At 70.0% G+C, this 225,506-nt stretch carries 227 protein-coding genes and 8 tRNA genes (1 of these 235 running past the window's edge); 158 read left to right on the top strand and 77 right to left on the bottom strand.

Going from position 1 to position 225,506, the window contains the following annotated elements:
• The first annotated feature begins 48 nt into the window (after window positions 1-48).
• From OVA26_RS11450 to OVA26_RS11430, 5 genes are all read left to right on the top strand, one after another.
• Window positions 49-1,587, top strand: a complete 1,539-nt coding sequence (locus OVA26_RS11450) for an MFS transporter (RefSeq protein WP_056230651.1) — start codon at window positions 49-51, stop codon at window positions 1,585-1,587.
• Window positions 1,588-1,611: 24 nt separating this feature from the next.
• A complete protein-coding gene (locus tag OVA26_RS11445; RefSeq protein ID WP_074695142.1) occupies window positions 1,612-2,661 on the top strand; it encodes a 3-isopropylmalate dehydrogenase in 1,050 nt (349 codons plus the stop codon).
• A gap of 54 nt (window positions 2,662-2,715) precedes the next feature.
• On the top strand, window positions 2,716-3,822 hold the full coding sequence (locus tag OVA26_RS11440) for a branched-chain amino acid aminotransferase (RefSeq protein WP_268104146.1): 1,107 nt from the start codon (window positions 2,716-2,718) through the stop codon (window positions 3,820-3,822).
• Window positions 3,823-4,047: 225 nt separating this feature from the next.
• Complete coding sequence (locus OVA26_RS11435; protein ID WP_268104145.1) at window positions 4,048-4,815, top strand: fumarylacetoacetate hydrolase family protein; 768 nt, start codon at window positions 4,048-4,050, stop codon at window positions 4,813-4,815.
• Window positions 4,808-6,064: an MFS transporter gene (locus tag OVA26_RS11430; RefSeq protein WP_268104144.1), complete on the top strand. Its 1,257-nt coding sequence runs from the start codon at window positions 4,808-4,810 to the stop codon at window positions 6,062-6,064. Before OVA26_RS11435 ends, OVA26_RS11430 begins: the two co-directional genes overlap by 8 nt.
• A gap of 97 nt (window positions 6,065-6,161) precedes the next feature.
• On the opposite strand, the gene OVA26_RS11425 is transcribed toward OVA26_RS11430, so the two are convergent.
• Window positions 6,162-7,250 (bottom strand): aminotransferase class V-fold PLP-dependent enzyme, encoded by a 1,089-nt coding sequence (locus tag OVA26_RS11425; protein WP_268104143.1) that lies wholly within the window; start codon window positions 7,248-7,250, stop codon window positions 6,162-6,164.
• A gap of 80 nt (window positions 7,251-7,330) precedes the next feature.
• Here OVA26_RS11425 and OVA26_RS11420 point away from each other — a divergent pair, with 80 nt between their 5' ends.
• The 6 genes from OVA26_RS11420 (at window position 7,331) to OVA26_RS11395 (ending at window position 11,873) form a co-directional block, all read left to right on the top strand.
• Window positions 7,331-8,293 (top strand): LysR family transcriptional regulator, encoded by a 963-nt coding sequence (locus OVA26_RS11420; protein WP_268104142.1) that lies wholly within the window; start codon window positions 7,331-7,333, stop codon window positions 8,291-8,293.
• Window positions 8,294-8,303: 10 nt separating this feature from the next.
• Window positions 8,304-9,812: a glutamate--tRNA ligase gene (gltX, locus tag OVA26_RS11415; RefSeq protein ID WP_268104141.1), complete on the top strand. Its 1,509-nt coding sequence runs from the start codon at window positions 8,304-8,306 to the stop codon at window positions 9,810-9,812.
• Window positions 9,813-10,047: 235 nt separating this feature from the next.
• Window positions 10,048-10,119: transfer RNA gene (locus OVA26_RS11410), tRNA-Gln, on the top strand.
• A 107-nt stretch (window positions 10,120-10,226) separates the two neighbouring features.
• Window positions 10,227-11,150 (top strand): alpha/beta hydrolase family esterase, encoded by a 924-nt coding sequence (locus OVA26_RS11405; RefSeq protein ID WP_056230667.1) that lies wholly within the window; start codon window positions 10,227-10,229, stop codon window positions 11,148-11,150.
• Window positions 11,151-11,177: 27 nt separating this feature from the next.
• Window positions 11,178-11,360 carry a hypothetical protein gene (locus OVA26_RS11400; protein WP_056230670.1) on the top strand — a complete coding sequence of 61 codons (183 nt, stop codon included), beginning with the start codon at window positions 11,178-11,180 and terminating at the stop codon, window positions 11,358-11,360.
• Between the two features lie 90 nt (window positions 11,361-11,450).
• Window positions 11,451-11,873: a hypothetical protein gene (locus OVA26_RS11395; protein WP_156371727.1), complete on the top strand. Its 423-nt coding sequence runs from the start codon at window positions 11,451-11,453 to the stop codon at window positions 11,871-11,873.
• An 18-nt stretch (window positions 11,874-11,891) separates the two neighbouring features.
• Here the strand turns inward: OVA26_RS11395 and OVA26_RS11390 are convergent, their stop codons facing one another.
• The 3 genes from OVA26_RS11390 to OVA26_RS11380 are packed head-to-tail and all read right to left on the bottom strand — an operon-like array spanning window position 11,892 to window position 14,760.
• Window positions 11,892-12,665 carry an ABC transporter ATP-binding protein gene (locus tag OVA26_RS11390; protein WP_074695133.1) on the bottom strand — a complete coding sequence of 258 codons (774 nt, stop codon included), beginning with the start codon at window positions 12,663-12,665 and terminating at the stop codon, window positions 11,892-11,894.
• On the bottom strand, window positions 12,662-13,660 hold the full coding sequence (locus OVA26_RS11385; protein WP_256335561.1) for a FecCD family ABC transporter permease: 999 nt from the start codon (window positions 13,658-13,660) through the stop codon (window positions 12,662-12,664). The genes OVA26_RS11390 and OVA26_RS11385 overlap by 4 nt, the downstream gene beginning before the upstream one ends.
• Before the next feature lie 53 nt (window positions 13,661-13,713).
• Window positions 13,714-14,760, bottom strand: coding sequence for an ABC transporter substrate-binding protein (locus OVA26_RS11380; RefSeq protein ID WP_074695131.1), 1,047 nt, complete (start codon window positions 14,758-14,760; stop codon window positions 13,714-13,716).
• A gap of 203 nt (window positions 14,761-14,963) precedes the next feature.
• Between OVA26_RS11380 and OVA26_RS11375 the strand changes: the two genes are divergently transcribed.
• From OVA26_RS11375 to OVA26_RS11360, 4 genes are read left to right on the top strand one after another with little or no spacing between them, the layout of a single operon-like run.
• Complete coding sequence (locus tag OVA26_RS11375; protein WP_074695130.1) at window positions 14,964-15,749, top strand: DeoR/GlpR family DNA-binding transcription regulator; 786 nt, start codon at window positions 14,964-14,966, stop codon at window positions 15,747-15,749.
• Entirely contained in the window at window positions 15,746-16,711 is a 966-nt protein-coding gene (locus OVA26_RS11370) for a 1-phosphofructokinase family hexose kinase (RefSeq protein ID WP_074695129.1), read from the top strand. Before OVA26_RS11375 ends, OVA26_RS11370 begins: the two co-directional genes overlap by 4 nt.
• 18 nt (window positions 16,712-16,729) lie before the next feature.
• Window positions 16,730-18,790, top strand: a complete 2,061-nt coding sequence (locus OVA26_RS11365; protein ID WP_074695128.1) for a PTS fructose transporter subunit IIABC — start codon at window positions 16,730-16,732, stop codon at window positions 18,788-18,790.
• Between the two features lie 27 nt (window positions 18,791-18,817).
• Window positions 18,818-19,087, top strand: a complete 270-nt coding sequence (locus OVA26_RS11360) for an HPr family phosphocarrier protein (RefSeq protein ID WP_056230686.1) — start codon at window positions 18,818-18,820, stop codon at window positions 19,085-19,087.
• 168 nt (window positions 19,088-19,255) lie between these two features.
• On the opposite strand, the gene OVA26_RS11355 is transcribed toward OVA26_RS11360, so the two are convergent.
• Entirely contained in the window at window positions 19,256-19,894 is a 639-nt protein-coding gene (locus OVA26_RS11355; RefSeq protein ID WP_268104140.1) for an MBL fold metallo-hydrolase, read from the bottom strand.
• A 186-nt stretch (window positions 19,895-20,080) separates the two neighbouring features.
• On the opposite strand from OVA26_RS11355, the gene OVA26_RS11350 reads away from it, so the two are divergent.
• A tRNA-Glu gene (locus OVA26_RS11350) sits at window positions 20,081-20,156 on the top strand.
• A 165-nt stretch (window positions 20,157-20,321) separates the two neighbouring features.
• Here OVA26_RS11350 and OVA26_RS11345 read toward each other — a convergent pair.
• Window positions 20,322-21,398, bottom strand: coding sequence for a DUF4349 domain-containing protein (locus OVA26_RS11345; protein WP_268104139.1), 1,077 nt, complete (start codon window positions 21,396-21,398; stop codon window positions 20,322-20,324).
• Window positions 21,395-21,949, bottom strand: a complete 555-nt coding sequence (locus OVA26_RS11340; protein WP_268104138.1) for an RNA polymerase sigma factor — start codon at window positions 21,947-21,949, stop codon at window positions 21,395-21,397. The genes OVA26_RS11345 and OVA26_RS11340 overlap by 4 nt, the downstream gene beginning before the upstream one ends.
• Window positions 21,950-22,124: 175 nt before the next feature.
• Between OVA26_RS11340 and OVA26_RS11335 the strand changes: the two genes are divergently transcribed.
• Window positions 22,125-23,192, top strand: a complete 1,068-nt coding sequence (locus tag OVA26_RS11335) for a TerC family protein (RefSeq protein WP_268104918.1) — start codon at window positions 22,125-22,127, stop codon at window positions 23,190-23,192.
• A gap of 102 nt (window positions 23,193-23,294) precedes the next feature.
• On the opposite strand, the gene OVA26_RS11330 is transcribed toward OVA26_RS11335, so the two are convergent.
• Together OVA26_RS11330 and OVA26_RS11325 are read right to left on the bottom strand one after the other, a co-directional pair.
• A complete protein-coding gene (locus OVA26_RS11330) occupies window positions 23,295-24,608 on the bottom strand; it encodes an LLM class flavin-dependent oxidoreductase (RefSeq protein ID WP_268104137.1) in 1,314 nt (437 codons plus the stop codon).
• Window positions 24,605-25,915 (bottom strand): O-acetylhomoserine aminocarboxypropyltransferase/cysteine synthase family protein, encoded by a 1,311-nt coding sequence (locus tag OVA26_RS11325; protein WP_268104136.1) that lies wholly within the window; start codon window positions 25,913-25,915, stop codon window positions 24,605-24,607. Before OVA26_RS11325 ends, OVA26_RS11330 begins: the two co-directional genes overlap by 4 nt.
• A 259-nt stretch (window positions 25,916-26,174) precedes the next feature.
• Here OVA26_RS11325 and leuC point away from each other — a divergent pair, with 259 nt between their 5' ends.
• From leuC to OVA26_RS11295, 6 genes are all read left to right on the top strand, one after another.
• Window positions 26,175-27,635, top strand: a complete 1,461-nt coding sequence (gene leuC / locus OVA26_RS11320; RefSeq protein WP_268104135.1) for a 3-isopropylmalate dehydratase large subunit — start codon at window positions 26,175-26,177, stop codon at window positions 27,633-27,635.
• Between the two features lies 1 nt (window position 27,636).
• The gene (gene leuD / locus OVA26_RS11315; protein ID WP_074695124.1) at window positions 27,637-28,233 is read left to right on the top strand and encodes a 3-isopropylmalate dehydratase small subunit; all 597 of its coding nucleotides are present in this window, start codon (window positions 27,637-27,639) and stop codon (window positions 28,231-28,233) included.
• A 62-nt stretch (window positions 28,234-28,295) separates the two neighbouring features.
• Window positions 28,296-29,669: a UDP-N-acetylglucosamine 1-carboxyvinyltransferase gene (murA, locus tag OVA26_RS11310; protein ID WP_074695123.1), complete on the top strand. Its 1,374-nt coding sequence runs from the start codon at window positions 28,296-28,298 to the stop codon at window positions 29,667-29,669.
• A gap of 3 nt (window positions 29,670-29,672) precedes the next feature.
• Complete coding sequence (locus tag OVA26_RS11305) at window positions 29,673-30,413, top strand: lysophospholipid acyltransferase family protein (RefSeq protein ID WP_268104134.1); 741 nt, start codon at window positions 29,673-29,675, stop codon at window positions 30,411-30,413.
• Entirely contained in the window at window positions 30,403-31,545 is a 1,143-nt protein-coding gene (locus tag OVA26_RS11300; RefSeq protein WP_268104133.1) for an NAD(P)H-dependent glycerol-3-phosphate dehydrogenase, read from the top strand. The genes OVA26_RS11305 and OVA26_RS11300 overlap by 11 nt, the downstream gene beginning before the upstream one ends.
• Window positions 31,445-32,530, top strand: coding sequence for a D-alanine--D-alanine ligase family protein (locus tag OVA26_RS11295; protein ID WP_074695120.1), 1,086 nt, complete (start codon window positions 31,445-31,447; stop codon window positions 32,528-32,530). Before OVA26_RS11300 ends, OVA26_RS11295 begins: the two co-directional genes overlap by 101 nt.
• Window positions 32,531-32,656: 126 nt before the next feature.
• On the opposite strand, the gene OVA26_RS11290 is transcribed toward OVA26_RS11295, so the two are convergent.
• On the bottom strand, window positions 32,657-33,160 hold the full coding sequence (locus tag OVA26_RS11290) for a DUF3515 family protein (RefSeq protein ID WP_056230842.1): 504 nt from the start codon (window positions 33,158-33,160) through the stop codon (window positions 32,657-32,659).
• A gap of 25 nt (window positions 33,161-33,185) precedes the next feature.
• Between OVA26_RS11290 and thiL the strand changes: the two genes are divergently transcribed.
• A complete protein-coding gene (thiL, locus tag OVA26_RS11285) occupies window positions 33,186-34,190 on the top strand; it encodes a thiamine-phosphate kinase (protein WP_268104132.1) in 1,005 nt (334 codons plus the stop codon).
• A gap of 4 nt (window positions 34,191-34,194) precedes the next feature.
• Here thiL and rsmD read toward each other — a convergent pair whose 3' ends face one another.
• On the bottom strand, window positions 34,195-34,761 hold the full coding sequence (rsmD, locus tag OVA26_RS11280; protein ID WP_268104131.1) for a 16S rRNA (guanine(966)-N(2))-methyltransferase RsmD: 567 nt from the start codon (window positions 34,759-34,761) through the stop codon (window positions 34,195-34,197).
• An 83-nt stretch (window positions 34,762-34,844) separates the two neighbouring features.
• On the opposite strand from rsmD, the gene OVA26_RS11275 reads away from it, so the two are divergent.
• From OVA26_RS11275 to OVA26_RS11245, 7 genes are all read left to right on the top strand, one after another.
• Window positions 34,845-37,019: an ATP-dependent DNA helicase RecG gene (locus tag OVA26_RS11275; RefSeq protein ID WP_268104130.1), complete on the top strand. Its 2,175-nt coding sequence runs from the start codon at window positions 34,845-34,847 to the stop codon at window positions 37,017-37,019.
• 41 nt (window positions 37,020-37,060) lie between these two features.
• Window positions 37,061-37,558: a pantetheine-phosphate adenylyltransferase gene (gene coaD / locus OVA26_RS11270; RefSeq protein WP_074695116.1), complete on the top strand. Its 498-nt coding sequence runs from the start codon at window positions 37,061-37,063 to the stop codon at window positions 37,556-37,558.
• A gap of 158 nt (window positions 37,559-37,716) precedes the next feature.
• Window positions 37,717-38,211 (top strand): YceD family protein, encoded by a 495-nt coding sequence (locus tag OVA26_RS11265; protein ID WP_074695115.1) that lies wholly within the window; start codon window positions 37,717-37,719, stop codon window positions 38,209-38,211.
• A gap of 2 nt (window positions 38,212-38,213) precedes the next feature.
• Window positions 38,214-38,423 carry a 50S ribosomal protein L32 gene (rpmF, locus tag OVA26_RS11260; RefSeq protein ID WP_013586329.1) on the top strand — a complete coding sequence of 70 codons (210 nt, stop codon included), beginning with the start codon at window positions 38,214-38,216 and terminating at the stop codon, window positions 38,421-38,423.
• 10 nt (window positions 38,424-38,433) lie between these two features.
• Complete coding sequence (rnc, locus tag OVA26_RS11255; protein WP_268104129.1) at window positions 38,434-39,126, top strand: ribonuclease III; 693 nt, start codon at window positions 38,434-38,436, stop codon at window positions 39,124-39,126.
• Window positions 39,119-40,009, top strand: a complete 891-nt coding sequence (mutM, locus tag OVA26_RS11250) for a bifunctional DNA-formamidopyrimidine glycosylase/DNA-(apurinic or apyrimidinic site) lyase (protein ID WP_268104128.1) — start codon at window positions 39,119-39,121, stop codon at window positions 40,007-40,009. Before rnc ends, mutM begins: the two co-directional genes overlap by 8 nt.
• A gap of 187 nt (window positions 40,010-40,196) precedes the next feature.
• Window positions 40,197-40,748: a hypothetical protein gene (locus OVA26_RS11245; RefSeq protein WP_268104127.1), complete on the top strand. Its 552-nt coding sequence runs from the start codon at window positions 40,197-40,199 to the stop codon at window positions 40,746-40,748.
• Between the two features lie 18 nt (window positions 40,749-40,766).
• Here the strand turns inward: OVA26_RS11245 and OVA26_RS11240 are convergent, their stop codons facing one another.
• Together OVA26_RS11240 and OVA26_RS11235 are read right to left on the bottom strand one after the other, a co-directional pair.
• The gene (locus OVA26_RS11240; protein WP_268104126.1) at window positions 40,767-41,846 is read right to left on the bottom strand and encodes a GNAT family N-acetyltransferase; all 1,080 of its coding nucleotides are present in this window, start codon (window positions 41,844-41,846) and stop codon (window positions 40,767-40,769) included.
• 68 nt (window positions 41,847-41,914) lie between these two features.
• Window positions 41,915-42,202 (bottom strand): hypothetical protein, encoded by a 288-nt coding sequence (locus OVA26_RS11235; protein ID WP_056230865.1) that lies wholly within the window; start codon window positions 42,200-42,202, stop codon window positions 41,915-41,917.
• Window positions 42,203-42,655: 453 nt separating this feature from the next.
• On the opposite strand from OVA26_RS11235, the gene smc reads away from it, so the two are divergent.
• The 4 genes from smc (at window position 42,656) to OVA26_RS11215 (ending at window position 48,106) form a co-directional block, all read left to right on the top strand.
• Window positions 42,656-46,216: a chromosome segregation protein SMC gene (smc, locus tag OVA26_RS11230; protein ID WP_268104125.1), complete on the top strand. Its 3,561-nt coding sequence runs from the start codon at window positions 42,656-42,658 to the stop codon at window positions 46,214-46,216.
• A gap of 4 nt (window positions 46,217-46,220) precedes the next feature.
• A complete protein-coding gene (gene ftsY, locus OVA26_RS11225; protein ID WP_056230868.1) occupies window positions 46,221-47,093 on the top strand; it encodes a signal recognition particle-docking protein FtsY in 873 nt (290 codons plus the stop codon).
• 79 nt (window positions 47,094-47,172) lie between these two features.
• A complete protein-coding gene (locus tag OVA26_RS11220) occupies window positions 47,173-47,673 on the top strand; it encodes a DUF2004 domain-containing protein (RefSeq protein ID WP_056230870.1) in 501 nt (166 codons plus the stop codon).
• A 4-nt stretch (window positions 47,674-47,677) separates the two neighbouring features.
• Window positions 47,678-48,106: an MSMEG_6728 family protein gene (locus tag OVA26_RS11215; protein ID WP_268104124.1), complete on the top strand. Its 429-nt coding sequence runs from the start codon at window positions 47,678-47,680 to the stop codon at window positions 48,104-48,106.
• A 1-nt stretch (window position 48,107) separates the two neighbouring features.
• On the opposite strand, the gene OVA26_RS11210 is transcribed toward OVA26_RS11215, so the two are convergent.
• The 4 genes from OVA26_RS11210 to lipB all read right to left on the bottom strand — a co-directional run bounded on the left by OVA26_RS11210 (window position 48,108) and on the right by lipB (window position 51,397).
• Window positions 48,108-48,434, bottom strand: a complete 327-nt coding sequence (locus tag OVA26_RS11210; RefSeq protein ID WP_268104123.1) for a hypothetical protein — start codon at window positions 48,432-48,434, stop codon at window positions 48,108-48,110.
• Window positions 48,431-49,600: an inorganic phosphate transporter gene (locus OVA26_RS11205; RefSeq protein ID WP_268104122.1), complete on the bottom strand. Its 1,170-nt coding sequence runs from the start codon at window positions 49,598-49,600 to the stop codon at window positions 48,431-48,433. The genes OVA26_RS11210 and OVA26_RS11205 overlap by 4 nt, the downstream gene beginning before the upstream one ends.
• A 127-nt stretch (window positions 49,601-49,727) precedes the next feature.
• Window positions 49,728-50,732 carry a lipoyl synthase gene (lipA, locus tag OVA26_RS11200; protein WP_268104917.1) on the bottom strand — a complete coding sequence of 335 codons (1,005 nt, stop codon included), beginning with the start codon at window positions 50,730-50,732 and terminating at the stop codon, window positions 49,728-49,730.
• Window positions 50,733-50,758: 26 nt separating this feature from the next.
• Complete coding sequence (lipB, locus tag OVA26_RS11195; RefSeq protein WP_268104121.1) at window positions 50,759-51,397, bottom strand: lipoyl(octanoyl) transferase LipB; 639 nt, start codon at window positions 51,395-51,397, stop codon at window positions 50,759-50,761.
• A 64-nt stretch (window positions 51,398-51,461) separates the two neighbouring features.
• Here lipB and OVA26_RS11190 point away from each other — a divergent pair, with 64 nt between their 5' ends.
• Window positions 51,462-52,010 carry a TetR/AcrR family transcriptional regulator gene (locus OVA26_RS11190; protein ID WP_268104120.1) on the top strand — a complete coding sequence of 183 codons (549 nt, stop codon included), beginning with the start codon at window positions 51,462-51,464 and terminating at the stop codon, window positions 52,008-52,010.
• Between the two features lie 155 nt (window positions 52,011-52,165).
• Complete coding sequence (ffh, locus tag OVA26_RS11185) at window positions 52,166-53,710, top strand: signal recognition particle protein (RefSeq protein ID WP_268104119.1); 1,545 nt, start codon at window positions 52,166-52,168, stop codon at window positions 53,708-53,710.
• 33 nt (window positions 53,711-53,743) lie between these two features.
• Here ffh and OVA26_RS11180 read toward each other — a convergent pair whose 3' ends face one another.
• Both OVA26_RS11180 and OVA26_RS11175 read right to left on the bottom strand, forming a co-directional pair.
• Window positions 53,744-54,469, bottom strand: coding sequence for an SGNH/GDSL hydrolase family protein (locus OVA26_RS11180; protein WP_268104118.1), 726 nt, complete (start codon window positions 54,467-54,469; stop codon window positions 53,744-53,746).
• A 49-nt stretch (window positions 54,470-54,518) separates the two neighbouring features.
• Window positions 54,519-55,682 carry a glutamate--cysteine ligase gene (locus OVA26_RS11175; protein ID WP_268104117.1) on the bottom strand — a complete coding sequence of 388 codons (1,164 nt, stop codon included), beginning with the start codon at window positions 55,680-55,682 and terminating at the stop codon, window positions 54,519-54,521.
• 233 nt (window positions 55,683-55,915) lie between these two features.
• On the opposite strand from OVA26_RS11175, the gene rpsP reads away from it, so the two are divergent.
• From rpsP to trmD, 4 genes are read left to right on the top strand one after another with little or no spacing between them, the layout of a single operon-like run.
• Window positions 55,916-56,329, top strand: a complete 414-nt coding sequence (rpsP, locus tag OVA26_RS11170; RefSeq protein WP_056230889.1) for a 30S ribosomal protein S16 — start codon at window positions 55,916-55,918, stop codon at window positions 56,327-56,329.
• Window positions 56,330-56,334: 5 nt separating this feature from the next.
• Window positions 56,335-56,565 carry an RNA-binding protein gene (locus tag OVA26_RS11165; protein WP_056230892.1) on the top strand — a complete coding sequence of 77 codons (231 nt, stop codon included), beginning with the start codon at window positions 56,335-56,337 and terminating at the stop codon, window positions 56,563-56,565.
• Entirely contained in the window at window positions 56,565-57,212 is a 648-nt protein-coding gene (gene rimM, locus OVA26_RS11160) for a ribosome maturation factor RimM (protein ID WP_268104116.1), read from the top strand. The genes OVA26_RS11165 and rimM overlap by 1 nt, the downstream gene beginning before the upstream one ends.
• Before the next feature lies 1 nt (window position 57,213).
• The gene (gene trmD / locus OVA26_RS11155) at window positions 57,214-57,903 is read left to right on the top strand and encodes a tRNA (guanosine(37)-N1)-methyltransferase TrmD (protein ID WP_056230897.1); all 690 of its coding nucleotides are present in this window, start codon (window positions 57,214-57,216) and stop codon (window positions 57,901-57,903) included.
• Window positions 57,904-57,973: 70 nt separating this feature from the next.
• On the opposite strand, the gene map is transcribed toward trmD, so the two are convergent.
• Window positions 57,974-58,756 carry a type I methionyl aminopeptidase gene (map, locus tag OVA26_RS11150; protein WP_074695098.1) on the bottom strand — a complete coding sequence of 261 codons (783 nt, stop codon included), beginning with the start codon at window positions 58,754-58,756 and terminating at the stop codon, window positions 57,974-57,976.
• Window positions 58,757-58,874: 118 nt separating this feature from the next.
• Here map and OVA26_RS11145 point away from each other — a divergent pair, with 118 nt between their 5' ends.
• The 10 genes from OVA26_RS11145 (at window position 58,875) to OVA26_RS11100 (ending at window position 66,845) form a co-directional block, all read left to right on the top strand.
• Window positions 58,875-59,366 carry an MFS transporter permease gene (locus OVA26_RS11145; RefSeq protein WP_268104115.1) on the top strand — a complete coding sequence of 164 codons (492 nt, stop codon included), beginning with the start codon at window positions 58,875-58,877 and terminating at the stop codon, window positions 59,364-59,366.
• A 186-nt stretch (window positions 59,367-59,552) separates the two neighbouring features.
• On the top strand, window positions 59,553-59,900 hold the full coding sequence (gene rplS, locus OVA26_RS11140) for a 50S ribosomal protein L19 (RefSeq protein ID WP_056232294.1): 348 nt from the start codon (window positions 59,553-59,555) through the stop codon (window positions 59,898-59,900).
• Window positions 59,901-60,044: 144 nt separating this feature from the next.
• Window positions 60,045-60,794 (top strand): signal peptidase I, encoded by a 750-nt coding sequence (gene lepB, locus OVA26_RS11135; RefSeq protein WP_268104114.1) that lies wholly within the window; start codon window positions 60,045-60,047, stop codon window positions 60,792-60,794.
• Window positions 60,791-61,444 carry a ribonuclease HII gene (locus OVA26_RS11130; RefSeq protein ID WP_268104113.1) on the top strand — a complete coding sequence of 218 codons (654 nt, stop codon included), beginning with the start codon at window positions 60,791-60,793 and terminating at the stop codon, window positions 61,442-61,444. The genes lepB and OVA26_RS11130 overlap by 4 nt, the downstream gene beginning before the upstream one ends.
• 86 nt (window positions 61,445-61,530) lie before the next feature.
• The gene (locus tag OVA26_RS11125; protein ID WP_055836674.1) at window positions 61,531-61,854 is read left to right on the top strand and encodes a DUF2469 family protein; all 324 of its coding nucleotides are present in this window, start codon (window positions 61,531-61,533) and stop codon (window positions 61,852-61,854) included.
• A 92-nt stretch (window positions 61,855-61,946) separates the two neighbouring features.
• Window positions 61,947-62,309 carry a YraN family protein gene (locus OVA26_RS11120; protein WP_056232302.1) on the top strand — a complete coding sequence of 121 codons (363 nt, stop codon included), beginning with the start codon at window positions 61,947-61,949 and terminating at the stop codon, window positions 62,307-62,309.
• A complete protein-coding gene (locus OVA26_RS11115) occupies window positions 62,306-63,829 on the top strand; it encodes a YifB family Mg chelatase-like AAA ATPase (protein ID WP_074695095.1) in 1,524 nt (507 codons plus the stop codon). The genes OVA26_RS11120 and OVA26_RS11115 overlap by 4 nt, the downstream gene beginning before the upstream one ends.
• A complete protein-coding gene (dprA, locus tag OVA26_RS11110) occupies window positions 63,826-64,998 on the top strand; it encodes a DNA-processing protein DprA (protein WP_268104112.1) in 1,173 nt (390 codons plus the stop codon). Before OVA26_RS11115 ends, dprA begins: the two co-directional genes overlap by 4 nt.
• A gap of 63 nt (window positions 64,999-65,061) precedes the next feature.
• Entirely contained in the window at window positions 65,062-66,057 is a 996-nt protein-coding gene (locus OVA26_RS11105) for a tyrosine recombinase XerC (RefSeq protein ID WP_268104111.1), read from the top strand.
• A gap of 170 nt (window positions 66,058-66,227) precedes the next feature.
• The gene (locus OVA26_RS11100; protein WP_268104110.1) at window positions 66,228-66,845 is read left to right on the top strand and encodes a hypothetical protein; all 618 of its coding nucleotides are present in this window, start codon (window positions 66,228-66,230) and stop codon (window positions 66,843-66,845) included.
• A 14-nt stretch (window positions 66,846-66,859) separates the two neighbouring features.
• Here the strand turns inward: OVA26_RS11100 and OVA26_RS11095 are convergent, their stop codons facing one another.
• On the bottom strand, window positions 66,860-67,363 hold the full coding sequence (locus tag OVA26_RS11095; RefSeq protein WP_268104109.1) for a murein hydrolase activator EnvC family protein: 504 nt from the start codon (window positions 67,361-67,363) through the stop codon (window positions 66,860-66,862).
• Between the two features lie 314 nt (window positions 67,364-67,677).
• Here OVA26_RS11095 and rpsB point away from each other — a divergent pair, with 314 nt between their 5' ends.
• From rpsB to OVA26_RS11050, 9 genes are all read left to right on the top strand, one after another.
• Entirely contained in the window at window positions 67,678-68,574 is an 897-nt protein-coding gene (rpsB, locus tag OVA26_RS11090) for a 30S ribosomal protein S2 (RefSeq protein WP_268104108.1), read from the top strand.
• Window positions 68,575-68,727: 153 nt separating this feature from the next.
• Entirely contained in the window at window positions 68,728-69,555 is an 828-nt protein-coding gene (gene tsf / locus OVA26_RS11085) for a translation elongation factor Ts (protein WP_056230918.1), read from the top strand.
• A gap of 144 nt (window positions 69,556-69,699) precedes the next feature.
• Window positions 69,700-70,419, top strand: coding sequence for a UMP kinase (pyrH, locus tag OVA26_RS11080; RefSeq protein WP_056230920.1), 720 nt, complete (start codon window positions 69,700-69,702; stop codon window positions 70,417-70,419).
• A gap of 75 nt (window positions 70,420-70,494) precedes the next feature.
• Window positions 70,495-71,049 carry a ribosome recycling factor gene (frr, locus tag OVA26_RS11075; RefSeq protein ID WP_056230923.1) on the top strand — a complete coding sequence of 185 codons (555 nt, stop codon included), beginning with the start codon at window positions 70,495-70,497 and terminating at the stop codon, window positions 71,047-71,049.
• Between the two features lie 5 nt (window positions 71,050-71,054).
• Window positions 71,055-72,107 (top strand): phosphatidate cytidylyltransferase, encoded by a 1,053-nt coding sequence (locus OVA26_RS11070; RefSeq protein ID WP_268104107.1) that lies wholly within the window; start codon window positions 71,055-71,057, stop codon window positions 72,105-72,107.
• Window positions 72,104-72,679, top strand: coding sequence for a DivIVA domain-containing protein (locus OVA26_RS11065; protein ID WP_268104106.1), 576 nt, complete (start codon window positions 72,104-72,106; stop codon window positions 72,677-72,679). The genes OVA26_RS11070 and OVA26_RS11065 overlap by 4 nt, the downstream gene beginning before the upstream one ends.
• Window positions 72,680-72,728: 49 nt before the next feature.
• A complete protein-coding gene (locus tag OVA26_RS11060; RefSeq protein ID WP_074695091.1) occupies window positions 72,729-73,442 on the top strand; it encodes a transglycosylase SLT domain-containing protein in 714 nt (237 codons plus the stop codon).
• Between the two features lie 9 nt (window positions 73,443-73,451).
• Window positions 73,452-73,739 carry a hypothetical protein gene (locus OVA26_RS11055; protein WP_056230930.1) on the top strand — a complete coding sequence of 96 codons (288 nt, stop codon included), beginning with the start codon at window positions 73,452-73,454 and terminating at the stop codon, window positions 73,737-73,739.
• Window positions 73,739-74,461: an alpha/beta hydrolase gene (locus tag OVA26_RS11050; protein WP_268104105.1), complete on the top strand. Its 723-nt coding sequence runs from the start codon at window positions 73,739-73,741 to the stop codon at window positions 74,459-74,461. The genes OVA26_RS11055 and OVA26_RS11050 overlap by 1 nt, the downstream gene beginning before the upstream one ends.
• A gap of 49 nt (window positions 74,462-74,510) precedes the next feature.
• On the opposite strand, the gene OVA26_RS11045 is transcribed toward OVA26_RS11050, so the two are convergent.
• Window positions 74,511-75,587: an AI-2E family transporter gene (locus tag OVA26_RS11045; protein WP_056232310.1), complete on the bottom strand. Its 1,077-nt coding sequence runs from the start codon at window positions 75,585-75,587 to the stop codon at window positions 74,511-74,513.
• 170 nt (window positions 75,588-75,757) lie between these two features.
• Between OVA26_RS11045 and OVA26_RS11040 the strand changes: the two genes are divergently transcribed.
• Both OVA26_RS11040 and OVA26_RS11035 read left to right on the top strand, forming a co-directional pair.
• The gene (locus OVA26_RS11040; RefSeq protein ID WP_074695090.1) at window positions 75,758-77,569 is read left to right on the top strand and encodes a glycosyl transferase; all 1,812 of its coding nucleotides are present in this window, start codon (window positions 75,758-75,760) and stop codon (window positions 77,567-77,569) included.
• On the top strand, window positions 77,566-78,516 hold the full coding sequence (locus tag OVA26_RS11035) for a tetratricopeptide repeat protein (protein WP_074695089.1): 951 nt from the start codon (window positions 77,566-77,568) through the stop codon (window positions 78,514-78,516). Before OVA26_RS11040 ends, OVA26_RS11035 begins: the two co-directional genes overlap by 4 nt.
• 119 nt (window positions 78,517-78,635) lie before the next feature.
• Here OVA26_RS11035 and glgB read toward each other — a convergent pair whose 3' ends face one another.
• The 3 genes from glgB to glgX form a co-directional block, all read right to left on the bottom strand.
• Window positions 78,636-80,774, bottom strand: a complete 2,139-nt coding sequence (glgB, locus tag OVA26_RS11030; protein WP_268104104.1) for a 1,4-alpha-glucan branching protein GlgB — start codon at window positions 80,772-80,774, stop codon at window positions 78,636-78,638.
• Window positions 80,771-82,855, bottom strand: a complete 2,085-nt coding sequence (locus tag OVA26_RS11025; protein WP_082450712.1) for an alpha-1,4-glucan--maltose-1-phosphate maltosyltransferase — start codon at window positions 82,853-82,855, stop codon at window positions 80,771-80,773. Before OVA26_RS11025 ends, glgB begins: the two co-directional genes overlap by 4 nt.
• A 68-nt stretch (window positions 82,856-82,923) precedes the next feature.
• Window positions 82,924-85,002: a glycogen debranching protein GlgX gene (glgX, locus tag OVA26_RS11020; protein WP_268104103.1), complete on the bottom strand. Its 2,079-nt coding sequence runs from the start codon at window positions 85,000-85,002 to the stop codon at window positions 82,924-82,926.
• Window positions 85,003-85,048: 46 nt separating this feature from the next.
• Between glgX and OVA26_RS11015 the strand changes: the two genes are divergently transcribed.
• From OVA26_RS11015 to ligA, 5 genes are all read left to right on the top strand, one after another.
• Window positions 85,049-86,233 (top strand): cysteine desulfurase family protein, encoded by a 1,185-nt coding sequence (locus OVA26_RS11015; RefSeq protein WP_268104102.1) that lies wholly within the window; start codon window positions 85,049-85,051, stop codon window positions 86,231-86,233.
• A gap of 9 nt (window positions 86,234-86,242) precedes the next feature.
• Entirely contained in the window at window positions 86,243-87,340 is a 1,098-nt protein-coding gene (gene mnmA / locus OVA26_RS11010) for a tRNA 2-thiouridine(34) synthase MnmA (protein WP_074695086.1), read from the top strand.
• Window positions 87,341-87,419: 79 nt separating this feature from the next.
• Window positions 87,420-87,878: a carboxymuconolactone decarboxylase family protein gene (locus OVA26_RS11005; RefSeq protein ID WP_056230947.1), complete on the top strand. Its 459-nt coding sequence runs from the start codon at window positions 87,420-87,422 to the stop codon at window positions 87,876-87,878.
• A 38-nt stretch (window positions 87,879-87,916) separates the two neighbouring features.
• Window positions 87,917-88,774, top strand: a complete 858-nt coding sequence (locus OVA26_RS11000; protein WP_268104916.1) for a sigma-70 family RNA polymerase sigma factor — start codon at window positions 87,917-87,919, stop codon at window positions 88,772-88,774.
• 50 nt (window positions 88,775-88,824) lie between these two features.
• Window positions 88,825-91,272, top strand: coding sequence for an NAD-dependent DNA ligase LigA (ligA, locus tag OVA26_RS10995; RefSeq protein ID WP_268104101.1), 2,448 nt, complete (start codon window positions 88,825-88,827; stop codon window positions 91,270-91,272).
• Between the two features lie 59 nt (window positions 91,273-91,331).
• Here ligA and OVA26_RS10990 read toward each other — a convergent pair whose 3' ends face one another.
• Entirely contained in the window at window positions 91,332-91,832 is a 501-nt protein-coding gene (locus OVA26_RS10990; protein ID WP_056230950.1) for a hypothetical protein, read from the bottom strand.
• Between the two features lie 134 nt (window positions 91,833-91,966).
• Entirely contained in the window at window positions 91,967-93,646 is a 1,680-nt protein-coding gene (locus OVA26_RS10985; protein WP_268104100.1) for a long-chain-fatty-acid--CoA ligase, read from the bottom strand.
• A 61-nt stretch (window positions 93,647-93,707) separates the two neighbouring features.
• Between OVA26_RS10985 and gatC the strand changes: the two genes are divergently transcribed.
• The 6 genes from gatC to OVA26_RS10955 all read left to right on the top strand — a co-directional run bounded on the left by gatC (window position 93,708) and on the right by OVA26_RS10955 (window position 99,511).
• Window positions 93,708-94,007, top strand: a complete 300-nt coding sequence (gene gatC / locus OVA26_RS10980; RefSeq protein WP_056230955.1) for an Asp-tRNA(Asn)/Glu-tRNA(Gln) amidotransferase subunit GatC — start codon at window positions 93,708-93,710, stop codon at window positions 94,005-94,007.
• Between the two features lie 64 nt (window positions 94,008-94,071).
• Window positions 94,072-95,592 carry an Asp-tRNA(Asn)/Glu-tRNA(Gln) amidotransferase subunit GatA gene (gatA, locus tag OVA26_RS10975; protein ID WP_056230957.1) on the top strand — a complete coding sequence of 507 codons (1,521 nt, stop codon included), beginning with the start codon at window positions 94,072-94,074 and terminating at the stop codon, window positions 95,590-95,592.
• A complete protein-coding gene (gatB, locus tag OVA26_RS10970; RefSeq protein ID WP_268104099.1) occupies window positions 95,592-97,109 on the top strand; it encodes an Asp-tRNA(Asn)/Glu-tRNA(Gln) amidotransferase subunit GatB in 1,518 nt (505 codons plus the stop codon). The genes gatA and gatB overlap by 1 nt, the downstream gene beginning before the upstream one ends.
• A gap of 193 nt (window positions 97,110-97,302) precedes the next feature.
• Entirely contained in the window at window positions 97,303-98,559 is a 1,257-nt protein-coding gene (locus OVA26_RS10965; RefSeq protein ID WP_268104098.1) for a DNA polymerase IV, read from the top strand.
• A gap of 63 nt (window positions 98,560-98,622) precedes the next feature.
• Window positions 98,623-98,943 carry a hypothetical protein gene (locus tag OVA26_RS10960; RefSeq protein WP_056230965.1) on the top strand — a complete coding sequence of 107 codons (321 nt, stop codon included), beginning with the start codon at window positions 98,623-98,625 and terminating at the stop codon, window positions 98,941-98,943.
• Complete coding sequence (locus tag OVA26_RS10955) at window positions 98,918-99,511, top strand: hypothetical protein (RefSeq protein ID WP_268104097.1); 594 nt, start codon at window positions 98,918-98,920, stop codon at window positions 99,509-99,511. Before OVA26_RS10960 ends, OVA26_RS10955 begins: the two co-directional genes overlap by 26 nt.
• A 19-nt stretch (window positions 99,512-99,530) precedes the next feature.
• Here the strand turns inward: OVA26_RS10955 and OVA26_RS10950 are convergent, their stop codons facing one another.
• From OVA26_RS10950 to OVA26_RS10925, 6 genes are all read right to left on the bottom strand, one after another.
• Window positions 99,531-100,013 carry a DUF2017 family protein gene (locus OVA26_RS10950; protein WP_074695080.1) on the bottom strand — a complete coding sequence of 161 codons (483 nt, stop codon included), beginning with the start codon at window positions 100,011-100,013 and terminating at the stop codon, window positions 99,531-99,533.
• The gene (gene clpS / locus OVA26_RS10945) at window positions 100,010-100,315 is read right to left on the bottom strand and encodes an ATP-dependent Clp protease adapter ClpS (RefSeq protein ID WP_143017876.1); all 306 of its coding nucleotides are present in this window, start codon (window positions 100,313-100,315) and stop codon (window positions 100,010-100,012) included. Before clpS ends, OVA26_RS10950 begins: the two co-directional genes overlap by 4 nt.
• Window positions 100,315-100,656, bottom strand: coding sequence for a metallopeptidase family protein (locus tag OVA26_RS10940; RefSeq protein WP_268104915.1), 342 nt, complete (start codon window positions 100,654-100,656; stop codon window positions 100,315-100,317). Before OVA26_RS10940 ends, clpS begins: the two co-directional genes overlap by 1 nt.
• A gap of 178 nt (window positions 100,657-100,834) precedes the next feature.
• Window positions 100,835-100,910: transfer RNA gene (locus tag OVA26_RS10935), tRNA-His, on the bottom strand.
• A gap of 36 nt (window positions 100,911-100,946) precedes the next feature.
• A complete protein-coding gene (gene orn, locus OVA26_RS10930) occupies window positions 100,947-101,573 on the bottom strand; it encodes an oligoribonuclease (RefSeq protein WP_056230973.1) in 627 nt (208 codons plus the stop codon).
• 35 nt (window positions 101,574-101,608) lie between these two features.
• Window positions 101,609-101,684: transfer RNA gene (locus tag OVA26_RS10925), tRNA-Arg, on the bottom strand.
• A gap of 101 nt (window positions 101,685-101,785) precedes the next feature.
• Here OVA26_RS10925 and OVA26_RS10920 point away from each other — a divergent pair.
• Complete coding sequence (locus OVA26_RS10920; RefSeq protein ID WP_056230976.1) at window positions 101,786-101,995, top strand: hypothetical protein; 210 nt, start codon at window positions 101,786-101,788, stop codon at window positions 101,993-101,995.
• A 47-nt stretch (window positions 101,996-102,042) separates the two neighbouring features.
• On the opposite strand, the gene yczE is transcribed toward OVA26_RS10920, so the two are convergent.
• Entirely contained in the window at window positions 102,043-102,651 is a 609-nt protein-coding gene (yczE, locus tag OVA26_RS10915) for a membrane protein YczE (protein WP_268104096.1), read from the bottom strand.
• A gap of 61 nt (window positions 102,652-102,712) precedes the next feature.
• Here yczE and yczR point away from each other — a divergent pair, with 61 nt between their 5' ends.
• A complete protein-coding gene (gene yczR / locus OVA26_RS10910; protein WP_268104095.1) occupies window positions 102,713-104,131 on the top strand; it encodes a MocR-like transcription factor YczR in 1,419 nt (472 codons plus the stop codon).
• A gap of 48 nt (window positions 104,132-104,179) precedes the next feature.
• Here the strand turns inward: yczR and OVA26_RS10905 are convergent, their stop codons facing one another.
• Entirely contained in the window at window positions 104,180-104,437 is a 258-nt protein-coding gene (locus OVA26_RS10905) for a hypothetical protein (protein WP_056230983.1), read from the bottom strand.
• A gap of 206 nt (window positions 104,438-104,643) precedes the next feature.
• Here OVA26_RS10905 and OVA26_RS10900 point away from each other — a divergent pair, with 206 nt between their 5' ends.
• From OVA26_RS10900 to OVA26_RS10885, 4 genes are all read left to right on the top strand, one after another.
• Entirely contained in the window at window positions 104,644-105,174 is a 531-nt protein-coding gene (locus OVA26_RS10900) for a single-stranded DNA-binding protein (RefSeq protein ID WP_074695077.1), read from the top strand.
• A gap of 95 nt (window positions 105,175-105,269) precedes the next feature.
• Window positions 105,270-105,767 carry a DUF6993 domain-containing protein gene (locus OVA26_RS10895; protein WP_268104094.1) on the top strand — a complete coding sequence of 166 codons (498 nt, stop codon included), beginning with the start codon at window positions 105,270-105,272 and terminating at the stop codon, window positions 105,765-105,767.
• Window positions 105,768-105,822: 55 nt separating this feature from the next.
• Window positions 105,823-107,502 (top strand): energy-dependent translational throttle protein EttA, encoded by a 1,680-nt coding sequence (ettA, locus tag OVA26_RS10890; RefSeq protein WP_056230991.1) that lies wholly within the window; start codon window positions 105,823-105,825, stop codon window positions 107,500-107,502.
• Entirely contained in the window at window positions 107,495-108,040 is a 546-nt protein-coding gene (locus OVA26_RS10885; RefSeq protein WP_074695075.1) for an acyl-CoA thioesterase, read from the top strand. Before ettA ends, OVA26_RS10885 begins: the two co-directional genes overlap by 8 nt.
• A gap of 198 nt (window positions 108,041-108,238) precedes the next feature.
• On the opposite strand, the gene OVA26_RS10880 is transcribed toward OVA26_RS10885, so the two are convergent.
• A complete protein-coding gene (locus OVA26_RS10880; RefSeq protein WP_176786342.1) occupies window positions 108,239-109,108 on the bottom strand; it encodes an acyl-CoA thioesterase in 870 nt (289 codons plus the stop codon).
• A 53-nt stretch (window positions 109,109-109,161) separates the two neighbouring features.
• Here OVA26_RS10880 and OVA26_RS10875 point away from each other — a divergent pair, with 53 nt between their 5' ends.
• On the top strand, window positions 109,162-109,830 hold the full coding sequence (locus tag OVA26_RS10875; protein ID WP_074695074.1) for a hypothetical protein: 669 nt from the start codon (window positions 109,162-109,164) through the stop codon (window positions 109,828-109,830).
• A gap of 171 nt (window positions 109,831-110,001) precedes the next feature.
• Complete coding sequence (locus OVA26_RS10870; RefSeq protein WP_074695073.1) at window positions 110,002-110,826, top strand: cation-transporting ATPase; 825 nt, start codon at window positions 110,002-110,004, stop codon at window positions 110,824-110,826.
• Here OVA26_RS10870 and OVA26_RS10865 read toward each other — a convergent pair whose 3' ends face one another.
• From OVA26_RS10865 to pepN, 5 genes are all read right to left on the bottom strand, one after another.
• On the bottom strand, window positions 110,827-111,276 hold the full coding sequence (locus OVA26_RS10865; RefSeq protein ID WP_144785279.1) for a globin: 450 nt from the start codon (window positions 111,274-111,276) through the stop codon (window positions 110,827-110,829).
• Window positions 111,273-112,517 (bottom strand): mechanosensitive ion channel family protein, encoded by a 1,245-nt coding sequence (locus OVA26_RS10860; RefSeq protein ID WP_268104093.1) that lies wholly within the window; start codon window positions 112,515-112,517, stop codon window positions 111,273-111,275. The genes OVA26_RS10865 and OVA26_RS10860 overlap by 4 nt, the downstream gene beginning before the upstream one ends.
• A 66-nt stretch (window positions 112,518-112,583) precedes the next feature.
• Window positions 112,584-113,402 (bottom strand): ABC transporter permease subunit, encoded by an 819-nt coding sequence (locus tag OVA26_RS10855; protein WP_268104092.1) that lies wholly within the window; start codon window positions 113,400-113,402, stop codon window positions 112,584-112,586.
• Entirely contained in the window at window positions 113,399-114,310 is a 912-nt protein-coding gene (locus OVA26_RS10850) for an ABC transporter ATP-binding protein (RefSeq protein WP_074695071.1), read from the bottom strand. The genes OVA26_RS10855 and OVA26_RS10850 overlap by 4 nt, the downstream gene beginning before the upstream one ends.
• Before the next feature lie 130 nt (window positions 114,311-114,440).
• Entirely contained in the window at window positions 114,441-116,990 is a 2,550-nt protein-coding gene (gene pepN, locus OVA26_RS10845) for an aminopeptidase N (RefSeq protein WP_268104091.1), read from the bottom strand.
• Between the two features lie 126 nt (window positions 116,991-117,116).
• Here pepN and OVA26_RS10840 point away from each other — a divergent pair, with 126 nt between their 5' ends.
• The 5 genes from OVA26_RS10840 to OVA26_RS10820 all read left to right on the top strand — a co-directional run bounded on the left by OVA26_RS10840 (window position 117,117) and on the right by OVA26_RS10820 (window position 122,141).
• Entirely contained in the window at window positions 117,117-118,304 is a 1,188-nt protein-coding gene (locus tag OVA26_RS10840; RefSeq protein ID WP_268104090.1) for a ferrochelatase, read from the top strand.
• Between the two features lie 88 nt (window positions 118,305-118,392).
• Window positions 118,393-118,935: a ribose-5-phosphate isomerase gene (locus OVA26_RS10835; protein ID WP_268104089.1), complete on the top strand. Its 543-nt coding sequence runs from the start codon at window positions 118,393-118,395 to the stop codon at window positions 118,933-118,935.
• Window positions 118,935-119,927 (top strand): Fpg/Nei family DNA glycosylase, encoded by a 993-nt coding sequence (locus tag OVA26_RS10830; protein ID WP_268104088.1) that lies wholly within the window; start codon window positions 118,935-118,937, stop codon window positions 119,925-119,927. Before OVA26_RS10835 ends, OVA26_RS10830 begins: the two co-directional genes overlap by 1 nt.
• Window positions 119,928-120,024: 97 nt before the next feature.
• Window positions 120,025-120,651 carry an FMN-binding negative transcriptional regulator gene (locus OVA26_RS10825; protein WP_268104087.1) on the top strand — a complete coding sequence of 209 codons (627 nt, stop codon included), beginning with the start codon at window positions 120,025-120,027 and terminating at the stop codon, window positions 120,649-120,651.
• Window positions 120,648-122,141, top strand: a complete 1,494-nt coding sequence (locus OVA26_RS10820; protein ID WP_268104086.1) for an amidohydrolase — start codon at window positions 120,648-120,650, stop codon at window positions 122,139-122,141. The genes OVA26_RS10825 and OVA26_RS10820 overlap by 4 nt, the downstream gene beginning before the upstream one ends.
• Before the next feature lie 166 nt (window positions 122,142-122,307).
• Here OVA26_RS10820 and OVA26_RS10815 read toward each other — a convergent pair whose 3' ends face one another.
• The 5 genes from OVA26_RS10815 to OVA26_RS10795 all read right to left on the bottom strand — a co-directional run bounded on the left by OVA26_RS10815 (window position 122,308) and on the right by OVA26_RS10795 (window position 125,725).
• Window positions 122,308-122,793, bottom strand: a complete 486-nt coding sequence (locus OVA26_RS10815; RefSeq protein WP_056231037.1) for a Dps family protein — start codon at window positions 122,791-122,793, stop codon at window positions 122,308-122,310.
• A 110-nt stretch (window positions 122,794-122,903) separates the two neighbouring features.
• Window positions 122,904-124,037: a signal peptidase I gene (locus OVA26_RS10810; protein ID WP_268104085.1), complete on the bottom strand. Its 1,134-nt coding sequence runs from the start codon at window positions 124,035-124,037 to the stop codon at window positions 122,904-122,906.
• 74 nt (window positions 124,038-124,111) lie between these two features.
• Window positions 124,112-124,603 carry a hypothetical protein gene (locus tag OVA26_RS10805; protein WP_268104084.1) on the bottom strand — a complete coding sequence of 164 codons (492 nt, stop codon included), beginning with the start codon at window positions 124,601-124,603 and terminating at the stop codon, window positions 124,112-124,114.
• The gene (locus tag OVA26_RS10800) at window positions 124,600-125,121 is read right to left on the bottom strand and encodes a hypothetical protein (RefSeq protein WP_268104083.1); all 522 of its coding nucleotides are present in this window, start codon (window positions 125,119-125,121) and stop codon (window positions 124,600-124,602) included. Before OVA26_RS10800 ends, OVA26_RS10805 begins: the two co-directional genes overlap by 4 nt.
• 10 nt (window positions 125,122-125,131) lie before the next feature.
• On the bottom strand, window positions 125,132-125,725 hold the full coding sequence (locus tag OVA26_RS10795; RefSeq protein ID WP_268104082.1) for an alternate-type signal peptide domain-containing protein: 594 nt from the start codon (window positions 125,723-125,725) through the stop codon (window positions 125,132-125,134).
• 159 nt (window positions 125,726-125,884) lie between these two features.
• Between OVA26_RS10795 and OVA26_RS10790 the strand changes: the two genes are divergently transcribed.
• Together OVA26_RS10790 and OVA26_RS10785 are read left to right on the top strand one after the other, a co-directional pair.
• Entirely contained in the window at window positions 125,885-126,463 is a 579-nt protein-coding gene (locus tag OVA26_RS10790; protein WP_268104081.1) for a gamma carbonic anhydrase family protein, read from the top strand.
• 10 nt (window positions 126,464-126,473) lie between these two features.
• Complete coding sequence (locus tag OVA26_RS10785) at window positions 126,474-126,860, top strand: A1S_2505 family phage non-structural protein (RefSeq protein ID WP_268104080.1); 387 nt, start codon at window positions 126,474-126,476, stop codon at window positions 126,858-126,860.
• Window positions 126,861-126,964: 104 nt separating this feature from the next.
• Here the strand turns inward: OVA26_RS10785 and OVA26_RS10780 are convergent, their stop codons facing one another.
• Both OVA26_RS10780 and OVA26_RS10775 read right to left on the bottom strand, forming a co-directional pair.
• Window positions 126,965-127,444: a GNAT family N-acetyltransferase gene (locus tag OVA26_RS10780; RefSeq protein WP_268104079.1), complete on the bottom strand. Its 480-nt coding sequence runs from the start codon at window positions 127,442-127,444 to the stop codon at window positions 126,965-126,967.
• A gap of 111 nt (window positions 127,445-127,555) precedes the next feature.
• Window positions 127,556-127,629: transfer RNA gene (locus tag OVA26_RS10775), tRNA-Gly, on the bottom strand.
• A 194-nt stretch (window positions 127,630-127,823) separates the two neighbouring features.
• Here OVA26_RS10775 and OVA26_RS10770 point away from each other — a divergent pair.
• The 11 genes from OVA26_RS10770 to OVA26_RS10720 all read left to right on the top strand — a co-directional run bounded on the left by OVA26_RS10770 (window position 127,824) and on the right by OVA26_RS10720 (window position 136,330).
• Window positions 127,824-127,897 (top strand) — tRNA-Pro (locus OVA26_RS10770).
• A 72-nt stretch (window positions 127,898-127,969) separates the two neighbouring features.
• The gene (gene tig, locus OVA26_RS10765) at window positions 127,970-129,472 is read left to right on the top strand and encodes a trigger factor (RefSeq protein ID WP_268104078.1); all 1,503 of its coding nucleotides are present in this window, start codon (window positions 127,970-127,972) and stop codon (window positions 129,470-129,472) included.
• A 177-nt stretch (window positions 129,473-129,649) separates the two neighbouring features.
• A complete protein-coding gene (locus OVA26_RS10760; protein ID WP_268104077.1) occupies window positions 129,650-130,138 on the top strand; it encodes a tetratricopeptide repeat protein in 489 nt (162 codons plus the stop codon).
• 77 nt (window positions 130,139-130,215) lie between these two features.
• Complete coding sequence (locus tag OVA26_RS10755; protein ID WP_056231069.1) at window positions 130,216-130,800, top strand: ATP-dependent Clp protease proteolytic subunit; 585 nt, start codon at window positions 130,216-130,218, stop codon at window positions 130,798-130,800.
• A gap of 23 nt (window positions 130,801-130,823) precedes the next feature.
• Entirely contained in the window at window positions 130,824-131,486 is a 663-nt protein-coding gene (locus OVA26_RS10750; protein ID WP_056231073.1) for an ATP-dependent Clp protease proteolytic subunit, read from the top strand.
• Window positions 131,487-131,914: 428 nt separating this feature from the next.
• Window positions 131,915-133,183, top strand: a complete 1,269-nt coding sequence (gene clpX / locus OVA26_RS10745) for an ATP-dependent Clp protease ATP-binding subunit ClpX (RefSeq protein ID WP_056231076.1) — start codon at window positions 131,915-131,917, stop codon at window positions 133,181-133,183.
• A gap of 41 nt (window positions 133,184-133,224) precedes the next feature.
• A complete protein-coding gene (locus tag OVA26_RS10740) occupies window positions 133,225-134,421 on the top strand; it encodes a hypothetical protein (protein WP_056231079.1) in 1,197 nt (398 codons plus the stop codon).
• Window positions 134,421-134,924, top strand: coding sequence for a hypothetical protein (locus OVA26_RS10735; RefSeq protein ID WP_056231081.1), 504 nt, complete (start codon window positions 134,421-134,423; stop codon window positions 134,922-134,924). The genes OVA26_RS10740 and OVA26_RS10735 overlap by 1 nt, the downstream gene beginning before the upstream one ends.
• Window positions 134,925-134,941: 17 nt before the next feature.
• Window positions 134,942-135,232, top strand: a complete 291-nt coding sequence (locus OVA26_RS10730; protein ID WP_143017870.1) for a WXG100 family type VII secretion target — start codon at window positions 134,942-134,944, stop codon at window positions 135,230-135,232.
• Window positions 135,220-135,798, top strand: coding sequence for a hypothetical protein (locus OVA26_RS10725; protein WP_268104076.1), 579 nt, complete (start codon window positions 135,220-135,222; stop codon window positions 135,796-135,798). The genes OVA26_RS10730 and OVA26_RS10725 overlap by 13 nt, the downstream gene beginning before the upstream one ends.
• Window positions 135,799-135,820: 22 nt before the next feature.
• A complete protein-coding gene (locus OVA26_RS10720; RefSeq protein ID WP_056232332.1) occupies window positions 135,821-136,330 on the top strand; it encodes a GNAT family N-acetyltransferase in 510 nt (169 codons plus the stop codon).
• Between the two features lie 42 nt (window positions 136,331-136,372).
• Here the strand turns inward: OVA26_RS10720 and OVA26_RS10715 are convergent, their stop codons facing one another.
• A complete protein-coding gene (locus OVA26_RS10715; protein WP_268104075.1) occupies window positions 136,373-138,424 on the bottom strand; it encodes a M3 family metallopeptidase in 2,052 nt (683 codons plus the stop codon).
• 80 nt (window positions 138,425-138,504) lie between these two features.
• Between OVA26_RS10715 and OVA26_RS10710 the strand changes: the two genes are divergently transcribed.
• Both OVA26_RS10710 and OVA26_RS10705 read left to right on the top strand, forming a co-directional pair.
• Window positions 138,505-139,101: a helix-turn-helix domain-containing protein gene (locus OVA26_RS10710; protein WP_056231093.1), complete on the top strand. Its 597-nt coding sequence runs from the start codon at window positions 138,505-138,507 to the stop codon at window positions 139,099-139,101.
• Window positions 139,098-139,310, top strand: coding sequence for a hypothetical protein (locus OVA26_RS10705; protein ID WP_056231098.1), 213 nt, complete (start codon window positions 139,098-139,100; stop codon window positions 139,308-139,310). Before OVA26_RS10710 ends, OVA26_RS10705 begins: the two co-directional genes overlap by 4 nt.
• Before the next feature lie 145 nt (window positions 139,311-139,455).
• Here OVA26_RS10705 and OVA26_RS10700 read toward each other — a convergent pair whose 3' ends face one another.
• Window positions 139,456-139,704: a hypothetical protein gene (locus tag OVA26_RS10700; RefSeq protein ID WP_056231099.1), complete on the bottom strand. Its 249-nt coding sequence runs from the start codon at window positions 139,702-139,704 to the stop codon at window positions 139,456-139,458.
• Window positions 139,704-142,271, bottom strand: a complete 2,568-nt coding sequence (gene valS / locus OVA26_RS10695) for a valine--tRNA ligase (protein WP_268104074.1) — start codon at window positions 142,269-142,271, stop codon at window positions 139,704-139,706. Before valS ends, OVA26_RS10700 begins: the two co-directional genes overlap by 1 nt.
• A gap of 259 nt (window positions 142,272-142,530) precedes the next feature.
• Between valS and OVA26_RS10690 the strand changes: the two genes are divergently transcribed.
• The 8 genes from OVA26_RS10690 (at window position 142,531) to ndk (ending at window position 153,418) form a co-directional block, all read left to right on the top strand.
• Window positions 142,531-144,144, top strand: coding sequence for an ABC transporter substrate-binding protein (locus OVA26_RS10690; RefSeq protein WP_268104073.1), 1,614 nt, complete (start codon window positions 142,531-142,533; stop codon window positions 144,142-144,144).
• 28 nt (window positions 144,145-144,172) lie between these two features.
• Window positions 144,173-145,150: an ABC transporter permease gene (locus OVA26_RS10685; protein ID WP_268104072.1), complete on the top strand. Its 978-nt coding sequence runs from the start codon at window positions 144,173-144,175 to the stop codon at window positions 145,148-145,150.
• The gene (locus tag OVA26_RS10680; protein ID WP_268104071.1) at window positions 145,147-145,962 is read left to right on the top strand and encodes an ABC transporter permease; all 816 of its coding nucleotides are present in this window, start codon (window positions 145,147-145,149) and stop codon (window positions 145,960-145,962) included. Before OVA26_RS10685 ends, OVA26_RS10680 begins: the two co-directional genes overlap by 4 nt.
• Window positions 145,959-147,506 (top strand): dipeptide ABC transporter ATP-binding protein, encoded by a 1,548-nt coding sequence (locus OVA26_RS10675; protein WP_268104070.1) that lies wholly within the window; start codon window positions 145,959-145,961, stop codon window positions 147,504-147,506. The genes OVA26_RS10680 and OVA26_RS10675 overlap by 4 nt, the downstream gene beginning before the upstream one ends.
• Before the next feature lie 337 nt (window positions 147,507-147,843).
• Window positions 147,844-151,239: an isoleucine--tRNA ligase gene (gene ileS, locus OVA26_RS10670; protein ID WP_268104069.1), complete on the top strand. Its 3,396-nt coding sequence runs from the start codon at window positions 147,844-147,846 to the stop codon at window positions 151,237-151,239.
• Window positions 151,236-152,588: a bifunctional folylpolyglutamate synthase/dihydrofolate synthase gene (locus OVA26_RS10665; RefSeq protein ID WP_268104068.1), complete on the top strand. Its 1,353-nt coding sequence runs from the start codon at window positions 151,236-151,238 to the stop codon at window positions 152,586-152,588. The genes ileS and OVA26_RS10665 overlap by 4 nt, the downstream gene beginning before the upstream one ends.
• On the top strand, window positions 152,576-152,998 hold the full coding sequence (locus tag OVA26_RS10660) for a DUF4233 domain-containing protein (RefSeq protein WP_056231124.1): 423 nt from the start codon (window positions 152,576-152,578) through the stop codon (window positions 152,996-152,998). Before OVA26_RS10665 ends, OVA26_RS10660 begins: the two co-directional genes overlap by 13 nt.
• Before the next feature lie 3 nt (window positions 152,999-153,001).
• Window positions 153,002-153,418 carry a nucleoside-diphosphate kinase gene (ndk, locus tag OVA26_RS10655; protein WP_013586434.1) on the top strand — a complete coding sequence of 139 codons (417 nt, stop codon included), beginning with the start codon at window positions 153,002-153,004 and terminating at the stop codon, window positions 153,416-153,418.
• Window positions 153,419-153,543: 125 nt separating this feature from the next.
• Here ndk and OVA26_RS10650 read toward each other — a convergent pair whose 3' ends face one another.
• From OVA26_RS10650 to OVA26_RS10620, 7 genes are all read right to left on the bottom strand, one after another.
• Window positions 153,544-153,774, bottom strand: a complete 231-nt coding sequence (locus OVA26_RS10650) for a PLDc N-terminal domain-containing protein (protein ID WP_268104067.1) — start codon at window positions 153,772-153,774, stop codon at window positions 153,544-153,546.
• A 38-nt stretch (window positions 153,775-153,812) separates the two neighbouring features.
• The gene (locus OVA26_RS10645; protein WP_268104066.1) at window positions 153,813-154,409 is read right to left on the bottom strand and encodes a vitamin K epoxide reductase family protein; all 597 of its coding nucleotides are present in this window, start codon (window positions 154,407-154,409) and stop codon (window positions 153,813-153,815) included.
• A 325-nt stretch (window positions 154,410-154,734) separates the two neighbouring features.
• On the bottom strand, window positions 154,735-156,153 hold the full coding sequence (locus OVA26_RS10640; RefSeq protein WP_156371748.1) for a hypothetical protein: 1,419 nt from the start codon (window positions 156,151-156,153) through the stop codon (window positions 154,735-154,737).
• Between the two features lie 104 nt (window positions 156,154-156,257).
• Window positions 156,258-156,575: a hypothetical protein gene (locus OVA26_RS10635; protein ID WP_056231133.1), complete on the bottom strand. Its 318-nt coding sequence runs from the start codon at window positions 156,573-156,575 to the stop codon at window positions 156,258-156,260.
• Window positions 156,572-157,021: a hypothetical protein gene (locus OVA26_RS10630; protein ID WP_156371749.1), complete on the bottom strand. Its 450-nt coding sequence runs from the start codon at window positions 157,019-157,021 to the stop codon at window positions 156,572-156,574. The genes OVA26_RS10635 and OVA26_RS10630 overlap by 4 nt, the downstream gene beginning before the upstream one ends.
• A complete protein-coding gene (locus tag OVA26_RS10625) occupies window positions 157,018-157,317 on the bottom strand; it encodes a WXG100 family type VII secretion target (RefSeq protein WP_056231138.1) in 300 nt (99 codons plus the stop codon). Before OVA26_RS10625 ends, OVA26_RS10630 begins: the two co-directional genes overlap by 4 nt.
• Window positions 157,314-157,877 (bottom strand): YbaB/EbfC family nucleoid-associated protein, encoded by a 564-nt coding sequence (locus OVA26_RS10620; protein WP_162234521.1) that lies wholly within the window; start codon window positions 157,875-157,877, stop codon window positions 157,314-157,316. The genes OVA26_RS10625 and OVA26_RS10620 overlap by 4 nt, the downstream gene beginning before the upstream one ends.
• Window positions 157,878-158,027: 150 nt before the next feature.
• Between OVA26_RS10620 and OVA26_RS10615 the strand changes: the two genes are divergently transcribed.
• Window positions 158,028-160,628: an Rne/Rng family ribonuclease gene (locus OVA26_RS10615; RefSeq protein ID WP_268104065.1), complete on the top strand. Its 2,601-nt coding sequence runs from the start codon at window positions 158,028-158,030 to the stop codon at window positions 160,626-160,628.
• A 149-nt stretch (window positions 160,629-160,777) separates the two neighbouring features.
• Here OVA26_RS10615 and OVA26_RS10610 read toward each other — a convergent pair whose 3' ends face one another.
• Window positions 160,778-161,053, bottom strand: a complete 276-nt coding sequence (locus tag OVA26_RS10610) for a DUF4031 domain-containing protein (RefSeq protein ID WP_056231145.1) — start codon at window positions 161,051-161,053, stop codon at window positions 160,778-160,780.
• Between the two features lie 214 nt (window positions 161,054-161,267).
• Between OVA26_RS10610 and rplU the strand changes: the two genes are divergently transcribed.
• The 10 genes from rplU to OVA26_RS10560 all read left to right on the top strand — a co-directional run bounded on the left by rplU (window position 161,268) and on the right by OVA26_RS10560 (window position 169,279).
• Window positions 161,268-161,576 carry a 50S ribosomal protein L21 gene (gene rplU, locus OVA26_RS10605; protein ID WP_055836929.1) on the top strand — a complete coding sequence of 103 codons (309 nt, stop codon included), beginning with the start codon at window positions 161,268-161,270 and terminating at the stop codon, window positions 161,574-161,576.
• 18 nt (window positions 161,577-161,594) lie between these two features.
• Entirely contained in the window at window positions 161,595-161,855 is a 261-nt protein-coding gene (rpmA, locus tag OVA26_RS10600) for a 50S ribosomal protein L27 (protein ID WP_055836932.1), read from the top strand.
• A 94-nt stretch (window positions 161,856-161,949) separates the two neighbouring features.
• A complete protein-coding gene (gene obgE, locus OVA26_RS10595) occupies window positions 161,950-163,494 on the top strand; it encodes a GTPase ObgE (RefSeq protein ID WP_268104064.1) in 1,545 nt (514 codons plus the stop codon).
• A complete protein-coding gene (gene proB, locus OVA26_RS10590) occupies window positions 163,491-164,336 on the top strand; it encodes a glutamate 5-kinase (protein ID WP_074695029.1) in 846 nt (281 codons plus the stop codon). The genes obgE and proB overlap by 4 nt, the downstream gene beginning before the upstream one ends.
• Entirely contained in the window at window positions 164,333-165,592 is a 1,260-nt protein-coding gene (locus OVA26_RS10585; protein WP_268104063.1) for a glutamate-5-semialdehyde dehydrogenase, read from the top strand. The genes proB and OVA26_RS10585 overlap by 4 nt, the downstream gene beginning before the upstream one ends.
• 50 nt (window positions 165,593-165,642) lie before the next feature.
• Window positions 165,643-165,867: a hypothetical protein gene (locus OVA26_RS10580; RefSeq protein WP_056231158.1), complete on the top strand. Its 225-nt coding sequence runs from the start codon at window positions 165,643-165,645 to the stop codon at window positions 165,865-165,867.
• A 10-nt stretch (window positions 165,868-165,877) separates the two neighbouring features.
• Window positions 165,878-166,474 (top strand): nicotinate-nucleotide adenylyltransferase, encoded by a 597-nt coding sequence (gene nadD, locus OVA26_RS10575; protein WP_074695027.1) that lies wholly within the window; start codon window positions 165,878-165,880, stop codon window positions 166,472-166,474.
• A complete protein-coding gene (locus tag OVA26_RS10570; protein WP_268104062.1) occupies window positions 166,471-167,562 on the top strand; it encodes a hypothetical protein in 1,092 nt (363 codons plus the stop codon). Before nadD ends, OVA26_RS10570 begins: the two co-directional genes overlap by 4 nt.
• The gene (rsfS, locus tag OVA26_RS10565) at window positions 167,559-167,939 is read left to right on the top strand and encodes a ribosome silencing factor (protein WP_056231168.1); all 381 of its coding nucleotides are present in this window, start codon (window positions 167,559-167,561) and stop codon (window positions 167,937-167,939) included. The genes OVA26_RS10570 and rsfS overlap by 4 nt, the downstream gene beginning before the upstream one ends.
• Window positions 167,940-168,031: 92 nt before the next feature.
• Window positions 168,032-169,279 (top strand): LCP family protein, encoded by a 1,248-nt coding sequence (locus OVA26_RS10560; RefSeq protein ID WP_268104061.1) that lies wholly within the window; start codon window positions 168,032-168,034, stop codon window positions 169,277-169,279.
• A 7-nt stretch (window positions 169,280-169,286) separates the two neighbouring features.
• Here OVA26_RS10560 and OVA26_RS10555 read toward each other — a convergent pair whose 3' ends face one another.
• From OVA26_RS10555 to OVA26_RS10545, 3 genes are read right to left on the bottom strand one after another with little or no spacing between them, the layout of a single operon-like run.
• A complete protein-coding gene (locus tag OVA26_RS10555) occupies window positions 169,287-170,219 on the bottom strand; it encodes a TAXI family TRAP transporter solute-binding subunit (RefSeq protein ID WP_268104060.1) in 933 nt (310 codons plus the stop codon).
• Window positions 170,216-171,604: a sensor histidine kinase gene (locus OVA26_RS10550; protein WP_268104059.1), complete on the bottom strand. Its 1,389-nt coding sequence runs from the start codon at window positions 171,602-171,604 to the stop codon at window positions 170,216-170,218. Before OVA26_RS10550 ends, OVA26_RS10555 begins: the two co-directional genes overlap by 4 nt.
• The gene (locus tag OVA26_RS10545; RefSeq protein WP_268104058.1) at window positions 171,601-172,257 is read right to left on the bottom strand and encodes a response regulator transcription factor; all 657 of its coding nucleotides are present in this window, start codon (window positions 172,255-172,257) and stop codon (window positions 171,601-171,603) included. Before OVA26_RS10545 ends, OVA26_RS10550 begins: the two co-directional genes overlap by 4 nt.
• 181 nt (window positions 172,258-172,438) lie before the next feature.
• Between OVA26_RS10545 and OVA26_RS10540 the strand changes: the two genes are divergently transcribed.
• Window positions 172,439-173,803: an MFS transporter gene (locus OVA26_RS10540; RefSeq protein WP_268104057.1), complete on the top strand. Its 1,365-nt coding sequence runs from the start codon at window positions 172,439-172,441 to the stop codon at window positions 173,801-173,803.
• Window positions 173,804-174,074: 271 nt separating this feature from the next.
• Here OVA26_RS10540 and OVA26_RS10535 read toward each other — a convergent pair.
• The 5 genes from OVA26_RS10535 to OVA26_RS10515 all read right to left on the bottom strand — a co-directional run bounded on the left by OVA26_RS10535 (window position 174,075) and on the right by OVA26_RS10515 (window position 177,688).
• A tRNA-Ala gene (locus tag OVA26_RS10535) sits at window positions 174,075-174,150 on the bottom strand.
• A 40-nt stretch (window positions 174,151-174,190) separates the two neighbouring features.
• Window positions 174,191-175,099, bottom strand: a complete 909-nt coding sequence (locus OVA26_RS10530) for a 3-methyladenine DNA glycosylase (RefSeq protein WP_442786056.1) — start codon at window positions 175,097-175,099, stop codon at window positions 174,191-174,193.
• A complete protein-coding gene (locus OVA26_RS10525; protein ID WP_268104056.1) occupies window positions 175,096-175,806 on the bottom strand; it encodes an SOS response-associated peptidase in 711 nt (236 codons plus the stop codon). The genes OVA26_RS10530 and OVA26_RS10525 overlap by 4 nt, the downstream gene beginning before the upstream one ends.
• Before the next feature lie 164 nt (window positions 175,807-175,970).
• Entirely contained in the window at window positions 175,971-177,002 is a 1,032-nt protein-coding gene (locus tag OVA26_RS10520; RefSeq protein ID WP_056231197.1) for an App1 family protein, read from the bottom strand.
• A gap of 5 nt (window positions 177,003-177,007) precedes the next feature.
• Window positions 177,008-177,688, bottom strand: a complete 681-nt coding sequence (locus OVA26_RS10515) for a DedA family protein (RefSeq protein ID WP_268104055.1) — start codon at window positions 177,686-177,688, stop codon at window positions 177,008-177,010.
• 42 nt (window positions 177,689-177,730) lie between these two features.
• Here OVA26_RS10515 and OVA26_RS10510 point away from each other — a divergent pair, with 42 nt between their 5' ends.
• Window positions 177,731-178,969 (top strand): anthranilate synthase component I family protein, encoded by a 1,239-nt coding sequence (locus OVA26_RS10510; protein ID WP_268104054.1) that lies wholly within the window; start codon window positions 177,731-177,733, stop codon window positions 178,967-178,969.
• A 66-nt stretch (window positions 178,970-179,035) separates the two neighbouring features.
• Window positions 179,036-181,609, top strand: coding sequence for a leucine--tRNA ligase (gene leuS / locus OVA26_RS10505; RefSeq protein ID WP_143017866.1), 2,574 nt, complete (start codon window positions 179,036-179,038; stop codon window positions 181,607-181,609).
• Window positions 181,610-181,754: 145 nt separating this feature from the next.
• Here leuS and OVA26_RS10500 read toward each other — a convergent pair whose 3' ends face one another.
• Window positions 181,755-182,252, bottom strand: a complete 498-nt coding sequence (locus tag OVA26_RS10500; protein WP_074695019.1) for a DUF2087 domain-containing protein — start codon at window positions 182,250-182,252, stop codon at window positions 181,755-181,757.
• 108 nt (window positions 182,253-182,360) lie between these two features.
• On the opposite strand from OVA26_RS10500, the gene OVA26_RS10495 reads away from it, so the two are divergent.
• From OVA26_RS10495 to holA, 3 genes are all read left to right on the top strand, one after another.
• Window positions 182,361-183,092 carry a ComEA family DNA-binding protein gene (locus OVA26_RS10495; protein WP_326493365.1) on the top strand — a complete coding sequence of 244 codons (732 nt, stop codon included), beginning with the start codon at window positions 182,361-182,363 and terminating at the stop codon, window positions 183,090-183,092.
• An 83-nt stretch (window positions 183,093-183,175) separates the two neighbouring features.
• Window positions 183,176-185,440 (top strand): ComEC/Rec2 family competence protein, encoded by a 2,265-nt coding sequence (locus OVA26_RS10490; protein ID WP_268104053.1) that lies wholly within the window; start codon window positions 183,176-183,178, stop codon window positions 185,438-185,440.
• 9 nt (window positions 185,441-185,449) lie between these two features.
• Window positions 185,450-186,487 carry a DNA polymerase III subunit delta gene (holA, locus tag OVA26_RS10485; RefSeq protein ID WP_268104052.1) on the top strand — a complete coding sequence of 346 codons (1,038 nt, stop codon included), beginning with the start codon at window positions 185,450-185,452 and terminating at the stop codon, window positions 186,485-186,487.
• A gap of 128 nt (window positions 186,488-186,615) precedes the next feature.
• On the opposite strand, the gene rpsT is transcribed toward holA, so the two are convergent.
• On the bottom strand, window positions 186,616-186,876 hold the full coding sequence (gene rpsT / locus OVA26_RS10480; RefSeq protein ID WP_056231218.1) for a 30S ribosomal protein S20: 261 nt from the start codon (window positions 186,874-186,876) through the stop codon (window positions 186,616-186,618).
• Window positions 186,877-186,994: 118 nt separating this feature from the next.
• Complete coding sequence (locus OVA26_RS10475) at window positions 186,995-187,717, bottom strand: alpha/beta fold hydrolase (protein WP_268104051.1); 723 nt, start codon at window positions 187,715-187,717, stop codon at window positions 186,995-186,997.
• Between the two features lie 87 nt (window positions 187,718-187,804).
• On the opposite strand from OVA26_RS10475, the gene lepA reads away from it, so the two are divergent.
• The 16 genes from lepA (at window position 187,805) to OVA26_RS10395 (ending at window position 203,971) form a co-directional block, all read left to right on the top strand.
• Window positions 187,805-189,649, top strand: coding sequence for a translation elongation factor 4 (gene lepA / locus OVA26_RS10470; RefSeq protein ID WP_268104050.1), 1,845 nt, complete (start codon window positions 187,805-187,807; stop codon window positions 189,647-189,649).
• Between the two features lie 25 nt (window positions 189,650-189,674).
• Entirely contained in the window at window positions 189,675-190,319 is a 645-nt protein-coding gene (locus OVA26_RS10465) for a DUF1990 family protein (protein WP_268104049.1), read from the top strand.
• Window positions 190,319-191,536, top strand: coding sequence for a radical SAM family heme chaperone HemW (gene hemW, locus OVA26_RS10460; RefSeq protein ID WP_268104048.1), 1,218 nt, complete (start codon window positions 190,319-190,321; stop codon window positions 191,534-191,536). The genes OVA26_RS10465 and hemW overlap by 1 nt, the downstream gene beginning before the upstream one ends.
• A 180-nt stretch (window positions 191,537-191,716) precedes the next feature.
• Complete coding sequence (hrcA, locus tag OVA26_RS10455) at window positions 191,717-192,757, top strand: heat-inducible transcriptional repressor HrcA (protein WP_056231235.1); 1,041 nt, start codon at window positions 191,717-191,719, stop codon at window positions 192,755-192,757.
• 62 nt (window positions 192,758-192,819) lie between these two features.
• Window positions 192,820-193,944: a molecular chaperone DnaJ gene (dnaJ, locus tag OVA26_RS10450; RefSeq protein ID WP_074695014.1), complete on the top strand. Its 1,125-nt coding sequence runs from the start codon at window positions 192,820-192,822 to the stop codon at window positions 193,942-193,944.
• A gap of 2 nt (window positions 193,945-193,946) precedes the next feature.
• Complete coding sequence (locus OVA26_RS10445) at window positions 193,947-194,681, top strand: 16S rRNA (uracil(1498)-N(3))-methyltransferase (protein ID WP_268104047.1); 735 nt, start codon at window positions 193,947-193,949, stop codon at window positions 194,679-194,681.
• A gap of 65 nt (window positions 194,682-194,746) precedes the next feature.
• Window positions 194,747-195,094: an HIT domain-containing protein gene (locus OVA26_RS10440; protein WP_056232343.1), complete on the top strand. Its 348-nt coding sequence runs from the start codon at window positions 194,747-194,749 to the stop codon at window positions 195,092-195,094.
• 49 nt (window positions 195,095-195,143) lie between these two features.
• Entirely contained in the window at window positions 195,144-196,169 is a 1,026-nt protein-coding gene (locus tag OVA26_RS10435) for a PhoH family protein (RefSeq protein ID WP_235557024.1), read from the top strand.
• Window positions 196,166-196,633, top strand: coding sequence for an rRNA maturation RNase YbeY (ybeY, locus tag OVA26_RS10430; RefSeq protein ID WP_074695013.1), 468 nt, complete (start codon window positions 196,166-196,168; stop codon window positions 196,631-196,633). Before OVA26_RS10435 ends, ybeY begins: the two co-directional genes overlap by 4 nt.
• A complete protein-coding gene (locus tag OVA26_RS10425) occupies window positions 196,630-197,940 on the top strand; it encodes a hemolysin family protein (protein ID WP_268104046.1) in 1,311 nt (436 codons plus the stop codon). The genes ybeY and OVA26_RS10425 overlap by 4 nt, the downstream gene beginning before the upstream one ends.
• On the top strand, window positions 197,937-198,830 hold the full coding sequence (era, locus tag OVA26_RS10420; RefSeq protein WP_056231267.1) for a GTPase Era: 894 nt from the start codon (window positions 197,937-197,939) through the stop codon (window positions 198,828-198,830). Before OVA26_RS10425 ends, era begins: the two co-directional genes overlap by 4 nt.
• Before the next feature lie 71 nt (window positions 198,831-198,901).
• Window positions 198,902-199,849: a quinone oxidoreductase family protein gene (locus OVA26_RS10415; protein ID WP_268104045.1), complete on the top strand. Its 948-nt coding sequence runs from the start codon at window positions 198,902-198,904 to the stop codon at window positions 199,847-199,849.
• Window positions 199,846-200,445, top strand: a complete 600-nt coding sequence (locus OVA26_RS10410; RefSeq protein WP_081349741.1) for a GNAT family N-acetyltransferase — start codon at window positions 199,846-199,848, stop codon at window positions 200,443-200,445. Before OVA26_RS10415 ends, OVA26_RS10410 begins: the two co-directional genes overlap by 4 nt.
• Window positions 200,446-200,583: 138 nt before the next feature.
• Complete coding sequence (gene leuA, locus OVA26_RS10405) at window positions 200,584-202,344, top strand: 2-isopropylmalate synthase (protein ID WP_268104044.1); 1,761 nt, start codon at window positions 200,584-200,586, stop codon at window positions 202,342-202,344.
• A gap of 23 nt (window positions 202,345-202,367) precedes the next feature.
• Entirely contained in the window at window positions 202,368-203,156 is a 789-nt protein-coding gene (locus OVA26_RS10400) for a methyltransferase domain-containing protein (RefSeq protein ID WP_268104043.1), read from the top strand.
• Window positions 203,157-203,188: 32 nt separating this feature from the next.
• Entirely contained in the window at window positions 203,189-203,971 is a 783-nt protein-coding gene (locus OVA26_RS10395) for an MOSC domain-containing protein (RefSeq protein ID WP_268104042.1), read from the top strand.
• 171 nt (window positions 203,972-204,142) lie between these two features.
• Here OVA26_RS10395 and OVA26_RS10390 read toward each other — a convergent pair whose 3' ends face one another.
• On the bottom strand, window positions 204,143-204,850 hold the full coding sequence (locus OVA26_RS10390) for a trimeric intracellular cation channel family protein (RefSeq protein ID WP_442786073.1): 708 nt from the start codon (window positions 204,848-204,850) through the stop codon (window positions 204,143-204,145).
• Window positions 204,851-205,085: 235 nt separating this feature from the next.
• Between OVA26_RS10390 and OVA26_RS10385 the strand changes: the two genes are divergently transcribed.
• The 9 genes from OVA26_RS10385 to OVA26_RS10345 all read left to right on the top strand — a co-directional run bounded on the left by OVA26_RS10385 (window position 205,086) and on the right by OVA26_RS10345 (window position 213,361).
• Complete coding sequence (locus OVA26_RS10385; RefSeq protein ID WP_268104040.1) at window positions 205,086-205,661, top strand: hypothetical protein; 576 nt, start codon at window positions 205,086-205,088, stop codon at window positions 205,659-205,661.
• A gap of 62 nt (window positions 205,662-205,723) precedes the next feature.
• Entirely contained in the window at window positions 205,724-206,452 is a 729-nt protein-coding gene (gene recO, locus OVA26_RS10380; protein WP_056231295.1) for a DNA repair protein RecO, read from the top strand.
• Window positions 206,449-207,252: an isoprenyl transferase gene (locus tag OVA26_RS10375; RefSeq protein WP_074695006.1), complete on the top strand. Its 804-nt coding sequence runs from the start codon at window positions 206,449-206,451 to the stop codon at window positions 207,250-207,252. Before recO ends, OVA26_RS10375 begins: the two co-directional genes overlap by 4 nt.
• Window positions 207,253-207,301: 49 nt before the next feature.
• Window positions 207,302-207,985, top strand: coding sequence for a DsbA family oxidoreductase (locus OVA26_RS10370; protein WP_056231304.1), 684 nt, complete (start codon window positions 207,302-207,304; stop codon window positions 207,983-207,985).
• A gap of 91 nt (window positions 207,986-208,076) precedes the next feature.
• Window positions 208,077-209,231: a tRNA dihydrouridine synthase DusB gene (gene dusB, locus OVA26_RS10365; RefSeq protein ID WP_268104039.1), complete on the top strand. Its 1,155-nt coding sequence runs from the start codon at window positions 208,077-208,079 to the stop codon at window positions 209,229-209,231.
• The gene (locus OVA26_RS10360) at window positions 209,182-210,555 is read left to right on the top strand and encodes a deoxyguanosinetriphosphate triphosphohydrolase (protein WP_371129320.1); all 1,374 of its coding nucleotides are present in this window, start codon (window positions 209,182-209,184) and stop codon (window positions 210,553-210,555) included. The genes dusB and OVA26_RS10360 overlap by 50 nt, the downstream gene beginning before the upstream one ends.
• Entirely contained in the window at window positions 210,555-212,393 is a 1,839-nt protein-coding gene (dnaG, locus tag OVA26_RS10355; RefSeq protein ID WP_268104038.1) for a DNA primase, read from the top strand. The genes OVA26_RS10360 and dnaG overlap by 1 nt, the downstream gene beginning before the upstream one ends.
• Before the next feature lie 56 nt (window positions 212,394-212,449).
• Window positions 212,450-213,223, top strand: a complete 774-nt coding sequence (locus tag OVA26_RS10350; protein WP_074695003.1) for an ATP-binding cassette domain-containing protein — start codon at window positions 212,450-212,452, stop codon at window positions 213,221-213,223.
• 62 nt (window positions 213,224-213,285) lie between these two features.
• Window positions 213,286-213,361: transfer RNA gene (locus OVA26_RS10345), tRNA-Asn, on the top strand.
• 166 nt (window positions 213,362-213,527) lie between these two features.
• Here the strand turns inward: OVA26_RS10345 and OVA26_RS10340 are convergent.
• Window positions 213,528-215,168: a serine/threonine-protein kinase gene (locus OVA26_RS10340; RefSeq protein ID WP_268104037.1), complete on the bottom strand. Its 1,641-nt coding sequence runs from the start codon at window positions 215,166-215,168 to the stop codon at window positions 213,528-213,530.
• Window positions 215,169-215,431: 263 nt separating this feature from the next.
• Between OVA26_RS10340 and OVA26_RS10335 the strand changes: the two genes are divergently transcribed.
• The 6 genes from OVA26_RS10335 to OVA26_RS10310 all read left to right on the top strand — a co-directional run bounded on the left by OVA26_RS10335 (window position 215,432) and on the right by OVA26_RS10310 (window position 221,832).
• Window positions 215,432-217,768 (top strand): acyltransferase family protein, encoded by a 2,337-nt coding sequence (locus OVA26_RS10335; RefSeq protein WP_268104036.1) that lies wholly within the window; start codon window positions 215,432-215,434, stop codon window positions 217,766-217,768.
• 43 nt (window positions 217,769-217,811) lie between these two features.
• On the top strand, window positions 217,812-218,744 hold the full coding sequence (gene glsA / locus OVA26_RS10330) for a glutaminase A (RefSeq protein WP_235557011.1): 933 nt from the start codon (window positions 217,812-217,814) through the stop codon (window positions 218,742-218,744).
• A 55-nt stretch (window positions 218,745-218,799) separates the two neighbouring features.
• Window positions 218,800-219,417, top strand: a complete 618-nt coding sequence (locus OVA26_RS10325) for an SRPBCC family protein (protein ID WP_268104035.1) — start codon at window positions 218,800-218,802, stop codon at window positions 219,415-219,417.
• Window positions 219,414-220,082, top strand: a complete 669-nt coding sequence (locus OVA26_RS10320) for a DUF4166 domain-containing protein (RefSeq protein WP_268104034.1) — start codon at window positions 219,414-219,416, stop codon at window positions 220,080-220,082. Before OVA26_RS10325 ends, OVA26_RS10320 begins: the two co-directional genes overlap by 4 nt.
• Window positions 220,083-220,153: 71 nt before the next feature.
• Entirely contained in the window at window positions 220,154-220,528 is a 375-nt protein-coding gene (locus OVA26_RS10315) for a hypothetical protein (RefSeq protein ID WP_056231331.1), read from the top strand.
• On the top strand, window positions 220,528-221,832 hold the full coding sequence (locus OVA26_RS10310; RefSeq protein ID WP_268104033.1) for a glutathionylspermidine synthase family protein: 1,305 nt from the start codon (window positions 220,528-220,530) through the stop codon (window positions 221,830-221,832). Before OVA26_RS10315 ends, OVA26_RS10310 begins: the two co-directional genes overlap by 1 nt.
• 24 nt (window positions 221,833-221,856) lie before the next feature.
• On the opposite strand, the gene def is transcribed toward OVA26_RS10310, so the two are convergent.
• Window positions 221,857-222,423 (bottom strand): peptide deformylase, encoded by a 567-nt coding sequence (gene def / locus OVA26_RS10305; RefSeq protein ID WP_074694997.1) that lies wholly within the window; start codon window positions 222,421-222,423, stop codon window positions 221,857-221,859.
• A gap of 41 nt (window positions 222,424-222,464) precedes the next feature.
• Between def and OVA26_RS10300 the strand changes: the two genes are divergently transcribed.
• Window positions 222,465-223,427: a DMT family transporter gene (locus OVA26_RS10300; protein ID WP_268104032.1), complete on the top strand. Its 963-nt coding sequence runs from the start codon at window positions 222,465-222,467 to the stop codon at window positions 223,425-223,427.
• A gap of 158 nt (window positions 223,428-223,585) precedes the next feature.
• Here OVA26_RS10300 and OVA26_RS10295 read toward each other — a convergent pair whose 3' ends face one another.
• The 4 genes from OVA26_RS10295 to OVA26_RS10280 all read right to left on the bottom strand — a co-directional run.
• Entirely contained in the window at window positions 223,586-224,005 is a 420-nt protein-coding gene (locus OVA26_RS10295; protein WP_268104031.1) for a hypothetical protein, read from the bottom strand.
• 46 nt (window positions 224,006-224,051) lie between these two features.
• Window positions 224,052-224,501: a hypothetical protein gene (locus tag OVA26_RS10290; RefSeq protein WP_268104030.1), complete on the bottom strand. Its 450-nt coding sequence runs from the start codon at window positions 224,499-224,501 to the stop codon at window positions 224,052-224,054.
• Entirely contained in the window at window positions 224,498-224,941 is a 444-nt protein-coding gene (locus OVA26_RS10285) for a hypothetical protein (protein ID WP_268104029.1), read from the bottom strand. The genes OVA26_RS10290 and OVA26_RS10285 overlap by 4 nt, the downstream gene beginning before the upstream one ends.
• Before the next feature lie 175 nt (window positions 224,942-225,116).
• Window positions 225,117-225,506, bottom strand: partial view of a hypothetical protein gene (locus tag OVA26_RS10280; RefSeq protein WP_144785156.1) — the 3' portion only. Its footprint extends 69 nt past the window's final position; only the last 390 of its 459 coding nucleotides appear in the window; its start codon lies off the right edge, out of view; it ends in the stop codon at window positions 225,117-225,119.

Below are 225,506 nucleotides of genomic sequence, written 5' to 3'. Positions count from 1 at the left end.
TTGCTCTGATACTATACCGGCTGGACGGTTAAGAAACGGATTCGCACAATGCTCACCTCGTCGTTGCCCACCTCGGAGATCACCGTGACGCGTGCCGGTTGGCGCGGGTGGTTCGCGCTGGCCGTCCTCATGCTGCCGGTGCTTCTCGTGTCGGTCGACAACACGGTGCTGAGCTTCGCGCTCCCCGAGATCGCCCTGTCGCTGCAGCCCTCGAGCATCGAGCAGCTGTGGATCATCGACGTCTACCCCCTCGTCCTCGCCGGGCTCCTCGTCACCATGGGCACCCTGGGCGACCGGTTCGGGCGTCGCCGCATGCTCCTGATCGGGGCGACCGGTTTCGCGGCGGTGTCCGCGCTGTCGGCGTTCGCGCCCACCGCGGCCCTGCTCATCGCCGGCCGCGCGCTCATGGGCGTGTTCGGCGCCATGCTCATGCCCTCGACCCTGTCGCTGCTGCGCAGCATCTTCCGCGACCGCGACCAGCGTCGCATCGCCATCGCCGTGTGGGCGTCCGGCTTCTCGGCGGGAGCGGCACTCGGTCCGATCGTCGGTGGCTTCCTCCTCGAGCACTTCACGTGGGGCTCCGTCTTCCTCATGGCGGTGCCGGTGCTGGTTCCGCTGCTGATCCTCGCGCCGTTCTTCGTGCCCGAGAGTCGCGACCCCCACCCGGGCCGATTCGACCCCGTGAGCGTGCTGCTGTCGCTGGCGACCATGGTGCCGATCGTCTACGGCATCAAGAAGCTCGCCGTCGACGGCCCCCTCTCGCTCGCTCCCGTGCTCTTCGTCGTCGGGGTGGTCTTCGGCTGGCTGTTCGTCCGGCGCCAGCGACGCCTGGCCACGCCCATGCTCGACATGACACTGTTCCGTCAGGGCACGTTCTCGGGCGCGATCCTGGTCAACCTGCTCAGCGTGGTGGGGCTCGTGGGCTTCCTCTACTTCGTGGCTCAGCATCTGCAGCTGGTCGTCGGGCTGTCGCCGATGGTCGCGGGCTTCGCCCTGCTGCCCGGGCTCGTGCTCATGATCATCTCGGGCCTCGCGGTGGTCGCGGTCGCCAAGCGCTTCCCGGCGCGGGTCGTCGTGCCCGTCGCCCTGTCGTTCTCGGTGGTCGCCTACGTCATGGTCGCGCTCTCGACGGCCGATCTGACGCTGCTGATCATCGCGTTCGCGCTGCTGGGCATCGGTATCGGGGCGGCCGAGACCGTTTCGAACGAGCTGATCCTCTCCAGCGCTCCCTCGGCGAAGGCCGGCGCGGCCAGCGCGGTCTCCGAGACCGCGTACGAGGTGGGAGCCGTCCTCGGCACGGCGGTGCTCGGCGGCATCCTCGCCGCCTTCTACCGGGCTCAGCTCGTGTTGCCCGCGGGACTCCCGGATGCCGCGGCCCAGGCCGCCCGAGAGACGCTCGCCGGGGCCGTCGCGGTGTCGAACACGCTGGACGACGTCGCCCTGGCCGACGCCCTGCGTCTCGCCGCCGCGCACGCCTTCGACTCCGGGGTCGTGATCACGGCGCTCATCGGAGCGGGTCTGATCGTCGTGGCCGCGGTCATCGCTGCCACTACCCTGGGAGGATCCCGCAGCACGTCGAAGAAGTGACGTGCCCGAGCTCTGAGGAGAGCGATGTCGCGTGTCGTGAAGCTGGCCGTCATCCCCGGTGACGGCATCGGTCCCGAGGTCGTCACCGAAGCCGTGAAGGTGCTCGACGCCGTCACCGCCGCGTCGGACGTCACGTTCGAGAAGACGCCGTTCTCGCTCGGTGCCGGGCGCTACCTCGAGACGGGTGACACCCTGACCGACGACGATCTCGCCGCGATCGCCGCACACGACGCGATCCTGCTCGGCGCCGTCGGGGGAGTCCCCGGCGACCCCCGCCTGAAAGACGCCAACATCGAGCGCGGTCTGTTGCTGAAGCTCCGTTTCGAACTCGACCACTACGTCAACCTGCGGCCCTCGAAGCTCTACCCCGGCGCCGCGGGCCCGCTCGCCGACCCGGGCGACATCGACTTCGTGGTCGTCCGCGAAGGCACCGAGGGGCCGTACGTGGGCAACGGCGGTTCGATCCGTCGCGGCACCGCGCACGAGGTCGCCAACGAGACCTCGGTGAACACCGCCTTCGGGGTCGAGCGCGTCGTCCGCTACGCCTTCGCCCTCGCCGAACGCCGTCGCCACAAGCTGACGCTCGTGCACAAGACCAACGTGCTCGTCCACGCCGGCGGCATGTGGAAGCGCATCGTCGACGCCGTGGCGCAGGAGTTCCCCGGGGTCGACGTAGACTACCTGCACGTCGACGCGGCAACCATCTTCCTGGTCACGAACCCGAGCCGTTTCGACGTGATCGTCACCGACAACCTCTTCGGCGACATCCTCACCGACCTGGCCGGCGCCGTCACCGGAGGCATCGGCCTCGCCGCTTCGGGCAACATCAACCCCGACGGCGCTTTCCCCTCGATGTTCGAGCCCGTGCACGGATCGGCGCCCGACATCGCGGGATCCCAGAAGGCCGACCCCACGGCCGCGATCCTCTCCGTCGCCCTCCTGCTCGATCACCTCGGGCTCACCGACGAATCCGCCCGCGTCACCCGCGCGGTCGAGGACGACATCGCGAACCGCGACGGGGTCCGCACCACCGCCCAGATCGGCGACGCCATCGCCGAGCGCGTCCGGGCGTAACCTGGACCGATCGGCGAGCATCGCCCCCGGCACTCGACAAGCTTTGGACAACGAATGACCACCATCGACACCGATCCCGACACCGGACTCGACCCGCTCGAGTTCGCCGTCACCCGCAACCTCGCGGCCAAGAGCGCCACCGACCGCGATGCGATCCTCGCCAACCCCGGCTTCGGGCAGAGCTTCACCGACCACATGGTCGACATCTGCTGGTCTGTCCGCGGCGGCTGGCACCGCCCGCGCGTCTCGCCCTACGGACCCATCTCGCTCGACCCGGCGGCCGCGGTGCTGCACTACGGCCAGGAGATCTTCGAGGGCATCAAGGCCTACCGTCACGCCGACGGCTCGGTCCACACCTTCCGCCCCGACCAGAACGGCCGCCGCCTGCAGCGCTCGGCCCGTCGCCTGGCCCTTCCCGAGCTGCCCGTGCCGTACTTCCTGCAGTCGCTGCGCGAGCTCATCGCCGTCGATGGCGCATGGGTGCCCTCCGGCGACGATCAGAGCCTGTACCTGCGTCCGTTCATGTTCGCGAAAGAGGCGTTCCTCGGCGTCCGCCCCGCGCACAAGGTCGCGTACTACCTGATCGCCAGCCCCGCCGGCGCCTACTTCAAGGGCGGCGTGCAGCCGGTGTCGATCTGGCTCAGCGAGGACTACTCCCGAGCCGGCAAGGGCGGCACCGGAGCAGCCAAGACCGGTGGCAACTACGCCGCGAGCCTGCTGCCGCAGTCCGAGGCGTACGAGAACGAGTGCGACCAGGTCGTCTTCCTCGACCAGGACCGCAACGTCGAAGAGCTCGGCGGCATGAACGTCGTGTTCGTCTACAAGGACGGCTCGATCGTCACCCCGCAGTCCGACTCGATCCTCGAGGGCATCACGCGCGACTCGATCCTGCAGCTCGCTCGTGACCGCGGCCACCACGTCGAGGGACGCAACGTCTCGCTCGACGAGTGGCGCCAGGGCGTGACATCCGGAGACATCGTCGAGGTGTTCGCGTGCGGCACCGCCGCGGTGGTCACCCCGATCGGCATCCTGAAGGGCCGCGACTTTATCGACGAGCAGCCGACCGGCACCCTCGCGCTCGAGCTGCGCGAAGAGCTCACGAACATCCAGTACGGCCGCGCCGAAGACAAGCACGGCTGGCTGTACCGCCTCGACGCCTGACCCGCGTCGTCTCACGGAGGGGTTCCCGGATGCCGGGGGCCCCTCCGTCGCGAGTGCGGGGGTCGCAGCCCATCCGCGGCCCGAGCGCCCCGTGATCCACGCATGAACGCGACGCGCGCGCTGAAACGCGTGCCGCCCGTGTTTCTCGGCGAGGGGCGACTTCACCCGGGGAGAGGGACCGGGGGTGGCCCCGCGCGTGTCGGAGGCCGCGGATAGGCTGGCACGGTGAAGATCGCTCGTTTCAGCCACCAGGATGCCCTTCGCTACGGGATCGTCGACGACGGCGAGCTCGTGGTGCTCGCCGGAGACCCGATGTTCGCCGGATTCGACACGACGGGGGAGCGCATCCCCCTGTCCGAGGTCGCGCTGCTCGCCCCGGTGATCCCGCGCTCGAAGGTCGTCTGCATCGGCAAGAACTACCACGACCACGCCGCCGAGATGGGCGGGGATGCACCCGCCGAGCCGCTGATGTTCCTCAAGCCCAACACCTCGGTCATCGGCCCGAACGATCAGATCGTGCGCCCGACGAAGCTCAGCTCGCGCACCGACTACGAGGGCGAGCTGGCCGTCGTCATCGGTCGCATCGCCAAGAACGTCCCCGCCGAGCGCGCGGGCGAGTACATCTTCGGCTACACCGTCGCCAACGACGTCACTGCTCGTGACCTGCAGGCCACCGACGGCCAGTGGTCCCGCGCCAAAGGCTTCGACACGTTCTGCCCCGTCGGCCCCGTCATCGAGACCGACCTCGACCTGAAGGCCGCGTCCATCACGACGCGCGTGAACGGCGAGGTGCGTCAGCAGGGCCCCGTGTCCGACATGATCCACGACATCCCCGCCCTTATCGCCTACGCCAGCGCCGTGTTCACCCTGCTCCCGGGCGACCTGATCCTCACCGGCACGCCGGCGGGCATCGGCTCGTTCGACGCCGGCGACGTCGTCGAGGTCGAGATCGACGGCATCGGGGTGCTGCGCAACACCGCGCGAGATGCCTGAGATCCCGACGCCCGCGGGCGTCGATTTCGCCGCCACTCAGCGCCGGACGGTGCGGGTGCTCGCGGCGGGGCAGGTGCTCACGGGTGTCGCGTTCGGGGCGACGCTGTCGCTCGGGGCGTTGCTGGCCGCCGATCTGTCGGGTCAGGAGGCGTTGTCGGGCTTCGCGACGGCATCGGTCACCCTGGGCGCGGCGCTCACCGCGATCCCGCTCGCTCGACTGGCCGGCCGCCGGGGTCGGCGTGTCGCCCTGACGACGGGCAACATCGCCGCGCTCCTCGGCATCGCGGTCGTGATCACCGCGGCGGCGCTGCGCGCGTTCCCCCTGCTGTTGGTCGGCATCGCCCTGATCGGCGCCGGCAACGCGGCGACCCTGCAGTCGCGGTTCGCCGCCACTGACCTCTCCACGACCTCGCGCCGCGGGCGCGACCTGGCGACCGTGGTGTGGGCGACGACGGTGGGCGGTGTGGTCGGGCCCCTGCTCCTGGCACCGGGTGAGCTCATCGGCGCGAGCGTGGGCATGCCTCCGCTCACGGGGGCGTACCTGTTCTCGTTCGCCGCGCAGGTCTGCGCCTTCGGGCTGTACGTGCTCGTGTTGCGCCCGGATCCGCTGCTGCTCGCCCAGCGCCTCGACCGCGAGCGCACGGCATCCGCCACCGCTCCCGCCCCCGAGGCCGATCGTCCGTTGACCGCCCGCTTCGCGATGCTCGCGGTCGCGGCCTCGCACGTCACGATGGCGTCGGTCATGGCGATGACTCCGGTGCACCTCTCGCACATCGTCGCTCCGGATGCCGTGACCCTGGCCGTCGGCGTCACGATCGCCCTGCACGTGTTCGGTATGTACGGGCTGTCGCCGCTGTTCGGCGGGCTGGCGGACCGGTGGGGGAGGATCCCCGTGATCCTGCTGGGGCAGGTGCTGCTGGCCGCATCGCTCGCTGTGGCCGCCGCCTTCTCGGACACGCAGGGCGGAGTCCTCGTCGCCCTCGTTCTGCTCGGGCTGGGGTGGAGCGCGGCGACCGTGGCGGGCTCCGCGCTGTTGACCGAAGCCACACCCCTCGCCCTGCGTCCTCGACGTCAGGGCCGCAGCGACACCCTCATGACCGCGTGCGCGGCGGTGGGTTCCGTGCTCGCCGGAGTCATCCTCGGCCTCGTCGGCTACGGCGGACTCGCGCTGTGGGCGTTCGTGCCGGTCGCGCTGGTGTGCGCGGGGGCGGTCGTCGTCGGGTCCCGCCGGCCGATACCCGCCGCGTGAGGCACGGGGCGTGTCGCTTCGAGCCCTGTCCTCGTGACGGTCCTCGGTGGCTCACGCGTCAACGCGCCGCCGGGTGAGCCGACGGGCGTGGGGCGCCTCAGATCGCGTAGACCAAGCCGTCGAAGGCCGAGAGGTCCTCGCCGCCGCGGACGCCGAGCGCGTGCAGAGCCCGGTCGACGTCGAGTTCGTCGTTGAACCCGTGGAATGCCACGCGGGCTCGACCCGCGCGCCCCGACGCCGTGATCCCGTGGGCGGTCAGTTGGGCGAGGGCTTCACCCGTGGCATCCGGCCAGGTGACGATCGCCGAGGGGCGCTCGGGGTGCTCCAGGCCGAGGCCCTCGCGGAAGCGTGCCGCCAGGCCCGTCACGTGCGCGTAGGTCGCCGTGATGTCGGTGTCGGCGAACAGGGCGAGCGCGGGGGCGGCCCCCACGAACGCCTGCCACGCGGGCGAGACGTCGAAGCGGCGGGCATCGGCGGCGAGGGTGCCGCCCGTGCCGTAGCAGGACGACCACGGGTCGTCGCCCGCGTACCACCCGGCCTGCACGGGCCGGATCTCGCTCGCGAACGCGGGCGTGATCGTGAGGAAGGACACGCCGCGGGGGCAGCAGAGCCACTTGTAGGCGTGACAGACCGTCGCGTCGAACATGGTCGCGTCGACGGGGAGCCACCCCGCGGCCTGGGTGAGGTCGCACAGGGTGCGCGCTCCGGCGCGGGCGGCCGCGGCGGCGATGCCCGCGGCATCCGCGACCTCTCCGGTGGCCGACTGCACGAGCGAGAAGGCGACGAGCCAGGTGTCGGGGGAGACGGCGGCGGCGAGTTCCCGAAGGGGAGCCGTGCGCAGTCGCACGCCCCGGCCCGCGTGGGCGAACGGGGCGACGAGCGACGAGAAGTCGCCCTCGGCGCACAGCACTTCGGCGCCGTCGGGCACCGAGGCGGCCAGCAGCGCCACCTGGACCGACGTCTGCGAGCCGATCGCGACGTCGCTCACCGGGGAGCTCACGAGACGCGCGTACGAGGCTCGAGCCTCTTCGACGGCCAGGGACGCAGCGACGACGTCGGGTCGACCGGATGCCGCCGACTCGAGGTCGGCGCGGACCGCGGCCACCGTGGCGCGCGAGGGCAGGCCGAGGGTGCAGGCTGCGAGGTAGTCGCGGCCGCCGGCGAAGTGCGATGCGAGGCTGCTCATGAACCCAGGATCTCGCCGCGCGTGTCATTGCACCAGAACAGGTGTTGCATGAAAACCATCACGTCTGCTTATGTATGCTCATGGTCGACATCGACGACTCCCTCGACGCGAACGCCCTGCGGGTGGTCAAAGCCATCGCCGACACCGGGTCGATCACGGCCGCCGCCCGAGCCCTCGGCTACAGCCAGCCCGCGGTGAGCCAGCAACTGCGGCGGCTCGAACGACGGGCCGGGATGCCGGTCGTCGAACGCGTCGGCCGAGGCGTGCGTCTCACCGAGGCCGGGTCGATCCTCGCCCGTCACGCCGCCGCCGTGACCACGGCCCTCGACGCCGCAGCCGGGGATCTCGCCGAGCTCCGGGGACTTCGCGCCGGCCGGGTTCGCATCGCCGCCTTCCCCTCCGCATCGTCGACCGTGGTGCCGCGCGTGATCGCCGCCGTCACCGCGCGCCGCCCGGGCGTCTCGATCAGCTTCGTCGAAGCCGAGCCGCCCGAGGCCATCGCCGCCGTGCGCGAGAACCGTGCCGACATCGCCCTCACCTACAGCTACCCCGGCGATCGGCGCGAACATCTCGAGTCCGCGGCATCCGGTCTCTCGTCCCGACTCATCGGCGACGACGACACCGTCGTGGTCGTGCCCACCGGCCACCCGGCCGCGGCGCACGACCCCATCGACCTGTCGCAGCTCGCGGGGGAGCGATGGATCGCCGGCTGCCCGCAGTGCCGCGGGCACCTTCTCGAAGCGTGCGGCCGGGCCGGGTTCACGCCCGACATCGCGTTCGAGACCGACAACTTCATCGCTGTCGAGAACCTCGTCGCCCAGGGGGTCGGCATGGCGATCCTGCCGCGGATGGCGGTGGCATCGCTCCCGATGCTCGCGGGCATCGCGGCTCCTCGACTGCCCGCGGCCGAGGCGCGCACCCTGCACGTCGTGACCGCGCGGGGGGCCGAGCACGTGCCCGCGGTCGGAGCGGCGTTGGAGGTCATGGGCGAGGTGCTGGCCGATCACCTCCGGCACTCGGGAAGCGACACCGCCCGCCGGTAGGATCGAGGGGATGTCTGCCACGCCCGATCCCCGCACCACGACCGCCACCGGCGCCGACGTTCGCGTCCGCTTCTGCCCCTCACCCACGGGGCTGCCGCACGTCGGTCTCATCCGCACCGTCCTGTTCAACTGGGCCTACGCCCGGCACAACGGCGGCAAGCTCGTCTTCCGCATCGAAGACACCGATGCCGCCCGCGACAGCGAGGAGAGCTACCAGCAGCTCCTCGAGGCGCTGCGGTGGATGAACATCGACTGGGACGAGGGTGTCGAGGTCGGCGGACCCCACGCTCCGTACCGACAGTCGCAGCGCCACGAGATCTACCGTGAGGTGCTCGACAAGCTCATCGCCGCGGGGGCGGTGTACGAGAGCTACTCGACCGCCGAAGAGATCGACGCGCGCAACGAAGCCAACGGCCGCGCGAAACAGCTCGGCTACGACAACTTCGACCGCGACCTCACGGACGAGCAGAAGGCCGCCTTCCGCGCCGAGGGTCGCGAGCCCGCGTGGCGCGTGCGCGTGCCCGACGAGGACCTCACCTTCGTCGACCTCATCCGCGGCGAGGTCACCTTCCCGGCCGGGTCGTTCCCCGACTTCGTGATCGTGCGCGCCGGCGGCATCCCGCTCTACACGTTCGTGAACCCCGTCGACGACGCGCTCATGGGAATCACCCACGTCATCCGCGGCGAAGACCTCATGCCCTCGACCGCTCGTCAGCTCGCGCTGTACCGCGCGCTGCTCGACGCCGGCGTCACCGACTTCCTGCCGCGCTTCGGCCACATGCCGCTCGTGCTGGGCGAGACCGGCAACAAGAAGCTCTCCAAGCGCGACCCGCAGGCCGACCTGTTCCTGCAGCGCGAGAAGGGCTTCATCCACGAGGGCCTGCTCAACTACCTCTCGCTGCTCGGCTGGTCGCTCGCGAGCGACCGCGACGTGTTCTCGCTCGACGAGATGATCGCCGCCTTCGACATCGCCGACGTGAACCCGAACCCGGCGCGCTTCGACCAGAAGAAGGCCGAGGCCATCAACGGCGATCACATCCGCATGCTGGATGCCGATGACTTCGCGACCCGGATCGTCCCCTACCTCGCGGGGGCGGGCTTCATCGCGGAGCAGCCCAGCGAGGAGCACCGCGCGATCATCGCCCAGGCGGCTCCGCTCGTGCAGGAGCGCGTGCAGCTGCTGGGCGAGGTCCCCGGCATGCTCGGCTTCCTCTTCGTGTCCGAGGTCGACTACGCCGAGGATGCGCTCAAGGGTCTGCCCGCGAATGCGGCGGAGGTGCTCGCGGCATCCGTTCGTGCCCTCGAGGGTGTCGACGACTTCACTGCCGCCGCCGTGCAGGAGGCCCTGTCGACGGCCCTCGTCGAAGAGCTCGGGCTTAAGCCCCGCGTCGCCTACGGCCCGCCGCGCGTCGCGCTGACCGGCCGCCGCATCTCGCCGCCGCTGTTCGAATCGATGGAGCTGCTCGGCAAGGCCGAGTCGATCCGCCGCCTCGAGGCGCTGGTCTCGCACCTGGGCTGAGACGCCCCCCGATCCCCGTGGCCTTCCGGTCGCGGGGATCGCGCGTTCTCGAGCGCGCGGCGGCGCCCGACGCAGAGGATGCGACGCGGATCGGTGAGCGAACCTCCGTCGTCGGCGCGGCTGGCGACGAGTCACCCGGGACGCGCCCGGGACGCGCCGAGCGGGGCGCCGGTTTGGCGCAGGGCTCCGCGTCACGTAAGATTGATCCTCGGCACGAGTTACGGCTCGAAGCCATTGGGGTATGGTGTAATTGGCAACACGGCGGTTTCTGGTTCCGTTGTTCTTGGTTCGAGTCCAGGTACCCCAGCTCTGTGAAAAGGCCCGGTGATCGGAAGATCCCGGGCCTTTCGCGTACCTCGCGCCGCGGCGGTGAGCGGCTCCGGGCCATCGAGGTGCGAACCGTAGGATGACCGGATGCGCCCCCGCGTCCCTTTTCTCGTGGTCGTCTCGCTCGTGGCCGTGCTGATGGCGGGCTGCAGCGCCTCGCCCGCGGCTCCGCGAGAGGCCAGCCCCACATCGACGTCGGCGTGCGCCGCGGCTTCGAGTCTCCCCTCGGGCGAGACGACACGGCTGTCGTTGACCGTCGCGGGCGAGGACCGCCTCTTCGACGTCCACGTGCCCGCCGGCCACGACGGCACCACACCGTCGCCGCTCATCCTGGGGTTCGCCGGGTATCGCGCGCCGGTCGGCGAACTCGAGCGCGAGGTCGGATTGAACGACAGCGGTGCGGTGGTCGTCTACCCTCAGCCCGCCAGTTCCGCCGTCGGCACGGGCTGGCAAGGAGCGCCGTACTCGTCCGGCGCCGATGACGTGGCCTTCACCACGGCGGTGCTCGACGACGTGGAATCGCGTCTGTGCATCGACACCGCGCGCGTGTTCGCGGCGGGAATGTCCAATGGCGGAGGGTTCGTCTCGCTGCTCTCGTGCGCTCTGCCCGAGCGCATCGCCGCGTTCGCGGTGGTCTCGGGAGCCGTGTACCCCGCGACCAACCCACCGTGCCCGGATGCCCGGCCGGTCCCCGTCATCGAGTTCCACGGCACCGCGGACGACGTCATCCCCTATGACGGCGGCACCCGCCACGACGCCGGGGTCGTTCCGGTGACGCTGTGGCTGTCGCAGCTCGTGGCCCGCAACGGGTGCACCCCCGAGCCACGGTCGGAGACGGTCTCCACGGGGGTCGAGAAGCAGAGCTGGACGGGATGCCGGGACCATGGCGCCCTCGTGCACTACCGGATCGACGGGGGAGGGCACGTGTGGCCCGGCGCCCCGGGGTCGGGCGAACACGTTGACGCGACGACCCTGATCGAAACCTTCTTCACAGCTCACCCTCTGCCGTGAACGGCGGATCGGCGAGAGGATGGCTCCATGGGACTCTTCGTACAGCGACCCGAGGAACCGAGCGAGTGGGCCGGGCTCCCCGGCGAACCGGCGCGGCCGAAGACCCGGGCCGAACTCCTGCCCGACGATGAGCACCCCGCGGCCGTTCCCGGGCTGCTCGACCTCGGCGGTTCTTCGGTGACCTCGGTCGAGATCCCTCTCGGCGACTAAATCCGGCGCGCTCGGCGCGATCAAAGACTTCGCGGGTTAGCATCCGAGCGGGGACGCAGGATGTCTCCCTCCTCGCGGAAGAAGGTCCTCGTGAAGCGCTCCCTCGCTCTTCGGCTCGCCCTGGTCGTCACGGCCGGCGTCCTGCTCGCGGGCTGCGCGCCCGCGGCATCCGACACTCCCGTCGCGCCCGCGGCGGACGCTCCGAGTCCCGCCGCGTCGGTGGACGACCAGGCCTTCGCCCCCACGGTCGTCTCTCCCGAGGACCTCGACGGCAAGGACGCGACCGTGAAGATCGGCACCTCGCTCGTGCTCGCGGTCCCCGACGGCACCGAGGCCGAATGGACCGGGTCGACGGCCGACGTGGCGATCGCCGACTTCTCCCCGGGAGGGCCTTCCGAGGGTTCGGTGTTCCGCCCCGGCTTCCTGCCGCACGAGATCGGTCAGACGGCGGCCACCCTCACGGGCCCGGACGGCAAGACCCTCCGCTTCACCCTCTCCGTCATCGCCCCCTGAGAGGGTGGACGGAAGGGATCAGGATGCCAGCGGCCCGTCGAACAGGATCGTGGAGCGCCCGGTCTCGGCATCCGGGATCACTCTCGCCCTCACCTCGTACACCTCGGCGATGAGCGCCGGCGTGAGCACTTCGGCGGGGGCTCCCGCGGCGACGACGGCGCCCTCGCGCAAGACGAGCACGCTGTCGCAATAGGTCGCCGCGAGGTTGAGGTCGTGCAGGGCGATGATGCTCGTCACCGGCAGGGCAGCGACCAATGCCAGCACGTCGAGCTGGTGACGGATGTCGAGGTGGTTCGTCGGCTCGTCGAGCAGCAGCTCGCGGGGCTCCTGCGCCAGGGCGCGGGCGATCTGCGCACGCTGACGCTCTCCACCGGACAGGGTGTGCCAGAGGCGGTCGGCCTTGTCCGTCAGGGCGACCCGCTCGAGCGCCGCGGCGATCGCCTCCTCGTCGCCGCTGGTCGACCCGCCCCAGATCGGGCGGTGCGGAGTGCGACCGAGGCGCACGACATCGCGGACCATGATGTCGGCGTCGGTCTCGGCGTGCTGCGTGACCACCGCGACCGTGCGGGCGAGATCGCGGCGGCGCCACTGCGTCAGCGGCCGCTCGTCGAGCAGGACCTCGCCGGAGTCCGGCCGCGCCGCGCCCTGCAGCAGGCGCAGCAGCGAAGACTTGCCCGAGCCGTTGGGCCCGAGCAGACCCACGGTGGTCCCGGGGTCGGGATGCAGCGAGACGCCGTCGACGACGAGGGTTCCCCCGCGCGTCCAGCGCACCTCGCGGGTTTCGAGCGTCATGCGCGTCCCCTCCGTCGAACGAGCAGAGCGACGAAGACGGGGACGCCGACGATCGCCGTCCCGACCCCGACCGGCAGGGGCGTCGGAGCGAAGAGCGTGCGCGTCGCGGCATCCACCCACACCATGAACACGGCGCCGACGACCGCCGCGAGCGGGACCACGCGCATGTGACGCTGGCCGACCAGCAGGCGGACGGCGTGCGGCACGACGAGGCCGACGAAGCCGACCGCGCCGACGACGCTGACCAGGGCCGCGGTCATGAGGGCCGTCACGATGAGCAGCCCGACGCGGGTGCGGGCGACGGGAATGCCGAGCGAGGCGGCCACGTCGTCGCCGAACGTGAAGGCATCGAGGGCGCGTGCCGCGAACAGGCACACCGCACCCCCGACGACGACCACGACGGCGCACAGGACGACCTTGTCCCAGCGCATGCCCTCGAGCGAGCCGAGGAGCCAGAACATCACGCCCCGCGTCTCGTCGCTGTCGGCGACCGCGAACACGACGAGAGAGGTCAGCGCCGAGAAGAACTGCGTGCTGGCGACACCGGCCAGGATGACGCCCGAGGTACCGCCCGAGGTGAAGCGCGACAGCAGCAGCACGAGACCGAACGCGACCAGTGCGCCGACGAAGGCTCCGCCCGACAGGCCGAGGACCCCGCCGCCGATCCCGAGCACGCCGATCACGACCGCGCCGGTCGACGCCCCCGACGACACGCCCAGCACGAACGGCTCGGCGAGCGGGTTGCGCAGCAGCGACTGCATGACGACCCCGCAGAGCGCGAGACCTGCCCCGGCGCAGGCGGCGACCAGGGCGCGGGGGAGACGCTCCTCCCACACGATGGCGTTCTTCGCGGCCTTGACCGGGATGTCGGCGAGACCGAGGTGGTTCAGCAGCACGTCGCGCACGTTCACCAGCGACACGTCGGCGGGGCCGAGCGTGACCGCGACACCCACCGAGATCACCAGGACGACGAGGCCGGCGAGAGCGAGCAGGATGCCGAGTCCCGCGGAACCCCGACCGAGTCGGGCCCGCGAGACGACGGGCGCGCTCAGAGCGTGCTCCCGTTCTCGTCCCACCAGGCGCGGATCTTGTCGAGCGCGTCGACGAAGCGGATCGAGGGGTTCAGTTCCGCGCCGTGCAGCGCGATGTACCGCTTCTCCTTCACGGCGGTCATGGTGCTGGTGAGCGGGTCGCTCTCGAGGAACGCGATCTTGTCGGCGAGCCGGTCGCCCGGGAAGCGGTCCCGCTGCAGGTCGCCCAGCACCAGCACGTCAGGGTCGGCCGAGACCATGCTCTCCCACCCGACCGCGGGCCAGTCGTCGGTCTGCCCGGCGAACACGTTGGTCATCTTGGTGGTGGATGCCAGGAGTGCGGCGTTCGAGAATCCGCCCGCGACGTAGGGGGTCTTGGTGTCGGCGAACCAGAAGGCGACGCTGTGGCCCTCGAAGTCGATGCCCTCGGTCGCGGCGGCGGCCCGCTGCTGCAGCGAGGAGATCAGCGCCTCGCCGCGATCCGAGACGTCGAAGACGCGGGCGAGGTCGCGGATCTCGCCGTACAGCGCGTCGATCGTCAGCGGGGTGGTCCGCTTTCCGCCCGCGTTGAAGCTCACGTCTCCGTCGCAGTCGGTGGGGGAGAGGTAGGAGGCGATACCGGTCTCGGCGAAGCGATCCCGCGTGGCGACGCCACCCTGGGCGAAGTGGCGGCCGAACGAGGCGGTGACGAAATCGGGATCGGTTCCGAGCACGGCCTCGTACGAGGGGGCGTTGTCGGACAAACGGGGAATGGCGGCGTTCGCCTCGGCGAGCGAGTCCAGGACAGGATCGGTCCAGGATGCCGTGCCGACCATGCGGTCCTGGAGCCCCAGCGACAGCAGGATCTCGGTGGAGTCCTGGTCGAGCGAGACCACGCGGCTGGGGGCCTGATCGACCGTGATCTCGCGCCCGCAGTTCTCCAGCGTCAGGGGGTAGACCGTGGCGCCCTCTCCGGCCGAGGTGGCGGAGGCTTCGGGAACGACCTCCGACGCTCCGCAGCCGGTCAGAGCGGCTGCGGCGGTCAGCAGGACGAGGGGGAAGGCGAGGGCGCGGGCGCGTGGCATCCGGGAACTCCGTAGGGATCGTGGAACGAGCGGCCCGACGGCGGACCAAAGGTAAGGATAGCCTCACTTTCTGCGCGGCCGAGTCGCGGTTCTTCGTTCGTGTGGCAAATCGCGCTGTCGCTGGATTGCTTTCCCCGTTCGCATTTCTGTTGCCGTGTGTGGTTTCGTGTTGTATCGTGTGGGAATCTTCGAAGGGGATTCCCGTGTACGCAATGGAGCGCCAGCAGCTCATCGAGCGCGAACTGCGCGACGTCGGACGCGTCAGCGTCGTCGACCTCGCCCGCCGCTTCGACGTCACGACCGAGACCGTCCGCCGCGACCTGGACCGCCTCGAGTCGCTCGGATCCCTGCGCCGCGTCCACGGCGGGGCGGTCGACATCGGTCGCGCCAGCACTGCTGAGTCCCCCCTCACCGAGCGCCGCGAGCGCCACCGCGATGCCAAGCGCGCGATCGCCACCGAAGCCGTGTCTCTGCTCGGACCGGACTTCCGCGGCTCGATCTTCGTCGACGCCGGCACGACCCCCGCCGAGGTCGCCTCGCTCCTTCCCGCCGCTCTCGGAGCGGGCATCGGCGGTGTCGAGGTGGTCACGCACTCCCTCGAAGCCGCACACCTGCTCGCCGGAGAGGAGCGTCTCTCGCTCACCACCATCGGCGGGCGCGTGCGCGGCGTCACCGCGGCCGCGGTCGGAGCGCACACCGTCCGCGCGATCGGACAACTGCGTCCGGATATCGCGTTCGTCGGAACGAACGGTCTCAGCGCCGGTTTCGGACTCAGCACCCCCGACCCCGAAGAGGCCGCGGTCAAGGCGGCCATCATCCAGTCCGCCCGTCGCGTGGTCCTCCTCGCAGACGCGGCGAAGTTCGGTGAAGAGCTGCTCGTCCGCTTCGCCCGACTCGACGAGCTCGACGTGCTCGTGACCGACGCCGCCCCTCCGGCGGCCCTTTCCGAGGCCCTCGCGGCCGCCGACATCGAGGTGCGCGTCGCATGATCGTCACTCTGACCGCCAACCCGTCCGCCGACCGCGCCGTCGTCCTGTCCGAGGCCCTGCAGCCCGGCGAGGTGCAGCGCGCCCTGTCGTCGCGCGAAGACGCCGGAGGCAAGGGCGTGAACGTCGCCCGCGTCGTCTCGGCCGCGGGAGCCCCCGCGCGCGCCGTGGTGCCGGTCAACGCCCACGACCCCTACCGGATGCTCCTCGAAGACACCGGCATCGCCCTCGACGCGATCGAGGTGGCCGGTCGGGCCCGGGCGAACCTCACGATCACCGACCCGGCGGGCGAGACGACCAAGCTCAACCTGCCGGGTGCCGAACTCTCGGCGGCCGAAGCCGACGCCCTCGTCGCGGGCGTCGTCGCCGCGTCGCAGGGCGCGACCTGGCTCGTCCTCGCCGGCTCGCTTCCGCCCGGAGTGCCGGTGTCGTTCTACGCCGACCTCATCGCCGCGGTGCGCGAGCGCTGGGGCGCCGCCGCCCCGCTCATCGCTGTCGATGCCTCCGGGCCGGCGCTCAGCGCCGTCGTCGCCACCGCCCGCCCCGACCTCATCAAGCCCAACCACGAGGAGCTCGCCGAACTCGTCGGCGAAGACCCCGCAGCCGACGACGACGTGCACGACGCCGCCTCGCGCCGCGCACGCACGCTGGTTCCGGGCCGCGTGGCATCCGCCCTCGTGACCCTCGGCGCTGACGGCGCCCTGCTCTTCACGGCTGACGGAACCTGGCGCGGTCGCGCCCCCCGCATCCAGGTCGCCAGCACCGTCGGCGCGGGCGACAGCTCGCTCGCCGGCTACCTGCTCGCCGACCTCGAGGGCGCGACCGCGCCCGACCGTCTCGCGCGCAGCATCGCCTACGGAGCGGCCGCCGCCACTCTGCCCGGCACGCAGGCGCCGACCCCCGACGATCTGCCCGCGGGGCCGATCGCCGTCACCGAATTCCCCACCCCCATCGCAACATCCTGACCACGGAGGTCACTGACAATGTCCGACATCATCACTCCGGAGCTCGTCACTCTCGACGCGCCCCTGGGCACCGACAAGCAGTCGGTGATCCGTGCTCTCGCCGAGCGCGTCGTCGCGCAGGGCCGCGCGCGCAGTGCCCAAGAGCTGTTCGACGACGCGTGGGCGCGTGAGCAGAAGGACGAGACCGGCCTGCCCGGCGGCATCGGCATCCCGCACGCGCGCAGCGCCTCGGTCACCGAGCCCACCCTCGCCTTCGCGCGGCTCACGCCCGGCGTCGACTTCGGTGCCCCCGACGGACCCGCCGACATCGTGTTCCTCATCGCGGCGCCCGAGGGTGCCGACGAGGCTCACCTCTCGGTGCTGTCACAGCTGGCCCGCAGCCTCATGAACAACGACTTCATGTCGGGCCTGCGTTCCGCGCAGACGCCCGCCGAGGCCGTGACGCTCATCACGGCTGCCATCACCCCGGCCGCCGCACCCGCGGCAGCCCCGGCGGCGGCAGCGCCCGCGGCCACGCGCGCCGAGGCCCGCACCGCCACCAAAACCAAGAAGATCGTCGCCGTCACCGCGTGCGCCACGGGCATCGCCCACACCTTCATGGCCGCCGACGCGCTCACCGCCGCCGGCGCCGAGACCGAGGGCGTCGAGCTCATCGTCGAACCGCAGGGCTCGAGCGGCTACAAGGCCCTTCCGCAGAGCGTGATCGACGACGCCGACGCCGTGATCTTCGCGGTCGACGTCGACGTGCGCGAGCCGCAGCGCTTCGCGGGCAAGCCCGTCGTCCGCGCGGGCGTCAAGCGCGGCATCGAGCAGCCGAAGCAGCTCATCGCCGAGGCCCTCGCCGCCAGCGAGAACCCGAACGCCGCTCGCGTGCAGGGCGGTGGCGCCGCGGCATCCGCTCCGGACGCCCCCGTCGCGCAGCAGTCGGTGGGGCGCCGCATCCAGCGCTGGCTGCTGACGGGTGTCAGCTACATGATCCCGTTCGTCGCCGGTGGTGGTCTGCTCATCGCGCTCGGCTTCCTGCTCGGTGGCTACGAAGTCACCAAGAACGCCGCGAACGTCATCATCCAGAACTCGCTCTGGGACCTGCCGACCGAGAACATCACCTCGTCGTTCGGCCCGGTGGGTCAGTACCTCGGGTCGGTCGCCTTCATGATCGGCGCCACGTCGATGGGCTTCATCGTCGCCGTGCTCGCGGGCTTCATCGCCTACGCGATCGCCGACCGCCCCGGCATCGCGCCCGGCTTCGTCGCCGGTGCCGTCGCCGTGCTCATGAACGCCGGCTTCATCGGCGGCATCATCGGTGGTCTGCTCGCGGGCTTCATCGCCTGGTGGCTCGGTCGCTTCGACGCGCCCCGCTGGCTCCGCGGCCTCATGCCCGTGGTCATCGTGCCGTTCCTCGGTTCGATCTTCGCCTCGGGGCTCATGATCCTGTTCCTCGGTCGTCCGATCGCGGCCCTCATGGCGGCGCTCACCGACGGTCTGACCTCGCTCGCCGCCAGCGGTGCCGGAGCCATCGTGCTCGGCGTCATCCTCGGTCTGATGATGTGCTTCGACCTCGGTGGACCCGTCAACAAGGTGGCGTACGTCTTCGCCACCACGGGGCTCGCCGCCGCGACCCAGACGAACACCACCCCGTACCTGATCATGGCGGCCGTCATGGCCGCTGGCATGGTGCCCCCGCTCGCGATGGCCCTCGCCTCGACGCTGCTCGCCCGCAAGAAGTTCACCCCGGTCGAGCGCGAGAACGGCGCGGCCGCGTGGCTGCTCGGTGCTTCGTTCATCTCCGAGGGCGCGATCCCGTTCGCCGCGGCCGACCCGCTGCGCGTCATCCCCGCGTCGATGGTCGGTGGCGCCATCACGGGTGGTCTCAGCATGCTGCTCTCGGTGCAGTCGTTCGCACCTCACGGAGGCATCTTCGTCTTCTTCGCGATCAACCCCTTCTGGGGTTTCGCCCTCGCAATCGTGGCGGGTACCGTCGTGACTGCGCTGATCGTCGTCGCCCTCAAGGGCATCGGCCGCAGCACGCAGGACGCCGCCGTCACCGAGGCTGCTCCCGCAGCCACGGTCGCCGCGTAACACCCCGTCGAATCGGAAGGATTCACCATGGCAGAACGTCAGGCCACCATCGCGAGCGCCTCGGGCCTCCACGCCCGCCCCGCGAAGCTCTTCGTGCAGGCCGTGCAGGAGAAGAAGATCCCCGTCACGATCGCCGCCGAGGGCGGTGCCGACCTCAACGCCGGCAGCATCCTGTCGCTCATGGGCCTCGGCGCCGGTCACGGCACCGTCGTGACGCTGAAGGCCGAGGGTGAGGGTGCCGAGCAGGCGCTCGACGAGCTCGTCGCCCTTCTCGAGACCGACCTCGACGCGCAGTAAGCGACCCTTCACAGAACACCGGATGCCACGGCCCCAGGGCTCGTGGCATCCGGTGTTTTTGGCCTCAGGGGGTGCGGAACTCCTGAGAACTCGTGAACCGATGCTGATCTCTCGGGTCTCCGCTCGCACGCTCGCCGCATTCTCAGGAGATGGGGCACGCTGCGGTCGTCACACCTCGACCGAGTCGCCCGGCTTGAGATCGACGAACGAGCCGCCGTTCTGCTCGACGGCCCAGGTGAGGCGCGCGTCGCCCATCTGCTTGCCGGCGACCGACAGGGTCATGTCGTGCGTGGCGAAGACACGCTCGGGCTTGACGTCGAGGACGTAGTCGATGACCTCGCCGATCTTCAGCCAGGGGGCGCCGACCGGGGCCGCGAGCAGGGCGATCTTCTTGTGCTTGGGCACCGCGTAGGAGTCGCCCGGGTAGTACACCGCGTCGTTGACGAGGACGCCGACGTTGTCGACCACCGGAATGGAGGAGTGGATGACGGCGTGCTTGCCGCCGAAGAACTCGAGGTGGAAGGGGCCGAGGTCGAGGGTGTCGCCCGGGTGGACCACGGTGACCTCGAAGCCCGCGGCCGCCTCGCTCACGCCCTCGGGTCCGTAGATCGGCACGCCCGGGTGCGCCTTCTGCAGGCGTGTGAGGTGCTCGGGCGTCCAGTGATCCGCGTGCTCATGCGTGATCACGACCCCCGCGAGGTTCGTGAGGTTGTCCAGCGGCGAGGTGAAGCTGCCCGGATCGATCACGAGCGAGTGACCGGATTCGACGAGGACCAGGGCGGCGTGTTCGTGCTTCGTGAGGCGCATGCTCCGAGTCAACTCCCGACGGAGGGAGAGAGGCAAGCGCTGGCGCGAAGGGTGAACAGCGTCTAACGGCTCTTCCCTGTGCGCCCAACTCGCGGTACCGTGGCCGGACACGCCCGGGATTTCGACGGCTCGGCCTCGATTTTGCGTGCGCGTCAATCGTGATGCATACTTGAACGGTTGCGACGCGGCCCCATCGTATAGCGGCCTAGTACGCCGCCCTCTCACGGCGGTAACGCGGGTTCGAATCCCGCTGGGGTCACCAACACGACGAAGAGCTTCGACCGAATGGTCGGAGCTCTTCGTCGTTGTGGTGGGTGCGGCCGGGGAGAAGGAGCTCGCGGACGCTCGAGCGGACTCGGATGCCGAGACGATCCGGCATCCGATCCCCGGCTCCTTCCGTCGGTCCGCGGCTGCTGAGCGTTGCAGCTCAGCCTTCGCGCGCCTCGCGACCGCGCCGCAGCGCCCGGCGCACGCCCCACGTCACCGTGAGGACCACCGCCGCGACGGCGATCCAGGGCAGCAAGAAGCCGAGGCCGATCACGATGCCGTTGAGCGTGGCCACCAGACCGTTCCAGCCGGCGCCGAGCCCGTCGCCGAAACCGGCGGGGTCGGCGGCGACGGCGGGGGAGCGTTCGTCGAGCTGCACGCTGAGCGACGACATCGCGACCTGGGACTCGACCGACTGCAGCACCTGACGGTCGGAGTCGAGCTGCGCCTGTCGCTCGGCCAGGGCGGATTCCGCCGTGATCAGGTCGGATACCGAGCCCGCCTTCGCCATCAGCTCCGTGAGTCGCGCCACCGAAGCCTCGCCGGCCGCGACTCGCGCGCGCAGGTCGACCGTCTGCTCGGTGACGTCGGAGCGGTTGACGGTCGTGGCCGTGATCACTCCGACCTGGCGCAGTCCGTCCATCGTGCTCGTGAGGGCGGTGGCGGGGACACGCACGGTGATCCAGCCCGAGGATGCCGCGGGCCCGGTCGCCGAGCCCTCGTACGGCACCGCGCCGATCGCACCGCCCAGCTGCGACGACTCGACGTATCCGCCCGCCCCGGCCGCGGCGGAGCCGATCGCGTCGATCGCCGCGGCGATGTCGTCCACTTCGACCGTGCTGGAGCCGGTGGCGACGATGTCGCGGGTCGCCGCGTCGCGCGCCGCAGCGTCTCCCGCGGCGGCCCCGGACGACGAGGACGACCCCGCGGCCTGCTCGCCCGGGGCGATCGGCGCGACGGGTGGGTTTAGGGCGGATCCGCTCGAGTACTGGTCCGTGAGCCCCTGGCTCTCGGCCCCGACGACGGTGCTCGATCCGCTGGACCCCGAGGTGGCGGTCAGCGACGGGCCGACGAACGCGGCGACCACGACCACGGCGGCCGCGGCTCCGGCGCCCGTCCAGATCCCGCGACGACGGCGGCGCGTGCGCTCGCGCTCGTCGGCGATCCGGCCGAAGACGGCGGCTTCGATGGCATCCATCCGGTCGGCGGGGAGAGGGGGAAGAGTGGGCGTGGTCATGGGGTCTCCGTCTCCATCGCGGTGGCGCGCACCCGGGAGCGGATGCGGGAGAGGCGGTTGCGAACGGTCCCGTGCGACACGCCCAGCGAGGCGGCGGCGGCTTCGTACCCGTAGCCCTCGGCGGCGCACAGGCGGAAGATCTCGCGGTCGAGGTCGCTGAGCCGATCGACGGCGGCCAGGATCGCGGCCACGGTCTGCGCCTGCACGACCTGAGCCTCGACGTCGACGGCCGAGGGGATCTCGTCGTCGAGCGCCGCGTGCGATCCATGGCGACGACGCGCCCTCAGTCGGTTCTGCGCCTGCAACCGGCAGACGGTCGCGAGCCAGGGCAACAGGGACTCGCCCTCCAGCCGCAGCGACGGAATCTTCCGCCAAGCGACCACGAACGTCTCCTGCACCACGTCCTCGGCGTCCGCGGGCTCGCCGACCAGACCGAAAGCGATCCAGTACACGGGTCGCGCGTACGCCCGATACAGCTCGCGATACGCGACCTCCGACCCGCCGGCGGCGCGCGCCACGAGGGCCCTGTCGTCGATGACTCCGTGGGTCATGGCATCCGTTCCGCTCTCCGGGTGAGCCCCGGGAAGCACTCTCTCACTCAGAGGTGTCCGGCTCGAGCGGATCGTCTCACGGATGTACGCACGTTATGAGCACTAGGTGCACAACCCCGTGCCCGGCGGGAGCGAGCGGATAAACTCGAGCGTTTCCCCGATGAAAGGCCCCGCGATGGAGCTGCAGCTCGACCCCCTCTTCCAGACGATCACGCTCGTCGTGCTCGTGCTGATCCTGGTCGCCGACCTGCTGATCATCCTCAAACGCCCGCACATCCCGGCGGCGAAAGAGTCGACGCTCTGGGTCGTGTTCTACGTGACCCTCGCGCTCATCTTCGCCGGCGTCCTCTGGATCGTCGCCGGGGGAGAAGTCGCGGGACAGTTCGTGGCGGGCTGGCTGACCGAGTACAGCCTCTCGATCGACAACCTCTTCGTGTTCGTGCTGATCATGGGGCAGTTCGCGGTGCCGCGTCGGTACCAGCAGGAGGTGCTGATGGTGGGAATCATCATCGCGCTCATCCTGCGCGGCGCCTTCATCCTGGTCGGCGCGACGATCATCGAGAACTTCAGCCCGATCTTCTACCTGTTCGGTGCGTTCCTGGTCTACACGGCGATCCGCCAGGCGTTCCCGGGCGACGACCACGACGACGACTCGCAGAAAGAGAACCTCATCGTGCGGACGCTGCGTCGCGTGCTGCCGATGAGCGACTCGTACGACGGCAAGAAGGTCATCACACGCGTCAAGGGCAAGAAGCTCTTCACCCCGATGATCATCGTGTTCGTCGCGATCGGCGTGACCGACCTGCTGTTCGCGATCGACTCGATCCCGGCGATCTTCGGCATCACGCAGAGCCCGTTCATCGTGTTCACGGCCAACCTCTTCGCGCTGATGGGTCTGCGCCAGCTGTACTTCCTGCTCGGCGACCTGCTCGACCGCCTGAAGTTCCTGCACTACGGCATCGCGTTCATCCTCGCGTTCATCGGTGTGAAGCTGATCCTGCACGCGATGCACGTCAACGAGCTCTCGTTCATCAACGACGGTGAGCCCATCGAGTGGGCGCCCGAGATCTCGACGTGGGTCTCTCTCGCGGTGATCGTGGTGTCGATGGCGGTCGCGACGATCGCCAGCCTCATCGCCGCCCGCCGCGAGCCCGCGTCCGTCGACGGGCCTCAGGATGCCGCGGCCGACGTCGCCGACGAGAAGGGGACGCCCCGCACGGTCGAGCAGCCGAAGGGCGACTGAGCCGACGAGGACCCTGCGGGTCGACGACCCGGAGCGTGTCGAAGGGTCCGGGCCCCGCGACCCCCGGCGGGCTCAGCCACCTGAGGCCACGGCATCCGGAATCTAGAACGCGCGCAGATTCGCCTGAAGTCCGCCGTCGACGTACTCCTCGCGGAGGATGCCGCGCCGACGCAGGATCGGCACGAGGTCATCGAGTACGCGATGCACGGTGACAGGGTGCAGGTCGCCCCACAGCAGCACGCCGTCATTGCCCCACGTGCCGAGTTCTTCGATGCGGTCGGCGAACTCGTCGGCCGTCCCCACGAAGCCGGAGCCGTCGTCCAGGCGGCCCACGCGTGCGTGCGCGGCGAGGATCGTGCGCAGGGGAGCGTCGTCGTCGTGCTTTCCGACGAGCCGCTTGATGCTGCCCTCCGACACGTGCTCGCCGAAGATCGACCGGTCGAGCGGCTTGTCGAGGTCGAGACCGGTCAGATCGGTCTCGAGATCGCTCGACTGCTTGCGGGCGATGGCGACGAGCGCCTCGTCATCGGGGTGAGCGGATGCCGCGACGAGGCGGTCGGCTTCCTCCGGCGACGAGACGAGCACGGGCTGGATCGCGAAGAGGATCTTGATGTCGGCCGCCGCTCGCCCCGCGGCAACGGCTGCGTCCTGGATGCGGCCCCGATACGCCCGGATGCTCTCTTCGTCGAGAGGTGCGAGCGCGAGCTGCACGTCGGAGTTGTGCCCGGCGAACGACAGGCCGCGGCCGGATCCGCCGGGGGACACGATCGCGGGCGCGCCGTCGGTGAAGGGCACCGCGTTCAGCGGCCCGTCGAAGCCGAAGTGCTCTCCCCGGTGCCGCACCGCCTCGAGCTTCGTGCCGTCGGCATAGACACCCGTCTCTTCGTCGGCGACGAGAGCGCCCTCGCCCCAGCTGTTCCAGAGCTTCCGGATGCCGTCCAGCCACTCCTCCGCCCGGTCGTAGGCCGCATCGTGCCCGAGCTGCGGCGCGGTCGAGAAGTGGCGCGCGCTGCCGGTGTCGGTGACGACGTTCAGGCCGAGACGGTGGCCGCTCAGGTGCTGGAGCGTCGCGAACTGTCGAGCGGCGGTGTACGGCAGGTACGCGGCCGGGTTGACCGTCGGCACCACGCCCAAATGCTGCGTCGCCGCGAACAGGTACGGTGCGAGCAGCAGCGGGTCGTGCTTGGGCCCGCCGAAGGCGTGACGCACGCGCAGGTCGATCGTGTCGGCGCTGCCCAGCGAGGGCGCGTCTTCGACGATCAGCAGGTCGAAGCCGGCCTGCTCGAGCGTGCGGGCGGAGTCCTGGTAGAGGCCGGGCTCGGTCCAGCGGTGGTTCCAGCGCAGGTAGGGGTGGCCCCACCCGTGGGGGCCGAAGCCGCGCGCGAGGAACCAGCCGAAGTGCTGCAGCCGGCTCACAGCACGACCGTCTCGCGCTCGAGCACGGGGACGCGCACGAGCGCCTGTTCGAGGTCGGCGAGCAGGTCGTCGATGTCTTCGATGCCGATCGACAGGCGGATCGTGCCGGGGAAGACGCCCGCCCGCTCGCGCTCGGCGACGGTGCGGGCGGCGTGCGAGGTGCTCTGCGGGTGCAGCACGAGCGAGCGCACGTCGCCGAGGTGGGTCATGTGCGTGATGACCTCGACCGACTGCACGACGTGGCGCGCCGCCTCGAGACCGCCGCGCAGGGTGACGGTGAAGACCGACCCGAAGCCGCGCGTCAGGTAGCGCTCACCGAGACCGTGGTGGGGGTGCGAGTCGAGACCGATGTAGTCGACGCGCTCGACCTCGGGGCGCTGTTCGAGCCAGCGGGCGACGGCGAGGGCGTTCTGCGACTGCCGCTCGACGCGCAGGCTCAGGGTCTCGATGCCCTGGCCGATCAGGAAGGCGTTCAGCGGCGAGGGCGAGGGGCCGAACCGCGGCGCCACGCTCTCGCGGATGTACTGCCCGCGCGCGCGGGCGCCGTACTTCTCGGCGTAGCTCGCCCCGCCCAGACGGTCGGTCTGCACGAGGTGGGCAAAGCGGTGACCGGATGCCGCGGCGTCGAAGCGACCGTCATCGACGATGACACCGCCGAGCACGGCACCCTGACCCGCCAGGAACTTGCTCGCCGAGTGCACGACGACTGCGGCCCCGTGCTCGATCGGGCGAAGCAGGTACGGAGTGGTGAACGTGCTGTCGACGACGAGCGGGATGCCCTGCGCGGCGCCGATGGCCGCCACCGCGGCCACGTCGAGCACGTCGTTGCGGGCGTTCGAGAGCGTCTCGGCGAAGAGGGCCCGGGTCCGGGGCGTGATCGCGGCGCGCCAGGCGTCGAGGTCGTCGGTCTCGACGAAGGTCGTTTCGACGCCGAGGCGCGCGAGGTTGTCGAGCAGGAGGCCGCGTGTGCCCTCGTAGATGTGCTCCGACACGACGACGTGGTCGCCGGCTCCGGCGAGGGCGAGCAGCGCGACGGTGACCGCCGCCTGACCGCTCGAGACGAGCACGGCCTGGTCGCCGCCCTCGAGCGAGGCGAGACGCTCTTCGACCGCGTGCACGGTGGGGTTGCCGGTGCGGCTGTAGCCGAAGCCCGTGCCTTCGCCGAAGTGCGCGACCGACTCGTCGAGGTCGCTGAACGTGAAGCCCGCCGTGAGGTAGATCGGGGTCGCGCGCGGGCTCGCCTGCGCGGTCGCCGCTCCTGCGTGGACCTGGCGAGTGGAGAAACCGGTGTCGGCGCCTGCGGCCATGGCGCACTCCTTCCTTCGGGTCGGCCCAGATTCGCACGCGCGGGCTCCGGGCGGCGAAACGTGCGTCGCTCTGTGACGCCGCCGACGCGGCATCCGCCACCCGTCCCCGGCGGCGGGGGTGTCGGACGCCGGTGGTATCGTGACGACGTGCGGATCGCTCGCCTCCTCCTTAGCGGCCGCGACGAGACCTTGTTCTAGGCCTCTCTCGTCGCGGAGTTCGTCGCGGGCCTCACACCCCCTTCCGAGGAGAAACGCAAACATGAGCACGATTCCCGAGAACCCTCGCACCCTGGCCGAGAAGGTCTGGGACGACCACCTCGTGGTCAAGGGCGAGAACGGTCAGCCCGACCTCATCTACATCGACCTCCACCTCGTGCACGAGGTGACGAGCCCTCAGGCCTTCGACGGCCTGCGCGCCGAGGGTCGCCCCGTGCGCCGGCTCGACCTGACGATCGCGACCGAAGACCACAACACCCCGACCCTCGACATCGACAAGCCGATCGCCGACCTCACCAGCCGCACGCAGATCGAGACGCTGCGCCGCAACGCCGACGAGTTCGGCGTGCGCATCCACTCGCTGGGCGACAAGGAGCAGGGCATCGTCCACGTGGTCGGCCCGCAGCTCGGCCTCACCATGCCGGGCATCACCGTCGTGTGCGGCGACTCGCACACCTCGACCCACGGCGCGTTCGGCGCGATGGCGTTCGGCATCGGCACCAGCGAGGTCGAGCACGTGCTCGCCACCCAGACCCTGCCGCTCAAGCCCTTCAAGACGATGGCCATCACCGTGGAGGGCGAGCTGAAGCCCGGCGTCACCGCGAAGGACATCATCCTCGCAATCATCGCCAAGATCGGCGCCAACGGCGGCCAGGGCTACGTGCTCGAGTTCCGCGGCAGCGCGATCCGCTCCCTCTCGATGGAGGGGCGCATGACGATGTGCAACATGTCGATCGAGGCCGGCGCCCGCGCGGGCATGATCGCCCCCGACGAGACGACCTTCGCCTACGTCAAGGACAAGCCCCACGCCCCGCAGGGCCAGGACTGGGACGACGCGGTCGCCTACTGGCGCACGCTGCCGAGCGACGAGGGCGCGGTCTACGACGCCGAGGTGTTCCTCGACGCCGCCGAGCTCGAACCCTTCGTCACCTGGGGCACGAACCCGGGCCAGGGCGTCTCGCTCAGCGACGTCGTTCCGACCCCGGCCGACATCGCCGACCCCAACGAGCGCGCCGCCGCCGAACGGGCGCTCGAGTACATGGACCTGCAGGCCGGCACCCCGATGAAGGACATCCCAGTGGATGCCGTGTTCATGGGTTCCTGCACCAACAGCCGCATCGAAGACCTCCGCGCCTTCGCCTCGGTCATCGAGGGACGCACCAAGGCCGAGAACGTCCGCGTCATGGTCGTGCCGGGATCGGCGCGCGTGCGCCTCGAAGCCGAGGCCGAGGGCCTCGACAAGGTCTTCACCGACTTCGGCGCCGAATGGCGCTTCGCGGGGTGCTCGATGTGCCTGGGCATGAACCCCGACCAGCTGGCCCCGGGGGAGCGCTGCGCGTCGACCTCGAACCGTAACTTCGAAGGACGCCAGGGCAAGGGCGGGCGCACGCACCTCGTCTCGCCGCTGGTCGCCGCGGCCACGGCCGTGCGCGGAACGCTGTCGAGCCCGGCCGATCTGGACCCCGTTCCCACCGAGACCGTTTCGACCGGGGCGGAGGCCTGACATGGAGAAGTTCACCACGCACACCGGTGTCGCCGCGCCTCTGAAGCGCTCCGCCGTCGACACCGACCAGATCATCCCCGCGGTGTTCCTCAAGCGCGTCACCAAGACCGGCTTCGAAGACGCCCTGTTCTCGAACTGGCGCCAGGACCCCGGGTTCGTGCTCAACCAGGACGCCTACCGCTCGGCATCCGTCCTCGTCGCCGGCCCCGACTTCGGCACCGGATCCAGCCGCGAGCACGCCGTGTGGGCGCTGCGCGACTACGGGTTCCGCGTCGTGCTGAGCCCCAAGTTCGCCGACATCTTCCGCGGCAACTCGGGCAAGCAAGGCCTGGTCACGGGCGTGATCACCGAGGACGAGGTCGAGCAGATCTGGGCCGTCCTCGAGGCGAACCCGGGCATCGAGATGACCGTGGACCTTACCGCGAAGACCGCCACGGTCGGCGACCTCCAGGTCTCGTTCGAGATCGACGATTACACTAGGTGGCGGCTTCTCGAAGGGCTCGATGACATCGGGCTCACTCTGCGTGACGAAGACAAGATCACGCAGTTCGAGGCGCGCCGCGAGGCATGGCGGCCGCAGACCCTTCCGGTCCGCTGAGCCCGATCGACCCGATCGGGTCGATCTGCCGCCCCTCGTCCACGAAGTGAGGTCCACCCCCCATGAGCACACTCGTCACCGACTCCGGAGACCAGAACCCCGGACAGCCCGACTGGGAGGCGGCCGAAACTCTTTCGATCCGCGGCGGTCGGCCCCTGCGCGGGACCGTCGAGGTCAAGGGCGCGAAGAACCTGGTGACGAAGGCCATGGTGGCCGCGCTCCTGGGCGAGACCACGAGCACGCTCCGCGACGTGCCGATGATCAGCGACGTCAAGGTCGTCCGGTCGCTCCTCGAGGTGCACGGCGTCACCGTGACCGAGGGTGACGAGGAGGGCACGCTTCACCTCGACCCCTCGGGCGCGGTCGCCGCGCACTTCGAAGAGATCGACGCGCACGCGGGGGCCTCGCGCATCCCGATCCTGTTCTGCGGGCCGCTGCTGCACCTGCTCGGCGAGGCGCTCATCCCCGACCTCGGCGGATGCCGCATCGGCGATCGCCCGATCAACTTCCACATGGACGCCCTGCGCGCCTTCGGCGCCGTCGTCGACAAGAGCTACGAGGGCATCCGCATCACGGCCCCGAACGGCCTCCACGGCGCCAATATCACCCTGCCCTACCCGAGCGTCGGCGCGACCGAGCAGGTCCTGCTCACCGCCGTCCGCGCGAAGGGCGTCACGGAGCTGCGCAACGCCGCGATCGAGCCCGAGATCATGGATCTCATCGCCGTCCTGCAGAAGATGGGCGCGATCATCTCGTACGAGCCCAACCGCGTCATCTTCATCGAGGGCGTCGACAAGCTCGTCGGCTACGACCACCGCGCGATCTTCGACCGCAACGAAGCCGCCTCGTGGGCCTGTGCCGCGCTGGCGACCGACGGCGAGATCTTCGCCAAGGGCGCCCGCCAGCAGGACATGCTGACCTTCCTCAACGTCTTCCGCAAGGCCGGCGGCTGGTTCGACGTCCGCGAGGACGGCATCCTGTTCCGCCGCGGCGACGCCCTCAAGCCCGTCATGGTCGAGACCGACGTGCACCCCGGCTTCATGACCGACTGGCAGCAGCCGCTCATCGTCGCCCTGACGCAGGCCCCCGGCACCTCCACCGTCCACGAGACCGTGTACGAGAACCGCCTGGGCTTCACCGAGGCGCTCAACAAGATGGGCGCCGACATCGTCGTGCACCCCAAGGGCATCTCGAGCCCCGATCGTCGGGTGCCGCGTCGCGACCTCGAGCAGGCGGCCGTCATCAACGGCCCGACGCCGTTGCACGGCGCCGACGTCGAGGTCCCCGACCTGCGCGGCGGCTACAGCTACGTGATTGCGGCCCTGGCCGCCGAGGGCGAGTCGACCGTGCGCAACATCGGCATCATCCGCCGGGGCTACGAGAAGTTCCTCGAGAAGCTGACCGCTCTCGACGCCGACTTCGACGTCGTGGGCTGATCCGTGGCCGCCTCGCCCGAGAAGACGAAGCCGAGCGCCTTCTGGCCGCTCGCGGCGATCATCGTGCCGATCACGGGCCTGTTCGCCCGGATCGAGATCCGCGGGGGCGAGAACCTCCCGAGCGAGGGCGCCTACGTCATCGCTCCGAACCACAACTCGGAGTTCGACCCGGTGATCGTGGCCGTCGCCGTCTGGCGGCTCGGTCGCGCCCCGCGGTTCATGGCCAAAGAGAGTCTGTTCAAGGTGCCCGTCCTCGGTGCGGCGCTCCGTGCCACCGGCATGGTGCCGGTGCCGCGGGCCTCGACCAGCGCGAACCAGTCGATGAAAGCTGCCGAGCAGATCGCCCGCGACGGCCGCGGTGTGATCGTGTACGCCGAGGGAACCCTCACGCGCGACCCCGACCTGTGGCCGATGCGCGGCAAGACCGGGGCGGTTCGCCTGGCCCTCGCCGCCGATCTGCCGCTCATCCCCATGGCGCAGTGGGGCGTGCAGCAGATCCTCCCGCGGTACGGGAAGCTGAAGTTCCCCCGCCGCTCGCACGTCATCGTCGAGTTCGGCCCCGCCATGGACATGAGCGCCTACGCCGCCACGCGCACCCAGCCGGCCACCCTGACGAAGGCCACTGACGCGATGATGAACGAGATCACCGCGATGCTCTCCGGCATCCGGGGTCTTCCCGCTCCCGCGGAGCGCTGGAACCCGTCGCAGCACGGGCAGAACGAGACGGGTCGCCTTGAGCCGTAAGAGCCCCGTGCCGGTTGCCGGACCGAAGGTCGCCGTCGTCGGCGCGGGCAGCTGGGGCACGACGTTCGGCAAGATCCTCGCCGACGGCGGAGCCTCGGTGGTCATGTGGGCGCGCCGCCCCGAGCTGGCCGCAGAGATCACCGAGTCCAAGCGCAACAGCCGCTACCTCTCGGGCATCAACCTGCCGCGGACCATGACGGCCACCACCGACCTCGCCGAGGCGCTGAACGGCGCGGAGCAGATCTTCCTGTCGGTGCCGAGTCAGTCGCTGCGCGAGAACCTCGCGGCCATCCGACCCCTCGTCGAGCGCACGGACGTGCCGCTCGTCTCGCTCATGAAGGGCGTCGAGAAGTCGACCGGCCTGCGCATGAGCCAGGTCATCGAACAGGTGCTCCAGTGCGACCCGGCCCGCATCGCCGTGGCATCCGGTCCCAACCTCGCCCTCGAGATCGCCCGCGAGCAGCCCACCGCGGCCGTCATCAGCTCCTTGAGCCCCGAAACCGCCGAGGCCGTGGCCCGCCGCGCGCGCAACAGGTACTTCCGCTCGTTCGTGAACACCGACGTGATCGGCACCGAGTTCGGCGGCGTGCTCAAGAACCTGATCGCCGTCGCGATCGGCATCGTCGACGGCGTGGGCTACGGCGAGAACACGAAAGCCTCGATCATCACGCGCGGCCTCGTCGAGATGACCGACTTCGCCGTGGCGCAGGGCGCCCAGCCCGAGACCCTGCAGGGCCTCGCCGGCCTCGGCGACCTCATCGCGACGTGCCAGTCGCCGCTCAGCCGCAACAACACCGCCGGGCGCCTGCTCGGCCAGGGCTACGGATACAAAGAGGTCGTGACCCAGATGCAGCAGACCGCGGAGGGCTTGGCATCCGTCGCGCCCGTCCTACAACTCGCGAAGCAGGTCGGCGTCGACATGCCCATCGTGCAGCAGGTCAAGATGGTGCTGGACGGGACCATGGACCCGCGCGACATCGCACCGCACCTGACGACAGACGACGACCAGCCGCAGGGCGAGAGGACGCAGAATGACCAAACCGGTGGTGGTGGTGCTCTTCGGCGGGCGCTCCAGCGAGCATTCGATCAGTTCCGCCACGGCGGGCGGGGTGCTGCGGGCGATCGACCGTGACCGCTTCCGGGTCATCCCGGTCGGCATCACCCGCGACGGCGCCTTCGTTCTCGAAGACGACGATCCCGACAAGTTCGCGTTGATCCCCGACGCGCTACCCGAGGTGCGCGACAACGGCACGCGCGTTCGCCTGCCCGACTCGACGCTCTCGCGCGAGTGGACGGTGACGGATGCCGAGGGCACCCGCTCCCTCGGAGACGTCGACGTCGTCCTGCCGATCCTGCACGGCCGCTTCGGTGAGGACGGCACGGTGCAGGGGCTGCTCGAGCTGCTCGGCATCCCGTACGCCGGCGGCGGAGTGCTCATGTCGGCGATCGGCATGAACAAGCACGTGACCAAGCAGGTGCTGCGCGCGGCGAACGTGCCCGTGGTGCCGTGGGTCGCGGTGACCCGCGCCGATCTCGCGCGCGACCGCTCGCTGTGGGAGCGCCGCATCCACGCGCTCGACCTGCCCGTGTTCGTCAAGCCGAACGAGGCCGGTTCCAGCGTCGGCGTCACGAAGGTGTCGCAGTGGGACGACCTCGACGCCGCTCTCGACACCGCGTTCGCCGAGGACGGCCTTGTGCTGGTCGAGAAGGCGATCGTCGGTCGCGAGGTGGAGTGCGGCGTGCTCCCCGGGCGGGATGGCGGACCGGTGCGTGTCAGCGTCGCCGGCGAGATCGTCGTGACGGGACGCGAGTTCTACGACTTCGAGGCGAAGTACCTCGGGGCTGCCGGCGTCGAGCTCGTGTGCCCCGCCGACCTGCGCGACGGTGAGCTCGCCGAGATGCAGCGGATCGCCGCCCAGGCGTTCGAGGCGATCGGTGGCCAGGGCCTCGCGCGCGTCGACTTCTTCTACACCGGCACCGAGTTCTACGTGAACGAGGTCAACACCATGCCCGGGTTCACGCCGATCTCGATGTTCCCGACCTGCTGGATCGCCTCGGGCCTGTCCTACCCCGACCTCATCAGCGACCTGCTCGACGCGGCCCTCGCGAAGGCCTGAGTCGCGGCCCGGCTCGCCGTGCGCAACGGCGGGCCGGGCCGGCGGCGCGCCGTCGCCGGGGTCGGTGACGCCGGTGTGTCGGGAAGAGTCCCGCGGTTGTGCACGCGGGATCGGACGCGGCGCGCCCTACGGCGTCGGGCTCGGCGAGGGCGCGACGTCGGACGCCGAGGTGCACACGGCGCCCGTCGACGGCAGGTACTGGCTGATCAGCGGTCCGAGGGCCTGGGCCACATCGGCGCTGCTGGCCTCTTTGTAGTCCAGGTAGACCTGGACCGCGGGGCTGCGCCCGAACGTCGTCAGGGTGTACCGGTTGTCGGCCGCCTGCGACTCGTCGACCAGCCAGTCCACGCCGTTGAACGGGCGGCACGGCAGGGTGGACGGGCCGGGCGTCTCGAGCCCGCACGTCATGAGGATCGCGGCGGGATCTCCCCACGCACCGGTCGACTGCGCGTCGGTCCAGCGGCGGTTCTGCCCCGAGATCGTCTGGGGCAGTCGCGAGGTGATCTCGGCGCACGCCGGGTCGTTCGCGTCCTTGGCCGGCTGCATCGCGACCGTGGTGCTGCACGCCGCGAGCCCGGGGAGGAGGGCGGCGGCGGCGAGGAGCGCGAGGAGGCGGGAGGAGCGGGGCACCCCTCCAGGCTAATAGCGTGGGGGAGTGACCGACGCCGAGACCACCCGTGCAACCACTGTGGGCGAGCTGTCCGAGGGACAGATCCTGCGCGGCATCCTGGACCGTCTTCCGCCGTCGACCGCCCCGGTCGGGCCCGGTGACGATGCCGCTGTGCTGTCTGTTCCCGACGGGCGGGTCGTCGCGACGACCGACTCGCTCGTGCACGGGCCCGACTTCCGGCTGGCGTGGTCGTCGCCGTTCGATCTCGGCTTCAAGTCCGCGGCGGTGAACCTCGCCGATGTCGCCGCGATGGGTGCGCGCCCCATCGCTCTGCTCGTCGCGCTCGCGATGCCCGACGACACTCCTGTCTCGTTCGTCCGCGGGTTCGCCGACGGCCTCGCGGCGGCCTGCGCCGAACTGGCACCGGACTGCGCGGTCGAGGGCGGCGACCTCACGGTCTCGGACACCCTGACCATCGCCGTGACGGCCCTGGGGAGCCTCGACGGCCGCGATCCCGTGCGTCGCTCCGGTGCCCGCGTCGGAGACGGCGTCTACGTGATCGGCGAGCTCGGCGAGGCCGCGCGGGGACTCGATGTGCTCTTCGCGCGGTTCCGGGATGCCGACGGCACTCCCGTTGTGATCACGTCCGAGGCCCGGGCGGCGCTCGGTGCCGACGACGCGCGCGGACTGGCTCGCCAGCTCACGCCGCGACCGCCGATCGCGGAGGCTTTGCGGGCCGCGGATGCGGGGGCCACCGCGATGATGGACATCTCCGATGGGCTCGTCCTCGACGCCACGCGCCTGGCCGATGCCTCGGGGGTCACGATCGCGCTCGACTCCGCGACCCTCGGCGACGACCCCGACCGCGCGCTCGGCGGGGGAGAGGACCATGGGTTCCTCGTGACGTTCGCCGCCGAAGCGGACCCGCTGGGCCGTCGTGTGGGAACGGTCGTGGCGCGCGGGAGCGAAGCCGTCACCGTCGACGATCATCCCTGGTCGGGCCGGGGCGGCTGGGATCCCTACCGCGACTGGGACGCCGGTCGCGGCTGAGGGATCAGACGCTTCGCGGTCGTCCCCACCACATCGTGGTGTCGCCGTAGGCGCGGTCGCGCTCGGCCTCGAGTCCGGCGGCGGCCCACTCGGGGGCGGCGGATCGCTTCGCCCGCTCGACGATCACCGTGGCGTCGGGGTGCAGGCGCGGCGCGAGCGCGACGAGCGCTTTCGTGAGCTCGTCGTCGGCGAGGTCGTAGGGCGGATCGAGGAAGACGAGGTCCCATTCGAGGGTGGATGCCGAGAGGAACGTCGTGACGTTCGCCTTGTGCACGCGCGCGGGGGCGGTGACGCCGGCCGTCTTCACCCGTTCGGCGTTCTTGCGGATGAGGGCAGCGGCGGGTGCCGACAGCTCGACGAGGTCCGCGGAGGAGGCACCGCGGCTGAGGCTCTCGAGCCCCAGGGCGCCGGAGCCCGCGAACAGATCCGCCACGCGTGCGTCGTCGAGCAGGCCCGCGGACTCGAGCGCTCCGAAGAGCGACTCGCGGACGCGGTCGCTCGTGGGGCGGGTGCCCTTGGGGGGCACGTCGAGGACCGTGCCTCCGGCCCGGCCCGAGATGATGCGCGTCACCTCTCCAGCCTAGGGTCCTCGGTGCGGCGGTCCCGTGCGCGCGAGCGAACGGCGATGTCCGGGGGCCTGCCTAGACTCGGAGCATGCCCGGATTCTCGCTCGCGTCGCGCCTGGACGGCGCCATCGGCGGCAAGACCGCGACGGCATTCGAGAAGGCGTTCGGCGTGAAGACGGTGGGTGAGCTGCTCGAGCATTACCCCCGCCGCTACGCCCGTCGGGGTGAGCTCACGCCCATCGATTCCCTCCCGCTCGGCGAGCCGGTCACGATCGTGGCCGAGGTGGTCAGCGCGAACGAGCGTCGCATGCAGAACCGCCGCGGCTCGCTGCTCGAAGTCGTCATCAGCGACGGAGACGGGCGCATGTCGCTCACCTTCTTCAACCAGCCCTGGCGCTTGAAGGACCTGACTCCGGGGCGCCGCGGCATCTTCTCGGGCAAGGTCGGCGAGTACCGCCGCCAGACGCAGCTGACGAATCCCGACTACGAGCTGTTCGACGACATCGCCGAGGCTCGCGCCGAGGCCGAGGTGACGGCGAAGCGGCCCATCCCGATCTATCCCGCGACGAGCTCGATCCCGAGCACGCTCGTGCAGAAGACGATCTCGCTCGTGCTCGACGGACTCGGAGAGGTCGAGGACCCTCTGCCCGACGACCTGCGAGCTCGCCGCGGTCTCCTCCCGGCGCGCGCGGCGTTCGAGCAGATCCATCGCCCCGAGACCGATGACGACATCCCGCCCGCGATCGCGACCCTACGCATGCACGAGGCCTTCGTGCTGCAGACCGCCCTGCTCCAGCAGCGGCAGTTCGTGCGGGCGCTGTCGGCGACCAAGCGGCCGGCGGCGCCCGGGGGTCTGCTCGAGCGCTTCGACGCGATCCTTCCTTTCGAGCTGACCGCCGACCAGCAGAGCGTCGGCGCCCAACTCGAGGCCGACCTCGTCGCCGACTGGCCCATGAACCGTCTGGTGCAGGGCGAGGTGGGATCGGGCAAGACGCTGGTGGCGTTGCGCGCGATGCTGCAGGTCGCCGAATCCGGCGGGCAGTCCGCCCTCATCGCCCCCACCGAGGTGCTGGCCGGTCAGCACCTGCGCTCGATCGCCCGCATGCTCGGTCCCGAGCTCGCCCCCGAGGTCATGCCGACCCTGCTCACCGGGCAGATGCCGGCGGCAGAGCGTCGCCGCGCGGCCCTGCGGGTCGCCTCAGGCCAGGCGCGCATCGTCGTGGGCACTCACGCGCTCCTGAGCGCGACCACCACCTTCGCCGACCTCGGCTTCGTCGTCGTCGACGAGCAGCACCGTTTCGGCGTCGACCAGCGCGAGGCGCTGCGCGCCAAAGGCAGTTCTCCGCACACGCTTGTGCTGACGGCGACCCCCATCCCGCGCACCGTCGCCATGACCGTGTTCGGCGACCTCGACGTCTCGACCATCCGCACCATGCCGGCCGGGCGAGCCGGCATCCAGTCGTTCGTCGCTCCGCTCGCCGAGAAGCCCGCCTGGTTCGCCCGCGTGTGGGATCGCATCGCCGAAGAGGTCGCCCTCGGGCGCCAGGCGTTCGTGGTGTGCGCCGCGATCGACTCCGACCAGCTCACCGCCGACGAGAAGACCGACGAACCGGCGGACGCACCGGCCGCCGCCGCCGAGGGCGCCCGCACGCGGTGGGGTGTCGTGCAGGTCGAGGCGTTGCTGTCGCGATTGCCGACGTTCAGCGGCATCCGCGTGCAGATCCTCCACGGCAAGATGCCCTCCGACGAGAAAGACGCCGTGATGCAGGCCTTCGCGCGCGGAGACATCGACGTTCTCGTCGCCACCACCGTGATCGAGGTCGGCGTCGACGTGCCCAACGCCTCTACGATGGTCATCCTCGAAGCCGATCGCTTCGGCGTCTCGCAGCTGCATCAGCTGCGCGGACGCGTCGGGCGAGGGGGGCTCCCGGGCCTTTGCCTGCTGGTGACCGAAGCCTCGCCCGGAACCTCGGCGCGCTCACGCGTCGAGGCGGTGGCAGCGACCCTCGACGGCTTCGCCCTGGCCGAGGTCGACCTCGACCTGCGCGGCGAAGGTGACGTGCTCGGCGGCGCGCAGTCGGGAGCGCGTTCGTCGCTGCGTCTGCTGCGAGTGGTCACCGACGCCGACCTCATCACCGAGGCCCGCGCCGAGGGCGAGAGACTTCTCGCCGATGATCCGGCTCTGCGCCGGCATCCCGGGCTCGCCGCCGCCCTCGAGCGCCGTGTCGGAGTCGAGGAGCGCGCTGCCCTGGCGAAGTCCTGACCGTCGGGTCGCTGCCCCGGTCGCATCGGTAGGCTGGCGGCATGAACCCCCGGATCGCCGTCGTTCCCGGCTCGTTCGACCCTCCCACGCTCGGTCACCTCGATGTGATCCGGCGCGCGGCGGGTCTCTTCGACCAGCTGCACGTGCTCGTGGTCCACAACCCGGGCAAAGAGGCGATGCTCCCCATCGCTCAGCGGCAGAGCCTGCTCGAGCAGTCGATCGCCGAGGCGGGCGTCGAGGGCGACGTGATCGTCGCCGCGTGGAGCATGGGCCTGCTCGTGGACTACTGCACCGAGGTGGGAGCGAAGGTGCTCGTGAAGGGCATCCGGTCGCAGGTCGACGTGGCGTACGAGACGCCCATGGCGATCGTGAACCGCGACCTCGCCCACGTCGAGACGGTCTTCCTGCTCCCCGACCCCTCTCATGCGCTGGTCTCGAGCTCGCTCGTGCGTCAGGTGGCGGGTCTCGGTGGCGATGTCTCGCCGTACGTCCCGCCCGCGGTGGCGCGGTTCCTCGACACCGGCGCTCGCGGCATCTGACACCCCCTGGCCGTCGGTCAGGCGACCGTACGGCCGCGCCGACGGGCGACGCCCGGCCCCCGCCCAGGAGCGCACGGGTAGCATTGACGACCGTGAGAACTCGCCGACCCGGACCTTTCCAGCTCCCCGTACGCGACATCGAGCGCCACCCGGGCGAGATGCGCGAACACACGCTCGACCTGCCCACCCCCGAGAAGTGGGGCGAGGGACTGCTCGCGGTCCCCGAGGGCGAGATCCTCGAGCTCGACGTGCGTCTCGAGTCCGTGCACGAGGGCATTCTCGTCTCGGGCACCGTCGACACCACTGCCGTCGGAGTGTGCGGACGCTGCTTGATCGACATCGCCGAGCCTGTCGAAGTCGAGTTCCAGGAACTTTTCGCGTATCCTGGGGACGAAGCGAACGACTTCGACGTTCAAGACGACCACGTGGATCTTGAAAATCTGGTCCGGGATGCTATTGTCCTTTCGCTTCCGTTCCAGCCGGTGTGTCAGCCGGACTGCCCCGGGCTCGACCCGAACACGGGCGAGAGGCTGACGGAAAGCCCCGGCACCACGGAGCAGACGCCTGTCGATCCTCGATGGGCTGCGCTCCAGCAGTACACCCCAGACGACGGCGATGCGCCCCGCGCCGCCCCCAAGACAGAGAAGAGCTAGTCATGGCAGGTAACCCCCCGAAGCGGAAGGTCTCCCGCTCCAACACCCGCTCGCGTCGTGCGCAGTGGAAGGCTGAAGCCCCCGCGCTGGTCAAGACCATCGAGAACGGCAAGGTCGTCTACAGCCGCCCCCACCAGGCGAAGGTCGTCACCGACTCGCAGGGCACCGAGCTCTTCCTCGAGTACAAGGGCCGCAAGGTCGCCGACGTCTGATCGGCGATTCGTGACGCGTAACAACGTCGAGCGCGCAGCGCTCACCGAGAAGCTCGGGGTCGAGATCGACCCCGAGCTTCTTTCTCTTGCTCTGACCCACCGTTCATTCGCGTACGAGAACGGCGGCATTCCGCACAACGAGCGCCTCGAGTTCCTCGGCGACTCCGTGCTCGGCCAGGCCGTCACGGTCCGGCTGTTCACGCGGCATCCCGATCTCGACGAGGGAAGCCTCGCCAAGCGGCGCGCGAGCGTCGTGTCGACGGTCGCGTTGGCCGAGGTCGCCCGCACGATCGGACTCGGCGACCACGTGCGGCTGGGCCGCGGCGAGATCCTCACCGGTGGCCGCGACAAGGACTCGATCCTCGCCGACACCATGGAGGCGCTGATCGGCGCGACCTTCCTGTCGGCCGGCCCCGACGCGGCGACCGGCATGGTGCTGCGCCTGGTCGAACCGCTTCTCGCGGACCCCGAGCGGTACGGCGCGGCGATGGACCCGAAGACGAGCCTGCAAGAGATCGCGGCCCGACTCGGTCTCGCGGCTCCTGTCTACATGGTCGAGGCGACCGGGCCCGATCACGACCGCCGGTTCACCGCCACCGTCACCACGGGCGACGTCGTGACCACGGGCGTCGGCTCCAGCAAGAAGCACGCCGAGATGGCCGCGGCTCTCACCGCGTGGCGCGAGCTCGACGCGCGTGCCTGAGCTTCCCGAGGTCGAGGTCGTCCGCGCCGGTCTCGAGCCCGCCGTCACGGGCGCCCTCATCTCGTCTGTCGATGTGCGCGACGACCGCGCGCTGACCCGTCACACCGGGGGAGCCGCGCACTTCGAGGCGGAGCTGACCGGCCGACGCATCGCGTCCGCCGTGCGCAGAGGCAAGTTCTTGTGGATGCCGGTGGCCGGCGACGAGGCCATCGTCACCCATCTGGGAATGAGCGGCCAGATGCTCCTTCGTGCCCCCGGAGCGCCGGAGGAGCGACACGAGCGCATCCGCATCGAGCTGGAGCACCCGGTGCACGGGCCGCTGTCGGTCGTGTTCGCCGATCAACGCACGTTCGGTTCGCTCGCGATCGACGGCCTGGTCGACACGCCCGACGGCGCTCCCGGCGGTCGCGGCTCGGACCTCCCACGTGTACCGACGCAGGTCGCGCATATCGGCCGCGATCCCCTCGACCCCGCGTTCGACGCCGCACGATTCCGCGCGCGATTGGCCCGTACCTCCTCGGGGATCAAACGTGTGCTTCTGGATCAGACGGCGGCGAGCGGTATCGGCAACATCTACGCCGACGAATCATTGTGGGCTGCGCGCATCCACCCCGAGACCGCGGCATCCGATCTTCCGACGCGCGCGGTGAACCGCCTGCTCGCCGAAGTGCAGGCGGTGCTCGAGAAGGCCCTCGCCGAGGGCGGAACGAGCTTCGACGCCCAGTACGTCAACGTCAACGGGCAGGCCGGCTACTTTGCGCACTCGCTCAATGCGTACGGGCGCACCGGCCAGCCGTGTCCGCGGTGCGGGCGACCGATCGTGCGCGTGTCGTTCATGAACCGGTCGAGCCACTTCTGCCCGCACTGCCAGAAGCGGCGTTGAGAGAAGAGGCGTCATGTGGTTCTCGCGTGCACGTTCCGATACCTCACGGCTCGCGAGGGACATCCGCCCCGCGCAGCAGAACGCGTGACCTCCGGCACCCCACGATGAAGGGATCGCTGGGGGCGGCGAGACGGGAGACCTTTTCCGCGGCGTCCGGCACGGCAATGGTCGAGGGACGGGGTGCGAGTTGACGCGTTACCGAAGAGGGATCATCGCGGTCGTCGTCGCCGCAGGAATGGTCGGACTGACGAGCTGCGGCCCGTCTCGGGCTGACCTCATTCCGCACGACGCTCCCAGCGGTGGCCAGACGCTCAGCGAGGCGCGGTCCGCCATCGCACGGATCCCGGGTCTGACCGTCGACTTCCAGGGTGGGGAACGCCCGAACATCACGGGGAACACCGGCTACGACATCGCGGTCACGGTCGATCCCGGTTATCGGATCGTCGATGGTCCCGCGCTGGTCACCTTCCTGACCGAATCGGCGTGGTCGGTGCGAAACGGATACCTGCCCAACGCCCAGATATCTCTGACGGTGACGGACGACCCCGCGAACGGTTTCGACGTCGCGAAGGCGGCCGCTGCGGCGGAGTGGATCGAACCGAGAGACCCTGTTCCGGAATCGGAGGGCTTCACCGTGGCCAACGTCGACACTGTCGAGGGATCGCCTGCCCGCGTACGGTTGGGCGATTGGCCGGGCGAGGTGCCGGACGTCCCGACCGGGGTCACCGCCGCGCGATGACAGCGCCCCTCCACTGCGTCACAGCACCTTCTTCCACACCCCTTCGTACGAGATCGGTGCGAAGCCGATGGCCTCGTTGATCGAGAGCATGGGGCGGTTCTCCTCGGCGTTGTAGGTCAGCACGCGGGGCGACCGGGGAGCGACGTCGTTCCAGGCCAGGAGCCCGGCGCACTTCACGAGCATTCCGAGCCGGTGGCCTCGGTGCGACGCGACGACGAGGGTGTCCTCCTGGCTGGTCGCCGCGGTGCGGTCCTTGCCGATGACCAACTCGTTGAAGGCCGCGAGCTCGCCGGTGTCGACGTGCTGGGCGGCGGTGACGAGCATGTGCCGCCCCGCGTCGGTGTAACCCGCTTCGTAGCGGCGGACGCGAGCGGCATCCCAGACCTCCTCGTCGAACTCGAGGTCCGCCGAGGGGGCGTCTGTCACCATGCGGGACTTCATCCACGCGAAGGAGTCGACGAACTCGTCGGGAGTGGGGAGCGCCCACTGAACGATCCGGTACCCGACGGCCGCCTGCTCCGCCTCGGTGAGGAGTTCCTCGAGACGCGGTCGAGCCCCGGCGAGATCAAGCGCGCTCACCCGCACGATCTGCTCGAGCGAGAATCCGGATGCCAGAAGGAACCGCGCCGCTCGATCCCGGGGAATCGAGCCGAACCCCGTCGGCGCCTCGAGGCGCGGTCCCTCGGCGGCGGGGTGCTCGGCCCACGACTGCAGGACGGTACGCCCGTGCTCGCGCGCGATGTTCTCGATGAGCGCGTAGGCGGCGCGCCCGATTCCGTGCCCCCACGCGGAGCCGCGCAATTCGATGAGCCAGAACCCGGTGCGGGCGCCCTCCTCCTGCGGGAAGTCGAGACCCACGCGCCCGACGACCTCGCCGTGGTGAACGGCGATCCACGCGAATCGCTTCATCTCGGGTCGGGGTTGGTAGAGCGGGAGGAGTTCGTCGGCGGGCATCGACGAGTCGTCGTGGCCCGAGATCTCGGAGGAGATCAGGTTGCGGAGGCGGACCATCTCGCGGAAGTCCGTGGCATCCGGAGCATCGATCCGGGAGGGGATGTGAAGAGGGCGCAGCTCGAGGCCGGCGGGGAGGGAAGTCACTGGAAGGTCTTTCGTCGGATGAGAAGAGGGTGGGGGTGGGGTCGACCCGAAGGCCGACCCCACCGGGATCAGAACGGCGGGCGGCTGAACGCCGCGGCGCTCTGCCAGGCCTGCTCGCGGCGGGCGCGCTCGGCGGCCGCGTCGCGGGCTCGAAGAGCCTCGACTGCTCGGGTGTCGAGGGCGCGGGCTCTGTTGGCATGCCGGTTCAGCAGCCAGAGACCCAGACGCAGCGACAGGCGGTCGAGCAGACCCAGCGGCCGGTACGCCGTCGTGTCGAACGTGATCGTCGAGGGGGTGGGCAGGGGGGAAGGCGCGGCCGAGGAGTGCTGCGGCGCGCGCGTGAACAGGGCGTTCATGCGGAAGCTCCGTAAGAAGATCTAGCGAGGGAGAGACGCGTCGAGCAGACAGCTCACGCGGGGCGGACGCAGAGGGTCCGGGTGGCCGACGTCGAGAAGACGGGGCTCACGAGAAGCGGAGACGACGCGGCGTCTCGACGCGACGAACTAGCCCTGACGAGGGGGCATGCCGACGGCGGTGGTCACTCCCGTGGCGTATGCGGAGAGCACGGGGACGGCGGTGAAGCCTGGGGCGGTGAAGCCGGTCGTGGTGCGAATCATGGAAGTAACCTCCTTTCGACGTCGGTTGCGACCTCAGACGCTAGCGAAGGCTGTCAGCGAATGTCAAGCTCTCGCTCAGATTCGGATGGACGCCGGGCGCGTCGAACTCCGCGCACCGGCCCGCCGCCGCGGAATCCCGCGGTTTCTCGGCTACCGTGAACACGCGGGTCGATCGAGCGGAAGGCGGGTGACATGCACCTGAAGAGCGTGACGCTCAAGGGCTTCAAGTCGTTCGCCCAGTCGACCACCTTCGCGCTCGAGCCGGGGGTGACGTGCATCGTCGGCCCGAACGGCTCGGGCAAGTCCAACGTCGTCGATGCGCTCGCCTGGGTCATGGGGGAGCAGGGGGCGAAGACCCTCCGCGGCGGCAAGATGGAGGACGTCATCTTCGCCGGCACGTCGACGCGAGGCCCCCTGGGTCGCGCCGAGGTGCAGCTCACCATCGACAACGCCGACGGGGCCCTCCCGATCGACTACAGCGAGGTGACGATTAGCCGCACGCTGTTCCGCACCGGCGCGAGCGAGTACGCGATCAACGGGCAGACGTGTCGACTTCTCGACGTGCAGGAACTCCTCAGCGACTCCGGCCTCGGCCGCGAGATGCACGTCATCATCGGGCAGGGACGCCTCGACACCGTGCTCCAGGCGTCGGCGGAAGACCGGCGAGGCTTCATCGAAGAGGCCGCGGGCATCTTGAAGCACCGCCGCCGCAAAGAGAAGACCGTCCGCAAGCTCGAGGCGATGGAGACGAACCTCACGCGCTTGAGCGACCTGGCGGGCGAGCTGCGTCGGCAGCTGAAGCCACTGGGCAAGCAGGCCGAGATCGCTCGCGAAGCCGCCACGATCGCCGCCGTGGTCCGAGACGCGAAAGCGCGACTGTACGCCGACGAGCTCGTCCGTCTGCGCGCCGAACTGGCTGACGCCGCACGCGCCGAGAGCGAGCGCCACACCGAACGCCTGGGCCTGCAGGAGCAGTCCGAGGGAGTCCGCGGACGAGTGGAGCGCCTCGAACACGACCAGCGTTCGGAGGCCGTCGATCGTGCGCGCAGCGTTGCCTTCGCCCTCGAGCAGGTGCAGGAGCGACTCCGCGGGCTCTATACGCTCGCGGGCCAACGACTGACACTCCTCGGCGACGACGAGACCGACGGAGCCGGGTTCTCGCCCACCGTCACCCAGTCGATGATCGACGACGTCCGCGCCGAGATCGACGAGATCGCGGCGGGCCTCGGAGATGCGCAGGATGCCGCGGCTGAGGCGGCCCGCGCCGTGACGCGCGCCCGCAGCGACCTCGACGCGCTGGACGTCGACATCGCTGCGCAGAGCGCCCTCGTGTCGGAGCACGACATGAAGATCACGAGCCTACGGGGCGCGGCGGACGCCGCGAACTCCGCCCTCGCCGCCGTGCGCGCCGGGGTCGAACGCCAACAGCGGGCGCTCGACGCCGCTCTCGTTCGACGGGCCGAGGCCGAGCAGGCGCGAGCCGAGCTCGACCCCGACGTCGTTCCCGAAGCCTCCACCGCCGAGCACGCGGCCGCCTACGAGCGCGCGCAGCGCGACGCCAACGACGTCGAGGCGCGAGTCGCCGCACTCCGCGAACGGCTTCACGCGGCTGAGCGAGAGCGCGACGCGCTCACGGCCCAGACCACGGCGCTCGGCCGTGCTCTGGATGTCCGCAACGCGGCCGCCGAGCTGATCGCGGCCGGGGGCGCCGGCATCCGGGGTCTGGTCGGCGACGACGTAAAGGTCAGAGCGGGGTACGAGGCGGCGGTGGCCGCGGTGCTGGGCACCCTCGCCGAGGGACTGCTCGTCGACGACGCGGCGTCCGCCTTCACCGCCGCGCACACCGCGGCCGAGGCCGATCTCGGTCTGGTCGAGATCGTCTTGGCGCACGCTCCCGGGCCGGATTCGTCCGGGCCCGTGCTCGAGGGAGCGATCGCCGCGGCGGATGTCGTGACGGCGTCGGTCGGGGTGCTCGGCATCCTGTCTCGCGTTCTCATCGTCGACAATCTCGACGCCGCGCGCGCGGCGCAGTCGAACCTCGCGAACGACGTGACGGTGGTCACGCGCGCCGGCGAAGTCGTGACCGCGCGAACCGTCCGCGCCGGCTCGGGATCGGGGCGCTCACGCCTCGAACTCGCCGCCGAGAGGGATGCCGCCGCCGAGCGACTCGACGAGATCGTCGTGATCGCCGACTCGCTCCGCGAGGCGCTGGCCGACGAGCAACGCGCCCAGGTCGATGCGCGTCAGCGCACGAGAGACGCACTCTCGACGCTGCGCGCCCACGACGCGGCCCTCGCGGCCCGCGCCGAGAAGGTCAATCGGGTGACCGTACGCCACGAGGCGGTGGTCGCCGAGTGCGATCGCCTGGCCGCGGGTCTCGCGCAGACCGAGACGGCTGTCGCCGAGGCCGAGGAGGCGGCGCGCCGCGCCGACGAGACCCTCACCCGCGCGCTCGAGGCGCCGCGTCCCCTGCTCGACGCGTCGGCCCGCGAAGGTCTCGCGGCCGAGGTCGACGCCGCGCGGGAGGGCGAGATGCGCGCACGGCTCGACATTGAGACGCTGAAGGAGCGTGTCCGCGCGGGGGAGGCCCGTATCGTCCAGCTCGAACAGCAGCGCGAGCGCGAGCGCTCCGCGGCCGCGGAAGCCGCCCGGCGCGCGGTGCTGCGTCGCGCGCAGCGAGAGATCGCCGCCGAGGTCGCAGGTCACCTCCCGGCCCTGCTCGACTCGGTGGACCGCTCGGTCAGCCAGGCGCGTGTCGAGCTCGCGGCCGCGGAATCCGCCCGCACGGCGATCACCGCAGAGCTCGCGCGGGCGCGCGCCGACGAAGCCCTCGTGCGCGAGCGTCTCGCGCGGTTGACCGAGAGCGTGCACGGGCTCGAACTCCAGATGCACGAGAAGAAGCTGCACGTGACGGGGCTGCTCGAACGCGTCCAATCCGAACTCGCCCTCGACGAGAACATTCTCGTTTCGGAATACGGTCCCGACCAGCCGATCCGCGCCGAAAACACCGAGGCGGGGGTCCCGTTCGAGCGGGCCGCGCAGAAGCGCAGACTGCAGGATGCCGAACGCAAGCTCTCACAACTCGGCCGGGTGAACCCGCTGGCGCTCGAGGAGTTCGCCGCTCTCGAACAGCGGCACGCCTTCCTCACCGAGCAACTGGCGGATCTGCAGCAGACCCGCGCGGATCTGCAGACGATCATCGCCGACCTCGACGAGCGCATGCAGACGATCTTCGTCGCGGCCTTCGAGGACACGCGGGCCGCCTTCACCGAGATCTTCCCGATCCTCTTCCCCGGAGGCGCGGGGAGCATCTCGCTCACCGACCCCGACCACCCGCTGACGACCGGCATCGAGGTGGCGGTGCGTCCGGTGGGCAAGAAGATCGAGCGGCTGTCACTGCTGTCGGGCGGGGAACGCTCGCTCGCGGCGGTGGCCTTCCTCACGTCGATCTTCACGGCGCGACCGAGCCCCTTCTACATCCTCGACGAAGTGGAGGCGGCACTCGACGACGCGAACCTCGGCCGCCTGCTCGGGGTGTTCGAGAAGCTCCGCGCGAGCAGCCAGCTCATCGTCATCACGCACCAGAAGCGCACGATGGAGATCGCCGACGCGCTGTACGGGGTGTCGATGCGTCAGGACGGGGTCTCAGCCGTCGTCGGTCAGCGGGTCGGCGATCGCGCCGCCGCCGGCGCCGAGGCGACTCCCGCGGCATCCGTCGACGCCGCCCGTGACGAAGCCACCCCCGTAAGCTGAAGCAATGGCTGAGAACTCCTGGTCGCTGGGCCGCGCGCTGCGCGGACTGTTCGTCAAACCCACGATCGACGAGACCACGTGGGACGACCTCGAGACCGCTCTGCTGACGGCCGACTTCGGCCCCGACGTGACCGAGCGCCTCGTCGACGAACTCCGCGAGAAGGTCGAGCGCTTCCGCACGACCGACCCGCGCGACCTGCAGCGCATGCTCCGCGAGACGCTCGAGGAGCACTTCGCGAAGTTCGACACGACGCTGCGTCTCACCGAGCGCCCCGCGGTGGTCCTGGTCGTCGGCGTCAACGGCGTCGGCAAGACCACCACGATCGGCAAATTCGCGAAGTTCCTGCAGCGCTACGGCCGCACCGTCACGGTCGGGGCTGCCGATACGTTCCGCGCCGCCGCCGTCGATCAGCTGGCGACCTGGGCCGAGCGCGGGGGAGCGACGATCGTCCGCCCCCAGCACGAGGGTCAGGACCCGGCATCCGTCGCCTTCCAGACCGTCGCCCACGCCAAGGAGACCGGCACCGAGATCGTCCTCGTCGACACCGCCGGCCGCCTGCACACCAAGGGCGGCCTCATGGACGAGCTCGGAAAGATCAAGCGCGTCATCGAGAAGCAGGCGCCCATCAGCGAGGTGCTGCTCGTGCTCGACGCGACGACCGGTCAGAACGGCCTCATGCAGGCCCAGGCCTTCCTCGACAGTGCCGGGGTCACGGGACTGGTGCTCACCAAGCTCGACGGTTCCGCGAAGGGCGGCTTCGTCCTCGCGGTGCAGGAGCGCACCGGCATCCCGGTGAAGCTCCTCGGCCAGGGCGAGGGCATCAACGACCTCACCGGTTTCACCCCGCACGTCTTTGCGGCCTCGCTCGTCGACTGAGCCCCGCGCGCCTTTACCGCACGCACCGACCGTGGCGGGTCGTCTTCCCGAACACCGGGCGGACTGCTTACATGGAGGCATGGCGATCGAGCACGACTTCTTCGGACTCCTCGAGTCGGGCCCCGACGGGTCGATCTTCTGGAGCGAGAACGTCGAGTTCGGCGACCAGAGCGTGACCGTCGATCTGACCGCACCCGACCAGGACGACGTCTCGGTCGAGGCGCTCGATGTCGCGGCATCCATGGTCTCCTCACTCGAGTCGATCGACCTCGCCGCGCGCAACGCCATGGTGAACGAACTCGATTCGCGCACCAGCGAGGTGACCGAGTACATCCTTCAGCAGCAGGCGACCCTCGGCGAGGAGCTCGAGGACCTTCTGACGGACGTCTCGGGCGACACGCACATCGACGTCATCAAGGCGCTGCAGTTGATGAGCATGACGATCCTCGCCGACGAGCACGGGGGAGCCGACCCCTTCGCTGTCCTCGAGTACGCGCTGGACCCCGACGCGACCGACGACGTGCTCCTGGTGAACCTCGCCTCCGACGGCAGCGTCCAGTCGGTCACCAGCGCCGACTGAGCGCGTGCAGACCTTCCTGCCGTACCCCTCGTTCACGGCATCCGCCGCCGCCCTCGACCTCAAGCGCTTGGGCAAGCAGCGTGTCGAGACGATCCAGCTATTGCGCGCGTTGACCGTACCCGACCATGGCTGGCGTCATCATCCGGCGGCGAAGATGTGGGACGGACACCTGCCGGCGCTCGTGTCGTACGGCCTCGTCATGACGGACGAGTGGATCGCCCAGGGTCGAGCCGACACCGTCCGAGAGAAGATCCGCGTCTTCGCGCCCGAGGTCGACGGCCTCACGCAGAACGAGCTCGACCTCCCGCCCTGGATCGGAGACGAGGCGTTCCACCTCGCGCACCGCTCCAACCTCGTGCGCAAGGACCCCGAGTTCTACGTCCCCCGTTTCGGGGTCGTCGCCGACGACCTGCCGTACGTCTGGCCGGTCTGATTCACTTCCCGTGGAAAAGCGGGATCACCAGGTAGATCCCGTAGACCACCGCGGCGGCGACGCCGGCGAAGCAGACGAGACCGGCCATGGTGGCGGGCAGCGGTCGCGGCGTCTCGCGCGGCGCGACCACCGCGGTCGGTCCTTCGGGGTCGTCTCCATCCGGCACTCGAACGTCGGGGGCGCCGACGGCGAAGAATCGGATGCCGAGGGCGTACAACCCCACGATGATGAGGGTGGCGGCCAGCCCCACCACGAAGACGAGCAGGATCGACCCTGCTTCGGTGCCGAGCCAGCCCGAGGCGCCGGCGCGTTCAAGGGGAGTGATCACGCGCGTTCTCCTTCGGTCTGGCGCTGGCCGATGCGATCGGCATCCACCGCCTCATCGTTGACGTTCTCGGCCGACACCGGGCGTCGGCGAGCGAGCAGGAACAGGCCCACGCAGACGGCCAGGCCGCCCACCAGCACGACCACGAGGCCGGCGATGCCCGACGAGGCCGCCCATGCGGCGCCTCCGCCGACGACGGCGGCCGCGGGCAGCGTGACGACCCACGCGAAGGCGATCCGGGTGACGACGTTCCAGTGCACCGACGCGAGACGCTTGCCGAGCCCCGAGCCGATCACGGCGCCGGAGGTGACCTGCGTGGTCGAGAGCGGGAAACCGAGGGTCGACGAGATGAGGATGGTCGAGGCGGCGCTCGTCTCGGCTGCGAAGCCCTGCGGAGGTTTCACATCGGTGATGCGCTTGCCGACCGTGCGCATGATGCGCCAGCCGCCCAGGTAGGTACCGAGGGCGATCGCGAGGCCCGCCGACAGGATGACCCACAGCTGCGGACCGGTGCCCGCCTCTTGGAAGCCGGCGACGATGAGGGTCAGCGTGATGACACCCATCGTCTTCTGGGCGTCGTTGGTGCCGTGCGCGAGCGACACGAGCGAGGCCGAGACCGTCTGGCCGTGACGGAAGGCGGTGGACGATCCGGCGACGGTCGCCATCTTCGTCACGCGGTACACGAGATAGGTCGCGGCGAGGGCCACGATCCCCGCGATGAACGGCGACAGCAGCGCGGGCAGCACGATCTTCGACAGCACCCCTCCCCACTCGACGGCCTGGACGCCGACGCCGATCACCGCGGCGCCGATGAGGCCGCCGAAGAGGGCGTGGGTCGAGCTGGAGGGCAGCCCGAGCCACCAGGTCAGCAGGTTCCACACCACGGCGCCCATGAGCCCCGCGAAGATCATCGGCACGGTGATCTGCGGAAGCCCCTGGTCGTTCTGAGCGAGGATCCCCTCCGACACCGTCTTGGCCACCGCGGTCGACAGGAACGCGCCGACGAGGTTGAGGATCGCGGAGATGAGCACCGCGACTTTGGGTTTCAGCGCGCCCGTGGCCACTGACGTCGCCATGGCGTTGGCGGTGTCGTGAAAGCCGTTGGTGAAGTCGAAGAAGATCGAGAGGGCGACGACGAGAAGGACGGGGACGAGGACGGTGAGATCCACCGCGACTCCGATCGAGGGGTGATACCGGAAGCGGGTCGGTTGGCCCGGCGACACGGTAGACCTCGGCGGTGAACGAAGTGTTCCCTATCCCGTGGGAGCGGAGAGGTCTACTCTCCGGTCTGCGCGCTCACACCGCCTGCGCGAAGCCCGCGTCGACGGACGCGATGTCCTCGGCCAGGTGCGCGAGGTGCGGAGGGATCTCGCGGCCCTTGGACACCATCGACTGCGCCCACAGGCGTCCGGCGCGGTATGACGACCGCACCAGGGGCCCGGCGAGCACGCCGAGGAAGCCGATGCGCTCGGCCTCTTCCTTGAACTCCACGAACTCGGCCGGCTTCACCCAGCGCTGCACGGGGAGGTGGCGCGGGGTGGGGCGCAGGTACTGCGTGATCGTGATGATGTCGGTGCCCGCCGCGTGCAGGTCTTCGAGGGCCTGGACGACCTCTGCGGGCTCTTCGCCCATGCCGAGGATGAGGTTCGACTTGGTGATGAGTCCCGCCTCTCGCGCCGCGGTGAGCACGCCGAGGGAGCGTTCGTATCGGAACGCCGGGCGAATGCGCTTGAAGATGCGGGGCACGGTCTCGACGTTGTGCGCGAAGACCTCGGGTCGCGACGAGAAGACCTCTTCGAGGTGCGCCGTGTTGCCCGAGAAGTCGGTCGCGAGGATCTCGACCCCGGTACCCGGGTTGTCGGCGTGGATGCGGCGCACGGTCTCGGCGTGCAGCCACGCGCCCTCGTCCGGCAGGTCGTCGCGGGCGACGCCGGTAACGGTGGCATAGCGCAGCTGCATCCGGGTGACGCTCTCGGCGACGCGGCGCGGTTCGTCGCGGTCGTAGTCGGCGGGCTTACCGGTGTCGATTTGGCAGAAGTCGCAGCGGCGCGTGCACTGCGAACCGCCGATGAGGAAGGTCGCCTCGCGGTCCTCCCAGCACTCGAAGATGTTGGGGCAGCCCGCCTCCTGGCAGACCGTGTGGAGTTCCTCGGTCTTCACGAGGTTCTGCAGGGCGGTGTACTCGGGGCCCATCTTGGCCTTGGTCTTGATCCACTCGGGCTTGCGCTCGATCGGCGTCTCGGCGTTGCGCACTTCGAGGCGCAGGAGCTTGCGGCCGTTCGGAGCGGTGGATGCCGGCACCCCGGCGTTCCCGGGTCCGCAGGCGCTCACGCGGCCACCACCGCGTCCTCGGCGCGGAAGACGCGCTCGATAGCGGGGACGAGGTCGGCGGGGGAGACGTCGGCGCCGAGCACCTCGCTGACGGTGGTCACTCCGGCATCCGTGATCCCGCAGGGGACGATGTGGCGGAAGCCCGCGAGGGTGTTGTCGCAGTTGACGGCGAAGCCGTGCATGGTCACTCCTTTTTCGACGCGGACTCCGATCGCCGCGACCTTGTCCACACCGAGGGGGCGCCGTACCCAGACGCCGCTTCGTCCCTCGACGCGGAAGCCGTCGACGCCGAGGGCGCCGAGAGCGTCGATGAGCAGGGCTTCGAGGCGCCGGACGTGCGCGACGACGTCGATGGGTTCGGGGAGTCGCACGATCGGATACCCGACGAGCTGGCCCGGGCCGTGCCACGTGATCTTCCCGCCGCGGTCGACGTCGATCACGGGGGTGCCGTCGTCGGGGCGTTCGTGCGCCTCCGTGCGCTTTCCCGCGGTGTACACCGCCTCGTGTTCGAGAAGGAGCAGGGTGTCGACGCGGGCTCCCGCGACGACGTCGGCGTGGATGCGACGCTGACGCGCCCAGCCGTCGAGGTAGGGAACGTAGTGCGGGGACAGGCCCACCTGCTGGATGTCGATCATCGACCGCCTCCGATGTTGGATCGCGTCCAACAATACACGCGAGGCGCGCCCGTAGGCTGGGGCCGTGACCCCTGAACCTCGAAGCGGACGACCGCGCGCCTCCTCGCGCGAAGTGCTCTCCGAGGCGGCCTGCGAACTGTTCCTGGAGCAGGGCTACGACGCGACCAGCGTGTCCGACATCACCCGCCGCGCGGGAGTGAGCCGGTCGAGCTTCTTCAACTACTTCTCCGCCAAGAGCGACGTGCTCTGGTCGGGATACGACGAGCAGGCGGATACCGCGATCGAGCGCCTCCGCGAAGGCCAGCCGGTCGCCGAGTGCCTGCTGGCGATCGGCGCGGGTCTCGCACCCGACGCGCTCGCCCTCGCGATCACCAACGCCGACGCCATGGGCATCTCCGTCGAGCTCGACCGCGACCGGGCCGTCCGTCAATTCCGGCTGCAGCGGGAGCTCGCGGCGCGGTTCGTGCGGGATGGCACGCCGGAGCTGGCCGCCCAGGTCCGCGCGGGCGCGCTCTCGGCCGCCGTCCTGGCCGCCGTGTGGGCGTGGGCGGACCGCACCGCCGCCGGGCGGCCCCTCGCCGAAATGCTGGACGCCGCGCTCGCTCTCGCGTGACGCGACAGGGCCGTCCGCCCCACCCCCGAGAGATGGCCGGGGTCAGCGGCATCCCTCCGAGGAGGGTCCGGGTTCGGCGGATTGCCCGCGTCGAGCCCCCGGCGGGTGAGTGTGCGGCGGCGAACGCGGCGCGCCCCGCGTAAACTCGTCACATCATGGCGACTTTCGGCACCCTCTCCGACCGGCTCACAGAGACCTTCCGCAATCTCCGGAAGAAGGGCCAGCTCACGCCCGCCGACGTCGACGGGACGGTGCGCGAGATCCGCCGGGCCCTCCTCGACGCGGACGTCGCGCTGCCCGTTGTCAAGGAGTTCACCGCCGCGGTGCGCGAGCGCGCCCTGGGCGACGAGGTCAACCGGGCGCTGAACCCCGCGCAGCAGGTCGTGCAGATCGTCAACGACGAGCTCATCGGCATCCTGGGCGGCCAGCAGCGTCGCCTGCAGTTCGCCAAGAACCCGCCGACGGTCATCATGCTCGCCGGCCTCCAGGGATCCGGTAAGACGACCTTCGCCGGCAAGCTCGCCAAGATGCTCGAGAAGGACGGCCACACCCCGCTCCTCGTCGCGTGCGACCTCCAGCGTCCGAACGCCGTCAACCAGCTGCAGGTCGTCGCCGAGCGCGCCGGAGCCGCGATCTACGCTCCCGAGCCCGGCAACGGCGTCGGCGACCCGGTCAAGGTCGCCCGCGACGGCGTCGCGTACGCCACGCGTCAGCAGCACGACATCGTCATCATCGACACCGCCGGTCGCCTGGGAGTCGACGCCGAGCTGATGAAGCAGGCGTCCGACATCCGAAAGGCCACCGAGCCCGACGAGGTGCTCTTCGTCATCGACGCGATGATCGGTCAGGACGCGGTGAACACCGCGAAGGCGTTCCAGGACGGCGTCGACTTCACCGGCGTCGTGCTGTCGAAGCTCGACGGCGACGCCCGCGGTGGCGCCGCGCTGTCGGTCGCCTCGGTCACGGGTCGCCCCATCATCTTCGCCTCGACCGGTGAGGGTCTCGACGACGTCGAGCCCTTCTACCCCGACCGCATGGCATCCCGCATCCTCGACCTCGGTGACATCCTCACCCTGATCGAGCAGGCGCAGTCGGCCTTCGACGAGGCCGAGGCGATGAAGGTCGCCGAGAAGCTCGCGACCGAGACCTTCACGCTCGAGGACTTCCTCGAGCAGATGCAGCAGATGAAGAAGATGGGCTCCATGAAGAAGATGCTCGGGATGCTCCCGGGCATGGGAAACATGAAGCAACAGCTCGAGAACTTCGACGAGCGCGAGATCGACCGCACCGAGGCGATCATCCGCTCGATGACTGTCGCCGAACGACGCAACCCCAAGATGCTCAACGGCTCGCGCCGCTTGCGCATCGCCCGCGGTTCGGGCATGACGGTCACCGACGTCAATCAGCTCGTCCAGCGATTCGACCAGGCCGCCAAGATGATGAAGACCGTCGCGCGCGGCGGGGTGCCCAACATCCCCGGCATGGGACCTGTCGGCGGCAAGCCCGGCGCGTCGTCCAAGCGCGGCAAGCAGCAGAAGGCGAAGGGTTCGCGTTCGGGCAACCCCGCCAAGCGCGCGGCCGAGAACGCCGGTATCACGGCATCCGCACCGGCTACCGGCTCGGGCTTCGGCCTGAGCGGGCAGGCGGCGCCGAGCGAGGCCGATCTCGCCGAGCTGCAGAAGATGCTCGGACGCGGCTGACGCCATCGCCCGGGGGAGACCCCGGCGTCCGCCTCAGGGCAGGACGTCGGCGTCCTGCAGGGCGGACATGACCGTTTGCTCGATCGCGCGCTGACCGCGCGGGGTGGGGTGGACGTCGTCCTCCTGCATCCACTCCGGGTGGCCCGCGAGGGGCTGCCCGACGTCGATGAAGGTTCCCCCGACCTTCTCGACGGCGTCCTTGAGCGCGTCGGAGGTCACCTTCGTGTCGGTGGGGACGTCGGCGTCGTCGTTCCAGATCGTGCTCAGGCCAATGATGCGGGCATCGGGAGCGGCCCCGTGCAGCTGGTCGACCGTGTCGGCGGTGTCGGTGCGGATCTCGTCCTCGTCCTCCCAGAAGTCGTTGCTGGAGGACTCGACGACGAGCAGCTGCGGCTGCAGAGCGGCGACAGCGGGAACCAGGCCGGCGTAGGCGGTTCCGCAGTCGCCCTGCGCCACGAAGCCCATGCCCGGGCAGGCGAGGTTCGTCAGCGACACGTGGGCGCGTGCGGAGAGGAGTGTCGGCCACGCCTGCTGCGGTTCCAGGCCGAAGCCCGACATGAGGGAGTCTCCCAGGGTGACCACCCGCAGGGGCCCCGTCGGCGTCGACGACGGCGACGGGCTCGCCTCGAGCGCGGGGGCGGCGAAGGTGGGCAGGGCAGCGGGGTCGGCGGAGTCGGCGGCGCAGCCGGCGAGCATCGCGACCACGCCTGCGGAGAGGGCGGTCAGCGAAGCCACGGTGGCGCGGCGTCCGAAGGTCATGACGCGATCCTAGGTTCGCGCACCTATGAACGAGCGCGGAGGTTCACCTCTAGACGCGCAGGGCCGCGAGGTGCTCGCGCAGGGTCGGGCCCCCGCGGAACTCGCGGATGAGGTGCTGCACCACCTCGCGCAGATCGCCGTCGGCCGCGTCGGCGACCGCGATCTGCCGCGCCGAGCTGCCGCCCGTGGCGAGGATCGTCTCGAGGCTCGCGAACTCCTTCGCGCACTTCAGCTCGAGGGCGATGTCGGCGAGCTCCTCCATCGTCTCGCGCAGGTGCTCGACCACGGGGCGCTGCGTCCCCTCGCGGTCGACGATCACGCGCGCGTCGAGACCGTAGCGGGCCGCGCGCCACTTGTTCTCGCGGGCGTACCAGGGCGGGATGCCGGGAAGTTCACCCCCCTCGTCGAGCAGCCGCGAGAAGTGCTCGACGAGCGTCTGCGCGAGCGAGGCGACCGCGACCAGCTCGGGCAGGGTCGACATGCCGTCGCAGGCGCGGATCTCGATCGTGCCCCACTTGGGCGCCGGACGGATGTCCCAGCGCACCTCGCTGGCATCCGCCATCACTCCGGTACGGACCATGTCGTCGAGGTAGCTCTCGAAATTGCCCCACGAGTCGAGCTGCCAGGGCAGGCCCGCCGTGGGGAGCTGCTGGAAGACGAGAGCGCGATTCGATGCGTATCCAGTGCGCTCGCCCGCCCAGAAGGGGCTGGATGCCGACAGCGCCTGCAGATGGGGGAGGTAGACGTTCAGTGCGTTGACGATCGGAATGACCTTCTCGACGTCGTCCACGCCGACGTGCACGTGGATGCCCCAGATCATCATGTTGCGCCCCCACCACTGGGTGCGCTCGATGAGCGAGTGGTAGCGCGTCTTGTCGGTGACCTCCTGGTCGAACCACTGCGCGAAGGGGTGACTGCCGGCGCACAGGATCTCGACCCCGCGCGGCTCGGTCTCGTCGCGCAGGGCGCAGATGGCGTCGGCGATGTCGTCCACGGCCTCGGCGACGGTGTGCCCGACGCCGCTGGTCACCTCGACGGTGTTCGTGAGCAGCTCACCGGTGACCGTGAACCGCTCGAGCGCGGTCTTGTCTTCGAGCTGGTCGAGGATCTCGGGCGCGCGGGGGACCAGATCGCCCGTCTCGCGGTCCGCGAGCATGAGCTCCCATTCCAGACCCACGGACGAACGCGTCGATGCAGCGAACGGCAGCCTCATGCGGCTCAGTCTGACACGGGGGTCGGATGCGGGGATCCTCCGCTACCCTTCGAGACGCCGTGTGTCGCGGCGCGTCGCGTGTCACCGCGAGGCCCGGGGATCTGGCAGAATAGAGGGCTGGACCCGCTACTCGACCCTCTATCCAGTATCGGTCCACCCTTTTGAGCTTCCGCCGGGTGTGCACCCCACTCTCCAGGCGTTCGGTTCGTTCGTTTTCATCATTTGGAGTCATCGTGGCTGTCAAGATCCGTCTCAAGCGCCTCGGAAAGATCCGCGCGCCCTACTACCGCATCGTCGTCGCCGACTCGCGCACCAAGCGCGATGGTCGTGTCATCGAGGAGATCGGCAAGTACCACCCGACCGAGGAGCCCTCGTTCATCGAGGTCGACTCCGAGCGCGCGCAGTACTGGCTCTCCGTGGGCGCGCAGCCCACCGAGCAGGTCGCCGCCATCCTCAAGCTCACGGGCGACTGGGGCAAGTTCAAGGGCGACAAGAACGCCGTCTCGACCGTCAAGGTCCGCGAGCCCAAGGCCGCGTTCGAGGCCGACGCCTCGAAGAAGTCGGTCGTCAAGCCCAAGGCCGAGAAGAAGGCCGAAGCTCCCGCCGAGGCGCCCGCTGAGGACGCCGCCGAGACCTCGGCCGAGTAATTCCCGTGCTGTCTGCCGCGCTCGAACACGTCGTCAAGGGGATCGTCGATCACCCCGATGCCGTGACCATCCGTTCCAGCTCTTCGCCTCGCGGCGACGTGCTGGAGGTTCGCGTGCACCCCGATGACCGGGGTCGCGTGATCGGGCGCGGCGGACGCACCGCCAAGGCACTGCGCACGGTCGTGTCGGCTCTCGCCGACGGACGTCGCGTGCGCGTCGACGTCGCCGACGACTGATGGCGAACGGCGACACCGCGGGCGCGCAGCCCGCCAAGACCCAGCTCCGCGTCGGACGACTCGTCAAGGCCCACGGCCTGAAGGGTGCGTTCAAGCTCGAGCTGTACACCGACGATCCCGACGGGCGCTTCACACCGGGGAGCACCTTCACCCTGCAGGTTCCGGAGTCCTCGCCGTGGCACGGACGCGAGCTGACGGTCCGTGAATTCCGGTGGATGAACTCGCACCCGGTCGCCTTCTTCGAGGGCGTCGACGACCGCAACGCGGCCGAAGAGCTCGTCAAGGCCATTCTGTGGATCGACCAGGATGCCGAAGCCGCTCCCGCCGAAGACGACGCCTGGTACGACCACCAGCTCGTCGGTCTCGACGTCGTGCGCGACGGCGCCGTCATCGGCCGCGTCGCCCGCGTCGACCACTTCCCGGCGCAGGACCTCTTGATCGTCCGCATGGCCGGCGAAGACCGCGAGGTCCTCGTTCCTTTCGTGGGCGCCATCGTCCCCGAGGTCGACATCGCGGGTGGCCGCGTCGTCGTCACTCCGCCCGCGGGGCTCTTCGAAGAGCTCCCGGCCGACGCCGACGACGAGCCCGAACCCGTCTCGGCGTCCGACAAATTCGACGGCGAGACGCCCGACACCTCCGAGGACTGACGTGCGCATCGACATCGTCTCGATCTTCCCGACGATCTTCGATGCTCTCGAGGTGTCGCTGCTCGGCAAAGCCCGGCAGAGCGGTCTGCTCGACGTCCGCATCCGCGATCTGCGGGACTACACGCACGACCGTCACCGCACCGTCGACGACACCCCGTACGGCGGCGGCGCCGGCATGGTCATGAAGCCTGAGCCCTGGGGTGAAGCGCTCGACGACGTGACGAGCGACGCCGAAGCGCGCCCGGTCATCATCTTCCCCTCGCCCGCGGGCGAGCGGTTCACGCAGGCGACGGCGCGAGAGCTCTCCACCGCCCCGCACCTCGTCTTCGGCTGCGGCCGGTACGAGGGCATCGACGAGCGCGTCTTCGACTACGCCGCCGAGCGGGGCGACGTGCGCCTGATCTCTTTGGGCGACTACGTGCTCAACGGGGGAGAGGTCGCCGTCATGGCGATGGTCGAGGCGATCGGACGACTGATCCCCGGCGTCGTCGGCAACCCCGAGAGCCTTGTCGAGGAGTCGCACGAGGACGGCCTGCTCGAATACCCCTCGTTCACCAAGCCGGCCGTGTGGCGCGAGCGAGAGGTGCCGCCCGTGCTCCTGAGCGGCAACCACGGCGCCGTGGCGACCTGGCGTCGCGCGCAGCAGATCGAGCGCACGCGCGAGCGGCGGCCCGACCTGCTCGCTGACTGACGCGGCAGAGCTCTTCCGTCGCTGCCGGGAGGATGCCGCGACCTCGGGCCGCGGCATCCGGGATCATCCGTCAGTCGACGCCCAGGAACGAGCGATCGGTCAGGACGATGGGACCGTCGGCGGTGATCGCCACGGTGTGCTCGGAGTGCGCTCCGCGCGATCCATCGGCGCTGCGCAGGGTCCATCCGTCGGGGTCGGTGATCAGCTCGTCGGTGGTCTGCAGGAACCACGGCTCGAGCGCGAGCACGAGGCCGTCGCGGAGCGGGTAGCCGCGGCCGGCCTTGCCGTCGTTGGCGACGTGCGGGTCGCCGTGCATGGTGCGGCCGACGCCGTGGCCGCCGAAGTCGGTGTTGATGCTCAGGCCCTCGGCGTGGGCGACGGCGGCGATCGCGGCGGAGATGTCGCCGATCTTGCGGCCCACGCTCGCGGCCTCGATCGCGGCGGCCAGCGCGCGCTGCGAGGTGTCGATGAGGGCGAGGTCCTCGTCGCGAGCGGTGCCCACGACGAAGGAGACGGCGGAGTCGGCGACCCAGCCGTCCACGGACGCGGCGAAGTCGAGCGAGACGAGGTCGCCGTCACGCAGCACGTAGTCGTGGGGGAGTCCGTGCAGCACGGCGTCGTTGATCGACGTGCAGAGGACCTTGCCGAAGGGGCTCGCGCCGAAGGACGGGTGGTAATCGATGTAGCACGACTCCGCGCCGGCCGAGCGGATCATGTCGTGCGCGCGACGGTCCAACTGCAGCAGGTTGGTCCCCACCTTGGTCTCGGCGCGCAGCGTGGCCAGCACCTCCGCGACGAAGCGTCCGGCGGGGCGCATCGCGTCGATCTCGGCCGGGGTGCGCAGTTCGATCATGGGTGGTTCCTCTCGCGTCGAACCTCCATTGTCTCCGATCCGCGGCGCCGCCGCCCGATGCGCGTGCGCCATAGCCTTCTCAGAGGCGAAGCACATGCGCGAGCCCTAGTCTCTGGTCATGGCGTTGCGACGGATGTTCCTCCACTGGCTGTTCCCGGCCGCGTTCGTTCTGCCGCTGTGGCTGTTCGTCGGGTGGATCGTCTTCTCGGGAGGCAGCGCGTGGGGCCTGCTCTGGCTCTTCGTCGCGGTTCCGGCCGTCTTCATCTCGCAGCTCGTCCTGACCCTCATGGTGCGAGCGCGGGGGAGTGTGCGCGAGAACCGCGCGGTGTCGTGGCGGGATCTGGCGGGCCTGGGCATCTGGCAGGTCGTGATCGTCGCCCTCGGATTCTTCGACTCCCGGGTCTTCTTCCCGCTGCTCGTGCTGTCGATCGCGGGAGCGCTGGTGTTGTTCTGGTCGTCTCTCGCGCAGCTCTGGAACGAGGCGCGCGGCGCGGTGGCGGTGCTGCACACGACCGACGGGACCGCGTACATCCCGCCGCCGCGCGAGAGTCGCGAACAGACACGGGATGCCGAGGTCATCGTCGTTCCGGAGACGCGGCGCCCCGACTGACGTCGTCGCGTGCCCGCGGCGGAGCGCACCGTTTTGGCGGGTCGGCCTGCGCGTGGCAGAATGAAGGCTTGTGCCCTGACCGGCTCTGCCTCAGGGGAGTCAGCTGCTTCGGCGGCTTCGGGCACGCCTCACCTTTTTCCCTCTTATCGTGCGATCGACCTGTGGCGGTCGCAGGAAGTGATGATCATGCAGATCCTCGACTCCGTCGACGCGGCTTCGCTCCGCTCCGACATCCCCGTCTTCGGCCCCGGCGACACCGTCAAGGTGCACGTCAACATCACCGAAGGCAACCGCTCGCGCATCCAGGTGTTCCAGGGCGTCGTCATTGGCCGCTCGGGCGACGGCGTGCGCGAGACCTTCTGCGTCCGCAAGGTCAGCTTCCAGGTCGGCGTGGAGCGCACGTTCCCCGTCCACAGCCCCGTGATCGACCACATCGAGGTCGTCACCCGCGGTGACGTGCGTCGCGCCAAGCTGTACTACCTGCGCAGCCTGCGTGGCAAGAAGGCCAAGATCAAGGAGAAGCGCGACCGCTGAGTCCGCTCTCTCGAACGCCCCGTGGGTTTCACCCGCGGGGCGTTCGGCGTTCTCACGGCGTCGTCGGTCACGGGGCGGCTCCTCGATGTGCGACCCTGGTTCCTGCGGTTCGCTCGGTGTGCGTCGAACCCGGTGAAGGAACACATGAGCGACCAGACCGCCTCGACCCCGGATGCCGTGGCATCCCGCTCCGCCGGACGGCGTCGACGCGGATGGGGGGCGTTCTTCCGCGACCTGCTCGTGATCGTGCTGATCGCGCTCGTGGTGTCGTTCCTCGTCAAGACCTTCGTCGTCCGCTCGTTCTACATCCCGTCGGCGTCGATGGAGAACACGCTGCTGATCAAGGACCGCATCCTCGTGGACGAGCTGACCCCGAAGTTCGGTCAGTACTCGCGGGGTGACGTGGTCGTGTTCCGCGACCCCGGTGGATGGCTGCCGCCGAGCCCCACCGAGCAGCGGTCCCCGGTGGTCGAGGCCGCCGACTGGGTGCTGTCGCTCTTCGGGCTGTCGGCTCCCGACAGCGACGATCACCTCATCAAGCGCGTGATCGGCACGGCGGGCGACCACGTCGTCTGCTGCAACGCCCTGGGGCAGACGACGGTCAACGGCGTCCCGCTCGATGAATCGTACGTGCGGCTCGCTCCGGGGGCGACTGCGCCCGAGCCCGTTCCCTACGACATCACGGTTCCCGACGGCTCGCTCTGGGTCCTCGGCGACAACCGCAACAGCTCGCGCGACTCGCGTTTCAACCAGGACCAGCCCGGGCAGGGCTTCGTCCCCGTCGACAACGTCGTGGGACGCGCGTTCCTCATCACGTGGCCGTTCACGCGCTTCGGTCTGATCGACTTCCACCACGAGGTGTTCGCGGGGGTCCCCGCGCCGGGAGCGCAGTGATCGAACCCACCCTCACCCTCGAGCGCCGTCTGCTGAAGGATCATGCGATCGTCATCGCGTGCGACGAGGTCGGGCGCGGGGCCCTCGCGGGGCCGGTGGCGGTCGGCGCCGCGGTCATCGACCCGGCGCGTTCGCGCAAGCGGGTTCCCGCCGGCCTGCGCGACTCCAAGCTCGTTCCCGAGGCGCGACGGCCCGAGGTGGCCGCCCGGGCGGCCGCGTTCGTCCAGCACAGCGCCGTCGGGTGGGCGAGCTCGGTCGAGGTCGATGAGATCGGCATCATCCGGGCTCTGGGTCTCGCGGCCGTCCGCGCGATCGCGGATCTGCGCGCGCACGGCGTCGTGCCCGAAGAGGCCCTCGTCATCCTCGACGGCAACCACGACTACATCACGCCGGCGGGGGAGACGGGGCTGGCGGTGCGTCCCATCATCAAGGCCGACCGTGACTGCGCGAGTGCGGCCGCGGCATCCGTCATCGCCAAGGTCGCCCGCGACACCCTCATGACGGGACTGCACGACGATCACCCCGCCTACGGGTGGGCGCGCAACAAGGGCTACGCGAGCCTCGATCACCGCGAGGCGATCACCGCGCACGGAATGAGCGTGCACCACCGGCACTCGTGGGCCATCGCCGCGGCCCCGACGCTCTTCTGACCCCGCTGCGGACACGGCGCCCGAACGCGCCCGGGCGGCTGCACCGTGCGGCCGGGGCGACGGCGCGCGCCTAGGATGGAGAAACCATGGATGACGACGTCTTCGAGGACTACGACCGCGAGCTCGAGCTGGCCCTGTACCGCGAGTACCGCGATGTCGTGCGCCAGTTCACCTACGTGATCGAGACCGAGCGCCGGTTCTATCTCGCGAACGACGTGAACGTCGTGCGGCGCGACACCGAGCACGACTTCTACTTCGAGATCTCGATGACCGACGTGTGGGTGTGGGACATCTACCGCGCCGACCGCTTCGTGAAATCCGTGCGCGTGCTCACCTTCAAGGACGTCAACGTCGAGGAGCTCTCGCGCCACGACTTCCAGTTGCCCGACGAGCTCTCGCTCGACAACTGAGGTCCCTCCCCAGTCGGATCTTCCCGCGGGTTGTCCACCGATAGGTCCCTCCGCTCCGCGCGAGGGGGAGGGTGGATGCCACGCTCTCGGGCATGGCAGCGAAAGACGAGCTCGGCAGAGCAGGCGAAGATCGCGCCGTCGCGTACCTGAGGGACGACGGCTACCGCATTCTCACGCGCAACTGGCGGTGCGATCAGGGCGAGATCGACATCGTCGCCGCGCGCGACGACACTCTCGTCGTGGTCGAGGTGAAGACCCGACGCACCGAGGACTACGGCCACCCCTTCGAGGCCATCGACGCCCGGAAGGCGCAGCGGCTCTGGCGCCTCGCCATGGCGTGGTTGGCGGCCCATCCCGAAGAGGCGAGGGGGCGACGCCTCCGGGTCGACGCGATCGGCCTCGTCGGTCCCGATCCCGCGCGGGCGCGCCTCGAGCACCTCGAGGACGCCTTGTGACCCTCGCGCGGACCTGGGCCGTGGCGTTGTCGGGGCTGCACGGCGATCTCGTCGAGGTTGAGGCCGACGTGTCGTCTCAGACCCCGGAGTTCTCGATCATCGGTCTCGCCGACAAGGCCCTGGGCGAAGCCGGTCGGCGCGTGCGGGGCGCATGCACCAACCGCGGCCTCGACCTGCCCAAGCGTCGGATCACCGTCAACCTGTCGCCCGCGAGCCTGCCGAAGCGCGGATCGGGGTTCGACGTGGCGATCGCCGTGGCCGCCCTCGCGACGTCGGTGCGGATGGATGCCGCCCGCGTCGCGCGGACCGTGCACATCGGCGAACTGGGACTCGACGGACGACTCCGACCCGTTCCCGGGGTCCTGCCGGCGGTCGTGGCAGCGCAGCGCGCCGGTCATCGGCGCGTGGTGGTCCCGGCGGCCAATGCCGCGGAGGCGGGACTCATCGAGGGGATCGAGGTATTCGCCGCCACGTGCCTCGCCGACGTGGTGAGGTGGCACGGCGGTACGAGCGACGCGCCCGACCTCGAGCCGGTCGAGGCGCCCGCCACCCGTGCAGACGACGAGGAGCAGCTCGACCTCGCCGATGTCGTGGGGCAGGGGGACGCCGTGGACGCCCTCGTCGTCGCCGCGGCGGGCGGGCACCACCTGCTCATGAGCGGCCCGCCGGGCGCGGGCAAGACGATGCTGGCGCGCCGGCTCCCCGGCATCCTGCCGCCCCTCGATGACGAGGCGGCCCTCTCGGTCGCGTCGGTGCGCTCCCTGTCCGGCGAGGCGGTGACTCGGTTGTCGCGCACGCCCCCGTTCGAGAGCCCCCACCACGGGGCGACCGCCGCGGCGCTGATCGGGGGAGGCTCCGGCGTGGTGCGTCCGGGTGCCATCGCCCGCGCGAGCGAGGGAGTGCTGTTCCTCGACGAGGGCGGCGAGTTCCCGGCATCCGTTCTCGACGCCCTTCGTCAGCCCCTCGAGAACGGCGTGATCCAGGTGCACCGCTCCGGGGTCTCGGCGACGTACCCCGCGCGATTCCAGCTCGTGGTGGCCACGAACCCCTGCCCGTGCGGCCAATACGGCGTCCCGGGTGGATCGTGCGAGTGCGCTCCGCAGGCGATACGCCGCTACACGCGGCGCCTCTCGGGCCCGCTTCTCGATCGGATCGACATCGACCTGCGGCTGCAGCGCGTGTCCACCGCCCGGCACGAGTGCAGTTCCCGGACGGTGTCCTCGGAACGCGCGCGCGAGATCGTCGCCGCCGCTCGTGCGCACGCCGCTCGACGGTGGGCCCAGACGCCCTGGAGACGCAACGCCGATGTGCCGGGCACGTGGTTGCGCGGCCCGGCCGCCCCGTCGCCCGAGGTCCTGCGTCCGCTCGACACCGCCCTTCGCCGCGGCGCAGTGACCTTGCGCGGATACGACCGCCTGCTCCGTGTGGCGTGGACGGTCGCCGACATCGCCGGACACGAACAGCTCCGGTCCGACGATGTGGGCCGCGCCCTCTACCTGCGCAGAGGTGCGGGCGCATGACGCCCTACGAGGTCGACGAGATCGAGGCCGCACGCGCCCTCCGGGGCCTGCGGGACGACGATGACCATGGGGGTGCCGTGGAGGCGTTCGCGCGGGCGGTGTGGAGTGTGCTGACCGAGCCCGGAGACGGGGTCGCCGGGAAACTCATCGCGGAACACGGACCGGTTCGGGCCCTGAGCGTGGCCACGTCCGCGGGGCGTGAGGATCTCGGGGCGGCGCGCGCCCGGTGGCTGCCCCGGCTCCATCCCGACGCGATCGCGGCAGCGCTCGACGCCGCGCGGCGGTCGGGAACCTCGCTCGTCGTTCCGGGAGACGCCTCGTGGCCCGCCCGCCTCGACGATCTGGGGGAGCACGCGCCGGTCGTCCTCTGGCGCCGCGGAGCCGCCATCGAGGACGATTCCCCCACGGTCGCCCTCGTGGGCGCGCGAGCTTCGACGGCGTACGGGGAGGGGGTCGCGGCGGATCTCGCCGCCGACCTGACGGCGGCCGGGGTGATCGTCGTCTCGGGGGCGGCGTACGGGATCGACGGGGCCGCTCATCGGGCGGCGCTGTCGACGGGCGGACCGACGGTCGCGTTCCTCGCCGGCGGCGTCGATCGGGCGTACCCGCGCGGTCACGAAGGTCTCCTTGCCCGGATCGCGGGAGCCGGCGCGGTCTGGAGCGAGACGCCCTGCGGGACGACGCCCACCAAGTGGCGCTTCCTCGCTCGCAACCGGTTGATCGCCGCAGTCGCGGACGCCGTCGTGGTCGTCGAGGCGGGGTGGCGCAGCGGCTCGCTCAACACCGCCGCGCACGCCGCGAGCCTCGGCCGCGCCCTCGGCGCGGTGCCCGGTCCCGTCACCAGCGCGGCGTCGGCGGGGTGCCACCGTATCCTCCGCGAGTACGGCGGAGTCTGCGTGACGGGCGCTGCCGACGTGCTCGAGATGGTCGGCGCGGGAGGACCCGGCGAGCACGGCGCCACCGATCGCACCGACGACACCACCCGACTGCTCGACGCCCTCTCGGCGCGCTCCGGTCGGTCGACGCGGGAGGTCGCCCGCCGAAGCGGGATGTCGAGCGAGGAGGCCGGGGTGCTCCTCGGCTTCGCGGAGCTCGAGGGGAGGGTCGTCCGCGACAGCGAGGGGCTGTGGACGTCCGCCGGTCGGGGGGACGGGCGATCTCCGCGATGAGGGAAACGCCGTTCGGCGCGCGTCGTCGCGCACGCGCGGCCGGCCTGCGGGCACTCTGGGGGGATGCAGTTGTCGGAGGCCGTCGCGGGATATCTCTCCCACCTGTCCGACGTGCGCCGACTCTCTCCGGCGACGGGGCGGGCCTACCGCGCGGATCTCGCGGACCTGATCCTGTGGGTCGGCGATCGCCCCCTGGGCGAGGTCGGCGTGGAGGATCTGCGCGAATGGCAGTGGCAGTCGGCCAAGTCGGGGCAGTCCAAGGCGACCGCCGCGCGTCGCGCGTCGACGGTACGGGGGCTGTTCGCCTGGGCCGTCGAGGAAGAGCTGGTCGGGGTGGACCCCGCGCGGAGGCTGGTGTCTCCGAAGCGCGGGCGCACCCTCCCCGCCGTCGCGACCACCGACGCGCTCGACGACGTCCTGACCGCGGCGGCCGAGCGCGCGGCGAGTGGCGATGCCGTGGCGCTCCGAGACCACGCCCTCCTGGAGGTGCTCTACGGATCGGGCGCGCGGGTCTCCGAGGTGTGCGGTCTCGACCTCGACGACATCGATCACGATCGACGCACCCTGTTCCTGCGCGGCAAGGGCGGCAAGGACCGCGTCGTGCCGTTCGGAATCCCCGCCGCTCGCGCGCTGCAGGCCTACCTGGTGCGGGCCCGTCCCGTCCTGCAGGCACGCCGGGTCGAGGCATCCGCATCTCTCGCATCCGGGTCGCGCCACGACGCAAGGGGGAGCGGCTCCCGCATTCCCGCCCGCGAAGCCGGGGCTGCGACGCGCCCGCACGAGCGCGCCGTGTTCCTGGGGGCGAAGGGCTCGCGTCTCGGGCCGAGGGCCGTGCACGCCCTCGTGTCGAGAACCGTGGCGCCGAGTGTGGGAGCGGACGTGCTCGGGCCGCACGCTCTGCGGCACTCGGCCGCGACCCATCTGCTCGACGGGGGCGCCGATCTGCGCTCCGTGCAAGAGATCCTCGGCCACGCGAGTCTGGGCACCACGCAGATTTACACCCATGTCTCCGCCGAGCGCCTCCGCGAGGCCTACCGACTCGCGCACCCGCGCGCTTGAGGGGTCGGCGCGGGCGACCCGGGTGGCGCAGCGCCTCGTGCCGAGGAGCCCGTCCTCGGCCAGCGCTCCGGCAGGCCGCGCGGCTCACCTCGCCGTCGGGTTCTCGCCGGGCGGCCCGTGAAGTGTCCCGTATGCGTGCGCACGCGTGCCGGACCCCCTAGCGTGGAACCGTGATCCCCCGCCGCCTGGTGCCCGCCGCGATCGGCGTCGTCGCGCTCGTCGGGGTGCTCAGCGGGTGCAGCCTCGCCCCGGAGCCGGTCGAAACCCGTCTTCCTCCCGGGCTCGTCGCCTCGAGCCCTCCGCCCACGGTCGCCGTGCCCTCGCCCTCCGTCGTCACGACGTCTCCCGCGCCGGTCTCGTCGACGGGCCCGTCGACTCCCGCCGCAGGGTCCGGCACCGACGCCGTCTCGTGCGGCGACGGGGGAAGCCAGACCGTCTCGGGGGCCGAGCAGAGCGTCCGCATCGTCGGAGCGTGCGCCGAGCTCACCGTCTCGGGGTCGGCCCTCACCGTCGACGCCTCGGGGGCCTCGATCGGTACCCTCCGCATCTCCGGCGACCGCGCCCGCATCGACGCCGGGTCGATCGATGCGCTCATCCTGCAGGGCAATGACGGCTCGGTCCGTTCCTCGGGGGCGATCGGCAGCGCCGACCTGAGCGGCGATCGGTCCTCGATCCAGGCGGGCGGTGCGATCTCGGCCGTCACGGTCCGCGGGCAGGACAACGTCGTGAGCGCCACGGGCGGCATCGGCACCCAGACCGTCGAGGGCCGCGGCAACCGGATCGGATGAGCGGGCCCGCCGGGTCACCTCTCGCAGCAGGGCAGCAGCACCGCTCGCGGGACGCCGCCCAGCAGGCGCAGCGGATTCACGTACTCACCGTTCCACCGCACCCCGAAGTGGACGGTCGCGGGGCCGGCGTGCCCACCGGCGGCCACCCGCCCCACCGGTGACGCGCGCGCGACGACCGCACCTACATCCAGGTCGGTGACCACGGGTTCCAGCGTCGTCACGAGGCCGTCGCCGTGGTCGATGGTCACGATGTCGCGCCCGGCTACGGCCCCCACGAAGGCGACGCGGCCGTCCGCGGGGGACCGGACCGAATCTCCCGCGAGATCGAGCCCGCGGTGACCCGGACCGTACATGTGAGCAGGGGCGACGAACGGCCGCACCACCCGGGCCGGAATCGCGGGCCACACCCAGGCGAGGTCGCCGAGCGGGTCGCCGTCGGACGCTTCGGCGGGCGGCGATACGAGGAGCGTCGCCGTCAGAAGGGCGAGAGTGACGAGGCGGGCGGATGCCGGGATCATCAGCGAAGTCTTCTCTCCCCGGGTCCGTGCCGAGCGCGGTGGAGGCGAGACCGGGGAGAGTTCGCGCCCGCACGCGGGTGGGGAGGAGCAGTCCTGTATGCTGGAGGACGCATCTCGCATGTCGGGATGACTCCGCGTGCCCACAGCGCATCGCGCCGCCCTCCGGGGCAGCGCACCGCGCGGCATCCACACCCCCTGGTCCTCCGCTTCGGCGGATGGCGGGTGTGCGCCGGGTACCAGGCTCGTCAGGCGGACCGTCTGGCGCGAACAACCACAACCACGGCGCGAAAGCGCCCAGAAACAGGAGTACGACCATGGCCGTCGTCACCATCCGCCAGCTGCTCGACAGCGGCGTTCACTTCGGACACCAGACCCGCCGGTGGAACCCGAAGGTGAAGCGCTTCATCCTGACCGAGCGCTCGGGTATCCACATCATCGACCTCCAGCAGTCGCTCGGCTACATCGACAAGGCGTACGAGTTCGTCAAGGAGACCGTCGCGCACGGCGGCACCATCCTCTTCGTCGGCACCAAGAAGCAGGCGCAGGAAGTCCTCGCCGAGCAGGCGACCCGCGTGGGCCAGCCCTACGTCAACCAGCGCTGGCTCGGTGGCCTCCTCACCAACTTCCAGACGGTGTCGAAGCGCCTCGCCCGTATGAAGGAGCTCGAGGAGCTCGACTACGAGAACCCGGCCGAGAGCGGCTTCACCAAGAAGGAGCTGCTGCTCAAGAAGCGCGAGCTCGACAAGCTGCACAAGTCGCTCGGTGGTATCCGCAACCTGCAGAAGACCCCCTCGGCGATCTGGGTCGTCGATGCCAAGCGCGAGCACCTCGCGGTCGACGAGGCCAAGAAGCTCGGCATCCCCGTGATCGGCATCCTCGACACGAACGCCGACCCCGACGAGTTCCAGTACCCGATCCCCGGCAACGACGACGCGATCCGCTCGGTGAGCCTGCTCACGCGCATCATCGCCGACGCCGCCGCCGAGGGCCTCATCCAGCGCCACCAGCCCGCCGGTGAAGAAGAGGCCGCCGAGCCCCTCGCCGAGTGGGAGCGCGAGCTGCTCGAGACCCCCGCCGAGTCGACCGACGCCCCCGCGGCCGAGTCGACCGACGGGGCTCCCGCCGCTGAGTCGACCGAGGCTCCGGCCGGCGAGTCGACCGAGGCCGCCGAGACCGAGGCCGCTGACGCCGAGGCCACCGACAGCAAGTAAGCCGCGAGGCGTTCCGTTCTCCTCCGCGTGAACGGCCCGCTACCCGCACAGGCTACGATCCGGCGGGGTCGTGACAGCCCCCTCTTCGGAGGGTGGCGACACGGCCCCGCCGGGCTCACATCTAGAACGCAAACGACAAGGAGACGCCACACCATGGCAAACTTCACGATCGCCGACATCAAGGCGCTGCGCGAGCAGCTCGGCACGGGCATGGTCGACACCAAGAAGGCGCTCGAAGAGGCTGACGGCGACGTCGAGAAGGCCGTCGAGATCCTGCGCCTCAAGGGCGCGAAGGGCAACGCTAAGCGCGCCGACCGTTCGACCAGCGAGGGCCTCGTCGCCGCCCGCGAGAACAACGGTTCCGTCACGCTTCTCGAGCTCGCCTGCGAGACCGACTTCGTCGCCAAGAACGAGCGCTTCATCGCTCTGGCCGACAAGGTCGTCGACGCAGCCGCCGCCGCCGGTGCCGACTCGGTCGAGGCCGCCCTGGCCGCTGACGCCGACGGCAAGACCGTCGAGCAGCTCATCTCGGACGAGGCCGCGATCATCGGCGAGAAGGTCGAGCTCCGTCGCGTGCGCACCATCTCGGGCGACAAGTTCGAGGTCTACCTGCACAAGACCAGCAAGGACCTGCCCCCGCAGGTCGGCGTCGTCCTCGCCTACTCGGGCGATGACGCCGAGACCGCTCGCTCGATCGCGCAGCACATCTCGTTCGCCAACCCCTCGTACCTCACCCGCGACGCCGTCCCCGAGGCCGACGTCGAGAAGGAGCGCGAGATCGTCACCGAGATCTCCCGCAACGAGGGCAAGCCCGAGGCTGCGCTGCCGAAGATCGTGGAGGGCCGCGTGAACGCGTTCTTCAAGCAGGTCTCGCTGCTCGACCAGGACTACGCGAAGGACAACAAGCTGTCCGTCGCCAAGGTCGCGTCCGACGCCGGTCTCACGCTGACCGACTTCGCCCGCTTCAAGGTCGGCGCGTAACCCTTCGACAGGCTCAGGGCCCGTCATGAGGCCCGGGATGCCACGGCATCCCGGGCCTTTTCCCTGCCCGCGTCCCATATCGGTTCCTGCGTATCGGTCGCGGGTGCGGGGGGATAGTTTGTTCAAGACGAGAGGACATCACACGTGATCGATGAAGCCACCAAGCGCCGCCGAGTTCTGCTGAAGCTGTCGGGGGAGGCGTTCGGCGGGGGCCAACTGGGCGTGAATCCCGACGTCGTGGGCCAGATCGCCCGTGAGATCGCCGAGGCCGTCGACCGCGTCGACATCGCCATCGTCGTCGGCGGGGGCAACTTCTTCCGCGGCGCCGAGCTCAGCCAGCGCGGCATGGACCGCGGGCGGGCCGACTACATGGGAATGCTCGGCACCGTGATGAACTCCCTCGCGCTGCAGGACTTCCTCGAGCAGGCGGGGGCCGCCACGCGCGTGCAGTCCGCCATCTCGATGACCCAGGTCGCGGAGCCCTACATCCCGCGTCGTGCTGTCCGTCACCTCGAGAAGGGTCGCGTCGTGATCTTCGGCGCCGGCGCCGGACTGCCGTACTTCTCCACCGACACCGTCGCCGCCCAGCGCGCGCTCGAGATCGGAGCGACCGAGGTCCTCGTCGCGAAGAACGGCGTCGACGGGGTCTACACGGCCGACCCGAACGTGGATCCGACGGCCACGAAGCTCGATCACGTCACCTACAACGACGCCCTGCAGAAGGGTCTGAAGGTCGTGGACTCCACGGCGTTCAGCCTCTGCATGGACAACGGAATGGATATGCGCGTGTTCGGCATGGAGCCGGCCGGAAACGTCACCCGGGCCCTTCTCGGCGAGACGATGGGCACCCTCGTCACCGCATGACGCGCCGCGCGGGCCCGGGGAGCCGGGCCCGCGCGCGACTAGACTGAACAGTCAGTCCCAACGAATGGAGTCACCGTGATTTCCGATGTCCTCGCCGATGCCGGAGCGCGTATGGATCGCGCCGTGGAGGCCGCCAAGGAAGACTTCGCGACGGTCCGTACCGGACGCGCGAACCCCCAGATGTTCCAGAAGGTGCTGGTCGACTACTACGGCTCGCCCACCCCGCTGGCTCAGCTCGCCTCGCTGAACAACCCCGAGGCGCGCACTCTCGTCATCAACCCGTACGACAAGTCGGCGCTGAAGGCGATCGAGCAGGCGATCCGCGACATGCCGAACCTCGGGGTGAACCCGACGAACGACGGCAACATCGTCCGCGTCACCATGCCCGAGCTCACGCAGGACCGCCGCAAGGAGTACGTCAAGATCGTGCGCGGCAAGGGCGAGGACGCCAAGGTGCAGGTCCGCAACCTGCGCCGCAAGGCCAAGGACGACCTCGACGCGCTGAAGAGCGACGTCGGCGAGGACGAGCTGGTCCGCGCCGAGAAGGAGCTCGACACCGTCACGCGCACGCACGTCGACCTCATCGACGAGGCGCTCAAGCGCAAAGAGGCTGAGCTCCTCGAGGTCTGACCCCCATGCCCGACGCTCCCGAGATCGGCGACAGCGAGCCGGTCGATCCGTCCGCCTCGCCGCGCCGGGCCGACTCAGCGCGCCGTTCGCCGACCACGGGTGAAGGGGTGACCGCGATCGAGTCGCAGCTGCGCGCGATGCGGTCGGACGCCGATCAGCGGATCGCGCACGCCCGCGCCGAGTTCGACCAGGCGAACGAGCGGATCAAGCAGCGCACGGGGCGCGACCTCATCGTGGCGACCCTGATCGGGGTCGGCATCGGCGTGATCGTCATCGCCTCGCTGATCTTCGTCAAATGGCTGTTCGTCCTGTTCGCGGCCGCCGCGATGGTCCTGGGCGTCCTCGAGTTCTCGCGCGCCCTCCAGGTGGCGGGGCGTCGCGTCGATGTGGTCCCGCAGCTCGTCATGGGGTTCCTGCTCCTGCTGAGCGGGTTCTTCCTGGGCCCGTGGGTGCACTGGATCGCCACCCTCGTCGCCGTCGTCGTCGTGATCGTCTGGCGCCTGACGGCCCAGATGTTCGCGTCCGACGGTCGCGCTCACATCGAGGTGATCGGCGACGTCCTCGTCGCGAGCTTCGTGCAGCTGTACGTGCCCTTCCTGACGAGTGTCGCGATGATCCTCCTCGCGCAGCCCCGCGGGGAGTGGTGGGTGCTCGCGTTCCTCATCCTGGCGGTGGCGGCCGACACCGGCGCGTACGTCTCGGGCTTGACGTTCGGCCGGGGTGGTCGGCATCCGATGGCCCCCCGCATCAGCCCCAAGAAGACCTGGGAGGGCTTCGCGGGAGCGTGCGTCGCGGCGCTCGTGGCGGGCGCGCTCCTGGCCGCCTTCATGCTGCAGGTGCCGTGGTGGGCCGGTCTCATCTTCGGGGCCGTGGTCCTCGCGACGGCGACCGTGGGCGACCTCGGGGAGTCGATGCTCAAGCGGGACCTGGGCATCAAGGACATGAGTTCGTGGCTTCCGGGTCACGGGGGAGTGCTCGACCGCCTCGACTCGATCCTGCCGTCGGCGACCGCCGCCCTGGTGATGTTCTATCTGCTGTCCCCCCTGGGAGTGTCATGACCGAGACGCCGATCCACGACACCGTGGCCGCGATGCCGTTCCCCACGACCTCGGGTCGCACCAAGGGGTACGAGAAGCGCGCGGTCGACGTCTTCCTGGCCCGCGCGCGCGAAGCGTTCGAAGCCGACGAGGTCGGGGCCCTGCGTTCCTCCGAGGTTCGCGCCGCCGCCTTCCCGCTCGTCAAGGGCGGCTACAAGGTGGAGGCCGTGGACGCCGCTCTCGGCCGTGTCGAGGACGCCTTCGCCGCGCGCGAGCGCGAGCACGCCCTCTCGCGTCTCGGCGCCCGCGCGTGGGTCGCCGAGACCCGGGACACGGCGCAGGTGGTGCTCGACCGTCTTCGTCGTCCGCGGGGTTCGCGCTTCGACCGCGTCGGCCTCCTGCGCTACGGCTACCGGGTCGACGAGGTGGACGTGGTCGCCGATCGCGTCGCCCGCTACCTCGCGGCGGGTGATCCGGTGACACCCGATCAGGTGCGCTCGGTCGCGTTCCGCATGCAGCGCGGGGGGTACCGCGAGACCCAGGTCGACGCCGTCCTCGACGCCGTCGTCGAAGTGATGCTCGCGGTCGGATGACCCCGACGCGTGGCATCCGGCCTCGGGCGTCGGTAGAATCGAGTGCACTGTGACTTCTGGTTCGGAACTTTCGCGCGCATCCACGTCCCGTGTCGCCCGCCGGGGCGCCTCGGTCGACGTGGTCCCGCCGTCTCTCCCGCACCGTTCCAGCCCCCGATGGTCGCGTCGTCGCGGTGTGGTCGGCGTCTTCGGGGCTGCGGCCGCGGTCTTGTTCGTCGGTGCATACGTCGGCCCGATGGGCGCCTCGCTGCTGCCGGCTCAGGCCGAGGAGCCGCACACTGTCACCCTGTACGCCGAGGGTCTCGGCGACACGCAGGCCGTGTCGACCTCGGGCGAGAAGCAGGCGCCGCAGCTCGACCGGGCCAGCTACAACGTCTACGTCAAGCCGAAGCCGACGCCCACCCCGACGCCGACGCCGTCCCGCGAGAAGGACTCCGGCTCCGGCTCGTCCTCGGGCAACGCCGGTCCCATGCTCTACACCGGTGGTGGCGCTCCCGCCGAGTGGATGGCCGCTGCCGGCATCTCCGAATCCGACATGGGCTTCGTGGACTACATCGTCAGTCGCGAGAGCGGTTGGAACCCGAACGCGACGAACCGCTCGTCCGGCGCCTGCGGCCTCGTGCAGGCCCTGCCGTGCAGCAAGGTCCCCGGCAACGGCTACGACCCGGTCGACAATCTGCGCTGGGGAACCGGCTACGCCACCGGGCGTTACGGCGGATGGGCCGGCGCCTACGCGTTCTGGTCCGCCAACCACTGGTGGTGAGCGGCATCCATGCCCCGCTCCCGTAAACGGCGCCCGGACTCCTCCCGAGGCGACGAGTCGCTCGATCGTCTGATCGCCGGGTGGAAGCGCACCGAGGTCAAGCGGGGCGGGGAGTGGACGGTGCAGCCCATCTCGGGCCCACAGGCGGTCAAGGACTACCTGTGCCCCGGGTGCGGTCGGACCGTGGAGGCCGGAACCGCTCACGTGGTGGTCTGGCGCGCCGACGGCGTCCTCGGGGACGCAGCCGATCTCGCCGCCCGTCGTCATTGGCACACGCACTGTTGGAGGATCGCCTGATGGAGATTCGCGGACCCGTTCTTCTGCCCGCCCGTCGCGAGGACGTCGAGCTGCGCACGGTCGACGAGCTGACCCTGGTGGGCGAGCTGGCGCTGCCGGCCGATCGCGACCCGGTCGCCAGCCTCGTCACGCTTCACCCCCTGCCCACGGCGGGCGGTTTCATGGACTCGCACATCCTGCGCAAAGCGGCGGGCCGGTTGCCGGCGCTGGCCGACCTCGCGGTGCTGCGTTTCAACACGCGGGGAACGACGTCTCCGCGCGGGACCAGCGACGGGGCATTCGACGGGGGTGCGAACGAGTGCTTCGACGTCGCGGCCGCCGTCGACTTCGTCCGTGAGCGCGGTCTTCCGCGGCCGTGGCTCCTCGGCTGGTCGTTCGGCACCGAGCTGGCGCTGAAGTACGGTCGCGATCACGACATCGAGGGCGTCATCCTGCTCTCGCCCCCGCTGCACCGCGCGACGGCCGAAGAGGTCGCCGCCTGGGCGGGCGACGAGCGCCGCATGGTCGTGCTCGTCCCCGAGTTCGACGACTACCTGCGTCCCGACGAGGCCCGCGAGCGGTTCTCGTCGGTACCGGATGCCACCCTCATCGCGGTCGAGGGCGGCAAGCACCTGTGGGTCGGCGAGACGCAGACCCGTCGCGTGCTCACCGAGATCGTCGCGGCGGTCAACCCGGACGCCCTGCCGCTCCCGGTGGAGTGGGACGGCGAGATCGCGGGCTGAACCCGCGCGCCGGTGCTCCGGCGTCGATGCCGGGTGTCCGCGGACGGGCTCAGCGTTCGTTCTGCCGCGGGATGATGACCTCGCGGTAGATGATGAGGATGCTCGCGGCGACCGGGATGGCGATGAGCGCGCCGAGCAGGTTCAACAGGGCGCCGCCGGCCAAGGCCGAGATCACGACGACGGATCCCGGCACCGAGACCGCGCGGTTCATGATGCGCGGCGAGATCACGTACGCCTCGATCTGCATGTACACGAGGTAGTAGATCGCGGCGGCGAGGATCGCCCACGTGGGGGTGCCGAGGCCCGGGATGAGGCACGTCAGCACGATGATCGTCGACCCCGTGAGGGTGCCCACCAGGGGGATGAGCGAGAAGAAGAAGGCGATGACCGCCAGCACGGCCGGGAACGGCGCGTTGATGATCGACAGGAAGATGGCGCTCAGGACGCCGTTGATGACTCCGAGACTGACCTGCCCCATAACGTAGTAGCCCACGGAGTCGGTGATCTTCTCGGCCAGCTCGATGAATCGGGCGCGCTTCGAGGCCGGGACCAGCTGGTAGACGGCCGACTTCAGCGAGGGAGTGGATGCCGTGAAGTAGATCGTGAGGATCAGCACGATGAACGCGCCGCCCAGGCCGGCCGCGACGGCGCCGCCGATGGTGAGGAGGCTGTTGCCGATCATCGTGGAGATGCTGCCGACGTCGAGCGTGGAGAACCAGTGCTGGATCCCCGCCCACACCTCGTCGATCTTCAGCCAGGGGAGGGTCTGCGACACCCAGGCCTGCACGTCGGTGACGATCTCGTTCCACCGACCGGGCTGCAGCAGCTGCTCGATCTGGGACACCAGCTGGGCGATCTGGCTCACGATGATCGGGACGACCATGAAGATGATCCCGGCGAAGACGCCGAGCACCGCCAGGATCGTCACCAGCACCGCCGCCCAGCGGGGGAGACCTCGACGCTCGAGGAACGACACGACGGGGTCGAGGCCGAGAGACAGGAACAACGCCGTGCCCACGTACAACAGGATCGTCGACAGGTTCTGGACGCTGCCGATGAGCAGCAGGCCGACTCCGACGCCGAGCGTGGCGAGCAGAGCCACCCGGAAGGGATTGTGAATCTTCATGCCGAACGACTCCCGCATCAGCCGGGCTGACGTGCCCGTGTCGTCAGGATACTGAGCGGATGGCCCGACCGAGCGCGCGACGGGCCTCGCCGAGAACTTTCAGGCGCCCTCGGATAGTCTGAAATGTCGATTCGGTGGCGCCCGAGCCACCGGTGGGGATGGTGTGAAGCGTGAGATTCGTCTGGGCCGTGGTGGCATTCGTCATCGCTGCCGCCATGATCGGTGCCGGTATCGCCCAAAGGACCGTGTTCCACGGCCCTTCGGAGACCTCGGCCAACGTGCAGACCGACGGCTCGACGGCGTTCACGCTGATCGACGGCGCAGTGCTGACGAGCGTCCCCGGGGCGCAGACCCTGCGCGTCCAAGGCGATGGGGCGGTGTTCGTCTCGTACGGACGCACCGCCGACGTCACCGCGTGGCTCGCCGACGTCCCCTACACCGCGGTGACCCTCGACGGCGCCGGCACCGTCCAGACCTCCGAGGTCGCGCCGACGGTCACCCCCGCCTCGGGCGCCGCGACCACCGGACGATCGCCCGTGGACTCCGACCTCTGGCTCGACGAGTTCGAACAGACCGGATCGCTGTCGACCACTCTGCAGCTCCCGTCCGACATGAGCGTGCTCGTCGCCTCCGACGGAACGGCCCCCGCCCCCTCGACCGTCAGCCTCACCTGGCCGATCGACGACTCCACGCCGTGGGCCGGTCCGCTCATCGTCGGCGGCGGGATCGTCCTTCTGGCCGGTCTGGTGCTCTACCTGCTCGGCATCCGCCATGTCCGTCGTCAGCGTCGTCCGCGCCGCAAGGGGCTGCCCCTTCCGGTCACCGAGCCGATTTCGACGGTCGACGCGGATGCCGAGAGCAAAGGCGTCGTGAGCCAGAGCCCCGGTCGCCGCGGAGGGTCGCGAGTCCGCGGGGCCCTGCGCGGTCGCCGCGCTCTGGTCGCCATCCCCGCGCTGGGCGTGTCGATCGCTCTGCTGGCGGGATGCTCGGCTGACGCGTGGCCGCAGCTCGCGGCGACCGAGTCGCCGAGCCCCACTCCGACGGTGATCGTCCCGGAGGGGCAGTTCCCGCCGGCGGTCACCGAGGCGCAGGCGCAGCGCATTGTGGCGAAGGTCTCGTCGACCGTCGCGCAGGCCGATGCCTCGCTCGACGGGAACGTCGTCGCCGAGCGGCTGTCGGGCCCGGCTCTCGCGGAGCGGCAGACCAACTACAAGCTGCGCGCCGCGATCCCCGACCGACCCGCCCTGCCCGCGATCCCGGCGGAGCCCGTGCAGATCGTGCTGCCGCAGACCACGGGAACGTGGCCGCGCACCCTCATGACGGTGGTGGAGTCGGCGGATGCCGCGACCCCCACGACCACGATCATGATGATGACGCAGCAGACGCCGTGGGAGGAGTACAAGGCCTCGTACGTCGGCAACCTCGAGGCCTCGACGAACCTTCCCGAGCTCGCGGCGCCCTACGTCGGTGCCACGCAGGTTCCGCCGGACTCGTCCTTCCTCGTCATGGCGCCCGAGAAGGTGGCCGCCGCCTACGCGGATGTCATCAACAACGGCCAGAACAGCGCCTCGTTCGCGAAGTTCGACACGGCGAACGACCTGCTGCTCTCGGCGATCCAGGACAACAAGACCAAGCGCACCGACGAACTCAACCAGACCGGTGCGGGAACGGCGGAGATCAGCTTCTCGGCCTCCGCGGGAGCCGCGACCCCCATCGCGCTGGCGACGCTCGACACCGGTGCGATCGTCGCGGTCAACGTGTACGAGAGCGACACCGCGAAGCCCACCAACAAGGACGCCGTGATCAAGCTGGACAACAATCCGGCGGTCAAGGCCCTGACCGGTGTCGACCAGTCGGCGACAGGCTTCACCACGACATACTCCGACCAGGTGTTCTTCTACGTGCCCAGCCAGGGCTCCGACGATCAGATCCGCCTGCTCGGCTACCGATCCAGCCTCCTCGAAGCGAAGGTGTCCCCGTGAGCACTCCCGCCCCCGGTTCCGTGATGCGCGGTGCCGTCGACCTCTCGTCGTTGCGCAACCGTCCCCAGCCGCCGGCGGCACCCGCCTCCGGCGCCCCCGCGACGCCCCCGCGCCCCGCCGGCGCGCCGCCCCTGGTCTTCGACGTGACCGATGAGACGTTCGGTGAGGTCCTCGAGCTCTCGCGCACGGTGCCGGTCGTCATCGATCTGTGGGCCGAGTGGTGCGGGCCGTGCAAGCAGCTGAGCCCCGTGCTCGAGAAGGTGGTCACCGAGCTCGCCGGCCGCCTGGTGCTCGCCAAGGTCGACGTCGACGCGAACCCGCAGCTCGCGCAGGGCTTCCGCGCGCAGTCGATCCCCATGGTGCTCGCGCTCGTGGCGGGTCAGCCGGTGCCCCTGTTCACCGGAGCCGTCCCTGAGCAGCAGGTGCGCGACGTGTTCGCCCAGCTTCTGCAGCTCGCCGCTCAGCACGGCGTAACCGGTACCGTCCCGGTCGAGGGCGCGCCCTCCGCCGATGCCCCCGCCGCGGAGCCCGAGCTGCCCCCGCTGCACGCAGAGGCGTTCGCCGCGATCGAAGAGGGCGACTACGCCCGCGCCATCACCGCCTACGAGAAGGCCCTCGCAGAGAACCCGCGCGACGCCGACGCGCGCGCCGGTCTCGGACAGGTGCGTCTGCTGGACCGCGTCCAGGACGCCGACCTCCAGGCGGCCCGTGCCGCGGCGGCCGCCGACCCGACGGGGCTCGAGGCACAGTTCCTCGTCGCGGATCTCGACGTCGTGGGCGGGCATGTCGACGACGCCTTCGGCCGTCTGCTCGACCTCTTCGCCGCGCTTCCCGGGGATGAGCGCGCCCCGGTGCGCGAGCGTCTGCTCGAGCTCTTCGGCCTCGTCGGCGACGAGGACGCGCGGGTGATCCGCGCCCGCTCGCGACTGGCCTCGTTGCTCTTCTGAGCCCGGACATCGCACGGCCCCGTCCTCCCAAGGGGGGACGGGGCCGTCGTCGTTTGCGCGTGTGTCAGACCCGTGGATCCGGCGCGGATCACCCCGCGCAGGGGCCGAGACGCCCGGGGTCAGCTCCCCGAACGGTGGTGGAGCCACAGCACCCCGAGAGGGGGGAGGGTCAGCGTCGCGCTTCCGCGACCATCCGTCTGTACCGCACCGAAGTTGCCCTGCCCTGAGCCGCCGAAGGCCTCGGCGTCGCTGTTGAGGATCTCGGTCCAGGTGCCCGATTCGGGCAGGTCGAGGGGGTAATCGGTCAGCGGAACGCCCGAGAAGTTGCACACCACGGCGATCGTGTTGCCGTGGTGATCGCGACGGGCGAAAGCGAGGACGTTCGTGTTCCAGGCCGGGGCACCGAGGCGCGAGAATGCCGCGCCGTCGTGATCACGCGCCCACAGGGCCGCCTGATCCTTATAGACGCGGTTCAGCTCGGCCACGAAGGAGTGCAGCTGCGCATGCGAGGGCTGGTCGAGCATCCACCAGTCGATGCTGCGCGACTCCGACCACTCGGACATCTGCCCGAACTCCTGGCCCATGAACAGCAGTTGCTTGCCGGGGTGCCCCCACATGTACGCCAGGAACGCGCGCATGTTGGCGAGCTTTTGCCAGTGGTCGCCCGGCATGCGACCGAAGAGGCTGCCCTTGCCGTGCACGACCTCATCGTGGCTGATCGGCAGGACGAAGTTCTCGCTGAACGAGTACACGAACGAGAACGACAGCTCACCCTCGTGGTGCGAGCGGTACATGGGATCGCGCCCGATGTACTGCAGCGAGTCGTTCATCCAGCCCATGTTCCACTTGAAGCCGAAACCGAGGCCCGCGTGCGAGGTGGGAGCCGTGACGCCGGGGAAGCTCGTCGACTCCTCGGCGATCAAGGCGATACCGGGGTAGCGCTTGTACGAGGTCGCGTTCACCTCCTGCAGGAACCGGATCGCCTCGAGGTTCTCGCGACCGCCGAACTGGTTCGGCGCCCACTCGCCCTCGTTGCGCGAGTAATCGAGGTAGAGCATGGAGGCCACGGCATCCACTCGCAGACCGTCGACGTGGAACTCCTCGAACCAGTACAGCGCGTTCGCGACGAGGAAGTTACGCACCTCGTTGCGGCCGTAGTCGAAGATGAGCGTGCCCCAGTCCTTGTGCTCGCCGCGACGGGGGTCCGGGTGCTCGTACAGGGCCTCGCCGTCGAAGCGGGCGAGCGCGAAGTCGTCCTTGGGGAAGTGGCCGGGGACCCAGTCCATGATCACGCCGATGCCGGCCTGGTGCAGACGGTCGATGAGGTAGCGCAGGTCGTCCGGCGAGCCGAAACGGCTCGTCGGGGCGTAGTAACCCGACACCTGATACCCCCACGAGCCGCCGAAGGGGTGCTCGGCCAGCGGGAGGAACTCGACGTGGGTGAACCCCTGCGCGCCGACGTAGTCGATGATCTCGTCGGCCGCGTCGCGGTACGACAGCCCCTGCTTCCAGGAACCGAGGTGGAGTTCGTAGATCGACATCGGGCGGTCGATCGGCGCGGTGCGCGAGCGCTCGTCGATCCACTCGTCGTCCGCCCACGCGTAGGTCGAATCGGTGACCACGGACGCCGTGGCGGGAGGAACCTCGGCGAGTCGCGCCATGGGATCCGCCTTCTCGATCCATAGGCCGGCGCGGGTGAGGATCTCGAACTTGTAGCGCGTGCCGACGCCGATCCCGGGGACGAACAGTTCCCAGACGCCGCTGCCGCCCATCGACCGCATGGCGTGGCCGGCGCCGTCCCACCCGTTGAAGTCTCCGATGACGCGCAGGGCGCGCGCATCGGGAGCCCAGACGGTGAACGCGGTGCCCGTCGACCCGTCGAGTTCGCGCACGTGTGCACCGAGGATGCGCCAGAGCTCTTCATGACGCCCCTCGGCGATCAGGTGCAGGTCGAGCTCGCCGACGGACGGCGCGTGGCGGTACCCGTCGTCGGAGACGTGCTCCGAACCGTCGTACGACGCGCGCACCGTGTAGGCGCCAGGGTAGGCCGCGACGGGCGCCTCCCAGATCCCCCCGCGGACGTGCTCGAGGGCGACCGAGGTGCCGTCGGCCAGTTCGGCGACCACCTCGCGGGCAAGGGGCCGGCGCGAACGGATGACCCATCCCTCGCCGGTCTCGTGCACGCCGAGCACGCTGTGCGGGTCATGGTGGGCGCCGTGGGCCACGGCATCCAGGATCTCGGAGGGAAGGGAGGTCATCGGTTCTCCTTGACGTGCAGGATGTGCACCGGCTCGACGAAGGCGTCGAGGCGCACGAAGTTGTGGTCGGCCCAGGTCCAGACCTGTCCGGTGACGAGATCCTCCACCTCGTACGTGGCGCCGGGTTCGATGCCGAAGACCGTGGTGTCGAGGTGGACGGTCGTTTCACGGGCCGAGTGCGGGTCGACGTTCGCGACCACGATGATCGTGTCGCTGCGACCATCGGGCGAGAGGGCGGCGTCGAGGTGCTTGGAGTACACGAGGATGCTGTCGTCGTCGCTCCAGTGCACGCTGAGGTTGCGCAACTGCCCGAGCGCCGGATGCGCGCGCCGCGCGCCGTTCAGCATGCGCAGGTACGGCGCGAGCGAGTCACCCGCGGCTTCGGCGGCGGCCCAGTCGCGGAACTTGTACTCGTACTTCTCGTTGTCGATGTTCTCTTCGGACCCCGGACGCGCGACGTTCTCGTACAGCTCGTAGCCCGCGTAGACGCCGTAGGTGGGAGCCGCGGTGGCCGCGATGGCGGCGCGGATCTTGTACGCCGGTCGCCCGCCGAACTGAAGGTACTCGGTGAGGATGTCAGGGGTGTTGACGAAGAGGTTGGGGCGGAGGAAGTCGTCGGTCTCGTGGGCGAGACCGGTGAGGAACTCCTCGAGCTCGTCCTTCGTGTTGCGCCACGTGAAGTAGGTGTAGCTCTGCTGGAACCCCGCCATGGCCAGGCCCTGCAGCGGCGCGGGGCGCGTGAAGGCCTCGGCCAGGAACACCGCGTCGGGCTCCTCGGCGCTGACGGTCGCGATGAGCCACTCCCAGAACTGCAGGGGCTTCGTGTGCGGGTTGTCCACGCGGAAGATCGTGACGCCCTGCGCGATCCAATGGCGGACGATGCGCAGCACCTCGGCGCGGATGCCCTCGGGGTCGTTGTCGAAGTTGACCGGATAGATGTCCTGGTACTTCTTCGGGGGGTTCTCGGCGAAGGCGATCGAGCCGTCGGGGAGGGTGGTGAACCACTCCGGGTGCTCGGCGACCCACGGGTGATCGGGCGAGGCCTGCAGCGCGAGGTCGAGTGCCACCTCGATGTCGTTCTCGCGCGCGGTCCGCACGAAGGCGCGGAAGTCCTCGAGAGTGCCGAGGTCGGGGTGGACGGTGTCGTGCCCGCCTGCCGCGCCCCCGATGGCCCACGGCGAGCCGGGGTCTCCGGGCTCGGTGACGAGGGTGTTGTTCGGCCCCTTGCGGTTGGTCTGGCCGATGGGGTGGATCGGCGGCAGGTACAGCACGTCGAAGCCCATTCCGGCGACGGCCGGGAGCCGCTCGGCGGCGGTGCGGAACGTGCCGCTGACGATCGAGCCGTCCTCCGCTCGTCGTGCCCCTTCGGACCGGGGGAAGAACTCGTACCAGGCGCCGGCGCCGGCGCGCTCTCGTTCGACGAGCAGCTCGGCATCCCGCCCGACAGAGACCAGGCCCATCATGGGGCGGGCCTCGAACAGCGCCGCGATCTCGGGGTCGCGGACGATCTGGAGCGCGGTGTCGTCGTGCACGTCGGGATCGCGCAGGGCGCGGGCGGCGTCGTACAGGCGGTCCTTGTCGGTGCCGGGCCGCTTCTTCTCGCCGCGCGCCCGATCGAAGAGCTGCGCGCCCATCTCTCGCATGAGGGCGACATCGACGCCCGCCGCGATCTTGACCTCGGCGGCGTGCTCCCACGTCGCGAAGTCGTCGGCGAAGGATTCGAAACGGAACCGCCAGACGCCCTGCTCGAGCGGAGCGACGAGCGTCGACCAGCGATCGAAGCCGTCGTTGAGGGGACTCAGGCGGTGCAGCGATTCGTCGCCGGACGGCGAGAACAGGCGCACCTGCACGCCGATGCGGTCGTGGCCCTCGCGGAACGCTGTCACGGTGAACGGCACGGCCTCACCGACGTACGCGGAGGGGCGGAATCTGCCGCCGGGCACGCTCGGGTGCGGGAGCGCCAGCGGGATGCGCGGGGTGACCACGCTGCGCGAGGTGGGCGTCGGCTTGACCGGACGCACGGGAATCGAGGCGGCGCTGCGCCAGGGCAGCTCGGGCGAGGGAGTCGTCGTGGTGGCCACGGTCCGAACCTATCGCGGGCCACCGACGTTCCCGTACGGTTTCGCCCGGCCTTGACAGCGGGGCTGGATCAGTCGACGCGGAACAGTCGCATCGAGGCGCCGGCGAGGGGGACGACGTCTCCGGGCGCGAAGCGCTCCTCGTCATCGGACGGCGTCTCGTCGGCGCTCGACCAGAGCGAGACGTAGACCGCGTCCTCGAGATCGGGCAGGACGATCTCGGTGGCGTCCTCGGTGCCGTGGATCACGAGGAGGACGCGGTTCGGGTCCTCTTCTTCGGGCGTCGAGGTCGCGAGGTACTGCAGGGTCCGGTGCGCCGGGTCGTTCCAGCGCTCGCTCGACATCGTCTCGCCGTTCTCGTCGAACCACTCCATGACCGAGGCCGAGGGGATCACCTCGCCGAGCCGGGCGAAGCGCTGGGGCCGCAGCGCGGGATTGTCGCGGCGCAGCCGCAGGAGGCGCTGCGTGTGCGCGAACAGGTGCTCCTGCCACGGGGCGAGGTCCCACGACAGCCAGGTGAGCGCGGAATCGTGGCAGTAGGCGTTGTTGTTGCCGCGCTGCGTGCGTCCCATCTCGTCGCCGGCGGTGATCATCGGCACTCCCGCCGACAACAGCAGCGTGCCCATGAGGTTGCGCATGGCCTTGCGGCGGGTGGCGAGCACGCGTTCGTCGGTGGTGCGACCTTCGGCGCCGTGGTTGAACGAGCGGTTGGTGTCGGCGCCGTCGCGGTTCTGCTCGCCGTTGCCGAGGTTGTGCTTGACGTCGTACGAGACGAGGTCGCGCAGGGTGAACCCGTCGTGCGCGGTGACGAAGTTGACGCTCGCGAGGGGCCCGCGGTCTTCGGAGAAGGTGTTCGACGATCCCGCCAGACGCGTGGCGAAGCCGCCGATCCCGACCGGGGCGGTGGCCGCGCGCCGGGCGTAGTCGATGTCGCTCAGCCAGAAATTGCGCACCCGATCGCGGTAGCGGTCGTTCCACTCCAGCCAGCCCTCGCCGAAGTTGCCGGTCTGCCAGCCGCCCATGCCGACGTCCCAGGGTTCGGCGATCAGCTTGGTGCCCGACAGCGCGGCACCCTCTCGGATGGCCCTGAGGAGCGGGTGATCGGGCGTGAAGGAGTGGTTCTCGTCGCGGCCGAGGGTGACGGCGAGATCGAAGCGGAAGCCGTCGATCTGCACCTCGTCGCTCCAGTACCGCAACGAGTCGAGGATGAGTCGTGCCGCGGCATCCGTCGAGGTGTTCACCGCGTTGCCGCAGCCGGTCTCGTCGATGTACGCGCCCTCGGCGGTCTGGCGGTAGTAGGCCTTGTTGTCGATGCCGCGCAGGCTCGTGCGCGGCCCCCCGATGCCTTCTTCGGCGGTGTGGTTGTAGACGACGTCGAGCAGCACCTCGAGGCCGGCCTCGTGTAGGAGCTTCACCATTCCCTTGAACTCGCGCAAAACGGCCTCGGGACCCTCGGCGCGGCTGGCGGCCGTGGCATACGGCGCGTGCGGGGTGAAGAAGTTGAGCGAGTTGTAGCCCCAGTAGTTCGACAGGCCCAGCTGCAGCAGGCGAGGCTCGGTGGCGAAGGCGTGGACCGGAAGCAGCTCGACGCTGGTGACGCCGAGGGAGAGCAGGTGATCGATCATCGCGGGGTGCGCCAGTCCCGCGTACGTGCCGTGCAGAGCGGGCGGAATGAAGGGATGCCGCTTGGTGAGGCCCTTGACATGTCCCTCGTAGATGACCGTGCGGTCCATCGGCACGCGGGGCTTGGTGGAGGTGCCCCAGTCGAAAGAGCCGTCGACGACCACGGAGCGCCAGTCGCCGTAGCTGACCGAGACGAGCCCCCGCGAGTACGGCTCGATCAGGAGCGACTGCGGGTTGAACGTGTGTCCGGGGCCGTGCGGCCCTCCGACGCGGATCGCGTATCGCGCGCCGGGTCGCAGCAGGGGAGTGGTGGCCTCGAACACGCCCCCGCCCACGGGGGTCATGGTGATGGTCTCGGTCGCCCAGTCGAGGTCGACGTCGTCGAAGACGAGCACTTGCATCGCGTCGGCGGAACCCGACCAGACGCGCAGGGTGCCCCCGTCGGGGCCGAGCCGCACGCCCAGATCGTCGAGCGACGAGCGGAGCAGGGCGGGGCGGGCGGGCAGGACAGTCTCGGGTCGGACCATGCGTCTTAGGGTAGTGAAAGGCGCTGGAGATACCGGGAGGGCGAGGATGCGGGTGTACCTCGATCACGCGGCGACCACCCCGTTGCGCCCGGAGGCGCGAGAGGCGTGGCTCGCCGCCCACGACGTGCTCGGCAACCCGTCGTCGATCCACGGCGCCGGTCAGGACGCGCGTCGCCTGCTCGAGGACGCTCGCGAGGCTCTCGCGACCGTGCTCGGGTGCCAGCCGATCGAGGTCGTCTTCACGTCCGGCGGCACCGAGGCGGCCAATCTCGCGCTGAAGGGCCTGTGGTGGTCGCGCTCCGCCGACGCCGACGCGATCGTGCTCCCCGACGGCGAGCACCACGCCACGCTCGATGCGGTGGGGTGGCTGTCCTCGACGCAGGATGCGCATGTGCGCCCGGTACCCCTCGATCCGCTCGGCCGCATCGACGCGGAGGCGTTCTCTGCGGCTCTTCCGGGAGCCGCCCTCGCGACGGCGCTCGTCGCGAGCAACGAGGTCGGAACGATCCAGGATGCCGCCGACCTCGCGCAGCGCGCGCTCGACGCCGGGGTGCCCCTGCACCTCGACGCCGTGTCGGCGCTCGGCCAGATCCCCGTGCCGTTCTCGGCGTGGCGGGGCTCGGGGAGCGCGCCCTCGGGCCTCGTGGCGATGTCGGTCTCGGCGCACAAGGTCGGCGGTCCCGTCGGCGTTGGCGCAGCGGTCGTCTCGCGACACGCCCGGCTCACGCCTCTCGTCCACGGCGGCGGCCAGCAGCGGAGCCTCCGCGCCGGGACGCAGGACGTCGCGGGCGCCTCCGCCTTCGCGGCGGCCCTCACGGCGGTCGAGGCCGAGCGCCACGGCGAGGCGGAGCGGCTCGCCGCACTCCGCGATCGCCTGGTGACCGGCATCCTCTCGTCCATCCCTTCCGCCCGGCTGCTCGGGCACCGGACCGAGCGTCTGCCCGGCAACGCGCACGTGCTGTTCCCGGATGCCGCGGGCGAGACGCTCCTGTTCCTGCTCGACATGGAGCAGATCGCCGTGTCGACGGGGTCGGCGTGCCAGGCCGGCGTGGCGGAGCCGTCGCACGTGGTGCTCGCTCTCGGGCTCGACGATCGCGCGGCGCGATCGGTGCTGAGATTCACCCTCGGACACACCTCCACGGACGCCGACGTCGACGCCGTTCTCACCCGTCTCCCCGACGCGTACGCCCGGGCCGTGGCATCCGGCGCCCGTTCAGACCGACGTTCGTAGACTGGGACGATGCGAGTTCTTGCGGCGATGAGCGGTGGAGTCGACTCCGCGGTGGCTGCGGCCCGCGCGGTCGAGGCGGGTCACGACGTGGTCGGCGTGCACCTGGCGCTCTCGCGTGCCGGGGGAACGCTCCGCGCCGGCAGCCGCGGCTGCTGCACGATCGAAGACGCGATGGACGCCCGCCGTGCCGCCGACAAGCTCGGCATGCCCTTCTACGTCTGGGACTTCTCGGAGCGCTTCCGCGACGACGTGATCGACGACTTCGTCGCGGAGTACCGCGCCGGGCGCACGCCCAACCCCTGTATGCGCTGCAACGAGAAGATCAAGTTCGCGGCCCTCCTCGAGCGGGCCCTCGAACTCGGCTTCGACGCCGTCTGCACCGGCCACTACGCCACTCTCGTCGACACGCCCGGGGGGCGCGAGCTGCACCGCGCCTCCGACAACGCCAAGGACCAGTCGTACGTGCTGGGTGTGCTCACCGCTGAGCAGCTCGCGCACACCTACTTCCCGCTCGGGTCCACCCCGTCGAAGGCGCTCGTGCGCGCCGAGGCGGAGGAGCGCGGGTTGTCCGTGGCGCAGAAGCCCGACAGCCATGACATCTGTTTCATCCCCGACGGTGACACGCGCGGCTGGCTCGCCGACAAGGTGGGTGCCGAGCGCGGCGAGATCCTCGACCGTACGGGAGCCGTGGTCGGCACGCACGAGGGGGCGCACGCCTTCACCGTGGGGCAGCGCCGCGGCTTGCAGCTCGGGGTTCCCGCGGCCGATGGCAAGCCCCGCTTCGTGCTCGAAGTGCGTCCCATCACCAACTCCGTGGTCGTCGGGCCGAAAGAGGCGCTCGCGTGCTCCGAGATCGCGGGGGAGCGCTACACCTGGGCCGGACGCGCACCCGAGGGCGAGCGCTTCGACTGCGACGTGCAGATCCGCGCGCACGCGGACCCCGTGCCCGCCGTCGCCGAGTTCGTCGACGGCGTGCTGACGGTGCGTCCCGAGACGCCTTTCGACGGGGTCGCCCCCGGGCAGACCGCTGTGCTCTACGACGGCACGCGCGTGCTCGGACAGTTCACGATCGACCGGACGGTGTCGGCGGTCCCGGTCGAGGCCTGAGGCCCGTCACACTCCGCCGTCGCCGTTCGACTCCTCTGGTGGACGCGATTTTCGCGTCCCCTACCGCGAGGAGTCCCCGATGACCCGTATCGACCTGTCCCGCACCAACCGCGGCGGTTACGCCGCCGTCCTCGCGCTCGAGGGGTATGCGCGCACCCACGTCGACAAGACCCTCTACGAGTTGCTCAAACTGCGGGCGTCGATCCTCAACGGGTGCGGGTTCTGCGTCGACATGCACGCCACCGCGGCGGCCGCGCACGGCGTCCCCGCGCGGACGCTCCACGCCGTCGCGGCCTGGCACCACGCCGGCGACCTCCTCGACGACCGGCAACGCGCGGTACTCGCCCTCACCGATGCCGTGACCCTCGTCGGGCCGGAGAGCGTGACCGACGAGGTGTGGGAGCGCGCGGCCGCGTTCTTCTCGGAGAAGGAGCTCGGCTCCCTCGTGGTCGCCATCGCGACGATCAACGTGTGGAACCGCATCGCCCTGGCGACGGGGATGACCCCGCCGGTCGATGCCGCCCACCCCGTCGCATGAGCGTCGCCCGTCCTGCCGGTAGCCTCGGCGAGGTGACGATGGCCAGCCTCGCGTGGAGCACGGAGCGGGACCGACTCGTGGGGATCGCCTATCGGATGCTCGGAGACTTCGGCGCCGCGGAGGACGTCGTCTCGGACGTCGCCCTCGACGCACTGCGGGCGGAGGGCGACGGCGATGAGGTGCGCTCGTGGGCGGCCTGGCTGACGACGGTCTGCGTCAGACGATCCATCGACCAGTTGCGTCGAGTGCAGGCCGCTCGCGAGGATTATCCGGGGCCGTGGTTGCCGGAGCCGGTCGCCACCGAGCGTCTGCCCGACGACGTGGTGGCGGACCGCGAGATGCTGTCGCTGGCGGTCCTGCACCTCGCGGAGCAGCTGGACCCCGCGGCTCGTGCGTCGGTGGTGTTGCATCGGGCGTTCGGGATGACGTCCGTCGAGATCGCGGAAATCCTCGATCGCTCACCCGCGTCGGTGCGCCAGCTGATCTCGCGGGGAGAAAGGAGGCTTCAGCTGCGCGCCGAGCCGTCGTCGTCAGGCGCCGACCGCGGGGCTGTCCGCGCTCTCGTCGCCGCGATCGAGACCGGAGACGTCGCGGGCGTGGCGGGCATCCTCACCGATGACGCGATCCTCTGGGCGGACGGAGGCGGGCGGGTCAAGAGCGCGCTCAACCCCATCTTCGGCGCCGAGAGGATCGTCCGCTTCTTCGCCGGAATCCTCGAGAAGGCGGCCGCAGCCGGAGCCGTGATCTCGGCGCGGCAGGTGGACGTCAATGGCGAGATCGGGCTCTCGCTCTCGGTGGGCGCCGTCACGGACGTCATCTCGCTGGAGATGAGGGGTGGGCTCGTCGCCGGCGTCCGACGGATATCGAACCCCGACAAGCTCTGGAGGGCGTGGTGAGCGGCGACCCGCCCGCGGCCGATGTCGGAACCCCTCCCTAAGCTGGATGCGTGACCGAGCACGATCAGCTTCCCGACCTCACCCTCGACGAGGCGCGCGCCGAGGCCGCGGACCTCAGCCAGCGGATCGTCGGTGCGCGCGACGCGTACTACGGCCGAGACGCCGAGGTCGTCGACGACGCGACGTACGACGGATGGATGCACCGGCTCGAGGCCCTCGAGCGTCTGCACCCCGAACTCCAGGGGCAGGACAGCCCGACCCTGTCGGTGGGAGCCGCCGAGGCCACCGACCTCGCGACGATCGAGCACGCCGAGCGCATGCTCAGCCTCGACAACGTCTTCTCGCCCGAAGAGCTGCGCGATTGGGCCGTCAAGACCGAGGCCGCCGCGGGGCGCGCGGTGCACTGGCTCAGCGAGCTCAAGATCGACGGACTGGCCATCAGCCTGCGCTACGAGAACGGCGTGCTCACCTCCGCCGCGACCCGCGGCGACGGTCGGGTCGGAGAAATCGTCACCGAGAACGCCCTGCGTCTCGCCGACATCCCGCACGAGCTCGCGGGAGAGGGGCACCCGCCGATCGTGGAGGTGCGCGGAGAGGTCTTCATCCCCGTCGCGAAATTCGAGAACCTCAACCGACTCCAGGGCGAGTTCCGCGAGCGGGCGCTGGCCGAGGCTCGAGAGCGGGCCGCCGGCCGACGTGGGGGCCGCGCCTTCGACCAAGAGAAGGCCGAGATCGCGGCGGCTCGACGCTTCCCCGCGTTCGCGAATCCCCGCAACGCGGCTAGCGGCGGACTGCGTCAGCAGATCGAGAAGAAGACGGGCCTCGAACTCGAGGCCGGTCTCGCGCGCATCGACTCCCTCAAGCTCTACGTGCACGGCATCGGTGCGTGGCAGAAGCCTCCCGTGGCCGCACAGAGCGAGATCTACGACCTGCTGGCGTCGTGGGGACTGCCCACCTCGCCGTACAGCCGCGTCGAGTCGACGATCGACGGCGTCCTGGCCTTCGTCGCGCACCACGGCGAGCATCGTCACGACGTGGAGCACGAGATCGACGGCGTCGTCGTCAAGGTCGACGAACTCGCCCTGCACGACGAGCTCGGTGCCACGAGTAGAGCGCCGCGATGGGCGATCGCGTACAAGTACCCTCCCGAGCAGGTGAACACGAAGCTGCTCGACATCGTGGTGTCCGTCGGCCGCACCGGACGGGCAACCCCCTTCGCGGTCATGGAACCCGCGAAGGTCGCCGGCAGTGTCGTGCGCCAGGCCACCTTGCACAACCAGGACGTCGTCAAGGTCAAGGGCGTGCTGATCGGCGACACGGTCGTGCTGCGCAAGGCCGGCGACGTCATCCCCGAGGTCCTCGGTCCGGTGGTCGAGCTGCGCGACGGCAGCGAACGCGCGTTCGTCATGCCGGCGGACTGCCCCGAGTGCGGGACGCCGCTGCGCCCCGCGAAAGAGGGCGACATCGACCTGCGGTGCCCGAACGCGCGCTCGTGCCCCGCCCAGGTGCGCGGTCGTGTGGAGCACATCGGGTCCCGCGGAGCGCTCGACGTCGAGGCCCTGGGAGAAGTCACCGCCGCGGCCCTCACCCAGCCCGAGGTGCCCGACCGGCCGCCGCTCGACACCGAGGCGGGGCTCTTCGACCTGACGGTCGACCAGCTCGTGCCGATCGAGGTCGTCGTGCGCGACTCCGAGACGGGGGAGCGCAAGGTCGATCCCGATACCGGCGAGCTCGTGCGACGACTGCCGTTCCAGAAGCTGTCGCCGGCGTCGTACCCGCCGGGCACCGAGGACCTCGACCCGGCCGAGCGCCGCCGCCGCGGCATCCGCAAGGACTATCGGCAGGTCCTGCCGTCCGAGCAGGCGACCAAGCTCATCGCCGAGCTCGACAAGGCGAAGACCAAAGACCTCTGGCGGTTGCTCGTCTCGCTGAACATCCGGCACGTCGGTCCGGTCGCGGCCCGGGCCCTCGCCCAATGGTTCGGCTCGCTCGAGGCCATTCGAGCGGCCTCGCGCGAAGAACTCGCGGCCGTCGAGGGTGTCGGCGGCATCATCGCCGACGCCGTCATCGATTGGTTCGACGTGGAGTGGCACCGCGAGATCGTCGACCGCTGGGCAGCCGCGGGGGTGCGCTTCACGATCCCCGGCCATCCCGGACCCGGGGCGGCGGCCGCTGCGGGCGGGGTCCTCGCGGGCCTCACGGTGGTGGCGACCGGATCACTCGAGGGCTACACCCGCGAGGGGGCGCAAGAAGCCATCCTCTCGGCCGGCGGCAAGGCGGCATCGAGCGTGTCGAAGAAGACGGACTTCGTGGCGGCGGGCCCGGGGGCCGGATCCAAGCTCGCGAAGGCCGAGGAGCTCGGACTGAGAATCCTGGATGCCGCGCAGTTCCGCATCCTCGTCGAGCAGGGCCCCGCGGCACTCGACGCGGCGACGGGCGACACCTCAGCCGACGCCGACATCGACGCCGCCGCGGAAGAGACCGCCGCCGACGACTGATCGAACAACGGAAGGGCGGGGGCCGAGGCCCCCGCCCTTCCGTTCGTTCTCGGTATCTGTCAGCCGGCGCAGACCGTGGCGGCCTCCGTGAAGCTCGCCTGCAGAGTGCTCACCTGGCCGCTCAGGCCGCTGGCCTTCGACGGGTCGGCGACGACGGTCTCGAGGAACGCGGCGTAGTCGTTGAGAGCGCCGCTGGCCTTCTTGGCCGCGGGCGCGACCTCCGCGTTGGTGATCGAGTCGAACTGCGTGCCGACGTCGGACGCGAGCTTCTTGAACGCCGCCAACGTCGCCTGCGGGTCGGAGCTGTCGACCGTGCTGCCCGCACCGCTGACCTCCTGGAACTGCGTCCGGACGATGTCGCAGGCGTCGGCCTTCGACTGATCCCCGGCGGGTGCGGCGGGCGACGCGGGCGCGGTGGTCTCCTGCGTCGTCGTGGTGCCGCTGTCGGTCATGCTGTCGTCGCTCGACTCCGCGGTGTTGCTGGCACCGCCGGAGCAGCCGGCGAGAAGAAGCAGCGCGGAGGCTGCGACGAGAGCGAACGGAGTGCGCTTGATGATCATGTGATTCCCCCCAAAGGTCACACCCGGGCACGACGCGGCCCGGAATGCCCCCACGCTACCGAGCGCACGCGTGCACCGACCAATTCGGCCCCGGGTCTTGCGCGCCGAGGTCTGCGTGTAGCAGGGCGGTGGCGTCAGTCGGCGAGCAGGCGGTCGCGCACCTGACGTCGGAGCACCTTACCGATGAGCGAGCGGGGCAGTTCATCGACGACGACGATCTGCTTCGGAACCTTGTAGGGCGTCAGGATGCCGCGCGCGAAGGCCCGCACGGCTTCGGCGTCGAACTCGCCGGGGGTCGAGGGCACGACCGCGGCGACGACCTCTTCACCCGAGTGCTCGCTCGGAAGGCCGACCACGGCGACATCGGCGATCGAGGGGTGCTGGCGCAGGACGTTCTCGACCTCGGTGGGGGCGACGTTGAAGCCTCCCGTGATGATGAGCTCTTTGATGCGGTCGACGATCCGCACGAAACCGCCGTCGTCGATCGTCACGATGTCACCGGTGCGGAACCACCCGTCGACGAAGACCGCGTCGGTCTCCTCGGGCTTGCCGTAGTAGCCGGAGAAGACCTGCGGGCCGCGGACGAGGAGTTCACCGCGCTCGACGTCCGTGCGCGGGTCGTCGGGGTCGACGACCCGGCACTCGGTGCCGGGCAGGGGGAGGCCGACGGTCCCCGCGACGCGGTTGTCGGCGACGGGGTTGGCCATCAGCACGGGGGAGCACTCGCTCAGGCCGTAGCCCTCGACGAGATAGCCTCCGGTGGCTTCCTCGAACGGCACGACGAGATCGTGCGGGAGGGCCATCGCGCCCGAGATCGCGACGTCGGTACCGGTCAGCGAAACGCCCTTCTCGGTCGCCGCGGCGAGCAGCCGCTCGGCGATCGGGGGGACGAGGGGGAGGAAGGTCGCGGGGTGCTTCTTCGTCACGGCGAGCACGAGGTCGGGATCGAACTTGGGGAAGAGGACGAGACGCGCGCCCATCGACATCGCGAAGGTCAGGCACAGGGTCAGCCCGTACGCGTGGAACATCGGCAGCACGGCGTAGACGACGCACCCCTCGCCGCGGACGATCTGCGGCACCCAGGCGCGGGCCTGAGCGGCATTGGCGAGCAGGTTCGCGTGCGTGAGCATCGCCCCCTTGGGGGTGCCGGTCGTCCCGCTCGTGTACTGGATGATCGCCAGGTCGGTCGACCCCGGTCGCGGGTGCGACGAGGGGAGGGGCGCGTGACGCACCAGGTCGGCCCAGTCGGCGGCATCCTGGGCCTTCGTCGTCAGAGCCGCGCGGGCCTCTCGCGCCTTCGCGAGGGGCAGGCGGAGGGCGAGTCGGGTCAGCAGGGGCATGGCGGTGGTCACGTCGACCGAGATGAGCGTGTCGACCGTCAGGTCGGCCGGGAACTCCTGGATCGTGGCGACGACTTTGCTCCACACGATCGCGTGCTTCGCACCGTGGTCCTCGAACTGCTTGCGCAGCTCCCGCGGGGTGTAAAGGGGATTGTGCTCGACCACGACGGCGCCCAGGCGCAGGACCGCGTAGAACGCCACGATGTGCTGCGGGCAGTTGGGCAGCACGATCGCGACCGGGTCTCCCGCTTTCACCCCGCGCTCGGCGAGGGCTCCCGCCACGCGGGCGATGTCGGCGGCCATCTCGGCGTACGTCGTCTCGCGGCCGAAGAACTGCAGGGCCGGGGCTTCGGGGTAGTCGCGCACCGAGGCGTCGACGATGTCGACGAGCGAGCCGCTCTGGGGGTCCAGGTCTTCGGGGACACCCGGGGCGTAGCTCGAGGTCCAGGGCCGCGGGGGATCGAAGCTCGTCACCCCGTCAGCCTAGAGGTGGTGCTCGGCGGGGACAGGACCGCGCGCGAACTAGACTTGCGGGGTGTCTGAAATCACTCCTGATCTCGTGCGCCATCTCGGTGTGCTCGCCCGGATCCAGTTGAGCGACGAGGAGGTCCAAAGCCTCACCGGCCAGCTGGATGCCATCGTCGACAACATCGCGAAGGTGTCCGAGGTGGCGACCCCCGAGGTCGTCGCCACGAGCCACCCGATCCCGCTCGAGAACGTCTTCCGCCCCGACGTCGTGCAGCAGCAGCTCACGCGCGAGCAGGTGCTGCAGAACGCCCCCGACCAGGCCGACGGCCGATTCCGCGTGACCGCGATCCTGGGAGAAGAGCAGTGATGCGCACCGTGCCGACCGATTTCCGGGGAGTCTCCACCTCCGACGCGACCAAGGAGCAGGGACGATGACCGATCTGACCCGCCTCACCGCCGCCGACCTGGCCTCCGCGCTCTCGAGCAAAGAGGTGTCGAGCGTCGAGGCCACGCAGGCCCACCTCGACCGCATCGCGGCCGTCGACGGCGACGTGCACGCGTTCCTGCACGTGAGCGACCACGCCCTCGAGGTCGCGGCCGACATCGACCGCCGCCGCGCGGCGGGCGAGCAGCTGCACGAACTCGCCGGCGTTCCGCTCGCGGTCAAGGACGTGCTCGTCACCACCGACATGCCCTCCACGAGCGGATCGAAGATCCTCGAGGGCTACATGTCGCCCTACGACGCCACGGTCGTCGCGCGCTCGCGCGCCGCGGGCCTGGTGCCGCTCGGCAAGACCAACATGGACGAGTTCGCGATGGGCTCCTCCACCGAGTTCTCGGCGTACGGCCCCACCCGCAACCCGTGGGACCTCGACCGCATCCCCGGCGGCTCGGGAGGCGGGTCGGCTGCGGCCGTCGCGGCCTTCGAGGCGCCGCTGGCCCTCGGCTCCGACACGGGCGGCTCGATCCGTCAGCCCGCGCACGTCACCGGCACGGTCGGCGTCAAGCCCACCTACGGTGGAGTGAGCCGTTACGGCGCGATCGCCCTGGCATCCAGCCTCGATCAGGTCGGCCCGGTCACCCGCACCGTGCTCGACGCGGGCCTGCTCCACGACGTCATCGGCGGACACGACGCGAACGACTCGACCTCGCTGTCCGACGCGTGGCCCTCGTTCGCTGCCGCGGCTCGCGAGGGTGCGACCGGCGAGGTCCTGAAGGGCCTCAAGATCGGCGTCATCCGCGAGCTCGACGACCGCGGCTTCCAGAAGGGCGTGTCGGACTCGTTCCGCGCGTCGCTGGCGGCCATGGAGGCGCAGGGCGCCGAGATCGTCGAGATCAGCGCCCCGCACTTCGAGTACGGCGTCGCCGCGTACTACCTGATCCTCCCCGCCGAGGCCTCGAGCAACCTCGCGAAGTTCGACTCGGTGCGCTTCGGCATGCGCGTGAACCCGCAGGGCGCCGCCACCGTCGAGAACGTCATGGCCGCCACGCGCGACGCGGGCTTCGGCCCCGAGGTCAAGCGCCGCATCATCCTCGGCACCTACGCCCTCTCGGCCGGATACTACGACGCCTACTACGGCAGCGCGCAGAAGGTCCGCACGCTCATCCAGCACGATTTCGACGCCGCGTTCTCGCAGGTCGACGTCATTGCGACGCCGTCCGCGCCGACTACGGCCTTCCGCCTCGGCGAGAAGATCGACGACCCGCTGCAGATGTATCTCAACGACGTCACCACGATCCCCGCGAACCTCGCGGGCGTGCCCGGCATCTCGGTGCCGAGCGGTCTCGCCGCAGAGGACGGCCTGCCCGTCGGCATCCAATTCCTCGCCCCCGCTCGCGAGGACGCCCGCCTCTACCGTGTCGGTGCGGCCCTCGAAGCGCTGCTCGTCGACCAGTGGGGTGCCCCGCTGCTCGACAAGGCCCCCTCTCTCACGAACGGAGCGTCGCTCTGATGGCGAAAGATGCCCTGATGGACTTCGACGAGGCGCTCGAGATGTTCGAGCCCGTCCTCGGTTTTGAGGTGCACGTCGAGCTCAACACCGCGACCAAGATGTTCTCGGCCGCGCCCAACCCCGCCAACGAGGCCCACCACGGTGCCGAGCCGAACACGCTCGTCGCCCCGGTCGACATGGGCCTTCCGGGCGCTCTGCCGGTGGTGAACGCCGAGGCCATCCGGTCGTCGATCAGCCTGGGCCTCGCCCTCGGTTGCTCGATCGCCCCGTCCAGCCGTTTCGCGCGGAAGAACTACTTCTACCCCGACCTCGGCAAGAACTACCAGATCTCGCAGTACGACGAGCCGATCGCCTTCGAGGGCTCGGTCGAGGTCGAGCTCGAGGACGGCACCATCGTGACCGTGCCGATCGAGCGCGCGCACATGGAAGAAGACGCCGGCAAGCTCACCCACATGGGCGGGGCGACCGGTCGCATCCAGGGTGCGGAGTACTCGCTGGTCGACTACAACCGCGCCGGCGTCCCGCTCGTCGAGATCGTCACGAAGCCGATCTTCGGTGCCGAGCACTCGGCGCCTGCACTGGCGAAGGCCTACGTCGCGACGATCCGCGACATCGTGCGCGGCCTCGGAATCTCGGAGGCCAAGCTCGAGCGCGGAAACCTCCGCTGCGACGCCAACGTCTCGCTGCGCCCGCGCGGCCAGGAGAAGCTCGGCACCCGCACCGAGACCAAGAACGTCAACTCGATGCGTTCGGTCGAGCGTGCGGTGCGCTACGAGATCCAGCGTCAGGCCGCGATCCTCGCCAAGGGCGGGACCATCACGCAAGAGACCCGTCACTGGCACGAGGACACCGGTCGCACGTCTCCGGGGCGCCCGAAGTCGGATGCCGACGACTACCGTTACTTCCCCGAGCCCGACCTGCTGCCGGTGGTGCCCGCGCCCGAGCTGATTGAGGAGCTGCGCGCCGCGCTCCCCGAGCCGCCCGCGGCCCGTCGTCGTCGGCTCAAGGGCGAGTGGGGCTTCACCGATCTCGAGTTCCAGGACGTCGCCAACGGCGGCCTGCTCGACGCGGTGGCCGACACGATCGCCGCGGGAGCCGCTCCCGCCTCGGCTCGCAAGTGGTGGACGGGTGAGATCACCCGCGTCGCGAACGCGCAGGAGCGCGACGCGGCCGACCTTGTCTCTCCCGAGAACGTCGCCGCTCTGCAGAAGCTGATCGACGCCGGCACCCTCACCGACAAGCTCGCGCGCCAGGTGCTCGAGGGCGTCATCGCCGGAGAGGGCACCCCGCAAGAGGTCGTCGACGCCCGGGGTCTCGCCGTGGTCTCGGACGACGGGGCGCTCATCGCCGCGATCGACGAGGCCCTCGTCGCCCAGCCCGACGTGCTCGCCAAGATCCGCGACGGCAAGGTGCAGGCCGCCGGCGCCGTCATCGGCGCGGTCATGAAGGCGATGAAGGGCCAGGCCGACGCCGCGCGCGTGCGCGAACTCGTGCTGGAGCGCGCCGCCGCTCTGTAATCGACACCGGATGCCACGGCACCGCGCCCCGCGAGGGGTGGGGCCGTGGCATCCGTCGTTCCCGGCCCGGGGCGTGTACACAGCCTCGGCGGTTGACGCGAGATTCGCGAGACGACGGTCGAGGATGCGCGGATCGCTGACCTCGCGCGGGCGCCGAGGACCGATGTCGGAGGTCCGGGGGAGAATGGATGCCATGGGACGAGGTGACGGAACGGGGCGCATCGTCTCGCGCCCCGACGCCGATGACACGGGCACGGGCATCCTGCACGTCGACATGGACGCCTTCTTCGCCTCGGTGGCCGTGCTCGACGATCCCTCTCTCGCGGGCAAGCCGCTCATCATCGGCGGGTCCGAGGGGCGCGGCGTCGTCTCGAGCGCTTCGTACGAGGCCCGCCGCTACGGCGTGAAGTCGGCGATGCCGGTCGCGATCGCCCTGCGGATGTGCCCGACCGCGATCGTCGTCAACCCGCCCTACCACCGCTACACCGAGATGTCGCGGCAGGTCATGGCGATCTTCCACGACGTCACCCCGCTGGTCGAACCCCTCTCGATCGACGAGGCGTTCCTCGACGTCCGCGGTGCGCGGCGGCTGTGGGGGAGCCCCGGCACGATCGCGCGGGACCTGAGGGCTCGGGTGAAGGCCGAGACCGGGCTGACCTGCAGCATCGGAGTCGCCGCGACCAAGCACGTCGCAAAGATGGCCTCCACGATCTCCAAGCCCGACGGGCTGCTCGTGGTGGCCGAGGCCGACACCGAGGCGTTCCTTCGCCCGCGTTCGGTGCGGGCGCTGTGGGGAGTGGGTCCCAAGGCCGCCGAGGCGCTCGAGTCTCGCGGCATCCGGCTCATCTCCGACATCCTCGACACCCCGCGGCCTGCGCTCGAGCGGGTGCTCGGTCCCGCAATGGGCGAGCGCATCTGGCATCTGTCACGCGGCATCGACGCCCGCGAGGTACACACGGGGCGCTCCGAGAAGAGCGTCGGTCATGAAGAGACGTTCCACACCGACATCTCCGACACCCGCACGCTGCACGTCGAGCTCCGCCGCCTCGCCGATCGCGTGGGAGCGCGCCTGCGCGCGCAGCAGTACGAGGCGTCGACGATCTCGATCAAGGTGCGCTTCTCCGACTTCACCACGCTCAGCCGTTCGCGCACGCTGCCCGAACCGACCTCGGTCGGCCAGCGCATCGGCGACGCGGCCATCGAGCTGTTCGACGGGATCGATCGACGCCAGGCCGTTCGCCTGGTCGGCGTGCGGGGCGAGAAGCTCAAGCCGGCGGCGATCGCGGCCACCCTGTGGGATGACGACGCCGAATGGCGCCGCGTCGAGGGAGCGCTCGACGACGCCACCACTCGCTTCGGCCGAGGGGCCGTCACCCGTGGATCGCTGCTCGGGCCGTCGCGCGGTGGGGGAGCCCTGCCCACGAACCCACGGCCGTCGTACGACCACTGACACGCCGGTCCCGGTCGCGCAACGCCCCTCGATGGTCCGAGGCCGGGCCGCTACGGTGGAGCCATGCCCAACATCGCTTTGGAACTCGGCAAGCAGGCCACCAGCTTCGGCGTCACCTCCGCCTACGGGGAGCAGCAGGACGTGAACGGCGTCAAGATGATCCCCGTCGCCCTCACCTGGGCCGGGTACGGCGGCGGCTCCGACGAGCAGGGCAACGGTGGCGGCGGGGGCGGTGGCTACACGCTGCCCCTCGGCGCCTACATCCGCCGTGGTGACGATCTGCGGTTCGACCCGAACCTCGTCGCGTTGCTCGCCGTCGGCATCCCGTTCGTGTGGGTGGCCGGTCGCGCCCTCAGCCGTGTCATCCGCGCCCTCAAGAAGTAACGCGGACCCGGTCGCCGACGCCCTCACTGCGGCTGTTGCCGCGGTGTCGGCGCGCGTCGTCGCGGTCGGCGCCGCGAACCCCGTCGTCGCCCTCGACGGGCGTAGTGGCGCGGGGAAGAGCTCCTTCGCTCGACGCCTGGTCGCGGCATGGCCGGGCCACGGACGCGTGCAACTCGTCGCCCTCGACGACGTCTACCCCGGCTGGGACGGCCTCGCCGACGGCGTCGACTACGCCCGGCGGGTCATCCTCTCACCGCACGCGCGGGGGCTGATCGGCGTCTGGGAGCGGTGGGACTGGGAAGCGAGCGCGCGAGCCGAGGCATACGCCGTCGACCCCTCGCTGCCGCTGGTGGTCGAAGGATCGGGACTTCTCACCCCTGAGGTCGCGCGACTCGCCGACGTGTCGGTGTGGGTCGAGGCTCCGTTGGCGTCCCGCAAGGCGCGCGCCCTCGACCGCGACGGCGACACCTACCGTCCGCATTGGGACCGCTGGGCCGCGCAGGAGGACCGGCATCTCGAGGCGCACCATCCGGAACGGCTGGCCGATCTGGTCGTCTCCGTCCCGTAAGGTACGTCGACGACGCCGCTCACGCGCGATCGAGAGTTGCGACGAGACCGTCGAGGCGATAGCCGATCCAGTCGTACACGCCGTAGCGCGGGTCTTCGGGATCGTGATCGTCGTCGTTCTGGATGCCGAGACGGGTCGCCATAACCAGTCGCAGCGCCGAGAGCGTGCGCATCCACGCCAGGGCCTCGGTCTCACCGAGGGCGACGGCGATCGTCGCATCGGGATCGCTCTCGGGGTCGAGGTCCGCACCGTCGAGGCCGAGGGTGTGAAGAACCGTGGCGACGTCCTGCGACCGACGCTCGAGGAGGTCCCCGCCGGTCAGACGCCGGAACTCCCGACTGGCAGCTGCGTCGTCGGGGTAGGCATCCGGGAGCAGGCGTTCCACCGCCGGGTCCTCGCCCGCGCGGGAGTCCGCCAGCAGATCGCGGAACTGTCCCACGATGCCGGCCAGATGCAGGGCCTCGAGGCCGCTGATCTCCAGCACGACGACGCGCTCGCTCACGCGGGGTCCTTCCTGACGGTGGCCCAGAGGCCGAAGTCGTGCATCGCCTGCACGTGGGCTTCCATGACTTCGCGTGGCCCTCGGGCCACCACGGCGTGGCCGTCGTGGTGCACGGCGAGCATCAGCCGGTTCGCGGTCGCGGCGTCGTAGCCGAAGTAGGTGCGGAAGATGTGGGTGACGTAACTCATGAGGTTCACGGGGTCGTTCCACACCACGGTCTGCCACGACGCCGGCGGAGCCGCCGTCAGATCGGTCTCGAGGTCGACGTCGAGATCGAGGTCGGGACTCGCCACGCCCGCCATCACGCCCACCCCAGCTCGTGGAGGCGTTCGTCGTCGATGCCGTAGAAGTGAGCGATCTCGTGGACGAGCGTCGTGTGGATCTCGTCACGCAGTTCGGTCTCGTCGTGGCAGGCGGCGAGGTGCGGCTCCCGGTACACGATGATGCGATCGGGGAGCTCGCCGACGCCGTAGCGCTCTCGTTCCGTCAACGCCCAGCCGTCGTACAGCCCGAGGAGATCCAGGGACCCGTCCTCGGGGCGGTCCTCGACGACGAAGACGACGTTATCGAGACCGTCCACCATGTCGTCGGGGAGCTGATCCAGCTCGTCGACGACCAGTTCTTCGAACGCAGACGCATCCATCTCGAGGGCCGGGCGCGCGTCGACGCGGTCGTTCACGGCGGGCCTCCCGGGGGTCTCGAGCCGTCCATCGGATGCCGACAGATCACGCCGACGTTCCGTGTCGATTCTACGGCGCGGGGGAGCGCCGGTCGCGAATGACGAAGGCCCGGCGAGCGATGCTCGACCGGGCCTTCGTCGTTGGGGTGGCTAACGGGACTTGAACCCGCGACCCCCGCGACCACAACGCGGTGCTCTACCGACTGAGCTATAGCCACCATGTGTCTGCCGCAGCAGACAACTGAACGATTATGTCATACGTCGAGCGTGAACGACGACACGGCCGAGGCCGAGACGGCCTTCGCCTCGTCGCTCGTCGGGCCCGGCTGGGGCACGAACACCGCGGCGCGGTAGTAGGCGAGCTCGCGGATCGATTCGCGGATGTCGGCGAGCGCGCGGTGTCCGCCGTTCTTCGCCGGGGCCTGGAAGTAGGCGCGCGGATACCAGCGACGCGAGAGCTCCTTGATGCTCGACACGTCGACGTTGCGGTAGTGGAGCCAGCGGTCGACGCGCGGCATGTACTTCGCCAGGAACATGCGGTCGGTGCCGATCGTGTTGCCGGCGAGAGGAGCCTTGCCCTCGACGGGCGCAAACCGCTGGATGTACTCGAGGGTCTGGAACTCGGCATCCGCAAGGCTCACCCCGTTCGGGATCTCGTCGAGCAGACCCGAGGAGCGGTGCATCTCGGTGACGAACTCGCCCATGTTGGCGAGGGCCGAGGCGTCGGGCTTGATCACGATCTGGAAACCGGGGTCGAGCACGTTGAGCTCGAAATCGGTGATGACGACGGCGATCTCGACGAGCTCGTCGACGGCCAGGTCGAGCCCGGTCATCTCGCAGTCGATCCAGACGAGCCGGTCGTTCTCGGAGGCGTTTACCATCCCCACATCCTAGTGAGGGGTGCCGACACCGGCTCTGGTCCCCCAGACACGATTCGAACGTGTGACCGGCGGATTAGAAGGCCGCTGCTCTATCCACTGAGCTACTGGGGGTCGATCTCAGGATATCGCCCGAGGCGTTCCCGCCGCGCCAGCCCCTGGCACATCTGCCGCGGCGGCTGTACATTCCGGCGAAAGAGAGCAAAGGAGCACTCATGTCCGAGACTGCGACGCGACGCATCTGGGTGGCCTACGGTCCGAACGGCGTCGTCGGGAAGATCCAGAAAGACAGCGACGGCTACCGCGTTCACATGGCCGGCAAGGACGAGCCCCTGGGCGTGTACCCCTCCATGGAGATCGCCAAGAACGCCGTGCACTCGCACCTCAAGCCCGGCAGCGAGCGGCCCGAGTTCCGCGAGCACTGAACGGTGGGGCGGCTCCCGGTGCGCGGGAGCCGCCCCACCGCGGTGTCTCAGGCGGATGCCATCGTCCGCGCGGGCGCCGCGGGCTTCGGAGTGGCCAGCAGCGGCAGGGCGAGGTGGACCAACGGCCCGATCCCCAGCGCGAAGACGACGGTCCCGATGCCGACGGTGCCGCCGAGCAGCCACCCGAGGACGAGCACCGACCCCTCGACGCCGAGGCGGCACGCCCAGATCGGCCAGCCGAAGCACGCGTGCATTCCGGTCATGAGGCCGTCGCGCGGGCCGGGGCCGAAGTGCGCTCCGATGTAGAGCCCGGATGCCACGGCCACCAGCACCACGCCGGCGACGAGCATGAGGGCTTGCAGCCAGAAGGTGTCGGGGTGGGGGAGCAGCCCGAGCGAGAGCTGGAGGCTCGTGCCGACGAGCAGGATGTTCGCCACGGTTCCCACCCCCGGCTTCTGGCGCAGGGGGATCCACAGCAGCAGCACGCCCAGGCCGACGATGTTGGTGATCCAACCGATGCCGATCCCCGTCACGCGCGAAAGTCCCTGCGCGAAGACCGTCCACGGGTCGACTCCCAGGCCGGCCGCCACGGTGACGGCGCAGCCGAAGCCGTAGAGCACGAGTCCGAAGAAGAGGCGCAGGATCCGAGAAGACATGTGGCGATCCAATCACGGGATTGGCTTTGGGGCACGATGCCAATTCGACTACGGTGGCCGCATGGACTCGCGCGTATCGGCCCGCACCCTCGCCGCCTCTCTCGGTGGCTGGCGGGGAAACGGCCCCGCCTACGAGGCACTCGCCGACGGCGTCCGCCTTCTCTGCTTGGACAATCGCCTCGCTCCGGCCACGGCCCTCCCCGCCGAGCGTGAGCTGGCGGCGATTCTGGGAGTGAGTCGCACCACCGTCGCCGCCGCCTACCAGAGCCTGCGCGACACCGGACACATCGAGAGCCTGCGCGGGAGCGGGAGCGTCACCCTGCCCCTGCGTCGGACCGACCCGGGCCGGCACGAACCGGACGCCGAGACGATCGATCTGCAGCAGGCGAGCCCCGCGGCCTGGCCCGGGCTTCCGGGGATCATGGCGGAGGTCATCCAGGACGCTCCGGCACTCGTCGCGCGGATCGGATACGACGTCGTCGGCGATGTGGGCCTGCGTACCGCGATCGCCGAGCACTACCGCGCGAGAGGTCTCGCCACCTCCACCGACCAGATCCTCGTGACGACGGGGGCGCAGAGCGCGATCCACCTGATCGCCTCGGTACTCCTGCACCGCGCCGACCGGGTCATGATCGAGACCCCCACCTACCCTCACGCGGCGGATGCGTTCCGTCGGGTCGGGGCACGCCTGGTGGGCGTGCCGGTCGACTCCGCCCACGGATGGGACCTCGAGCGCGCGGAGCAGACGTTCGCGAGGGCGCTGCCCTCGCTGGCGTACCTGATGCCCGACTTCCACAACCCGACGGGACGCACCATGACCGCGGACGAGACGGATGCCTTCGTCGTGGGCGCGCGCTCGGTCGGGACTCTCCTGGTCCTCGATGAGACCACCGCACAGCTCGACATCGATCGGCGATCGCAGTCGGCGGCATTTCCCGAGGATGAGCGCGTGATCCGCGTCGGCTCCCTCGGCAAGACGGTGTGGGGTGGACTGCGCGTCGGGTGGGTGCGCGCAGCGCCCGACATCGTGCGGCGCCTAGCCAGCGGTCGACCCGTGCACGATCTGGGGACTCCCGAGCTCGAGCAGGCCATCGCGGCGCGCCTCATCCCGCGACTCGACGAGATCGCCGCGCAGCGCGGCACCTTGCTGCGTGCGGGTCGCGACAGCCTGGTCGAGGAGCTGAGGCGACTGTTTCCGGAGTGGGACGTGCCCGAGGTGCACGGCGGTGTGTCGCTCTGGGTGGGGATCGGCGAGCCGCTGAGCACGCCGTTGGTGATGTCGGCGCGGGCACGAGGGCTCGCCCTCTCCGCCGGATCGCGATTCGCCGTGGAGGGCGGCCACGACCGTCGTCTGCGCGTGCCGTTCACCGCGTCGCCGTCGACGCTGCGGCGGGCGGTCGGCATTCTGCGCTCAGCGTGGGACGACGTGCGCGGCGGAAGCGCGATCCCTTCTCGAACGGACTTCACCACCGTCGTCTGAGCACAGCCCGACCGCACCGGGAGACCGGATGCCGAGCGCCGCACGCTTCTACCGGAGGTACCGCAAACACTCGACGGCGTCGGCGGACGACCAGAACTCGCCGAGGCGACGGAAGCTGCCGGAGGCGGAGTGGAACCGCTCGGCGGCGTAACGCCACCCCCCGTCGGCGGAGATCGCACGGATATGACCGACCACGATGCCGCGCGGATCGGCGATGCGCCACAGGCCCGCGGCGACGTGCGTCGCCGCTCCCCACCCGGCCGGACGCGGTGCCGGAGCGAGGTCGTTCCACAGTGCGGTGCTCATGGGATGACGGTAGAACCAACCTCCGACATCGACGCCGGTCGTCCCCGGGGTCCGTCCTCCCCAGGCGCCTGATCGTCCGAACCATCCACGGAACGGCCGGATCGACCCGCGGCGTACGCGTCGATCCGGTCATTCTGAGCGTGGCTCCGGCATCCGTCGGGCACACGGATGCCGGAGCGCACACCACGTCGAGAGGAACAACGGATATGAGCGATCACATCACCCTGGTGGGCAACATCGTCGGCGAGCTGGAGCAACGCGCCACGCGCGGAGGCGGGCCGATCGCGGCCTTCCGGATCGCCGTCGGCGAGCGCAGACTCGATCGCGAGCGCGGAGAGTGGGTGGACGGGCACACGAACTACTACAACGTCTCGGCGTTCGGAGACCTCGGGGCTCACGCGCTGCACTCCCTGCGGAAGGGCCAGCGGGTCGTCCTGACCGGCCGTCTGCGGCTGCGCGAGTGGGAGAACGACGTCAAACGCGGGGTGAGCGCCGACGTCGTCGCCGACGCCATCGGCCACGACCTGCGGTGGGGCACCACGCGCTTCGAGAAGGCGGCGCGGTCGCCGGACGCCGCGAGCGTCGCGGCCTCAGAGGCGGCGGGGCCGGAGGCGGACGAGCAATGGGCGCTCCCCGGGGCGTCGGAGGGGCTCGCCGGTGACGTCGAGATGGTCGGCGCGAGCGCCGGGGGCAGCGGGGGATCGTCGTCGGACGAAGACGCGGCCGGTCCGTTCTGAGTCGGGGGTTCACGGCGGCGCGGGGGACGGTCGCGGCGCGGGCGATCGCGTCGTCCGGAGCGGGGTGGGGCGGAGGGGTCCGTAGACTCGGACGCGTGTCCCGCCTCCTCGGTCGTCCCCTCGCCGCCCTGACCCTCGTCGCGGTGCTGGGCTTCGCCGGATGCACCGGCGAGTCGCCCGCTCCCGGCCCTGTCGATTCCGCCACACCGTCGGTGTCGGCCTCACCGTCGTCCACGTCCACGCCGACAACGCCGGCCGCTCCCGCGCTCGTACCCGGGGGGACCGCGGCGCAGAACCTGCCGTTCTTCACCCAGGTCGTCTCGGGGGTCTGGTCGGGCCCCGATCAGGTGGCCGGTCGCGCCTACATCGACGCTCTCGCCGCCGCGGGCTTCGACAAGGCCGCGATGCAGGTGACGCCCGACCGGACCACGGTCGACAACCCCGCCGAGAGCATCGAGTTCTCCGTCCGCATCGGCGATCAGTGCCTGGTGGGTCAGGTCGGCCCCTCGATCGGCAACCCCGTCACCGCGGTGCTGCCCGGCCTGTCGTCCGGCGGGTGCCTGATCGGGCAGACGCGCGCCATCGACTGGTGACCCGAGGCCGTCTCACGTCGGCGAGATGGCGCATCGCCCCTAGACTGGACGGGTTATGGCGGAATACATCTACTCCATGGTCCGCGCTCGCAAAGCTGTGGGCGACAAGCTGATCCTCGACGACGTCACCATGTCGTTCCTCCCCGGTGCCAAGATCGGCATGGTCGGGCCGAACGGTGCGGGTAAGTCGACGATCCTGAAGATCATGGCGGGGCTCGACAACCCCTCCAACGGCGAGGCCCGACTGAGCCCCGGCTTCACCGTCGGCATCCTCATGCAGGAGCCCGAGCTCGACGACAGCAAGACCGTCCTCGAGAACATCCAGGACGGCGTGGCGATCAAGCCCAAGCTCGACCGCTTCAACGAGATCTCTGCCCTCATGGCCGACCCCGATGCGGACTTCGACGCCCTGCTGGCCGAGATGGGAACGCTGCAGGAAGAGATCGACGCCGCCGACGGCTGGGACCTCGACTCGCAGCTCGAGCAGGCGATGGACGCGCTGCGCACCCCGCCGGCCGACGCCTCGGTCGTTCCGCTCTCCGGCGGTGAGCGTCGTCGCGTCGCCCTCGCCAAGCTCCTCCTGCAGAAGCCCGACCTGCTGCTCCTTGACGAGCCCACCAACCACCTCGACGCCGAGAGCGTGCTCTGGCTCGAGCAGCACCTCAAGGCGTACAAGGGCGCGGTCATCGCGATCACCCACGACCGGTACTTCCTCGACAACGTCGCGGAGTGGATCGCCGAGGTCGACCGCGGCCACCTGTACCCCTACGAGGGCAACTACTCGACCTACCTCGAGAAGAAGGGGCAGCGCCTCGACGTCCAGGGCAAGAAGGACGCCAAGCTCGCCAAGCGCCTCAAGGAGGAGCTCGAGTGGGTCCGCTCCAACGCCAAGGGCCGCCAGGTCAAGTCGAAGGCGCGTCTCGCCCGCTACGAAGAGATGGCAGCCGAGGCCGAGCGCACGCGCAAGTTGGACTTCGACGAGATCCAGATCCCCGCGGGCCCGCGCCTAGGCAGCATCGTCATCGACGCCAAGAAGCTCGAGAAGAGCTTCGGCGACCGCTCGCTGATCAGCAACCTCAGCTTCAACCTGCCGCCGAACGGCATCGTCGGCGTGATCGGTCCGAACGGTGTCGGAAAGACCACGCTGTTCAAGACGATCGTCGGCCTCGAGCCCCTCGACGGCGGCACGCTGAAGATCGGCGAGACCGTCAAGATCAGCTACGTCGACCAGTCGCGCTCCAACATCGACCCCGAGAAGACGCTGTGGGAGGTCGTGTCCGACGGACTCGACATCATCACCGTCGGCAAGACCGAGATCCCGTCGCGCGCGTACGTGTCGAAATTCGGATTCAAGGGCCCCGACCAGCAGAAGAAGGCGGGCGTCCTGTCCGGCGGTGAGCGCAACCGCCTGAACCTCGCCCTCACGCTGAAAGAGGGCGGCAACCTGCTCCTCCTCGACGAGCCGACCAACGACCTCGACGTCGAGACGCTGAGCTCGCTCGAGAACGCGCTGCTCGAATTCCCCGGCTGCGCCGTGGTTATCACGCACGACCGGTGGTTCCTCGACCGCATCGCGACGCACATCCTCGCCTACGAGGGCACCGAAGAGCACCCCGACCAGTGGCACTGGTTCGAGGGCAACTTCGAGGCCTACGAGGCGAACAAGATCGAGCGTCTCGGTGCCGACGCGGCCAACCCCTCGCGCTCGACCTACCGCAAGCTCACTCGTGACTGACAGCCCCGCGCAGCACACCCCCGACGAGGGTCCGGCGGTCGCCGGACCCTCGCGGGTGCACGTGCCCATCCACCTCCGCTGGGGCGACCTCGACGCCCTCGGGCACGTCAACAACACCTCGATGTTGAAGCTGCTCGAAGAGGCACGGTTGCGCGCGTTCTGGCACAGCGACGGCGAGGGAGAACCGCTCCCGACGGCGGTGTTCGACATGGACGTGCTCGAGAGCGGCGGCGATCGCGCCACGCTCATCGCCCGTCAAGAGATCGAGTACCTGCGCCCGGTGCCCTACAGTCAACGCCCCCTCGACGTGCGCATGTGGATCGGCGCGATGGGCGGGTCGAGCGCCGACATCTGCTTCGAGGTCTACAGCCCCGTCGGTGACGCCGAGCCCGTGCTCTACGCCCGCGCCACGGCCGTCACGGTCCTCGTCGACACCGCCAGTGGTCGACCCATCCGCTGGACCGAAGCGGAACGCACCGCCTGGGCGCCGTACATCGGCGACCCGATCGAGTACCGCCGGGGCCGTTCGCGCGGGTGAGCCCGCTCCACGGGGCTCCGCGTATCCTGCGCCCGTCGTAAGACGCCGGAGCCCGATGACGCCACTCGCGGGCCCGCGGCGTTCCCCTCCCGCCGGGAGCCGACTCTCGTCAGCGCCCTGCGGAACCCTGCCCGCGCACGCCGCCGCCGACCCGCGCGACCTCGTCCGGCGAGGGCCGCCGGGTGTCGGCATCCGGGATCATCCGCGCGGGACGCGCACCATGACCTCTTGCGCGACGCTGGCCACGAGCGCGCCGTCGCGCGTGTAGATGCGTCCGGTGGCCAGTCCTCGGCCCCCGCGGGCGTTCGGGGACTCCTGCACGTACAGCAGCCACTCGTCGACGCGTCCCGGGCGGTGCCACCACATCGCGTGGTCGAGGCTTGCGACCTTCAGTCCCGGGGCGTTCCACGCGACGCCGTGCGCACGCATGATCGACTCCTGGATCGTGAGGTCGCTGAGGTAGGCGAGGGCGGCGCGGTGGACGGCGGGGTCGTCGCCGACGGGGCGACGCAGCTTCATCCAGACCGCCTGCCGGGGCACGAGCGGGCCCTCGACCGAGGCGTACAGCGGCGAGGTCACGTGGCGGACGTCGACAGGGCTTTCGGAGAGGATCCTGCGGCTGATCGGGTGCAGGGTCTCGACCTCGAGCGAGGGGGCGTCCTCGGGCTGGGGAATCCCCTCCGGCATCGGCTCGAAGTGCTCGAGACCCGGGTCTTCGTCCTGGAACGAGGCGATCATCGAGAAGATCGGGACGCCCGACTGGAACGCCTGGGTCCGCCGGGTCGAGAACGAGCGGCCGTCGTGAATGCGGTCGACGGAGAAGGTGATGCCGTCGGAGGGATCACCCGGGCGCAGGAAGTACCCGTGCATCGAGTGGACGGTGCGCTCAGCCGGGAGGGTCCGAGATGCTGCGACGATGGTCTGCGCGAGCACCTGACCGCCGTACACGCGCCCGGTGGGCATGGCCTGCGACACCCCCGTGAAGATGTCTTCGGTCGTGCGCGCTCCGGCATCGCGGAGGTCGAGCACGCTCAGCAGCGACGCCACGGGATCGATGGCCTCGGACACACTGACTCCCGTTCCGGTACGGCGAACCCGCACCGCTTGATAGTTTAGGGCGGGTGTCCGCGCGCCTGTTGTTCCCCGACCCGCAGGCGGCAGCCGACCTGCTCACCTTCGCCGCCCGAACGATCCGTCTCGGTGACGGCACCGTGCGACTGCGAGCCGACGGGGGAGTGCTGGTCGCCACGGCGGCCCCTCTCGCCCCCCGCGGACTGCTCGATGCCACGCCGACCGTTCTGGGTCTGCGCGTCTCGGCGATCGACCCCGAGCTCGAGTGCGACCTGGTGGTCGAGGCGTCCGCCCTGCTCCCCGCCCCCGACGACGCGTCCGCGGTCGTGCTGCCCGAGACCGCGACCTCGCCGGCCTGGGCGGGCATCTCGCCCCCGCGCGGAGGATGGGAGCAGACGGATGCCATCGACTCGGCCGTACTCGCATCGCGAGCGCAGTACGGGGTCGCGGCCGTCGCCGACGCCCTTCCCGCCGACGCCGGCGAGGACATCGTGCGCCTCGTGCGGGCACAGGTGTGGGGTCAGCCCGACGAAGCACTGGGGGGACTGCCCCTGGGCACGGCCTTCGCGGCCTTCGCTCTGGGCTTCATCGCCGGGTCCGAGCAGGCGCCCGTGCGCCGCAGCGGTGCCTGGACGCGCGTGAGTCTCGCGCGCGGCCACGTGCTGGTGCGCGGCCCGGTGCGTTCGGGGCTCACCGCGGTGCGCGCCACGGGGAGCTGATCCAGCAAGCGCACAGGTGGCCTCCATACGCTGAAGACACGCAAGGGGAGTACTCCCGACGCGACGTATCCGTCATCACGGGTCCACGATTGGATTCCGGGTACGTCGGTCCGAAAGGGCGGAGGAGACCTTGACGCCGCGGCCGTGCGCCGCCCGTCGAGAGGTCCTTCCATGGTCTCGTTCTCCCGTCTGTTCGATCTCGCCTCCAAGGCCGCCGGAAAAGCCGCATCCTCGTCGCGCCCCCCGGGTGCCGCCGGAGGAAAAGACTGGCGCGACATGGTCCGCTCCGCGGCCGACGCCGTCACCGGCGATCGCGGAGCGAGCACCCCGCCCGCCGCGACCCGCGGCCCCGCGTCGAACGGGCGGTACGCGCCGCCCGCGGCATCCCGTCCCTCGTCCGCTCTGTCGGACGCCGACCGTGCCGCCATCGCCCGCTACGACTACCTCCTGCGCACGGCCGACCCCGACAGGGTCGAGCAGATGCACCGCGAAGCGTTCGCCCGCCTCACACCGGCGCAGCGCGCGCACGTGAAGGAGCGGATGGATGCCGATCTGGCCCCTGACGAGCGCCCGCGCACGGACACCGCGGACGACCTCGCGCGCACGGCTGCGCGTGCCGAAGCGGCGCGTCCCGGACGCATGTCCGGGCTGCTCGCCAAGGCCGGGCGCGGCGGTCTGATCGGTGCCGGCGTCGTGGGCGCCGGGGGCCTCCTCGCGGCGGTCGCCGGGGGAGCCGTCGTCAGCGCCGTCGCGGTGCCCCTGCTCGCGCAGGCCGGGCAGATGGGCGTCGACTTCGCGGGGCTCGCAGAGGGCGTCGACCTCGAGGCGATGGCATCCGGGGTCGATCTCGCCTCCCTTGCCGAGGGCACCGGTCTCGGCGAGTGGGCCGGAGGAGCTCAGGATGCCGTGTCGGGCGCCGGCGAGCAGATCAGCGGTTTCGGCGAGGGACTGTCGAACCTCGACATCCCCGGGTTCGGGGACTTCCTCGGTCGGTGATCAGTCGTTCGCGCGGACGGGCAGGCCCGTATCGGGGCGCCCGTCCTGGCGCGGGCCGATCCCGCGCGGCTCGAACGTGTTGACCATCGCGTAGGCCGCCCGCTCGAGGTAGTCCCACAGGGGCTCTTCGAACGCGGGCGGCAGGGCGATCTCGTCGACGGCGGCGCGCATGTGCCGCAGCCAGCGGTCGCGGGCGTCGGGGTCGACGTGGAACGGCATGTGGCGCATGCGCAGTCGCGGGTGTCCGCGCGTCTCGCCATAGGTCGTCGGGCCGCCCCAGTACTGCGCGAGGAACAGGGTGAGGCGTTCGGCGGCCGGGCCGAGGTCCTCTTCGGGGTACATCGGCTTCAGCACCTCGTCGGAGGCGACGCCGCGGTAGAACGCGTCGACCAGCCGACGGAACGTCTCCATCCCGCCCACCTGGTCGTAGAAGCTGACGGGCTCGGTCATGACTCGTCCTTGTCGTCGGCGCGGACCGCCGGAGGAGTGGGCTTGGGCGCGTCGGCCCCGGGAGCCGGGGGCAGGTCGACGATGGCCGTGGGGGTGTCGTCCTGAACGGTCTTCTTCTTCACCTTGGCAGGGGGCGCTTCGACGGCGTGCTCGTCAGCGGTCTCGGATGAGTCCATCTTGCTGCGGCGCGGGCGCCAGATCGGGCGGCTCGCGCCGACCGCGACCTGGGTCTCTTTGGTCTTCGGCGGGTGCGCTCCGCGGACGCTCTGCGCGCCCTCCGCGCCCGTCAGCACGATCGAGTTGAGCTGGGGGAGCGCGATGCCCATCGCGTCGATGGCCTTCTTCAGGCGCGCGCGCAGCTCGCGGGCCACGTCGTCCTTCGCGCTCGAGCGGGTCTTCATGACGAGGCGGATGACGAGGGCGTCGCCACTGATCGACTCCAGGCCCCAGATCTCGGGCTGCTCGATGATGCGCGAGCGCCACTTCGTCTCTTTCGCCATCGTCTTGGCGGCGGTCAGCATCGCCTTCTCGACGTCGTCGATGTCGGCATCCACCGGTACGGCCAAATCGATGATGACGCGCGACCATCCCTGGGACATGTTGCCGATGCGGGTGATCTCACCGTTGCGCACGTACCAGAGCGTGCCGTTGACGTCGCGAACGTGGGTGATGCGCACGCTGACGAACTCCACGATGCCGGTCGCGAGCCCCAGGTCGACGACGTCGCCGATGCCGATCTGGTCTTCGGCGACGATGAAGATGCCGTTGAGCACGTCTTTGACGATGTTCTGGGCGCCGAAGCCGAGACCGGCGCCGATCGCGGCGGTGAGCAGCGTGAGCGAGGCGAGTGCGTCGGGCGCGACGATGCTGGCGATCCAGACGAGCGCGACGATCACGAGAATGACGTTGACGATGTTCTGCAGGATCGTGCCGAGGGTGCGGGTGCGCTGCACCAGCCGTACCGCGCTGAGGGGCGAACGATCGAGGGCCTGCGTGTCGTCGACGCGGGCCTTGCTCTTCGCCCCATTGACGATTCGATCCACCACGCGGCGGATGATCACGCGAAGGATCCAGGCGGCGACGGCGATCCCGATGATGATCCCGAGCACCCTCAGCAGCACACCGCCGAAGCCGAGCAGCTGATCGCCGATCCAGGCCCAGGTGTCGGGGTTGGCCAGATCGCTCGGCGACGTGATGGAGGGTGACGGGGCGGGCGAGGGGTTTTCGGCGAGAACGGACATCGGATTCAGACTAACGACGGATGCCTCGGCGCCGGCTGAGCGTCGAGGCATCCATCGCGGATCGGATCAGGCGTCGCGCCAGCGCAGCGCGATCCACCCGAGCAGGAGGGGCCCGATCACCCACCCGGCCATCGTGAGCGCGGGCTCCACCAGGTCGGTCGCTCCGGCCCGGGTGAGGCTGCCGGCGGCGCTGACCGGGAGGTATTTGCCCGCCTCGACGACCCACATCCAGTCGGGGCCGGCGATCGAGAAGAGGCTCAGCATGATCGGCAGCACGAAGAGCACTCCCACGAAGAGCACTCCCACCGTGACGGCGATCGCACCGGCGCCGCTGCGCAGGACGAAACCGAAGCCGACGCCCATGAGGGTGAAGCAGGCCATCGAGAGCATGCCGAGGGCGAGGGGCACGATCGAGTCGGCGGGCGTCGCCCAGTCGATGCCCGTGCCACCCAGCAGGGGAGCGGTGGCGGCGATGGCGACGGCGTAGATGATCACGGTGGTCACCATCATCGTCACGGCCACGACGAGCGCCTTCGCCAGCAGCACGGCACCGCGACGGGGCTCCGCGGTGAGTGTCGAGCGGATCATCCCGGTCGAGTACTCCCCGGTCACGACGATCGCGCCGAGGATGCCGGCCACGAGCATCGTGAACTGGGTGGGCGCGAGGATGACGTTCGTCGGCTCCATCCCCCCGCCCATGCCGCTCGTGGCGAGCGCGATGAGCAGCGAGATCCCCACCGACAGTGCGGCGGTGACCCCGAGCGACCACCAGGTCGAGCGGAGCGTGAGGATCTTGATCGCCTCGCTCTTCAGCAGGTGCGCGAAGCTCAGGCGCGGGGTGTTCGGGTGCGTCGCCCGGCGGGGCGCGGCGGCGAGGGCGGTCATGCGATCTCCTTGGTCTTGTACTCGACGGAGTCGTCGGTCAGGGCGAGATAGGCGTCCTCGAGGGAGCCGACGCGCGGGCTGAGTTCGTAGAGGGGGATGCCGCGGGCGGCGGCGATGTCGCCGACCGTTTCGGCCGTGATCCCGGTGATCTGCGCCGCGCCCGGCTCGACGGCCGAGACGGTGGCATCCGGGATCTCGAGGGCGGTGACGAGTTCGCCGAGGCGGGGGGAGCGCACGAGCAGGGTGGTCGTGGTCCAGGTGCGGACGAGGTCGGGGAGGGCCGCGTCGGCGAGCACGCGCCCGCGCCCCAGCACGATCACGTGATCGGCGGTCTGCGACATCTCGCTCATCAGGTGGCTCGACAGCAGGACCGTTCGACCCTCGCCCGCGAGATGGCGCACGAACTGGCGCACCCAGCGGACGCCCTCGGGGTCGAGGCCGTTGACGGGTTCGTCGAGGATCAGCGTGTGCGGGTCGCCGAGCAGGGCGGCCGCGATGCCGAGGCGCTGACCCATGCCGAGCGAGAAGCCGCCCGCGCGCTTGCCGGCCACGGATCTGATGCCGGTGAGCTCGATCACCTCGTCGACGCGGGCGTTCCCGATGCCGTGCGTCGCGGCCATGGCGCGAAGGTGATTGCGCGCCGATCGGCCGGTGTGGATGGCCTTCGCGTCGAGCAGGACGCCAACCTCGGTGAGGGGAGAGCGGAGGTGCCGGTAGTCCTGGCCGCCCACGGTCACGCGGCCGGCGGTGGGGCGGTCGAGCCCGACGATCATGCGCATCGTGGTGGACTTCCCCGCACCGTTCGGTCCGAGGAAGCCGGTCACCCGCCCGGGGGCCACCGTGAACGAGACGCCGTCGACGGCGGTCTTGTCGCCGTACCGCTTGGTGAGGTTGTCTGCAACGATCATGCCTCCACGCTAGGGACGGCGACCCGGTCGCCGCGTCCTCCGTCCGGATGATCGCGAGCGACGGGAGGATGACCCCGCAACGACGGATGCCCCCTCCCGAGGGGGAGAGGGCATCCGACGCAGACGCGGATTACTGGGCGTCGCGCTCCTGGACCGCCAGCGCGCGTTCGACGCCGGCGAGGTTCTCGCCGACGAGGCGACGAAGCGCGGGGGCGGCGTCGGCGTTCTGCGACAGCCACTGACGCGTCGCGTCGCGCAGCGCCTTGTTCGCCAGGGCGGCGGGGTACAGGCCCACGATCAGGTACTGCGCGATCTGGTAGCTGCGCGACTCCCAGATGGGCAGCAGCATCGCGAAGTACGGCTCGACGAAGTCGGCGAGCACGTCGACCGTCGTCGGGTTCGTGAAGCCCGAGGCCGTCGACCGAACGATCGTGTTCGGCGCGTCGGCGCGCTCGATGAGCGAGTCCCACGCCTCCTGCTTCGCCGCGTGCGAGGGGAGCGACGCCTTGGCCATGGCCGCGAACTCCCCGCCCTTCGCCGTGTTGTCCGCGGCGCGCGCCTCGTTGATGTCGGCCGCCGTGACCACGCCCGCGGAGGCGAGCGATACCAGTAGCTGCCACGACAGGTCGGTGTCGATCTCGAGGCCCTCGAGCGTGGTGTCGCCGTCGCGGAGCGCACGGACCGTCTCGGCGTGAGCCGGGGTGGAGGCCGCCGAGGCGAACGCCGTCACGAACTGCAACTGGCTGTCGCTGCCGGCCTCGGCCTTCTGCGCCAGCTCCCACAGGCCGTCGGCCACGCGCTCGCGCGCCGCGTCACGGGTCTCGGGGGCGACGTACGAGTTCGCGGCGAGCTGCAGCTGGCCCAGCGTCGTGCGCACCGTGGTCGACTCGGTCTCGGAGCCGATGTTCTGCAGGACGAGGTCGAGGTAATCGGTGGCCGAGGCCTCGGCATCCCGCGTCTGATCCCACGCCGCACCCCACACGAGCGAACGCGCAAGCGGGTCGGAGATGTCCTTCAGGTGCGCGATCGCGGTGGCCAGCGAGCGCTCGTCGAGACGGATCTTCGCGTAAGCGAGGTCATCGTCGTTGAGCAGCACGAGGTCGGGACGACGGATGCCACGGAGCTCGGCGACCTCGGTGCGGTCGCCGTCGACGTCGATCTCGACGCGGTGGACGCGCTCGAGCGAGCCCGACTCGGTCACCGAGTAGAAGCCCACGCCCAGTCGGTGCGGGCGGATGGTGGGGTAGTCGGCCGGGGCGGTCTGCACGATGGCGAAGCGCGTGATTGTGCCGTCCGCTCCCTCTTCGATGAGCGGGGTGAGCGTGTTGACACCCGCCGTCTCGAGCCACTTCTTGGCCCAGTCGCCCAGGTCGCGACCGCTGGTGGCCTCGAGCTCGACGAGCAGGTCGCCGACCTCGGTGTTCGACCACTGGTGCTTCTGGAAGTACGCGGCCACACCCGCGAAGAACTGCTCGATACCCACCCACGCGGCGAGCTGCTTCAGCACGGAGCCGCCCTTGGCGTAGGTGATGCCGTCGAAGTTCACCTGCACGTCTTCGAGGTCGTTGATCTCGGCGACGACCGGGTGGGTCGAGGGGAGCTGGTCCTGGCGGTACGCCCAGGTCTTCTCCATCGCGTTGAAGGTCGTCCAGGCGGCCTCCCACTCGGTGGCCTCGGCGGTGGCGATCGTGGAGGCCCACTCGGCGAACGACTCGTTCAGCCAGAGGTCGTTCCACCACTTCATGGTGACGAGGTCGCCGAACCACATGTGCGCGAGCTCGTGGAGGATCGTCACGACGCGACGTTCCTTCACGGCATCCGTCACCTTGCTGCGGAAGACGTAGGTCTCGGTGAAGGTGACCGCACCCGCGTTCTCCATCGCGCCGGCGTTGAACTCGGGCACGAAGAGCTGGTCGTACTTGGCGAACGGGTAGGGGAAGCCGAACTTCTCCTCGAAGTACGCGAAGCCCTGACGGGTCTTCTCGAAGACGTAGTCGGCGTCGAGGTACTGCCACAGGCTCTTCCGAGCGAAGACGCCGAGGGGGATGACGCGGCCGTCGGCGCTCGTGAGCTCGCTGTAGGTCGCCTCGTAGGGACCCGCGACGAGAGCGGTGATGTACGACGAGATGCGCGGGGTGGCGGGGAAGTCCCAGCGGGCGGTGTCGTCCGACACGACGACCGGCTCGGGCGTGGGGGAGTTGGAGACGACCTTCCAGCGCGCGGGGGCGGTGACCGAGAAGGTGAAGGCGGCCTTGAGATCGGGCTGCTCGAACACGGTGTACATGCGGCGCGAGTCGGGCACCTCGAACTGCGAGTAGAGGTAGACCTCGCCGTCGACGGGGTCGACGAAGCGGTGCAGGCCCTCGCCGGTGTTGGTGTATTCGCAGTCGGCCTCGACGACGAGCTCGTTCTCGGCCGCGAGGTCGTCGAGCGCGATGCGCGAGTCGGCGAAGACGGCGGCGGGGTCGAGCGAGCGGCCGTTGAGGGTGATTGCGTGCACGGTGCGCGCGATCAGGTCGATGAAGGTCGACGCGCCCTCGGTGGCGGCGAAGGTCACGACGGTGCGCGAGGCGAAGACCTCGTCTCCGCGCGTGAGGTCGAGCTGCACGTCGTAGGAGTGCGTGTCGACGATCGCGCGACGCTCCTGCGCTTCGATGCGGGTGAGGTTCTCTCCTGGCACTGGCGTTCTCCCGGGGATCTGGGTGGTTTGTCGCAGGTGACGCGGTTGACGTCGGTGACAACCGTATAAGCCTAGTAGCGAGATATCTCGCGTCCGCGCCTCGCGCGGGAGTGCGAGGATGTGATCGTGAGCACGACCGACACGGACACCAACCCTGAGACCGTCCTCTACGCGTCGCCCGCTGCGGCGTCCGGACCCAAGTGGGTCGAGACGCCGGTGGCGTACGACGGCATCCTCCTCGCCGGCTTCGGCGGGCCCGAGGGTCAGGACGACGTCATCCCGTTCCTGCGCAACGTGACGCGCGGGCGCGGCATCCCCGATGAGCGACTCGAAGAGGTCGCCCACCACTACCGTCACTTCGGCGGCGTCAGCCCGATCAATCAGCACAATCGCGAGCTCAAGGCCGCCCTCGAGGCTGAGATCGCCAAGCGCGGACTGGGTCTGCCCGTGTACTGGGGCAATCGCAACTGGTCGCCGTACCTCGCAGAGGCCGTCACCGAGGCGGCCGAGGCGGGCGACACGACCCTCCTCGCGATCGCGACGAGCGCCTACAGCTCGTTCTCGAGCTGCCGTCAGTACCGCGAAGACTACGCCCGTGTGCTTGAGGCGACCGGTCTCGGTGAGACGGTGACGATCGACAAGGTCCGTCAGTTCTTCGACCACCCGGGCTTCGTGAGCACCTTCGTCCGGGGCGTGACGGATGCCGTCTCGGCCTACGTCGCCGACGGGATCGCGCCCGAGAAGATCCGCGTGCTCTTCTCCACGCACTCGATTCCGAGCGCCGACGCGGAGCGTTCCGGCCCTCGCGACGTCGAGTTCGGAGAGGGCGGTGCCTACGAGGCGCAGCACAACGCCGTCGCCGCCTTCGTCATGGCCGAGGTCGCCGCCGCCGTCGCCGACGTCGAGTGGGAGCTCGTCTACCAGTCGCGTTCGGGCCCGCCCACGCAGCCCTGGCTCGAGCCCGACGTCAACGATGTGATCGCGGAGCTTCCCGGCCGCGGCGCCGAGGCGGTCGTCATCGTGCCCCTTGGTTTCGTCAGCGACCACATGGAGGTGCTCTGGGACCTCGACACCGAGGCCATGGAGGCCGCTGAAGAGGCGGGCATTCGCGCGGTGCGCACGCCGACGCCGGGCATCGATCCTGCGTACGTGTCGGGTCTGATCGACCTGGTCGAGGAGCGGCTCAAGGGCACGCCGAAGGCGGAGCGCCCACACCTGACCGACCTGGGCCCCTGGTACGACGTGTGCCGGCCGGGGTGCTGCGAGAACATCCGCGCCGGTTTCAAGCCGGTCGCCGCAGGTCTGCGTCCCTGACGACCTCGACGCCGCCCGTTCCTCACCCGGAGCGGGCGGCGTCGTCATGTCCGCCCGCGATGTCGGACCCGCTCAATAGACTTGCCGCATGCGCATCCACATCGGCACCGATCACGCCGGTCTCGAGTTCTCCACCCAGATCCAGCACCACCTCGCCGCTCAGGGGCACGAGGTCGTCGACCACGGCCCGGTCGAGTACGACGCCCTCGACGACTACCCGGCCTTCTGCATCCGCGCCGCGCAGGCGGTCGTGCGCGACCAGGCCGCGGGCGTCGAGGCCCTCGGTGTCGTGTTCGGCGGCTCGGGCAACGGCGAGCAGATCGCCGCGAACAAGGTGCTCGGCGTGCGCGCGGCGCTCGTGTGGAACATCTCCACGGCTGAGCTCGCCCGCGAGCACAACGACGCCAACGTCATCTCGATCGGTGCGCGACAGCACACCTTCGACGAGGCCGCGTCGTTCATCGACCGCTTCATCGCGACGCCCTTCTCGGGTGAGGAGCGCCACACCCGTCGCATCGGGCAGCTCGCCGCCTTCGAGCAGGACGGGGTGCTGCTGCCCGACCCGCGCGCCGGCCAGAAGCCGAACACCATGACCGACGCGAGCGACTCGTTCGACCCTGAGGCAGGCTGATGCCCGAAGGGCATTCCGTCCACCGCATCGCGCGGCAGTTCGACCGCAACATCGTGGGACGCACGGTCTCGGCATCCAGCCCCCAGGGGCGTTTCGCCGAGGGCGCCTCGGTCATCGACGGCCGCGAGGCGCTCGAGGTGCGGGCGGTGGCGAAGCAGATGTTCCTCCGCTTCGACGGAGACGTCTGGCTGCGCGTGCACCTCGGCATGTACGGCGCCTGGGACTTCTCGGGCGAGGTGGTCGTCGATGCGACCATCGCCTCGGCCAACGGCCGCATGGGCCAGACGAATCAGCGCGGCACGGTCGTCGACGACGAGCCGATCCTGGATGCAGCGGGCGAGAACTCCTTGACCTCCATCGGCGCACCACGTCGCACGCGCGTGCGCATGTCGGAGCAGACGACGGGCCTCGAGGAGCAGAACGAGTGGCCCCCGCCGGTGGTCGGCCAGGTGCGCCTGCGCCTGCTGACCGACACCACGTGCGCCGACCTGCGCGGGCCCACCGCCTGCGTGCTGCAGACCCCCGACGAGGTGCAGGCGACCATCGCGAAGCTCGGGCCCGACCCTCTCGTCGACGACCTCCCCGAGGGCGAGGAGCGCTTCACCGCCACGGTGCGCAAGAAGCCCACGCCCATCGGCCTGCTGCTGATGGACCAGGCCGTCGTGAGCGGCATCGGCAACGTGTACCGCGCCGAGCTGCTGTTCCGCGCGCGGCAGAACCCCCACACGCCGGGTCGCGACGTGCCCGAAGAGGTCGTGCGGGGCATCTGGCGCGACTGGGCGACGCTGCTGCCGATCGGCGTCGAGACCGGTCAGATGATGACGATGGACGGGCTCGACCCCGCCGCCTACCGCCGCGCGATGGCGCGCCGCGCCGACCGGCACTGGGTCTACCACCGCGAAGGACTGCCCTGCCGCGTGTGCGGAACCGCGATCGTCATGGAAGAAGCCGCCGGACGCAAGCTGTACTGGTGTCCGAAGTGCCAGGCGTGAGCGAGCGGGTTCCGGGCTCTGCGACGGACTCAGGGACCGGGGCAGGAGGCGGCTGAGCCTGTTCGAGCCGCCCGGCGCCGCGTTCTAGGCTGATCCGGTGCGTCAGAATCCGAGCTTCGCGATGACCGACGTCGGTGAGATCCGTCGTCTCATCGACCTCAACCCCTGGGTCACCCTCGTCAGTCAGACCGACGACGGCCTCGTCGCCTCGCACTACGCGGTCATGCTCGACGACACCCGGGACGACCTGACGATCGTGGGCCATGTCGGCAAGCCCGACGACGCGATCCTCGGTCTCGGCGACCGGGAGCTCCTCGTCGTCGTCCAGGGCCCCCACGGCTACATCACGCCGCGGTGGTACGGGGACGTCCCTGCCGTGCCGACGTGGAACTTCGTGTCGGCGCACCTCAGCGGCATCCCGGAACTCCTCTCTCCGGAGGAGAACCTGCGGGTACTCGAGCGCCTGGTGAAGCGTTTCGAGGGTGATGGTGACGACGCGAGAGGGCTGTACGCGGTGCCCAACGACGCCGCCTTCGTCGAAAGGCTCGAGCGCGGAACCATGGGGTTCCGCCTCACGCCGACGCGGGTGACGGCGAAGCGCAAGCTCAGCCAGAACCGTCCCGCGGAGGTCGTCGAGACGATCATCGACGGTCTGACCGCCGAGGGGCGCCACGAGCTCTCCGCTGAGATGCGTCGCGCCGCCGACGCGCGGGTCCGCCCGTGATCGGCGAGAACGTCGGATTCCTCCGCGCGGTGCGTGTCGCCGGACCCGGACGCGAATTCCTCCCGACGTCCGAGCCCGTCGACATCGTCATCTCCGACGGACGGATCGCCGATATCGCGCCGACGGGCAACCTGCGGCCCACCGGCGCCGTCCTCGAGGGGGAGGGCGGGTGGCTTCTCCCCGGGCTCTGGGACCACCACGTGCACGTGCTCCAGTGGGCCCTCGCGGCCGATCGTGTGCCCCTCGGCGAGGTGGCGAGCGCGCGCGACGCCGCGACGATCATGGCGCTCGCCCCCGAGTCCGACGGCCGCCGCGTCGGTTCCGGATTCCGTGACGGGCTCTGGTCCGACGAGCCGAGCCTGGAGCTGTTGGATGCCTCCACCGGGGGCGTGCCGACGTACCTGATCAACGCCGACGTCCACAGCGTGTGGATGAACACGGCGGCTTTCCGACGCGAGGGCTTCGAGCCCGTGGCATCCGGGATGCTCGTCGAAGAGGACGCGTTCGAGATCTCGCGCCGTGTGAACGCCGTCGAGGCCGACGTCGCCGACGCCGCCGTGGAGCGCATGGCCCGCGCGGCCGCGGCTCGCGGGGTCGTGGGTCTCGTCGACCTCGACATGACCTGGAACGACGAACCCTGGCAGCGGCGAGCGGCGCGCGGATTCGACACGCTGCGCATCTCGTACGGCACGTACCCGCAGGACCTGGATCGGGCCATCGCCGAGGGTCTTCGCACGGGCGACCCCGTGAGGGGATCGTCGAACGGTCTCGTGCGGGTCGGGCCGCTCAAGGCGATCACCGACGGCTCGCTGGGCACCCGCACCGCGGCGTGCGCCCACCACTATCCGGGCGACACCGGCAACCACGGGTTGCTGACCGTCCCGCCGGAGGAGCTCGTCGACATGATGACGCGGGCCACGGCGGCCGGACTCGAATGCGCGATCCACGCCATCGGCGACATCGCGAACGCCCACGCGCTCGACGCGTACGCCCTCACCGGCGCGGTGGGCACCATCGAACACGCGCAGCTCGTCGCTCACGCCGACATTCCGCGCTTCGCCCGTCTGGGGGTCGCCGCGAGCGTGCAGCCCGAGCACGCGCTCGACGATCGGGACATGACGGATGCCGTCTGGGCCGAGCAGTCTGCGCAGCCCTACCCGCTGCGGGCCCTGGCCGACAGCGGCGCGAACCTCCGCTTCGGTTCCGACGCGCCCGTCGCACCCCTCGACCCGTGGGCCGCGATGGCGTCGGCGGTGTTCCGCACGCGCGACGGACGCGACGCGTGGCAGCCGCACCAGCGGGTCGACATCGACACGGCGATCGCCGCCTCGACGGCGGGGGGATCGACCGCACCCGCCGAGATCTCACCGGGCGCCCTCGCCGATCTCGTCATCGTCGGGGCCGACCCGCTGATCGCCGACGAGCGTGGACTGCGCGCGATGCCCGTGCGGGCGACGCTGCTCGCGGGTCGCGTCACGCACGGCGCCTGACGCACGATCGTTCTTTTGGCGTGAGGGGTCACTTTCTGTCGCTGGGCGCGTCTCCTGGCGACAGGAAGTGACCCCTCACGCGCGCGGTGGAGGGGCGGGGGAGCGGGAGACGTGCCGGAACGACGAAGGGGGCGGTGCCGAAGCACCGCCCCCTTCGAGGAACGTCTTACGCGGCGAGGTGCGCGAACAGGAACCAACGGTCCTTGTCGAGGCCGCGCTTGATCTCGATTGCCACGTCCTGGCTCGACATGTCGATCTCGTCGAGACCCTCGATGGCGGCTTCGATGTCGACGAGCACCGCGTCGATGTCGGCGATCACGGCGCGGATGACGACATCGGACTGCGCGAAACCGGCCGGGACCTCGGTGGCCTTCGCCTTCGCGGCGACGGTCGACAGGCGCGAGTCGATGGGAAGACCCAGGGCGACGATGCGCTCGGCGGCCAGGTCGGCCCACTCCTGCGCGTGAGCGACGACCGAGTCGAGCAGCTCGTGCACGCCGATGAAGTTGGCGCCGCGGACGTGCCAGTGCGCCTGCTTGCCGTTGACGACGAGCGCCTCGAGGCCGATGACGACGGGGGAGAGGAACTGGGCGGTGCCGGCGGCCATCGTCGGGTCGACGGTGGTGGCGGCGGGGGTCTGGACGGTGCTCATGTGTGCTCCTTAGGCGACGTTCGAAGTCTCGATGGATGCAACGCTACTCACGTGGCAGCATTCCGCAAGCAAGATGAGGCTCGGCTAAATCCCTGGTGAATAGGCAATCCTCACCTTCCCTGATCGCGTCTCAGCCCCACGGCGAGACCGAGGGTCACCACCGCGGCGGCTCCGGCGACGAGCATTCCCCAGGGCGTTGAGCGGATGCCGGTCCACGCGAGGGATCCTCCGGTCTGGGCCGGATCCGCGAGGGACGGACCGGGTTCTCCGGTCGGAGGGTCGCTCGCCGTCGCGTCCGTGAGCCGGACGACGGGAGTCACGACGGCGTCAGCGTTACGCGAGATGTTGCCGGAGGCGGCATCCATCCTCACTCCGAGGTCGATGCGCAGCGTGTCACCCGGCGCGATCACCGAGCTCACCCACTGGTCCCCCTGCGGCACCGGGCTCGAGGCCACGACCAGGGTGAGCGAGCGCGTGAACGAGGTGTCGCCCGGGTCCGAGCCGACGGGGGCGGTATCGAGGCGCAGGCCCGCCCGTGCCGGATCGGGACTCGCGTTTCGGATCCACAGGGTGGAGGTGAGCGTGCCACCAGGAACGATGCGGTCCGGCTGGTCGAACAGGCGCACCGCTCCGTCCGAGACGAAGCGCGCCCCATCGTCGCTCACGAGCAACTGGCTGGACGAAGCCGATGCGGGAGTCGGCGTCAGCAGGGGAGCGGATGCCGTGACGAGGATCAAAGCGAACGCCGTGGTCGTTCTCCGGTGGCGATGCGAACGGACGAGATCGAAGATGAGCAGGACCAGGCCGTAGCCGACGACCGCGACACCGACCGCCGCGATGACGATCCCGCGCTCCTGTCCTCCGAAGACGATCCCGGGATACCCGAGATACGGCACCGCGAAGACCACTTTTCCGCGAAGTTGCTCGCTCTGCACCGGGGGATCGTCGGCGTCGTTGGCGTCCCCTCGCGTGATCAGCAGCCGCGCGCCACCGGTGCTGCTGGTCGTACCCACGACGCGGTGCGTGACCACGGCGGGCTCGCCCGAGCGCAGTTGATAGGTCACGACATCTCCGACCGAGACGTCGTCTATCGAGGACGGGCGGACCGCGATCAACGTCCCCGGTGGCATGCCCGGCTGCATGCTCGCGGTCAGGACGGTGTACGTCTGCGCGCCGAGGAGCAGAGGGATCACCACGGTGATCAAGCCGAAAAGCGACACCGCGACGAGAACGATGCTGCCCACGATGGCGCGCGTCCGAGCCCACCCCGGCCGTTCCGGCGGCGGAGTGGTGGAGCCGGGAGTGCGGGGATCCTCGATCAGTTCTGACACTTGACGCCCCCGAGCAGTCCGCCGACCAGGCTGGAGAGGACGACCGGCTGCCCGTTGCTGGGCAGTGACGTCCACTTCTGGGTGACGGCGGTGACGGTGATCACGACGGTGCCGCCGTCGAGCAGCGCCCTCACCACCGACGCCAGGAGCGATGTCAGCACCGAGCCGGTGATGTCGATCGTCGTGGCGGTCACGCCCGTCGCGACCACCTGGGTGGCGCCGTTCGCGGAGTTCGTGGCGGTCACGGTGTACGACGTCGCGTCGGTGATCGGGGACCACGAGATCTGCGCGTACGACGACAAGCCGAGTACCGCCGGCTTCGACGTGCACGTCGTGACGGGCGCCGCGAGTGCGGACGTGCTGAGCGAGAATGCCGGCGCGGAGGTGGACGCACGCCACGCGGCCGCGGCGGCGGTGGGCACGGTGAGCGCCAGGGCCAGGGCGGCGACTACGGCGACGACCGCACGACGACGGCTCACGATGTCGCCTGATCGACGGTGATGGTGATCTGCGGGGTGAGAGCGATCGCCTGGGTCGTGGACGGAGCGCTCGGGTCGAGAGTGACGCGCAGGCACAGGTCGGCCGACGCTCCGAGCGCGTATCCGCCGGCTGGGGCGTACCCACCCGCGGGCAGGGGCGTTCCCGTCCCGCAAGCCCCGACGAACACCTGTGTCGAGACGTACGGCGCGAGCGCTGCCGACACCGACGCCGCAGCGTTCACTCGCCAGCGCATCGTGTCACCCGACCCGGTCGCGCTCACGCGCAGGGCTGCGGTGTCGCTGGAGCGCCCCGGTAGGAGCGGTTTCCACGCACTCCAGCTTCCCGTCCAGCTCGCCGCGGCTCCGAGCGAGCCGGTCGAGGTCACCCCAGCGGTGAGCGGGCGGCGGTCCGACCAGACGGCGTGTGCCGCCACGGTGCCGGGGCCCAGCACGAGCGCTGCGACGAGGACCGCGGTCCACCGGACGCGCCGTGGAACGCGATCGTCGCGACGGTGCATGGTCAGTCCCTCAGCTGGAGGCCTGGGTCAGCGAGAACGCGAGCTGGTTGAGGTCCACGGGCGTGTTCACGCCCACGAGGTTGGGCGTCGTCGAATCGAAGGTGACCGTGACGGTGGCCGTCAGGGTTCCGGCCGTGGCGGGAGTCACGCGATAGGTGTTGGTCCCCGTCTGCGCGCCTAGGCCGGTGATGTTCACCACGACCTTCACGTAGGGGGCTGCGGGACCGGTGACGAAGCTGGCGCCCTGGGTGACCGCGAGGTCGGCGGCGAGGGTGTCGCCGACGAGGGTGACGGTGACCGGCTGCGTGAGCGTGAGTACGTCGCCCGGGACGATCTTGACGTTGGTGAGGTTCGACACCGACGTCGCCTGCCCGAGGACGCCCTTCAGGCTCCACGAGCCCGTGCCGAGCGACAGGGCGAGGTTTCCGGAACTCACGGTCCCCGCGGTCAACGCGGTCTGCGTGGTCCAGAACGCGTAGGTGCCGCCCCCGCCGAGAAGCAGGGCGGTGCCGGCCGCGATCGCGAGGATCGCCTTGGTGCGGCGGTGTCGTCGGGCCGGGCGGGCGGTGCGGGTGCGGGTAACGGGTTCGGTCGACTGCGACATGAGGTCTCCAAGGGCGATGCGGCTGTGGTGGGACCGAAACTATGAGCCGTGATCAGGATCGCCGCTACTGATCCGCGGGCCGGAGCTACGGTGTTCGCCCACCCTCGGTAGTGCTCTCGCGCTTCTCGGTAGCTCCTCGGTAGGGCTAGCCTCGGGCTCATGCCGATCGCCCCCGATGCCTCTGTTCTCGCCCTCAGCGGAGCCGCTCCGAGCCTGCACGACACCGCGTTCGTGGCGTCCGGTGCGCGCATCATCGGCGATGTCACGCTCGGCGAACAGGCCAGCGTCTGGTACAACGCCGTCGTGCGCGGTGACAGTGCGCGCATCGTCCTGGGCGCGCGCAGCAATCTGCAGGACAACGTGTCCGTGCACGTCGACGCCGGGCGCCCGGTCACCATCGGTACCGACGTCTCGGTGGGGCACAACGCCGTCGTGCACGGCTGCACGATCGGTGACGGCTCGTTGATCGGTATGGGCAGCGTCGTCCTGTCGGGCGTCGAGATCGGTCCCGGGTGTCTGATCGCCGGGGGAGCTGTCGTGCTCGAGGGCACCGTCATTCCCGAGGGATCGCTGGTTGCGGGCGTCCCCGCGAAGGTGAGGCGCGCGCTCACGCCGGAGGAACGGGCGAAGATCCTCCGCAACGCGCAGACATATCTCGCGCACGTCGAGCGCCACGGCTCGGCGACGCGGATTCAGGATGCCGCAACCCCGGCGGACGGCGACCGTTCCGGCGCGTAACCTCGCGCGCATGCACATCACATCGCTCGCCCCGAACGAGATCTTCGTCTTCGGCTCGAATGCCTCGGGGGCCCACGGCGGAGGAGCAGCGCGGTTCGCGATGGACCGCTTCGGCGCGATCTGGGGTCAGAGCGAAGGCCTGCAGGGGCAGTCGTACGGGATGGACACGATGTCGGGACTCGACGTCTTCGAGGAGCAGGCGCGGCGATTCGTGGCCTTCGCCGCGAAGCATATCGAGCTGCGCTTCCTCGTGGCCGAGGTGGGCTGCGGTATCGCCGGGTACCGGCCGGAGCAAGTCGCGGGCTTCTTCGCGGGAGCGGGCGACAACGTCGTGCTGCCGGAATCTTTCACGCGCGAGCTCGGGTCTCGAGCAAGACCTCCGGCACCTCGCTACTAATGGTGGACTTCGCGCGTGTCACGCTGATGATGCTCGTCGACGGGTACACGTGATCTTTGATCTCACCGTCGTGGCGTGAGTTGGGGGTCGCGGCCATCTCACGGCTAGGCAAGTTCGCGCTCGAAGAACACAACAGAGCCTTCGCGCCGGACCTCCACAAGCCCCGCTTTTTCCAGCACGCGCTGCGAGGCTGCATTGCCCGTATCGGTGTCGGCGATTGCCCGACGCGCTCCCCACGCCCGAGCGTGGTCAAGAGCGAGGCCAACCGCTGCCGTAGCCAATCCACGCCCGCGCGCCGCAGGAATCAGTCCATACCCGAACTCGACCGTTCCGCTCGAGTCGGGCGGACCAAAGAACCCGAAGCCGCCGACGGCCAGCCCCGTGCGGGCCTCCCTAATGGCATACATGGTGAACGGTGAACCCGTCTCGGTGGTCGCAGCGAGCGCGGACAAAGGGGCCAACTCATCCGCGAACGGATAATCCCGATGCCAGGCGTCGCCGGGTTCCTCCCGTCCGTCAATGATTCGTCGTGCGAGGGAAGGCGATAGCCGCGTGAGGAGAACTCGTTCGTTTTCAAGTGTCATCCGTTCCATCATCCCGTGGATGCACATTCTGAGAAACGCTCTACGCCGAATGACGGGTCATGGACCAACAGCTCAAAAACAACTATTGATGGCCACGAACGGGTGAAAATGTGGAGGGGCTGACGAGAATCGAACTCGCATCATCTGTTTGGAAGACAGAGGCTTTACCACTAAGCTACAGCCCCGGAATTCCGCGGTTTTCTGACGAACCGCGGAGTCGGACGACACCCACTCTACGACACCCTGAGGCCCGTCGCGAACGCGGGGGAGTCGGCATCCCTCCGCTCTCGCACGCAAGGGGGTCGGCGAAATCGGCGCAGCCAGGGGGATCGACTAGACTTTCAGCGGTCGTTTCGTCGGCGCGTGCCGCGCGCCGCCCCGGGGCGTAGCTCAGCTTGGTAGAGCGCCCGCTTTGGGAGCGGGAGGCCGCAGGTTCAAATCCTGTCGCCCCGACGAACGGCCCCACAGACCACAGGCCCAATCGGCCCCCGCGTGCGCGCGGGCCACACGAGGAGAACGAACCGCATGGTCAACAGCACCGTCGAGAAGCTCAGCCCCACCCGGGTCAAGCTGCACATCACGGTTTCGCCCGACGAGCTCAAGCCGAGCATCGCCCACGCCTACGAGCACATCGCCCGCGACGTGCAGATCCCCGGCTTCCGCAAGGGCAAGGTGCCCGCGCCGATCATCGACCAGCGCATGGGCCGCGGCGCCGTCATCGAGCACGCCGTCAACGAGGGGCTCGACGGGTTCTACCGCGCGGCCGTCGAGGCCAATGACCTGCGCGTCATCGGTCGTCCGAACGCCGAGATCGTCGAGCTCCCCGAGCTCAAGGACTTCTCGGGCGACCTCATCGTCGACGTCGAGGTCGACGTGCGCCCCGAGTTCGACCTGCCCGCGTACGACTCGATCACGGTGACGGTCGACGCCGCCGAGGTCGACGAGGCCGGTATCGACGCCGAGCTCGACCGCCTGCGTGCGCGCTTCGGCACGCTCATCACGGTCGACCGTCCCGCTAAGACCGGTGACTTCGTCGAGCTCGACCTGGTCGCCACGATCGACGGCAACGAGATCGACCGCGCCGAGGGCGTGTCGTACGAGATCGGCTCGGGCGAACTGCTCCAGGGCATCGATGAGGCCATCGAGTCGCTCACGGCCGACGAGCAGACCACGTTCCGTTCGAAGCTGGTCGGCGGCGAGCACGCCGGTGAAGAGGCCGAGGTCTCGGTCACCATCACCGCCGTCAAGGAGCGCGAGCTTCCCGAGGCCGACGACGACTTCGCGCAGATGGCGTCGGAGTTCGACACCATCGCCGAGCTGCGCGAGTCGCTCAGCGAGCGCGTGTCGCAGCAGTCCGTCTTCACGCAGGGCTCGGCCGCGCGCGACAAGTTCATCGAGGCGCTCCTCGAGGCCGTCGAGATCCCGGTTCCGCCGCAGCTCATCGAGGACGAGGTGCACCAGCACCTCGAGGGCGAGAACCGCCTCGAAGACGACGAGCACCGCGCCGAGGTCACCGAGGCGAGCGAGAAGCAGTTCCGCACGCAGATGGTGCTCGACAAGATCGCCGAAGATGCCAACGTCCAGGTGTCGCAGGACGAGCTGACCCAGTACCTGATCCAGTCGGCTGCGCAGTACAACATGGCGCCGCAGGACTTCGTCAACGCGCTGCAGCAGGGCAACCAGCTGCCCGCGCTCGTCGGTGAGGTCGCCCGCAACAAGGCCCTCGCGATCGCGCTCGGCAAGGTCACCGTCGTCGACACCGACGGCAAGCCCGTCGACCTGACCGGTTTCGTCGCCGTCGAGGGCGAAGAGCCCGTCGAGGGTGACGACGCTGCGGACGAGGCTCCCGCCGAGGAGGCCGCCGCTGAGGAGGCTCCCGCGAAGGCTCCCGCCAAGAAGCGCGCCCCCGCGAAGAAGAAGGCCGACGCTGACGAGGCGCCCGCCGCTGAGGAGGCTCCCGCTAAGGCTCCCGCCAAGAAGCGCGCCCCGGCCAAGAAGAAGACCGACGAGGCCGCTGACGGCGAGTAAGTCGTGACGAAGGGGGCGGATGCCGTGGCATCCGCCCCCTTTTCCGTCCCCGGGCGCCGTCCGGGGGAACGGCCCCGTTGAGTGTCCAGAACACTCGGACCGCGTCTCGAAGCGTCCGAGTGTCGTGGACACGCAGTGCGTGAGCGTGGGGTCAGAACGATGATGAGGATGCGACACATGAACGACTGGCAGAGCAGAGTGGATGCCGTGTGGGCCGATGACACGCTCAGCCCCGAGCACGTGATCGAGCGGATCGACGAGCTCGCCACCGAGCGCCCGGCGGACGATGCGGTGGCGCTGTTCGAACGCGCCGGGGCGCGTGACTCGGCCGGCGTCGAAGACGAGGCGGAGGTGCTGTACCGCCGCGCCCTGGAGATCGGGCTCGACGACGAGCGACGCACGCGGGCGACGATCCAACTGGCGAGCACGATCCGCAACCTCGGCAAGACCGAAGAGTCGCTCGCGATGCTCGAGGCGGAGTACGAGCGCGAACCGCGCGGGCCTCTCCACGACGCGGCCGCCGCCTTCTACGCCCTCGCGCTCGTGTCGAACGGAAAGCCCGAGCGGGCGGCATCCATCGCCCTTCAAGCTCTCGCCCCGCACCTGCCGCTCTATACCCGTTCCGTCACGGGATATGCGCGAGAAATCGCCGACCAGGCGCGCTGATCCGCCCGCGGCGAACACGGCATCCCGCTCCGGAACGCGCCGGTAGATTCATTTCAGATCACGGAAGAGGAGCACACATGCCCGAACCCCTTATGGCAACGAGCGTCTTCGACAGACTGCTCAAGGACCGCATCATCTGGCTCGGTTCCGAGGTGCGCGACGACAACGCCAACGAGATCTGCGCCAAGATCCTGCTGCTTGCCGCAGAAGACCCGCAGAAGGACATCTACCTCTACATCAACTCGCCCGGCGGCTCGATCACGGCCGGCATGGCGATCTACGACACGATGCAGTTCGTGCCGAACGACATCGTCACCGTCGGCATCGGCATGGCGGCCTCGATGGGCCAGCTGCTGCTGACCAGCGGTACCAAGGGCAAGCGCTACATCACGCCGAACGCGCGCGTGCTGCTGCACCAGCCCCACGGTGGCTTCGGCGGAACGTCGAGCGACATCCAGACGCAGGCGCAGCTCATCCTCGACATGAAGCGCCGTCTCGCCGAGATCACCGCGGCCCAGACCGGCAAGAGCGTCGAGCAGATCAACGCCGACGGTGACCGCGACCGCTGGTTCACCGCTCAGGAAGCCCTCGAGTACGGCTTCGTCGACCACATGCGCGAGCACGCCACCGACGTCACCGGCGGCGGCGGAACCGCGGCCTGAGCCGAGAGGAAAAGGACACCATCATGAACATCCCCACTTTCGGCGGCGCCGCATCGCACATGCCCTCGAGCCGCTACGTCCTTCCTCAGTTCGAGGAGCGCACGGCCTACGGCTACAAGCGCCAGGACCCGTACAACAAGCTGTTCGAAGACCGCGTGATCTTCCTCGGCGTGCAGGTCGACGACGCGTCGGCCGACGACGTCATGGCGCAGCTGCTCGTGCTCGAGTCGCAGGACCCCGACCGCGACATCATCATGTACATCAACTCGCCCGGTGGCTCGTTCACGGCCATGACGGCGATCTACGACACGATGCAGTACGTCTCGCCGCAGATCCAGACGGTCGTGCTCGGTCAGGCCGCCTCCGCGGCATCCGTGCTGCTGGCCGCCGGCGCCCCCGGCAAGCGTCTCGCCCTGCCGAACGCCCGTATCCTGATCCACCAGCCCGCCATGGGCGAGGCCGGACACGGACAGGCGTCCGACATCGAGATCCAGGCGCAGGAGATCCTCCGCATGCGCACTTGGCTCGAAGAGACCATGGCGCGTCACACCGGTCAGGACGTCGCGAAGGTCAACAAGGACATCGACCGCGACAAGATCCTCTCCGCCGCCGAGGCGATGGAGTACGGCATCGTCGACCAGGTGCTCACGACCCGCAAGCGCACCCCGGCGGCCCTCACCGCCTGACGCGCTCGCGACACGACGAAGCCCCGCAGACCCGTTTCGGTCTGCGGGGCTTCGTCGCGCATGGGGCGTGAATACGGTCGGTGCTCGCGCAGGGTCGGGGATTCGCGCAACCTCAGTTCGACGGGGCGGATGCCGACGGAGGTTGTGCAGATCGCGGAGGTTGTGCGCGCGGCGACGAGAGCTCCGCACAGGATCAGGGATTCGCGCAACCTCAGCTCGCAGGGAGAATTCGAGCCTGAGGATGTGCAGATCACGGAGGCTGCGCGGCAGGGAAGGTCCGCGCCCTCCGCGGAAGCGCGACGGGACGCCGTGTGTCCGCCGTGGGCGATCACGACACCGCCGCGCGCGCGAATGCCCTTGGATCACCCGGGCTCGGGTTAGGCTCGGGTAACACACCGGCGGGGGCCGGGTGACGGGAGGAACCGGCCATGGCACGTATCGGTGAGAGCGCCGACCTGTTCAAGTGCTCCTTCTGCGGCAAGAGCCAGAAGCAGGTACAGCAGCTGATCGCCGGTCCGGGCGTCTACATCTGCGACGAGTGCGTCGAGCTCTGCAACGAGATCATCGAAGAGCGCATGGCCGAATCGTCGGCCGGCGAGGTCGCCGAGTTCGACCTGCCCAAGCCGCGCGAGATCTTCTCGTTCCTCGAGGAGTACGTCGTCGGGCAGGAGCCCGCCAAGCGCGCCCTCGCCGTCGCCGTCTACAACCACTACAAGCGCGTGCGCTCGCACGGCACCCTTCAGCCCGCGGAGCAGCGCGCCGAAGAGATCGACATCGCCAAGAGCAACATCCTGCTGCTCGGGCCCACCGGTTGCGGCAAGACCTACCTCGCCCAGACCCTCGCGAAGCGCCTCAACGTGCCGTTCGCGGTCGCCGATGCCACCGCCCTCACCGAGGCCGGCTACGTCGGTGAAGACGTCGAGAACATCCTGCTGAAGCTCCTGCAGGCCGCCGACTTCGACGTCAAGCGTGCCGAGACCGGCATCATCTACATCGACGAGGTCGACAAGATCGCCCGAAAGGCCGAGAACCCCTCGATCACGCGCGACGTGTCGGGCGAGGGCGTGCAGCAGGCGCTGCTGAAGATCCTCGAGGGAACGGTCGCTTCGGTTCCGCCGCAGGGCGGCCGCAAGCACCCGCACCAGGAGTTCATCCAGATCGACACGACGAACGTCCTGTTCATCGTGGCCGGGGCCTTCGCGGGCCTCGAAGAGATCATCTCGGCACGCGTCGGCAAGCACGGCGTCGGTTTCGGCGCACCGCTGCAGCGCAAGGAAGACGCGCCCGACCTATTCAGCGAGGCCCTGCCCGAGGATCTTCACAAGTTCGGCCTGATCCCCGAGTTCATCGGTCGCCTGCCCGTCGTGGCATCCGTCTCGCCCCTGGACCAGGACGCGTTGATGGAGATCCTCACGGCACCGCGCAACGCGCTGGTCAAGCAGTACCAGCGGATGTTCGAGCTCGACGGTGTGCAGCTCGAGTTCGAAGAGGACGCGCTGCGCGCGATCGCCGACCTCGCCGTCTTGCGGAAGACCGGCGCGCGCGGTCTGCGCGCAATCCTCGAAGACGTCCTGGGCCCGATCATGTTCGACGTGCCCTCGGCCGACGACATCGCTAAGGTCGTCATCACGCGTGCGGCCGTCGAAGACCGCGCGCAGCCGACCATCGTGCTGGCGCAGAAGCGACGGAGCGCGTAACCCGCTTCGCTCACACCTCACCTACGGACCGGGGGGACCGAATGGATGTCGACACCGACCAGCTGTCACTTGCGCAGCAGGTGCTGGAGAGGCAAGCCGGACACGGGCAGGCGATCGGGGAGCACCTCGAAACGTACGCCCGCCTGAACGCGGGAGAGCTGGGCCTGATCCTGCAGCTGTTCCAGCCGATCAGCGACGGCATCGTCGACGTCGGAAAACGCGTCGCCGACATGTCGTCGCAGGCCTTCGGCATCGGCACCGAGCGGATGGGCGAGACGGTCGCGGCGTATCGCGCTGCCGAGCAGACGGCTCACGACGCGATCGCTCAGGTCGCCGCGTCGCTCGGCGTCGACACGCCGCCGTATTCGCCGGGCACCGCGCCGACTCTCGGCGCTGCACAGGGCGGGGCCTCGAGTCGCTACGGCGAGCCCGACGGGAACCTGTTCAACCAAGCCTTCTGGGACGGTTACTCCGCCGTCGAGTGGGCCGACGGGACGGCATCGGGAATCTCCGACCGCGTGGGAGACGGACTGTCCGCGTCTCGAACGGTCACCGAGAAGCAGGACGTGCGCTCGTACCTCCCTCGACCCCAGGGCGAGGATCCCGAGATCGAGAGCATCCGTTGGAAGGCGGGTCCGATCTTCGGCGGAGTGGACTGGCTCTTCGAGGAGCTCGTCGGCTACTCACTCCTCGAAGAGGTGACGAAGCCCTTCTCGGGCGACTGGGAGCGCATGCGCGAGGCGCAGTTCGCCTGGACGCACGCGGGGGATGCCATGAGCGCGATCGGTCAGAACGCGATGGGGCTTCTGCCGCCCCTCGCGTCATGGACCGGCAAGGGCTCCGAGGCGTTCGTCGCAGCGGCCGGCGTGATGTCGCAGGCCCACACCGTCGTGGCAGGACCCGCGGGCACCGTGGCGACGGCGATCAAGGTGCTGATCCTGTTGTGCAAAGAAGCCGTCGGTAAGATCCTGAAGATCCTCGACCGTCTCGCGCAGAAGCTTCTGCGGATCGCGGCCGAAGCTGCGGTTCCCGTGGCGGGTTGGCTCGTGGCGGCCGTCGAGGCGGGAATCGCCGTGTACGACCTGATCCAAGATGCGCGGTGGGCGTACAAGTGGATCAACATGATCTACGACCTCGTCTCGGGGATGGTCGGAAATATCGGCACGATGACCGACAGTGCGATGCGCATGGCCGACCTGTACGAGGGTCTGGCGCGCGGAGCGGCGGCGCGAGTCTGATGGCACGCATCGACGACCCGATGATGGATCACGTTCCCGGCCCCGACGACGATCGGCTGGTCGGCGACTTCCGCACGATGGCGGAGACGTTCGCACGACTTCTTCGCGAAGACGACGAGCGCGAGAACGCGCGCGCCGCGATCGAGGCGGAGGAGCGCCGAGAGGCCGACGAGCATCGTGCCGCCCGTGCTCGTGCCGGCGAGATGGGCGCGGAGTGGCGCACGGTGCAGTCGCGCATCGACCTCGGCGAGACCAGCCTTGAAGCGGTCTTCCGCGGCGAAGATCAGACTTCTGCCGCCCAGGCTCTGCGGAAGATGTCATCCGAGAATCTCCGCGCACTGCGGGAGTCGTGGGACGAAGTCGACGACGACGTCACGGAGGACGACGATCGTCCGTCACCTGACGCTGAGTTCGACGCCGCCGCCCGCCAATCGCACGAGCGCTACACCGAAGCTCTGGCGAAGATCCGCGACGCGCTCGAACTCGCGCGTCGCGACGTGTGAAGGGAGAGTCCTCGCTCATGACGTCTTTTTCGATCAAGCCCGATCGGCTCGTGGAGACGGCCTCGTCCATCGACGCCGCCGTTCAGCGCACCGCAGCCGAGACCGCGACGCTCGCCTCTGCACGCAACACCCTTCTCGGGGGGTGGCAGGGCGACGCGGCTGACGCGTACGCCGCCAAGCAGGGGGACTGGCTCTCGGAGATGACCCGCTTGGCCGATGTCGGCCGCGCCGCCGCCGACGCGGCCCGGACGGCGGCCCAGGCCTATCGCGAAGCCGATGACGCCGTGGGGAGGGCGTGGTCGCTGTGATCATGCGCGGATCCGGAGAAGACGCCCACATCGGTCCCGTCCGATGGAACGGATTGACGCGGGGCGGGGCGCGGATGCTCGTTCGTGAAGAGCCCTCCAGCGCGGTCCGCCGCGCCACGGATGCGCTCATCGCGGCGGGATTCTCCGACGGGGGCGACGCCTTCGCCACCGCGATCCGGGAGAGCGGGTCGGAGTGGACCGCCCATGACGTCCGCCTCGGCGACGTGGCGAAGTCGTGGAAGCGCGGAGTCGTCGAGTTCTTCGCGGAGGGAACGGGCTTGGAGTTCTTCCCCAAATTCTGGAGAGGGGCGACTCCGACGGTGGTTGTCGCCTGTGCGCGACAGATAGACGAGGGGACCGAGTTGCTCGTCTACCCCCACTATTCGGTACGCGGCGGCGCCGATCGCAATGACGCGGCGCCTCTCGTCCGTCAGGCGGTTCAGGGGCTCTCGGACGCGTACGGAGCCTCGGGGACACTCGTCTCCAGCGAGAAGCTGCTCTCCATCAAAAACGACGGTTCACCGGCGTCGCAAGCCGTCGTGCGCGAGGTGCTCGGCTGGCGCTGACGCGCACGGCAAGATGGAGAGCGTGCTCTCCGACCTCGATCTGCCCACGACGGTGACCGCCCGCATCTCAGAGGTGACCGTCCGCCGGGCGAAGCCGACCGACCTGCCCGCGTTGATGGCGCTCCTGGCAGATGACCCCGTCAGTGCGGCACGGGGCGATCGAGCCGATGCCTCGGACGAGGGAACGTACGCCACCGCATTGCGAAGCGTCCTCGAGGCGCCGTTGAACGATCTGATCGTCGTCGACGACGCGGCGGGGGAGGTGATCGGCACCCTGCAACTCACCGTCATCCCCGGCATGGCGCGTCAGGGGGCCACCCGGCTGCTCGTCGAGGCGGTCAGGGTGTCTTCGAGTGTGCGTTCCGGCGGGATCGGCAGCGCGGTGATGCGCTGGGTGATGCACGTCGCCGCACCCGCGACCGGCGCGGCCCTCGTGCAGCTGACCTCTGACGCTGCGCGCGTGGACGCTCACCGGTTCTACACGCGTCTCGGTTTCGCCGACTCGCACGTCGGCTTCAAGTACGCGGTCTGAGCCTGCGTGCCCGGACGCCGAGAGCGGCCGGGCACGTCGACCTCAGCCCGCGAGACCGCGGCGCTGCAGCAGCGGCTGGATCTCGGCATCCCGGCCCCGGAAATCCCGGTAGGCGGCGAGAGGGTCGCCGGAACCACCGACCCCCAGCAGCTTCTGGCGGAACCGGTCGCCGTTCTCGCGCGTGAGGCCGCCGTTCTCGCGGAACCACTCCACGGTGTCGGCGTCGAGTACCTCGCTCCAGATGTACGAGTAGTACCCGGCGCTGTAACCGCCCGAGAACACGTGGGCGAAGTACGTCGAGGCGTAGCGGGTGGGGATGGCGGGGTTGTCGAGCCCGATGTCCGCGAGGGTCGCCGCCTCGAAGGCCGCGACGTCGATGTCGGCCGACGCCTCCTCGACGGAGAGGCCGTGCCACGCCTGGTCGATCCATGATGCGGCGAGGTACTCGCTCGTCGCGAAGCCCTGATTGAACGCCTCGGAGGCGTGCAGACGCTCGACGACATCGGCCGGCAGCGGCTCGTCGGTGTCGATGTGCCGCGCGTAGTTGGTCAGGATCTCGGGCCACAGGATCCACATCTCGTTGACCTGGCTGGGGAACTCGACGAAGTCGCGGTAGACGGCCGTTCCGCCGAAGTGCGGGTAGGTCACGGTGGCGAACAGTCCGTGCAGGGCGTGTCCGAACTCGTGGAAGAGTGTGGTGACCTCGTCCAGCGTCAGCAGCGTCGGGGTGCCGGGGGCGGGCTTGTTCACGTTCAGGTTGTTGACCACGACGGGGGCGGTGCCGCGGAGGGCCGACTGCGTAACGATCGAGTTCATCCACGCGCCACCGCGTTTGCTGTCGCGCGTGTACAGGTCGAGCAGGAACAGCCCGAGCTCGCTGCCATCAGCGTTGTGCACCTCGAAGACGCGCACGTCGGGGTGATAGCCCTGAAGGTCGTGGCGTTCGGTCATGCGGATGCCGTAGAGCTTCTCGGCCGCGAAGAACACGCCGTCGCGCAGCACCCGCTCGGCCTCGAACCACGGACGCAGGGCCGCCCGATCGAGGTCGTACCGCTCGGCGCGGACTTTCTCGGTGTAGAACGCCCAGTCGTGGGCTTTGATCCGGATGCCATCGGCCTCGGCGATCTTCTGCAGAGCCTCTTGCTCGGCCCGGGCGTTGGCGGCAGCGGGGGTGGCGAGTCGGCGCAGCAGGTCGCGCGCGGCATCCGGAGACCCCGCCGTCTGATCGGCGAGGACGGCGGCGGCGTGCGAGGGGTAGCCGAGCACCGCGGCGCGCTCGGCGCGCAGACGCACGATCTCGCGGAGGACCCCGCGGTTGTCGTTGTCGTTGCCGCGCGTGGCGCGCGAGCGCGAGGCCTCGAGCAGACGGCGACGGCTCTTGCGGTTCGTCAGCGACGCGAGCAGAGGGTGACCGGTGTACAGCGTGAGGTTCACGATGTAGCGCCCGTCCAGGCCGCGACTCGTGGCCGCCTGCGCCGCCGCCGAGAGCTCACCGTCGCTCAGGCCGTCGAGCTCGTCGGCGGAGTCGAACACCACCGCGAGCTCGTTGGTGTCGGCGAGCAGGTTCTTCTCGAACGTGGTCGTCAGCACCGACAGACGCTGGTTGAGCTCGGTGAGCGTCCGCTTCTGGGCGTCGTCGAGACCGGCGCCGGCCAGCGACATCTCGCGGTGGTACCGCTCAACGAGGTAGCGGCTCTCGGCGTCGAGGTCGAGGTCGTCGAGCTGCGCGTGCACGGCGGCGATCCGGGCGAACAGACCTGCATCGAGCTGGATCGCGTCGCGGTGCGCCGACATGAGGGGAGCGAGTTCCTCTTCGACGGCCTGGATCGCCGGGGTGCCGTCGGCGGATGCCACGGTGTAGAAGGTGCGCGCGACCCGGTCGAGCAACTGCCCGCTGCGCTCCAGAGCGACGAGGGTGTTCTCGAACGTGGCCGCGTCGCTCTGCGCGGTGATCGCATCGACCTCCGCCCGCTGCGCGGCGAAACCGGCGCGGAACGCGGGGAGGTAGTGCTCGACGTCGATGCTGCCGTAGGGCGGCAGGTCGTAGGGGAGCGAGGGCGGCGCGAGGAGGGGATTGTTCACGGCATCCGTCATTCATCCAGCCTAGGCGCAGTCGTGGAGGGGGTGCAGAGAAGATGTTGCAAAGGAACCCGTGCAAAGGTATCTTTGCATTCATGGTCGACAGGTCGAAGCCCCGCGAAGAGCGTGTTCTGGATGCCGGGGCGCTCCGCGCCCTGGCGCACCCGCTGCGCGTGCGGCTCTACGACATCCTCAGCCAGTACGGCCCGCAGACCGCGAGCAGCCTCGCGGAGCTGACGGGGGAGTCCACCGGAGCGACGAGCTACCACCTGCGGGCGCTGGCCCGTCACGACCTCATCCGCGAAGTCGCCGATCGCGGAACCGCCCGCGAACGCTGGTGGGAGCGCCCGGCCGGCAGCGTCACGCTGACCAACCCCGAGCTCGAGCACACGCCGTCGGGACGCGCCGTGATGGAGGCCGTGCACTCCGAGACCCTGACGCTGCGTCACCAGCAGCTCATGCACTTCGCCACGCACGGCTGGGACGAGGACGAAGAGTGGCGCGACGCGTCGGTGATCTCGACCGCGACCGCGCGCCTGACCGCCGAGCAATCGCGGGATCTTGTGCAGCGCATCGGGGCGCTCATCGATGAGACCGTCCAGCGTTACCGCGATCAGGAGGGCGAGGGCGTCCGCCCCGTGACGATCCGCAACGACGTCTTCCCGCTGCCGACCGAGAGGGGCTCCGCATGACCGCCGTTACCCGCACCATCGCCCTGCCGGTGCGTCCCACCCGACTCGAGGCCGCGCTGCTCGCGCTGTCGCGAGCGATGGCCCTCGCCGCCGAAGAGCGGATGCGCCGTCGCGCGTGGGCCGTCGAGGCGGAGCCCGCGCGGAGAGCCGGACGTGCCGCGTCGCAGGCGATGTCGGCGGATGCCGCGCGGTACCTGCTGCCGCGGTGACGCCTCAGGCCCCGGGGCTTGTCGAGGCCCGCGACCGGTGGACCGCGGGTGGCTTCGACAGGCCCAACCACCTGAGAACCGCAACGCACAGAGCCCGCCGACGCGCGAAGGCGTCGACGGGCTCTGCGATCCCGAGCGGTGAGGCTCAGGCGAACTCGGCGTCGTCGTCGTAACGCACGACGACCTCGCCCGCGGCATCCTGGCTCACGATGACCCCGGTGTCGAGCTCGGCGACGGGGCGTCCCTCGAGGAAGGTCAGCGTCCACTTCGGAGCCGGAGCGCTGAGCCCATCGGGGTTCAGCGCGGCTTCGACGGCGGCGATCTGGGCGTGGAGCACCTCGGGAACAGCCTTCGGCGGCTGTTCGCGGGCGGTCCAGCGGGTTCCGAGTTGCATCAGGCCTCCTGGGGTGCGAACACGATGTCGGTCACGGTGGTGGAGTCGGCCTCGGCGAACGAGATCGTCTCGATGCGGCCCACGGCGCGCAGGTCGCCCTCGGCGAGGCGCAGGGCCTCGACGTGCGGCCCCGACACGGTGAGCGAGGTCACCGGCGTCTTCTGCGAGGCCTTCGCCTCGGTCTTGGCGCGACGGATGCCGATGAGTGCGGCGCTCACAGCGGTGAGCACGGCCGGGTCGCCCTCGATGCCGAGCGGCGCGGGCCAGGCCGCGGTGTGCACCGAACCCTCTTCGAACCACGACCACACCTCTTCGGACGCGAACGACAGCACGGGCGCGAACAGACGGACGAGCGTCGACAGAGCCGTGCGCAGGGCAAGGGCGGCCGAGGCCTGGCCCACGTCGGACTGGTCGTACGCGCGCTCCTTGACGAGCTCGAGGTAGTCGTCGCAGAACGTCCAGAAGAACGACTCCGTGATCTCGAGCGCCCGCGCGTGGTCGTAGGCCTCGAACGCCGCGGTCGCGTCGCGCACCACGGCATCCAGCGTCGCGAGCATCGACGCGTCGAGCGCGTGCGTCACCTCGGCGCCCTCGGGCACGGGGAACGACAGCACGAACTTCGCGGCGTTCAGGAGCTTGATCGCGAGACGGCGACCGATCTTCACCTGCGTCGGGTTCTGCGGGTCGAACGCCGCGTCGGTACCGAGACGGCTCGACGCCGACCAGTAGCGCACCGCGTCGGAACCGTGCTGCTGGAGGATGTCGGCGGGCGTGACGACGTTGCCCTTCGACTTCGACATCTTCTTGCGGTCGGGGTCGACGATGAAGCCCGAGATCGCGGCATCCGTCCAGGGGCTGCGGTCGTCTTCGAGGGCGCTGCGCAGCATGGTCGAGAAGAGCCACGTGCGGATGATGTCCTGACCCTGCGGGCGCAGGTCGAACGGGGCCACGAGGTTCCACAGCTCCTCGTCGCGCTGCCAGCCACCGGCCAGCTGCGGGGTGAGCGACGAGGTCGCCCACGTGTCGAGGATGTCGCGCTCGGCGTCGAAGCCGCCCGCCACGCCCCGCTGGTCTTCGGTGTAGCCCGGGGGCACGTCCACCGTCGGGTCGACCGGCAGCGACGCGACGTCGGGCGTCAACACGCGCGAATAGTCGCGCTCTCCGCTGTCGTCGAGCGCGTACCAGACCGGGATCGGCACGCCGAAGAAGCGCTGGCGCGACACGAGCCAGTCACCGGTGAGGCCGCTGGTCCAGTTCTCGAAGCGCACGCGCATGAAGTCCGGATGCCACGACATCTCGCGACCGAGCGAGATGAGGCGCTCTCGCAGCTCGGCATCCCGAGCCCCGTTGCGGATGTACCACTGGCGCGTCGACACGATCTCGAGCGGACGGTCTCCCTTCTCGAAGAACTTCACGGGGTGGGTGAAGGGCTTGGGGGCGCCCTCCATGGCGCCGGACTCCTGCAGGAGCTCGACGATGCGCTTCTTCGCGCTGAACACGGTCTTGCCCGCGAGCTCGTCGTAGGCCGCCTTCGCGGCATCCGTCACGATCACATCGGGGGCCTCGGCCACGATGCGGCCGTCCTTGCCGATGATGGTGCGGTTGGGCAGGTCGAGCTCGCGCCACCAGATGATGTCGGTCACGTCGCCGAAGGTGCAGATCATGGCGATGCCCGATCCCTTGTCCTTCTGCGCGAGGGGGTGCGCGAGCACGGGCACCTCGACGTCGAACAGGGGGGTGCGCACGGTCGTTCCGAAGAGCGGCTGGTACCGCTCGTCGTCGGGATTGGCCACCAGCGCCACGCAGGCCGGCAGCAGCTCGGGGCGGGTCGTTTCGATGAACACGTCGCCCGAGCCGTCGGCCTTCGCGAAGCCCACGCGGTGGTAGGCGGCGGGCTGGTCGCGGTCTTCGAGCTCGGCCTGGGCGATCGCGGAGCGGAAGTCCACGTCCCACAGCGTCGGCGCCATCGACTGGTACGCCTCACCGCGCTCGACGTTGCGCAGGAACGCCAGCTGGCTCGTGCGGATCGAGTCGTCGGAGATCGTGCGGTAGGTCTGGGTCCAGTCGACGCTGAGGCCCAGCTCGCGGAAGAGGTCTTCGAACTGCTTCTCGTCTTCGACGGTCAGCTGCTCGCACAGCTCGATGAAGTTGCGGCGGCTGATGGGCACCTGGTCGGCGGCCTTGCTGCTCTTGTTGTCGCCGCCCGCGAACGGCGGGGTGAAGTCGGCGTCGTAGGGGAGCGAGGGGTCGCAGCGCACGCCGTAGTAGTTCTGCACGCGGCGCTCGGTCGGCAGGCCGTTGTCGTCCCAGCCCATGGGGTAGAACACGGTCTTGCCGCGCATGCGCTCGAAGCGCACCTTCACGTCGGTGTGCGTGAACGAGAACACGTGGCCGATGTGGAGGCTTCCGGATGCCGTCGGCGGTGGGGTGTCGACGGAGTACACGCCCTGGCGGCCGAGCTCGGCTGCGCGCAGGCGGTCGAAGACGTACGTGCCGCGTTCACGCCACGCGGCGTCCCACTTCTGCTCGAGGCCTTCCAGGGCGGGCTTGTCGGGAATGGTGGCCATGGGGGTACTCCTCGAGCGATATGGGCGGCACTGTGTGAGCGTGCCTGATGGGTTCTGCGTCCACGATACCGGGGGTCTCGCGTGAGCGCGCGTCGTGGCGCGCTCTTCGAGGTCCATGGGGGTGAGACGTCTCAACCGGCTTCGGCGTGGGCCTGCACCCGTTCGCTCTCAGCACGCGCCCGACCGCCGACTTTCCGCACCCGGTCCAGGAACCCCGGTAAGCTGAAAGCCTTCCCACCAGAGATTCCGAGGTTTCTCCATGCCTTCTTCGCTTTCGCGCCGCGTGCTGTCGGCTGTCGCCGTCGCGGCCGTCGCCGCCCTCTCGCTCTCCTCCTGCGCCGGGTCGGACCCTGCCGCGCAGGGCGACGGCGAGGTCGTCTGGGCGATCGAGGGAGCGAACCTCTCGGCCGGGCACATGGATCCGCAGACCAGCCAGCTCGACGTGTCGGCGATGGTGCAGCGCGCTGTGCTCGACTCGCTCGTGTTCCAGGAGGCCGACGGCACGTTCTCGCCGTGGCTCGCCGAGTCGTGGGACGTCGAGGACGGCGGCGCGAGCTACCTCTTCCGTCTGCGCACCGACGTGACCTTCCACGACGGCACGCCCTTCGACGCGGCCGCGGTCAAGGCGAACTTCGACCGCATCGTGAACCCCGACACCGCGTCGGCGCAGGCCGCCAGCATGCTCGGCGGCGAGCTGTATGCCGGCACCGACGTGGTCGACGAGCACACCGTGCGCGTGCGCTTCACGCAGCCCTACGCTCCGTTCCTGCAGGCCGCCAGCACCGCGCTTCTCGGCTTCTACTCGCCGAAGGTGCTCGAGACCAAGGCCGACCAGCTGAAGGCCGGCGGCCCCGACGTGACCGTCGGCACCGGCCCGTTCGAGCTGACCGAGTACACGCCCGACCAGGACATCGTGTACACCCGCAACGACGACTACACCTGGGGTCCCGACGGCGGCGGTAAGCCGAGCTTCAAGACGCTGCGCGTCGACATCCTGCCCGAGGCGTCGGTGCGCGTGGGCGCGCTGTCGAGCGGCCAGGCCGACGTGGTCACCAACCTGCCGCCGAACCTCGTCGAGCAGGTTCCCGCTGACGACACCGTGAAGTCGATCGCTTACCCGGGACTGCCGTACTCGCTGTTCCTCAACGAGAAGTACGGCGTGTTCGCCGACCAGAAGGTGCGTCAGGCCTTCACGCGCGCGATCGACGTCGACGCCGCGGTGAACGAGATCTTCTTCGGTCAGTACCCCCGCGCTTGGAGCGTCCTCGGCGCGACGACCCCCGGCTACGACGCGAGCCTCGAGAACTCGTGGCCCTTCGACCAGGCTCAGGCCAACGCCCTCCTCGACGAGGCCGGCTGGACGGGACGGGATGCCGACGGCATCCGGACCAAGAACGGTCAGCGTCTCACCGCGCGCTGGATCGCGTGGACTCCGGTTCCCGACGACCGCGCCGCGCTCGCCAACGCCGTGCAGAGCGACCTGAAGGCCGTGGGCTTCGACCTGCAGCGCGAGGTGCTCGAGCCGGGCGCCTACAACGAGCAGTACGGACCGAAGACCTACGACGTCACGGACTGGGGCTTCTCGGGCGTCGACGCCGATCTGCTGCGCAGCCACCTCGCCACCGACGGGTTCCAGAACGCCTCGCAGGTGAGCGACCCCGCGCTCGACGCGCTGCTCGAGCAGGGCGCCTCGACGACCGACCCCGCCGCGCGCAACGCGATCTACGCCCAGGTGCAGCAGTGGAACGCCCAGCAGGCGGCAATCGTGCCGCTCTACAGCCCGGCCCTCATCAGCGCCGTGACCCCGAAGGTCTCGGGCCTGACGTTCGACCTGTACGGCCGCCCGCTGTTCGCGACCGCCTCGGTCGGCTGAGCCGCCGGGTATCGGACAGACTGATCGGATGCCACGTTCTCGCTCGCGCGCCCTGCTGAGGCGCCTCGGCGGGATCGTGGCATCCGTCTTCCTGGTGCTGTGGGGAGCGGCGACGCTGGCGTTCGTGGCGTTCCGGATCATCCCGGGCGACCCGGTCGACGTGCTGCTCGGACCGCAGGCGCAGGTGAGCGAGGCGGTCAAGGCGGGCATCCGCAGCGACCTGGGGCTCGACCGGCCCGTGCTCGAGCAGTACGCGACGTTCCTCGGCCGACTCGTGCGCGGCGACCTCGGCGAGTCGTATCAGCTGCGTCAGCCGGTCGTCGAGGTCATCGGGCGCCAGCTCGCCCCGACCCTGCAGCTCTCGGCGCTCGCGCTGGTCATCGCCGTCGTGCTGGCCCTCGCCTCGTCGCTGCTCGTGCGCGGGCGGACCGGTCGGGCCGTGGCATCCGGAATCGAACTCGTCCTGCTCTCATCGCCGGTGTTCTGGACGGGGCTGCTGCTGTTGAGCGTGTTCTCGTTCCAGCTGGGGTGGTTCCCGGTATCGGGGGCGCGGGATGCCGCCGCCATTGTGCTGCCCGCGGTGACCCTCGCTCTGCCGGTCGCGGCGCTGCTGTCGCAGGTGCTGCGCGACGGGGTCGAGGCGGCCGAGCGCGAGCCGTTCCTCACCACCGTGCGCGCCCGCGGCGCGACGCCCCTTCGCGAGAGCGTGCACCACACGCTGCGCCACGCGAGCGTCGGGGGAGTGACGCTCGCCGCCTACCTCGTCGGGTCGTTGCTCGGCGGTGCGGTGCTTGTCGAAACCGTGTTCGCCCGCCCCGGCATCGGGCGCGTGACGCTGACCGCGATCACGGACCGCGATCTGCCGGTGATCACCGGCGTGATCCTCCTGAGCGCGCTCGTCTTCGTCGTGGTGAACACCGTGGTCGACCTCGTGGTGCCCCTGATCGACCCGCGGCTGCGGATCGCAGCCCCGGCGCTGGCCGCTCGAGCGGCGGTGCCCTCGTGAAGCGCCGCGGCCAGGCCGTGGCGCTCGGGATCGCCGGTGCCGTGCTCGCCGTCATCGCCGTGGGCGCGGTCGCCCCGGGGCTGCTCGCCACGCACGACCCGCTGCTGACCGACGTGCGCGCGACCCTGCAGCCGCCGAGCGCGGCGCACTGGTTCGGCACCGATCAGAGCGGCCGCGACGTGTACTCCCGCGTGGTCTACGGCGCCGGGCGGTCGGTCGGCATCGGCCTGCTCGCCACCGGACTCGCCCTGGTCGTCGGGGTGATCGCCGGTTCGCTGTCGGCCGTCGCGCCCAGATGGGCGGATGCCGCGGCCATGCGCATCGTCGACGTGCTGCTGGCGTTTCCCGAGTTCCTGGTCGCCCTACTGGTCGTCGCGGTACTCGGCCCCGGCCCGGTCAACGTCGCGTTCGCGGTGACCATCGCCGCGGTACCCGTGTACATCCGCCTCGCGCGGGCACAGACCCGAACCCTTGCCGCCGCCGAGCACGTGGAGGCAGCGCGAATCATCGGGGTGCCGACCGTGGTGGTGCACGTTCGGCACGTTCTCCCCGGCGTGCTGGGCGCGGTGAGCGTGCTGGCCACGATCGGCATCGGCACCTCGATCCTCGCGGCGGCCGGGCTCAGCTTCCTCGGCCTCGGCCCGACCGAGCCCACCGCCGAATGGGGCCTCATGCTCTCGGCCGGACGCAACCTGCTGCTGCAGGCGCCGTGGGTCGCCGTGTTCCCCGGGCTCGCGATCACCGCGACGGTCGTGAGCGTCAGCGTGATCGGCCGCATCCTGCGGGCTCGAGCCGAGGAGCGCGACGCATGAGCGGATTGCGGCTGCGCGGCCTGCGCATCGACGGCCCGACCGGTGCGATCGTGCGCGGACTCGACCTCGACGTCGCCCCGGGCGAATGCGTGGCGATCGTGGGGGAGTCGGGCACCGGCAAGTCGGTCAGCGCCCGTGCCCTGCTCGGGCTCGTGCCCGCGGGCCTCACGGCGCGCACCGACGAGCTCGAGATCGACGGCGTCGACGCTCGCTCGTTCGGTGAGCGGCAGTGGCGCGGGCTGCGCGGCGACCGGATCGCCCTGGTCTCCCAGGACGCCCTCGTCTCGCTCGACCCGCTGCGACGCATCGGCGCCGAAGTGGCCGAGCCCGTGCGCATCCACGAGCCCGAGGTGCGCGGAGCGGCGCTCGCCGCGCGCGTGCGCGACAGCCTCGAGCGCGTCTCGCTACCGGAGCCCGACGCGCGAGCGCGGCAGTACCCGCACGAGCTGTCCGGCGGTCTGCGGCAGCGCGCTCTGATCGCCTCGGCGCTGGCCGCGAACCCCGCCGTACTGGTCGCCGACGAGCCCACCACCGCGCTGGATGCCACCGTGCAGGCCCGCGTGCTCGATCTGCTGCGCCGCATCGCCGATGACGGTGTGGCCGTGGTCCTCATCAGCCACGACCTCGGCGCGGTCGCGCGTGTGGCGGATCGCGTCGTCGTGATGCACGAGGGACGCGTCGTCGAGACCGGGCCGACCGCCGAGGTGCTGGCGTCGCCACGTGATCCCCACACGCGCGCGCTCGTCGAGGCGGTCTCGCACGAGCCGCTCCGCCGGGCACCGCGCACCGACGCCCCGATCTTCACCGCCGACGCGCTGATCAAACGTTTCGGCGACCGGGCCGCTGTCGACGACGTGTCGATCGAGGTGCGCCGCGGTCGGACCCTCGCGGTCGTGGGGGAGTCGGGGTCGGGCAAGACCACCCTCGCGCGCCTGATCGTCGGAGTGGCGGACCCCGATGCCGGGACCATGACGTTCGCGGGACGACCCTGGTCGTCCGGGGTCGCCCGCGGCGCCGCCCGCACCCGCGTGCAGCTCGTGCAGCAGAACCCGTGGGGCGCCCTCGACCCCCGCTGGACGGTGGGCCGCACGCTCACCGAGGCCGTAGCCGCCGGAGGAGTTCCGCGCTCCGAGCGTCGCACTGCCGTCGCCGCCCTGCTCGAAGAGGTGGGCCTTTCGCCCGCGTTCGTCCGGCGCCGACCCGCGCAGCTGTCGGGGGGACAGCGCCAGCGCGTCGCGATCGCCCGCGCCCTCGCCGTGACGCCGGAGCTTCTCGTGCTCGACGAGCCGGTGTCGGCGCTCGACGCGTCGGTGCGCGCGCGGATCCTCGACCGCCTGCGCGCCCTGCAGGCCGAACGCGACCTCGCGATGGTGTTCGTCACGCACGACCTCGACGTGGTCGCCGGTATCGCCGATGACGTGATCGTGATGAAGGACGGGCGCGTCGTCGACTCGGGCACCGTGTCGTGCGTGTTCGCCGCCCCGCGGCATCCGTTCACGCGGGAACTGCTGGCCGCGGCCGGTCTGGGCGCGCCCGGCGCGTGAGCCGGGGGTCGTGTCTGGCCTCTGCCTGCGCCGAGTGTCCACGACACCCGGACGAGTCCGCCCCTGCGTCCGTGTTTCTCGGACGCTCGACGGCCGCGCACACCCCGCTGCGCGCCGCGCGCGGCTCGCGTAGACTGGACGTACACGCACCGATCCGGCCATCACCGGGGAGCACGCGGAAGAAACGGGTCCAGGCCCGGAGTAGAACCGCGCGGGGCAGGCCCGTCACAGCCGCAGTGAGAGTGGCACCGGTCCCGAACGGGGGCGGCGCAAGGCGGGGTGGTACCGCGGTCCGCACGGATCGTCCCCGCAGGTGGATCCCAACCTGCGGAGAGACATGACCTACCCACGCCCCTCATCCTTCGGCCCGGCTGCCGACGCGGCATTCGTCGTTCCGAGCCCCCGCTTCCCGTCTGTCGAGAATGACACGCTCGACTTCTGGGCGCACGACGACACCTTCCGCGCCTCGATCGCGAACCGCGAGGGCGCCGAGGAGTGGGTCTTCTACGACGGCCCGCCCTTCGCCAACGGCCTTCCGCACTATGGGCACCTTCTCACCGGGTACGCGAAGGACGTCTTCCCGCGCTTCCAGACGATGCGCGGCAAGAAGGTCGACCGCGTCTTCGGGTGGGACACGCACGGCCTGCCCGCCGAGCTCGAGGCGATGAAGCAGCTCGGCATCACCGAGAAGGACGAGATCGAGGCGATGGGCGTGGCGACCTTCAACGCCAAGGCCCGCGAGTCGGTGCTCGAGTACACGCGCGACTGGCAGGACTACGTCACGCGTCAGGCCCGCTGGGTCGACTTCGAGCGCGGCTACAAGACGCTGGACACGACCTACATGGAGAGCGTGCTGTGGGCGTTCAAGACGCTCCACGACAAGGGCCTCGCCTACGAGGGCTACCGCGTGCTGCCGTACTGCTGGCGCGACGAGACGCCCCTGTCCACGCACGAACTGCGCATGGACGACGACGTCTACAAGATGCGTCAGGACCCCTCGGTCACCGTGACCTTCCCGCTGGTCGGGGCCAAGGCCGAGGCGCTGGGTCTCACCGGCGTCCGCGCGCTCGCGTGGACGACGACGCCGTGGACGCTCCCGACGAACCTCGCGCTGGCCGTGGGTCCCGGCATCCGCTATGCCGTGATCGAGGGCGGACCGAACGGCGCCGCCGACGTGCACCGCGCTCCCGACGGCACGCCCGACGAGGCCTTCGAGGCTGTCGCCCACCGCTACCTGCTGGCCGAGGACCTGCTGCCCGGATACGCCAAAGACCTCGGGTACGAGAGCGCGGATGCCGCCCGCGAGGCCGTCCAGTCCACGATCCTGGGCTCCGAGCTCGAGGGCGTGTCGTACGACCGCCTCTTCGACTACTACGCCGACGCCTCCGTCTGGGGCACGCAGGACGCCTGGAAGATCCTCGTCGACGACTACGTCACCGTCAGCGACGGCACGGGCATCGTGCACCAGGCTCCCGCCTACGGTGAGGACGACAAGCGCCTGGCGGATGCCGCGGGCCTGCCGACGATCATCTCGCTCGACGACAGCGGCCGCTTCCTCTCCGCGGTCACCGACGTCGCCGGCGAGCTGTGGATGGAGGCCAACCGCCCCCTCATCCGCCTGCTCAAGCAGGACGGCCGACTGCTGCGCGAAGCCTCGTACGAGCACTCGTACCCGCACTGCTGGCGCTGCCGGAACCCCCTCATCTACAAGGCCGTGTCGAGCTGGTTCGTGCGCGTGACCGATATCAAGGACGACCTGCTGGCGAACAACCAGCAGATCACCTGGGTGCCTGAGAACGTCAAGGAGGGCCAGTTCGGCAAGTGGCTCGAGGGCGCGCGCGACTGGTCGATCAGCCGCAACCGCTACTGGGGTTCGCCGATCCCGGTGTGGAAGAGCGACAACCCCGACTACCCGCGCGTCGACGTGTACGGCTCGCTCGCCGACATGGAGGCCGACTTCGGCCGCCTGCCGGTGAACGCCGACGGCGAGGTCGACCTGCACCGTCCCTACATCGACGACCTCACACGTCCGAACCCCGACGACCCGACCGGCGCGTCGACGATGCGTCGCATCGAAGACGTGCTCGACGTGTGGTTCGACTCCGGATCGATGCCGTTCGCGCAGGTGCACTACCCGTTCGAGAACCACGAGTGGTTCGACGAGCACGCCCCCGCCGACTTCATCGTCGAGTACATCGGGCAGACCCGCGGCTGGTTCTATGTGATGCACGTGCTCTCGACCGCGCTGTTCGACCGCCCGGCCTTCACCGGGGTCTCGTGCCACGGCATCGTCCTCGGCAACGACGGACAGAAGATGTCGAAGTCGCTGCGCAACTACCCCGACGTGCGCGAGGTGTTCGATCGCGACGGCTCGGATGCCATGCGCTGGTTCCTCATGTCGAGTTCGGTGCTGCGCGGCGGCAACCTCGTCGTGACCGAGGAGGGCATCCGTTCGGGCGTGCGCGAGTTCCTGCTGCCGCTGTGGAACGCGTGGTACTTCTTCGCGACCTACGCGAATGCCTCGGGCGCAGGCGGGTACGAAGCCGAGTGGCGCACCGACTCCACCGACGTGCTCGACCGCTACATCCTGGCGCTCACCGGCGACCTCGTGACGAACGTCGCGGCCGACCTCGAGGGGCTTGACTCCACAACGGCGGCCGAGCGTCTGCGCGACTTCGCCGAGGTGCTGACCAACTGGTACATCCGCCGCTCCCGCGACCGCTTCTGGGTGGGCGTCACCGACGACCCGCGCAGCCGCGAGGCCTTCGACACGCTCTACACCGTGCTCGAGACGCTGACCCGCGTCGCGGCCCCCCTGCTGCCGCTGGTCACCGAGCGCGTGTGGCAGGGCCTGACAGGCGGGCGCAGCGTCCACCTGACCGACTGGCCCGACGCCGCGGCGTTTCCCGCCGCCGAAGACATCCGCACCGCGATGGACACCGTGCGCGAGGTCTCGAGCGTCGCCAACGCGCTGCGCAAGCGCGAGGGCAAGCGCGTGCGCCTGCCGCTGCCGCGTCTGACGGTGGTGACTCCGGATGCCGCGGGCCTGGCCCAGTTCGAGGACCTCGTGCGCGAGGAACTCAACGTCAAGGACGTGAAGCTCGTGGAGCTGAACCTGCAGTCGTTCGACGAGTTCGGTCTCGCGCAGCGCCTCGTGGTGAATGCTCGTGCCGCGGGACCGCGTTTGGGCAAGCGCGTGCAGCAGGTCATCCAGGCCGCGAAGGCGGGCAACTGGGCGGAGACCGACCGCGGCATCGTCGTCCAGATGCCGGACGGCGAAGTCGTCCTCGGCCCCACCGAGGGCACCCTCGAGACCGATGCCTCGCGCCTCGCGGAGGGAGAAGCGGTGGCCCTCCTGAACGCCGCCGACGGCTTCCTCCTCCTCGACACCGTCACCACCCCCGAGCTCGAGGCCGAGGGCCTGGCGCGCGACATGATCCGCGGCATCCAGGACACCCGCAAGGCCGCCGGCTTCGACGTGAGCGACCGGATCGCCCTCACCCTCACGTTCGACGACGCCGGGGACGCGGCCGCCGTGGCCCAGGCGTTCGATGTCGCGGGAGTGGCATCCGAAACCCTCGCCGAAGGCGTCGTGCTGGCCAGCCGTACCGAACGGCTCATCGAGCGCGGGGACGTGGGCGAGCCCGAGTTCGAGAACGTCCTCACCGCCAAGACCTACGCGAACGTCGGCGCCGTCACGGTGGCCGTCGCCCGGATCGGAGCCCCCGCATGAGCGATCGCACCAGGGCGGATGCCGTCTACGCGGCGCTGCTCGAACGACAGGGCGAGCAGTGGGTGCAGCCGCGCGTCGAGCGCACGCGCCGCGTGCTCGAGCTGCTCGCCGACCCGCAGCGCACGTACCGCGTCATCCACGTGACCGGCACGAACGGCAAGACGTCGACCAGCCGCATGATCGAGAGTCTGCTGCGCGCGATGGGCCTTCGCACGGGCCTGTTCACCAGCCCCCACCTCGAGCGCTTCACCGAGCGGATCCTCATCGACGGAGAGCCCGTGGCCGACGCCGCGATCGCCGACGCGTGGGACGAGATCCAGCCGTTCGTCGGCATGGTCGACGGCGAGCTCGAGGCCGCCGGAGACGCCCCGCTGACGTTCTTCGAGCTGCTCACGGTGCTCGCGTTCGTCGTCGCGGCCGACGCGCCGATCGACGTACTCGTGCTCGAGGTCGGCATGGGCGGGGAGTGGGACTCCACCAACACCGCCGACGGCGACGTCGCGGTGTTCGCACCCATCGACATCGACCATGTCGACCGTCTGGGTTCGACGATCGCCGAGATCGCGACGGTGAAGGCCGGCATCATCAAGCCGGGCGCCGCCGTCGTCTCGGCCGCCCAGCCCGACGAGGCCCTGCGCGCGATCCGCGCTCGCGCCGAGAAAGAGGGAGCGACGGTCGCGGTGGCCCCGGACGGCTTCGCCCTCGAGGGCCAGACCCTCGCCGTCGGCGGGCAGCAGCTCGACATCCGCGGAGTCGCGGGCACGTACCGCGAGGTCTACCTGCCGATGTACGGCGCGCACCAGGGTTCCAACGCGGCCCTGGCCGTCGCGGCGGTCGAGTCGCTCATCGGCGGCGGCACCCAGCCCCTCGCCGCCGACGTCGTGGCCGACGGCCTCGGCAACGCGACTTCTCCCGGCCGCCTGCAGCTCGTCGGCACCGCGCCGACGGTGTTCGTCGATGCGGCGCACAACCCGCACGGCGCGCGGGCCCTGGTCGCCGCCCTCGACGAGTCGTTCGACATCGACGAGTGGGGCGCGGTGGTCGGCATCCTCGACGGGAAGGACGCTGTCGGCATCATGTCGGCGCTCGTGCCCGCCGTGGCCCGGGTGTTCGCGACGGCGCCCGACAGCGACCGCGCGACCGACCCCGACGTGATCGCCGACGTGGCCGAGGCCGCCGACCTTCCCGTGACGGTGCACCCGACCCTTGAAGACGCCGCCGACGCGGCGCGCGCGTGGGCCGCGGAGTCCGACCGCCGTGCGGTGGTCATCGCCGGATCCGTCGTCCTCGCCGGTGAGGCCCTGCGCTTGTCGGAGCTCGAGGACTGGAAGTCGGGGTGGCAGGCGTGAGCCCGCGCGAACCCCGTGCTCCCCGCGTTCGTCGTCAGCGCGGTGCGCAGGAGTCGCTCGGTGCCGTCGTCCTCGGCTTCGAGTCGATCATCGTGTTCCTCGGCGGTCTCGTCGTCTACGGCCTCAAGGTGCTCCCCGCGGGCATCGAGCCGTGGTGGGGGATCGTCGGCGGTGTCGTCATGGCGATCGCGATGGTGGCGGTGTCGGGATCGCTCCGGCACCGGTGGGCGTTGTTCGCCGGGTGGGCTCTGCAGGTGATCCTGCTGCTCGGCGGTCTGCTCGTTCCGGCCCTCGCCGTGGTCGCCGTCATTTTCGGTGGCATGTGGGCGTATGCGACGATCAAGGGAGCGGCGCTCGATCGGCAGAACGCACGACGCGCCGCTTCCCCCGACCTCTCGAACGGAGAATGACCCATGGCTACCGAAGAGACCCTCGTCCTGGTCAAGCCCGACGGCGTCGCCCGCGGCCTGACCGGCGCCATCCTGGCCCGTATCGAGGCTAAGGGCTACGCCCTCGTCGACATCCGCCTCGTCGAGCCCGACCGCGAGACCCTCGCCCAGCACTACGCCGAGCACGAGGGAAAGCCGTTCTACGAGCCGCTGCTCGAGTTCATGATGTCGGGCCCCTCCGTCGCGATCCGCCTCGCCGGCAACCGCGTCATCGAGGGCTTCCGCTCGCTCGCGGGCACGACCGATCCCACCACCGCCGCCCCCGGCACGATCCGCGGCGACTTCGGCCGCGACTGGGGCCTCAAGGTGCAGCAGAACCTCGTCCACGGATCCGACAGCGTCGAGTCCGCTGAGCGCGAGCTCGCGATCTGGTTCGCCTGATCCTGGATGCCATGAAGGCCGCCGCCCCGTGAGGGTGGCGGCCTTCGTCGTTCGAGGGCGAGGTGGCTGAGCACCGCGAGGTCGCCGAGCCGGTCAGAGCAACGGGCCCCCGCGGGGCAGGTCCGTCAGGAGCGCGAGACGCGTGCCCGGCGTCCCGCCGCCAACCATGACACCGGTCCGAGTACGGGGACCACCGAGATCACCAGCGCCCACATGAGCACGACCGTCGACGGGAGGTGTCTCGCGCGCCGGGAAAGGCTCCCGATGGCCGACACGGCAAAACCGAATGCCACGAGCGCGACCGCCGACCAGACGAGGTCGTACGGGGCGGGCATCAGTGGGTTCACGGCATCCATCCCTCGACGCGAGGACACGAGGGGCCGCGCCCACCAGGTCAGAGCTGGGCGAGAACGTTCAGCCGCACCTGCGCGATCACTACGACCACCGCGAACGCCACGATCGTCATGAGCGGCACCCATGCCATGAGCCGGTCGGCGATCTCGCGGACCCGCTCTCGAGGGATCACGCCCTCGCGCAGCACGTGCAGCGTCACGACGAAGAACGACGGGATCACGACAGACCACGTCACCATGCACCAGGGGCACAGCGTCGACAGGACGAAGAGGCTCTGCGAGATGAGCCAGATGACGAAGGTCAGCGCGAAGGCGAAGCCGACCCAGAACAGCGCCCAGAACCACCGCGCGAACCGCGCGCCGGCCAGCAGCGCCATTCCGACGACGATCGGCGCGATCCACGCGGCGAGTCCGATGATCGGGTTGGGGAAGCCGAACACGCTGCCCTGTGACGACTGCAGATTCGTCGAGCACTGGACCAGCACGCTGAAGTCACAGGATGCCGCGCTGCCCGGGTTCTCGAGCTGGTGGAAGCGCTCCATGGTGAGGGAGAACGCCGCCCACCAGCCCACGACCCCCGCGAAGATCAGCCAGATCGCGACCACGACCGGACGGCGGGGGGTGACGGTTTCACTCATGCCGCGATTCTCTCACCGACGCCCTATGGGGTCGCTTTGAAGGCGGTCGCTCCACCTTGGTTCGTCTGACGATGGACTCGCGCCGTCGCGGGGCCGGCAGGCGATGTCGCGTCCGAGCGCAGCAACGGTCCAGGAGCGCTCGCTCGTGAGTGCGGTGAACGATGTGGTCTACGACCTGCGCCGAGAGGCCGGCTTACGTGGTCACCGTTGCGCCGACTCCGATCTCCTCACGCCTTCGTCTTCGGAGGGTGCACACGTGGGCGTGTCCGCTTCGCCCATGCCGCGACTCTCTCACCTGGCCGCCACAGGGGCACTTCGGGCAGGTTCACTCATGTGTCGTGAAGACACTGTGGTCGACGACCTCACCCGTGAACAGGTCGAGACTGGGAGGAGGCCCGCCGTGCTCCGCGGCATATTGGGCCTCCCACGCCGTCACGGAGTTCGTGTACGCCTTGTTGTTGTGGGCGTCGATCGGGTTCAAGGGCCCGGGCATGAGCACCCGGTTCACGTTGGGCGGCGTTTCGTCGAACGTGTTCCCGTCGAGGTTAGGCACAACGTCTGTGAGGTGCTGGAAGGCATAAACGGGAATGTGCTCGGGGATGTCGAAGGAGTCGATGGGCGACCCGTTCGTCACGACACCGACGGTGTTGTAGGGGAACGTGCGATCAGAAGCGAGGTTGGCGGCCATGATCCCTCCCTGGCTGAATCCCGTAAGGACCACGTCGCTTCCCGGAGGGATACCTGCGTCGCGCATCGCCTCGAGAACGGCCCGCTCGTAGGCCGTCCGCAATGCCGGGTTGTCCATCATCAACGCGACATTGGAGTCGCGATCGTTGAGTGCGCCCTCATCCGGACCAAGTTGCCAGTCCTGCGTGGAGGGCAGCGAGACGACCCAGCGTTCCACCCCGTCGGGCCCCACAACCTTCTTGATATCAACGACCGTCTGGTCGGCGCCACCCATCGTGTCCGTCGTACCGTTCACCGAAACCAGGTCGGCTAGAGAAGAAATTCGCGTGACTTCCTGCGACCTTTCCCATGCCTCGAGTCGGTCTCCGGTCAGTGTCGCGGGGTCGAGCTCTTCGACGTCCGTCGAGTTCTGCAGGAAGTTCTGGGCCGCCCCGCCGAGAACAAGACCGACAGCGCTGCCCAAGTAACCGAACGGTGCCCCGGAAAGAGACGCCATCGAGGGGAGCATCTGCGAAATGACCTGCCTGAGCGCGTCGAGTCCCTCGGCGATGATGGGCAAGAGCTTCTGAAGAAGTGACCCGAGGGCTGCGAGAGCCTCGAGAAGGTCGGTGACGAGACGGCCGGTCGCTTCGATGAGGTCGTACGCACTACGCGCGAAATCCTCGACGCGTTCGGCGACCTCGAACGGGTTCAGGGTGAACGAAAAGAGTTCGTCAGCGAAGCGCGCGAGTTGCACGAGAGCGTCGCAGACAAACGACCGAGTGGCCTCGACGATCCGAGACGCGAGGCGGAGCGCAGCTGCCGTCGCGGCCGTCCATTCGGCGGCGTCGAGGGCGACCTGGTGGAGGTCCTCGTGGCGCTCCCGCAGCGCCCTCACCGTCCGTCCATCAAGTTCACCGAGTGAAGATCGTGCGTGCTGGACGGTTTCGGGAATGCTCACCAGCGATCGCGAGGCGTCTTCCCATGCCGCGGCTACAGCAGCCGTCGCAGAGGGGTTCCCCACCAACTCGTCGAACCATTCGCGCAGAGGTTGCACGTACTGGAGGACGACGCCCACGACTCCTGGAATCTGAGCGCAGGCATCTCCGCCCGGGCCGCTGGTCGGGAGGCCTCTCGTCCAATTGCCACTGGCGAGTTCCGAACTGACAGCGGATGCCGCGGTCATCCGTCGCTCCGGGCGAAAGCGTCCACCGCGTCCTGCTCCACTGTGGAGAAGACCATCGAGGCGTTGTCCACCCCGTCGGCAACTCGATCTGCCAGATCCTGCGCCGACGTCAGCAGTTCCCGCGCTCGAGCGGCGACCATGTTCGCAAGGGGCACGACGAAGCCTCTGTTCAGAAGACCGAAAGCGTCCTCGGGTAGATCCGCTCGCACGTCGTGCCCCGCCGAGTTGAAGGCACGGGATGCATCACGAGCCAGCGCGGCCTGCTTCTTCAGGACGCCACCGTCGACCTCGATGTGTTGATTCGCTGCGGTCATCGTCCCGCCTCCTCGGAAATCGTCCTGGCCTCGTCCATGGTGATGCTGCTGCCGTCGTAATTGGGCGCTGCGCCCAGACTGGTCAGGGCCGACTTCACGTCGATCCTCTTTTTGTCGCTGTCTCGGAAGGCCAGATCGACATACTTCATGTTCAGAACGCGCCCGTCGAGTGCAACACTGATCACGTCGCGCACGAACTCCGGTGATGCCTTCGTCTCCTCGGCGGCCGGGAGGTCGACGGTTCCGCCGATCGTCAGCGTCTCGGTGAACCCGTCCAGGCTGACGTCGGCGTAGGCATTGGATATCCCGAGATTGGCCGCTTCCAGTGCGGCGGGGATGTCGGTCTTGTACGAATCGTCGTGAGACGGCAGTTGGCTGCACCCGGCCGCAACGCTTGCGACCAATGCCAGGCCGACGATCGCAGCGATCCGCCCCCGACGTATCACGCTGTCAGCCCCAACCCGCGTGCCCCGGCGAGGTCGGCATCGCTGTATGCGGTCGCGAGGTCGTCCAATGCGCCGCACATTTTCGTCAGCAATGCGGTGCGGCTGGCCAGGCTCACCCCGAACCGCCCCTGGGCCAACGCGTAGGCCTGTTGGGCATCCCCGCTCCACTGCGTGCTGAGCATCGCCGCTTCGCGCGTCAACGCCTCGATGAGCGCATCGATCTGGGCACCAGCGGCCTTGACGTTCTGTGCGGTGCTTGCGAGTCGAGCTGGCGTCACCTCCAGGTGATCGATCATGCGTTGCCCCTCCCGTTCGTCGGCCCGGCGTACTCCTCGTCGACACGTCGCCGCGTTGACTCGACGAGCGGGGAATCGGCGCCGAGGCTCTCCGACATCCGTCGGACGGCGGCGTCCGCCGCATCCCGCTGCGCCTCGCGAACCGTCTCCGTGATGATGCGCGAGAGCGTCGCCGCATCGAGGTCCATCGCGCTCGACGAGACATCGATGCGATCGACCCGTCCGCCCGCAGCAGCCGATACACGCACTTCGCGCCCTAGGGAGCTACGCGTTGCGGTCACCGTCCGCACGTCATCGCCCATCCGAGCAGCATCGTGCGACAGTGCTCTCGCTTTCGCCGTCTGGGCTTGCACACGTGCGCGTGCCTGCTCCAAGGCGGTGAGTGAGTCGTCGGACAAGGTCATGGTGGCCCCCTTCGCCAGAGCTTCGACCGTATCGGGCCCCCGCTTGGTGCGGGAAGTCTCTGTGGATAAGTGCAGGTGACCGCGCCGTCGTGGGCGTTCTCGGCGGTTCGTGCGATAATGAAGGCTGATGTGACCGCGGCCGCGCCGCAGGAACATCACCCAGAAGACTTCGGGCGATGACCGCCCTTCGCAGCACGAGCCGCAGGCCGGCTGCAGACCGAGTGAGTTCGCGGCCCCGCCGGGTGCGGCGCTGCATGAGATTTCGTCGGACGACGCGCGGTGTCGTCCGCCAGGGAGTACCCCGACATGGCCGATGTGACAGACGAACAGAACCCCACCGACGAGACCTCGATCTCTCCGGACACCGCTAGCTCCGACGTCACCCCCGCGGTCGACGAAGAAGAGGCGGCGGTCCAGGATGCCGAAGACGCGGCCGCCGACGACACCGAGGCGCCCGCGGTGCTCGACGTGGAGGACATCCCCGCCGCCACGGACGACCCGTCCGAGGTGGACGCGTCGGAGCTGTCCCCACCGGCCGCGGACAAGGTCGAGTCGATCGCGGAGGCCGAGGTGCCGGCATCCGGTTCCGTTTCGGATGAGTCCGCGTCCGCCGAGGCGGCGACGGAGCAGCCCGAGGTCAATCCCGCCGAGCCCGAGACCCCCGCCGAGCCCGAGACTCCGGCTCAGCTCAAGACCCCCGCGGAGCCCGAGAAGCCCGCCCGTCCGACCGCCGTGTCGCTCGGCCTGCTCCCCGAGAACTTCGTGTCCGCCGTCTCGACGGCCCTGCACTTCTACGCGCCCGCGCTTCCGCCCGTCGTGATCCGCGATGACTTCGATGACCGCGACGACGAGGGCCCCAGCGAGCGCGTCTCGGCGAACGCCCGCCGTCGCAACCGCCGCCGCGGGGGACCGAACGACAACCGTGACGATGCCCCCGAGGCTCCCGCCGCGCCCCCCGTTCGTCAGCGCGCGGTCGAGGTCATCACCGAGCCGCAGCGGATCAAGGGTTCCACGCGCCTCGAGGCGAAGAAGCAGCGTCGCCGCGACGGTCGCGAGGCCGGGCGCCGTCGCCCCGTCGTCACCGAGGCCGAGTTCCTCGCCCGCCGCGAGGCCGTCGACCGCGTCATGGTGGTGCGTTCCAAGGCCGGTCGCATCCAGATCGCGGTGCTCGAAGACAACGTGCTCGTCGAGCACTACGTCGCCCGCAACCAGGACGCCTCGCTCATCGGCAATGTCTACCTCGGCCGCGTGCAGAACGTGCTGCCCAGCATGGAGGCCGCGTTCGTCGACATCGGTCGCGGCCGCAACGCCGTGCTGTACTCCGGCGAGGTCGACTGGGACGGCGTGGAGACCAACAACCAGCCGCGTCGCATCGAGCTCGCCCTCAAGTCGGGCGACCGCGTTCTCGTGCAGGTCACGAAGGACCCCGTGGGCCACAAGGGCGCGCGTCTGACGAGCCAGATCTCGCTCCCCGGCCGCTACCTGGTCTACGTGCCCAATGGCACGATGAACGGCATCTCGCGCAAGCTCCCCGACACCGAGCGAGCGCGCCTGAAGAAGATCCTCAAGGAGGTGCTCCCCGAGTCGTCGGGCGTGATCGTGCGCACGGCCGCCGAGGGCGCCACCGAAGAGCAGCTGACCCTCGACGTGCAGCGCCTCACCTCGCAGTGGGAGCACGTCTCGAGCCAGGTCAAGACGATCCAGGCGCCTGCCCTGCTGCACTCCGAGCCCGACCTGCTGGTCAAGATCGTGCGCGACGTCTTCAACGAGGACTTCACCCGCATGCTCATCCAGGGCGACGAGGCGCTGCAGACGATCTCGTCGTACCTGCAGGGTGTCGCCCCCGACCTGCTCGAGCGGGTCGAGAAGTACGAGGGCGAGCAGGACCCGTTCGACGCGTTCCGCGTGACCGAGCAGATCGAGAAGGCGCTCGACCGCAAGGTCTGGCTGCCCTCGGGCGGCTCGCTCGTGATCGACCGCACCGAGGCCATGACGGTCGTCGACGTCAACACCGGCAAGTTCGTCGGCTCGGGCGGAAACCTCGAAGAGACCGTCACCAAGAACAACCTCGAAGCGGCCGAAGAGATCGTGCGCCAGCTGCGCCTGCGCGACATCGGCGGCATCATCGTCGTTGACTTCATCGACATGGTGCTCGAGTCCAACCGCGACCTCGTGCTGCGCCGCCTCATCGAGTGCCTGAGCCGCGACCGCACGAAGCACCAGGTCGCCGAGGTGACCTCGCTGGGGCTCGTGCAGATGACCCGCAAGAAGCTCGGTCTCGGCCTGCTCGAAACCTTCAGCGAGGCGTGCGAGGTCTGCGCCGGTCGCGGCGTCATCGTGCACCACGACCCGGTCGTCAAGCACCGTCCCGCGGGTTCGTCGAGCAACGGTGGCGGCAACGCGAACGGCGGATCGTCGAACCGTCGCGGACGCGGCGGCAACGGCGGCTCGAACGGCAACGCGTCGACCGGTGGCGGCAACGGCGTTAGCGCCGCGCAGGGCAACGGCGGGGCGAACGGCAACGGGGGAGCGGCGGCGCAGGTCGGCGGCACCCACGTCATCACCGAGGGCGTCAAGTCCGCTCTCGCGCAGATCGCCGCGTCGACCGTCAAGCCCACCATCGACGACCCGGCCCTCGTCGAGGCGGCGGTCGTGGCATCGGTCGAGGCCGTCCTCGAGGCGAAGACCGAGTCGGCGTCCGAGGCGCCCGCCCCGGCTCGCGAGAAGCGCCCCCGCAAGAAGCGCGAGCCCAAGGCGCCCCGCACCGAGAAGGACGCCCTGCTCGAGTCGGTCCTCGAGGCTCTGCCCGAGCCCAAGGCGCCCGGCCAGGGACGCTCGCGTCGTCGCGTCACCACCGCGGCCCTCACCGGCACCCCGGTGAACGCTCAGCCTTCGTCGGAGGCCTGAGCCCCGCTCATCCCGCGTGAGGGGTCGCTTTCCGTCGCCGAGCATCGCTCCCGGCGACGGAGATCGGCCCCTCACGCGTCTATGCGGACGGGGACGGATGCCGCGGACTCGCTCCCGTCGTCAGGGACGGGGCCCGTGGAGCCGGACGCTCAGGGGCGAGGGCGCCGCTCGCGTGCGGTGATCCGCAGTCCCGAGGCGCGCAGACGCCGCACGAGCTCCTTGCCGCCGACGTGCTCCGCCCCCGCGCGGACGAGGTCGGCGTGACGCTCGTCGGGCACGTCATAATGGTCGAGGTCGAACGCGCGGCGCGGGATTCCGGCCGCTGCGGCAAAGGCGTGCAGTTCGTCGAGATCGCTGTCGCTGACCAGGTGAGCCCACAAACGTCCGTGCGCGGGCCACTGGGGATCATCGATCAGGATTGCCATTCCGCGATCCTACGGTCGACACGCGGGTCGAATGCTTTTGCCGGATGCCTCCGGGTGAGCTAAACTTGACCCTTGGTGCGTCGCGTCCACTCCTGACAGGAGCGTGACCCCGCGGGCTCTGCTCGCCGGATCGCACCGAGACTTGGGTCGTCAGACCCTCCCGACGTCATCAGACAACCGGAGCTCCGCGCTCCCGAACGAAAACAGGTGTGAAGTGGTTTACGCAGTTGTGCGCGCCGGCGGCCGCCAGGAGAAGGTCCAGGTCGGCACGGTCGTCGTGCTCGACCGCCAGAAGGCGAAGATCGGCGAGAGCATCCAGCTGCCCGCCGTCCTGTTCGTCGACGGCGACGCGGTCACGACCGACGCCGACAAGCTCGCGAAGGTCTCGGTCACGGCCGAGGTGCTCGGCGAGGAGCGCGGTCCGAAGATCGTGATCCAGAAGTTCAAGAACAAGACCGGCTACAAGAAGCGCCAGGGCCACCGTCAGGACCTCACGCGCGTCAAGATCACCGGCATCAAGTAAGAGCCAGGAGACGCAGAGATGGCACACAAAAAGGGCGCAAGCTCCACCCGTAACGGTCGTGACTCCAACGCACAGCGCCTCGGCGTGAAGCGCTTCGGCGGCCAGGTCGTCCTCGCCGGCGAGATCATCGTCCGCCAGCGCGGCACGCACTTCCACCCCGGCGCCAACGTCGGCCGTGGTGGCGACGACACGCTGTTCGCCCTGGCACCCGGTGCGGTCCAGTTCGGCGCGAAGGGCGGCCGCAAGGTCGTCAACATCGTCACCGCAGCAGCGGAGTAATTCCCGCGCTTCGGCGCACGAGGGGGTGGGCGGCTGCCCACCCCCTCTTCTTTTTTCGAGTCGGCTTCGCCGGCCACACCCGGAAGGACCCGCCATGGTCACCTTCGTCGACCGCGTGACCCTGCACCTGCGTGCAGGAAAGGGCGGCAACGGCTGCGTCTCGGTGCGCCGTGAGAAGTTCAAGCCGCTGGCCGGTCCCGACGGCGGCAACGGAGGCAGCGGCGGCGACGTCGTGCTCGTCGCCGACCCGCAGACCACGACCCTGCTGTCGTACCACCACTCGCCGCACCGCTCCGCGGGCAACGGCGGGTTCGGCATGGGCGACCACCGCTCCGGTGCGCTCGGCGAGGACCAGGAGCTTCCGGTGCCGCTCGGCACGGTCGTCAAGGACGTGGACGGAAACGTGCTCGTCGACATGCTCACCCCTGGGATGCGCTTTGTCGCCGCTCCGGGCGGTCTGGGCGGTCTGGGCAACGCGGCGCTGTCGTCTCCGAAACGCAAGGCACCCGGTTTCGCCCTGCTCGGAACCCCGGGATACGAGGGCGACATCGTCCTCGAGCTGAAGACCGTCGCCGACGTGGCGCTGGTCGGTTTCCCTTCCGCCGGCAAGTCGAGTCTGATCGCCGCGGTCTCTGCCGCGCGCCCCAAGATCGCCGACTATCCGTTCACGACGCTGCACCCGAACCTCGGTGTCGTGCAGGCGGGCGACGCGCGCTTCACGATCGCCGACGTGCCCGGACTCATCGAGGGCGCCAGCGAGGGCAAGGGCCTGGGCCTGGAGTTCCTGCGCCACGTCGAGCGGTGCACCGCTCTTGTGCACGTCCTCGACTGCGCCACTCTCGATCCCGGCCGCGACCCGCTGAGCGACCTCGACATCATCCTCGCCGAGCTCGCGGCTTACCCGGTTCCCGAGGGCCAGGTTCCGCTGCTCGACCGCCCGCAGATCATCGCCCTGAACAAGGTCGACGTCCCCGAGGCGCACGAGCTCGCCGACTTCGTGCGTCCGGATCTCGAGGCCCGCGGTTTCCGCGTGTTCGAGATCTCGACCGTCAGCCGCGCGGGCCTGCGCGAACTCACGTTCGCTCTCGGTGAGATCGTCGAGGAGCACCGCCTCGCCACGATCGATCAGACGCCGCCCGAGCGCGTCGTCATCCGCCCCCGCGGCGCCGCGAAGGACTTCACCATCAAGGTCGAGGGCGGCACGTACGGGCCGGTCTACCGGATCCTCGGCGACAAGCCCGTCAAATGGGTGCAGCAGACCGACTTCCAGAACGAAGAGGCCGTCGGCTACCTCGCCGATCGTCTCGCCCGTCTGGGCGTCGAGGATGGACTGTTCCGCGCCGGGGCGGTCGCGGGTGCGACCGTCGTCATCGGCCCCGGCGACGGCATCGTCTTCGACTGGGAGCCCACGCTCACCTCGGCCGCCGAGCTCATGACCGCGCCGCGCGGCACCGACCCGCGTCTCGTGCAGAACCCGCGCCGCACCTCGTCGGAGCGTCGCGAGCAGTACCACGAGCGGATGGATGCCAAGGCCGATGCCCGCGCCGAGCTCGAGGCCGAGCGCCGCGCGGCGCGTGCCGCAGGCATCACCCCCGACGGCGACTCCTCCCGGCTCGAGTTCGAGGACGAGGAGCGGTGACCGCGACGACGCGCGCCGACATCCCCGGCGCGGCCCGCGTCGTGGTGAAGGTCGGTTCGTCGTCGATCAGCGGCGACGGTGCCCACCGCATCGACACGATCGTCGAGGCCCTGTCGCGTGCGCACGGCGCGGGCACCGAGGTCGTGCTCGTGTCGTCGGGTGCCATCGCCACCGCACTGCCCCTGCTCGATCTCGAGGGCCGTCCGAACGACCTTGCAACGCAGCAGGCTGCGGCGGCGGTCGGTCAGAACGTCCTCATGTGGCGCTACCAGACCTCGCTCGACCGCTTCGGTCTGCTCGCGGGTCAGGTGCTGCTGACGGCGGGCGACCTCGAGAACGCCACGCACCGCTCCAACGCGCGCCGCGCGATGGAACGCCTGCTGGGTCTCGGCATCCTGCCCATCGTGAACGAGAACGACACCGTCGCCACCCACGAGATCCGTTTCGGCGACAACGACCGACTGGCCGCCCTCGTCGCCCAGTTGATCGGTGCCGACGTCCTCGTGCTCCTCAGCGACATCGAGACGCTCTTCACGCTCCCGCCCAGCGAGCCCGGCGCCCGACCCATCACCGACGTCGCGTGGGGCGATGACCTGTCGCAGTTCGAGTTCGGCGCGGGAGTGGTCAACGGCGTCGGCACCGGGGGAGCGGCGACCAAGGCGTCCGCGGCCAAGCTCGCCTCGACCGCGGGGGTGGGCGTGCTCGTCACGAGCGCCGACCTGGTGGCATCCGCTCTCTCGGGCGAGGGTGTCGGCACCTGGTTCGCTCCCAATCCCGACCCTGTCACCCTGGCGACCGGCCCCGTGGGCGCCGTGACCCGCGCCGGTACACTGAGCGCATGACCGTGATCGCCGCCTCCGTCGACGAGCGCCTGCGTCTGGCCAAGGACGCGGCGCGAGAGATTGGTCTGCTCGATTCCGCACGCAAGACGGCTCTCCTGCACGCGGTCGCCGACGCGCTCGAGACCTCTTCGTCGGAGATCGTTGCGGCCAACGCCGAGGATCTCGACAGAGGGCGCCACGATGCCATCGGCGAGGCGCTCCTCGACAGGCTGCGTCTCGACGACACGCGCGTGGCCGCCCTCGCCGCGGCGGTCCGCGATGTCGCGGAGCTTCCCGATCCGGTCGGCCGCGTGCTCGACCGCCGGACCCTGCCCAACGGCCTGCAACTCGAGAAGGTCGCGGTGCCCTTCGGTGTGGTCGGGTCGATCTACGAGGCCCGACCCAACGTGACCGTCGACATCGCCTCGCTCGCCCTGCGTTCCGGCAACGCCGTGGTCCTGCGTGGGGGATCGGCGGCGCAGAGCAGCAATGCCACGCTCGTCCGGGTCATGCGCGACGCGCTCTCGCAACACGGGGTGAGCCCCGAGGCCATCCAGAGCGTCGACGACTTCGGTCGAGACGGGGCGAAGGCCCTGATGAACGCGCGCGGGCTCGTCGACGTGCTCGTGCCGCGGGGGAGCGCCGGTCTCATCGAGACCGTCGTCACCGAGTCGACCGTGCCGGTGATCGAGACCGGCGCCGGGGTGGTCCACGTCTACCTCGACGCCACGGCCCGCGACGACTGGGCCCGCGACATCGTCCTCAACGCCAAGACGCAGCGGCCGAGCGTCTGCAACGCCGTCGAGACCGTGCTCGTACACCGCGACGCCGCCGACCGGTTGCTGCCCGAGCTCCTGGCATCCCTCGTCGACGCCGGAGTCACGGTGCACGGCGACGCCGACACGCGCGCGCACGATGCGCGGGTCGTGCCGGCCGCCGACGAGGACTGGTCGCTCGAGTACGGCACCCTCGACCTCGCCGTCCGCGTGGTGGACGACCTCGATGACGCCCTCGCGCACATCCGCCGCTACTCGACCCACCACACCGAGTCGATCATCACCGACGATTCCGCGGCCGCCGATCGTTTCCTCGCTGAGGTCGACTCCGCCGTGGTCCTGGTGAACGCCTCGACGCGCTTCACCGACGGAGGCGAGTTCGGCTTCGGGGCCGAGGTCGGCATCTCCACCCAGAAACTTCACGCCCGCGGACCCATGGGCCTCGCCGAGCTGACGAGCACCAAGTGGCTCGGGCGCGGCGACGGCCAGGTACGCGCCTGACCGCCTAAAATGAGACGCGCGCCTCGCGCAGACCTCTGATCGGAGCACTGATGACTTTCGTCGCACTTCTGGCCCAAGCCGCAGAAGAAGGCGCCCACCACGGTGGCAACGTGCAGGCCCAGACCTTCTGGTACGGCGCCGTCGCGTTCCTCACCTTCGTGGCCCTGAGCCTCGTGACGCTGTCGTACCGCAACGTGTCGAACCGTCACGCGCACAAGGCGGCGGCGTACACCCAGAAGCACGGGACGCCCACCCCCGAGGCACACGGCCACTGAGGCCCACCGTATGTCGGTGACGCGCGCCCCTCGCATCGGGGTCATGGGTGGGACGTTCGATCCCATCCATCACGGTCACCTGGTCGCCGCCAGCGAGGTCGCCCAATCGTTCGATCTCGATGAGGTCGTCTTCGTGCCGACGGGGCGTCCGTGGCAGAAGGACGACGTCACCGAGAGCGAGCACCGCTACCTCATGACGGTGATCGCCACGGCATCCAATCCCCAGTTCACAGTGAGCCGCGTCGACGTCGATCGCGCGGGGCCCACGTACACGATCGACACCTTGCGCGACCTGCAGGAGCAGCGTCCCGGTGCGGAGCTGTTCTTCATCACCGGCGCAGACGCGGTCGCGCAGATCCTCAGCTGGCGCAACCACCAGGAGCTCTGGGATCTGGCGCACTTCGTGGCGGTGTCCCGGCCGGGTCACGTCCTCACGACCGAGGGGCTCCCATCCCAGAACGTGAGCCAGTTGGAGATCCCCGCCCTGTCGATCTCGTCCACAGACTGCCGCGCCCGTGTGCGCCGAGGCCACCCCGTGTGGTACCTCGTGCCCGACGGCGTCGTGCAGTACATCGCGAAGCACCACCTCTACCGGAGCACAGCATGAGCACTCCCGAGAACCCCGAGACTCCCGCGCTGACCCGCCGTCAGTTGCGCGAGCTCCGCCAGACCGGCGCGACGCCCATCATCGTTCCGCAGCCCGAGGGCGAGACTCCGGATGCCGAGACCCCGGCCGCTCCGATCGAGTCGGCCGAGGCGCCGATCGTCGATCGCGTGCCCGAGCGCGGCGCCGACGAGAGCGCGGGCGAGGAGGACGCCGCGTCGGACCACGCCGAGGCCGAGCCCGCGACGCCAGAGCACGAGCCCGCCGTGTCCGAGGAGCCCGCGCCCGTCGAGCAGCGCGACGAACCCTTCGCGCCCGCTCTGCGCCCCGACGCGTTCGACGGGTCCTTCGGCGACGGCGACTTCGGTGTCACCGGTCTCACGCGTCGACAGGTCCGTGCGCAGGAGAAGATCCGCACGGCCGCGGTCCCCGTCATCAGCTCCGACCTCGAGTCGTCGATGTCGCGCCAGAACACCGCTCCGGCACCGCAGGCCGAAGAAGAGTCCGCTCTGCCCGCCATCTTCCGTCCCGCCGCCCCCGACACCGCCGAGAGCCCGATCTCGTCGGACGAGACCGGACCCGGCGCCTCGGTCGTCAACCCCGCGCTCGGCTCCGAGCTGCTGGACGGGGCAAACCCCGAGGTCTCGCTCCCCGCGTCGTTCGATCAGCTCATCTCGCGCAACGCCGCAGCGAGCGGCGCCGTGTCGACCCCGAACGCGCTGATCCTGTCGCAGACCCCCGCCGGCGTTCCTCTGGTCGGTCCCGTCACGGCGACCGGTGAGGTCATGATCACGGGCACGTTCGAGCTGCCCGAGGGTCTGGGCTCGGTCGGTCACGCTCCCGGCACCACCGACGGCCGCGACGCCGACGCCGTGCTCCTCGACGGCGAGCTTCCCCCCGCCTCGTCCCCCACCCCGATCGCGGCGAGTGCCGCGATCAGCACCGTCAAGCAGCCCGGCGAGATCATCCGCCCGCCGGCGCCCGAGAAGGGGAGCAAGCTCCTCATCGGGCTCATCATCACGACCGGTGCTCTCTTCCTGGCGGTGGCCGTCACCCTCGGCCTCGCCTTCACGACAGGAGTCTTCCGATGACAGCCACCGACAACGGTCGCGAGATGGCGCAGATCGCCGCTCTCGCCGCCGACGCGAAGGGCGGCGACGACATCGTCGCGCTCGACGTGTCCGAACCCCTCCCGCTCGTCGACATCTTCCTCCTCGTCACCGGTCGCAACGAGCGCAACGTCGCCGCGATCGCCGACGAGGTCGAAGAGAAGCTCCTCGAGCACGGCCACAAGCGCGTGCGTCGCGAGGGCCGACAGGAGTCCCGCTGGGTCCTGCTCGACTTCGGCGACCTCGTCGTCCACGTCTTCCACGAGGAAGAGCGTGTCTACTACGGCCTCGAGCGGCTCTGGAAGGACTGCCCGGTCGTCCCGATCGAGCTGCCGACCCCGGCGAACGCCACCGACTGACGATCCTGCCGTCGACGCCCTCTGCCCCCCGCGGCAGGGGGCGTTCTCGTTCGTACGCCGGATTCATAGACGCGACAGCGCATGCTGGGTCGGTGTCACCGACTTCGCACCGCGTCCGCCGCAACCGGCGTCGGCTCCTGCTCATCGTCGCCGCCGTCGTCACCACGGCCGTCGTGGGCGCCGTGGCCTTCGTCGCGGTCAATCTCGCCGGCGCGGCCAACGGCATCCATCATTCCGATGCCGAGCTGCCCACCGCCGCTCCGGGAGTCGCCCAAGACGAGGGCGAGCAGAACATCCTCATCATGGGCCTGGACAGTCGGGTCGACGAGGACGGCAAGCCGTACCCCCAGGAGATCTACGACGCGATCCACGCCGAGGACGCATCGGTGGGCGGCTACAACACCAACGTGCTGATGTACGTGCACATCCCCGCGGGCGGCGGGCAAGCGGTCGCCGTGTCGATCCCGCGCGACGACTACGTCGACTACGCGGGCGCTCCCGGTGGGACGAAGAAGGGCAAGATCAAAGAGGCGTACGGGCGGGCTTTCGCCGCGAAGAACGACGAGCTCCGCGCGGCGGGCGTCGCGGAGGACGACGCCTATCAGCAGGCCCGCGACGCCGCACGCACCGAAGAGATGCAGACCGTGTCGCAATTCTTGGGCGGCGTCCCGATCGACCACTTCGTCGAGGTGACGATGGCGGCGTTCTACCGGGTCGCACAGGCCGTCCAGCCGATCTCGGTGTGCCTCAACCACGCGACCGCCGACACCTACTCGGGAGCGGACTTCGTCGCGGGGGAGCAGCAGATCGACGCCGCACAGGCGATGGCGTTCGTCCGCCAGCGTCGCGACACGAAGTACGACGACGTCTTCCTCACCGACCTCGACCGCACGCGCCGTCAGCAGGCGTTCATGGTGTCGCTCGCGCTGAAGCTGCGCGACGCGCAGACCTTCACCGACTTCGGGCGCCTGCAGGACCTGCTCGACACCGCGAAGCAGTACGTGGCCGTCGACAAGGGCTTCGACCTGCTCAGCCTCGCCTCGACGGCTCAGCGCCTCGCCGGGGGAGACGTGACGTTCCAGACGCTCCCGGTCGAGCGCTTCGGCACGGTCGACGGCGAGAGCGTGAACATCGTCGACCAGAAGGCCATCGCGGCTCAGGTCGGTGCCCTGCTCCACCCGGCTCCCGCGGCGACGACGGACCCCGGGACGGATGCCACGCCGGGCCCGACCGATGCGCCCGCGACGAGCGCTCCCGCGGCGTCCCCCTCTCCGACGTCGTCGGTGTACACCGACTCGCAGCAGCCGATGCGCGCGGGGTCGGTGCCCTGCGTGAACTGAGGCGTGCTCAGCCGTACCGCTCGCGGTACCGCAGCTCGGCGGCCGGGTGCAGGGCGATCGGCGAGGTGTCGATGAGACTCGCCGGCGTCAGATATTGGATGCCGAGCGCATCGGGCGCAACGAGCTCGGGGGCGTCGTCGATGAGTGCGTCGACGAGGGCGCGAGCGAGCGAATCGGCGAGCTCGGCGCGCGCGAGCAGGAGGTTCGCGACGCCGATCGTGGGGACGGCCCTGGTGGCGCCGTAGACGCCGGAGGGGATCGTCGTGGCGGCGTACACGTCCGGGAACCGCGCGCTGAGCGCCGCGAGAGCGGGGGTCGTGTCGATCACCGAGACCGGGACCTGCTCGGCGAGGGCGGCGATCTGCGGGGTCGGCACCCCGCCCGACCAGAAGAACGCGTCGATCCGTCCCGCGGCGAGATCGTCGACGGCACCGCGGAACGTGCGTTCCACCGTCCGGGGTCCCGCACCGGTCGACGGGTCGAGTCCGGAGGCGTCGAGCACCCGTCTCGCCGTCGCCGCAGCGCCCGACCCCGGGGCGCCGAGCGACACCGTGCGCCCCGCCAGGTCGGCGAGCCGCGAGATCCCCGCGTCCGCGCGCACGATGCACTGCAGGTAGTTCTGGTAGACGCGTCCGATCGCGACGATGTCGTCCGCGGCATCCGCTGCCGAATCCACCAGCGAGAGCCCGAGGTCCACGCGGCGCTCCCGCAGAAGACGGAGGTTGTCGATGCTGCCCTCGCTCTGCAGCGGCGAGACCGAGACCGCGGTCGACGACGCGGTCGCGGCCGCGAGCAGTTGACCGAACTCGAGGTAGCTGCCGCCCGGCTCGCCGCAGCCGAGGACGAGGGGCGTCGATGCGGGCGTGGAGCACGCGGCGAGCGAGAGGGCGCCGGCACCCGCGACAACCGAGAAGAACGCGCGTCGGGTCAGAGTCGTCACCGCCGCCTCCACTCGAGTCGCGCGGCGAGGCCGCCCCTGGCCGAGCGCTCGAGGTGCAGGGTGCCGCCGGCCGCCCGCATCAGCTCGGCGACGATCGCCAGGCCCAGGCCGGTCCCCGGTGTCGACCGGTGGGCGCCCGCGCGCCAGAATCGGGTGCCCATGCTCTCGAGGTCGGCGTCGGCGAGATGCGCGCCCGAATCGTCGACGCGCAGCGTCACGCCCTCACCGTCGTCGTCCAGGGTCAGACCCACACGGGCTCCTCGCCCGGCGTAGTTGGCGGCGTTGTCGAGCAGCACCTGCACCATCTCGTCGAGGTCCGCTCGGCCGCACGGGACCGCGACGACCGTGTCGTCCGCGTCCTCCAGCGTCACGCCCGCCTTGTCGAGCCGCCACCGGTGCAGATCCCCGAGCTCGGATGCCGACACCCGGCACTCGCGCTCCGCCCCCTCGTCGCGCGCGGCGTCGTACCCCTGCCGCGAGGCCGAGGCTCGGTGCTCGGCGTTCGCGAGTGTCAGCATGCGTTCGACGGTGTGCTCCAGCCGATCGAGGTCGTGGTCGAGCGCGGCAAGGTCGTCAGCGGCGTCCGGATCCCGGGGGAGCGAGTCCACGCGCAAGCGGATGGCGGCCAGGGGAGTGCGCAACTGGTGCGATGCGTCGGCCACGAAGCCGCGCTGCTGCTCGAGCGTGTTCTCGACCTCGTCGGTCATGGTCGTGAACGCCCGGCTGAGCCGGCGGAGCTCGGGCGGCCCGGTCGGACGAAGGGGAACGGGCTCGCGGTGGGCGGTGAGCGCCGCGACCGCCGAATCGAGGGCGCGCACCGGCCGCAGGATCCACCGCGTCCACAGCAACGATGCCCCCATGAGCGCGGAGAGCAGGAGGAAGCCGACGACCGCCACGAGCGCCCACGCGGCACCGACATCGGCCTTCGCGCGTGCGAGGTCGACCTCGATCACCACCACACCGGTCGACAGATCGCCCGCGGCGATGACGGGGACGGCGACCAGTGCGGTGTCCGGCGCCCACGGGGTGACGCGCGGAAGAGACACCTGCGGGATGGCCCGCGACGCCGCCCCGGCGATGGAGCGCACATCGACGTCGGGCGAGAGGCCCCCGGCCGAGGCCACCGCGTCACCGCTCTCGTCGAGCACGAGCACGGCCTCGCCGTACACCGCGTGGAACCGGTCGACGTAGGTCTGCAGGCTCGATGTCCCGCCCTGCACGAGAGCCGTTCGGGCGCGCTGCACGACCTGATCGAGCGACGCCTGGCGCTGCAGGGCGACCTGCTGCGTCCGCGAGTCGGCGATCGACTGGGCGACGGGGATGAGCACCGCGATCACGGCGATGAGCCCGAAGACCAGCAACGGGAGCAGGACGCGCAGCTTCACCCGGCATCCTCGAGGCGGTATCCGAACCCGCGGACCGTCGTGATCGTGACCTCGGGGAGCTTCTGCCGCACCTGGCCCATGTGCACGTCGAACGATCGCGACGACGCCGCGTACGCGTCGCCCCACACCTCGTCGAGGATGACCCGGCGACTCACGACGGTCCCCGCGCGACGGGCGAGGGACAGCAGGATGCCGAATTCGTTGGGCGTGAGCGACACCTCGCGGTGTGCGACGCGGACGCGGCGGGCGTCGACGGCGATCGACACCTGGGAGGTCTCGACGCGCATCGGCTCCTCGGGCGGGCTGTACCGGCGTGTGACGGCGATCAGTCGGGCGAGGAGTTCGTGCAGACGCACGGGCTTGACGAGGTAGTCGTCGGCGCCGAGTGACAGCGCGCGGACCGTCGAGCGTTCGTCGCCTCTCGCTGTCACGACGATCACCGGGATCTGGGTGACCTCGCGCAGGTCGCGGAGCACATCGAGTCCATCGCGATCCTCGAGACCGAGGTCGAGGAGCACCGCCTGTGCGTCTCGGTGACGGAGGAGCACATCGCTGCCGCGTGACACCCGGATGCACGTGTGACCGGCGCGGCCGAGGGCCGAGACGAGGGCCGCGGCGACGGAGCCGTCGTCCTCGGCGACGAGTACGTGCATGCTCCATCGTAGGCATAGGCTCCGCGGCGTCGCGGCCCACGAATGTAAGGCGACTGTAAGGATCTCGCCCGGCGGCGTCGGCGGCGGCCACGATGGCCGATACGCCTCGTCACCGCTGCCGGAGGCCTCTTCCGCCGGCGGTGACGAGACGACCAACGTCCCTCGACCGATCGGATTCCTCATGTCAACGACGACGACGATCCCCACGAGTCTGCGGCGTTCGATCTCGAACACGCTCAAAGGCTCGGCTGGCAACCTCGTGGAGTGGTACGACGTGTACGTCTACTCCGTGTTCGCGGTGTACTTCGAGTCGCAGTTCTTCAGCTCCGACGACAAGAACTCCACCATCTACGTGTGGGCGATCTTCGCCGTCACCTTCCTCATGCGGCCGATCGGTTCGTGGTTCTTCGGCCGCTTCGCCGACCGGTACGGTCGCCGTCTGTCGTTGACGGTGTCGGTGTCGCTCATGGCGTTCTGTTCACTGGTGATCGCTTTCGCCCCCACAGCCGAGATGATCGGCGTCGGTGCCGTCATCATCCTCGTCTTCGCCCGTCTCGTTCAGGGCTTCGCGACCGGAGGCGAGTACGGCACGAGCGCGACCTACATGTCCGAGGCCGCCATGCCCGGTCGGCGCGGCTTCCTGTCGTCGTTCCACTACGTCACCCTCGTCGGCGGTCACGTGCTCGCACAGACCACGCTGCTGATCATGGTGCTCACCCTCGATGACGAGGCCATCACCGCGTGGGGCTGGCGCGTCGCCTTCGCGATCGGCGGTGTCGCCGCCGTGGCCGTGTTCTGGATGCGCCGCACGATGGACGAATCCCTCGAGAAGCACGTGCTCGACGACAACAAGGCGGGTCGCGCCAAGGACTCGGGCTCGATGCGCGATCTGCTCGTCAACAACTGGCGCCCGCTCCTGCTGTGCTTCGCGGTCACGGCCGGCGGCACCGTCGCGTTCTACACGTACTCGGTCACGGGGCCGAACATCGTCAAGACCGCGTTCTCGGGCGGCGATGTCGTCACCGGTACCGTGATCAACCTCATCGCGCTGACGGCCCTCATGCTCATGCAGCCGCTGGGCGGCTGGCTGTCCGACAAGGTCGGTCGCAAGTCCCTGCTCGTCTTCTTCGGCGTCGGCGGCGTGCTCTACACGTGGTTCCTCATCACGATGCTCCCGCAGCAGACCAACGAGTTCGCCGCCTTCGCGATCCTGCTCGGCGGCTTCGTCATCCTGACCGGCTACACCTCGATCAACGCGCTCGTGAAGGCGCAGCTCTTCCCAACGCACGTGCGAGCCCTGGGCGTCGGCCTCGGGTACGCGCTGGCCAACTCGCTTTTCGGCGGCACGGCGCCCCTGCTGTACGCCGGAGCGCAGTCGACCTCGCAGGTGCCGATGTTCATCGTGTACGTCACGGTCATCATCGCGGCGTCGCTCGCGGTCTACATCTTCGCCCTTCGCAACAAGGGGCCCAACTGGCTCGACGACGAGCTGGTCATGCGCGAGACACACGAGGCGAAGTCCCGCGAGACGGTGTCGTCCCGCTGACACCTCCATGAGGGGCGCCTTCTCCGTCGAGGGGAGGCGCCCTTCGTCGTGCGCGTGCCCGGTGAGGCGGTTGTCGCGGGATGCCGCGTGCCCGGCGCACGGCGTGACCTCAGCGATCCGCGCAGAACCGGTGGCATCCCGCGCCTTCGGGCTGAGGGTATGCAAATCACCGAGGTTGTGCGGAGCGGAGGGATGCCGTGAGCTCCACCCACCGGGACAGGCCGTTTCCGGAAACGACGAAAGCCCCCGCCGAAGCGGAGGCTTTCTCTCGTGGTGGACCTGAGGGGACTCGAACCCCTGACCCCCTGCATGCCATGCAGGTGCGCTACCAGCTGCGCCACAGGCCCGTTTTTTGTTTTCCGCCCCGTTTGAGGCAACTCCATGAGCTTACAACACGGATCGCGGAGGCAAGAAATCGGCGCCGTCGGGCGTGTCGCCCGCTTCCGTTGCGGCGTCGACGACCGCCCGTCGAAGGGCCTGCCCGCGCTCGCTCAACGCGCGTTGGCGCACGACGTACTCGGCTTTGCCCTCGGGGGTCTCGATCGCCACCGGCGCGTACCCCCAGTCGGTCAGGTCGTAGGGGGAGGCCTGCATGTCGAGCGTGCGGATGTCGCGCGCGAGCTCGAACGCGTCGAGCAGCACCGACCCAGGGACCAGGGGCCCGAGCTTCACCGCCCACTTGTAGACGTCCATCCCCGCGTGCAGACAGCCCGGCTGCTCCCTCGCCACCTGGTCGTCGCGACTGAGGGAGGTGCGGTTGAGCGGGACGGCCTCGGGCGTGAAGAAGCGGAACGCGTCGAAGTGCGTGCACGTGAGGTCGTGGGCGTCGACCACCGCGTCGGTGCCGTCGCGACCGAGGCGCAGGGGCACGGCGTGCCGCACCTCGTCGGCGCGGTAGGCCATCGCCCACTCGTGCAGACCGAAGCACCTGAACTTCGCGGGTCGATCGAGGGTGGCGCGCAGCAGGTTGACGATGCCGCGGTACGTCGACCCTTTCTCGGAGCGGAAGCGTTCGGCATCCACTCGCATGCCCTCGGGCTCGGCCCGATACCACCTCCACGCGGCGCGTTCGTCGGCCCCTTCGAGCACGACCCCGGGACCCGGGTGCCACCGCCGCAGGATGGCGGGCTTGTACGAGTAGTACGTGAAGAGGAAGTCTTCGACGGGATGCTTCTGCGCGCGGCTCGCGCGGGCGCGGTGATCGGCGGTGAGCGCGTCAGCGCGATGCGCGTGCTGTTCGGCGGCGTCCGTCCACTCCGCGCGCGTCAGGACGGTTCGGGTCGCGACCAGCGTCACTCGATCGGCTCGATGAGGTCGGGGGAGTCGTTACGGACGTTGCCCACCGCCGCCGAGACCACGTGGTCCTCGAGCGTCTCGGCCATGTCGGGCGCGGCGTCGATGGCCGCGTCGAGGACGTCTCCGACGTTCTCGGTCGTGGGGTCGAGCCAGGCGTCGGCGAAGTCGGGATCCATGAACAGCGGCATGCGGTCGTGGATGGAGCCCAGCCGTCCGATCGCATCGCGCGTGAGGATCGTGCAGCTCAGCACCCAGCGGGCGGGGTCGTCGTCGGCGAGAGCGGGGTTCTTCCACCACTCGTAGAGCCCCGCGAAGAACAGCGGCGAACCGTCGGCGGGGTGGATGTAGTGGGGCGTCTTGCCCTCGTCAGTGGTCTTCCACTCGTAGTAGCCGGATGCCGGGATCACAGCGCGTCGCTTGATGAGGGCGTTACGGAACATGGGCTTGTCTTCGACCTCTTCGGATCGCGCGTTAAAGGCCCGTGCGCCGATCTTGACGTCTTTCGCCCACCCCGGGATGAGCCCCCAGCGCGCGACCTCGAGCCGGCGGATCGGGGGTTCGCTCTTGATCGAATCGAGCACGATGCCGACCTGCGACGTCGGAGCGATGTTGTACGAGGGCCGGGGCAGCTCGTCGGCCTCGACGTCGACGCGCAGCACCCCCACGAGCTCGGAGGCCACATTGGCTACGACGAAACGACCGCACATGCTCCCACCGTACGCGCCACCTCCGACATCGGGCCTCGCGCTCGGTCGCCTCCGCGCACATCCTCAGCGTTCCGCGCATCCTCAGCCGTGAGGCGCGGGATGCCACTGACTTTGCGCGAATCGCTGACGTTACGCCGGACGCACCGAGGCCGCGGCATCCGGGATCAGGCCTCGTTGGATATGACGCCCGTGCTGCGCAGCCGCTCGAGGAGACCCGCGCCGTCCGAGGCCGTCACCCAGGGCACTTCGGCGGCGGAGTGGTCGTCGACGACCGTTCGCCCACCCGCGAGCACCGCTTCGGCGGGGAGCAGTCGCCGGATCGCGACGGCCGCGACGTTCTCGGGGTGCTCGATCGCGAAGCCGGTGTAGATCGCGTCGTCGTGCTGGCCGTCGTCGCCGACCAGGAGCCACTTCACGTCGGGGAACTCCGCGGCCAGGCGTCGGAGGTTCTGCTCCTTGTGCTCTCGGCCGCTGCGGAACCACCGGTCGTGGGTCGGCCCCCAGTCGGTGAGCAGGAACGACCCGGCGGGGAAGAGGTGGCGGCGCATGAAGCGGGTGAGCGTGGGCGCGACGTTCCAGGCACCGGTCGACAGGTAGACCACGGGTGTTCCCGGGTGTTCGCGCGTGAGGCGCTCGAGCATGACCGCCATCCCGGGGACGGGCTGTCGCGCGTGCTCGTCGACGACGAAGGAGTTCCACGCGGCGAGCAGGGGGCGGGGGAGCAGCGTCACCATGACGGTGTCGTCGATGTCGCTCACCACGCCGAAGCGCACGTCGGACCCCACGATGAACACGCGCGTCTCGGCCGGCTCGCTGCCTTCGACCGACATCGTGATGCTCTGCCAGCCGGGGCTGAGCGTCGCGGGGAGCTTGGCATCGATCACTCCACCGCGGTCGGCGACCACACGATGCGTGACGCCGTCGATCGTGACGTCGACCTGTCCGAAGCCGACCGGCACGGCCGCGAAGCTTCGCCACCCGCGCAAGCTCGCGAACTCACCCGTCGACGTGCGCTTGATCGGCGGGGCGATGAGCACGCGGCCCAGCACGCGGACCCATTCCTCGGTCCCGTACCCCGGGAAACCCGTGACGGCGGGACGCAGTCCGCGCGCGCGCGCTCGACGTTCGCGCCAGCGGTGGAAACGGCGCTCGAGTCGGGCGAACCAGAGCACTTTGGCGCGAGGGGAACGAGGCATCGCCCTCAGTCTTTCACGTCACCGTCCACCGGTTCGAGAGGAGCGGTCTCGTCCGCGAGATGGCGACGTTCGAGCCGCTCGATGATCTTCTTGCCGACGAAGACCAGAACGATGAAGGCGACGAGGATGCCGACGAAGATGTAGCCCGCACCGTGGATGCGGTCGGACAGCTCGCGGTACGTCCCCGCAGCGGATGCTGCGACCGTGACGTACAGGCTCGCCCACACGACGCACGCGGGGGTGGTCCAGGCGAGGAAGCGGCGATAGCTGTAGCCGCTCATTCCGACCGTGAGAGGAACGAGCGAGTGCAGCACGGGGAGGAAGCGCGACAGGAAGATCGCGGGTCCGCCGCGACGACGGAGGTACCGGTCGGCCCGCTCCCAGTTGCGTTCGCCGAGCTTCTGGCCGAGGCGCGAGGCGCGGATACGCGGACCGAAGTAGCGACCGAGCCAGAACCCGAGGCTCTCACCGAGCAGCGCGCCCACCACGATCGCCGCGGCCAGCACGACCCCTTCGACCGGGGAGGCGACGGCGGTGCCGGCCACGATGACCATCGTGTCGCCCGGGACGACCAGCCCCACGAGCACGCTGGTCTCGAGCGTGACCGCGATCCCGGCGATGATCGTGCGCAGCACGGGGTCGACGTTCTGGACGACGTCGAGCAACCAGGTGAGGATCTCGTTCACCTCCGTCAGCCTAGGGCCGGATCCCCGCTCTAGCCTGAGAGCGTGCCCCACTCCGCCCCTCCGTTCACCCTGCCGCGGTGGGTCGACCCCGAGGCGGCTTTCCTGCACGTGTTCGCGACGGGCGGGGACGCGTTCTGGCTGGACGCCGGACGCGAGGCGCCGACGGGGTGGAGCTGGATGGGCTCGGGTCGCCTCGACGACGCGTCAGCACCCCTGCAGAGGGATGCCGCACCCGCCGGCGGACCCACGGATGACAGCGGCCCGTTCCGGGGCGGCTGGGTCGGCTGGCGCTCGTACGAAGGACGGGACGCCTGGCTGCGCGTCGCCGTCCTCGTCGCATTCGACCACACCCGCCGCCGCGTCCACGTCTTCGGCGACGCCGACCTCGCCGCGCGGGTCGCGGGCGCACCGCCCCCGGTGACCGTGGGCGCGGCGGAGCCCCGGGGCATGGCATCCGGCCGAGTGGAGCCCGAGCGGTACGCCGACCTCATCGGCGCCTGTCGCGAGCGGATCCGCGAGGGCGACGCGTACCAGCTGTGCCTCACCACCCGCTTCACCGTGCCCGGGCGGCACGACGCGGTCGCCGTGTTCCGCCGGCTGCGGCAGGCCTCGGCCTCGCACCACGCGGGTCTCATCCGCATCGGCGGCACCACCCTGGTCAGCTCGTCTCCCGAGCGCTTCCTCGAGGTGCGCGACGGTCGCGTGCACACCCACCCCATCAAGGGCACGCGTCCTCGCTCGACCGACCCGGACCGCGACCGGGCGCTCGCCGAGCACCTGCGAGCGGACCCCAAGGAGCAGGCCGAGAACGTCATGATCGTCGACCTCATGCGCAACGACCTCTCCCGGGTGTGCGACCCCTCGACGGTCGGGGTCGACCGGCTGCTCGAGGTCGAGACGTACCCCACCGTGCACCAACTGGTGAGCGAGGTGTCGGGGCGGCTCGTGCCGGGCACCACGATCGGCGGGCTGCTCGATGCCGCGTTCCCCGCCGGGAGCATGACGGGCGCGCCCAAGCGGTCCGCGATACAGCTCCTCGCCGGGCTCGAAGGGGAGGAACGGGGGATCTATTCGGGAGCCTTCGGCTGGATCGGCGACGACGGGGCGGCGGATCTCGCGATGGTCATCCGGAGCGTCGTCGTGGAGCAGGATGCCGCCTGGGTCGGGGCGGGAGGCGGCATCACGTGGCGCTCGGTCGCGGCATCCGAAGTCGCCGAAGTGGGGATCAAGGCCCGGGCTCCGTTGGCGGCCCTGGGAGCCGAGGTCCCGCCCGGGTGGTGACCTGCGCGTCCGATAGCCTGGAGGTTGGCCCCCGCGGCCTCCCGACCTTCACGATTGGCTTCATCCGTGTCTCAGAACTCCGCACCAGACCCCCGCGAGGGGGGCTTCGACACCCACGCCATCCAGGCGAAGTGGCAGCAGGCTTGGGCCGAGAAAGACCCGTTCCGCGCCGGTGGCGACGACGACACGCGCCCTCGCAAGTACGTGCTCGCGATGTTCCCGTACCCCTCGGGCGACCTGCACATGGGTCACGCCGAGAACTACCTCTACTCCGACATCGTGGCGCGCTTCTGGCGCCACCGCGGGTACAACGTGCTCAACCCCATCGGGTGGGACTCGTTCGGTCTGCCCGCCGAGAACGCCGCCATCAAGCGCGGCGCCGACCCCGTCGAGTGGACCTACGCGAACATCGCCCAGCAGAAGGCGAGCCTGAAGGACTACGGCGTCTCGTTCGACTGGAGCCGCGTCCTGCACACGAGCGACCCCGAGTACTACCGCTGGAACCAGTGGCTGTTCCAGAAGCTGTACGAGAAGGGCCTCGCCTACCGCAAGGACGCCCTGGTCAACTGGGACCCGGTGGACCAGACCGTGCTCGCCAACGAGCAGGTGCTGCCCGACGGCACCAGCGAGCGCAGCGGCGCCGTGGTCGTGAAGAAGAAGCTGACGCAGTGGTTCCTGCGCATCACCGACTACGCCGACCGCCTGCTCGACGACCTCAACCAGCTCGAAGGCTTCTGGCCGAGCAAGGTCATCCAGATGCAGCGAAACTGGATCGGCCGTTCCGTCGGCGCCGACATCGCGTTCGAGATCGAAGGTCGCGACGAGAAGATCACGGTCTTCTCCACGCGCCCCGACACCCTGCACGGCGCAACGTTCTTCGTCGTGGCCCCCGAGTCCGACCTGGCCGCCGAGCTCGCTGCATCCGCTGATCAGGGTCTGCGCGAGAGCTTCGAGGCCTACCTCGCTCAGGTGCAGCGCGCGACCGACATCGAGCGCCAGGCGACCGACCGCCCGAAGACCGGCGTGTTCCTGGGCCACTACGCGATCAACCCGGTCAACGGCGAGAAGCTGCCCATCTGGGCCGCCGACTACGTGCTCGCCGACTACGGTCACGGCGCGGTCATGGCCGTGCCCGCGCACGACCAGCGCGACCTCGACTTCGCCCGCGCCTTCGACCTGCCCGTCAAGGTGGTCGTCGACACGACCGCGCCGATCACCGGCGCGATCCCGGTGATCGAGCTCGACGACGAGGGCGTGCCGATCGACCCGCTCGGCGACATCGACGACCTGGATCCCGTCAAGACCGGCATTGCGCTCACCGGAGACGGTCGCATGATGAACTCGGGCTCGCTCAACGGGCTCTCGAAGCGTCACGCGATCGCCCGCATGATCGAGGAGCTCGAGGCCAAGGGCGTCGGCCGCGCCGCCAAGACGTACCGCCTGCGCGACTGGCTCATCTCGCGTCAGCGCTACTGGGGGACGCCCATTCCGATGCTGCACGGCGAGGACGGCTCGATCACGCCCGTTCCCGCCGACCAGCTGCCGGTGACGCTGCCCTCGGTCGAGGGGCTCGACCTGAAGCCCAAGGGAACCTCGCCCCTCGGCGCGGCCACCGACTGGGTGCAGGTGACCGACCCCGAGACGGGCCAGACGCTGCTGCGCGACCCCGACACGATGGACACGTTCGTCGACAGCTCGTGGTACTACCTCCGCTTCCTCTCGCCGAACAGCGAGACCGAGGCGTTCTCGGCCCGCGAGGCGAACAAGTGGGGCCCCGTCGACTTCTACATCGGCGGCGTCGAGCACGCGATCCTGCACCTGCTGTACGCGCGCTTCATCACCAAGGCGCTGTTCGACATGGGTCTGGTGGAGTTCACCGAGCCGTTCTCGAGCCTCATCAACCAGGGCATGGTCATCCTCGACGGCACGAAGATGTCGAAGAGCAAGGGCAACCTGGTGCTGTTCCAGGAGGAGCTCGACGCCCACGGCGCCGACGCCCTGCGCGTGGCCCTGGCCTTCGCGGGTCCGGTGGAGGACGACAAGGACTGGAACGACGTCTCGACCACCGGTGCGGCGAAGTTCCTCGCCCGTGCCCTGCGCATCGCTCACGACGTCGACAGCGAGACCGACGTGGTCTGGGCCGAGGGCGACGCGTCGCTGCGCCGAGTGACACACCGCCTGCTGGCCGATGCCGCGAACCTCGTCGAGCAGACGAAGTTCAACGTCGTCGTCGCGCGCCTGATGGAGCTGGTCAACGCCACCCGCAAGGCCATCGACGGCAAGCCCGGTGCGAGCGACCCCGCCGTGCGCGAGGCCGCCGAGGTCATCGCGATGACCCTCGACCTGTTCGCCCCGCACACCGCCGAGGAGATGTGGGCGACGCTCGGCTACGACGGATTCGTCGGGCTCGCGACCTGGCGCCAGGCCGACCCCACGCTGCTCGTCGAGGACACCGTCACCGCGGTCGTTCAGATCGATGGCAAGGTGCGCGGCACGCTCGAGGTCTCGGCCAAGATCGGCGCCGACGAACTCGAGGCCATGGCCCGCGCCGACGAGAAGGTGCTGCGCGCGCTCGGCGACCGCGAGATCGTGCGCGCGGTCGTGCGCCCGCCGAAGGTGGTCAGCTTCTCGACGAAGTAGGTTCTCTGATTCCGGATGCCACGCCACCGGCGCTCTGCGGAGTGCGGGGGCGTGGCATCCGGCGTCTTCTGACCGTGTGGAGGCGCGGCGCTCGAAGAGACGTGCGCCTCGCCGAAACGTTGCGAGGTGAGTGCGCGCGGAGCGGTCAGCGGGCGCGAGAGTAGGCGCCGCCGTCGCGGGAGCGCTCGAGGAGCCCGGCGTCGACCAGATACCGGCGCATCGCCGCGACGTCGTCGACGATCGCCGCCAACCGGTCGTTGACCGCCCGTTCGGTGAGGATCTCGCCCGGCTCGCTCATTCGCCCGACGATGTGGAGGAGCACGGCGTCGCGGTCGGCGGCTCGAGAGGGGTAGACCGTGAGGCGGCCGTCGACGAAGAAGCGGTCGACGCCCGCCGCGCGGGGCGCGGCCGGTGCGGAGCGGAGGGCGTCGCGGAATACCTCGGGCTCGGTTCGCCATCCTGCGCCGTCAGGGGAGATGAGCCCTGCCGAGAGCAGCGTGTCGAGGACGCGTCGACGCTTTCCGGGTGACAGGGCGTCGAGGGCTTCATCGACCGGCTGGGCGAGCACGATCCGCGCGTACACGTCGCGTGCGCGATCGTCGGCGAGGGCTGAGATCACGGCGCGCCACGTGTTCGTAGACATCGCTCCAGGGTAGATGCGGGTTCTGCACAGCGCGGGGATCCTTCCGGCTGTCCACGAAAGAGCGATCTCGCGCCGCGCGACGGCAGCCTCGGTGCCTAGCGTCGTGGCGTGACCGAACCGTCCTCTTCCTCCCATCGCGAGGAGTCGCAGCGCACGGTGATGCGGGGAGCGTCGATGAAGCAGTCCCGTTCCCCGTCGAACGCGGGTGGCACGGAACCGGAGGAGCGCGACGCTGCGAATCCACTCCCGAGCGCTCTTCCCCCGCGAGCGCGCCTCGGCATCGGCGCGGTCATCGTCCTGGTGCTGCTCGCCTTCGCCGTGACGATCGGCATCGGCATGCTGCGGGGCGCCACCGGTGCCGAGATCGTCGACGAAACGGCATCCCCCTCCACGTCTTCCGCCGCCCTGCCCGCAGAGGCGGGACTGTACGTCCACGTCGCGGGAGCGGTGCGCGAGCCCGGGCTGTACCGGCTCGATGCCGGTGACAGGGTCGCCGACGCGATCGCCCGGGCGGGAGGCTTCGCCGACGACGCGCAACGCGACGGGGTCAACCTCGCCAGGCCCGTGGCCGACGGTGAACAGATCGTCGTCCCGGTGGTCGGGGCAGAGGCTGCTTCACCCGCCTCGGGCGGCGGCGGCAGCACGGGTGGCGCGCTCGACCTGAACACCGCGACGCGCGAGCAGCTCGACGAGCTCCCGCGCATCGGGCCGGCGATGGCCGACCGCATCCTCGCGTGGCGCGAAGCGAACGGTCGTTTCACGAGCGTGGATGATCTGCTTTCGGTGCCGGGGATCGGGGAGAAGATGCTCGCGGGCATCCGAGACCTGGTGCGCGTGTGAGGGGGCGTCCCGGCGCGCGCCGCCGATCCCTTCGGGCGGTCTCGGTCGCCGCGGCGACCTGGGCGACCGCGGGTGCGAGCACGATGATTTCGGATCCCACCCCGCTCGCGGTGGTCCTCGCCCTCGCTGCGTGCGCGACCACCGCGCTCGCGTGGCGGCGGTCGGCGGTGCTCGCGATCGTCGCGGTCGCGCTCGCCTGCTCGGCCGCGGCGGCGGGGACCGTGGCGACGGCGGGATCGACGCGGGCGCAGATCGCCGCCCTCGAGGCCGACGGAGGGCGCCACCTCGAGCTGGAGGTCAGCGTCACCGGGCGCATCGACGGCTCTCCTGACGGCGGCGCGTGGTTCGACGCCGTCGCCACGCGGGTGCGCGCGGGCGCTCTCGCCGTCACGGGGAGGGTCCCCGCGCGGATCCTCGTCGATGCCGAGGGACGGTCGGCGCTGGAAGCGGCGAGCATGGGCAGCGAGGTGCGGCTGAGGGGGCGAGCCGTCCCCTCCGACCCGGGGGAGCGCGCCGCCCTCGTCGTCCGGACGAGTTCCGTCGAGTCGGCTTCGACCCCGGCGGGCGTGTGGGCGTTCTTCGAGGGACTGCGCGACGGCCTCGTCGCCTCGACCCGCGGCCTGCCCCAGCCGGGAGCGGGTCTGGTGCCGGGGCTCGCCGTGGGTGACACGACGAGCCTCGACCCCGACACAGAGGCCGCGATGAACGCCTCGTCGCTGTCGCATCTCACGGCCGTGTCGGGGGCGAACTGCGCGATCGTCGTGGGTGCGGCGTTCGCCCTGCTGGCGCTGTGCGGTGCGTCCCGCGGCGGAAGGGTGATGGGGGCGATGCTGGTGCTGGCGGCGTTCGTCGCGCTGGTGACCCCCGAGCCGAGCGTCATCCGCGCGGCCGCGATGGCGGCAGTGGCGATGCTCGCGCTCGCACTCGGGCGACCGGCGATCGGCGTGGCCGTCCTGTCCCTCGCGGTGACGATTCTGCTGATGGTGGACCCGTGGCTCTCCCGCTCGCTCGGCTTCGCCCTCTCGGCCGCAGCGACCGGGGCCCTCCTCGTGCTCGCGCGCCCCCTGGCCGGCGGATTGGAGCGATGGATGCCGCGCGCCCTCGCCCTCGCCCTCGCGGTGCCCACGTCGGCCCAGCTCGTCTGCGGCCCGCTGATCGTCCTCATCGACCCGCACGTTCCCCTTCTCGGTGTCGCGGCCAACCTCGTCGCCGACCCCGCTGCGGCGCCCGCCACGATCGCGGGAGCCCTCGCCTGCATCGCCCCGTTTCCCTGGCTGAGGGACGGTCTGACGGCCCTCGCCTGGGTGCCGGCCGCGTGGATCGCGGCTGTCGCGCACACGACCACGGCGGTGTCGGCCCAGAACCTGCCGTGGCCCGACGGTCTTGTCGGGGCGGCGTTGCTCGCCGGCGTCGGCGCGGCGGTCAGCATCGCCGTCGTCAGACCGCGCCGGTTGCCCCGGATCACCGCGATCTCATCCGCCGCCGTCGCCGTGGTCGTCGGCCTCGTCCTGGGGCAGACGGCGGTCCGCACCGTCGCGGGGCCCCTCACCGTGCCCGCGGCGTGGCAGGTGGCCATGTGCGATGTCGGTCAGGGCGACGCGACGCTCTGGAGGTCCGGAGACGCCGTGGCGCTGGTCGACACGGGACCCGAACCCGAGGCACTGACCCGGTGCCTGCAGACGTTCGGGGTGGACCATCTCGCCCTCGTCGTCCTGACGCACTTCGACCTCGACCACGTCGGCGGGTCCGCGGCGGTGATGGGGCGGGTCGATCTCGTGGTGCACGGGCCGCCCGATGAGGCGGCCGACCGACGACTCCTAGACCGGTTCTCGAACGCCGGAGCGCACCTGCAGAAGGCGACGATCGGCATGACGGGCACACTCGGCGGCACGCGGTGGCAGGCGCTCGGTCCCGCCCCGAACGCCGAGGCCGGAAACGACGCCTCCGTCGCCCTCGACGTCGCCGGCGCGAGCTTTCCTCGCACGGTGCTACTCGGCGACCTCGGCGAGCAGGCGCAGTCCTCCCTCCGACGGCGGATCGATGTTCCGCGTGTGCAGGTCGTGAAGGTCTCCCACCACGGCAGTGCCGACCAGGATGCCGCGTTGTACCGGGCGCTGCACCCGGCGGTCGGGCTCATCGGGGTCGGTGCCGACAACGACTACGGGCATCCGACCGCGACGCTCCTCGACATCCTGGCGGCTCTGGGAAGCACTGCGGCGCGCACCGATCGGGACGGTGCGCTGGCGGTCTGGCTCGACGAAGAGGGGAGACTCACCCTGTGGCGCGAGCGCGCGGGGACGGGGGAAGGGGCTCGCGACCCGACCGGCGATGTCGGAGCCGGTCGGTAGGCTGGGGGAGTGACTCCGGCTCCCCGACGCTCCGCCCCCGCCAAGGCGAAGTCGGCCATTCCGCAGGTGTCGTGGCGTTCCCCTCAGCCCGCGCCGATCGTTCTGGTCTCGGGCCCCGAAGAGGTCTGCGCCGAGCGCGCGATCGCAGGCATCCGATCGATGCTCAAGAGCGAGGACCCGAGCCTCGAGGTCACCGACATCCGGGCCGACGACTACGCCGCCGGCACCTTGCTCAGCGTCACGTCGCCATCGTTGTTCGGCGAGCCCCGACTCGTCCGCGTCAGCGGCGTCGAGAAATGCAGCGACACCTTCCTCACCGAGGCGGTGTCGTACCTCGCCCACCCGCAGGACGGCGCGACGGTCGTCCTGCGCCACACCGGAGCGAGCGTTCGCGGCAAGAAGCTGCTCGACGGCATCCGCGCGGGTCAGGGCAGCGGCATCGAAATCGCCTGCCCCGCGGTCAAACGCGACTCCGACCGATTCGATTTCGCGGTCGGCGAGTTCAAGGCCGCGCAGAAGCGCATCGCCCCCGTCGCCCTCAGGTCGCTGGTCTCGGCCTTCGCCGACGACCTCACCGAGCTGGCCGCGGCATGCCAGCAGCTCATCTCCGACGTCCCCGGCGACATCGACGAGCGGATCGTCGAGCGCTACTACGGGGGGCGCGTCGAGACCTCTGCCTTCACCGTGGCCGACACCGCCATCGCCGGGCAGTACGGCCCCGCCCTGCTCGCGTTGCGACACGCGCTGGCATCCGGGGCCGATCCCGTGCCTCTCGTCGCCGCGGTCGCCATGAAGCTCCGCACCATGGCGCGCGTGGCGGGCACCCGCGAGTCGTCGTCGATGCTCGCTCAGCGCCTGGGCATGAAGGACTGGCAGGTCGACCGCGCCCGCCGCGACCTCGTCGGCTGGACCGGCAACACGCTCGGCATGGCGATCCATGCCACGGCTCGAGCCGACGCCGAGGTCAAGGGCGCGTCGAGAGACCCCGTGTTCGCCCTCGAGCGCATGATCACCATCATCGCCACCCGCGCGCCCTACGGGGGCTGAGCGGCAACCGAAGAGGCTTCGCTTGCCGCGCCGGTTGCGCACGCGGACCGTGCGCAGAGGTCACCCCACTCCGAGAACGACGAAGCCCGCCCCGCGATGCGGGACGGGCTGTCGAGAAGAGCTGCGGCTCAGAGAGCGGCGACCGACTTCGCGATGGCCGACTTGCGGTTCGCGGCCTGGTTCTGGTGGATGACACCCTTGCTCACGGCCTTGTCGAGCTTCTTGGTCGCGGTGGCGAGCGCCTTGAGGGCCGCTTCCTTGTCACCGGCCACGACGGCCTCCTTGGTGCGACGCACGTGCGTGCGGAGCTCGCTCTTGACGGCCTTGTTGCGCTCGCGCGCCTTCTCGTTGGTCTTGTTGCGCTTGATCTGCGACTTGATGTTCGCCACGTCGACGGTCTTTCGTTTGAGTGAGTATGGGATGTGCCGGGCGAGCGGTAGAGGGGCGCTGCACCGGCGATCGTGGAGGTCGGGAAAAACCCCACACGCAAGCCAAGGACCGAGTCTATCAGGTCGATGCCTCGATCGTGGTGAGCGCCACCTCCAGCAGCGCGTTGAAAACTCGCGGACGCATCGCCGTGACGAGATGCGTCGTGCGCGGAACCACGATGAGCTCCGCGTGCGGGGCGACGGCGAGGAACATCCGCTCGTTCATGCGGAGCTGATCCCACTGCCCGTTCACGAACCACAGGGGCACATCGATCCGGCGAAGCGATGCCACGATGTCGAGCTCCGCGAGAGACGACAGGGCCGTGTCCTGCGCGTCGAAGGCGTAGCCGCCGGCGCCGAAGTCGGGCCGCGTCTCGGGAGGGAGGGTGCGGTCGAGCACGCGGTTCGTGAGTCCCAGACCGCGATCGGGGAGGCTATCGAAACGCCGCGTGAAGAAGCGGTAGGCCGCCAGCCCGATGCCGCGGGGCAGGGACGTGCACGATGCCGCGACGAACCCGGCGACCGGGGGACGAGGCGCGGCGCCGACGTACTCGATCGACAACAGCCCGCCCATGGAGTGCCCCACCAGCAGCACGGGACCGCGGGTCGCGGCATCCTGTACCGCGTCATCGATCGTCACGAACGCCCCGTCGAGCGTGAAGGCCTCGTCGCGGCGCGTTCCGTGCCCCGGCAGGTCGACCGCGGTGACCGGGGTGCCTCGCTGTCGCAGATGCGCGACCTGCGCCCGCCACATCGTGGCGGACGTGCGGATGCCGTGCACGAGCACGACCTGGACCGCCATGGCATCCACTGTAAAAGCCTCCGGATCCCGTGGTGCCGAGCCTCCGGGGACGGCGATGTCGGCGCACCACCGTAGAATCGACGGAACATGTCACCGCGCGCCCTGAAGCCCCTCGAGCCGTCTGCCACTCCGCCGGAGCAGATCCGCAACTTCTGCATCATCGCTCACATCGACCACGGCAAGTCAACGTTGGCCGACCGCATGCTGCAGATCACCGGCGTCGTCAGCGACCGCGATATGCGGGCGCAGTACCTCGACCGCATGGACATCGAGCGCGAGCGCGGTATCACGATCAAGTCGCAGGCGGTGCGGATGCCGTGGGGCACCGGTGACGGCACGTTCGCCCTGAACATGATCGACACGCCCGGTCACGTCGACTTCACGTACGAGGTCAGCCGATCGCTGGCGGCGTGCGAGGGAGCGATCCTGCTCGTCGACGCGGCTCAGGGCATCGAGGCGCAGACCCTCGCCAACCTCTACCTCGCGCTCGAGAACGATCTGACGATCATCCCGGTGCTGAACAAGATCGACCTTCCCGCCGCCGACCCCGACAAGTACGCGGCCGAGCTCGCCGGTCTCATCGGCGGCGACCCCGCCGACGTGCTGCGCGTCAGCGGCAAGACCGGCATGGGCGTCGAAGAGCTGCTCGACCTGATCGTCGAGAAGATCCCCGCCCCCGTCGGCAGGGCCGACGCTCCGGCCCGCGCGATGATCTTCGACTCCGTGTACGACGCCTACCGCGGCGTGGTCACCTACGTCCGCATGATCGACGGTGCCCTGCAGCCGCGCGAGCGCCTGCAGATGATGTCGACCGGCGCGACGCACGAGGCCCTCGAGATCGGCGTCTCGAGCCCCGAGCCCGTCCCCACCAAGGGTCTCGGCGTGGGCGAGGTCGGCTACCTCATCACCGGCGTGAAAGACGTGCGCCAGTCGAAGGTCGGCGACACGATCACCACGCACCGCAAGCCCGCGACCGACGCGCTGCCGGGCTACACCGACCCGAAGCCCATGGTCTTCTCGGGCATCTACCCGATCGACGGCAGCGACTACGCCGAGCTGCGCGAGGCTCTCGACAAGCTCAAGCTCTCCGACGCCTCGCTGCAGTACGAGCCCGAGACCTCGGTCGCCCTCGGCTTCGGCTTCCGTTGCGGCTTCCTCGGCCTTCTGCACCTCGAGATCATCACCGAGCGCCTCTCGCGCGAGTTCGGTCTCGACCTCATCACCACCGCTCCGTCCGTGACGTACGAGGTCACGACCGACACCGGCGAGACGGTGTCCGTCACCAACCCGAGCGAGTACCCCGACGGCCGCGTCGCCTCGGTGTCGGAGCCGATCGTCAAGGTCGGCATCCTGCTGCCCAAGGACTACGTCGGCACGGTCATAGAGCTCTGCCAGACGCGCCGCGGCACGCTGCTCGGCATGGAGTACCTCAGCGAAGACCGTGTCGAGCTGCGCTACCACATGCCCCTCGGCGAGATCGTGTTCGACTTCTTCGACCACCTCAAGAGCCGCACGCAGGGCTACGCGAGCCTCGACTACGAGCCCGCGGGTCAGCAGACCGCCGATCTGGTCAAGGTCGACATCCTGCTGCAGGGCGACAAGGTCGACGCGTTCAGCTCGATCGTGCACCGCGAGAAGGCGTACGCCTACGGCACGCTCATGGCCGAGCGCCTGCGCAAGCTCATCCCGCGCCAGCAGTTCGAGGTTCCCATCCAGGCCGCGATCGGTGCGCGCATCATCGCGCGCGAGACGATCCGCGCCATCCGCAAGGACGTCCTCGCCAAGTGCTACGGCGGTGACATCACCCGAAAGCGCAAGCTCCTCGAAAAGCAGAAAGAGGGCAAGAAGCGCATGAAGATGGTGGGCCGCGTCGAGGTTCCGCAGGAGGCGTTCATCGCCGCCCTGTCGGGAGACGTCGAGACCAAGAAGTAACGCACCACACCGAGAGGGGTGAACCATGCGCAGGCAGAACTTCACCGATGACACGGTCGACTACGCGGCTGTCGGAGCCACTCAGGCGCACGATCTGATGCAGTACCCGCCCGAGAACTCGCTGCCGGCAGAAGACGCCTGGCGCATCGGCAGCGGCGAGGAGCGTTTCGCCGCGGCCGGAGAGCTCCTGCTGTCGTGGGCGCCCCTGCGCACCGGCGAACTGAGCATCAGCGACGTGCGCCCAGCGTCGGGTGAGGGCTACTCGGGCGTCGGCTTCGACGCCGACGGTGCTCCCGTCGCGCCCAGCAGCCTCGAGGCCGAGCAGCGCTTCGCCGCCGACGGAACGCCGTTCGTCAGCCCCGGCACCGGCGTGCGCCTGCACGGCAAGGTCGACGGCCACCGCGCCGACGCCGAGCTGCGCGTGATCTCGGTCTTCGAAGAGCCCCGTCGCATGGGCTTCATCCTCGGCACCGTCGGACATTCGATCGTCAGCGGCGAAGAGCTGTTCGCGGTGGAGTGGCGCGACAACGACGAGGTGTGGTTCGTCGTGCGCGCCTTCGACCGCCCGACGGCCCCGTCGTACCGCCTGTTCTCGAGCCGCGTGCGCCGTCGGCGCAAGGCGCTATTCGCCCGCTACCTGCGCGCGATCTCGCCGCTGTACTCGTCCTGATGGGCGGTCCGCTCCCGCTCGGAGACCCGGCCCCCGCCGACGGACACCTGCCCGCCGACCTCGAGATCGACCCGACCGCCGATTTCGGTGTCTACCTGCACGTGCCGTTCTGCCGCGTGCGGTGCGGCTACTGCGACTTCAACACCTACACCGCCAGCGAGTTGCGCGGCGCCCGCCAAGACGACTTCGCCGACACGCTGGCCGCCGAGGTGCGTCTGGCGGGGGGAGTGATGGATGCCGCGGGTGGCCGCCGCGCGGCATCCACCGTCTTCTTCGGCGGAGGAACGCCCACCCTGCTGCCGCCGGGCGACCTGGCGCGCATGCTCGACGCGGTCCGCTCGGAGTTCGGAATCGCCGACGGGGCCGAGGTCACCGTCGAGGCCAACCCCGACACCGTCGACGACACGGTCGCCCGCACTCTCGCCGACGCCGGTGTCACCCGCCTGTCGATCGGCATGCAGTCGGCCCGGCCGCACGTGCTCGCCGCCCTCGACCGCACCCACGATCCCGCGAACGTCGCCACGGCCGTCGCCGCGGCCCGCCGCGCGGGTCTCGACGTCTCGGTCGACCTCATCTACGGCGCGCCGGGAGAATCGCTCGACGACTGGCGCGCCTCCCTCGAAGCGGCCACGGCCCTCGAGCCCGACCACGTCTCGGCCTACGCGCTGATCGTCGAAGACGGCACCAAGCTCGCGCGCCAAATCCGCTCCGGGGTCGTGGCCGAGCCCTCCGACGACCTGCAAGCCGACATGTACGAGCTGGCCGACGACCTGCTCGCCGCCGCCGGATACGACTGGTACGAGGTGTCGAACTGGTCGCGCGACGTCGCGCACCGCTCGCGTCACAACCTCGCCTACTGGCGGGGGACCGACTGGTGGGGCTTCGGGCCGGGCGCGCACAGCCACGTCGCGGGGCTCCGCTGGTGGAACGTGAAGCACCCCGCCGCGTACGCCCAACGCCTGGCCGCGGTCGAATCGCCCGCGGCCGCGCGCGAGCGGCCCGACGAGACCGCGCGCCGGCTGGAGTCGGTGCTGCTGCGCAGCCGCATCCGCGAGGGTCTGGCCGTGTCCGAGATCCTCGGCGAAGGGCGGAAGGCCGTGGCATCCCTCATCGCCGACGGTCTGATCGAGGGCCGGGATGCCGTTCACGGGCGCATCGTGCTGACGCTGCGGGGACGACTCCTGGCGGATGCCGTGGTCCGGGCGCTCACGGTCTGACCGGCGACGCGGCCGGCGGACGAGTTCGTTCCGGTGCTCGCGTGCCGACCTCGATGAGGGGCTCTCGGGCGTTGAACGACGCGCCGCAGGGCGACTCCGCGAGCCGCCCGGCACCGTGCCGAGGCGATCCCGTAGAATTGGCACTCCGCAGATGCGAGTGCCAGACGGGAGGAGCAGCTCATGGTGTCGGAACGTGGCCTTCAGGTGCTCCGTGCGATCGTGCAGGACTACGTCGACACGCGCGAACCCGTCGGCAGCAAGGCGATCGTCGATCGACACGCCTTCGGGGTGTCGGCGGCGACCATCCGCAACGACATGGCCCTGCTCGAGGACGAAGAGCTCATCGTCGCCCCGCACACCTCGTCGGGGCGCGTCCCCACCGACAAGGGATACCGCGTCTTCGTCGATCACCTCGCCGAGCTCCGCCCGCTCTCGGGAGCACAGCGCAGCGCCATCACGTCGTTCCTCGACGAAGCGGGCGACCTCGACGACCTGCTCGCCCGCACCGTCCGCGCGCTCACGCAGCTGACCGGACAGGTCGCGATCGTGCAGTACCCGTCGTTCGCCCGCGCCAATGTCAGTCACGTCGAACTGGTCGCCCTCGGCGGCCCGCGCGTGCTGGTGATCCTGGTGACCGACACGGGCCGGGTCTCGCAGCGCATCGCCCTCGTGCCCGCAGAACCCGGCGAGACCGACATCGTGCAGCTGCGCGCTCGCGTCGGCGCGCTGCTCGTCGGGCGCAGCGTCGCCGACAGTTCGCAGCAGGTGCAAGCCGTGCTGACCGACGGGCCGCGCCCGGGTGTCACGCTGGACGTGCTCGCCGACGCGGTGCTGCGCATCGTGGGGGAGGAGCTCGAGGAGTTCCGTCAGGATCGCCTCGTCATGGCCGGCGCCGCGACCCTCGCCAAGCGCGAGTCCGACTTCCGCGGGAGCATCTACCCGCTGCTCGAGGCGATCGAAGAGCAGGTGACGCTCCTGCGTCTCATGAGTGAGATGGTGGCCGATGAGAAGGGGCTGTCAGCGAGCATCGGTCGTGAGAACGAGCCGTTCGGACTCATCGAGGCCTCGGTGCTCGCCAGCCGGTACGACGGATCCACCGGCGGGGCCCGCGTCGGGCTGCTCGGTCCCACCCGCATGGACTACTCCTCCAACCTCGCGGCGGTCCGTGCCGTCGCGCACTATCTGACCCGGATGCTCGAAGACGACGACGCGTCTCGCTGACGTCGAATCCCGCGAGCACCCCACCCGAGAACGACCCCGCGCAAGCGGACAGGAAGGCGATTGTGGCTGACCACTACGAGGTCCTGGGCGTCGAACGCGATGCCAGCCCCGAAGACATCAAGAAGGCGTACCGCCGACTGGCACGCCAGCTGCACCCCGACGTGAACCCCGGAGAAGACGCCTCCGAGCGCTTCAAGCTGGTCACCCACGCCTACGACGTGCTGAGCGACCCCGAGCAGCGCCGCCGGTACGACATGGGCGGCGACCAGAACCCCTTCGGCGGCGGGGGAGCGGCCGGCTTCGGCGGGTTCAGCGACATCTTCGAGACGTTCTTCGGTGGGGGCGGCCAGGGCGGCGGCGGACGGGGTCCGCGTCCGCGGTCGCGTCGAGAGCGGGGCCAAGACGCCCTGGTCCGTGTGACCCTCGACCTCGGCGACGTCGTGTTCGGCACCCACCGCGACCTCGAGGTCGACACCGCCGTGCTGTGCGAGACGTGCCAGGGCGCGTGCACGCAGCCCGGGACCAGCGAGGTCACGTGCGACATCTGCCACGGCTCCGGCCACGTGCAGCGCACGGTCCGCAGCCTGCTCGGGAACGTCGTCACCAGTGCCCCCTGCAGCGTCTGCCAGGGTCACGGGACCACCATCCCCTACCCGTGCGGGACGTGCCAGGGTCAGGGCCGCGTTCGTGCGCGCCGCACGGTCTCGGTCGACATCCCCGCCGGTGTCGAGTCGGGCCTGCGTCTGCAGCTGCCCGGGTCGGGCGAGGTCGGTCCTGCCGGCGGCCCCAACGGCGACCTGTACCTCGAGATCACGGTCGAAGCGCACGAGGCCTTCAGTCGCGAGGGCGACGACCTCGTCGCGACCCTCGAGGTGTCGATGCCGGATGCCATTCTCGGGACGAACACGTCGATCGAGTCCCTCGACGGCAGCGTCGACCTCGAGGTGCGCCCGGGCGTGCAATCGGGCGACGTCCTGACCATCAAGGGCCGCGGGATCACGCCGCTGCGCGGAAGTCAGCGCGGCGACCTGCGCGTCGGCGTGCACGTGGTGACCCCCACGCGTCTCGACCACAAGGAGCGCGCCCTCATCGAGGAGTTCGCCAAGCGCACGAAGGCCCCCAAGCCGCGGCTTGCCGAGCACCAGCAGGGCATGTTCAGCAAGTTCCGCGACCGCTTCCGGCACTGACCGTGGTGCTGCACTTCGTCACCGACGACGCCGGGAACGCCCACGCGGGCGACTCCGTCGTGCTGACCGGCGCCGAGGCACACCACGCCGCCGCCGTGCGGCGCGTGCGCGTCGACGAGGGGGTGACACTGGGCGACGGTCGCGGAGCGTGGCTCACGGGTGTCGTCACCGCGGCGTCGCCGAAGCAGGTCGAGGTACGGGTGACGGGGCGCGAGGTCATCCCCGGACCCTCGCCGCGCTTCGTGCTCGTCCAGGCCCTGGCCAAGGGCGACCGCGACGAACTCGCCGTTCAGGCGGCGACCGAGCTCGGCGTCGACGCGATCGTGCCCTGGCAGGCCTCGCGCAGCGTCTCGCGCTGGGATGCCAAGGCCGACAAGGGCCTCGCCCGCTGGCGAACGATCGTCCGCGAAGCGGCCAAGCAGGCGCACCGGGCCTGGATCCCCGAGGTCGAGGGCGTGGCCCGCACGGCCGACCTCGTGCGTCTCGTCGCGACCTCGCTCGTGCTGGTGCTGGAGCCCTCGGCATCCGACCGTCTCACGTCCGTCGCGACGGAAGCCTCTGACGGGCGCGACGTCGTGCTCGTGGTCGGCCCCGAGGGCGGCATCGCGCCAGAGGAGCTCTCGGCCTTGGCCGATGCCGGCGCCCGACTCGTACGCCTGGGCGACACGGTCCTGCGCACCTCCACCGCGGGGGCCGCGGCCATCTCGGTGCTGTCGGCGGCGCACGGGCGCTGGTGATCCGGGCCGCGCCTCGGCGCAACGGCCCCGCCTCGATGTCGGAGGCCCTCACTAGAATGGATGCCATGAGCGAGCCGTCGATCTTCACGCGCATCCTGCAGGGCGAGATCCCCGCCGAGATCGTCGCCGAGACCGAGAACGCCTTCGCGATCCGCGACATCGCGCCCCAGGCGCCGGTGCACCTGCTGGTGATCCCCAAGACGCAGCAATACCGCAACGTCGTCGAGCTGGCCGCGGGCGACCCCGACCTGCTCACCGAGGTCATCGGGCTCGCGAACTCCGTCGCCGCCGAGCACTCCGACGGCGACTTCCGTCTGATCTTCAACACCGGCGAGGGCGCCGGTCAGACCGTCTTCCATGTGCACGCCCACGTCCTCGCGGGCGGCCTGAACGAAAAGAGCCTGGGTGGCTGATTCCCCCGAAGAAACCGTCTCCGACCGCATCGAGGTCGACGGCGTGGCCATGGTGCAACTGCTCGGCCCGCAGGATCGCCTGCTGCGCGTCGTCGAAAAGGAGCACCCCGACGTCGACGTGCACGTGCGCGGCAACGAGATCACCCTCTCGGGCACGCCCGACGCGGTGCGCGCGGCCCGCGGCCTCGTCGACGAACTGCTCAGCATGACCCGCTCGGGTCACGGACTCGACCCGGCCGACGTGACCAGCTCGAATCGCATGCTGCGCTCCGACGGCGGACCCCGTCCGTCCGAGGTCATGGGCGAGGCGATCCTGTCGTCGCGCGGAAAGACCATCCGACCCAAGACCGCGGGTCAAAAAGAGTACGTCGACGCGATCGACGAGAACACGATCGTGTTCGGCATCGGCCCCGCCGGTACCGGCAAGACCTACCTCGCGATGGCGAAGGCCGTGCAGGCGCTGCAGCGCAAAGAGGTCAACCGCATCATCCTCACGCGTCCCGCCGTCGAGGCGGGGGAGCGGCTCGGGTTCCTCCCCGGCACGCTCACCGACAAGATCGACCCGTACCTGCGGCCGCTCTACGACGCGCTCAACGAGATGATGGACCCCGACATCGTCCCCAAGCTCATGGCGACGGGAACGATCGAGGTCGCCCCGCTGGCCTACATGCGCGGGCGCACGCTCAACGACTCGTTCGTCGTGCTCGACGAGGCGCAGAACACCACGCCCGAGCAGATGAAGATGTTCCTCACGCGCCTGGGCTTCGGCACGCGCATGGTCGTCACTGGCGACATCACGCAGGTCGACCTTCCGCAGGGCGCCTCGGGCCTGCGCCTCGTCACGCGGGTCCTCGACGACATCGACGACATCCACTTCTCGCGCCTGACCAGCGACGACGTCGTTCGACACAACCTCGTCGGCCGCATCGTCGACGCGTACAGCGAATACGACGAGAAGCGCCTGGCCGCTCGACGCGAACGCGACGAGGCCTCAGAATTCGCCACCCGTGCGGAGCGACGCGGCCCCGGTGCCGCCGGTCCCCGCGATCACCTCCCGAGACGAAACCGCTCATGACGATCGAGATCAACAACGAGTCCGACCACCAGATCGACGAGCAGGTCCTGCTGCGTCTGATGGAGTTCAACCTCCAGGAGCTGCACGTCAGCCCCGACGCCGACGTGGCCATCGTGCTCGTCGACGAGGGCGCCATGGAGTCCCTGCACGTGCAGTGGATGGACGAGCCCGGCCCCACCGACGTGCTGAGCTTCCCAATGGACGAGCTGCGTCCGGGCTCCGAAGACGCGCCGACCCCCGCGGGCCTGCTGGGCGACATCGTGCTCTGCCCGGCCGTGGCCGAGACCCAGGCGGTCGCCGCGAAGCACTCGACGCAGGATGAACTGATCCTGCTGACCACGCACGGCCTGCTGCACCTCCTCGGCTTCGACCACGCCGAGCCCGATGAGGAGCGCGAGATGTTCGGGCTGCAGCGCGAGCTCATCGCCGGCTTCCAGGCCGTCGAGCGCCAGCGCCGCGCATGACCGAGGCCCTCCTCCTCGTCGCCGCGTTCCTGCTCGTCGCCTTCGGCGGGCTGATGGCGGCGTTCGAGGCGGCCCTGGGCGTGACCTCGAGAGTCGATCTGATCGAGCTCGGATCGGGCGGCCGTAACGCTCGGGCACTGCGCCGCATCGGCGACGACACCAATGCCCACGTCACCGCCGTCTCGTTCATCCGCGTTCTGGCCGAGACGACCGCTGCCGTGCTCGTCGCCGCCGCGTTCATGCTGATCTTCGACAACATCCTGCTCGCCGTTCTGGCCGCGGCGGTGCTGATGACGGGCATCTCGTTCGTCGCCGTCGGAGCGAGCCCCCGCTCGGTCGGACGCCAGCACGCTCGGGGACTCCTCCGAGGCGGCGCGCCCGTCATCCGGGGGATGCGAATCCTGCTCGGACCTCTCGCACACGGGCTCGTGGCCGTGGGGAACCGCGTCACGCCGGGAGTCGCGCACTCGACGTCGTTCGCGTCGGAAGAGCAGTTGCTCAGCATCATCGACGAAGCGGCCGAGAACGAACTCATCGAAGAGGACGACCGCGAACTCATCCACTCGGTCTTCGACTTCACCGACCGCTACGTGCGCGAGGTCATGGTGCCCCGCACCGACATGGTGAGCGTGGACGCGGCCGCCACCTCGCGCGAGGCCCTGGCCCTCTTCCTCGAGAAGGGCGTCTCGCGCATCCCCCTCGCCGATGACGAAGCCGACGATGTCGTGGGCGTGCTGTACCTGAAGGACCTCGTCCAGTTCGGCTTCCGCGACGAGGCCGGGTGGCGTGATGCTCCGATCCGTCGCATCGCGCGGCCGGCCGTCTTCGTCCCGGAGTCGATGAAGGCCGAGACGCTGCTGCAGCAGATGAAGAAAGATGCCGTGCACGTGTGCCTCGTCGTCGACGAGTACGGCGGGGTCGCGGGTCTCGTGACCCTTGAAGACCTCATCGAGGAGCTCGTGGGCGAGATCGCCGACGAGTACGACGCTCCCTCGACCGAGATCGTGGAGCTGCCCGACGGCCGATACTGCGTCAACGCGCGGCTGGGCCTCGACGAGGTCGGCGACCTGTTCGGTCTCGAGCTCGACGACGAAGACGTCGACTCGATCGGCGGGCTTCTGGGGAAGGCGCTCGGCCGTATCCCGCAGCCCGGCGCCACCGCCGAGCACTCCGGCCTCGTGATGACCGGCGGGGCCTCTCGCGGCCGCAACCGGGGCATCGCGACGGTGATCGTCGAACGGGCTGAGACGATGGACGATGAAGACGTCGAGGCCGACGCCTCGTCGCGTGAGAGGAACGACAGATGACCGACACCCGATCCGGTTTCGTGACCTTCGTGGGCCGGCCGAACGTCGGCAAGTCCACGCTGACCAACGCCCTCGTGGGCGAGAAGGTCGCCATCACGAGCGACAAGCCGCAGACCACCCGCCGCGCCATCCGCGGCATCGTCAATCGCCCGGGCGGCCAGCTCGTGGTCGTCGACACCCCCGGCATCCACCGCCCCCGTACCCTGCTCGGCCAGCGGCTCAACGACCTCGTCGAGCAGGTGCTCGGCGACGTCGACGTGATCGCGTTCTGCGCACCCGCGACCGAAAAGGTCGGCCCCGGAGATCGCCGGATCGCCGAGTCGCTCTCCGGCTACCCGCGGGCCAAGAAGGTCGCTCTGGTGACCAAGACCGACGCCGCGACGCGGGATCAGATCACCGAGCGCCTCATCGAGGTCGACGCCCTGCGCGAGGACTGGGCCGCGGTGATCCCGCTCTCGGCCGTGACGAACGACCAACTCGACGTGCTGAGCGATGAGTTGCTCGCCCTCATGCCGGTCGGGCCCGCTCTGTACGACGACGATGTGGTCACCGACGAGGCCCTCGACGACCGCATCGCGGAGATCATCCGCGAGGCCGCCCTCCACGGCGTGCGCGACGAGCTCCCGCACTCGATCGCCGTGACCGTCGACGACGTCGCCAAGCGCGAAGACAGCGACCTCACCGACGTGTGGGCCAACATCGTCGTCGAGCGCGACAGCCAGAAGGCGATCATCATCGGCAAGAAGGGCTCGCGCCTGGCCGACGTGGGTGCACGCGCACGCGCCGGCATCGAGCCGCTCGTCGGCGGACGCGTCTACCTCTCGCTCCACGTCCGCGTGGCCAAGGAGTGGCAGCGCGACCCGAAGCAGCTCGGCCGCCTGGGCTTCTGACCGACCCGGGCAGCACACCTCACGCCGGGGGCTACGCTCAGCGGCGACGACGCGAAACGAAAGGCGTGACCATGGCGAAGAGGTGGACGGCTCCGGCTCCCGGGCCCATCGATCAGTGGAGCTTCGACGAGGTCGAGGTCGCACCCCCCGGCTCGGGTGAGGTGACGATCCGCGTGCACGCGGCGGGCGTGAACCCGGCCGATGCGAAGCACGTCGCCTCGGCGCGTCCCGGCGCGGAGTTCCCCGTGCCGATCGGCTACGAGCTGTCGGGCGAGGTGACGGCCGTCGGTCCGGATGCCGTGGGCGGCTCGGGGGAGCTGACGATCGGCGACGAGGTCGTCGCCTTCCGCGTGCAGGGCGCCTACGCGACCGACATCACGGTTCCGGCCCGCGACGTGTTCGCCAAGCCCGCGACCCTCTCGCACGCCGAGGCGGCGAACCTGCTGCTCGCGGGCACGACCGCGGCCGAGATGATCCAGGTCACCCGCGTCACCGAGGGCGAGACGGTTCTGCTGCACGCGGCCTCGGGCGCGGTGGGCGTGAGCCTGCTCCAGCAGGCGCGCGAGCTCGGCGTCCGCGTGATCGGCACGGTGGGGCCGGATGCCGAGGACTCGGCCGAACGCGTCCGTCGCTACGGCGGCATCCCGGTGGCCTACGGCGACGGCCTGCGCGAGCGCGTCGAAGAGGCGGCCGACGGCGCCCCGATCGCCGCCGCGTGGGATGCCGTGGGCAGCGACGAGGCCATCGACGTCTCTCTCGCCCTCGTGTCGGAACGCGACCGCATCGTCACGATCGTCGATCCCGAGCGCGCGAAAGCCGACGGGTTCCTCTGGATCGCCGGAGCGCGGCCCGAGAGCGCCCGTTTCCGCGACATCGCGCGTGCGCGGGTGCTCGAGCTTGCGGCATCCGGAGTCCTCGAGGTTCCCGTCGCGCGCACCTACCCCCTGGCCGAGGCCATCGCCGCTGTGCGCTTCGTCATGGACGGCCACCCCGGCGGAAAGGTCGCCCTGCTGCCGTGAGCGCGTCGCCGTTCGTCCTGCCGCCAGCGCCCGAGACCCTTGAGGTGACCAGCGAGCGGGTGCGCCTGCGCCCGTTCGAAGAGCGTGACCTCGAGGCCATGGCTGCGTACCGCGGTGACGCCGAGGTCTGCCGTTTCCTCCCGTTCGAGCCGCAGTCGCCCGACGACATCCGTGCCCGGAACGGCCATCTGATGGGCGGAACGAGTCTCGAGGGCGAGCGCGGCGGCGTGATGCTCGTGATCGAGCGCGTCGACGACGGCGCGGCGATCGGCGACCTCGTGCTCTTCCACCTCGATGCCGGAGCCGGGTCGGCCGAGGTGGGCTGGGTGGTCAGCCCCGCGGCATCCGGTCGAGGCCTCGCCACCGAAGCGGTGCGCGCGCTGATCGACACCGCATTCGACGTGTACGGACTGCGTCGGCTGACGGCGCAGATCGACGCCGACAACGTCCGCTCGGCGGCCCTCGCTGAACGGCTCGGCATGCGGCGCGAAGCGCACTTCGTCGAGAACGAGTGGTTCAAGGGCCGGTGGAGCGACTTGCTCGTCTACGCCGTGCTCGACCGCGAGTGGGCGGCCGCCCGACGGAGCGCCTCGTGAGGGACTGCTACGATCGCTCCATGCGCTTCGGTGGCCAGCTTCTTCTTAGTTGCCGCGACGAGTCCTCGATCTAAGGGCCTTCCTCGTCGCGGAGATCGTCGTCGGCCCCACCGAACGAATCTAAAGAAGCGACACATCATGAAGAACACCCAGAAGCCCACGTCCGCTCCGGTGCACAAGTACCGTCCCTTCCACGAGCAGATCCGGGTGGACCTGCCCGATCGCACGTGGCCGTCCACGCGCATCGAGGCCGCACCCCGCTGGTGCGCCGTCGACCTGCGCGACGGCAACCAGGCGTTGATCGACCCGATGAGCCCCGAGCGCAAGCGCGTCATGTTCGACCTCCTCGTGAAGATGGGCTACAAGGAGATCGAGGTCGGCTTCCCGAGCGCGAGCCAGACCGACTTCGACTTCGTCCGTCAGCTCATCGACGAGAACCTGATCCCCGACGACGTCACCATCCAGGTGCTGACCCAGGCGCGCGAGCACCTGATCGCCCGCACCTACGAGGCGATCGCCGGCGCCAAGCAGGCCATCGTGCACCTGTACAACTCCACGAGCGTGCTGCAGCGCGAGGTCGTGTTCCGCACCGACGAGCAGGGCATCGTCGACATCGCGCTCGAGGGCGCGCGCCTGTGCAAGAAGTACGAGGCGACGATTCCCCAGACCGAGGTCTACTACGAGTACTCGCCCGAGAGCTACACGGGCACCGAGCTCGAGTTCGCCCTGCGCATCTGCAACGAGGTGCTCGAGGTCTTCGAGCCGACCACCGAGCGCAAGGTCATCCTGAATCTGCCCGCCACGGTCGAGATGGCCACGCCCAACGTCTACGCCGACTCGATCGAGTGGATGTCGCGCCACCTGAACCACCGCGAGAACGTCATCCTGTCGCTGCACCCCCACAACGACCGCGGCACCGCCGTGGCCGCCGCGGAGCTGGGCTACATGGCCGGCGCCGACCGCATCGAGGGCTGCTTGTTCGGGAACGGTGAGCGCACCGGCAACGTCGACCTGGTCGCCCTCGGCGTCAACCTGCTGACGCAGGGCATCGATCCGCAGATCGACTTCAGCGACATCGACCAGGTCAAGCGCACGGTCGAGTACTGCAACCAGCTGCCCGTTCCCGAGCGCAGCCCCTGGGCCGGCGACCTCGTCTTCACCGCGTTCAGCGGGTCGCACCAGGACGCCATCAAGAAGGGCTTCGAGGCGATGGAGGCCCGCGCGACCGCCGAGGGCAAGACCGTCGACGAGATCGAGTGGGCCGTTCCCTACCTGCCGATCGACCCGAAGGATCTGGGCCGGTCGTACGAGGCGGTCATCCGCGTCAACTCGCAGTCGGGCAAGGGCGGCGTCGCGTACCTGCTGAAGGCCGACCACGCGATCGACCTGCCCCGCAAGCTCCAGATCGAGTTCTCGGGCGTCGTGCAGGCGCGGACGGATGCCGAGGGCGGCGAGGTCTCGAGTGCGCAGATCTGGGACATCTTCAACGACGAGTACCTGCCGTCGACCGTCGACGACCAGCGCTGGGGCCGCTTCGAGCTGCTGTCCACGCGCTCGTCGAGCGACATGTCGGGCGACGTACACCTCGACGTCTCGCTGCGCGACGGCGACACCACGCACCCGGCCTCGGCCGTGGGCAACGGTCCCGTCGCAGCCTTCCTCGAGATCGTGCGCGCACAGGGGTTCGATGTGACGCTGTACGACTACGTCGAGCACGCTCTCAGCTCGGGCGGCGACGCGCAGGCCGCGGCCTACGTCGAGCTGCAGGTCGACGACCAGCGCCTGTGGGGCGTGGGCATCGACGGCGACATCTCGACCGCGTCGCTCAAGGCGATCGTGTCGGGCGTGAACCGCGCGATTCGCACCCGTCAGGACTCCGGCGCCCTGGCCGGCGTCTGACCCGCGCGAAAGAGACGAAGACCGTGGCCTACGCCCACGGACACCACGAGAGCGTGCTGCGTTCCCACGCCGTGCGCACCGTCGCCGATTCGGCGGCCTATCTGGTGTCTTCGCTGTCGGCCGGCACCCGCATCCTCGATGTGGGCGCCGGCCCCGGCTCCATCACCGTCGACCTCGCCGACCGGGTCTTCCCGGGAGAGGTCGTCGGGGTGGATGCCGCCTCGGGCGTCGTCGAGGTCGCCCGCGCCGCCGCGGGGGAGCGCACGAATGTGACCTTCCGCACCGGCGACGCCTACGCCCTCGACGTGCCCGACGCCTCGTTCGACATCGTCCACGCCCACCAGGTGCTGCAGCACCTCGAGCGTCCCGTCGACGCCCTGCGGGAGTTCCGCCGCGTCGCCGGGCCCGACGGCCTGGTCGCGGCGCGCGACGTCGATTACGGCGGCGTGATCTGGCATCCGCTCATCCCCGCCCTCGACGACTGGCTCGAGATCTACCACGGCGTGCACCGCGGATCGTCGGGCGAGCCCGACGCGGGTCGGCGGCTGAAGGCGTGGGCCCGCGAGGCGGGGTTCACCCGCATCGAGGCCAGCGCGAGCGTGTGGGTGTTCGACACCCCCGACAAGCGCGCCTGGTGGGGCGGCATGTGGGCCGACCGCGTTCTCGCCTCCGCCTTCGCCGGGCACGCGAAGCGCCTCGGCCTGGCCGACGACGCGCAGCTGCAGCGCATCTCGGACGCGTGGCGCGAGTGGGCCGAGCACCCCGACGGGTGGATCCTGCTGCCGCACGGCGAGGTTCTCGCCCGCTGGTGATCGCGAGTGGGCGTCGATGCGAGGATGAGACCGTGATCCGCGTCGACGCCCTCTACCGCTACCCCGTGAAGGGCTTCACGCCCGAGGAACGCGACAACCTCGTCATCCAGGACGACGGTCGTGTTCAGGGGGACCGCTCGCTCGTGTTCCGCTTCGCCGATGCCCTCGAGCCGGCGGATGCCACGTTCCCCAAGAGCCGCGGACTCGCGCTCATGACGTTCCCGACGTTGGCGCGCGTCGAGCTCACCCTCGACGATGAGGCGCTGACGCTGCGGCTCCGGGTCGACGACATCGACGTCACCGCCGATCTCAGCGACGAGGGCCGCGCCCGACTCAGCGAAGCGGTCACCGCCTATCTGCGCACGACGAGCGATGCGAAGCTGCTCGAGGCCGACGGCATCCTGCCCCTGGGTCTTCTCGGTGACGGTCGCACCGCACGCTTTCAGGATCGCCCGCGCGGATTCATCTCGCTGCATGGCGCCGCCTCGGTCGAAGAGGTGGATGCCGCGGTGCCCGCGCCCGTCGACGATCGCCGCTTCCGCTCGAACATCGTCGTCGGCGGCACCGCGCCGTGGGCCGAACTCGAGTGGCAGGGCCGCGTGCGGATCGGCGAGGTCGAGTTCGAGGTGCAGAAGCCGATCGAGCGCTGCGCCGCGATCACCGCGAACCCCGACACGGGGGTGCGCGACGCCCGGCTGCTGCGCGTGCTGACCACGGAGTTCGGTCAGTCCGAGCCGACGCTGGGCATCCTGCTGCTGCCGGTCGCCGACGGCGGCACGATCCGCGTCGGCGACGAGGTCACGCCCCTCGCCTGACGGCGCATCCCCGCGTGAGGGGGCGAAAACTGTCGCTTCCGCCCGCCCTAGGCGACCCAAGGTGACCCCTCACGCGCGCCGGCCCCGCCGCATCGTGTCAGGGGTCGAAAACTGTCGCTTCCGCCCGGGCCAGGCGACACAAGATGACCCCTCACGCGCGCGGCGCCTGGCTCACTCCGACTCGTCGACCCGGATGATCGGGATGCCGGTGGTCTCGACCGCGACCTTGCGGCGATAGATCTTGCGCTGCTCGGGCAGCGAGAGGTCGAAGATCACGGCGAGGACGCGGATGATCGTCGTCACGATCACGCCGACCACCGCCGCGATCGGAAGCGGCACCCCGAACGCCGCGGTGGTCGCCAACACCACGCACCCGCCACCGGCGGCGACAGCGTACAGCGAGCCGACGTGCATGATCGCGACCGGCAGCCCCATCAGCACGTCGCGCAGCACGCTGCCCCCGGCCGCGGCGAGCACGCCGACGAACACCGCGGGAACCGCCGGCATGCCGAGGGCGAGCGCCTTCGACGTGCCGAAGGCGCCGAACAGGCCGATCACCACGGCGTCGAGCATGACGATCGCGCGGTTCAGCCGCTGGAAGATCCCCGACAGCAGCATGCCGACGATCGAGGCGAGCGTCGCGGTGATGAGGTACCAGTTGCTCTGCAGCGTCGCGGGGGTGAGCCCCAGCAGCAGATCGCGGATGAGACCACCGCCCATGCCGAGCAGGATGCCGATGATCGCCACCCCGAGCAGATCGAGGCGTCGCTGCCCCTGGAAGCCGGACGCGAACAGCGCGCCCTGCACACCACCCAGGGCGACGGCGGTGAGATCCGCCCACAGGGGGATGACGAAGACCGAGGCGTTCACGGCATCCATTCTCCGGGACACGCGCGATCGGCGTGCGGAGGCGCGTGCGCAACGTCGGAGATACGCGCGTCACCGTGGTGCCCGCGATGTGTAGCACCCGGCAGGGCCGCCGTCCAGGGTGAGCACGAGCAGCTCGGATGCGCTTTCATCGAGGGCAGGGGGGCCGATGTGGTGCGCCCGGAACGTCGATGCGACCACGAGTCGCCGGAGGGGACTGCAGATGCACTGGGGGGCGAATTCGAGCGTGGCGGTGGCCGTGCTCATCGCGGGGGCGGTCACCACGATCGTGACGGCGATCATCCGACGTTCACCGTCGGCGGCGACGGCTCGAGCGACGCGCGAGGGCGTGCTGTTCGTCGTGTCGACGCGGAAATGGCAACGCGTCCTGATCCGCACGTTCGGCATCGCGGTCATCGTGCTCGGCAGCATCCTGCTCCTGGCCGCGGCGGGGGTGAAGGACCCCGAGACGAGCATGGTCATCGCCGGGGCGGCGATGTTCGTCGGCGGCATCCTCTTCGTGTTCCTGGCGCGGGGGATGAAGCGCATGCGACTGGAGGTCACCCCCGACCTGGTGTGGTCGTTCGGTCTGGTGCGCGGACCGAACGCGGTGCCGCTGGCCGAGATCACCCGGTTGGAGCCGAACCCCGGCGACCGGTTCGGCGGCATCCTCGCGAAGACGGAGGGCACGACGCGATTCGGTGCGACCCGACTCATGCTGGGCTACCCCCAGCTGATCGACTTCTTGCAGCACGCCCGCCCCGACCTGCCGATTCCCGACGGGTCGTGGCCCCTTCAGCAGGGAGCGGCGACCGCCCGCTGAGGCTGGCGGCGCGCCAGGGCGACGCGCAGCCGCTTCCCGGGGGAGCGGGCGGATAATGGACTGTGCCCACCTACCGCGACGAGGTCGTGGTCCTGCGTACCCACAAGCTCGGGGAGGCGGACCGCATCCTCACCCTGCTCAGCCGCCGCAACGGCAAGATCCGCGCGGTCGCGAAGGGCGTGCGCCGCACCTCGTCGAAGTTCGGTTCGCGCCTCGAGCCGTTCATGGTCGCCGACGTGCAGCTGTTCAAGGGGCGCAACCTCGACATCGTGCAGCAGGCCGAGTCGCTCGGGTCGTACGGGGCCGAGATCGTGGCGGACTACGACGTCTACACCACGGCCAGCGCCATGGTCGAGACCGCCGATCGCCTGAATGAGGCCGAGGCGACACCCCAGCAGTACCTGCTGCTGGTCGGTGGACTTCGATCCCTCGCCCGCGGTGAGCATTCCGAGCGCAGCGTGCTCGACTCGTACCTGCTGCGCGCGATGGCGCTGTCGGGGTGGGCGCCCGGTCTGACCGAGTGCGCGCGCTGCGGCACCATCGGCGACCACGATTACTTCCTCCCGCAGCTCGGCGGCGTCGTCTGCTCGACGTGCGCCCCCGCGGGCTCGCCGCGCGTCGCGCGCGACACGGTCGACATGCTCCGCGCCCTGATGGCCGGGGAGTGGGAGACGATCGACGCCGCCCCCGGTCGCACGATCGCGGCGGCCTCGGGCCTCGTGGCCGCGTACGCGCAGTTCCACCTGGAGCGCGGCATCCGCTCCCTCTCGCACCTGGAGTCGCATCGATGACACCCAAGCCGTTCACGCACCGCGACGCCGTGCCGTACCGCCCCCTCGACTGGACGGGCGAGTACCCGCCGGCCTTCCCGAAGGGCGCGGTTCCCGAGCACGTCGCGATCGTGATGGACGGCAACGGCCGGTGGGCCAACCGGCAAGGCCTGACCCGCGTGGAGGGCCACCGCGCGGGTGAGGCGGCCCTGCTCGACGTCGTGGCGGGTGCCATTCAGGCGGGCGTGAAGCACCTGTCGGTCTACGCCTTCTCCACAGAGAACTGGTCGCGCTCACCCGACGAGGTGCGCTTCCTCATGGGATTCAACCGCGAGGTGCTGCACCGCCGCCGCGATCAGCTCAACGAGTGGGGCGTGCGCATCCGCTGGTCGGGTCGCAAGCCGCGCCTGTGGGGCTCGGTCATCAAAGAGCTGCAGCACGCCGAACGTCTCACCGAGGGCAACTCCACCCTGACCCTGACGATGTGCGTCAACTACGGCGGTCGCGTCGAGATCGTGGATGCCGTGCGCCGCATCGGCGACGACATCGCGTCCGGCAAGCTCAAGCCCTCGGCCGTGACCGAGAAGCTCATCCGCAAGAACCTGTACCAGCCCGACATGCCCGACGTCGACCTGTTCGTGCGCTCGAGCGGCGAGCAGCGCACCTCGAACTTCCTGCTCTGGGAGTCGGCATACGCCGAGATGGTGTTCCTCGACACCCTGTGGCCCGACTTCCGTCGCACGCACCTGTGGGAGGCCATCGGGCACTACCAGTCGCGCGATCGCCGGTTTGGAGGGGCTGTGGACAAGCCGACGACGTGATCGATGCCGTTGACGGAATAGATCGGCGATTCGAAAGGTTGCACGCGATATGACGGATGCCATCAAGATCGACGTGTGGAGTGACATCGCCTGCCCCTGGTGCTACATCGGCAAGCGAAACCTCGAGAACGGCCTGGCCGCCACGGCCGCTGACGACGACGCCCCGGTCGTCGAGATCGAGTACCACTCGTTCGAGCTCTCGCCCGACACCCCCGAGGACTTCGACGGGGGAGAGGTCGACTACCTCTCGCAGCACAAGGGCATCTCGCCCGAGTCCGCTCGCGAGATGCTCGACCGCGTGACCGGCGTCGCCGCCGATGCCGGCCTCGCATACCGCTTCGACATCCTCAAGCACACGAACACCGTGAAGGCGCACGAACTGCTGCACTTCGCGAAGGAGAACGGCAAGCAGCTCGAGCTCGCCGAGGTGCTCATGTCGGCGTACTTCCTCGAGGGAAAGCACGTCGGTCGCGACGACGACCTCGTCGCCCTCGCGGTCGAGGTCGGTCTCGACGAGGCGGAGGCCCGCGAGGCCCTCGCCTCGCAGCGCTTCCGCGCGGCCGTCCGCGCCGACCAGGAGCAGGCCCGCCAGTTCGGCATCACCGGCGTGCCCTTCTTCGTCATCGACGGCAAGTACGGCGTCAGTGGCGCGCAGCCGGTCGAGGCCTTCAGCCAGATCGCCCGCCAGGTGTGGGGCGAGCGTCGCGAGGCCACGGAGACCGCCGACGCGTGAGGCTCCTCCACAGCGGTGCCCGTTTCCGATTCGCCGGGAGCGGGCACCGCTGTCGTTATCCGTCTGGGAGAATGGTGAAGTGAATACGGCAATGGCTCCGACGCGGTCCCTCCGCATCGGCAACATCGAACTCGACGCTCCCGTCGTGCTCGCCCCGATGGCCGGCATCACGAACACGGCGTTCCGCCGCCTGTGTCGCGAGTACGGTGCCGGGCTCTACGTGAGCGAGATGATCACGACCCGCGCGCTGGTCGAGCGCAACGAGACGACGATGCGACTTATCCAGCATCACGAGTCCGAGACCCCGCGCTCGATCCAGCTCTACGGCGTCGACCCGGCCACCGTCGAGGCCGCGGTGCATATGATCGTCGCCGAAGACCACGCCGACCACATCGACCTCAACTTCGGCTGCCCCGTGCCCAAGGTCACGCGACGCGGCGGGGGAGCGGCCCTGCCGTGGAAGACCTCGCTGTTCCGCGAGATCGTCGAGCGCGCGGTCAAGGCCGCGGGCGACAAGCCGCTGACCATCAAGATGCGCAAGGGCATCGACGCCGACCACCTCACCTACCTCGAGGCCGGGCGCATCGCCGAGGGCGCGGGCGTCGCCTCGATCGCGCTGCACGCCCGCACGGCATCCGAGTTCTACTCGGGTCAGGCCGACTGGGCGGCGATCACCACGCTCAAAGAGACGGTCACGAGCGTTCCGGTGCTCGGCAACGGCGACATCTGGTCGGCCGATGACGCCGTGCGCATGATGGACGAGACCGGCTGCGACGGCGTCGTCGTCGGCCGCGGCTGCCTCGGCCGCCCGTGGCTGTTCGGCGACCTGGCGCGCGCGCTGGGGGGACCGGGTGCCGCCCACGGCAAGCCCGTCGACGCCACGCTCGGTTTCGTCGCGAAAGCCTTCCGTCGTCACGCCGAACTGCTCGTGGAGTTCTTCGAAGACGAGGGGCGCGGATGCCGTGACATCCGCAAGCACGTCGCCTGGTACTTCAAGGGCTACCCCGTCGGAGGCGAGCTGCGCGCGAGCCTCGCGACCGCGTCGACCCTCGACGAGATCGACGAGCTGCTGGCCACGATGGAACTCGACGCCCCGTACCCGGGTGCCGCGGCCGAGGGGCAGCGCGGTCGTGCGGGCACGCCGAAGCGCCCGGCCCTTCCCGACGGCTGGCTCGACTCCCGCGAGATCGGCCACGATGCCGGTCGCGCGCTCGCCGACGCGGAGTTGCACCACAGTGGCGGTTGAGGCGTCGCCGGCGGTCGCTCGACCGCTCGGCTACGACGACGTCGACGCGGCGCGCTTCCACGTCGAGAACCACCGCTCCCAGCGCGACGACTTCGCGCGCGACCGCGCCCGCGTGCTGCACTCCGCGGCGCTGCGCCGCCTCGCCGCGAAGACTCAGGTGCTCAGTCCCGCGAGCCCCGCCGACTTCGCCCGCAACCGCCTCACGCACTCGCTCGAGGTCGCGCAGGTGGGACGTGAGCTCGCGACGGCCCTGCAGCTGTCGCCCGACGTCGTCGACACCGCGTGCCTGAGTCACGACCTCGGACACCCGCCCTTCGGCCACAACGGCGAACGTGCCCTCAACGAGTGGGCCGAAGACATCGGCGGGTTCGAGGGCAATGCGCAGACCCTGCGCATCCTCACGCGCCTCGAACCGAAGTCGTTCGGCGCCGACGGCGAGCCGTACGGCCTCAACCTCACCCGCGCGAGCCTCGACGCCACGTGCAAGTACCCGTGGACGGTCGACGAGCCGGTGCCCGACCCGGGCGGCCGCTTGAAGTTCGGCGTCTACCCCGACGACGAGCCGGTGTTCCACTGGATGCGCGGCGGAGCGCCCGCGCGCCAGCGCTGCATCGAGGCCGAGGTCATGGACCTCTCCGACGACATCGCCTACTCGGTGCACGACTTCGAAGACGCGATGGTGAACCGCTACGTCGACCCGGCCCGCCTCGCGTCGCGCGTCGGTCGCGAGGGGCTGCTCGACGCGATCCAGCGCTGGGTGGGCTACGACTTCGTGCGCGACGATCTCGCCGCGGGCCTCGAGCGCCTCATGGCCATGCCCGAATGGATCACCACGTTCGACGGCACGCGCCCCGCGCTCGCGCGGCTGAAGAACCTCACGTCCGACTTGATCGGCCGCTTCGCACGCGCCGCCACCGCCGCCACGCGCGAGGCGTACCCCGCCGACGAGCTGACCCGCTACCGCGCCCACGTCATCGTGCCCGCCGAGGTCGAGGTCGAGATGGCGGTGCTCAAGGGCATCATCGGCGCCACCGTCGTCTCGATCGACGGCCGCAAGGTGCTGTACCGCGAGCAGCGCCACGTGCTCAAGCGCTTGGCATCCGCCCTCTGGGAGAACCCCGGCGCCCTCGACGCCCTGCACGCCCCCGACTTCGCCGCGGCCACCGACGACGCCGCGCGCCGCCGCGTCGTGGTCGACCAGGTCGCGAGCCTGACCGATCAGCTCGCGATCGCGTGGCACGGCCGGCTCGTGGGAGAAGTGGATGCCGCCGAGCTCGGCGTCTGGGCTCCCGGCGCCCGCGCCGCCCGGGGAGCGGATGCCTGATGCCCCGCATCCGCCAGTCCGACGTCGACGAGGTCAAGGCGCGGGTCAACATCGCCGATGTCGTCGGTGAGCGCGTCGCGCTGAAGTCGGCCGGCGTCGGGTCGATGAAGGGCCTGTGCCCCTTCCACGACGAGCGGAGCCCCAGCTTCCACGTGCGCCCTCAGGTCGGGTACTACCACTGCTTCGGCTGCGGCGAATCGGGCGACGTGTACTCGTTCCTCCGCGCGATGGACCACGTCTCGTTCACCGAGGCCGTCGAACGCATGGCCGCGCGCGTCGGCTTCACGCTGCACTACGAAGACGGCGGGCCCGCGCCCGAAACGACCGGCCGCTCGCGCCTGTACGCCGCGAACGCGGCGGCGGCGGAGTACTTCCGCGCGCAGCTCATGACGCCCGAGGCCGACACCGGCCGCCGCTTCCTCGGCGATCGCGGGTTCGACGCGGGCGCGGCCGCTCACTTCGGCGTCGGCTACGCCCCGAAGGGCTGGTCGCACCTCATGGACCACCTGCTCGCGCAGAAGTTCACCCGCGACGAACTGCTGCAGGCGGGGCTGGTCTCGCAGGGGCAGCGCGGCGTCTACGACCGCTTCCGCGGGCGGCTCGTCTGGCCCATCCGCGACGTCACCGGGCAGGTCATCGGCTTCGGCGCGCGCAAGCTCTATGACGACGACCAGGGCCCCAAGTACCTCAACACCCCCGAGACGCCGATCTACAAGAAGGCGCAGGTACTGTACGGCCTCGATCTCGCCAAGCGCGACATCTCGCGGTCGCACCGGGTCGTCGTGGTCGAGGGCTACACCGACGTCATGGCCTGCCATCTCGCGGGTATCACCACCGCGATCGCGTCGTGCGGTACCGCCTTCGGCAGCGACCACATCACGGTGCTGCGGCGAGTGATGGGCGATGACAGCTCGTCGGGCGAGGTCGTCTTCACCTTCGATCCGGATGCCGCGGGGCAGAAAGCGGCGCTGCGCGCCTTCGCCGATGAGAAGCGCTTCGCGGCGCAGACGTACGTCGCCGTCGCCCCCGAGGGCCTCGATCCGTGCGACCTGCGCCTGCAGCGCGGCGACGGAGCCGTGCGCGCGTTGATGGAGAACAAGGCGCCCATGTTCGAGTTCGTCATCGATCAGCGCCTCAAGGACTTCGACCTCTCCAGCGTCGAGGGTCGGGCCGGCGCCCTGCGCGCGGCGGCGCCCATCGTGGCCGACATCCGCGACCCCGCGCTCCGCCCGGGATACGTCCGCGTGCTCGCACGCCGCCTCGGTCTCGACATGCCCGAGGTGCAGTCGGCCGTCGAGCGCGCGGCCCGCGGCGCCGACCGCGCCGAGAAGCGCGAGACGCGCAAAGACAACGAGCCCGCACCGATCGCGATCTCGGTCACGATGGCATCGCTCCCGAACAATCGCGATGTCGCCCTCGAACGCGGCGCGATGATGGCCTTCCTCCAGTACGGCCACCGCATCGAGCCGGACGTGTTCCTGCGGGCGCTGCAGACGCCGTTCAGCCATCCCGCGCTCGAGGCCGTTCGCAGTGCCCTGGCCTCCACCGACCTGTCCCAACCCGGCTGGGCCGTCGCCGCGGTCGAGGCCGTCCGCGAGCCCTTCCGGTCGCTCGCGGCGGAGTTGCTGACCGCCGAGTTCCCGGCGCGCACCGAAGAGGGAGCTGTTGCCTCGGCGAACGACCTCGCGCGGGGCCTGCTCGTGCGCGAGCTCGAGCGCGAGAAGAACGAATTGCTCCGCGGCATCCAGCGGGTTCCCGCCGATTCCGACGAGGGCAAGAGACTGCGCTTCCGCCTGCGCGAGCTGGACGCCGATCGTCAGCGACTCGTCGCGACCTGACGGCTTGCTGCCGCGCGCCGCTGGCATCGCTCGTGCTCGTCGGGGAGGATGAGGGAATGCCCCGGACCCTCGACACCGACGTCGCCCTTCGCGCCGACGACCTGTCTCTGGCGCGCAGCGGCGTGCGCGTGATCGACGGGATCACCTTCACCCTGCCCGCCGCGCGCACGATGATCGTGCAGGGAGCGACGGGATCGGGCAAGACCTCGCTCGTCTCGCTCCTCGCGGGCCACCCCGACGACGGGCTGACGGTGGTCGGGGGAGACGCGCGCGTGCACGGCATCTCGGCCCGCAGGCCCGGCCGCGCCCGCCGTGAGTGGGTGTTCCACACCGGCTACCTGCCGCAGGGGGCCGGAGCCGCGCTTCCCTCGCGCTTGACCGTGCAGGACGTGATCGCCGAGCCCATCACGAGCCGCGACCGCAAAGTCAACTCGCGGGCTCTCGCGGTGCGCGTGGCCACGCTCCTCGACGAGATGGAACTGCCGCTCGGCACCGCGCCGAAGTACCCCTACGAGCTCAGCGCCGGCATGCGTCAGCGCGTCGCTCTCGCTCGCGCCCTCGTGCTCGAGCCGCGTCTGTTCGTCGCCGACGACCTGTACGCCAACCTCGACCTCGAGGTGCGCGCCGCGGCTCGCGCGTCCATCACGAGGCGTCGCGACGAGCGCGGCATGGCATCGCTCATCGTGACGAACGACGCAGAAGCGCCGAAAGACCTGGATGCCGATGTCCTCGTGCTGCACGCCGGTCACGCCGTCGGACTCGGTCATGGCGACCAGGCCGTGCAGTGGACACCCGACGGCACGCCCGAGAGGCGGATTTCGGCCGGTTGATTTTTCCGCCGCCCCCGCGTGCTGTTAGTATCGTGGGGTTGCCCGCCGCAAGGTGAGCATGATCCTCGGTAGCTCAATTGGCAGAGCAATCGGCTGTTAACCGATAGGTTCTTGGTTCGAGTCCAAGCCGGGGAGCCAACGCAAGGCCCGACGCATCAGCGCCGGGCCTTCGTCGTTGCACGGGGCCTTTCGAAACGGCAATGAGCTCTGGAGTGCCCAGAGGTCACCGCCGAGCGCGGCTCGACACGCGAATCGCATGACGGCGCGAGCGGAAGGTGCGCCTTCGAGCGGACCGGGGAATCCGCTAGTTCGCCGGGACGTCTGCGATCTGCCCTGCGCCCGGCCCCTTGCCGTTGTTCGCGCCGTTCCCCTTGCCGTTGCCGTTGCCGTTGCCGTTCCCGTTGCCTTTGCCCGGCGAGCCCGCGCCCGGCGCCGTGCCGGTGCTCGCTCCGGGGGAGGGGGATGTGCTCGGCGTCGGGACCGCGCTGTCGCCGCCCGGTGCAGGGGTGTCGGGCGCCGGCTCGACGACGGCGGAGCCACCGGAGCCGGGCGAGCCCTGACCGGGCTGTGAGTCCCCGCCACCCGGCGCCTCGACGACGGGCTGGGCGGGGGAGGGCTGCGTGGGCTGCGAGGTGCCGGGGTCTTTCACCGGCGGCGGGGTCTCGGCATCCGTGTTGGACACCGGCTCGACGGACGAGGGGACGTTCTCGGCCACGACGGGGCCCGGCGTCGACGAGGGAGCCGGGGTCGAGACGCGGTCCGTGGTCATGTCGGATCCGGCGCCGAGAGAGAAGGCCATGACGTGCCCGCCGATGACGAGGGCAGCGCCGGCGGCGGCTCCGGCCCACAGCACGCGGCGTCGCCGCGAACGGGGCGCGCGAGCCGACGTCGCGGGTACGCTGCCGGCTCCCACCGACGCGGCGGCCGACACCGGTGCGGTCGTCTCAGCGTTGGAGCGCGGGAGAGTCGTCGACATCGCAGCCGCGCCCACCGGCGCCACCGGCTCGGCGCGCGCGGCAGGCGGGGTGACGGGGGCAGTCATCAACGCGGTCGGCATCGCCCATGACGCCGCCGGCGCAGCCGTCACGGTCTCACCCGTCTCGAAGGCCAGGGCCTCGGCGCGCTCGACCACGTTCGCCGCGGTGGGCCGTTCGTCGGGATCGAAAGCGGTCATGGACGTCAGCAGGGACTGCCACTCGAAGCCGTACGACCCCGGAATCTCGGGCTGACGAGCGAGGCGAGCCAACAGTGTCTCTTGCAGCGTCCCTCCCCCGAAGGGGTGCAGGCGCGTGAGCGCCTCGATGGCGAGGAGCCCGAGCGCGTAGACGTCCGACGCGGCACGGGGCGCCTCCCCGCGTACCTGCTCCGGGGCCAGATAGGCGGCCGTCCCGATGACGGTTCCGGGGGTGGTCAGTCGTGTCGCGCCGATCAGACGTGCGACGCCGAAGTCCGCGAGCACGGCCTCGTGCGAACGCACCCCGCCTCGCACGGGCCGCAGCAGCACGTTGGACGGCTTGACGTCACGGTGCACGATGCCCGCGTCGTGCACCACCGTGAGCGCCGCCGCGAGGTCGGCCACGATCCCCGCGACCTCGGCGGATGCGAGAGGGCCCTGCTCGATGCGCCGCTGCAGCGACGGGCCGTCGACGAGCTCCATCACGAGGTACACGTGGTCGTCGCCAGTGAGTCGAGCGTCGTACAGGGTGACGAGCGAGGGGTGCGCGAGGGCCGCGAGAGTGCGCGCCTCCGACATCCGGCGGAAGGGTTCGGGTTCGTCTGCGGCGTCGGCGTAGAAGATCTTGATGGCCACGTCGCGCGCGAGCACCTCGTCACGCGCGCGGAAGACGCGCCCCATCCCGCCGGCGCCGATCCGCTCGCGCAGGATGTAACGGCCGCCGAGGATGTCGCCCGCGTGGGGCATCGCGTGGTCGGATGAGAGGCTCATCGATTCCTTCGAGCAGGACCGCCTGACGGCGAGAGGGAGGGATGCCGGGACGCATCCGTCGAGTCGGACACTATGCCCGCGCGGCCCCTCGCAACCGGGGGTGGCGGGGTTCCACTCCGACGCGCATAATGGTGGCTCGGTTCGGGGGCAGGCTCTGCGTTCCCCGTCCCGTGCGAGTGCGCGAGGGGGCTGTGCCTCGGCACCGTGGGAGCGGTTCCACTAGGCTCTTTCCGGCCGCCGACGCCGGCCCGAGAGGATCCGACGTGCCCGCCCCCGCCTCTCGTGTGCGTCGCGACCTGCAGGGGCTCCGCGCCATCGCCGTCGTCGCTGTCGTCGCCACGCACCTGACGGCGTGGCCCCGTGGTGGTTTCGTGGGCGTCGACGTGTTCTTCGTCCTCTCGGGGTTCCTCGTCACGGGAATCCTCCTCTCCGACCTGGACCGCGAGGGCACGGTTCGACTCGGAGCCTTCTTCGCGCGACGGGTGAAGCGGCTGCTCCCCGCCGCGCTGGTCGTCCTCACGGCCGTTGTCGGCGCCGCCTTCTTGGTCTTCTCGCCCGTGCGGGCCGAAAGCACCCTGACCGATGCCCTGTCTGCGGCGGGCCTCGTCTCCAACTGGCACTTCGCCCTCGGGGGCCGCGACTACTTCGCCTCAACGGATGTCTCGCCCCTCCAGCATTTCTGGTCGCTGTCGGTCGAAGAGCAGTTCTCTGTGGCCTGGCCCTTGCTCGTCCTCCTCGCCGTCGCCGCTCTTCCGGCCGCCGCGCGCCGCGCACGAGGGGGACGCGTGGCGGTGGGACTCCTCGCCGGGGTGGTGGTCGTGGCATCCGGGATCGTCGCCGTCGTCCAGACGCCGGTCGATCCGAGCCTGGCGTACTTCTCCACGCTCACCCGGGCGGGTGAACTCGCCACGGGTGCCGTCATCGCGTCCGCCGCTCCCGTGCTCGCGCGCATCCCGGCGGCGGCCCGCGGCCTGCTCGCCTGGGCCGGGGTGGCCGTGATCCTCGCGGCGTTCTTCGTGATCGACCCCGCGGGCCCCTTCCCGGCGCCCACCGCCGCGCTCCCGGTGATCGGTGCGGCGCTCGTGATCGGCGGGGGGATCGGCGGCGATCCCCGCCACCGGCACCTCTTCGTGCTCACGAACCCCCTCGCCGTCACCCTCGGCGACCTCTCGTACTCGCTCTACCTCTGGCATCTGCCGGTGATCGTCTTCGCGGGCGTCCTGCTCGCGCCCGGGCCCGCCGCGACGGCGATCACGATCCTGGCCATGCTCGTCCTGACGGTCGCGACGTACCTCGGCGTCGAGCAGCCGTTTCACCGTTCGCCGTGGGCCGCGCCGCGCGTCGCGGAGCCGACGTCTCCGGCCCCGGCGGCCCCCGAAGCGATCCCGGCGTCGCGCCGCCCGAGCGCGCTCGCCTCGCGACCCGCCGGGTACGTTCCCGGTCAGCGGTACTACCCCGGATCCCGCGCCGCCGCGGCCCCGGTCGAACCCGCCCCCGCAACGGTCGTCGCCCCCGCGCCGCTCCCGACGCCGGAAGAAGAGCGGATGCCGGCACCCGCGGCATCCCTCCCCACTGACGCCGCACCCGCGTGGGCCGCCTGGCGCGCGCGCTTCGCCCCGCGCGTGGCGATGGCCGGCGCCACCCTCGCAATCGGCTCCGGCGCCACCGCCCTCGCCGTGATGTTGGCGTACGGAGCCCCGACACTCCCGGGACTGCCGGTGGCAGCCCCCGCCACGGTCGACGTCGCCGCCCAGGCGGGTGACGCCCTCAGCGCGCTGCAGGCGGAACTCGCGGCCGCGGCCACCGCCACCTCGTGGCCCGACCTGCACCCCTCGCTCGACGAGGTGCAGCGCGCTTCATCATCGGCGAACCGCGCGCACGACTGCTTCACCCCGGGGGTCGCTCTCGACGCCGGCCGGTGCACGTGGGGCTCCGCCGACGCCCCGCGACACCTGTACCTCGTGGGCGACTCGAGCGCGATGGCGTACGCGCCCGCGTTCGCGAAGCTCGCCGACGACAGCGGGGGAGCGTGGCGCGTCACGACGGTCGGAATGTACGGATGCCGTTTCACCGATGTGCTCGTCGAGAGCCGCGATCCGTCGGTCATGGCCGGCTGCGCCCAGCGCAAGGCCGACGTCGCGGCGATGATCGCCGCCTCGCCCGCCGACCTGCTCGTGGTGTCCAACGCGTTCACGCTGGGGCGTGCGGTCGATGGACGCGATCTGAGTGCCGGTGATCTGGCATCCGCCATCGCCTCCGAGGTCACGGGATGGGCGCCCGCGGGCCACACCGTCTACCTCGCGCCTCCGCCCCACGGCGTCGACCTCGGCCGCTGCGTCTCTCCGCTCACCGGCCCGTCGGCGTGCCTTGCCGGCGTGGACGATGTGTGGACGCAGATGGAGGCCGCGACCGAGGCCCATGCCGCGACCACGGGTGACGCGGCGATCAGCTCGCTTGCCTTCAGCTGCTGGCAGGGCATCTGCCCCGCGTTCGCGGGCGACACCCCCGTGCGGTACGACGACACCCACCTGACCCCGGCGTTCGCGGAACGATTGACGCCGATTCTGCGGGGCGAGCTCGCGGCGCGCGGACTGTACTGACGGGAGCGGCCCCGGTCCCGCGCGGAACTGCGAGGCTGGGGGAGTGATCTCGCCTCCCGACGCCCCGACCGCCGACCTCGACGCGTTGCGGTCACGCCTACTTCCGGAGCGCGGGGGACAGGTCGACGACAGCATCCCGCAGCTGGCCGACGCCGACCCCGACTTCTGCGCCCTCGCCCTCGTCCTGCCCGACGGCTCGGTGCGATCGAGTCGACAGGCGGACGTTTCGTTCAGCGTGCAGTCCGCGGTCAAGCCGTTCCTGTTCGCGCTGGCGCTGCTCGACACCGACGGCGCGGCGCTGGATCGCGTGGGCATCGAACCCACCGGCGAGTCGTTCGACGCCCTCAAACTCGAAAGCGGCACCGGCCGGCCGCCGAACCCCATGGTCAACGCCGGGGCGCTGCTCACGGCCTCGCTAGTCGAGGGTGCCGATGCCGAGGCGCGCATGGTCCGCATCGCGCGCGGGCTCGCCGCCTTCGCCGGACGCGAGCTCGACGTCGATGAGGACGTGGCGCACAACGAACATCTCCTCGGCGATCGCAACCACGCCCTCGCCCACCTCATGCGCGCGGAGGGCACCCTCGAACCGACGGCCGACGACGCTGTCGCGGTGTACGCCCGCGCCTGCGCGACCCTGGTGGATGCCGAGACCCTTGCCGTCATGGGCGCCACTCTCGCGCTCGGCGGAGTCAATCCCCGAACGGGGGAGCGCGCCGTGCCTGAGCGCGTCGCGCGCGACGTCATCTCGGTCATGGCGACCTGCGGCGTCTACGACGGATCAGGACGGTGGATGCGAGCGGTCGGCATCCCCGCCAAGTCGAGCGTCTCGGGTGCGATCGTGCTCTCGGTTCCGGGGCGTCTCGGCGGCGCCGTCGTGAGCCCGCCGCTCGACGAGCAGGGCACGAGTGTGCGGGGGCGTCTCGCGAGCGAAGCCCTCAGCGACGACCTCGCGCTGCACTCCTTCGGGGCGGGCTGACGACACCCGCCGAGGGATGTGTCGCGCGCGACCCCCACACGCCTAGGCTGACGCTATGGGGGCACGGGGGATCTATGTCGCGACGACCATCCGCGCGACGCTCGACCAGGTGTGGACGGCGACGCAGGACCCCTCGCAGCACGTGCGGTGGGACGTGCGCTTCTCGCGCATCACACCCACCACGAGCGACGCGGACGGCGCCGCGCGCTTCGTTTACGAGAGACGCACACCCGTCCACACCGTCCGCGGCGACGGCATCAGCATCGGCGAGAGCTCCCGCCCCGACGGCAGCCGTACCTCCGCTCTGCGTTTCAGCACGGCCGACTGCCTGTCGCCCTTGCGCGACGGTCGCGGCTACTGGCGGTACGAGCCGGTGGACGGCGGCATCCGGTTCTCCACGGGCTATGACTACGCGGCGGGGTGGGGCCCGCTCGACGTGATCGTCCGGCCCCTCGTGGGCTGGGCCACCGCGTGGAGCTTCGACCGCCTGCGCCTCTGGCTCGAAACGGGTGTCGAACCGGAGCACTGGTCGCTCGTGCATGCCGTCGCCTTCTGGCGGAGAGATCGCCCCCGCGCGTCGCGCTGCGAGAGGATCCCCCCGCACCGACGGCGTGCGCTCGACGACGCACCCGCCACGCTCGCCGCGCTGCCCGCGCCGGGAGGCCAACGATGACCTCGATCTTCGCGCGGGCCATGGGTTCGGACTTCGACCGCCTTCACCCGATGATGCAGCGGCGCTTCGGCGTCGGCCTCGATGAGGGTCAGGCGTGCGTCGGCCGCGGTGTCATGAGCGAGATCCGGCGCGGACCCTGGTGGACGGTCCCGTTCCTCCAGTTCGGAAAACTGCGGAACATCCTCGTCCCGGCGGTCGGCGAGAACGTGCCCTTCACCATCTGGAACAGCCCGTACCTCGACCCCTTTGGTCGTGAGACCGTGACCTTCGTCCGCGAGTACGAGGTGGGCGGGCGCTCCGCGCGGTTCGACGCGACGATGATCCTGCACGACGGACGGGTCATCGACTACCTCGGCACGCATCAGCATCTCGCCGTCGACCTCGACCTGAAAGTGGACGACGACGGCGGACTGCTCCTGCGATCGGGGGAGCAGCGCTTCTACGAGGGGCCGGTCGGCTTCCGGTTCCCGATGCTCTTCAGCGGCCGCGCCACCCTCCGCGAACGTTTCGACGACACCGACGGCCGGTTCCACGTCGACATGCGGGTCGACAATGATCGCTTCGGTTTCCTCTTCGGCTACCGCGGCAGTTTCACCTGCGAATGGATGCCGGCCTCCGGCGCCCCGCCCCACGTTTTCCCGCGGCGCCACGAATCCCGCGTCTGACATCGCCCGCACGCGGGTGTGAGAACATCGGCGCAGTGTCGCCGGATCGACATCTCCGAAGGAGTCCCCTCATGCAGCCAGTCGTGCGTCGTCGCGCGTCGCGCACCGTCACCGTCGGCGTCGTCGCCGCCCTCGCCGCCACCCTCACCGGGTGCGGGCAGGGGACGAACGTCTCGGACGACTACGCCCAGATCTGCCGGGACAATGCCACCGAGAAGCGACTTCCCGACGACGATTGCAACAACCACGGCGGCAGTGCGCACTGGTACTACCTGCCGCTCGGCTCCAGCAGCCGGACGGTTCCCGCGGTGGGGCAGCCGGCCACCGGTGGTTCCGACAGCCTTCCTTCGGGCAAGACCGCTGCCCGCGGCATCTCGAGCGACGGAGACAGCGTCTCGCGCGGCGGCTTCGGCGGCTCGGGCTCCGACGGAAGCCACGGCAGCTGATGCGGCGCATCGAGCTCGACCCGCGTCCCGACTGGGAGCGCACCATCAAGCAGTCCGGCCTGATCTATTCGCACTCCGTCCGCGACGACGGGACGGCGGTGGAGTACTGGAACGACGGCGCCGCCTACGTGTTCACCCTCCCCGAGGTCGAAGAGCTCGAGAAGCAGACCGAGGAACTGCACCGCATGAGCCTCGAGGCGGCCACATACATGGCATCCGGGGCACTCGGTCATCTCGGGCTCAGCCCGAAGGCGTTCGAACTCGCGCAGTGGTCGCTCGAGCAGGACGAACCCGACGTCTACGCCCGCTTCGACCTCGCCTATGCCGGCGACGGCTCACCCGCCAAGATGCTCGAGTACAACGGCGACACCCCCACCGGTCTCATCGAGGCGTCGGTCACGCAGTGGTTCTGGTTGCAGGACAGGATCAAGAGCGGAGCGCTGCCCGCCGACACCGACCAGTGGAACGGGCTGCACGAGGCCCTGGTGGAGCGCTGGCGAACCCTGCTGCACCGCTCGTTGAACGAGGGGGAGGGCGGCCGACTGTTCGTCGCCCACTCGGATGCCGACACCTACGGCGAAGACTGGGACACCGTGGCCTACATGCGGGACGTCGCCGGCGAAGCCGGGTGGGAACACACCGGCATCGAGATGAAAGAGATCGGCTGGCACCATGGTGCGCGGCAGTTCGTCGGCGTCCCGGAGCCCTGGGGCTCGTCGCGGAGCATCGCGGCGCTGCCCGGCGACACCCCGGGCACGCAGTATCCCGTGATCCGCAATCTCTTCAAGCTCTACCCGTGGGAAGACCTCGTCTCGGGGGAGGACCGCGTCGTCGGCGACCAGGAGTTCGGGGCCCTGCTCATCGCCGGTCGCGGACTCTTCGGCCGGTGGTACGAGCCGGCGTGGAAGATGTTCCTCTCGAACAAACTCCTCCTCGTCGCCCTCTGGCGATTGTTCCCCGGCCACCCGAACCTGCTGCCGGCCTATGCCGACGGCCCCAACGGCATGACCGACTTCGTCGTCAAACCCGTCTTCGGTCGAGAGGGCGATGGCATCCAGGTGCATCGCCGTGACGGCAGCGTGACCTCGAACGGGCAGGAGTACCGCCGTGAGGGCGCGGGTCGCGAGCGCGTCTGGCAGCAGTACCACGAACTGCCCGACTTCCCGGGGGCGCAGGGGAGCAATCACCCCGTGCTCGGGTCGTGGGTGATCAACCAGGAAGCGTTCGGCGTCGGCATCCGCGAATCCGACGGACCGATCACCGACTACTTCTGCCGGTTCGCTCCGAACATCATCGAGAGCTGACGACGCCGCCCCGCGGCTGGCCGTTCACGCGTCGATGTCGTCGACGCCCGGCATCCACGAGATGCCCGGCTTGCCCCACTTGCGCTTCTTCGCAATCTTGGCCGCCACCCGGCTGTCCTCCTCGTCGAGACGATCCACATACAGGATGCCGTCGAGGTGATCGAACTCGTGCTGGAGGATGCGCGCACGCCAGCCTGTCACCTCGATGCGGACCGCGTGACCGTCGAGATCCGTGCCGGTGAGCAGCGCCGCCTCCGACCGCCGCAGCGGGAAGCGTTCTCCGGGGAACGAGAGGCATCCCTCGCTCTCTTCGTCGGGGTCGGGGTAGCCGGGCTCCATCGGACGGATCCACAAGTCGGGGTTGATCACGACGCCGCGCCAGGGCCGACCCTCGTCGTCCTCGTACGTGTACGTGAAGATGCGCAGGCCCACTCCCACCTGCGGGGCGGCGAGACCCACACCGGGGGCGGTGTCCATCGTCTCGAACATGTCGGCGACGAGCGTGCGCACCTCATCGGTGATCTCGTCGACACGGGCAGCGGGAGCGTGCAGCACGGGATCACCCATGATGCGAATCGGGAGTACGGCCACGTCACCAGCCTAACCAGCGGACGGCGAGCTATCGTCGGAGGGTGATCCCGCTCGATGCCACCCTCAGCGACGGAATCGACCAACTCGTCGGTGTCTTCCGCGATCCCCGTATCCTCCTCGGCATCCCGCTGGCCCTCCTCGGGGCGGTGTTCATGTCATTCGGCGCGCAGTACCAGCACCGCGGAGTGCAGAAGGTCGAGCGCCTCTCGGGCAAGACCACCGGTGGCCTCTCGCGCAAGCAGCTCACGTCTCTGCTGACACGCCCCTCGTGGGTCGCGGGCACCGTCATGCTCGGACTGGCGATCGTGTGCCAGCTCTCGGCGCTGTCGGTCGCGCCGCTCATCCTCGTTCAGCCCCTCGGCGCGATCGCGCTCGTGATCACGACGGTGTTGAACGCCCGCGTCTCGGGGCAGAAGCCGACGCGGCAATCCCTGATCGCGATCGCCCTGTGCGTGGGCGGCATCTTCATCTTCGTGACGATCGCCGCGTTCTTCGCCACCGAGCACGTGGTCACCGAGCGCGAACTGTGGATCATCCTCGGCATCCTCGTCGTCGTGGTCATCGTCTTCGGCGTGTTCTGGGTGCTCGTGCGTCGCCGGGCGCAGGCACTCTTCTACATCATGGCCGCGGGGGTGATCTACGGCTTCGTCGCGACCCTCGCGAAGGTCGTCATCAGCCGCGCGCAGGCCGGCAACTTCGAGTGGCTGACGATGCTGTGCCTCGTCGCTCTGCTGGCCGCGGTGGCCGTGGGCGCGTACTTCGTGCAGACCGCGTACTCGGTCGGCCCGCCCGACCTCGTCATCGCGGGGCTCACCGTCATCGACCCGATCGTCGCGGTGTTGATCGGTCTTCTCGTCCTCGGCGAGGCGTCGACGGCCCCCGCGTGGGCGCTCATCGGGTTCGTCATCGCGGGCGCGATCGCCACCTGGGGCGTGATCCAGCTGACCAAGCATCACCCTCAGGTCACCGCGGACGGAAAGCCGGCGAAGCCTCGGGTGAAGTAGGCCGTTCCTGGTGGCTCCGTTGACAACGAGTGCCTGTAGCGGAGAATCCGTCGCACCGTACGGGGAGCTAGTGAGGGCCTCGATGCGTTCATCGTCCGCATCGCACCGCCTTGGCGACCTCTCCATCCAACGGCGGCGCCTCGAGGGGCCGATGCAGATCACCGATTCGCGAGAGACTCGAGTCGTTCACCGGTGAGAGAGAGTGAATGGCCGTTGACGGCTTCAGCGATGCCGAGGTCCTCCGCCGCCGTTTTGAGCGAGATCCGGATTCCCCCTTCTTCCTTCGCGTAGAAACCGACTCCGCCGACTCTCATGTCTTCTGCGCTTCGGGCAACAACGCCCAGGATCGGGCCGAGAGTCTTGGCCGACACCGAGTAGCCGGGCTGTAGCGCGTCTGGCTCGAGGATCACCGACACGGTGAGGTCGCCCGAGAACGACGACAGGTAAATGGCTTCCGCGCTGTGCACGCCGAGCCCTCCGTTTTCGAGCTGCCTCGCAAGGTCATCGGCACGCTCTTGCCCGGTCGGTCCACCTATGGAGCAACCGCCGAGCGCGGTGGCAAGGACGAGGCTCGACACGGCCAGCACTGCTCCGCGTTTTCGGATGTTCATCGGGCGCTCGCGGTCACTTCCCGGCGAAGGAGGTCCATTCCTCCGCGACAAGCGTCAGCGAATCGCCGTTGAGGGACTTCTGAAGCCCCAGCTCGGTAGCGGCATCTCGGAACGACAGGTCTTCTCCGGATTCGTCATCCGCGTAGAGGTACAGACTGGTCACTTTCATATCTGCAGCGTTGTCTGCCGTGACCGCGAGGACGCGTGTCAGGGTCGCGGCGGCGACCTCGCGGCCGCTCGGCTCCCGACCATCGGAGGAGAGCTTTACTGTGACGGTCAAGCCGCCCGCGGCAGAGGGAGTCGTAACCACTTTCGCGCCCACGACACCGCTGCCCGCGGCTTCGAGTGCCGCTGTCAGCCGCGCCTCCTTGTCGCCGGCGCTGGGCCCGCCAAAGCAGGCGGTCAGCCCGAACAAGAGCGCAACAGCCAGGACCGACAGTCCTGCACGAAGAGGACGGATCACTTTCTGGAAAGCGTCTCGAGGCGCTCGGGAGTGAGGAGGAGTGCACTTCCGTCGAGGGCCTCAGCGATGCCGAGGTCCTCCGTCGCCCGCACCATCGAGACGTCTATTCCTTGCTCATCTTCCGCGTAAAAAACAACTCCGCCCACATTCATCTCTTCGGCGCTTCGCGAAACGATTCCCAAGACCGGACCGAGAGTCTCCGCTGTGACCGTGTAGCCAGGCTGCACGACGTCGGGACTGAGAACAACCGTCACTGAAAGATCGCCCGAGAAAGAGGATTGAAAGATTGCCTTCGCGCTGCGCACGCCGAGCCCCGAATTCTCCAGCTGATTCGCGAGCTCATCGGCACGATCTTGCCCCGTTGGTCCACCTATCGCACAACCGCCGAGCGCCGCAGCGAGGACAAACCCCGCCACCGCCAGCCCTGCTCCACGCGTCAAGGCCCCCATCATGATTCCAGCGCCCGCGCAGCAGCCAGGTCAGGGTGATCACACAAGCCAGCAAGCTTCGGAAGCGTTTTCGAATTCCGACGCACTCGACCGGACCCGAGGGCACCTGTCGCGGCAACGAGACCGTGACAGCCCTTCCTCAGGACGTGACCGCCGTGCGATGGGTTCACTGTTTCGCCAACTGCTCGAGCTTCGCCCCCGACAAAGATAGGGAGCGTCCACGGACAGCATCGCCGATTCCCAATTCGGTAGCGGCCGTCACCATCGAGACATCGACGCCGTCGGCATCCTGCGCGTAGAAACCTGCAGCTCCGACGCGCATACTCTCCGCACCGCGCGCCATCACCCCGAGGATGGGGCCGAGCGTCTGAGCGGACACGCTGAGCCCCGGCTCGATGACGCTATCTTCGAGCGTCACGGTGACGGTCAGATCCCCTGAAAACGAATCCTGGTACGACACCTCCGCTTGGGATACCCCGAGCCCCCCGCCCTCTAGTTCTGCCGCCAGCTGAGCCGCTCGCTCGTCTTGAGTGGGACCGCCCACCGAGAAACAGCC

It is taken from the genome of Microbacterium sp. SL62, from assembly GCF_026672635.1.
Taxonomy (GTDB): domain Bacteria; phylum Actinomycetota; class Actinomycetes; order Actinomycetales; family Microbacteriaceae; genus Microbacterium; species Microbacterium testaceum_A.
The sequence above is the reverse complement of the archived record's forward strand: the minus strand, read 5'-3'. Positions and strand labels throughout refer to the sequence as shown.

Bases quoted from the DNA above. Each gene is read 5' to 3' on its own strand.
- OVA26_RS11450 (WP_056230651.1), top strand. From the start codon at position 49: ATGCTCACCTCGTCGTTGCCCACCTCGGAGATCACCGTGACGCGTGCC.
- OVA26_RS11445 (WP_074695142.1), top strand. From the start codon at position 1,612: ATGTCGCGTGTCGTGAAGCTGGCCGTCATCCCCGGTGACGGCATCGGT.
- OVA26_RS11440 (WP_268104146.1), top strand. From the start codon at position 2,716: ATGACCACCATCGACACCGATCCCGACACCGGACTCGACCCGCTCGAG.
- OVA26_RS11430 (WP_268104144.1), top strand. From the start codon at position 4,808: ATGCCTGAGATCCCGACGCCCGCGGGCGTCGATTTCGCCGCCACTCAG.
- OVA26_RS11425 (WP_268104143.1), bottom strand. From the start codon at position 7,250: ATGAGCAGCCTCGCATCGCACTTCGCCGGCGGCCGCGACTACCTCGCA.
- OVA26_RS11420 (WP_268104142.1), top strand. From the start codon at position 7,331: ATGGTCGACATCGACGACTCCCTCGACGCGAACGCCCTGCGGGTGGTC.
- gltX (WP_268104141.1), top strand. From the start codon at position 8,304: ATGTCTGCCACGCCCGATCCCCGCACCACGACCGCCACCGGCGCCGAC.
- OVA26_RS11405 (WP_056230667.1), top strand. From the start codon at position 10,227: ATGCGCCCCCGCGTCCCTTTTCTCGTGGTCGTCTCGCTCGTGGCCGTG.
- OVA26_RS11400 (WP_056230670.1), top strand. From the start codon at position 11,178: ATGGGACTCTTCGTACAGCGACCCGAGGAACCGAGCGAGTGGGCCGGG.
- OVA26_RS11390 (WP_074695133.1), bottom strand. From the start codon at position 12,665: ATGACGCTCGAAACCCGCGAGGTGCGCTGGACGCGCGGGGGAACCCTC.
- OVA26_RS11380 (WP_074695131.1), bottom strand. From the start codon at position 14,760: ATGCCACGCGCCCGCGCCCTCGCCTTCCCCCTCGTCCTGCTGACCGCC.
- OVA26_RS11370 (WP_074695129.1), top strand. From the start codon at position 15,746: ATGATCGTCACTCTGACCGCCAACCCGTCCGCCGACCGCGCCGTCGTC.
- OVA26_RS11365 (WP_074695128.1), top strand. From the start codon at position 16,730: ATGTCCGACATCATCACTCCGGAGCTCGTCACTCTCGACGCGCCCCTG.
- OVA26_RS11360 (WP_056230686.1), top strand. From the start codon at position 18,818: ATGGCAGAACGTCAGGCCACCATCGCGAGCGCCTCGGGCCTCCACGCC.
- OVA26_RS11355 (WP_268104140.1), bottom strand. From the start codon at position 19,894: ATGCGCCTCACGAAGCACGAACACGCCGCCCTGGTCCTCGTCGAATCC.
- OVA26_RS11345 (WP_268104139.1), bottom strand. From the start codon at position 21,398: ATGACCACGCCCACTCTTCCCCCTCTCCCCGCCGACCGGATGGATGCC.
- OVA26_RS11340 (WP_268104138.1), bottom strand. From the start codon at position 21,949: ATGACCCACGGAGTCATCGACGACAGGGCCCTCGTGGCGCGCGCCGCC.
- OVA26_RS11335 (WP_268104918.1), top strand. From the start codon at position 22,125: ATGGAGCTGCAGCTCGACCCCCTCTTCCAGACGATCACGCTCGTCGTG.
- OVA26_RS11325 (WP_268104136.1), bottom strand. From the start codon at position 25,915: ATGGCCGCAGGCGCCGACACCGGTTTCTCCACTCGCCAGGTCCACGCA.
- leuC (WP_268104135.1), top strand. From the start codon at position 26,175: ATGAGCACGATTCCCGAGAACCCTCGCACCCTGGCCGAGAAGGTCTGG.
- leuD (WP_074695124.1), top strand. From the start codon at position 27,637: ATGGAGAAGTTCACCACGCACACCGGTGTCGCCGCGCCTCTGAAGCGC.
- murA (WP_074695123.1), top strand. From the start codon at position 28,296: ATGAGCACACTCGTCACCGACTCCGGAGACCAGAACCCCGGACAGCCC.
- OVA26_RS11295 (WP_074695120.1), top strand. From the start codon at position 31,445: ATGACCAAACCGGTGGTGGTGGTGCTCTTCGGCGGGCGCTCCAGCGAG.
- OVA26_RS11275 (WP_268104130.1), top strand. From the start codon at position 34,845: ATGCCCGGATTCTCGCTCGCGTCGCGCCTGGACGGCGCCATCGGCGGC.
- coaD (WP_074695116.1), top strand. From the start codon at position 37,061: ATGAACCCCCGGATCGCCGTCGTTCCCGGCTCGTTCGACCCTCCCACG.
- OVA26_RS11265 (WP_074695115.1), top strand. From the start codon at position 37,717: ATGCGCGAACACACGCTCGACCTGCCCACCCCCGAGAAGTGGGGCGAG.
- rpmF (WP_013586329.1), top strand. From the start codon at position 38,214: ATGGCAGGTAACCCCCCGAAGCGGAAGGTCTCCCGCTCCAACACCCGC.
- OVA26_RS11235 (WP_056230865.1), bottom strand. From the start codon at position 42,202: ATGAACGCCCTGTTCACGCGCGCGCCGCAGCACTCCTCGGCCGCGCCT.
- smc (WP_268104125.1), top strand. From the start codon at position 42,656: ATGCACCTGAAGAGCGTGACGCTCAAGGGCTTCAAGTCGTTCGCCCAG.
- ftsY (WP_056230868.1), top strand. From the start codon at position 46,221: ATGGCTGAGAACTCCTGGTCGCTGGGCCGCGCGCTGCGCGGACTGTTC.
- OVA26_RS11220 (WP_056230870.1), top strand. From the start codon at position 47,173: ATGGCGATCGAGCACGACTTCTTCGGACTCCTCGAGTCGGGCCCCGAC.
- lipB (WP_268104121.1), bottom strand. From the start codon at position 51,397: ATGATCGACATCCAGCAGGTGGGCCTGTCCCCGCACTACGTTCCCTAC.
- ffh (WP_268104119.1), top strand. From the start codon at position 52,166: ATGGCGACTTTCGGCACCCTCTCCGACCGGCTCACAGAGACCTTCCGC.
- OVA26_RS11180 (WP_268104118.1), bottom strand. From the start codon at position 54,469: ATGACCTTCGGACGCCGCGCCACCGTGGCTTCGCTGACCGCCCTCTCC.
- OVA26_RS11175 (WP_268104117.1), bottom strand. From the start codon at position 55,682: ATGAGGCTGCCGTTCGCTGCATCGACGCGTTCGTCCGTGGGTCTGGAA.
- rimM (WP_268104116.1), top strand. From the start codon at position 56,565: ATGGCGAACGGCGACACCGCGGGCGCGCAGCCCGCCAAGACCCAGCTC.
- map (WP_074695098.1), bottom strand. From the start codon at position 58,756: ATGATCGAACTGCGCACCCCGGCCGAGATCGACGCGATGCGCCCCGCC.
- OVA26_RS11145 (WP_268104115.1), top strand. From the start codon at position 58,875: ATGGCGTTGCGACGGATGTTCCTCCACTGGCTGTTCCCGGCCGCGTTC.
- rplS (WP_056232294.1), top strand. From the start codon at position 59,553: ATGCAGATCCTCGACTCCGTCGACGCGGCTTCGCTCCGCTCCGACATC.
- lepB (WP_268104114.1), top strand. From the start codon at position 60,045: ATGAGCGACCAGACCGCCTCGACCCCGGATGCCGTGGCATCCCGCTCC.
- OVA26_RS11125 (WP_055836674.1), top strand. From the start codon at position 61,531: ATGGATGACGACGTCTTCGAGGACTACGACCGCGAGCTCGAGCTGGCC.
- OVA26_RS11120 (WP_056232302.1), top strand. From the start codon at position 61,947: ATGGCAGCGAAAGACGAGCTCGGCAGAGCAGGCGAAGATCGCGCCGTC.
- dprA (WP_268104112.1), top strand. From the start codon at position 63,826: ATGACGCCCTACGAGGTCGACGAGATCGAGGCCGCACGCGCCCTCCGG.
- OVA26_RS11105 (WP_268104111.1), top strand. From the start codon at position 65,062: ATGCAGTTGTCGGAGGCCGTCGCGGGATATCTCTCCCACCTGTCCGAC.
- OVA26_RS11095 (WP_268104109.1), bottom strand. From the start codon at position 67,363: ATGATCCCGGCATCCGCCCGCCTCGTCACTCTCGCCCTTCTGACGGCG.
- rpsB (WP_268104108.1), top strand. From the start codon at position 67,678: ATGGCCGTCGTCACCATCCGCCAGCTGCTCGACAGCGGCGTTCACTTC.
- tsf (WP_056230918.1), top strand. From the start codon at position 68,728: ATGGCAAACTTCACGATCGCCGACATCAAGGCGCTGCGCGAGCAGCTC.
- OVA26_RS11070 (WP_268104107.1), top strand. From the start codon at position 71,055: ATGCCCGACGCTCCCGAGATCGGCGACAGCGAGCCGGTCGATCCGTCC.
- OVA26_RS11065 (WP_268104106.1), top strand. From the start codon at position 72,104: ATGACCGAGACGCCGATCCACGACACCGTGGCCGCGATGCCGTTCCCC.
- OVA26_RS11055 (WP_056230930.1), top strand. From the start codon at position 73,452: ATGCCCCGCTCCCGTAAACGGCGCCCGGACTCCTCCCGAGGCGACGAG.
- OVA26_RS11050 (WP_268104105.1), top strand. From the start codon at position 73,739: ATGGAGATTCGCGGACCCGTTCTTCTGCCCGCCCGTCGCGAGGACGTC.
- OVA26_RS11045 (WP_056232310.1), bottom strand. From the start codon at position 75,587: ATGAAGATTCACAATCCCTTCCGGGTGGCTCTGCTCGCCACGCTCGGC.
- glgB (WP_268104104.1), bottom strand. From the start codon at position 80,774: ATGACCTCCCTTCCCTCCGAGATCCTGGATGCCGTGGCCCACGGCGCC.
- glgX (WP_268104103.1), bottom strand. From the start codon at position 85,002: ATGGTCCGACCCGAGACTGTCCTGCCCGCCCGCCCCGCCCTGCTCCGC.
- OVA26_RS11015 (WP_268104102.1), top strand. From the start codon at position 85,049: ATGCGGGTGTACCTCGATCACGCGGCGACCACCCCGTTGCGCCCGGAG.
- mnmA (WP_074695086.1), top strand. From the start codon at position 86,243: ATGCGAGTTCTTGCGGCGATGAGCGGTGGAGTCGACTCCGCGGTGGCT.
- OVA26_RS11005 (WP_056230947.1), top strand. From the start codon at position 87,420: ATGACCCGTATCGACCTGTCCCGCACCAACCGCGGCGGTTACGCCGCC.
- OVA26_RS11000 (WP_268104916.1), top strand. From the start codon at position 87,917: ATGGCCAGCCTCGCGTGGAGCACGGAGCGGGACCGACTCGTGGGGATC.
- OVA26_RS10990 (WP_056230950.1), bottom strand. From the start codon at position 91,832: ATGATCATCAAGCGCACTCCGTTCGCTCTCGTCGCAGCCTCCGCGCTG.
- gatA (WP_056230957.1), top strand. From the start codon at position 94,072: ATGACCGATCTGACCCGCCTCACCGCCGCCGACCTGGCCTCCGCGCTC.
- gatB (WP_268104099.1), top strand. From the start codon at position 95,592: ATGGCGAAAGATGCCCTGATGGACTTCGACGAGGCGCTCGAGATGTTC.
- OVA26_RS10965 (WP_268104098.1), top strand. From the start codon at position 97,303: ATGGGACGAGGTGACGGAACGGGGCGCATCGTCTCGCGCCCCGACGCC.
- OVA26_RS10960 (WP_056230965.1), top strand. From the start codon at position 98,623: ATGCCCAACATCGCTTTGGAACTCGGCAAGCAGGCCACCAGCTTCGGC.
- clpS (WP_143017876.1), bottom strand. From the start codon at position 100,315: ATGGCGGGCGTGGCGAGTCCCGACCTCGATCTCGACGTCGACCTCGAG.
- OVA26_RS10940 (WP_268104915.1), bottom strand. From the start codon at position 100,656: ATGGATGCGTCTGCGTTCGAAGAACTGGTCGTCGACGAGCTGGATCAG.
- orn (WP_056230973.1), bottom strand. From the start codon at position 101,573: ATGGTAAACGCCTCCGAGAACGACCGGCTCGTCTGGATCGACTGCGAG.
- OVA26_RS10920 (WP_056230976.1), top strand. From the start codon at position 101,786: ATGTCCGAGACTGCGACGCGACGCATCTGGGTGGCCTACGGTCCGAAC.
- yczE (WP_268104096.1), bottom strand. From the start codon at position 102,651: ATGTCTTCTCGGATCCTGCGCCTCTTCTTCGGACTCGTGCTCTACGGC.
- yczR (WP_268104095.1), top strand. From the start codon at position 102,713: ATGGACTCGCGCGTATCGGCCCGCACCCTCGCCGCCTCTCTCGGTGGC.
- OVA26_RS10905 (WP_056230983.1), bottom strand. From the start codon at position 104,437: ATGAGCACCGCACTGTGGAACGACCTCGCTCCGGCACCGCGTCCGGCC.
- OVA26_RS10900 (WP_074695077.1), top strand. From the start codon at position 104,644: ATGAGCGATCACATCACCCTGGTGGGCAACATCGTCGGCGAGCTGGAG.
- ettA (WP_056230991.1), top strand. From the start codon at position 105,823: ATGGCGGAATACATCTACTCCATGGTCCGCGCTCGCAAAGCTGTGGGC.
- OVA26_RS10870 (WP_074695073.1), top strand. From the start codon at position 110,002: ATGGTCTCGTTCTCCCGTCTGTTCGATCTCGCCTCCAAGGCCGCCGGA.
- OVA26_RS10865 (WP_144785279.1), bottom strand. From the start codon at position 111,276: ATGACCGAGCCCGTCAGCTTCTACGACCAGGTGGGCGGGATGGAGACG.
- OVA26_RS10860 (WP_268104093.1), bottom strand. From the start codon at position 112,517: ATGTCCGTTCTCGCCGAAAACCCCTCGCCCGCCCCGTCACCCTCCATC.
- OVA26_RS10855 (WP_268104092.1), bottom strand. From the start codon at position 113,402: ATGACCGCCCTCGCCGCCGCGCCCCGCCGGGCGACGCACCCGAACACC.
- OVA26_RS10850 (WP_074695071.1), bottom strand. From the start codon at position 114,310: ATGATCGTTGCAGACAACCTCACCAAGCGGTACGGCGACAAGACCGCC.
- OVA26_RS10835 (WP_268104089.1), top strand. From the start codon at position 118,393: ATGCGCATCCACATCGGCACCGATCACGCCGGTCTCGAGTTCTCCACC.
- OVA26_RS10830 (WP_268104088.1), top strand. From the start codon at position 118,935: ATGCCCGAAGGGCATTCCGTCCACCGCATCGCGCGGCAGTTCGACCGC.
- OVA26_RS10815 (WP_056231037.1), bottom strand. From the start codon at position 122,793: ATGAGCACCGTCCAGACCCCCGCCGCCACCACCGTCGACCCGACGATG.
- OVA26_RS10800 (WP_268104083.1), bottom strand. From the start codon at position 125,121: ATGCACCGTCGCGACGATCGCGTTCCACGGCGCGTCCGGTGGACCGCG.
- OVA26_RS10795 (WP_268104082.1), bottom strand. From the start codon at position 125,725: ATGTCGCAGTCGACCGAACCCGTTACCCGCACCCGCACCGCCCGCCCG.
- OVA26_RS10790 (WP_268104081.1), top strand. From the start codon at position 125,885: ATGCCGATCGCCCCCGATGCCTCTGTTCTCGCCCTCAGCGGAGCCGCT.
- OVA26_RS10785 (WP_268104080.1), top strand. From the start codon at position 126,474: ATGCACATCACATCGCTCGCCCCGAACGAGATCTTCGTCTTCGGCTCG.
- OVA26_RS10780 (WP_268104079.1), bottom strand. From the start codon at position 127,444: ATGACACTTGAAAACGAACGAGTTCTCCTCACGCGGCTATCGCCTTCC.
- tig (WP_268104078.1), top strand. From the start codon at position 127,970: ATGGTCAACAGCACCGTCGAGAAGCTCAGCCCCACCCGGGTCAAGCTG.
- OVA26_RS10760 (WP_268104077.1), top strand. From the start codon at position 129,650: ATGAACGACTGGCAGAGCAGAGTGGATGCCGTGTGGGCCGATGACACG.
- OVA26_RS10755 (WP_056231069.1), top strand. From the start codon at position 130,216: ATGCCCGAACCCCTTATGGCAACGAGCGTCTTCGACAGACTGCTCAAG.
- OVA26_RS10750 (WP_056231073.1), top strand. From the start codon at position 130,824: ATGAACATCCCCACTTTCGGCGGCGCCGCATCGCACATGCCCTCGAGC.
- clpX (WP_056231076.1), top strand. From the start codon at position 131,915: ATGGCACGTATCGGTGAGAGCGCCGACCTGTTCAAGTGCTCCTTCTGC.
- OVA26_RS10740 (WP_056231079.1), top strand. From the start codon at position 133,225: ATGGATGTCGACACCGACCAGCTGTCACTTGCGCAGCAGGTGCTGGAG.
- OVA26_RS10735 (WP_056231081.1), top strand. From the start codon at position 134,421: ATGGCACGCATCGACGACCCGATGATGGATCACGTTCCCGGCCCCGAC.
- OVA26_RS10730 (WP_143017870.1), top strand. From the start codon at position 134,942: ATGACGTCTTTTTCGATCAAGCCCGATCGGCTCGTGGAGACGGCCTCG.
- OVA26_RS10715 (WP_268104075.1), bottom strand. From the start codon at position 138,424: ATGACGGATGCCGTGAACAATCCCCTCCTCGCGCCGCCCTCGCTCCCC.
- OVA26_RS10710 (WP_056231093.1), top strand. From the start codon at position 138,505: ATGGTCGACAGGTCGAAGCCCCGCGAAGAGCGTGTTCTGGATGCCGGG.
- OVA26_RS10705 (WP_056231098.1), top strand. From the start codon at position 139,098: ATGACCGCCGTTACCCGCACCATCGCCCTGCCGGTGCGTCCCACCCGA.
- OVA26_RS10700 (WP_056231099.1), bottom strand. From the start codon at position 139,704: ATGCAACTCGGAACCCGCTGGACCGCCCGCGAACAGCCGCCGAAGGCT.
- valS (WP_268104074.1), bottom strand. From the start codon at position 142,271: ATGGCCACCATTCCCGACAAGCCCGCCCTGGAAGGCCTCGAGCAGAAG.
- OVA26_RS10690 (WP_268104073.1), top strand. From the start codon at position 142,531: ATGCCTTCTTCGCTTTCGCGCCGCGTGCTGTCGGCTGTCGCCGTCGCG.
- OVA26_RS10685 (WP_268104072.1), top strand. From the start codon at position 144,173: ATGCCACGTTCTCGCTCGCGCGCCCTGCTGAGGCGCCTCGGCGGGATC.
- OVA26_RS10675 (WP_268104070.1), top strand. From the start codon at position 145,959: ATGAGCGGATTGCGGCTGCGCGGCCTGCGCATCGACGGCCCGACCGGT.
- ileS (WP_268104069.1), top strand. From the start codon at position 147,844: ATGACCTACCCACGCCCCTCATCCTTCGGCCCGGCTGCCGACGCGGCA.
- OVA26_RS10665 (WP_268104068.1), top strand. From the start codon at position 151,236: ATGAGCGATCGCACCAGGGCGGATGCCGTCTACGCGGCGCTGCTCGAA.
- ndk (WP_013586434.1), top strand. From the start codon at position 153,002: ATGGCTACCGAAGAGACCCTCGTCCTGGTCAAGCCCGACGGCGTCGCC.
- OVA26_RS10650 (WP_268104067.1), bottom strand. From the start codon at position 153,774: ATGGATGCCGTGAACCCACTGATGCCCGCCCCGTACGACCTCGTCTGG.
- OVA26_RS10645 (WP_268104066.1), bottom strand. From the start codon at position 154,409: ATGAGTGAAACCGTCACCCCCCGCCGTCCGGTCGTGGTCGCGATCTGG.
- OVA26_RS10635 (WP_056231133.1), bottom strand. From the start codon at position 156,575: ATGACCGCAGCGAATCAACACATCGAGGTCGACGGTGGCGTCCTGAAG.
- OVA26_RS10625 (WP_056231138.1), bottom strand. From the start codon at position 157,317: ATGATCGATCACCTGGAGGTGACGCCAGCTCGACTCGCAAGCACCGCA.
- OVA26_RS10620 (WP_162234521.1), bottom strand. From the start codon at position 157,877: ATGTTCCTGCGGCGCGGCCGCGGTCACATCAGCCTTCATTATCGCACG.
- OVA26_RS10615 (WP_268104065.1), top strand. From the start codon at position 158,028: ATGGCCGATGTGACAGACGAACAGAACCCCACCGACGAGACCTCGATC.
- OVA26_RS10610 (WP_056231145.1), bottom strand. From the start codon at position 161,053: ATGGCAATCCTGATCGATGATCCCCAGTGGCCCGCGCACGGACGTTTG.
- rpmA (WP_055836932.1), top strand. From the start codon at position 161,595: ATGGCACACAAAAAGGGCGCAAGCTCCACCCGTAACGGTCGTGACTCC.
- obgE (WP_268104064.1), top strand. From the start codon at position 161,950: ATGGTCACCTTCGTCGACCGCGTGACCCTGCACCTGCGTGCAGGAAAG.
- OVA26_RS10585 (WP_268104063.1), top strand. From the start codon at position 164,333: ATGACCGTGATCGCCGCCTCCGTCGACGAGCGCCTGCGTCTGGCCAAG.
- OVA26_RS10580 (WP_056231158.1), top strand. From the start codon at position 165,643: ATGACTTTCGTCGCACTTCTGGCCCAAGCCGCAGAAGAAGGCGCCCAC.
- nadD (WP_074695027.1), top strand. From the start codon at position 165,878: ATGTCGGTGACGCGCGCCCCTCGCATCGGGGTCATGGGTGGGACGTTC.
- OVA26_RS10570 (WP_268104062.1), top strand. From the start codon at position 166,471: ATGAGCACTCCCGAGAACCCCGAGACTCCCGCGCTGACCCGCCGTCAG.
- rsfS (WP_056231168.1), top strand. From the start codon at position 167,559: ATGACAGCCACCGACAACGGTCGCGAGATGGCGCAGATCGCCGCTCTC.
- OVA26_RS10545 (WP_268104058.1), bottom strand. From the start codon at position 172,257: ATGCACGTACTCGTCGCCGAGGACGACGGCTCCGTCGCCGCGGCCCTC.
- OVA26_RS10540 (WP_268104057.1), top strand. From the start codon at position 172,439: ATGTCAACGACGACGACGATCCCCACGAGTCTGCGGCGTTCGATCTCG.
- OVA26_RS10525 (WP_268104056.1), bottom strand. From the start codon at position 175,806: ATGTGCGGTCGTTTCGTCGTAGCCAATGTGGCCTCCGAGCTCGTGGGG.
- OVA26_RS10520 (WP_056231197.1), bottom strand. From the start codon at position 177,002: ATGCCTCGTTCCCCTCGCGCCAAAGTGCTCTGGTTCGCCCGACTCGAG.
- OVA26_RS10500 (WP_074695019.1), bottom strand. From the start codon at position 182,252: ATGTCTACGAACACGTGGCGCGCCGTGATCTCAGCCCTCGCCGACGAT.
- OVA26_RS10490 (WP_268104053.1), top strand. From the start codon at position 183,176: ATGATTTCGGATCCCACCCCGCTCGCGGTGGTCCTCGCCCTCGCTGCG.
- OVA26_RS10475 (WP_268104051.1), bottom strand. From the start codon at position 187,717: ATGGCGGTCCAGGTCGTGCTCGTGCACGGCATCCGCACGTCCGCCACG.
- lepA (WP_268104050.1), top strand. From the start codon at position 187,805: ATGTCACCGCGCGCCCTGAAGCCCCTCGAGCCGTCTGCCACTCCGCCG.
- OVA26_RS10465 (WP_268104049.1), top strand. From the start codon at position 189,675: ATGCGCAGGCAGAACTTCACCGATGACACGGTCGACTACGCGGCTGTC.
- hemW (WP_268104048.1), top strand. From the start codon at position 190,319: ATGGGCGGTCCGCTCCCGCTCGGAGACCCGGCCCCCGCCGACGGACAC.
- hrcA (WP_056231235.1), top strand. From the start codon at position 191,717: ATGGTGTCGGAACGTGGCCTTCAGGTGCTCCGTGCGATCGTGCAGGAC.
- OVA26_RS10440 (WP_056232343.1), top strand. From the start codon at position 194,747: ATGAGCGAGCCGTCGATCTTCACGCGCATCCTGCAGGGCGAGATCCCC.
- OVA26_RS10435 (WP_235557024.1), top strand. From the start codon at position 195,144: ATGGTGCAACTGCTCGGCCCGCAGGATCGCCTGCTGCGCGTCGTCGAA.
- ybeY (WP_074695013.1), top strand. From the start codon at position 196,166: ATGACGATCGAGATCAACAACGAGTCCGACCACCAGATCGACGAGCAG.
- OVA26_RS10425 (WP_268104046.1), top strand. From the start codon at position 196,630: ATGACCGAGGCCCTCCTCCTCGTCGCCGCGTTCCTGCTCGTCGCCTTC.
- era (WP_056231267.1), top strand. From the start codon at position 197,937: ATGACCGACACCCGATCCGGTTTCGTGACCTTCGTGGGCCGGCCGAAC.
- OVA26_RS10415 (WP_268104045.1), top strand. From the start codon at position 198,902: ATGGCGAAGAGGTGGACGGCTCCGGCTCCCGGGCCCATCGATCAGTGG.
- leuA (WP_268104044.1), top strand. From the start codon at position 200,584: ATGAAGAACACCCAGAAGCCCACGTCCGCTCCGGTGCACAAGTACCGT.
- OVA26_RS10390 (WP_442786073.1), bottom strand. From the start codon at position 204,850: ATGGATGCCGTGAACGCCTCGGTCTTCGTCATCCCCCTGTGGGCGGAT.
- OVA26_RS10375 (WP_074695006.1), top strand. From the start codon at position 206,449: ATGACACCCAAGCCGTTCACGCACCGCGACGCCGTGCCGTACCGCCCC.
- OVA26_RS10370 (WP_056231304.1), top strand. From the start codon at position 207,302: ATGACGGATGCCATCAAGATCGACGTGTGGAGTGACATCGCCTGCCCC.
- dusB (WP_268104039.1), top strand. From the start codon at position 208,077: ATGGCTCCGACGCGGTCCCTCCGCATCGGCAACATCGAACTCGACGCT.
- OVA26_RS10360 (WP_371129320.1), top strand. From the start codon at position 209,182: ATGCCGGTCGCGCGCTCGCCGACGCGGAGTTGCACCACAGTGGCGGTT.
- dnaG (WP_268104038.1), top strand. From the start codon at position 210,555: ATGCCCCGCATCCGCCAGTCCGACGTCGACGAGGTCAAGGCGCGGGTC.
- OVA26_RS10350 (WP_074695003.1), top strand. From the start codon at position 212,450: ATGCCCCGGACCCTCGACACCGACGTCGCCCTTCGCGCCGACGACCTG.
- OVA26_RS10340 (WP_268104037.1), bottom strand. From the start codon at position 215,168: ATGAGCCTCTCATCCGACCACGCGATGCCCCACGCGGGCGACATCCTC.
- OVA26_RS10325 (WP_268104035.1), top strand. From the start codon at position 218,800: ATGGGGGCACGGGGGATCTATGTCGCGACGACCATCCGCGCGACGCTC.
- OVA26_RS10320 (WP_268104034.1), top strand. From the start codon at position 219,414: ATGACCTCGATCTTCGCGCGGGCCATGGGTTCGGACTTCGACCGCCTT.
- OVA26_RS10315 (WP_056231331.1), top strand. From the start codon at position 220,154: ATGCAGCCAGTCGTGCGTCGTCGCGCGTCGCGCACCGTCACCGTCGGC.
- OVA26_RS10310 (WP_268104033.1), top strand. From the start codon at position 220,528: ATGCGGCGCATCGAGCTCGACCCGCGTCCCGACTGGGAGCGCACCATC.